Source organism: Ensifer sp. LC11, from assembly GCF_001695835.1.
Taxonomy (GTDB): domain Bacteria; phylum Pseudomonadota; class Alphaproteobacteria; order Rhizobiales; family Rhizobiaceae; genus Ensifer.
Genome location: NZ_MBSO01000012.1, coordinates 57,672 through 282,430 on the forward strand (window position 1 = coordinate 57,672; position 224,759 = coordinate 282,430).

Here is a 224,759-nt window from a genome sequence, read left to right on the forward strand (position 1 = left end):
GCCTCGTTCCAGCGCGGCATCAACCAGGCAATCCGCCGCACGTCAGTGGAGCTGGTCGACTCGCTCGGTCGTGTGCGCGGCACCTCCGGCATCAACAACAATCTGCAGAGCGCGCGCGGCAACATGCAGTTCGATGAGGAGACCTGGTATTTCGGCCTCAGCCCGTTCGGCCCGAAGACGCCGACACCGAGCTTCTACCGCGCCGCCATGAAGGATCTGCGCAGCTTCAACACCTCCCTCAGCAAGTGCGAAGCGATCTTCGACGGCCGCTCCGACAACCTCGTCGAGTTCCTCGACCGCGTTGCCAACGACCTCGGCAACACCTCGGCAATCCTGCGCGAGCGCTCCGAAAACCACAATGGCGGCTGGTTCGATACGCGCGCCGACGACCGTTTCTGGTTCGCCTATGGCCAGCTCTACGGCTATTACGGCATCCTGTCGGCTGCCGGTGCCGACTTTGACAACGTCGTTGCCCAGCGCGGCCTGTTGCCGATCTGGACGGAAACGATCAAGCAGCTGCGCGCCGCCCTGCGCATTCAGCCCTTCATCATCTCCAACGGCGAGGAGGCCGGCTGGGTCATGCCGACGCACCTGGCGACGATGGGCTTCTATACGCTGAGGGTGCGATCCAATATCGTCGAGATGCGCGACATCCTCGCCCGATAGGGCAAGATGACAAGGTGACGGCCGCATTCCAGGCGGCCGCTGCCGATTTGATTTGAGTTTGAGCGGAATGCGGGCGCAAGCCGCAGAGACGTTTCCTCATCCCGCTCCGGCATCGCAAACTGCGCCTTCGAAGGCGTGGTAAAAAAAGAAACCCTGGGGAGGGAACATGCCATGACGGAGGTTAAGTCCGATATCGAGATTGCACGCGCGGCGAGGAAAAAGCCGATCCTGGAGATTGGGGCAGCACTCGGCATTCCGCCTGAGGACCTTCTGCCCTATGGCCACGACAAGGCGAAGATCGGCGCCGATTTCATTGCCCGCCAGCGCGAGAAGAAAAACGGCCATCTGATCCTGGTGACGGCGATCAACCCGACACCGGCCGGCGAGGGCAAGACGACGACGACCGTCGGCCTTGGCGACGGGCTCAACCGCATCGGCAAGAAGGCGATTGTCTGCATCCGCGAGGCCTCGCTCGGCCCCTGCTTCGGCGTCAAGGGCGGTGCGGCCGGCGGCGGTTATGCGCAGGTCGTGCCGATGGAGGACATAAACCTCCACTTCACCGGCGACTTCCACGCGATCACCTCGGCGCACAACCTGCTGGCGGCGCTGCTCGACAACCACATCTATTGGAGCAACGAGCAGAATATCGACGTCCGCCGCATCGCCTGGCGGCGGGTGATGGACATGAACGACCGGGCGTTGCGCCATATTGTCGGCTCGCTCGGCGGGGTCGCCAACGGCTACCCGCGCGAGACCGGCTTCGACATCACCGTCGCTTCGGAGGTGATGGCGATCCTCTGCCTGTCGAGGGACCTCAAGGATCTGGAGCAACGGCTCGGCAGCATCATTGTCGGCTACCGCCGCGACAAGAGCCCGGTCTTTGCCCGCGACATCAAGGCCGATGGCGCGATGGCTGTGCTGCTCAAGGACGCGATGCAGCCGAATCTCGTCCAGACGCTTGAAAACAACCCCGCCTTCGTTCACGGCGGCCCCTTCGCCAACATCGCCCATGGCTGCAACTCGGTGATCGCGACGACGACGGCGCTGAAGCTTGCCGATTATGTGGTGACCGAAGCCGGTTTTGGCGCCGATCTCGGCGCGGAAAAATTCTTCGACATCAAGTGCCGCAAGGCCGGGCTGAAGCCCGATGCCGCGGTGCTTGTCGCCACCGTCCGGGCGATCAAGATGAATGGCGGGGTCAAGAAGGACGATCTGGGCCGCGAAAACCTGGAGGCGCTGCGCAAGGGCTGCGCCAACCTCGGCCGGCATGTGCAGAATGTGAAAAAGTTCGGTGTTCCCGTGATCGTCGCGATCAACCACTTTACCTCCGATACGGAGGCCGAGATCCAGGCGATCAAGGATTACGTGGCGACGCTTGGCGCCGAGGCAGTGCTTTGCCGACATTGGGCCGAGGGATCGGCGGGTATCGAGGAACTGGCGCGCAAGGTGGCGGCCCTTGCCGAGGGTGGGCACTCCCAGTTTTCGCCGCTCTATCCCGACGATATGTCGCTCTTCCACAAGATCGAGACGATCGCCAAGGACATCTATCACGCGAGCGAGGTGATTGCCGACAAGTCGGTGCGCGATCAGTTGCGCAGCTGGGAAGTTCAGGGCTACGGCCATCTGCCGATCTGCATGGCCAAGACGCAGTATTCCTTCTCGACCGACCCGAACCTGCGCGGCGCGCCGAGCGGTCACGCGGTACCGATCCGGGAAGTGCGGCTTGCGGCCGGGGCCGGCTTCATCGTGGTCATCACCGGCGAGATCATGACGATGCCGGGGCTGCCGAAGGTGCCTTCGTCGGAGAAGATCTTCCTGAACGACCAGGGCTACATCGAGGGGCTGTTCTAGCCTCTTGCGGCGTTCTCTCTCAAAGGCGCGCCGCTGACGGCGCGCCTAAGTTGTTGCCGGACTATGTGCCGTGCGGTCAGGCGAAGCTGAGGAAATCGGCCTTGCCGACCGGCGCGCCCTCGTGACGCAGGATGTCGTAGGCCGTCGTCAGGTGGAAGTAGAAGTTCGGCAGGACGAATTTCTGCAGATATTCCTCACCCGTCAGGGTCACCTTCAGCGTCGGGAAATTGAGCACGACTTCGCGACGGTCGCTGTCTTCGAGATCGGCCGGCTCGACCGTTTCGAGGAATGCGATAGTGTTGGCGATGCGCTGGCGCAGTTCGTCCAGGGTCTTTTCCTCGTCCGGAAAACGGGGCACCTCGAGCGACGTCAGGCGGCCGACCAGGCCCTTGCTCGTGTCGCTCACGCGCTGCACCTGACCGGCAAGCGTCAGCATATCGGGCGCGAGGCGGGCGTTGACGACATCATCGGCGGAGATGTCCTTTTCCCGGGCGAAAGCCTCTGCCTTGTCGAGCAGCTTGCTGAGAACGCCAAGGCCGCGAATGAAGGCGGGAATGGAGAGTTGGTACATCGTCAATGCCATGGCAATTTCCTCGGGTCTGGGCGCAAAACGGGTGGATTTTCCTCGCGCCTGTATTTGGGAGGCTGGGCGCGGTCCTGCAAGGCGGGCGAACCGGTATCTTTGCTTCCACGGAGGCGCCCGCCGGAAAAGCATGCGGCGGTTGTGGCCAGAGCAACCGGTCTCGTGCATTGATCGCTGCGCAATGAACGCATCAGGGATGCCGCGATGACACCAGAGCAACTTCAAACCTATCTTCACGCCCATATTCCTCTGTCGGCGGCGATGCAAGTGCATGTGGACGACGTGGTGGACGACCACATTTTGCTTTCGGCTCCCCTTGCGCCAAACATCAACCACCGCGAGACGGTGTTTGGCGGCAGCGCCTCGGCGCTTGCAATCCTGTCGGCCTGGTCACTCCTGCATGTGCGGTTGCGCAAAAGTGATGTGGCGGCACGCCTCGTGATCCAGAGCAACCGGATGGAGTATCTGAAGCCGGTCGCCGGCACCTTCGCGGCCCGTTCGTCGCTGGCGGATGCGGCGCAATGGCCGAGTTTTCTAAGGATGCTAGAGCGACGGGGCAGGGCGCGCGCCGTGGTCGCGGCCGACCTTCTTGACAGTGGCGAGATAGCCGGACGCTTCGAGGGTGAGTTCGTCGCCCTCGGCTATGGCAAGGACTGAGCTTCGCGCGTCGGGTCGCCAGGTCCTTTCCTATCGGCAGTAGCGATAGCCGTTGCGGCGGTCGACGACATCGAGGTGCAGGTGGGTTTCGTGCGCGGCATCGCTGCCGGGATCGAGCACGGTCTTGAAGTAGAGACAGGCCGACGCGGTGACGGCGCGCTGGAACGCGCCGTCCATCGTGCCGTCCTCGTCGCGAGGCTGGATGGAGATCGCCGTGCCGTCGCTCAAGGTGAATGAGGCGATGTCGACGGCGTTGCCGTGCGCATGCTCGGAAATCTTGCCCGTCGTCGCATTGTTGCGCAGGCGGCAGACATAAGCCGATGCCTGGTTCAGCGCCTCGATCCGGACGGTTTTGTCAAAGGCGACTTCGGCCGCCGGCTGGGCGGCTTCCTTTGTCCAACGCGCCAAGGCGAGCGCAGTTTCGCATCGCATCAGGCCCTTGGGCGCAAGCGTGACATCGGGCAGGATGCTCGAGACCTCGAGCGGCTTGTCGATGCCGCAGCCCTTGCCCTCGTCGATACGCTTGGCCTCGACAAATGTCGCGCCGAGTGCCTTCAGGTCGGCGACGCACTTCGCATACTCGGCGGCATTTTCCGCCTCGACCGGCGGATAGACGATCGGCGCCGGCTCCTTCTTCTCGTCGGCGCGCTCCTCCTTTTCGTCCACGGCCGGCTCCTTGTCCTTCGTCGACTGTTCTACTCCATTCGCGGGCTTCGGCTGCGGGACAGGCCGTTTGCCATCGCCAGCGGGGGCTTCTTGCGCCATGCCGTCCTTCGTATCCTCCGCCGGCGTCGGCGGCTTCTTATCAGGCGCGGGGACGGTCTCCTCGTCGCCGGCCGCAGTCGGCGGTTTCTTTATCGGGATCGGGCCGGACTTAGGCAGGCTGGCGCCCGTTAGAACCAGGAGTGACAGCAGGATCAGGGGAAAAGTGCGACGCATCCGGTTCCTTTCTCATTGCCCGCACGGCGGGCTTCGAGCGGAGGGAACGCGTGGAACCGGATCTGGTTTCATCGGATCACCGCGATTTGAGTCGGTTCGAGTGATCAAAAACGTCATAAGTTAGAGCGGGATGCGGGCGGAACACCGCGTCTCGTTTTCCTCCCTCAGGCCACATCTTCAGCAAAAGCGTTGCAGTTCGGCAACGCCTCGAATTGGCACGACCCCATAAATTGTGGGGAGGGTCTTTGTTAGTTGACAACTACACTCATGTTTTTTATGCGGCATAAAAGAGGCGGCGACATGTCGCAACACTCTCGAACACACGCCCAGCCAGCCCCTTGAGTTCGCCGCTCAACAGCAAGCCCGGCCCTCGAAACTCAAAGGATTGGTCCATGCTCACCCGGCATCGTCGCCTGGCTCTCTTGGCTTGCGCTACAGTCACGTTTACCTCCCCTCTTTCTCAGGCCTTCGCACAGAGCGCCCAGCCCGCGACGACTGCAGAGGCCGGCACGAACGCGACGGTGCTTCAAAAGATTGTGGCCAAGGGCAATCGCGTGACGACGGCGCCGAAGGGCAGCATCGCCGACACGCCGCTTGCCAGCGAGATCGATGAAAAGACGCTCGAAGAAAAGCAGGTCACCGACCTCGACGATCTCGGCCGTAGCGTGGATGCCGGCATCAACGCGTCGAAGGCGGATTCTGGCATCAATATTCGCGGTCTTTCCGGCCCGCGCATCGTGACGACGATCGATGGGGTTCCAATCCCGTTCCTGTCGAACAGCACGCGCGCCCAAAACGCGTTCCAGTCGACCAATGCGAATGGCGGCGGCGACACCTTCGACTTCAACTCGATTTCGACGATCGATGTCGTGCGAGGCGCGGATTCGAGCCGCGGCGGATCCGGCATGCTGGGCGGCGCCATCGTCCTGCGCACGCTCGAGCCGGAAGATCTGATCTCTGATGGCAAGGACTGGGGAGCCCTGTTCAAGACCATCTACGACAGCGAGGATGACAGCATTTCCGGCTCCGCCGCCGCTGCCAAGCGCTTCGGCGATACGTCGGTCCTGTTCCAGGGTAGCTACCGCAAGGGACATGAGCGGGAGAACGAAGGTACCGTTGGCGGCACTGGCGCTGCCCGCACCGAAGCCAATCCGCTCGACTTCGATCAAAGCAATCTCTTGTTCAAGCTGCGCCATGAGTTGGAAGGTGGACACAGGATCGGCTTCACCGCCGAGAGCTTCCGGCGCGACGGCGATATCGATCTGCTGACGGATCAGGGCCGCACTTACAAGATCGGCGACTACACAGGCTTCGAGGATCGTGCCCGCAAGCGCGTCTCGCTCGATTATGATTTCGAGGCGGTTTCCTCGGACGACCTCTTCAGCTTTGCACGCGCCACACTCTACTGGCAGGAACTGGAGCGCTCGTCCGGTTCGAACGGCCGCACGCTCGCCAACGTTCCCTACGGCCGCGACAACTCGATCAGCAACAAGAGCTTTGGCTTTAGCGGTAGCGCCGGCAAGGACTTCGAAGCGGGCGGGTTCGACCACTCCTTGCTGTTCACGCTCGATGTCGCGCGGTCGGACTGGAACCAATATACATGGGCTCTTTGCCCGACGCCGGCGACCTGCCCGTCGCTCAACAACCAGTCGGAAATTCCGACCGTCAAAAGCACCACGATCGGTGCGGTTCTGGAAGATCGCATCTCGGTGGGCGACAGTGCCTTTGCGCTAACGCCGGGCGTGCGCTTCGACTGGTTCGACTATCAGCCGGAAGCCAATGCCGGCTTCCAGGCCAATCCGGGGTTGCCGGCCTTCGGCGAACTCAGGGACAGGGACGGCGCCCGGTTGTCGCCGAAGCTGCTGGCGACGTACGATCTCAACCAGGACGTCCAGCTGTTTGCGCAGTGGTCGATGGCCTATCGCGCGCCGACCGTGGATGAACTCTACAGCCGCTTCTACAACCAACGCAGCGGCTACGCCCAGCTTGGCAATCCGGACCTGAAGCCGGAAACCGCCAACGGCTTCGAAGTCGGCGCCAATTTCGACACGGGTGACGTGACGGGTCGTTTCGCTGCGTTCCACAACGTCTACGACAACTTCATCGAGACGAAGACCACCATCAACCCGGTAACGGGGTTCATGGAGATCCGCTACAACAATGTCCAGAACGCGCGGATTTCCGGTGTGGAACTGAGTGCGTTGAAGACCTTCGACAACGGCTTCAACATTCACGGCTCGATCGCCTATGCCTATGGCAAGAACGAGGACACCGACAAACGCCTGCGTTCGGTTGCGCCGTTCAAGGCGATCCTTGGTGCAGGCTACAGCCAGGAAACATTCGGCGTCGATCTTTCGACCACGCTTTCGGCGGCCATGCCGAGCGACAACGCTCCGAACACATTCGATGCGCCAGGCTACGGCATCGTCGATCTGACGGGTTGGTGGACGCCTGAGGAGTTCAAGGGTCTGCGCGTACAGGCCGGCGTCTACAACATCTTCGACAAGAAGTATTTCAACGCACTCGCCGTGCGCGACATCAACCCGGGAACCGGAAGCGCTCAGCCGCGCGACTTCTACTCGGAACCCGGCCGAACCTTCAAGGTCTCGCTGACCCAGCGCTTCTAAAACTCGGCCTGGCACTTCCTGATGGAGCGGCTCTTCTGAGCCGCTCTTTTTTTGACGCAAGCGTGATGATCCGCGCCGCTTTCCCGCTTGCGCAAGGCTTCAACCCAAGCTAACACTTTCGCCCATGGAAAACGCACGCAACATTTCGATCTGGTGGTGGGCTCGCTGAAGCGGCCTTGACCAGTCATGCGTGATTGAGAGATGAAGCCGCCCGGAGATTGCGAGGCGGCTTTTTTTATTTTCAGGCCGCTCAAGAACCGGGCTTTTACGGAGCGAGGCGAATGGCAACGGTAATTCTCGAGGACGGCTCGGAGAGCTACACCACAAAAGGTGGCATCGTGGTGACGCGCAGGCGGCGCGAAGCCTCCTACCAGGACGCGATCGCGAGCTATGTGGATAGGCTCGACGAGCGCCGCGGCGCGGTGTTTTCCTCCAACTATGAGTATCCCGGCCGCTACACCCGTTGGGACACCGCCGTTGTCGATCCGCCGCTCGGGATCTCCTCCTTCGGCCGCTCGCTCTGGATCGAAGCCTATAATGGCCGCGGCGAGGTGCTGCTGTCGATCATTGCCGAACACCTGAAGACTGTCGCGGACATTACGCTCGGCGCGGCGACCAGCCGTCGCCTCGATCTGACGATCAATGCGCCCGACCGCGTTTTCACCGAGGAAGAGCGCTCGAAGATGCCGACGGTCTTCAGCGTGCTGCGCGCCGTTACCAATCTCTTCCATTCGGCCGAGGACGCAAGCCTCGGTCTTTACGGCGCTTTCGGCTACGATCTCGCCTTTCAGTTCGATGCGATCGACCTGAAGCTGAAGCGCCCGGACGACCAGCGCGACATGGTGCTGTTCCTGCCGGACGAAATCCTGGTCGTCGACCATTATGCCGCCAAGGCCTGGATCGATCGCTACGATTTCGCCAGGGACGGCAAGACGACCGAAGGCAAGGCGGAAGACATTGCGAGTGAACCCTTCCAGACCGTCGACAGCATTCCGCCGCATGGTGATCACCGCCCCGGCGAATATGCCGAGCTCGTCGTCAAGGCGAAGGACAGCTTCCGTCGCGGCGACCTCTTCGAAGTCGTGCCTGGCCAGAAGTTCTTTGAGCGCTGCGAGAGCAAGCCGTCGGAGATTTCCAACCGGCTGAAGGCGATCAATCCATCGCCCTATTCGTTCTTCATCAACCTCGGAAACCAGGAGTACCTCGTCGGTGCTTCGCCTGAAATGTTCGTGCGTGTCTCCGGTCGCCGCATCGAGACCTGCCCGATCTCGGGCACGATCAAGCGCGGTGATGATCCGATTGCCGATAGCGAGCAGATCCTGAAGCTCCTCAACTCCAAGAAGGACGAATCCGAGCTGACCATGTGCTCGGACGTCGACCGTAACGACAAGAGCCGCGTCTGCGTGCCGGGCTCGGTCAAGGTCATCGGCCGCCGCCAGATCGAGATGTATTCGCGCCTGATCCACACGGTCGACCACATCGAAGGACGTTTGCGCGACGACATGGACGCGTTTGACGGATTCCTTAGCCACGCCTGGGCAGTGACGGTTACCGGTGCCCCGAAGCTCTGGGCCATGCGCTTCATCGAAAGCCATGAGAAGAGCCCGCGCGCATGGTATGGTGGCGCCATCGGCATGGTCGGCTTCAACGGCGACATGAACACGGGCCTGACGCTGCGCACGATCCGCATCAAGGACGGGATTGCCGAGGTCAGGGCAGGGGCGACGCTGCTCTACGATTCAAACCCGGAAGAAGAAGAAGCCGAAACCGAACTGAAGGCCTCCGCCATGATCGCAGCCATTCGCGACGCGAAATCCGCCAACGCCGGCAAGGCCGGTCGCGACGTTGCGGCCGTCGGTGCCGGGGTCAACATCCTGCTCGTCGACCACGAGGACAGCTTCGTCCATACGCTCGCGAACTATTTCCGTCAGACCGGGGCAACGGTCACGACGGTGCGCACGCCGGTGGCGGAAGAGATCTTCGATCGGGTGAAGCCCGATCTCGTCGTGCTTTCGCCGGGACCAGGCAACCCCGGGGATTTCGACTGCAAGGCGACGATCAAGAAGGCGCGGGCGCGCGATCTGCCGATTTTCGGCGTGTGCCTCGGGCTTCAGGCACTGGCCGAAGCCTATGGCGGGGACCTGCGCCAGCTGGCGATCCCGATGCACGGCAAGCCGTCGCGCATCCGCGTGCTCGAGCCCGGCATCGTCTTCTCCGGCCTCGGCAAGGAAGTGACGGTCGGCCGCTACCACTCGATCTTCGCCGATCCGTCGAGCCTGCCGAATGAATTCATCATCACTGCCGAGAGCGAAGACGGCACGATCATGGGCATCGAGCACACGAAGGAGCCGGTGGCGGCCGTGCAATTCCACCCGGAATCGATCATGACACTCGGCGGCGACGCCGGCATGCGGATGATCGAAAACGTCGTGGCACATCTCGCCAAGCGCGCCAAAGTCAAGGCGGCCTGATCGCCTGACCATTTCCGTATTCCGGCGATGCCGGCGCGGGAAGATGTTGAAGAAATCAAGGTGCCGCTTCGCAATCGAGGCGGCACCTTTTTCGTCTCACCCTGCCGTTTGCGCCGCGGGAACGCTCTCGCAGCGGTCGGCGAAAAGCCGCTCGCTCAGGAAATCGACGAAGACGCGCACCTTCGGTGACAGATGCCGGTTCGATGGCCAGAGGAGGTGGAACTGGCCGGGCGCATCGAGATGGGCGTCAAGCACCGCGCGCAGTCTCCCGTCGCGAAGGTGATTGCGCGCCAGAAAATCCGGCAGGCAGCCGATGCCGAGACCGCTGAGCACGGCGCCGCTCAGCGCCTCCATGTTGTTGCAGTTGAGCACGGTCCTGAGCCGCGGCTCTTGTCGCAGGCGGCCCTTCAGCAAGCCTATGGTGACGCGTTCAGCACCTTGCTCCTGTTCTTGACCGGAATAACCGCGCTGACGGCGATCGTTGTCTTCCTGTTCGTTGGACGGGGCAGCGAGGCGGCCGAGGGCGTGGAAGGCGCAACCGAGCCGATGACTTTCGCCGCCGTTCCGCTCGGTGAAACCGGGGTGAGCCGAAGCAACCTTTGACAAGCGGCGTCTCTTGTCGCATATGCTTGCCTATCAACCGCCTGCGCGAACTTCGCGCGGGCGGTTTTGCGTTTGAATGGGCTTGCGTTTGCAACTCGTTTGCATCTGCATGGGGAATGATCAAAATGTCTGGATCCGAAAACAGAACCGTCCTGCGGCTTGCCTTTTGGGGCATTCCGCTGTCTCTGGCCGTGCTGGGGCTGAAGCTTCTCGCCTGGTGGGTCACCGGCTCGGTGGCCCTTCTGTCCGATGGTCTCGAATCCACGGTCAACGTGATTGCGGCCGTCATCGCCTATCTGATGATCGGCTATGCCTCCAAGCCTGCCGATGCCGGGCATCCCTTCGGCCACCACAAGGCGGAGTATTTTTCAGCGGTCATCGAGGGCGTGCTGATTGTCGTCGCCGCTCTGCTGATCGTCTGGGAAGCGGTGCCGGCGATGCTGGCGCCCGTGGTGATGGAAGCTCCGGCCCTGGGCCTGGCGATCAATTTCGCGGCCGGCGTCGTCAATGCCATCTGGGCCTATGTGCTGATCACAGCGGGCCGCAAGCACCGCTCGCCGGCGCTGAGTGCCGATGGCCACCATATCCTGTCGGATGTCGTCACCTCGATCGGCGTTCTCATCGGCCTCGTTCTTGCGATTGCCACCGGCTATGCGATCCTCGATCCCCTGCTTGCTGTCGTCGTTGCCTGCAACATCCTTTACCAGGGCTGGATGGTGATCTCGCGTTCGATCGACGGCTTGATGGACCGGGCGGTGCCGGCGGAAGAGGAGGAGGCGATCAAGGCTGCGATCGCCGCCAACGCCAATGGCTCGCTTGGCGTGCACGATCTGAAGACCCGCCAGGCCGGACCGGCGATCTTCGTCGATTTCCATATGGTCGTGCCGGAGATGATGCCGGTCGGCGAGGCGCATGATATCTGCGACCGGATCGAAGATGCGATCCGCGCCGTGCATCCCGGCGCAAAGATTGCGATCCATGTGGAGCCGGAAGGCGAGAAGGCGCACGGCGTACGCGTCAAGACGACGTCCGCGCGCCACTGAAAACCACAAATGGCCGATATCGCTTGAACCGCGAGAAGGTTTCCTTCTTAAGACGGTTCTGATTTAAGGGCGGCAAACGGAGCGGGTCGGCAAGGGCGCAGGCCCGCATCGACCGCGCCAACGCGCGGATGTTCTCAAGGAGCAACAGGCAAATGAGCAAGACTGACGTATCCGGCCTCTCGCAATTGGGCGCGAAGGTCGACCTGCCGCAAAGCCCGGAAGAGGCAGTACTGGAGCGGGTGCCGAGCGGCAACAAGGGCAAGGACTATCTGGTGCGCTTTACCGCGCCAGAGTTCACCTCGCTCTGCCCGATGACCGGCCAACCGGATTTCGCCCACATCGTCATCGACTATGTACCGGACGAGTGGCTGGTGGAATCGAAGTCGCTGAAGCTGTTCCTGCATTCCTTCCGCAACCACGGCGCGTTTCACGAGGACTGCACGATCGAGATCGCCGGCCGGCTGGTGTCGTTGCTGTCGCCGCGCTGGCTGCGGATCGGCGCCTACTGGTATCCGCGCGGCGGCATCCCGATCGACGTCTTCTGGCAGACCGGCAAGCCGCCGGAGGGCCTGTGGCTGCCCGACCAGGGCGTGCCGACGTACCGTGGTCGCGGCTAACGGTAGGGGAAAAGGCGAGGTCGCCGTTACAGCTTGAAGGCCTGGCGTTGGCGCCAGGCATCGGCGACGCGCGCGGCAACCTGATCGTAGGGCTCGACCGTGTTCACTTCGAGGTCGTAGGTGCAGTGGTCATGCGTTTTGAGGTGAAAGCGCGCTTCACCGGGCGTGCGATCGCCGCGCTCGCGCTCGCGACGCTCGAGGTCTTCGAGGGGCGCGTGCACCCCGACCCAGAAGATATCCAGATGCGCGGTTCGCGTCCTCAGATCCTCCGCCCAGCTCCGCTCCTCGATGATGTGCTCGACGATCAGGTCGTTTCCGGCCTCGGCGAAAACCGCGATCGAGCGGTGAAAGCCGTCGAAGAACCTGTTGCGCTCTCCGCGCATCCCATGGTGCATGCCGCGCTTGAGCACCCGAAAACCTGCGTCGGCAAGCTGATCTGAAGCGTAGTAACAGAAGGGCTCCGGGAGGATTTCCCGGAGCGCCTTTGCCAGCGTGGATTTTCCCGCACTCGACGTGCCGTTCAGAAAGATGATGCGTCCGTGCTGCACGCCTGTTGATCTCAGCCGAAGATCAGGGCCGCGCCGGCAAGCGCCGTCAGGCCGCCGAGGACGCGGGCAAGTACACCGCCGCCGGCGAGGCGCTGAAGGGCAATGCCGAGGCCGATACCGGCGACGTGAAGAGCCGCGGTGGCAGCCACGAAACCGACCGAGAAGGCAAGCGCACCGGCGCTACCGAGTTCGCCACCATGGGCGTGGCCGTGAAAGAGGGCGAAGATGCCGACGATTGCCGCGGATGCAGCGGTATCGAGACGCACGGCCATCGCAACGAGCAGGCCGAGCGCGACGACGGAAGCAAGGATCGCCGGCTCGACAAAGGGCAGACCGACGCCGGCGACCGCCAAGGCGAAACCCGCGGCCATCATCGAGACGAAGGCTGTGGGCACGATCCAAAGGGCGCGACCGCCGATCTGAGCCGCCCAGAGGCCGACCGCGACCATGACGAGGATATGATCAAGGCCGAAGAGCGGATGGGAGAAGCCGGCAGCAAACGAGCCGTGCTCGGCCGGGTTGAGATGGGCGAAGGCGGGTGCGGCGGAGGCCATCAGCGCCGCGGCGGCGATCAGGATGCGTCTGTTCATGCGTGTCCCCATGGATCGGCGGGACCTGGGAGGATGGCCCCGTTCTGAATGTTTGACGCGGTTGATCTTATTGGCCTTTGCCCCCCTGTCTATACGGCATTTGGCGGTAGCTGTTTTTACCATAAGCATAGTCGACCTTGCCGCTTTGTCGCCGCTTCGGTTTGTTGCATTGTCTTCGGGGTCGAGTCGCATTATCTGACTTTGATTGAAGACTTCATGAGACGCCGGAGAAAAACGGATGATGAACGACGACGAGGACGACAAGAAGACCGAATTGCCGCTCGGCAAGGAAACGGAGGCGAACCTTTTCAAGTCGCGTTCGATTTTCATCTACGGCACGATCACCCAGGAGCTGGCGCAGAAGGTCTGCTCGCAGCTCGTGGCGCTTGCGTCCGCCAGCGATGACGATATCCGCCTCTTCGTCAGCTCGCCCGGCGGCCACGTCGAATCCGGCGACAGCATCCACGACATGATCAAGTTCGTGAAGCCGAAGGTCTGGACGATCGGCACCGGCTGGGTCGCTTCCGCCGGCGCGCTGATCTATGTCGGCGTTCCCAAGGAGCGTCGCCTTTGCCTGCCGAACACCCGCTTCCTGCTTCACCAACCGTCTGGTGGCACCCGCGGCATGGCTTCGGACATCGAAATCCAGGCGCGCGAAATCATCAAGATGAACGAGCGCCTGAACAAGATCTTCTCGGACGCGACCGGCCAGCCGGTCGAGAAGATCGCCAAGGACACGGAGCGCGACTACTGGCTGTCGGCCGACGAAGCCAAGGCCTATGGCCTCGTTTCGCGCATCATCACCTCGGCTGCGGACATCTGAGTTCGCTTGCGCCGAATGGATATCAAGGGCACCGGCCTTGCGCCGGTGCCTTTTCTTTTGCGTCGAGCTTCGCGATCGCGCCGCTTGCTCCGGTCCGGCAAGCCGTGTATAGGCTTTGACCATGACCAAGGCTGACGCATATCGGATCGCCTCGATCCCCGCCGGACACGATGACAATCGTGCGCCGTCGCGCGCCTTCGCATCGCTTCTTCTTCTCGGCCTTACTCGCGGTTGCCGGGTTCGCTGAGGAGCGCCCGGCGGCCGAAAAGCCATGCCGGCGGATGCTCCTCGACCCCCACAAGAGTTTTAGGATAAAGGCGCGCCCGCCGCGGCATTTGCCATCGCAATCCGATCCCCGATCGGTTATGGCAAGGCGGCTAGGACGCTCAGTGATGAAGAGAAGCTGCAATGATCCAGAAATCGCACCCCGTTAAGATTGGCATGCCGGACGCGGCGGTGAAGTACCAGGCCTATCCGCAGATCGCGCTTGCCGATCGCACCTGGCCGTCGAAGACGATTACCAAGGCGCCGGTCTGGTGTTCGGTCGACCTGCGCGACGGCAACCAGTCGCTGATCGACCCGATGGGCCACGATCGCAAGGCCCGCATGTTCCAGCTGTTGCTCGACATGGGCTTCAAGGAAATCGAGATCGGCTTCCCCTCGGCCTCGCAGACCGACTTCGACTTTGCCCGCTGGTGCATCGAGGAAGGCAATGTCGCCAAGGACGTGTCTTTGCAGGTGCTGGTGCAGTGCCGGCCCGAGCTGATCACCCGCACATTCGAAGCATTGGAAGGCGCCCACCAGCCGATCGTGCATTTCTACAATTCCACGAGTGAGCTGCAGCGCCGCGTGGTGTTTGCCAAGGACGTTGCCGGCATCAAGCGGATCGCCACGGACGCGGCCAAGATGATCACCGACATGGCGGCCAAGGCCGGCGGCGGCTACCGCTTCGAGTATTCGCCCGAGAGCTTCACCGGCACCGAGCTCGAAGTGGCGCTGGAGATCTGCAACGCGGTCACCGAAATCGTCAAGCCGACGCCGGACAACAAGCTGATCCTGAACCTGCCGTCGACCGTCGAGATGGCGACACCGAACATCTATGCCGACCAGATCGAATGGATGTGCCGCAACCTCGACAATCGCGAGAACCTGATCATCTCGCTGCACCCGCACAACGACCGCGGCACCGGCATTGCCGCCACCGAGCTCGGCCTGATGGCCGGCGCCGATCGTGTCGAAGGCACCCTGTTCGGCAATGGCGAGCGCACCGGCAACGTCGATGTCGTCACCCTGGCGCTCAACATGTTCACGCAAGGCGTCGACCCGCAGCTCGACTGCTCCGACATCGAGCGGATCAAGGAAGTCTACGAATACTCCAACCAGATGGTCATTCCGGAGCGCCACCCCTATGTCGGCGAGCTGGTCTATACGGCATTCTCGGGGTCGCACCAGGACGCGATCAACAAGGGCATGAAGGCGATCAAGACCGCCAACAAGCCGCTCTGGGAAGTGCCTTACCTGCCGATCGATCCGCGCGACGTCGGCCGCTCCTACGAGGCGATCATCCGCATCAACTCGCAGTCGGGCAAGGGCGGCATCGCCTATATCCTGCAGGAAGACTATGGCATCAACCTGCCGCGCAACCTCCAGGTCGAGTTCCGCGAGGACATCCAGCGCATCACCGACGAGGAAGGCAAGGAGCTGCCCTCCAAGCGCATCCACGAGCGCTTCATCGAGCGCTATGTCGAGCAGCCGGGCGCACGCATCAAGTTCGTCGATCACCACACCTATCCGGTGGGCGAGCACAAGGGCGTGCGTGTGGTGGCCGCCGAGATCACCGACAATGGTGAAGTCAAGCGGATCGAAGGCAAGGGTACAGGTCCGATCGACGGGTTCATCAACGCCTTGTCGCTCTACCTCGGTGTCGATCTCTCGGTTGCCGACTATTCCGAGCACTCGCTGCAGCACGGCTCCAACGCGGCGGCCATCGCCTATGTCGAGATGGAGCATCCTGATGGCAAGCTGTTCGGCGCCGGTATCAACACCAACATCGTTGCCGCTTCGCTCGAAGCGATCGTCTCGGCTGCCAACCGCGTGCTTGAGATGAAGCGCGGCTGATAGCTGCAACGGCGAACAAGAAAGGCCGCACAGGGCAACCTGTGCGGCCTTTTTCATGGTGAATTCGATGTTGGGGTTAGATCGCCGCGGCGACGGTCTCGGCGATATCCTGCATCCCGACATGGGCGGACGGTCCGACGAGCACGAAGGATGCCCCGCCTCTCTGCCAGGAAACCATGCCGAGGTCGTCGCGGATGCTCTCGTCAAACTCGCCTGACTGCGGGCCGGTCGTATCCTTGAGGAAACAGATGGCGAAGATCTCACCCTCGGTGCTGCGGTAGACGAGCTGCGCCACGGGTTTGCCATTGGCCACCAGCAGGCGGGCGCCCTCGAAGGTCAGACCCTTGCCACCGAGCTGCGGGATCTTGAAGGGGACGCCGACGCTGGAGGCGAGCCAGGTCTCAATCTTCGGCCCTTCGGAGGCCGGGGCTTCGACCAGATGTTCCTTCTGTCGCGAATAGATGCGGTGATAGTCGGCGATCTCGTCGAGCCAGCCGCGCGCCGCGGCGATCTTGGTCGGCTCGGCCACATTGTTTGCGGTGCCGACGATGAAGCCGGCTGCGCCGCCGAGCAGCATCAGCGCCACCGATGCGGCAAGCACCCGCGGCCAGATCCGAACGTTTCTCACAGTGGCGGTCGTTGTCGTTACCCGTTCGGTCTTCGGATTGACCCCGGGTCCCTGCTTGATCTGGCGAACCAGAGCGAGCGGCACGGGGTCGTGCAGGAAATCCTCAAACGCCGTATCGCCGAAGCTGCTGCCGGCCTTCAGTCTTTCAAAAAGCGCCTTGGCGTCTTCGTCGCGACCGAGAAGCGCTTCGAGCTCGGTTCGTTCAGCTTCGCCGATCTCGCCATCGATATAAGCGGAAAGGCGAACTTCGAGTGCTTGACCTTTTGTCTGTTGCAACGGTCAGGCCCTCCTTTCGGTATTCTCGGAAATCATTGCCGCAAGCCTAAGGCGTGCGGTCGACAGCCTGCTCATCACAGTACCGATCGGGATGCCGAGAATGTCGGCCGTCTCGCGATAGCTGTGTCCCTCGACGTTGACCAGCAGGAACACGCTCGCCAGGCCCTCCGGCATCGACAGGATCATCTTCTGCAATTGGTTGGCGTAGACGGCCTTTTCAGCCGAAGGCTCGATGCTGAGTTCGTCCTGGACGAGCGCATCGACCGTGCCGCTGCCAGTGCGAACCTTGCGCTTGCGGATTTCGTCGACCCAGAGATTACGCGTCATGGCATAGACCCAGCTTTCCAGCCGGCCCTCGCCATTCCAGAGGTGGCTGCGCGTGATCGCGCGCTCGCAGGCTTCCTGGACGAGGTCGTCGGCATCATTGGCGTTGCGCGTCAGCGTCATCGCGAAACGACGCAATTTGGGCAGGAGACTGACCAAGTCGCGTCTGAAGTCCTTCGTTTCTGCCGCTGGACGCATTGCTCTTCCAAATGAAACGTGCGGGATCGTGCGTTTATTCGCCGTGCGGGGCACGAGCGGAATGATATGAAACATTTACTCCTTAGTCTGCAAGGGAAGTGCCGGAACGGAAAGCAAATTCTGCTGGTTCAGCGCGTCTTTTCCCAAAAAGCTTTTGCTTGGGCGCGCCCGTTAACCATCGGCCTTGTTACCGTAAACTGCGACGTCGTGCCGACATCGCGTCAAAGTTCGGCCTGAATCTCGCTGGACCTCATCGTACAACTTCAGGTCGATGTCGGGGACACGTCAATGAACAGACAATATCGGAATGGCAGAATGAGCATTTCCTGGTTTGGGCGTGGCCGTCGTGGCGGAAGCAGCGGCAGCAGCAGGGGAGGTGCCGCGGTCGTCCACATCGGTGCGCTGGTTCCCCTGCTTGCGGGGCTTGCGGCGTGCCAGAGCGCCCAGGTGATGGAAACTGGGTCGCTGTCGTCCTACAAGGATTTCGTCGCCAGCGACGGGATGGTCACCAAGACCAAGTACCGGGTGGATTCCGCTGCGACCAAGACCGTCAAGACGGTGCACGTGATCCCGACGACCTTTGCCGCCAACGCCGATCTCGACAAGCTCGGCGATCCGCAGAAGAAACTGGTGGCGACGGCGATCGACCGGTCGCTGTGCGAGGCATTGAGCGCGAATTTCGATGTCGTGCCGATATCGAAGCCGGCGGATATGGCGGTGCGCTCGGTCGTCAGCAAGGTGAAATCGACCAATGCCGTCGTCGCGGGCGTATCGACTGTCACCTCGGCGGTGGCTCCCGTTCCCGTTCCGCGCATTCCGATCGGTCTCGGCAGCCTCGCGGTCGAGGCGGAGGCCTTCGACCCGAGGGGCAAGCAGATCGCCGGGCTGACATGGGCGCGCGGTGCCAACATTCTCACCAACGGGTCGCGTGCATCGACGGCAGCCGATGCCTTCGAGTTGGCTGGAGATTTTTCGAGTGATTTCAGTGCGCTCTTGGAAAAGTCGGGCGACCCGATGAAGTCAGATTTCGAACTGCCTTCGATGAAGAACGTCTCGAACAGCGTCGCCTATGCAGTGACTGGCAAGCCGACCGATCCGGATTGCGCCGTTTTCGGAAAGGGATCCGGTCTCGGCGGCATCGCTGGCGGTGCGCTCGGCCTGCCACCGGAATGGTCGGAGAAGAAGAACGAGCGCGCCCCGCTTGCAAGCGGGACCGCTGGAGGCACCGGAAAGAAGATCGAGGAAAAGAAGATCTGACGTCTGAACGTACGGCGCCTCCGTCGTTCAAGACGTGAAATCAAGGCGGCGCCCGGCGCCGCCTATTCTGCACTCCCGAAGGTCAGTATTGGCGAATACCGCCGAGCGACTGCAGCAGGGCGCGATAGGCCCAGGTGTTTTCGCCACCGCGATCGCGGATCTCGACGAGCTGTACGCGGGCTTCTTCGACGCGTCCCTGCTCGATCAGCGCCTGGCCCATGTAGGAGCGGGCGAGAATGTAGTTCTCGTCGGCCTGGAGTGCGCGCTTGTAATACTGCATGCCGAGTTCCATGCGGCCGGCCTTGCGGTTGGCGTAGCCGAGATAGTTGAGCACGCGGGCGCTCTTCTGGTCCTTGACGACGCCGAGCACCTTGATCGCGTTTTCGTACTGGCCGGCATAGGCAAGTTCCCGGGCGGCCTCAAACAGGATGTCGTCGCCAAGGTCGCTCTTCTTGGCGTTGACGCAGGCGTTCTTCTTCGCGTCCCAGATTTTGCCATTCGTGCATTCGCTGGTCGTCTTTGTCTTCTTCGGCGGTTCGCTCGTGTCCTCGCCGGCTGCCATCACGGTCTGCGCCATGAAGGTGGTCGCGCCGGCAGCAAACAGGGCACAGAGAAAGATCTTGCGGTTCATCATGGCATCTCCCGTTCCTCGCACAGGTAACCTTGGAAGCCCGCGCGTCGTTTCAAATGGTAGCGGTTCCGCAATCAGAAGGGTCGCGCGATTTCCGCTTGGCCGGCATCATGGACGAAAACATGCCAGAAGACGGACCGCGCCGCCAGCAAGCGGATGCGAACCCGCATATGACGCACGAAAGCCGGGATTTATTCGCCGGTCGATGAATTTTCTGCAGAGGTGCCCGACCTGCTCACAAGCGCGTGGTTTCGACAAGCGACACGGTGGTCGCATCGTCGTTCAGAGCGTAGCGTTCGCGGATCAGGTGCCAGTTGCCAGGCTCGCCGGTTACGGTGAACAGGTTGTAGGCGGCCGGAGGTTTGTGGCCGCCCGGTCCCTGCGAGGCCGAGGCGATGCCGACCACTGGAACAGGCGTGTGCTGGCCCTTCAGCCAATAGACGGTATTGAGGTGCGTATGGCCGTGGATGACGAGGTCTGCGCCGCCCGACGAGATCGTAGCGGCAAAGCGACGGATACCGATCATGCGCTTGTGCATCGACGTCGCGCCGCGGATCGGCGGGTGATGGATCATGACGATGCGGAAGAGGCCGGCCTCGCCGGCCTGGCGCAGCAGATTGACGGTCGCACGCGCCTGCCTTTGCCCAAAGTAACCGCTCGCGGCAAAGGGTGGTGTCGCGACGGCGGTCGAGCAGCCGATCAAGGCGACCGGACCACGCACGCGCATATAGGGAAAGCAATGGTGCCGGTCGTGCCAGTGCGGAGGCGCTTTGTCGCCGCGCATATAGGGATACCAGGCGCGCGTCGTCTTCTCGTAGGCGCCCGGCACATAGGCGTCGTGGTTGCCCGGCACGATCGAGATGTTCTCCGGCTTGCCGGCATCCTGCAACCACTCGGTGACCGCCTTGATCTCCAGCGAAGAGGCGAGGTTGACGAGGTCGCCGGTGATCGCCAGATGGTCCGGGTCCTTCTTCTCGATATCGGCAAGTAGTGTGTCGAGCGTGCCGGTGAAGAGGTGCCGGCTGCGGTTGCGGTGCCAGTTGACGAAACCGGTGATGCGCTTCGACGCGAGCTCCCGCAGCGACAATTCGGGCAGGGGCCCGAGATGGACATCGGAGATATGGGCAAGTTTGAACATCGCCCCCGTCTAGCGCATATTCCGGCCGAGGGGAATCAGGCCAGCCAATGAATTGCGCCGCTGGAAACATGGGAAGGACGAGGCGACTGAGCGACGAACGGCCACCGGAGATGCGGCGCTGGTATTTCCGGCTCCTGATGCGGCTTGCGCACAGCTATTACGCGCTCTCGCGCGGCATGACGATGGGCGTGCGCGCTGCCTGTTTCGATGGCGCGGGCCGGGTCTTCCTCGTGCGCCATTCCTATCTGCCCGGCTGGCATCTGCCCGGCGGCGGGCTCGATCGTAACGAGGCGGCGCTTGACGGGTTGCTCAGGGAGCTGCGTGAGGAGGGGAACCTGGAGGTGACGGCGCCGCCGGTGCTCGTCCAAGTCTACTACAACAGGCGCACGAGCCGTCGCGACCATGTCGTCTTCTACCGCTGCGACGGTGTCAGGCAGACGGCGCTAAAAGCGCCCGATCTGGAGATTGCCGAAAGCGGTTTCTTTGCGCTCGACGCCTTGCCTGAGAGCACGACGCCAGCGACGCGCCGCCGGCTGGCAGAACTCGCCGGCGGCACTGATTACGATCGCTACTGGTAGGCGCGGCCGTGCCGCCCCTCACCGTGACGAGACGCCGGCCTGGAGTGCCTCGCGGCCGTGCGCGGCCGTCAGGTCGAGTACCGGGCCCACCGGCACGACGCCGGTCGGGTTGATGGTCGTGTGGCTGCGATAGTAATGCTCCTTGATGTGGCGCATGTCGACGGTCTCGGCCACGCCCGGCACCTGGTCGAGTTCCCGAAGATAACCCTGCAGGTTCGGATAGTCGGCGATCCGCCGGATGTTGCACTTGAAGTGGCCGACATAGACAGGGTCGAAGCGCACCAGCGTGGTGAACAGGCGCCAGTCGGCCTCGGTGAGGCGGCTTCCGGTCAGGTAGCGGTGCGACGCGAGGCGTTCTTCCAGCTTGTCGAGCTGGGCAAAAAGCGCAGTGACGCTTTCCTCATAGGCGCCTTGCGTGGTGGCAAAGCCGGCCTTGTAAACGCCGTTGTTGACGTCGTTGTAGACATCGGTGTTCATCGCGTCGATCTCGGCGCGCAGCTCTTCGGGGTAGAAGTCGAGCGTCGAGCCGGTGAGGCTATCGAAGGCCGAATTGAACATCCGGATGATTTCGGAGGATTCGTTCGAGACGATCGTGTTCTGTCGCTTGTCCCAGAGAACGGGAACCGTCACCCGCCCGGAATAATTGGCATCGGCGCGGGTATAGATCTGCCACAGCGCCTTCGATCCGAAGAGATGGTCGCCGGTGCCGATGCCGCCATCCTTGAACTCCCAGCCCTGGGCGAGCATCAGCGGATCGACGACCGAAACCGAAATGATGTCTTCGAGCTTCTTCAATTTGCGAAAGATCAGCGTGCGGTGCGCCCAGGGGCAGGCGAGCGAGACATAGAGATGGTAGCGGCCGGCTTCCGCCTTGAAGCCGGCGTCGCCACTCGGGCCCGCCGATCCGTCCGCTGTCACCCAGTTGCGGAACTGCGAGGCGCTGCGCTTGAAATGGCCGTTCGTTGCCACGGTATCGTACCAGACGTCCTGCCAGACGCCGTCCACCAACCTGCCCATCGGACGATCTCCTTCGTGTTCGTTGTTCTCATAGATAGCGTTTCCGGCAGCGTCCGATAGATGGCGAAATCGGAACAGTGCGTTTTAGGCTTTGACAGAGGGCAATTTTCTGCTATCGGCGATCTCACACCTTTTTTCGTGCTGGAAGAAACCACACTGATGATGTTTTCGGGAAACCTGCGACGACGCTGATGCTGCCAACGCCCTGTTCGGGCGAAGCCATCCCTATGTCTGTTCGCATGCCTGGTTTCCGATCCCATGAAAAAGCACGATCTCGTCTACCTGACCGAAGACGCGTCCCACGACGCAGCCATTGAAATCATCAATGAAGAAGCCTTTGGCCCCGGCCGGTTTGCCCGGGCGGCAGCGCGCATTCGCGAGCAGGGGCCGCACGACCGGTCGCTTTCCTTCATCTGCGCTGATTATGGCGAGACGATCGCTTCAGTCCGGATGACGCCGGTCTTTGCCGGTTCGGTTAAAGGCCATCTGCTCGGTCCGCTCGCGGTGCGGCCGTCGCACAAGAACCAGGGCATCGGCCGGGAACTGGTGCGCATCGCCGTCGAGGCGGCACGGCGGCAGGGCTCGGAAGCGGTGATCCTCGTCGGTGACCCGCCCTACTATCAGCCGCTCGGCTTCGAGAAGGTGCGTTACGGCGCGCTGGAGTTTCCAGGGCCGGTCGATCCGGCACGGGTGCTGGTCGTGCCGATGGTCGAGGGTGTGCATGCCGGCCTTGCCGGCGTCATCGGCTGGCGGAACGACGAAGCGATGCCGGCCGTAGTGTTCGATCTGCCGCTCGCCGTCTGAGGCCGGAAAGAGAGAAAGGTTGTGCGGCTTTCCGCCCCTATCCCTCCCGGACAATCGGCCGGCTGTTATCCGGCGGTCAACGACTTCCTGAGGAAGACGCGGGCGCGGCCGATGGGAAAATCGGGCAATTCGCCAAAGACCTGGTAGCCCTGGCGTTCATAGGCCCGCCGGGCCTGTGGGTTGAAGGTATCGATCCAGGCGCCGTGACAGCCGCGCTTTCGGGCTTCCTCTTCGGCAGCCTCAAGCAGGCGACCGGCGATGCCCTGGCCGCGCAGGTCTTCCGGCAGCCACAGCCATTGCACGAACAGCCAACCCCATGCGGTATAGCCGTTGAGGCCGCCGCGCTGGCCCTTCGCCTCCGGGCCGCCGATGAGCACGGCGAGTGACCGCCGCTCCGACGGCCCGATGTCGGCGGCGTTGAATGCGGTCAGGCCGTGGCCGATCGCTTCGAGCGCCTCGGGCGACGGGGTGTCGGTGACTTCGAACATCGGAGCCTCTATTTTCAGGTGCGGCGCATGCTGAAGACGTCAAGGCGATCTTCGCCGACGTCCATTTCATCCAGCCGCCAGCCGAGACGTTCATAAAAGGCGCGCTTGCTGCGAAGGGCGCAGAGATGCACGGCCTCGGCGCCGGTGTCGAGCGCCGCATGCGCCGCTCTCAGCACGATGTCGCTGCCGATGCCCGCCCCGCGGAACGGCGGATCGACCCAGACCGCAGCCACCCAGGGTGTGAGATCCGGCCGCTCTTCAAGGTCCGAGGCAATCACCGAGGCGGTGCCGACGAAGTGATCTCCGGCATGCGCGACCAAACAGAGTTGCTCCGCATCTTCGCCAAGGCTCGCCTGGAGCAGGCCAGTAATGTGATCCCGCGGGAAGCCGTGCGGCTCCCACCAGGCACGCCAGATGCGGTCGGCGACCGCATCGAAAAAATGCGGCGCGTCGCGAAGATCACTGACGATGATTGTCTGCTTGCTCATCGGCCTTCGCGATACCAGGTGGCGGAGATCAGGAAGAGCAGGGCTGCAAGCCCCAGGAGCCCGGTGAACAGCGGCACCGAGTTGACGCCTTTCAGCACGGTTTCGTCGGTCATGCGGATCGAGAGCCGCTGGTCGTCGGCCGAGCGGATCGAACCCCTGACCGGCAGCACCGTCGGCAGGTCGAGCGGGCCGTCGGCGCTTGCGAGACGGCGGACGAGACCCTTGGTCTTTTCGGCCCAGGGACGCAGCTTGTCCTCGGTCGAGATCGCCGCCTTGAATTCCGGCGCATTGGGGTCGCCGACATGCGCGAGCGCGGTCAACTCTCCGTTGGCCATCTCAAAAAGCCCGGTCTCCGTGGTGGCAAGCTCGGCCGAATAAAGGCCAGGCTGGCGCTCGGTCAGCTTCACATCCTGCTTCTGGCCGGAAGGAGAAACGAGCGTCACCGGACCCGGATCGCCATCGATCGTCTGGCGGGTGATTTCGAGCGTCCGGCCCCTCGCGCGCGCCGTCAGCGCCTCTTCCTCGAGCGAGGGTTCCTGCATCAGCCAGTGGGCGGTGCGGCGATAGAGCGAGACGTGCGGTCCGCCGCCTTCAAAGCCGCGCGCCCAAAGCCAGCCCTGGTCGGAAAGCAGCATGGCCACACGGCCTTTGCCGACGCGATTAAGCACGAGCAGGGGCTTGCCGTCGGCCGCTTGCATGACCGTGTGGCCCTGCGGCCGGTTGACATCGACGGTGCGGAACCAGCGGCCCCAGTGCGGTGGCTCGCTTTCGGAGCCTTCAAGGCCGCGGGTCACCGGATGTTTCTTTCCTTCCTCCGACAGGCGGGGGAAGAAGGCCTTTTCGTTCATGACGCCCGTTGGCGCCGCTGGAAGGACAGCGGAGAGTGGTGTGGCGGCGATGGAATCGTCACCCGCATGTTCCGGTCCGGCTGCGATCAGAAGCGCCCCGCCATTTTCCACATATTGCGCGATGTTGTCGTAGTAGAGGATCGGCAAAAGGCCGCGATGCTGGTAGCGATCGAGAATGATCAGGTCGAATTCGTTGATCTTGTCGACGAACAGCGAGCGCGTCGGGAAGGCGATCAGCGACAGTTCGTTGATCGGCGTGCCATCCTGCTTTTCCTGAGGCCGCAGAATCGTGAAATGCACCAGATCGACCGCGGCGTCGGATTTCAAAAGATTGCGCCAGGCGCGCTCGCCGGCATGCGGTTCGCCGGAGACCAGCAGGACGCGCAGGTTTTCGCGAATGCCGTCAAGCACATGGACGGCGCGGTTATTGGCCGTGGTCACTTCGCCCGGAACCGCGTCCACTGCGAACTCAAGCACGTTGTTGCCGCCGCGCGGAACTTTGAAGCTGAAGGGAACATCGGTTCCGGGTTCGGCCCGTTCCCGCGCAATTTCGTTGCCGTTGAGGCGGATCGTCACCTCCGCAGTTCCACCGGGGGCGGCGCCGTCGTCAATGACCCGGAACGAAAGCTTCTGTTCCTCGCCGACGATGCCGAAGCGCGGCGGGTTGATGAGTTCGACACGCCGGTCGAACTCGTCGGGCTTGCCGGTTATCAGCCCATGGACCGGGGCGTCGAAACCAAGTGCGCGGCTGACCTCCGGCACGTCGTGGATCTGGCCGTCGGTCACGAAGATGGCGCCACCGATACGTGCGGGCGGAACGTCTGAGAGCGCGGAGGCGAGTGCCGTGAAGAGATTGGTCGAAGGGGAGACGCTCGCCGGATCCGTCTTGGCTTCGATGATGCGGGGTTCGATAAGCGGTATGCCTGCCAGCCGCGCCTTCAGGCTCTCGACGGCACGGTTCGTCTGTTCGGTCCGCTCGCCGTTCTGCTGGCTCTGGCTGCGGTCGATGACGATAGCAACGATGGTCGAAAGCGGATCACGCAGTTCGACGAAAATGGAGGGATTGGCGATCGCCAGCCCGAGCGCGGCAAGCGCGAGCGCGCGCAGCCAGGCGCCGCGCACTTTCTGCCACAGGCCATAGGCGATGAACAGCGCCGCAATCGCCAGCAGCGGCACGAAGTAGATCCAGGGGAGCAGCGGAGCAAGGCCATAGGTCATCGATCGGCCCTCACTGTCCAAGCCTTTGCAGAAGGTCCGGCACGTGCACCTGGTCAGCCTTATAGTTGCCGGTCAGCATATACATCATGATGTTGACGCCGGCCCGGTAAGCGTATTCGCGCTGCATCTCGTCCGGCGGCACCGTCGGCAAGAGCGGCGCGCCGTTGACATCCACCGCCCAGGCGCCGGCAAAGTCGTTGCCGGTGATCATGATCGGCGTCACGCCGTCGCCGCCGCGCACCGGGCGGTTGCCCTGGTTTTCATCGCCGTTTGGGGCAGCCTCCACCCACAGCTGGCTTTCGACATAACGTCCCGGGAAGTTCGAAAGCAGGTAGAAGGCCTTGGTCAGGACGTGGTCGGAGGGCACCGGTTCGAGCGGCGGGATGTCGAGGCCGCTCAGCATCGCCTGCAAGCGTTGCACATTAGGGCTGTCGCCTGCCGCCGAAGGCGTGAGCGAGGAAAACTGGTCGCGCGTATCGAAGAGCACCGTTCCGCCATTGCGCATGTAGGCGTCGATCCGGCTCATGACCCGGCTGCTCGGCATCGCCGCGGTTGCAGAAACCGGCCAATAGATGATCGGGTAGAATGCCAGCTCGTCCTGTTCGAGGTCGATGCCGACGGGCGCACCCGGTTCCAGCGCCGTTCGATAGGTCAGATAGTTGCTGAGGCCAATCAGCCCCTGTTCGGAAAGGCGGTCGACCTCCTCCTCGCCGGTGATGACATAGGCGAGGTGGGTCGTATCCAGCCGTTGCAGCGTCTGATCGTCGCTCGGTTGGCTGTCCTGGGCGTGACCGATCGTCGGGGCCAGAGCAGCAAGACCAAGCGTTGCAAGGCCGAGGCTTGCAACCAGGGCTGCGGCAGCGGCGCTTCGGGTTCCGCGACGGCGCCATCCCGTCAGGCCGCCGGCCATGTAGAGCACGATCAGCGTATCGATGAGGAAGAGCATCAATGCGAGCGCAAAGAGATAGGGCCGGATCGACAATGGCCGGGCACCTTCCAGTCCTTCCGCGCGTTCACCGACGAGATTGCCGGCAATCGGAACGAGCCTGCCATCGTCGCGGAGAAGGTTGTTGGCGACGAAACCCTCTTCCGAGCCGTAGAGGCCGGGCGGTGTGTCCGCAGACACCTTCGGGGAAACCCCGGGTACAATTTCCAGCGGCCGGGCGCTGCCGGTTTCACCAGTCAGTTCGCCCCGGGCATTGACCAGCCGGTAGGGCGGCAGGGTCTGGGCCTTGCTGGCCTGGTCTCCGGCGATGCCGCCGGCGCGCGAAAGCTGGATCGACCGGCGCAGCATATCGACGAAGGAACCGGAGATCGGCAGGTTCGACCAGCTTGGATCGGCGCTCACATGGAAAAGCACGATACGCCCGCGCCCGCGTTCGGCCGTCGTCACCAGCGGTGTGCCGTCGGCAAGGTTGGCCCAGGTGCGTTCCACAAGATCGGGCGTCGGCTGTGCGAGCACCTGACGCTTCACGAGCACGTCGCGCGGACGCTCCAGGCCGGCAAAGGGGCTGGAGGAGGGATAGTCGGCAAGCGGCTGCGGTTCGGACCAGGAAAGCGCACCGTCAAGCGTGCGCTCGCCTTGCCTGAGGACGACAGGGACGAGGGGATCGTCGGCAGGTGCCCCGGCGAGCCTCGGGCCGGCGAAGCGGACGAGCATGCCGCCATTCTCCAGCCAGCGCGTGACCAGCGGATAGCTTTCATCCGGCAATCGACCGACATCGGCCATGACCAGGATGGATGGATTCTGCGCAAGGAGTTCGGCGATCGCCTTGCCGATCGCTTCCTCACGCGGCTCGATCAGATCCGCATGCGGTTCGAGCGCCCGTTTGATGTAGTAAAGCGGCGAGAGCAAAGGTTGCGCCTGATGCACCTCGCCGCTCAGCAGCGCCACGCGACGGCGGCGATTGCCGTCGTCGAGCAGATGGACGCCACCGGCCGTCGCCTGGCCTTCGATCGTCAGGCGCGCGAAGTCGTTGCGCAGCTCGAAAGGAGCCCTCAGCAGGGCATTCGCCGTGGTCGCACCCGCTGCAAAGCGCAGCTCGCCCTCGGCGATTGCCGTGCCGCGCGTGTCGCGGGCCAGCACATAATAGGCGCGCGGCTCGCTGAGCGGCAGCCGCGACGCATTGACCCGCATGCCTTCGCTTTCGTTGGTCGCGGAGGTCAGCGCTATCGCGCTCTCGGCGTTGCCTTCGATCCGGCGGATACTTGCTGCGCCGAGATCGGCGACCTGCTGCATCGTCTCGCCATCTTCCGCCTCGATCCCGTCGCTGAGGAAGACAAGCGTGCCGGGCGGCGAGCCCGCAAGCGCCGCTTTCATGGCGCCAAGCGCCGGCGCGCGCTCCGCCGGAAGCGGTTGCGGTTGCGCTGCCGCCAGCCGATCGCGCGCAGTGGCGGCGGAGGTCGGTGTCGCGTCGTGCTGTCGGTCGGTCGTAAATACGATCGAAACCGGCAGGTCCTTCGCCTCGGCATCGTCGATCAGGGCATTGGCGGTCTCGAGCCGCTTGTCCCAATCGGCAACTGTCGCCCAGCTATTGTCGATGACAAGCGCAAGGGGCCCCGTGGCCGAGAGTGTGTTCTGCCGCGGGTTCATGACCGGATCGGCGATCGCCAGGATCACCGCCGCTGCCATCACCATGCGCAAGAGCGTCAGCCACCAGGGGCTTTGTGCGGGTGTTTCCTCGCGCTTCATCACCGAGGCGAGGATGCGCAGCGGCGGGAACACCTCGGCCGCAGGCCTCGGCGGCGTCATGCGCAAGAGCCACCAGATCACCGGCAGCGCGATCAGGGCGGCGAGCATGGCCGGATTGCCGAAGAGGAAGGGCAGACCGCTCATAGCTGGCCCCCGTGGGTTGCCCGCCCCGGCATGCCGGAGAGATAGGTGTGGACGGCTACGAGCGCCTCGGAGGCGGGCCTGTCGGTCTTGTGCGGGGTGAAGGTCCAGCCGAGATGGCGAAGTGTGACGCCAAGGCTATCGCGCCGGCCGACATAGGCGCGCTGATAGTCCTCGCGCAGGACTTCGGCCCTGCCGGCGGTCAGCTTCTCGCCGGTCTCCGGATCGGTGAATTCGGTTCGGCCGGTGTAGGGGAACACCTCTTCGGCCGGGTCGGCAATCTCGACGACATGGCCGCGCAGACCCCGCCGCGCAAGCGGGCCGAGCCGCTCCATGATTTTTTCCGCCGGGTCGAGAAAATCGCCGATCAGCACGAGGTCGCTGGCGCTGCGGATCATCCCGGTCTGGGGAAGCCCCTCGGCAAGCGGGCTCAGCATGATCGCGGTCGCCAAGCGTTCGGCTGCGTTGCGGGCCGAGACCGGCTCCATGACGCCTGGGCAGCCGATGCGCTCGCCGGAGCGCGCAAGGATCTCGGCGAGCGCGAGCATCAGCACCAGTGCGCGGCTTTCCTTGGAAACGGATCCGAGCTTCGATTTGTACATCATCGACGGCGAGAGGTCCGCCCAAAGCCAGATGGTGTGGGCGGCTTCCCATTCGCGGTCACGCACATAGGTGTGGTCGTCGCGGGCCGAGCGGCGCCAGTCGATGCGCGACATGCTTTCGCCATCGCTATAGGGCCGGAACTGCCAGAAGTTCTCGCCGATGCCGCGCTTGCGCCGGCCATGCCAGCCGGAGATCACGGTGTTGGCGATCCGTCGCGCCTCGACCAGGCAATCGGGAACGAGCATGGCGCGCTGCTGCGCGCGTGAAAGCACTTCACCAGCGGGAGTACGCGAGACTATGTGCCCGACGGTGGCCATGCGTCAGCCTCTGGCCTGTTTCACCAGGTCGGCGACGACGTCGCGCACGGTCATGCCTTCGGCGCGGGCGGCGAAGGTCAGCGCCATGCGGTGCTGCAGCACCGGTTCGGCGAGCGCCAGAACGTCGTCCATCGATGGCGCCAGGCGGCCGTCATAGAGCGCGCGGGCACGGGCACAGAGCATCAGCGCCTGGCCGGCGCGGGGGCCTGGACCCCAGGCAACGTTCTTGTCGGTTGCGGCATTGCCGTTGCCCGGGCGGGCCGAGCGCACCAAGGACAGGATCGCATCGACCACCTTTTCGCCGACCGGCATCTGGCGGATGAGGCTCTGGATCTGCTGAAGTCGGGCGGCATCGATGACCGGGTGGGCGGTGGCTTCACCGATACCGGTGGTTTCGAGCAGGATCTGCCTTTCGGCCGTCAGGTCAGGATAGCCGACATCAACCTGCATCAGGAAGCGGTCGAGCTGTGCTTCGGGCAGGGGATAGGTGCCTTCCTGCTCCAGCGGGTTCTGGGTCGCAAGCACATGGAAGGGCTGCGGCAGATCCTTGCGCGCGCCAGCCACGGTGATGTGATATTCCTGCATCGCCTGCAAAAGCGCCGACTGCGTGCGCGGCGAGGCGCGGTTGATTTCATCGGCCATCAGCAATTGCGTGAAGATCGGGCCGGGGATGAAGCGAAACGAGCGGTGGCCGGCCTGATCCTGATCCATAACTTCAGAGCCGAGGATATCGGAGGGCATCAGGTCGGGCGTAAATTGCACGCGGCTGGAGTTGAGGCCAAGCACGGTGCCGAGCGTGGCCACGAGCTTCGTCTTGGCAAGGCCCGGGACGCCGACGAGCAGGGCGTGGCCGCCGGAGAGAACGGCCAGCAGCGTCTGCTCGACGACATTCTCCTGGCCGAAAATGACCTTGCCGACTTCGGCGCGAATCCGGGCGATTTCACCCAGTGCGCTTTCGGCCGCGGCGACAATCGCCTTCTCGTCGATCGCGTCTGCCGCGCCCTTCATCACACTCATGGTCATACTCCCCGGTCGCCCGTTGTTAAACCGAATCGCCCTTACAGCGCCGCGTCTTTATAGGACGCGGCAAGGTCGCTGTAACATTTTGAACTGCTGCATATTTGTCCTCAGATCGATTCCGATTTACGGAATTATGCAGGAGCCGGGATTTCCAGTCGCCAATTTCCAATTTAGACCCTGCCAGACGGCTGACAAGTCAGCGCCGACGCACTATCTCGTGAGATATCAAAGGTCTCGATCTGAAAATCGGGGCCAAACGGGACGGAACGATGGCAGAAGCCGAAATTCAACGAACCGGTGACGCGGCCGGACTGGCGGCACTGATCGCACGCGCGGCGGGTCAGACAGGTGAAAAGACGCGTGGCCTGCCCCCCGTCGAGCGTTGGAATCCGCCGTTCTGCGGCGATATCGACATGGAGATCCGTGCCGACGGCACCTGGTTCTATCTCGGCACCCCGATCGGTCGCCAGCCGCTGGTCCGGCTGTTTTCCACCGTTTTGCGCAAGGATGAGGACGGGCGCACCTATCTTGTCACACCTGTGGAAAAGGTCGGCATCCGCATCGTCGATGCGCCCTTCGTCGCCGTCGAGATGAGCATGACCGGAGGTGCGCATGGCCAGATCCTGACCTTCCGCACCAATGTCGGCGACGTGGTCGAAGCCGGGCCCGATCATCCGCTGCGCTTCGTCATCCATGGCGAGAACCGGGAGCTGAAGCCCTATCTGCATGTGCGCGGACGTTTGGAGGCACTGGTGTCGCGGCCTGTCATGTACGACATCGTCGAACGCGGTGAGACGCTTGACGTTGATGGTACTGAAATGTTCTGCGTGCGCTCTGCCGGCGCCGTCTTCCCGATCATGCCGGCGGCCGAGCTGGAAGCGCTTTCGCGATGAACGCGCATCCTTTTTCCGCTGATGAATTTCGCCGCCGGGCGCTGACCCAGATGGGCGGACCGATCGAGACCTCCTGGCGCGATCATGGCGACTTCCTGCTCAATCCGGGCATCGTGCCCTACCTCGAAACGCTGAAGCTCAAGGATGCCGCGGTTCTGGTCCCGGTCGTCGACGACGGCGACGATGCGACCGTCATCCTGACCCAGCGCACGGCCAGCCTGCGCAAGCATTCTGGCCAGGTTGCCTTTCCCGGTGGTGCCGTCGACCCCGAGGACCGATCGGTCGAGGTGGCGGCGCTGCGCGAGGCGCAGGAGGAGATCGGCCTCGATCCGCGTTTCGTCGAAACCATCGGCCGGCTGCCGCATTACATGGCCATGTCCGGTTTCCGCATTACCCCGGTGCTTGCGGTGGTCAAACCCGGTTTCGAGCTCATCCCCAATCCCGAAGAGGTCGAAAGCGTCTTTGAGGTGCCGCTGTCGTTTCTGATGAACCCCAGAAATCACGATCGCGGCAGCGGGCATTGGCAGGGCGAAGAGCGACATTTCTATCGGATGCCCTATGGCGATCGTAACATCTGGGGTATCACCGCCGGCATTCTGCGCATGCTCTACGAAAGGCTCTATGCATGACTTCGGTTGCCGGTGAAGGCTGGTTCTCTACGCCCTCGCTCCGTCGCGTCTTCGAGGTGCTGAATGTCGAAGGCGGCGAAGTCAGGGTTGTTGGCGGCGCGGTTCGCAACAGCCTGATGGGCCTGCCGGCTGGCGATGTCGACATGGCGACGACCTGGCGTCCCGACCAAGTCGCTGAACGGGCGAAGGCGGCTGGCATCAAGGTCGTGCCAACCGGCATCGACCACGGAACGGTGACGCTTGTCATCGACGGAACGCCCTATGAGGTGACGACGCTGCGGCGTGACGTTTCGACCGACGGTCGCCGCGCGGAAGTCGCGTTCGGCACGGACTGGAAGGCGGATGCCGAGCGGCGGGATTTCACCATCAACGCACTCTACGCGAACGACCGCGGCGAGGTCTTCGACGACGTCGGCGGATTGGCCGACATCAAGACGCGCACGCTGCGCTTTATCGGGGATGCCTCCGAGCGCGTCGCCGAGGACTATCTGCGCATCCTGCGCTTCTTCCGCTTCTTCGCGCACTACGGCAATGGCCGTCCGGATGCCGAGGGCTTGCGCGCCTGCGCCCGCGCCCGCTCCAAGCTCGCGACCCTTTCGGCAGAACGGGTCTGGGCCGAAACGAAGAAATTGCTTTCGGCGGATGATCCGGGACGTGCGCTGCTCTGGATGCGTCAGGCCGGCGTGCTGACCGAAATCCTGCCGGAGACGGAGAAATGGGGCATCGACGCGATCCCGGAGCTCGTGGCGGCGGAGCGTGCCTTCGGCTGGACGCCGGATCCGCTCCTGCGACTGGCGGCGATCGTGCCGCCCGATGAGGCGCGGTTGGAAGCGATGGCCGAGCGGCTGCGCCTTTCCAAGGCCGAAGCCGGTTTCTTCAGCCGCTGGGCGAAGGCGCCGACGATCGCTGTTACCACGGCCGATACCGCCTTCGACCGTCTGCTCTATCGTCACGGCGCCGAGGGCATTTGCGTAAGGCTGCGGCTGGCGCTGGCGACGGCGCGGCGGAAGTCCGAGGGCGACCCGGCGCTGCTTTCGGAAACGGCTGCACTGCGCCGTCTGACGGCGCGTGCCGAAGGGTGGCAACGGCCAAGCTTTCCGCTCACCGGTTCTGACGTGTTGAGGGCCGGCGTGCCGGCGGGGCCGAGGGTAGGGGAGATGCTCGGCGAACTCGAGACGCTCTGGGTCGAGCGCAACTTCAGTCTCGACCGGGCAAACCTTCTTGCCCGGCTCGAAGCCATGGTGCGGTCGGCCTGATCGGAGAATTCAGGCCGCCTTGGAAGCGTCGACGATCCGGGCCTTGATGTTGTCGATCATGTTTTCGCGAATGACCGTTTCGCCATGGGTCTCACGCATATGCTCGACGACACGGCGCACGATTTCGGCGTCGTTGTCTGCGCGGGTATGCCATTCGCAACCCGGGACGAGAGAACCGCATTCAAACAGGCGCATGGCTGCTTCCTTCCCTGTGTGAGTTTGATGCGAGAACGCGGCCGTCCATTCCTCCATGGCGGCCATATTCAGCCTAGCATCAACCCCCGGTGCGACCAAATTGTTCCTGGGCCGTTGCGAGAAGAAAGCACTATAGACAAGCCCGGCGACGGTGTTATGGGTTTGCGGTAACAAGAGACGCAAAGGCCTTTTGCCCATGACCTCCACGGTTCAATCGGAACTGATCGCCGCCATCCGGAACATTCCTGACTATCCGAAGCCGGGCGTGATGTTTCGCGATATCACCACGCTGCTCGGCAATCCGCGCGCCTTCCGCCGCGCGATCGACGAACTGGTCCATCCCTATGCCGGCACCAAGATCGACAAGATCGCCGGCATCGAGGCGCGTGGCTTCATCCTCGGCGGTGCGATCGCGCATCAGCTTTCCTCCGGCTTCGTGCCGATCCGCAAGAAGGGCAAGCTGCCGCACGACACCGTGCGCGTCGCCTACAGCCTGGAATATGGCGTCGACGAAATGGAGATGCACAAGGATGCGATCCGGCCGGGCGAGAAGGTTATCCTCGTCGACGATCTGATTGCGACCGGCGGAACTGCGGAAGCGGCCACGAAACTGCTGAAGCAGATGGGGGCAGAGATTGTCGCTGCCTGCTTCGTCATCGACCTGCCCGAACTCGGCGGGCGCAAAAAGCTCGAAGCGCTCGGCGTCAACGTCCGCACGCTGATCGAATTCGAAGGTCACTGACCGATCTCGACAAGCCTGTCCGGGGTGCGGGCGAAACTCGCACCCTTTCGCCTATTCCGTCTCTGCCGGTGCTAGAGACGGTTGATCGTCCGCAGCATCAGCTGGACCTCACGCCGCGTGGCCGGCGGCAAGGTTTCGACTTCCTTCTGCCAGAAGCTTTCGGCTTCCGGCGGCTCTTCTTCCCAGCTCCTGACGGATGTTTCGTTATCGTCAATGACGACGCGGCGGTGGCCGCCGAGACGCAAGTATGTGTCCGCCAATTCGCAGACATGGGTCTTTTCCATCATCAGCACTCCCGGTTTCCGCAACGCGGGTGTCTCGCAGCGGCGCAATGGACACTCCGCGCTCTGCCGGCGGATTTTACGCGCAAACCACGCGGAAATTAAGGATGTCACGACTTGGCTTGATTGGCGTGCCGGCCGTTTGCTGCCGGTGACCAGTTATACGAACTCGATTACCTTGCTCTCGAAGCGGATCACTGCCTCGCCATGCTGGTTCTCGCCCTCGCACAGGATCGTGTTGATCCGCCAGCCCGGCTTCGAGGTGAGCGTTCGGCTTTCAAGGAAGGTCACGGAATAGGTGACCGTGTCGCCGGCATAAACAGGTTTCAGCCACTTGAGGTCGCGAAAGCCGGGTGACGGCCCGAGGTTCGGCGCCCGCAGGCCTTCGGCCGCGAGGCGGCGCTGCTCGTTCTTCCAGAACCGCACGAAGCACTGCATCCACCCGGCGCAGGTGTGCCAGCCCGAGGCGCAGAGGCCGCCGAAAAGCGAATGCCGCGCGGCTTCCGCATCGAGATGGAAAGGCTGGGGATCGAACTCGCGGGCAAAACGGATGATGTCTTCTGCCGTGAAGACCAGGCTGCCAATGGTCGTCTTGAGCCTGGCCGCGTAAAATTCTTCCATCGTCATCATCAGGCTTTGCCCTTCTCGCGGCAGCGAAAGAGAACCGAGCATTCGGAAACCGCGACGGGTTCGCCGGCCTGATTGGTGACTTCGTTGCGGAACCGGACGATGCCGAGATCGGGCTTCGAATTCGACCGGCGCGCTTCAAGGACAAGGCTAAATCCGGTGAGGATATCGCCTGACATGACCGGCTTCCTCCAGTCCATGAAATCGATGCCTGGCGAGCCTTGCGACGTGGAATTGCCCATGAAGGCGTCGAGCATCATACGCATGCCGAGGGCGCTGGTGTGCCAGCCGGACGCTGCAAGGCCACCAAGGATGCTGCGTTTTCCCGCTTCCTCGTCAAGATGCATCGGTTGCTGATCGAACTCGCTGGCGAAGGCGATCATCTCCGTCGGCTTCATCTCGACCGGCTTGTAATCGAAACGCCGCCCTTCGGAAAAATCCTCGAAATACAGCATGCTGAATGGTCCCGTCTGATTTGCTGCCGCTTTACCTACTGCATAATTTCGCGAAGCGGAATCGATTTGAGCGCGACGCCGGCGACTTCAGGCGCCGGCCTTCACGTTTCCCGGTTGCACTTGCGGCATGTCCGTGTAACCACCTGTTTGGCTCTCTCCTATCCGCCAAATTTTGATTGAGGAATGCTCGTGACTGAACTGAACAGAGCGCTCGCAGGGGCGGCCGAAAAGGGGATCATCTCCGCCCATCAGGTGCGGGATCTCGAAGCCTATCTTGCCGATCGTGGGTTCAGCTTCGGCCCTGCCATATCGGATGCTGCCGAAGAGAGACAGGATGCTGCCCTGGAGGCGCGGGCGGCCGAAGACAGCGAGCAGCCGCGCTTCGTCCGGGGATTTCACGACATCCTGATCACCATCGGCGTCGTTGTCGTTCTGATCGGCCTTTGGGGCTTGGGTGGCCCGTTCGCGACGCTGCCGGTCATTCTCATCCTCGCCGAAATCCTGGTGCGGCGCCAGCGGCTGGCACTGCCGTCGGTGGCGCTGACGGTTGCTCTCGTGCATTGGGTCGGAACGACGTCAATGTGGTTCGTGAGCGAGCATGAGGACGCCTGGAAGCCGCTTGTCTTTGCACTCGCCTATCTCTCGGCGTTCCCGATTCCGCTGGGCCTGTTTTACTGGCGCTATCGCGTACCACTGGCGCTGGCCGGTCTGATGGTGTCGATCGCCCTCATCTGCGTGGTCGCGATCCTTCTTGCCTTCGAGAAGAGCTTGGGGATCGACCTCGCGAACGAAGATCATTTCAGGCTTCTCGCGCTCACCGTCCTTGCCGGAGCCTTGGGTCTTTTTGCGGCCGCCATGCGCTACGACGTTTCCGATCCTCAGCGTGTGACCGCGCGCTCGGATACGGCCTTCTGGCTGCATCTGGCCGCCGCGCCGGCATTGCTCTATGCACTGATGGGCCTGGTTTTCCTGTCAAACGGCGGCAACGCCTGGTGGGACGGTCAGGCAGGATTCGGTCAGGCGGTCGCCGCGATCCTGATCGTTGCCGCCTTCATGCTGGTCGGGCTCGTCATCGACCGCCGTGCTTTCGTCACCTCAGGGCTGCTGTCGCTCGGGGGCGCGGTGTGGACGATGCTGAGCAAGACCGGCGCTTCGCTCGACAGCTACGTCTTCATCGCCTTTGCGGTGGTCGGCGTGACCGTGCTGTTCATCGGCATCTTCTGGCAGAAGCTACGCCGCATCGTCATGGACCTTCTGCCGGAAACGATGACGGCGCGGTTGCATGCCGCGCCGTGATATCGGTCGTGATGCGCGCTGCGCTCCCGCAATGCGCCTTGGCTTCTGCTGATTCAGCACCTGTTCGTGCAGAACCGCCGCGCCCTTTCGGGCGCTGGCTTACGTGTTGAAGCGGAAGTGGATGACGTCGCCGTCCTGGACGACGTATTCCTTGCCTTCGTCGCGGGCCTTGCCGGCTTCCTTGGCGCCGGTTTCGCCGCCGAGCGCGATGTAATCCTCGTAAGCGATCGTGTTGGCGCGGATGAAGCCGCGCTCGAAGTCGGTGTGGATGACGCCGGCGGCCTGCGGTGCCTTGGTGCCGCGCTGGATCGTCCAGGCGCGGGTTTCCTTGGGGCCGACGGTGAAATAGGTGATGAGGTCGAGCAGCTTGTAGCCGGCGCGGATCAGGCGGTCGAGACCGGCCTCTTCGAGACCGAGTGCGCTCAGGAACTCCTTGGATTCATCTTCCGGCAACTGCGCCACTTCGGATTCGATCGCCGCCGAGATCACGACGCTCTCAGCACCTTGCATCTTTGCCATTTCGGCGACCGCGCGCGTGTGCTCATTGCCGTCGACCGCATCGCTTTCCGCGACGTTGCAGACGTAAAGCACCGGATGGGCGGTCAGGAGATTGAGGCCCTGAAGAATGCGCAGCTCTTCGGCGTCGAGGGTGGCAAGCAGCGTGCGCACCGGCTTGCCGTCCTGCAGCAGCTTCAGCGAGGCTTCCATGATCGGAAGCTGCGCCATGGAATCCTTGTCCTTGCCGACCGCGCGCTTGCGGGTCTGCTCGGTGCGGCGTTCGAGGCTGTCGAGATCGGCGAGCATCAGCTCGGTCTCGATCGTCTCGGCGTCGGCGACCGGGTGGATCCGTCCTTCGACGTGGGTGATGTCGTCATCTTCGAAGCAGCGCAGCACGTGAACGACCGCGTCGACTTCGCGGATGTTGGCGAGGAACTGGTTGCCGAGACCTTCGCCCTTCGACGCGCCACGCACCAGGCCGGCGATGTCGACGAAGGAGATGCGCGTCGGGATGATTTCCTTCGACTTGGCAATGTCGGCCAGTTTGCGCATGCGCGGGTCCGGCACGGCCACCTCGCCGGTGTTCGGCTCGATGGTGCAGAACGGGTAGTTGGCCGCCTGGGCGGCCGCCGTCTTGGTCAGCGCGTTGAAGAGGGTGGACTTGCCGACGTTCGGCAGTCCGACAATACCGCATTTGAAGCCCATGGGGTCTCGTCCGTATCCTTGAATTCCGTTGGCGTGGCTATGCGGGAAGGGCGCTTCCCGGTCAAGGGTGGACACCCCGTTCACGGTAAATAAGGGGCTTTGGCCGTTGAACGCGCGGCTACCGGGCCGCATATGCGGCTGCGAATGCTGCTTGCCTGGCGCGCGGCGTCAGTTCAAGGAGCCTCCCATTGATCGATCAGAAGTTCATGTTTGCGCGCATACCGGTGGCCGTCGTCGATATCGGCGACACGCTTGAAGCCCTGTTGATCCGGTCCATGCTGGAGAGCCTTGGTGCCGTCGTGACCCTGCATCTGCCGGGTACGCCTGAGGATTTTCTGACCCTGATCGGCGCCGGCGAGCTTGTGCACCAGCACCTGGTCATCTGCGGTCACGGCGACGACAACGGTTTCGTCTTCGGCGACTATATCGAGGAGATCGACACGTCGATGCTGATCGAGGGCAGTCTGCCGCCGTCAGTCGTCGCCGAACATGCAAGGCTTGCGGGCAAGATCGTGCTGAGTACCTGCTGCGAAACCGGTGGCGAGGCCTATGGCGACGCCTTTGTCGGCAAGGGAGGGGCGACCCTCTATGTTGCGCCCGATGGGTCGCCGGAGGGCGCGGATGCGCCGCTGTTCGTGCACTGCTTCTTTCATGCGCTGCTTGCACGCAAGCAGACGCCCGAGGCCGCGCTGGAGCGGGCCCGTTCCTATGATCAGGAGGCAGCAATGTTCATCGGCCATCGCGCGGCACCTGAGTGATTGCTTTTGCTTGATCGGCGTGGCTGCCCGTAGGATAGTGCGGCTCGCGGCGGTGCCGCCCATTCTGTCATCAACGGGGTGATTTCCGATGAGTGACAACGAGGTTGCCAAAAAACTCAAAGTAAAGGTCAAGCCGAAGCTCGAACGGCCGAAGCTTTACAAGGTCATGCTGCTCAACGACGACTACACGCCGCGCGAGTTCGTGGTCGGCGTGCTCAAGGCCGTGTTCCATATGAGCGAGGAGGTCGGTTACCGGGTGATGATGACGGCGCACAAGATGGGCATGTCGGTGGTCGTCGTCTGTGTGCGCGACATCGCGGAGACCAAGGCCATGGCAGCGACCGATCTCGCCAAGGAGGCGGGTTTTCCGCTGCTTTTCATCACCGAGCCTGAAGAGTAGGGGGTGTGGGGCGCGGTTGAGCGTTGCTGCTCTTGCCGCTGCGGACCCGAGGCGTCTTCGGCGCATTTCCTGGAATAGCTATCGCTTTGTGTGCAGGCGAAGGGGCTTGGTAGCCTCCCGCTCGATCGTGCCCTTGGCCTCGAGATCGAGTTGAACGGCCTTTAGCCACCAGCCAGCCTTGGCCCCGTCGGGGAAAAGGCTCTGCGGCAGCAGGGGCAGCAATTGCTCTTTCGCTTCGGCGACGGTCAGGCCCGGTGCCGCCAGCGGCAGTACCGCCAGCAGAGCTTCCCGCATCGCCTCGTACTTCACCCGGTCGACACGATAGGTGTGGCCCGGCGAGACGACGTTCTCGATTTCGATCTTGTCAGCTGACGCCATGGGCTTCGCCTTTCACATAGTCGATCTTCGGTGCGCGGAACCCCATGGCCGCCCAGGCCTTGAGCAGTCGCCACATGAACCGGCCCGAATGCGTCCTATAGCTCGGCAGCGCGTCATTGAACTCGACGCCGGGTCTGCGGTCTCTCGTCATCGTCCTCATTTCCAATGGCAGCTGATCATTGGGGGCGAAACGGTGATTGTAGACACTTAGCCAGTGGCCGCCCTTGAATTCCAGGAACATGGCGGCGTTGCAGCAACTGGCGACCACCCTGCGCGTCGTCGACTTCGGCGTCAATCGATGTGCACGCAGCAGCCCGTGGCCGCGTGTGCAGAGGATCCGGTCCTTGCGGTAGAGCGCAAAGCGCGTCGAGCCGTCCGTTTCCAGCACCGGTGGCGCTTCCGGCAAGGCTTCGATTTGTTCGCCAGCGCTGCGACAGCTGGTGCAATAGCAGGCGGCGCCAACGATCGGTTCGCCGACGGCTTCAAAAGCAACCTGCCCGCAGCGGCAGGCGGCAATTCGCGTTCGTCCTTGTGGTTTGGCCATGGCTCTCTCCCAATCTTGTCTCACTAACTAGACTGGACCGTCCAGTTTGATTTGTCAATGTGACTGGCCTATTCTGCGTGGCAGGTGATTTGGTGACGTGCGGCAGGGAAGGGGCGCAGGATTGAGCAATGGCGCAAAGACGCGCATGGAGCGCACCCGCAAAGTGATCGTGGCGGCGGCGAGCGAGCTCTTCCTGAAGCGCGGCTTTCTCGGCACGAATATGGATGAGATCGCGGCGAGCGCGGAAGTGTCGAAACAGACGGTCTATTCCCATTTCCAGAACAAGGAGGCGCTGTTTCTGGAAGTGGTGCGCAGCATGACGGGCGGGGCCGGCGACGAATTCCAGGAGCAGGTTGCCGACCCTGATGGCGGGGAGCCGATCGAAGAATTCCTGCTCGACTATGCCAGCCGGCTCCTGGAGATAGTCATGACACCGCGACTGATGCAGGTGCGGCGGCTGGTGATCGCGGAGGTCGAGCGCTTCCCGCAGCTGGGTCAGGCGCTGCATGAACGCGGGCCGATGCGCTCGATCAACAGGCTTGCGGTCGCCTTCACGCGCTATAGCGAGAAGGGTGATATCCGGGTGAAGGATGCGCATGTGGCCGGTGCGTTCTTCAACTGGCTGGTCATGGGCGGGCCGGTGAATGACGCCATGCTGCTCGGGGACGACGGCATCCCCTCCGCCGGAGCCCTGCGGACTCACGCAGAGGAGGCGGTGCGGATCTTCCTTGCCGCGCATCGCAGCTATAACGGTCGCTAGGCTCGATAGCCGGCAGGCTGGATCATTCTCAGGAAAACGGAGTCAGGGACGCCGGACCTGATATCCGGTCTTATCTTGCTTGAAGCCGCAGTTTTCATAGAAGCGAAGCGTCGCCGGATCTTTCGATCCCGTCAGCAGCATTACCTTGTAGCATCCACTGTCCCAGGCCTTGGCGATGGCGTGCCGGATCAGCGCCCCGGCAAAGCCTTTCCGCCGAAACGCGGCTGCGGTGACAACGTTTTCGACCAAGGCGTAGGGCGCAGCGCCTCGCGTCAGGTTCGGTACGATGACAAGCGAGACGGATGCGGCGGCGATACCGCCGGCAAATCCGATGAAGATCGTCATGCCCGGCTGGGCATCTATGGCCGCAAAGCGGTCGGCGGCCAGCGCCGCATCGAGCACCGGGTCATCCGGGTTGAGTTCACTGTAAAGAGCGAGAAGGCCGGGCAGGTCGCCTGCCGAGGCGGCGCGGATGGTCAGGGTGGAACGCGACATGCCTCACTCGTCCTTGGACCCAAACATCCTCTTCAACATGTCGGCCATGGGGCCGGTCGCCGGCAGCTTCTTCGGCTGGGCGGAATTGCGCGCCTGATGGATATGCGACTGGCCGCCCTGCTTCTTCGGGCCCTCGGGCTTTTCGGCTTCGGGCTTGCCGCCGGTCGCCAGCGCGATCTTGTTCAAGAGCTGGGAGTCCTCGCCGCGCACCAGCATGTCGGCATTGTCGGCGATCGCGTCGAGCAGCGGCACCAGCCAGACCTGGTCGGCCTTGGCGAAGTCGCCGAGCACATGGGCGTGCACGAGGTCCTTGACGCCGGGGTGGCCGATCCCGAGCCGCAGGCGGCGATAGTCCTTGCCGCAATGGGCATCGATCGACTTGATGCCGTTGTGGCCGCCATGGCCGCCACCGACCTTGATGCGCGCCTTGGCGGCCGGCAGGTCCAGTTCGTCATAGATGACAGTGATGTCCTTCGGCTGCAGCTTGTAAAAGCGCATGGCTTCGCCGACGGCCTCGCCGGAGAGGTTCATGAAGGTCTGCGGCTTCATCAGAAGAACACGTTCGCCGCCGATCTCACCCTCGGCGATCTCCGACTTGAACTTCTTCGACCAGGAGGCAAAGCCGTGGCGCCGGTGAATGACGTCAACCGCCATGAAGCCGATATTGTGCCGGTTGGCGGCGTATTTCGAGCCTGGATTGCCAAGCCCTGTGATGATCAACATGGTGCGACGCATTCATGATTTCGGGGTGATGCAATCCAAAAACACCGCGCCGTTGCGAAGTCAACGCCTATTTCTCAGCCTGAAGGCTGGCGTTGGGGGTGAGCCCATACTGCTTGAAGATCGCGTCCTGCGTGCCATTGCCGATCAAGCGGTCGAGTTCGTGCTGCATGGCTGCGACCGTGCTGCGCGGCATGTCACGATGGCAGGCGATGCCGTAAAGCTTGCCTTCGAGCACCAGTGCCGCCTCGACCGGCTTGCCTTCGGCGTGCATGCTTTCGAAGGTCTTTTCGGATGTCATCAGGAGATCGACCCGGCCGGCAATCAGCTTTTTCAGGCTGGAGTCGAGGCTGGCGGCATAGTCGATCTTCGGAAAACCGTGCTCGACGAGATAGGCCGCGGAAAAGTCCTCGCGCTGTGTGCCGACCGTGTATTTGCGGGCGGCCTCGAGCGATGCCGGTGCAATGTTCGAACCGGCATGCCGGACCATGACCATGTGGTCAATCAGGAGCGGCTCGATCCATTGGAATTTTCGGTTGCGCGCGGCGTCATGGCCGGTGGTGAAAACGCAAAAGGCGGGATCGGTCTCTGCCAGCATGAAAGCGCGCGCCCAGGGCAGAACGTCGATGGTATAGGGTAGCTTCAGCCGTTCCATGACCAGCTTGACCTGGTCGACTGCAGCACCGCTCGGGCCATTCTCGGTCGAAAAATTGTAAGGCGGATATTCCTCGGTGACGAACTTGATCGTCTGAGCCTCGGCCGTCGTGAAGAGCCCGAGGAAAAATACTGGGATCAGCGCCTTCACATCGTTCCTCCTCTTTGGTGCCTGCCTTGCGGCAAGCGATTTCCGCTGCGTGCGGCCTTGGTGTCCGCCTCTCGTGGGCACACCGCGCCCATCATGCCCGCATGGTCGATGCGGCGGTCGCCTTTGCCTCCGAGTCGCTTTCGAGCATCGTCAGCATCCGATCGACCGGCATCGGCCGACTGAAAAGGTAGCCCTGGCCGCAATTGACACCAAGCTTGCGCAGAAGCTGCCATTGATCCTTCGTCTCGATGCCTTCGGCGACGACCGTGCAGCCCATCTGGTGGGATATGGTGCGGATGCCCTTGATCAGCATGCGGCTCTTGCGCCTGATGTCGGCGGTGCCGGAGCTGAGCGAACGGGTGAAGGACTGGTCGACCTTGACGATATCGACGGGGAAACGGTTGAGGTAGCTCAGCGACGAATAGCCGGTGCCGAAATCGTCGAGCGCAATCCGGCAACCAAATTCGTTGAGCTGCTTCAGCACCGCATGGACTTCCGGATTGTCGAGCATGAGCACAGCCTCGGTGATCTCGACGACGATCCGGTTCGGTGAAATATGGTGCCTCAGCAACAGGGCAGCGAGCTTGTGCGGCAAGGTCAGCTCGAATTGCAACGGGGAGAAGTTGACGGCCAGGTAGGTGTCCTGCGTTCCGTCGAGCTCCGAGATTGCCGCGAGATGGTGGATCGCCTTTTCGAGGATGCGGTCGCCGATGCGCGCGATCGTGCCGGTTTCCTCGGCAATGCCGATGATCTTGCCGGGTGCCATCAGGCCCTTTTCCGGGTGGTTGAGGCGCATCAGTGCTTCAAAACCGACAATCTGACCGTCGGCAAGGCTGACGATCGGCTGCAGCCAGGCCTCGAAGTGATCGTCCTTCAGTCCGGCCTCGATGCACTGTTCGATCTCGTGGCGCTCGCGGGAGGCGTCGAGCATGCCTGCATCGAACACCTGCAGCCCGTTCTTGCCGTCGTGCTTGCGCGCGTACATTGCCATATCCGCCTTGAGCAGCAGATCGGAGGCGTTTTCGGCGTGGGTCGGATAGACGGCGATGCCGACGCTGGCGCTGACGAAAAGCTCGTTGCCGGCGATCGTCATCGGTTCGTGCAGGGCGGTCACGATGCGCTCGCCGATCTCGCTCGCAACCTCGGCTGCGCGCGCGTCGGAGAGCAGGATGGCGAATTCGTCGCCGCCGAGGCGGGCCATAATGTCGCCGGGAGGCAGGGCAGCCTGAATGAGTTCGACCGTGTGGCGCAGCACCTCGTCGCCGGCGGCGTGTCCGAAGTTGTCGTTGATCCATTTGAAACGGTCGAGGTCGATGAACAGGCAGCCGAGTTGCATGCCGCAGTCGTCGGCCTGTTTGATTGCCTCGTCGAGTGCGGCCTCGAAGCCCTGCCGGTTGAGGAGCCCGGTCAGGTGATCGGTGATCGCCTGGGTGTGGTTGCGGCTTTCTGCCTGCTTCAACGCGGTGACGTCGGTCATGACGGAGAGCGACAGGCTGCTTTCGCCGGTTGCCTTCGTTTCCTGGATCAGCACCGTCATTGCGTCGCCATCCGCTTTGCGGAAGGGAACGGTGACCTCGCGGATCGCATGGTCGCCGACGGCGATCGTCTTGGCATGGCTGCGATAGGTCTCGTGCCAGTACGGGTCGATGAAGTCGATGAAGTCACGACCGATGACATCGTCGCGGTCGTAGCCGGTTGCAAGCAGCCAGTAGTCGCTCACGGCAAGCAGGCGGCCGTCGACATCGATCGAAAACAGCATCGCGGGCGTGAGGTTGTAGATATCGGTGACGCGCTCATGCGCGTTCTTCAGCTCGGTCTCTTCACGCTCGAGGCGGTCCTGCATCTCGTTGAAGTTGGCAGCAAGCGCGCCCATTTCGTCGTCGGAGGTCCAGTCGACGCGGTGCCGCGATCCGAGCCGTCGGGTCGCCTCGATCGCCGCTGTCAGGCGCATCAGCGGGCGCATCACCGTGAAGCGATTGCCGACGAGCGCTGCGGCGAAAACGATAGCTACCGCGAAGAGCAGGATGGCCAGGATTGCCAGCTCATCCTTGCTGAATTGCGAAAGCAGGCCTGGCGTTGGAACTCTGACCTCGATGCGACCGACCGCCTTCAGGCCATCGACCGATTGATACGAGATGGGCAGGCTGAGGAGCCGGTCCTTGGTGCTCGCTATGGCGCCACCGAGTGGCATCTGCGCGAGGACCGAGCCGGTTTGATCGCGCACAGTGACGGAGAGAATGTCGGTGCCGTTGATCAACGAGCGGGCGATGTGCTTGATGCCGTCGCTGTCGAAGTCCCAGATCGGCTTGCCGAGTGCTTCGGCGCTGGCGGCCATCAAGAGTTCGATGTTGTGAAGGCGTTCGCGCGCGATGCGGTCGCTGGAAATGCTGAGGAAGAGCGCAAGCAACGGGGCGATGAAGACGAGCATCGCACCACAAACAATTGCAATAAACCGGTTCTCCACGGAGTGCATCATCGGATGCACGCCTTAGACGCTGCTGCCACGCATCTCATGTTCGGATTCTCTTTAAGACTTGCCCCAATTTCCCCGCAAGAAGAACATCATCAAAACCTTAAATGTTGCTGAAATCGCTTCATGATAAATCGTAGTGCAGGCCATCCGGAGGCCGCAGCGGATGCGCCGTGCTCCAAAAGCAAAAAGCCCGCCCCAAGCGTGTGGGACGGGCTTTCGATCAGGGTAGAACGACCAGCGTCTGGCGGGTCGTTCGAAGCGAATTAGGCTTCTGCTTCGCCTTCGGCCTCTTCCTTCACGCCACCGGCCGGAGCGACGATCGTCGCAACGGTGAAGTCGCGGTCGGTGATAACCGGGGTCGCGCCCTTCGGCAGCTTGATGTTGGAAATGTGGATGGCGTCGCCGACCTTGAGGCCGGAGAGATCGACGGACAGGAATTCCGGAATGTCGTCGGCCGAAACGTTGAGTTCGACTTCGTGGCGAACGATGTTGAGAACGCCACCAGCCTTGAGGCCCGGGGACTTCTCTTCGTTTTCGAAATGAACCGGAACTTCAACGGTAACCTGGCTGTCCTTGGAGACGCGCAGGAAGTCGACATGCATGGTGAAGTCGCGGACCGGATCCAGCTGGTAGTCCTTCGGCAGGACGCGGATCTTTTCGCCGTTGACGTCGATGGTTGCGACGGTGGTCATGAAACCGCCGGCGTGGATCTTCATCGTCACTTCCTTGGTGGAGAGTGCGATGGAAACGGGGGCCTGCTTGTCACCGTAGATGACCGCCGGGATAAGACCGTTGCGACGAAGTTCACGGGAGGACCCCTTACCAACCCGTTCGCGCGTCTCGGCCTTGAGCTCATAAGTTGCGTGGCTCATGGGTAGACCTTTCTGTGTCTAATTCTGGAGAGTTCAGCCGCCATGCGGAAGAACCGAAGCCGCAAGGACTTCATCCGCGTTGCCTCCAAGGGTGTCTACGCGGACGGGCGCTCCATAGACGAGATCACCCGCGAATGCAAGCTTTGCCGCAGATTCAGGCCCTTTTGCCTGTGAAGCGTGCTAACGCCAGCATCACCCCGCCGGCAATCAGACCCCAGAAGGCGCCCGAGACGCCGCCGAAGCTGACACCGGAGGCGGTGACCAGAAAGGTGATGGCAGCAGCCTCGCGGGTCTTGGCATCCGTGAAAGCGGCAACCGCCGAACTGGCAAAGGCGCCCACGAGGGCGAGACCCGCCACGGCCTCGATCAAGATGGAAGGCGCGAGGCTGACGAAGGTGGTGACGGCGCCGGCGAGCAGACCGAAGAGGATGTAGAAGGCGCCGGCGTTGATCGCCGACCAGTAACGTCTTTTGTGATCGGGATGGGAATCACTGCCGGCGCACATGGCGGCGGTGATCGCGGCAAGATTGACGGCGTGGCCGCCGAACGGTGCGCTCAGCATGGAAAAGAGACCGGTCGTGGCAAACAGCGGGCCGGGGGCGGGGTGATAATCGTTGACCTTCAGCACCGCGATGCCGGGAATGTTCTGTGACGCCATGGTGACGATGAAGAGTGGCAGGGCGATACTCACCATTGCCGCGACATTGAACTGGGGGAGTGCGAATTCGACCGTCGGCAGCAGCGCCGAAGAGAGCGCAGCGAAGGCGCCTTCAGGGATTTCGACGCCAATGGCGATGACGAGCACGAAGGCGAGGAGGGCGGCGGGAACCGCGTAGAGCTTGTTGACGCTGCCGACGACGGCCCAGGCGACCAGGATCGGCAAGCCGAAAAATGGATTGAAGGCGATCGCCTTGACCGGCGCGAAGCAGAGGCTGAGCAACACGCCGGCGAGCATCGCATTGGCAAGGGGTGCCGGAATGGAGGAGACCAGCCGGCCGAGCGGCTTCCAGAGACCGGCGACGACGACCAGCAGGCCGCAAACGAGGAAGGCGCCGACCGCGGCGTTGAAGCCGCCTTCAACGACGCCGGCACTGGCGAGCAATGCGGCACCCGGCGTCGACCAGGCGATGCTGATCGGTAGCCGTGTGACGGCGCTGAGGATGATCGCGCAGACGCCCATGGAGACTGAAAGCGCCATCAATCCGGAGGCCGCCTGCGTTTCGCTGGCGCCGACGCCGGCAAGGCCGTGCAGCACGACGGCGAAGGAACTGGCGAAGCCGACGAAGGCGATCAACAGACCCATGAAGAGGCTCTGGAGCGAGAAGTCACGAAACATGGTGGGCAACCGGCTATAGTGGGTTTGAGTCGCGGCAATAGTGCTCTTTGGCGTACCACATTCGGCCAAGCTGTCGATATCGGCCGCGTGATGCACCGATCAAACTCGCTGACGGGTGATCGCCCTCGAACCTTCGTCTGGCTGGACCTTCGCGCAAGACGGCGGCTATAGTGGCGCCGCTCGGATGTGGCCGCTTGGGAGATCGGCCGTATCGACTATCGCCGGACGACGCTTCAGGGAGGAAGCCGATGCCTGCCGTCAGGGACCATTCGGAACTCGTCTACAGGGTTGCGCATCAGCCGTCCGCCGCCGCGAGCTCGCCGGTTGCCGCCTCCTGGCGCCGCTGCATGACCCTGCATGGACTTGTCCCGGAGGAGGCGCGTACGCCGGTTCGGCTGTCCGAAAGTGAATTCCTCAACGCCCGCGAGCGTTCTGGCGAACTGGTGGCCGAGGCCGGGATCGAACTTGATCGATTGTTCGCGACCGTCGGCAAGGCCGGCTGTTGCCTGCTGTTGACGGATGCCAGTGGCGTGGCGCTTGAGCGGCGCGGAGCCGTCGGTGACGATGCCGATTTTCGGGGCGTCGGGCTATGGTCGGCAACGGTCTGGAGCGAGGCGAGCGTCGGCACCAACGGTATCGGCACGGCGATCGCCGACGAACGCGCCGTCGTCATCCAGCGCGACCAGCATTTCCTCAGCAGCAATATAGGCTTGAGTTGCGCCACTGCACCGATCCGCGATCATCGTGGCCGGCTGGCTGCCGCCATCGACATCTCCACCTGCCGCGACGATGCCTCCGAGATCACCATGTCGATCCTGTCGCAGGCGGTGCGCGATGCGGCGTCCCGCATCGAGGCTGGCCTCTTCCGCCGCGCCTTCGCCGGCGCGCGCATCGTGCTGGTGCCGGTCGACCGTGCCGGGCCGGCCCTGCTTGCCGTCGATCGGGATGATCTCGTGCTTGGCGCCACGCGGGCTGCGCGGCAATGGCTTGATCTCGATGACAAGCGGATTGCCGCGGGCGTTCCGGCCTCCGATCTTCTGAGGGAGGATCCGTCGGGCGCCGCCGGCGAGCTTCCCGATGCGGAACGCGCCGCACTTCGTCGCGTCCTTTCCCGCGCCAACGGCAACGTCTCGATGGCCGCCGAATTGCTCGGCATCAGCCGCGCCACGCTTTACCGCAAGATGAAGCGGCTTTCGGTCAACTGATCATCACCGCAGATGCCCCTCATCCCAACCTTCTCCCCGCAGGCGGGGAGAAGGGACGTGGTCTATAGCGGTCTTCGTGCTTGCGTTGGTCAAGGGTCTTGGGGGCTCGGAGCGTGCGGCTTGCCTCCTTCTCCCCGTGAGAACGGTGGATGGCGACCCAAGCTCTCCCACGGGCTCGCGCGCCCCAAGGTCTCTCGGTCTCCCATCCACCACCGCAACCGGCATTACATGGCCAACCGCGGACAAAGGAAAGTTACAAGGTCCCGGCAGGGGGATGAGGGGCGGACGCTGACACCTGCGCCCCTCGATTGTTGCGCCGCAGCACGATGACCGGCGCCAAGCTGTCTCAATATTGAAACAGATCACCTCATGGTCGAACGCGCCTCACTATCGAAGACGCAGGTTCAACCTCACTCTTCCTCCCACAGCCCCGTTGCTGGTTTTCAGGGAGGAATTGACCATGCTGCATCAGAAGATCGTCGAAAGCCCGTTCAAGCAGAAATACGGCAACTTCATCGGCGGCGAATGGCGCGAGCCAGTGGCCGGCCGCTATTTCGACAATACGACGCCGGTGACCGGCGGCGTGCTGTGCCAGGTGGCGCGCTCGGATGCCGCCGATATCGAGTTGGCGCTTGACGCCGCTCATGCCGCGCGTGAGAAATGGGGCCGGACATCGGCTGCCGAGCGCTCCAACATCCTGATGAAGATCGCCGGCCGCATGGAGGACAATCTCGAACTCTTGGCGCGGGCCGAAACCTTCGACAACGGCAAGCCGATCCGCGAAACGATGGCGGCCGACATTCCGCTCGCCATGGACCATTTCCGCTATTTCGCCGCCTGCATTCGCGCCCAGGAAGGCTCGATCGGCGAGATCGACCATGACACGGTCGCCTATCACTTCCACGAGCCGCTCGGCGTTGTCGGCCAGATCATCCCCTGGAACTTCCCGATCCTGATGGCCGCCTGGAAGCTGGCGCCCGCACTTGCCGCCGGCAATTGCGTCGTCTTGAAACCGGCCGAGCAGACGCCCGCCTCGATCCTCGTCTGGGCAGATGTCGTCGGCGACCTGCTGCCGGCGGGCGTGCTCAACATCGTCAACGGCTTTGGCCTTGAAGCCGGCAAGCCGCTCGCCACCAGCCCGCGCATCGCCAAGATCGCCTTTACCGGCGAAACGACGACCGGCCGGCTGATCATGCAATATGCCAGCCAGAACCTGATCCCGGTAACGCTGGAGCTCGGCGGCAAGTCGCCGAACATCTTCTTTGCCGACGTGCTCTCGGAGGACGACGACTACTTCGACAAGGCGCTCGAAGGCTTTGCCATGTTCGCGCTGAACCAGGGCGAGGTCTGCACCTGCCCGAGCCGCGCGCTGGTGCAGGAGAGCATCTGTGATCGCTTCATGGAGCGGGCGCTGAAGCGCGTCGAGGCGATCCGCCAGGGCAATCCGCTCGACAGCGCCACGATGATCGGGGCGCAGGCGTCCAGCGAACAGCTCGAAAAGATCCTCTCCTATATCGATATCGGCAGGCAGGAGGGTGCCGAAGTGCTGACCGGCGGCGGCCGCAACGTGCTCGAAGGCGAGTTGGCCGAGGGCTACTACGTCAAGCCGACGGTTTTCCGCGGGCACAACAAGATGCGCGTGTTCCAGGAGGAGATCTTCGGGCCGGTCGTTTCGGTTACCACCTTCAAGACGGAAGCCGAGGCGCTGGAGATTGCCAATGACACGCTCTACGGCCTCGGCGCCGGGGTCTGGAGCCGCGACGCCAACCGTTGCTACCGCTTCGGTCGTGAGATCCAGGCCGGGCGCGTGTGGACGAATTGCTACCACGCCTATCCGGCGCACGCAGCCTTCGGCGGCTACAAGCAGTCCGGCATCGGCCGCGAGACCCACAAGATGATGCTCGACCACTACCAGCAGACCAAGAACATGCTGGTGAGCTACAGCCCGAAGGCGCTTGGCTTCTTCTGACCGGGATTTGCTTTTCCCGGTCGCCGGGGAAGGGAGCGGGAGGAAAGGCATTCTCCGCCTTTCCGTCCGTTCGACTGCTGGCTGAGGCGTGCTCTCCATCCGCGCCTCAGCCAGCCAATGCCATTTACTGTTTACTGTGCGCACGAACGCAGAGGTTTGCGGATGTCTTCCGAACCGACAACAACGACCGGGACCAACGAACCACGCGTGCTGGCAACGGATGCGGCGCTGGATTTCATCGCCGAAATCCGCCGCGACCATCCGGATATCCTGTTTCACCAGTCCGGTGGCTGCTGCGACGGCTCGTCGCCGATGTGCTACCCGGCGGACGACTACATCGTCGGCGACAATGACGTGAAGCTCGGCGAGATCGGCGGCGTGCCGGTCTATATCAGCGCCAGCCAGTTCGCGGTGTGGAGGCACACCCAGCTGATCATCGATGTGGTGCCGGGCAGGGGCGGCATGTTCTCGCTCGACAATGGCCGCGAGAAACGGTTCCTGACGCGCTCGCGGCTCTTTGGCGGCGGCGAGGCGTGCGCCGTGGTCTTTCGCGGGCGCTGAGCCTAGTTCCGCTCGCGCCCGATCTTGGCCGCCAGATCGAGAAAGGCGCGCAATTTCGGCTGGGTCTGGGCTTTGGCCGGGAAGTAGAGAAAGAGCCCCGGTGACGCTGGCAGGAAGGCCTCGAGCACCCGTTCAAGGCGCCCGGCTGAGACCGCGTCGCGCACAGAGAGATCGGGCAGATAGGCGAGCCCGACACCGGCCTCCGCCATTTCCACGAGCATCTGGAAGTCGTTGACGGTAAGCCCACCCGGAACGTCGACTGAGAAATCGCGTCCGTCCCGCTCGAACTCCCAGCGGTAGATCGCGCCTGATGCCGGATAGCGATAGCGGATGGCCTCGTGGCGCGTGAGCTCCTCAGGCGTCGTCGGTCGTCCCCGTTTCACGAAGTAAGCGGGAGAACCGACCACGGTCCAGCTGATATCGGGCGTCAGCCGGACCGCGATCATGTCTTTCTCGACCGCTTCGCCGATGCGAATGCCGGCATCGAAACCGCGCTCGGTAATGTCGACGGCGGCATCGTCGATCGACACTTCCACGGAGACATCGGGATAGGCCTGATGGAAGCGCGGCAAGAGCGGCGTCAGCACGAGCGGGATCGCCATGCGCGGCACGGTCAGCCGCAGATTGCCCATCGGCCGATCGCGAAAATCACCGAGCAGCTCATAGGCCTCGGTGATCTCCGCCGCCGCAGGTCGTACGCGCTTCAGGAAGGCGCTGCCGGCCTCGGTCAGCGCGACGCGCCGGGTGGTGCGGACGAAGAGCTGGAGGCCGAGACGGGCTTCGAGCGTCTTGATCGTCTGACTGACGGCGTTCGGCGTGATGCCGAGCCCGGCTGCTGCGGCCGTGAAGCTGCTGCTCTCGGCAACCGCCAGGAATTCCCTCAGCCCGTCGAATGGATCGTGTGCCATCGGCCTATTATGAAGGTTCTCTTCGGAAGCTTTGAAGATAGCGGCTATTTTTCGTCATAATCAGCTTTGGCATGTTCGCCGCAAGACAATTCTGTCTCTGAGGAAGGAGAGCGACATGCAATACACGACGCTTGGAAGCACCGGTCTGGTGGTCTCGCGGCTTGCCTTCGGGGCGATGACATTTACCGCCGGCGACCGCAGCATCGGTGCCATCTACAAGACCGATGCCGAAGCAGCGGATGCCCTCGTAGGCCAGGCGCTCGATGCCGGCATCAATTTTTTCGATACGGCCGATGCCTATGCGTCCGGGCAATCGGAACGGATCCTCGGCGAGGCGCTCAAGGCTCGCCGCGACGATGTGGTGATCGCCACCAAGGTCGGCTTTCGCACCGGTGGGCCGCTGACACAGTCGGGCCTTTCGCGCCGCCATATCCTCTGGTCGGTCGACCAGAGCCTGAAGCGTCTCGGCACAGACTGGATCGATGCCTACATCGTTCACAAGGAGGACCCGCATACGCCGCTCGAGGAAACGCTTGTCGCGCTCGATGCGGTCGTGCGCGCCGGCAAGGTGCGCTACATCGGCTTTTCGAACTGGTCGGCCTGGAAGGTGGCGGCAGCCCTCGAAATCCAGAAGGCCAACGGGCTGGCATCCTTCAGCCATGGCCAGATGCACTATTCGCTGCTTGGCCGTGATGTCGAGCGTGACGTCATCCCAATGATGCAACGCTATGGGCTGGGGCTGACGGTCTGGAGCCCGCTGGCCTCCGGCTTTCTCTCGGGCAAGTACACCCGCGACAATCTCGGCGATCCGGCCAACCGCTATTCCGGTTTCGACATCCTGCCCTTCGACAAGGAACAGGGATTCAAGCTGGTGGAGCGCATGCGGGTGATCGCCGAAAACCATGGGGCGAGCGTGGCGCAGGTGGCGATCGCCTGGCTGCTTTCGAGACAAGCGGTGACGAGCGTATTGCTCGGCGCTTCCAAGCCGCACCAGTTGAAAGACAATCTCGGTGCGGCCGATCTTGTTCTGACGCAGGCTGAAATCGCGGCGCTCGATGCTGAAACGGTGCCGGTGCCTGTCTATCCCAACTGGTTCATCGACAATCTCGTCGATCAGCCGGTGGCGCAGGCGCTCGGAAAGTAGCGCCATTCCCGCAACGAAAAACGCCGACGCGTTGGCGCCGGCGTTTTTATGACTGTCGAATTGAAAACGAAATCAGTCGAAAAGGCTCGAGACCGACTCTTCCTGGCTGGTGCGGCTGATGGCTTCGCCGAGCAGGCCGGCGGTCGTGATCACCCGGATGTTGTGGGCCGACTGGACGGCCGTGGTCGGCTGGATCGAGTCGGTGATGACCAGTTCCTTCAGCATCGACGAGGTGACGCGGGCAACCGCGCCGCCGGAGAGAACGCCGTGGGTGATATAGGCGGTGACACTGGTCGCGCCGTTCTTCAGCAGGGCTTCGGCCGCGTTGCAGAGCGTGCCACCCGAATCGACGATGTCGTCGATCAACAGGCAGTCCTTGCCCTTGACATCACCGATGACGTTCATGACCTCGGATTCACCCGGACGGTCGCGGCGCTTGTCGACGATCGCCAGCAGACAGTCGAGGCGCTTGGCGAGCGCACGGGCGCGAACCACGCCGCCGACGTCGGGCGAAACGACCATGACGTTCTTCAGGTCATAGTTTTCCTTGACGTCGCGGGCGAGGATCGGGATCGCGTAGAGGTTATCGGTCGGGATGTCGAAGAAGCCCTGGATCTGCCCGGCGTGAAGATCGAGCGTCAGCACGCGGTCGGCGCCGGCTTCGGTGATCAGGTTGGCGACGAGCTTGGCGGAGATCGGCGTGCGCGGACCGGGTTTGCGGTCCTGGCGGGCATAGCCGAAATAGGGAAGCACGGCGGTGATGCGGCGGGCGGAGGAGCGGCGCACCGCGTCGATCATGATGAGCAGTTCCATCAGGTGATCGTTGGTGGGGAAGGAGGTCGACTGGATGATGAACACATCCTCGCCGCGCACGTTTTCGCCGATCTCGACGAAGATTTCCTGATCGGCGAAGCGGCGTACCGTCGCTTTGCCGAGAGGCAGATTGAGATAGTTGCAGATCGCTTCGGCCAGCAGCCGGTTCGAATTACCTGCGAAAACCTTCATTGACGGACCGCCTTGAGCTGGCGCGGTCACCGTCCGGTGCTTTTTCCGGGGCGGTGTGTTCCGCGCAGATTCCGAGAGCCATTCCAATCGCGGACATTCTTTGCGGATGGCCGCCGTTCAGAGCTGATCGGCCGCTTTTTAGCGAGACTGAACTTGAATGCAAGGGGAATGCTGCGCCGCGAAGGCCAATATCCTAAAAACTTTGTGTCAACCGGCCTGAGATTGCCGCCATTCGAGGTAGGCGTCGATGGTTTTCGTTGCGATTCCCTGCATGGTTGTTGCCGGCACCGCGCTCCACAAGTCGGCGCCGCCGCCGGGAACGGAGTCCTGCCCCTGGATGCGGTGCAGGCGGTTGCCGCCACCGTCGAGCACGTCCCAGACATAAACGACGGTCGTCTTGTCGCCGTCCTTCAGCGCTGAGAAATAGCCTTTGAGAATATGTTCGCTGCTGGCATCCGCCGAACCCTTGATCGTCAGGCCGCGGGCGCGCGCGTCGGCTCCGAGCTGCTTGGAGAGTGGCGTGACCGCCTGAACGGGTGCGCCGATAATCGGCAGGAAGCGAATCGTGCCACTGGCAACGGCACTTGCTTTCGGCAAGGCGGCGACGGTCGGCTGACTTTGGATCTCTTCGGCTGCGGCCGCCGTCTGCTGTACCGGCGTCGGGTGGCTCTCAATCGTGTTCTGGACCGGAGCCGCGCCGGCGGCAAGCCGACTTGCCTGCGCTTCGAACGAGCCGGCTGGATCGGTGTAGGTCGCGTCGCCGGTGGCGTAGGCCGTCGGTGTGTTCGAAGCGGCCGGCTGAGGAGAGTAGGCCGTCGCCTGGGTGACGGGCTCGCGCTGCACGGGGGCGACGTCCGTCTGGGCCGACATGGCGTCGAGATCGGCTTGCGTCACGGGCGGCGAGCGAAAGGTTCCCGCGCCGACGTCGACCTGTGGCGTCAGCATCTCGGTGCTGTTGCAGCCGGCCACGGCCACGAGGAGGCCGAGGCCAACGATAGGCATGGTGCGTTTTCGCATGTTCAAACCGTCCGTTTTCCTCGCGGCAGTTTTCCTGAAAAGTCTCCTGTCGTCTGCCAGTTCACGAGCAGTCTAGGCGGATTTCCCTAAGCGGAGATGAAGTCGAGGCCATAACGCGACAGCGCACGCGGCGTGTCTGATGTGGTGAGGTAGGTCTGGCCGAGGGTCATGGCGGCACCGCTGTCGGAATCCATGATGATCATGTGCACGAACAGCGACATGTTCGGCTCGATCTCCTGCGGATTGCCGAGGTGGAACATCTGATGCTCCATCCAGGAGGGCGAGAAGCGGGCGCCGAGCGAATAGCCGCAGGCGTTCAGCCGATGGCGGGCAAGGCCGCGCTCGTCCATGATCTTCGCATGCACGTCGAAGACGGTGCCGAAGGTATTGCCGGGACGCAGCACCATCTCGATTGCCTGGATTGTCTCGCGGCAGGCGCTGTAGAGCTCGCAGTGACGGTTGGTCGGCTCGCCGATGATGACGGTGCGCATCATCGCGGCGTGGTAGTGGGCGCTGACGCCGGCCCATTCGAGGGTCAGCTGGTCCTGGGCGTCGAGCACACGGCGCCCGGCCTTGTAGCGGCACAGCAGCGCATCGGCGCCGGAACCGATGATGAATTCGTTGGCCGGGTAGTCGCCGCCGCCCGAGAGGATCGCGCCCTGCATCGCCGCAAGGATTTCGGCCTCGTTGCCGCCGGGACGGATCAGCGGCAGCGCGGCATCGAGCGCGTCGTCGGCAAGGCCAGCCGCCTTCTCGACATAGGCGATTTCGGCTTCGCTCTTGATCAGGCGCAGGCGGCTCACCAGCAGCGAGGCGTCGATCAGTTCGCCGAACGTCTGAAGCTGGCGATCAAGCAGCCGCGCGTTGCGGCCGGTCAAGCCGTGCGTGTCGTATTCGACGCCGATGCGGCAGCCGAGCAGGTCCAGTTCGCTCAAGAGGTTCTTGAGGTCCATGGTCGGATCGGCATTGGCCCGATCCACCCAGACCTCGATGCGCTCGATGTTGGAGGTGTGGCGCGCCTGGCGCAGATCGGCCGAGCGCGTCAGAAGCACCATCGAGCCGTCTTTCTTCACGACCAAGGTCTGGAAGAAGCAATAGCCGAAGGTGTCATAACCCGTCAGCCAGTACATGCTCTCCTGAGCGAAGAGCAGCACCGCGTCCAGCTTCTCCTCGCGCATCTTCTCCGTCAGCCGCTCAAGGCGGCCTGCATATTCTTCCTGGGCGAAATGAAGTGCCATGTCAGGTTCCCCGTATGCAAATGGCGGAAATCTGTCTGCCGTAGTCCGGCTCCTGCCTGTGGGTCGTGCGGCGATAGGAGAAGAATCGTTCCTCGTCCGCATAGGTGCAGATGTCGAGGTTTTCGGCGGTAACGCCGGCCTCGGTCAACCGCCGGACCGTGAGGCCCGGCAGGTCGAACATCGCATGGCCGTCGCGTGTCGACGGGCTGAAATAGGATTGATAACTGTCGTTGGCCGCGACGAAACGCTCGACGAATTCGGCGCCGACCTCATAGTTGCTCCGGCCGATCGACGGGCCGAGGCAGGCGACGATGCGCTCGCGCCTGGCGCCAAGCGAGACCATCGCGTCGATCGTGCTTTCAAGCACGCCGCCGAGTGCGCCTTTCCAGCCGGCATGTGCTGCGCCGATGACCTTGGCTTCGGCGTCGGCAAAGAGGATGGGGCCGCAATCGGCCGAGAGCACACCGAGCACGATACCGGGTGTTGCCGTCACCAGCGCGTCGGCCTCAGGGCGGGCGCCGTCATAGGTTTCGTCAACCGCGATGGCGTCGGGGGAGTGGACCTGATGCACCGTCGCCAGTCGCTCCAGCGGTGCGCCGAACCAGCGGGCGACGCGGGCGCGATTCTCGTTGACGCGGGTGCGATCATCCTGGGAGCCAAGGCCGACGTTGAGGCCGCGATAGAGCCCTTCGGACACGCCGCCCTGCCGCGTGAAATAGCCATGAGCGATCGCCGGCCCGACCTTCTCGCTAAAGAGCGAGCTTTGCACGGGGGAAAGCGCGGCATCATGCTGCATTGGTATATTCGCCTTTTCTTTCTGAATAAAATCAATGGGTTTGAGGGCGCGTTCCGGCCCGGCGACTGGCGGTTGATTTGCCGGCGCGATGTTGACCCGCGATGGCGGGGCTGTCAATTCCCGAACGGCAGGGGTGCCGACGGCCTGCGATCTCGAAGGGTGGTCATCGCCGATAAGCATTGACGACAGCGCCTTCCTTCAGGGCCCGCATCCGCACGACGAACAGCGGAAAACAAGAGGTCGGTATGGCTCCTTATCTGCAATCTTTGCGTGGGGCGCCGTATGGGAGTATTGTCTAATATAATAGGAAATGCCTGTGCTTTCGGGAGGAGCAGATGAAGCGAAGAACCGAGATCGAAGGGAGGACATCGCGCCGCAAATTCCTGGGCGGTGCGGCAATGGCCGGGGTTGCAATGGTCGCTGCACCGAGCGTTGTCAAGGCGCAGGGGCCGATCAACATGCGCTGGCAAAGCACCTGGCCCTCCAAGGACATCTTTCACGAATTCGCGCTCGATTTCGCCAAGAAGGTCAATGATATGACCGGTGGCGATCTGAAGATAGAAGTGTTGCCTGCCGGCGCCGTCGTGCCGGCCTTTGGGCTGCTGGACGCCGTTTCGCAGGGAACGCTCGACGGCGGCCATGGTGTCCTCGTCTACCATTACGGCAAGCAGGCGGCGCTGGCATTGTGGGGCTCCGGGCCCGGGTTCGCCATGGATGCCAACATGCTGCTCGCCTGGCACAAATACGGTGGCGGCAAGGAGTTGCTCGCAAAACTCTATGAATCCATTGGCGCCAACGTGGTCTCGTTCCCCTATGGGCCGATGCCGACGCAGCCGCTCGGCTGGTTCAAGAAGCCGGTCGCAAAACCCGAGGACCTTGAGGGCTTGAAGTTTCGTACGGTGGGCATCTCGATCGATGTGTTCACCGGGCTCGGCGCGGCGGTCAATGCGCTGCCGGGCGGCGAAATCGTTGCGGCGCTCGATCGCGGCCTGCTCGATGCGGCTGAGTTCAACAACGCCTCGTCCGACCGGGTGCTCGGTTTCCCGGATGTATCCAAGATCTGCATGCTGCAGAGCTACCATCAGAATGGCGAGCAGTTCGAAGTGATGTTCAACAAACCGAAATACGACGGTCTGCCTGATCAGATGAAGGCGATCATCAGCAACGCCGTCGAGGCGGCATCTCAGGATATGGCCTGGAAGGCGATCGATCGCTATTCGACGGACTACCGGGAGATGCAAACCACCGACAAGGTCAAGTTCTACAAGACCCCGGAGACAATCCTCAAGAAGCAGCTGGAGGTCTACGACGAGGTGGTGAAGAAGAAGGCAGCGGAAAACCCGCTGTTCAAGGAGGTGCTTCAGTCCCAGCTCGCTTTTGCCGAGCGGGCCACGCGCTGGGAACAGGACACCGTCGTCAGTCGACGGCTGGTGTTCGACCACTACTTCGGACAGGAGGGCGTAGCGAAGGATCTCTGACGGTCACCTCGCGTCAATCAAATGCGATGCATGCAGACGATGGCCTCATCTCGTTTCACACATCGGAAGCAGGTGAAGGGTCACATTACTGAAAAATCAAAGCGTTACAGCGAAATCTGTGCGTATTTCAAAGCCAGGCTGCTGTAGCGCCCCTCTTGCAGCCGGGGGCACGCGTGAACGTCCAGCATATTCTGCTCAGGGTCGATGCGATCAGCGTGTGGATTGGCAAGGCCGCAGCCTGGCTGATCATCGGGCTGATGACGATGATCTGCGTTGAGGTCGTCAAACGCTATATCCTGAACATGCCGACGGCCTGGATATTCGACGCCAGCAACATGTTCTACGGCACACTGTTCATGCTCGCCGGCGCCTATGCCCTGGCGCAGAATGCCCATGTGCGCGGTGACTTCCTCTACAGTTCCATGCGACCACGCACGCAGGCCGCCCTCGATCTGGTCCTCTATGTTCTCTTCTTCCTGCCGGGCGTCACTGCGCTCGTTTACGCCGGCTACGATTATGCCGCGCTTTCCTGGCGGATCGGCGAACATTCGACCGTGACGGCCGAGGGGCCGCCCATCTACTATTTCAAGACGGTCATCCCGGTCGCAGGCGGTCTTGTCCTGCTTCAGGGGCTGGCCGAGATCACACGCTGCATCACTTGCCTGCGGACGGGCGAATGGCCAAGTCGACTGAAGGATGTGGAAGAGCTCGACGTCGTCGCCGAACAGCTCGAACACAGCGAGCATGTGGACACGGAAACACGCGAGGCGGCGATCGAGCGTGCGCAGGAGATCGACCGGGCGGCGCGGCAGCGGGGAATGGGGGGAGACGGCGAAACGTGAGCGATCCACTCCTCGGACTGATGATGCTGATGCTCATCGTGGTGGTCATCATGATGGGGTTTCCGACGGCGTTTACGCTGATGGGGCTCGGCATGCTTTTCGGGTTCTACGCCTTCTACAATCCGGCCGAGCACTGGATCGACAATCGCGTCTTCGACCTGATGGTACAACGTACCTATGGGGCGATGACCAATGACGTTCTGATCTCGATCCCGTTGTTCGTGCTCATGGGCTACGTGATGGAGCGAGGGGCGCTGGTCGACAAGATGTTCTATAGCATCCAGCTCGCTTTCAAGCGGGTGCCTGCGTCGCTTGCCGTGGCGACTCTCATCGTCTGCACCTTCTGGGGCATCGCCAGCGGCCTCGTCGGTGCGGTGGTCGTGCTGATGGGGGTGATTGCGTTCAATCCGATGTTGCGCGCCGGCTACGACGTGAAGCTTGCTGCCGGTGTGATCACGGCGGGCGGCACGCTCGGCATCCTGATCCCACCGTCGGTGATGATCATCGTCTATGCGGCAGTGGCGGGACAATCCGTGGTGAAACTCTATGCCGCCGCGATGTTCCCCGGGTTTTTCCTGGCACTTCTCTACCTCGCCTATATTCTCGGCTGGGCGCTCGTCAGTCCGAAGATCGCTCCCCCCTTGCCGGCGGAACAGACGAAGGTGCCCGTCAAGGCGTGGATGCGTGGCCTGCAAGCGTCCTACTCGCCCAATATGCTGGCCGGGCTTTCCCGCGCATTGGTCTCGCCGGCAAGGGCGCTGGCTCTTGAGACCGAGGAGGGGCCTCTCACCTATTGGGCGATCGTCAAGAACTTCTGCGCCGCCTTGGTTCCGCTCGCGCTGACGGCTTGCGCCATGGCGCTCGTATGGTGGTATGTCGTCATCCACCCGCAGGCATCGGCAGAAGCGGAGGCCCCGGAGGGGTTGGAACAGCTCGGCGCGCCGGCGGCGGATGCCGGACCGGCCGCGATCGACGGGCCGACGACAAGCTTTTACGTGTCATTCTGGCTGATTGCCGCAATCGCCGCGGTGGTCCTTGCCCGCTACTACCGCAACATGGGGGCGGAGCGGCTACAGGTGGTGAAGCTTCTCGTCTCCTCCGTCATGCCGCTCGGCATCCTCACCATCATCGTGCTCGGCGTTATCCTGTTCGGGATCACCACCGCGACCGAGTCGGCCGCTGTCGGCGCAGCCGGGGCTTTCCTGCTCGCGTTCCAGGCCCGCACGCTCAATTGGAAGCGTACAAAGGAAGCTGTGTTTCTGACGGCGAAGACCACGGCCATGGTGTGCTGGCTCTTCGTGGGCTCAGCCTTGTTTTCCGCCGTCTTCGCCATACTGGGCGGCCAGGCGCTGATCGAGCAATGGGTGCTCTCGCTCGATCTGACGCCCGTGCAGTTCATGATCCTGTCGCAGGCGATCATCTTCCTGCTCGGCTGGCCGCTGGAATGGACCGAGATCATCATCATCTTCGTGCCGATCTTTCTGCCGCTGCTAAAGCACTTCGACATCGATCCCATGCTCTGGGGCGTTCTCGTCTTCGTCAACCTGCAGGCGGCATTCCTGTCGCCGCCGGTCGCTATGTCCGCCTTCTACCTGAAGGGGGTTTCGCCGCCGCATGTGACGATCAACCAGATCTTCGCCGGCATGACGCCCTATATGCTGATCGTCGTGCTCTGCATGGTCATCATGTATATCTGGCCCGGGATAACCCTCTGGCTCCCGAACTATCTCTATGGCAACTGAAGAATGGCCCTGCAGCTGGGCTACAGCGCCGCGCGGTTTTATCAGACGCGCGAAGGCCGCCGTAGCGCTTTGAATCACTGCATGTTTTTGTCCTTAAATCGGGTGCGATTAAAGGAGACATGCAGTGTGCGATCAGGCCTTTGGCTTGCGGAAAGGGGAAAGCGTAACCGGAGGGCTGCTGACGGCCAGAACCTTGAACAGTTCCCCCATCTTTCCGGCGCCGGCGCCGGCGAGCCTTTCGACATCCTGGCGGATGCCTTCCTGCGTCAGCGCATCCTTGTCGCGGCCGAGGGCGGCAGCGCGTTCCAGAAGACCGAGGCCGACCAGGAAATCGCCCTGGTGAGCGAGGCCGTTGATCTGCACATCGTCGGTCTTGGCGCGGCGGGCGAGCTGTTCGAAGTCGACGTGGCTGGTCAGGTCGGCTCGGCCCGGATTGGCGAGCGGCGGATCATATTCGTGATCGCGCACAGCCTGCAGCGTGTCGCCGTAGCTGGTGGCGAGATGACCGTAATCGATGATGACGGCGGTGCCGCCGCTGACCTTCAGTCGCTCGCAAAGGGCCGACATGACCGCATCGCGGGCAGGGGCAATTTCGAAGATCGTGCCTTCGGCCACGCCCTGCGCCGGCGCCGGCAGGAGGTCCGGATCGATGCCGGCAACACCGGCGGCAAAGGTCAATTCGTCGTCGGCATCAAGACCGACCATGCGCTCGCGAAAACCTTGCGACGTGCGCACGAACTGGCGGATCGGGATGGCGTCGAACAGTTCGTTGGCGGCGAGCAGCAGGAAACCTTCCGGCAACGTCTCGAAGCTCGCGTGCCAGTCAACCTTGTTGCCGTGGGCGGCAAGCGTTTCGGACTGGATCTTGCGCAGGCGGTCGCTGGTTTCGACGAGGTGTATGCTTGCCGAGGCGTAGAGGTCGGGCGCGAGACGGCGCACGACGCGCAGCATGTCTGACATCATCGTGCCGCGACCGGGGCCGATTTCGGCGATCACGGCGCCTTCGGGCTTGCCATGCTGCTGCCAGGCGTGGACGAGGAAGACGCCGATCATCTCGCCGAAGAGCTGGCTGATTTCCGGCGCGGTCGTGAAATCGCCCTCTTTGCCAAAGGGCTCGTGAACCCGGTAGTAGCCGTACTCCGGGTCCGCGAGGCAGAGCGAAAAATAGTCAGTGACACTGATCGGGCCGTGAGCCTTGATCAGCGTCTTGATCTTGTCGGCAAGTGGTGTGGTCATGCGTTCGTCCAGTTAGCGGGACGCGACCGCAAGGCCGCGCCCGTTTGTCTCGCACATCAAGCGGCGGCTGTGCTGCGCGCCCTGGCAATCGCCCAGATGCCGGCGAGTGCCATCGGCAGCGAGAGCAACATGCCCATCGTCAGCCAACCACCGGCAAGATAGCCGATCTGCGCGTCCGGTTCGCGGAAGAATTCGACGAAAATGCGGCTCAGCGCATAGCCAAGCACGAAGATGCCGGTGACGAGTCCCGGATATTTCAGGGCCTGGCGGCGGTAGATGAACCAGGCAAGCACGCCAAGCAGCACGAGACCTTCGAGCGCGGCTTCGTAGAGCTGGCTCGGGTGGCGCGCAAAGGGTCCGCCGGTCGGAAAGACAATTGCCCAGGGCATCGACGACAGCCGTCCCCAGAGCTCACCGTTGATGAAGTTGGCGATGCGACCGAAAAACAGGCCGATCGGCACCACAGCGGCGACGATATCGAACAGGCTCCACAGCGCGATCTTGTTCTTGCGGGCAAACAGGATCATCGCAAGCGTGGTGCCGAGGAAGCCGCCGTGGAAGGACATGCCGCCGTTCCAGATTTCCAGCGCCCGGATCGGGTTGGCGATGACCGAGGCAAGGTCGTAGAAGAGGATGTAGCCGATGCGGCCGCCGAGCACGATGCCGCCGGCCGCCCAGAGCAGGAAGTCATCGAGCTGCTGGAGCGTGATCGCTGCTGCGTTGTCGCGCCAGAGCGCGGCGTTCATTGCGAGGCGGCGCGCGTAGAACCAGCCAATCAGGATGCCCGCGACATAGGCGAGCCCATACCAGTGAACGGCAAGCGGTCCGATCTGGAAGATGACAGGATCGATTTCGGGGAAGGGGAGGATGGCGAGGCGGGTCGCTAGAGTTTCCAATTTGATTTTTCTCGTGCCGGGCCGGTTGTTTCGGCGGAACATGGCGAGCGATTTCCGCCCGGTCAAGGGCAGCAGCACGCACTCCGGACACAGGGACGTGATGACGGGACGTGATTTCCCTTGCATCCGCCCGCCGCTGACCCTACCTGAAATCCATGACCGCATCGCAAGGCGAGGCGATGGCTGAAATGGAGATCGCGACGATGAGCACAGGCGCCAACCGCATTCTGGATGACTTTGCCAAGCTGATGACCGACGCCGCGGGCGCTGCCCAGGGCGTGCGCCGTGAGGTAGAAACCGCCTTCCGTGCGCAGGCCGAACGCACGCTGAATTCGCTCGACGTGGTCAAGCGCGAAGAGTTCGAAATGGTCAAGGAAATGGCCATCAAGGCGCGCGAGGAAAACGATGCGCTTCTCGCCCGTATCGAGGCCCTGGAAGCGCGCCTCGTTGATACTGGCAAGTAACGCGATTCCCTCGAAATAACGGCATTTCAGCGTTTTTGCTGCGCCCGCGGATCGATTTCGCGGGCGTTTTGCTGCCGCCTATCCGTTGCCGTTCGAGAGGGCGTTAAGGCAGGTTAATAAAACGTGAAAAGTTTTCCACCTGTGGACACTGCCAAAAAACCCTTATGGCAGAGTCAGTTAAGCTCAGCCGCTGCATTTGGATGACAACGTAGGCGCGATTGTTCACGGCTATTTTCGGGCCGAGGGGCTGGCAGCCTGACTCCGCCATTATACACTGATTTTAAATGATGATTCGAAACGAACCACGTAAGCTCCGGGCAGGGTAAGTCAGCCAGGATGGATGTGAGTTCAGCAATCATAGTGTGTTCGTAATCGGTGTTGGGTTTGCAGCGTTGCGTCGTGTGAGCGTGATGACGCATGCCTGCTCCACACCTATGCAGGGTGATGCATGAGCCTTTTGGAAATGGAAGTCGAGCGCCAATCCAACCCGGTCGATATGATCGAGTTCGTGGCTGCAAATAACGACTGGTCGTTCGAGCGATCCGGCGAAGACGAAATCGCCATGACGGTCGAAGGCAAGTGGGCGGACTACCACGTTTCCTTCTCCTGGATGGAGGAATTCGAGGCGCTGCACCTTGCCTGTGCCTTCGACATCAAGGTGCCGGAAAGCCGGGTAAACGAAGTCATCCGCCTGCTCTCCCATATCAATGGGCAGGTGCTGATGGGCCACTTCGACCTGTGGCGCCAGGAGGAGGTCGTGATCTTCCGCCAGTCGCTGCTGCTTGCCGGCGGCGCCGAGCCCACCAACCAGCAGGTCGAGGTGCTGCTTTCAAGCGCACTTGACGCTTGCGAATCCTATTATCAGGCGTTTCAATTCGTCGTCTGGTCCGGCATGGACGCGCAGCGCGCGGTCGATGCGGTCCTGTTCGAAACGGTTGGAGAGGCTTGATCATGGCAACTGCCGCTTCCGGTCCCATCGTCCTCGTCGGCGCCGGTAACATGGGCGGCGCCATGCTTTCCGGCTGGCTGAAAAGCGGCGTCAAGGGCGCCGACGTGCTCGTCGTCGATCCCGGTCCGCCGCCAGCCATGGCGCAGCTGATTTCAGACAGCGGTGTCACCCATGCGACGTCGGCGCCATCCGGCGTCCAGGCGGGCGTGATCTTCCTTGCGGTCAAGCCGCAGGTGATGGGCACGGTACTGCCGCCGCTGAAATCGCTCGTCGGTGCCAACACGGTCATCGTGTCGGTCGCCGCCGGCAAAACACTCGCTTTCATCGAAACGCATCTGGGTGCTGCCGCCACGGTTCGCGCCATGCCGAACACGCCGGCGATGATTGGCCGTGGTGTTACCGGTGCATTTGCCAATGCCCGCGTCAGCGCAGCGCAGCGCAGCCAGGTCCACGACCTGCTGAAGGTCAGCGGCCCGGTCGAATGGGTCAGGACCGAGGCCGAGATCGATGCCGTAACAGCCGTCTCGGGCAGTGGCCCGGCCTATGTCTTCTACCTCGTCGAGTGCATGGCGGAGGCGGGTCGCAAGGCTGGCCTCGAGGCGGACCTCGCCATGCGGCTTGCGCGGGAAACCGTCGCGGGGGCCGGCGAACTGTTGCACCAGTCCCCCGACGAGGCGGCGCGGCTGCGCCAGAACGTGACCTCGCCCGGCGGCACGACCGCCGCAGCACTCTCGGTGCTGATGGCTGACGACGGTATGCAGCCGCTTTTCGACAAGGCGATTGCCGCGGCGCGCAAGCGGGCGGAAGAGCTGGCCGGCTGAAACGCACGCGCCAGCCAAATGTACATTGCGGCCCCGCGGCATCGTCGTGGGGCCGATCCATTTCAGGGGTCGGGGATCACCGGGCGCTACGGGAGGGATTGCTCCCGAGGTGCGGGCCGAACCTTCCGGAATCTCGCCCGATGCTTTAAGCCATCGTCGGCGAAGAGCTTTTGATCAAGGGAATAATGATGGCTGAAACTATTGAATTTGCTGATTTCGAGCGCGTAGACATTCGCGTCGGCACGATCGTCGAGGCCGAGCCCTTTCCGGAAGCGCGCAAGCCGGCCTTCAAGTTGAAGATCGATTTCGGCCCGGAGATCGGCATAAAAAAGTCATCAGCCCAAATCACGGTTCACTATCGTCCGGAGGAACTCGTCGGGCGGCAGGTTCTGGGCGTGGTCAATTTCCCGCCGCGTCAGATCGGCCCTGTCCGCTCCGAGGTGCTGACGCTGGGCTTTGAAGACGAGGCCGGCGCGATCGTGCTGGCTGCCACCGAACGGCCGATCCCCAACGGCAAGAAATTGATGTGACCCCAATGAACATTGCTTTCGAAGTGATCCCCGAGCGCGTCAAGGTTTCCTGCCTTTGGCGCGCCGCCGATGCCGCGCGCGACTGGCGCGCAAGTCACGTGCTTTCGCTGCTCGACCCGGAGCTGCCGGATGCCAATGTCCCTGTTATCGCCGGTGCCGATCATCGGGTCGTGCGCATGCGCGACCAGGAAAACCTCAACGCCACCCGGCATTTCCCGGATCTGGTGCTCGAGGTGTTCGAGGCGATGCGCCCGGCGGCGGAGAATTCGTCGAGCCGCATCCTCGTACATTGCCACGCCGGCGTCAGCCGCTCCACGGCCTTTGCCTATGGACTGATCGCCCATCAGCTTGGCGCCGGTCGCGAGGAGGATGCCTTTCGGGCGCTGCTGACGATCACGCGCAAGCCCTGGCCGAACCGTCGGATCATCGAGATCCTCGACGCCGCCCTCGGCCGCGAGGGTCGGCTGCTCACGCCGCTCGACGTGATGCGCGCCCGCCACCCGCGCCGCATCGACGCCTGGCATCGCTTCAACGAACGGCGCGGCCTTACCTCGATCTATCAGCGTTAGTTTAGCGCTCACGCGTCGGGCAACAGGCTGTCGGCATAGCGTTTGAGCGAACGGTTGTAGCGGGGGAGGTGCCGCGACAGGCTGCCGAGCGCGAGACCGGCTGCCTCCCCGGCGCGACCGGCATCGACCAGGCACAGGGCAAGGAAGGCGCTGACCGCGTCGTCGAGCTCGTCCGACGGTTTGGCCCGCTCGGCCGTAAGCAGGGCAATGCCCTCGTCAACACGGCCAAGATTGCGCAGGGTGCTGGCGAGCTGGATGGTGGCGCGCCGCCGGCGAATGCCCGCAAGACCGCCCTCCAGAGCCTGCCGGTAAAGCTGCTCGGCCCCCGCCTCGTGGCCGGTCGAGTCCTGTGCCGACGCCCTTTCGAACAGGCCGATGGCGTGGCCTGCCGGAAGCTCGGCCGCAAGCGTATCGATGCGGACAATGAAGGTTTCGGGGTCGACCGTGTCGAAGACCGCCCAAAGTTCGGCAAGCCGCCGTTCCCAATCACTCCAGTCGAAAGCGCCTGACATCGCCCACTCCCTCGGTCCGTCTTCCGGGCGAGCAGTGCCCCGTCAGCAGGTGGACGTCAAGCCGGAACGCGAACCGTCGCTCTCAGCCCGCCGAGCGGGCTGTCGCCAAGGGTCACATTGCCGCCGTGGCTGCGGGCAATGTCGCGGGCGATGGCAAGGCCAAGACCGGTGCCCGAGCTGTCAAGGTTGCGCGCCTCATCGAGCCGGAAGAACGGCTTGAACACGTCTTCGCGGGATCGTTCGGGGATGCCCGGGCCGTCGTCGTCGATGGTGATGGTGATCCACTTGGCGCTGTGGCGGGCGTCGATGTTGACGGTGCTGGCGTAGCGATAAGCGTTCGAGGCGAGATTGGCGACCAGACGGGTAAAGGCGTTCGGCCGGACCCGAACCTCGTCCTCGCCCTCGACGGAGGTCGTCAGGGACTTGCCGAGAAGCTCGGCCTCCGCCGCCAGCCGAACCATCAGGTCGCTGAGCTTGAGGTGGCCGACATCTTCTTCCGCCTCGCCGCGGGCAAAGGCGATGTAGCCTTCGAGCATATTCTGCATATCCTCGACGTCCTGGTTGAGGCCTTCGAGATCCGGGTTGTTGCCGGCAAGTGCCAGCTGAAGCTTGAAGCGGGTAAGGATGGTCCTGAGATCATGGCTGACGCCGGTGAGCATCGCGGTACGTTGTTCGATCTGGCGTTCGATCCGCTCTCGCATCAGGATGAAGGCGAGACCGGCACGGCGGATCTCGTCGGCGCCGCGTGGCGCGAAGTCGTCGATCTTCTGGCCCTTGCCGAAGCTTTCGGCCGCCTTGGTCAACGCCAGGATCGGCCGGATCTGGCCGCGCAGGAACAGGATGGCGATCGTCAGCAGCACCAGCGACGCCGCAACCATCCAGACGAGGAAGATGTGGGTGTTCGACGCATAGGCCTGATTGCGCCGGGCGTAGACCCGAAGGATGCGTCCGTCGTCAAGCTTGATGCGGATTTCGACGAGCTTCGAATTGCCGACGGTATCGATCCAGAAGGGGCGGCGGACCTGATTGGAGATCTCTTCGCCAAGGATCTGGTCGAGAATTTCCAAGAAGGGGCTTGGGCGCGGCGGTGGCAGTTCGCCGGGCGGATCCACCGAAATGTTGAGATCGAGCTGATCACGGGCAATGCGAATGATCTCGGCGATGTCCCGGTCGGCGGGGAAGGTGTCGATCAGGTCGACGATCGCGGCGATGTCGCCCGTCACCGCCGCCGAAAGGCGCTGCGTCACCAATTGCCAGTGGCGCTCCATGAAGATGAAGGCGACCACCGACTGCAGGAGCACCATGGGAATGATGACGATGAGCAGCGAGCGGGCATAAAGGCCCATGGGCAGGCGGCGGCGCAGCCAGCGGGTGAAGCGCCTCCAGGCGTTTTCGCTCGAGCCGGTTGCCCCGCGCTCTGTGCCGTCAAAGCTTGCCATGGTTTGCCGCGCTCATCGAAGGGCCTGCCAATTCAATCCACACTCAGCCGGTAGCCGATACCGCGCACCGTTTGCAACCACACGGGGTTGGACGGATCATCCTCTATCTTGCGCCGGAGGCGGTTGATCTGCACGTCGATCGTGCGCTCACCCACCTCGGCGTCGTCGCCGATCAGCTCGTGGCGCGGGATGGTCTCGCCGGCGCGTTGCGAAAAGAGCGTCATGATCTCCTGCTCGCGGTCGGTGAGGCGAATGTGATCGGCGCCGCGCCGAAGCTCCTTGCGCACCACCGAGAAGGTGTAGGGACCGAAGATCACCTGGTCGACCTTGGGCGCCTGGGCCGGCTGGTTGCGGCGCAGGATATTGTTGATGCGCAGCACCAGTTCCCGCGGTTCGAAGGGCTTCGACAGGTAATCGTCGGCTCCGGCCTCCAGACCTTCGATGCGGGAGTTCGATTCCGCCAGTGCCGTCAGCATCAGGATCGGCACGGTCTTGATCTGACGCAGGCTATGGGTCAGCGAGATGCCGCTTTCGCCCGGCATCATCACGTCGACGATCAGGAGGTCGAAGTCGAGGCCGACGAGCTTGCGTCGCGCCTCGTCCGCGTCCGACGCGGTCGTCACGCGAAATCCCTGTTCGACCAGATAGCGGTTCAGGAGATCGCGAATGCGCCTGTCGTCGTCAACGACCAGGAGGTGAGCCGCATCGTCCGAGACAGTCGCTTTTGTCGTCATTCCATGCTTCCCCAGTGGCTGCGCTTTCCCGGTGGCCCGCCCGCGGCGGGTCTCGTGTCAGTCTTCGGCGTTGTTCTTCATGCCGGCCAGAAAGCGCTTGACGGTTTCCCGCGCGCCCGGACCGGTCCTTGCCAATGCATCGGCTATGCGGCGGGACTGTGGCTCGGCAAGCGCACGCGCCAGCGCCTGGCCTTCCTCCGTGGTATAGAGCATGCGCTGACGCCGGTCTTCCGGTCCGGTCTCCTGGCGGATATAGCCCGAGTCGATCAGTTGCTTGAGCACGCGCGCGAGGCTCTGCTTGGTGATCTTCAGCGTGTCCAGGAGGTCGGCGACGGTCATGCCCGGCTCCCGATCGACGAAGTGCACGACGCGGTGATGCGCCCGCCCGAAGCCGCTCTTTTCAAGGATCGCGTCAGGGTCGGAGGTGAAGTCGCGATAGGCGAAGAAGAGCAGCTCGATGATCTCGAAATCGATCGTGTCGTCATCGGCGGCGGCATCAGTGAGATACCGGGTGTTCTCTTTGGATTGGCCGGCCACGCGGTCATTTCCTTTCAGCCAGATTGCAACTTGCGAAACAATCGGAAAAATACGTCAGCTTTATTGACATATTTTTACCGCGTCGTTAGCGTCCATGCTCGGTAAGCGAGACATTTGGCGTTAGCAACACCTTCGAAAGGATATGCCGCGCCGTTCCGATCGCAAATCCAAAATCACGAAATTGAATTTTCCCTCAATCAGTTTGCCGATAGACTGAAAGCGGGACCATAATCAACAAGAATGGCGTAGATGCGCCGGAGGATAACACCATGGCAGCGGTTCCTTTTGATCAGTTGGACGGAGAAATCTGGTTCAACGGCGAATTCGTCGCGTGGAAGGACGCCAAGGTGCATGTGCTGACCCATGGTCTGCACTATGCGAGCGCCGTGTTCGAAGGCGAGCGCGCCTATGGCGGACGCATCTTCAAGCTGACGGAACATAACCAGCGCCTGCATCAGTCGGCTGATATCCTCGGCTTCAAGATTCCCTATTCGGTGGAAGAACTGGATGCCGCCAGCGTCGAGCTCCTGAAGCGCCAGGGCCTCTCGGAGGCTTATGTGCGGCCGATAGCCTGGCGCGGCAGCGAAAGCATGGGCGTTTCGGCACAGAACAATCGCATCAATGTTGCCATCGCCATCTGGCAATGGGGCAGCTATTTCAACCCGGCGGAGAAGCTGAAGGGCATCCGTCTCGATATTGCCGAGTATCGCCGCCCGGACCCGCAGACGGCGCCGTCGAAGTCCAAGGCAGCGGGCCTCTACATGATCTGCACCATCTCCAAACACGCTGCGGAAGCCAAGGGCTATGCGGACGCGATGATGCTCGACTATCGCGGCCGGGTGGCCGAGGCGACCGGTGCCAATATCTTCTTCGTCAAGGACGGCGTCATCCACACGCCGGTGCCGGATTGCTTCCTCGACGGCATCACCCGCCGCACGGTGATCGAGCTTGCCAAGCGCCGCGGTTATGAGGTGGTCGAGCGGACCATCATGCCGGAGGAGCTTTCCGGCTTTTCCGAATGCTTCCTCACCGGTTCGGCCGCCGAGGTGACGCCGGTCTCCGAGATCGGTCCCTATCGCTTCACGCCGGCGACGATCTGCGAGACGCTGATGAACGACTACATGAAGGAAGTCTACCCGGTCGCCGCGGCGGCCGCGTAACCCCCTCACTGCTATCTGATGCGGAAAAGGCGGCCATGGGCCGCCTTTTGTCTTGCTCGGATATGATCGCAGAGTTAGGCGGTCTTCCCCAAGAACTGCCCGACGATTCCGCTCAGCACGCCGCCGCCGACGAGGCCGCCGATGGCTTGCATGGCAAGGCCCGTTGCGGCTGCTTCGCCACCGAGCATCTGGATGAGGAAGCCTCCGCCCAGGCCGCCGATGGCGCCGACGATGGTCCGTGCGACGACACCGAAAGCCTGCTGCTTCAAGACTGCGCTGGCCGCGTTGCCGCCGGCCGCCCCCGCGATCAACTGGGTAATGATAGGCATTAATGCTTCCATTGATCCCTCCGTGTCGTGGCGCGTCGTGGACGGGCCACCAAAAGCCGATGATCCGGCTCAAACAGGGTGAGACCGATTTTGAACTCTGTCAATTTGACCGCGCGATGCCGGCGCCGACAGAACGTTTTGGTTGTTGAAATAGCCAGTTTTGGCAGCGCAAACGGCTCAAAAAGGGGAAGTGGGGCCGTCAGGACAACATCGGTTGCATCAATGACCGCAATTTCCGGGGGATTATCGTGAGTGATTCGCGCCCCGCTCGGTGCGGACGCATGAGCCTCCGGCGGCTCCTGGCCGCCGGAGCGTGGGGTCATCAACGATAGACGTAGACGATGCGTCGCGTTGCCGGTTCGACCAGCACCGGCTGGCCGTTGATGTTGACATAGTCGTAGTTGTAGTCCGGCACGCGATGGACGGCCACGGTTTCGGGAAGTTCTGCTCCGAGCACCACCTCGCCGTCGAGATAGACGGTCTCACCAGGATTTGTGGTGATATAGGTACGCACGTTGTCGGGCGGTGCGATCGGGTCGATCTGCTCGACCGGACCGATCAGTTCGTCGCCGCTGCTGACGATAACGGGGTCATTGGGCTGGGCCTCGTAGGTGACGGCCGGAATGGCCAGATCGGCGCGGCGCTCCTGGACAACGACGGCCGAGCCGCCAAGGTCCGTGGTCAGATATTGCGCGTAGACCCAACCGCGTACGCCATTGACATCGATGCGGCACCATTTGCTGCCTTCGATGCAGCCATCGATGACTGCGGTGCTGCCACGGGCCGCCAGGCCGACTGTTGGATATTGTGGCCCCGGACCCGTGCGGATGTTGAGATCCGTCACCGTCGTCGCGGTCATGGCTGCAAAGGCGGACGGCAGGCCGATCGCCAGCACCAAACCCGCGGCCGCAGTGGCGCGCAACAGGGGGCGGGTAAGTTTCACCATCATCTTTCTCCTCTTATTGGTGAGGGCGAAACGCTGCCTGCGCGTGGATGTTCCCCCGGGAACGTCACGAAATGTGACGCCGTGACATGGTGGCGCCGTTGCCGCACCCGGGGAGCCAGGCGAGCAGGCGGCAGGAGAGGGGACGAAAAATGCAGGGTAACCAACCAGATCAGAACGATGCGACCGCACGCGGCCTCAAGCCGGTTGTCCGGATCGTCGTTGCTGCCGAACTCGCCATTTCGGCGCTGCTGATGACGACCGTGCAATGGCCGGCGCCGCAGCCCCCCACCGCCCAAATCGCCGTTCTGCGCTGATTGGCGCTGTCACGGGCGTCAATTGCCGCTATAGGAAAGAGAGACTGCAGCGCCGCGTTTCCTAAAGGATGCGTGAAGGGTGCTGCAGAACTTCGAAGTCCTGCATGTTTTGTCCTTCAATCCAAAAGGAAACATGCAGTGGATCCTATTGAGGCGGACGCGCATGTTACAGGCGGGCATCATCCCGGTTACCCATTTCGAGCAGAATTGCACGGTGCTGTTCGACAGCGAAACCAAGGAAGGCGTGATCGTCGATCCCGGTGGCGATGTCGATATCATTCTGCAGGCGGTTCGCGAAAACGGCATCACGCTGAAGGCGATCTGGATTACCCATGGCCATATCGACCATGCCGGCGGCGCCAAGGAGCTGAAGGACGCGCTCGGGCTCGAGATCATCGGCCCGCACAAGGACGACCTGCCGCTGCTCGAAAGGCTCGAGAGCCAGGCGGAACGCTTCGGTCTCGCGATGAAGGTTCAGAACGTCATTCCCGATCGCTGGCTCGAAGAGGGCGACACCGTGTCCTTTGGCGAACACGTCTTCGAAGTTCTGCATTGCCCGGGCCATGCACCGGGGCATGTCGTCTACTTCAACCGGGCGCAGAACTTTGCCCATGTCGGCGACGTGCTCTTCCATGGCTCCATCGGTCGCACCGACCTGCCGGGCGGCAATCATCAGCAATTGCTCGATTCGATCCGCGACAAGATCCTGCCGCTTGGAGACAATGTCGGTTTCATCTGCGGTCACGGCCCGGGCGGCCAGATCGGCGAGGAGCGCCGCACCAATCCCTATCTGCGCGGTCTCACGCCGCCGGAACAGGTCGCATCGACGACCCGGAACAACAAAACGCAAGGCTCGTGAGAGCCTTGCGTTTTGTTGTCTCGACCTGTCCTGGCCTGATCAGCCGGCGGTGCAGAAGTAGCTGCGGCCGTTGTAGCCGCGGAAGGTGCCGTTGTCCGGGTTGAACGAGCGGTAGCGCTGCGAGCAGTAACGGTACCAGGACGGGGTCCAGGGCTCGAGCGAACGGTAACCGCCGCCATAGCTGTCGACGACAACAGGGCGCGCCTGGTAGACCGGGCGGGCACGATAGACCGGGCGCGGTTCGTAATAGTCGTATTCCGGTTCCGGATCGATGTAGACGCGCTCGTTGTAGCCGCCGTTATAGCGCGGCTGCGAGGCGATCGCGCCGCCGATCAACGCGCCGGCCACCAGACCCGCAGCACCGGCCGCCCATGCGTCGTCATGGTCGTGATACCGGCCGCCTGCCTGAGCGGCACCAAAGGTCGGGATGACCATGGCAGCTGCAGCGATCGAGAGAACGGCGGCTTTGATGAACTTGTTCATGGGCTTCAATCCTATCGCATGGACCGGATCAATCCGGACTTCATGATGGCGGAAGGTTAACGCCGCCAAACTGAACCGAGCCTGAACAAAAAAGCCGGCAGGTTTGCCGGGCTCACAACAAAAAAACCCGGCAAGAATGCCGGGCTTCAACTTAGAATCTATCAGCAGATGTCGGCGTTAGCCGGCGATCTGCAGGTTGACCGCCTTCGGGCCTTTGCCGCGGCGATCCGGTTCGGTGTCGAAGCTTACCTTCTGGTTTTCCGTCAGACCGGTCAGGCCGGAAGCCTGGACTGCGGAAATGTGTACGAAGATATCTGCACCACCGTTGTCAGGCTTGATGAAACCAAAGCCCTTGTCGGTGTTGAAGAATTTTACAGTGCCAGTTTCGGCCATGCGTCAGGTCCTTTTCTCTCCACCCGTTTGACGGACGGGCGGCATTGCAGTTTTGCCCGGATGGGCGTTGGCAGGCAGTTCTCGACGTTTGAGGAAAGGGTCCTGGTTACCGCAGCCAGCCATTGGAAGGGTCGCATTTCATGCTTCCCATCGGCCTGGCCGCCCGGAGTTTTTGCGTCTCCGGCCCGCTTTTATTTCAAGATCTTCCCGTGTTCGCAGATTGCCCGAACAGAGTAAGAGTGATGGGTTTATTTTGAATTGGCAAGCAAAACTTTTCGGTGGTGGTATTGCGTCTTGTCATTGCTCAAAAATCGGTCATTTGCGGCTTTGTTGGCATTTGCTCAAGATATATCGCAAGCTGTTGAAATCACAGCTTTTTGAATACAAATGCTGCAAAATTGAGTGGTTTTGGTCGATTTCTGGTGTAGCGCGCGCGAACCCGACCAAATGCCGGCAGCGCCCGCTATTGGCAACTCTCTGATATGTTTGAGGCTTCTCACGCAAAGGGTTTCTTACGTGGGATTCTTGCAGAAAATCTACAGGTCTTGAATTGGACTGCGCGATGCGCCCCGCGGTGGGGCATTGCCGTGAAGCAACGATCTCCCGGCTTGGAACAATAGCAAGTAAAGCACCAGTGCAGCGTTCAGGCTGGCCGTTGTTATAGTTCGCAATGCGACGTGGAAAACAGCCTGCGCTCGGTGTCAGGCTGGCACTTGCGCGCGCCGGCTCTTTGTCAGCTCGGGCACGATCTCGACCGCCAGCATGGCAGTGAAGATGATGGCGCAGCCGGCATAGCCGATCGGGGTGATGACCTCGCCGAGAAGGAGGACGCCGAAGAGGGCTGCAAACAGCGCTTCGCTTGACAGGAAGATCGCCGCCTGCGGCGCTGTCGTGTAGCGCTGGCCGACCACCTGCAGGATGAAGGCGAGGCCGCTCGAAAAGATGCCGGCGTAGAGGATCTCGAAGAGAGCGCCGTCGATGGCGGCAAGTGTCAGCGGTTCCGTTCTCACCGCGAACAGGAAGCCAAGCACGGCGCAAACGGCAAATTGTGTCATCGACAGCAACATCGGCCGGCCGCTGCTGGGGGCGAAGAGACCGATGAGCAGCATTTGCACCGCCCAGAACAGGGCACAGACGACCGTCAGATAATCACCGCCGGTCAACGCCGACAACGTTCCGCCGCTCAACAGGAAAATGCCGAACAGTGCCATCAGCGCGCCCGGCCAGATGACCCAGTGCGGCTTGCGGCGCAGAAAGATGACCGTCAGCACGGGCACGAAGACGACGTACAGCCCGGTCAGGAAGCCGGAATTGGTGACGCTGGTGTCGAGCAGGCCGAATTGCTGCGTCACGGCCCCGGCAAAGAGCGCCAGGCCGATGAAGATGAAATTGCGCACGGTCGTCAGCTTGAGCGGTTCGGTGGCGCGCTTCGTTTCGATCACGGCCAAAGGCAACGCGACGAGCGTGGCGATCGCAAAGCGCAGCGTGATGAACCAGAGCGGGCTGATCGCATCCATGGCCGTCGACTGCGCGACGAAGCCGGCGCCCCATATCGCGCCTGAAATCAACAGGAACAGATTGGCCTGAATGCGGGTCATAAGTGCTCTCCTCGGACAGGCGCCGTCTAGCAGTTGCGTTTTCGGTGGGCAAGGCTCATCGTTGCCGCCCGGCGCTTGGAGAGGATGATGGGTGACAGCGGGTATTCCGGCACGCCGCTTGCCCGCAAGCTTGGCTTGAAGGCGGGGCAGGCAGCCCTGCTGCTTGGTACTCCGCCCGACATGAGCGAGATCACCGGCTTTGCCGAATTCCTAAGGTGCGAAACCTCGATCGACCCGGCTGCCGGACGCAGCTACGACTATGTCCATGTGTTCGAGACGCAGAGGTCTGTCTTGGATGAATTGGCGCCGGAGGTTGCAGCCCGTCTGAAATCGGACGGGATTCTTTGGATCTCGTGGCCGAAGAAGGCTTCGAGGGTTCCGACCACACTGACGGAGGATGTGTTGCTCGAGATCTTCCTGCCGCTCGGCCTCGTCGATGTGAAGGTGTGCGCCGTTGACGCCGTCTGGTCCGGGCTGAAATTCATGTTCCGCAAGGAGCTTCGTGATCGGCTGTCGTGAGACGAATGTGGACGCCTGAGCTTATTTACTGCGTCGCACCCCTGGAGACGCGCAGCACCGCCCCGTCTTCCTCGTCGGTCACCATCAGCAAGGCCCCGTCAGGCGCGACGATGACATCGCGGATGCGGCCGAATTCACCGTCGAACAGGCGTTCCTCGGAACCGATGGCACCACTGTCGTCGCGTTCGAGCCGGGAGAGAAGCTGGTACTTCAGCGCCGCCACCAGCAGGTTGCCATCCCATTCGGGAAACATCTTGCCGCGATAGACGGCGAGCGCCCCGGGTGCGATCGACGGGTCCCAATAGAAGAGCGGCTGGTCGAGCCCCTCCTTTGCGGTGCCTTCACCAATCTCCGCCCCGGAATAGTCCTTGCCGTAGGTGATAACCGGCCAGCCGTAGTTGTGGCCGGCCTGCGGATTGTTGATCTCGTCGCCGCCCCGCGCACCGTGCTCGACCGTCAAAAGAGTGCCATCCTTCGGATCGAAGGCGATGCCTTGCGGATTGCGGTGGCCTTTCGACCAGATTTCCGCGAGGCCACCGGTGCCGCCGCGATAGGGGTTCGATCCGGGAACGGTGCCATCTGCATTGATATGCAGGATCGCGCCGGCGTGGTCGCGCGGGTCCTGCGCGCGATCCCCTTCACCCCGGTCACCGATGCCGAAGAACAGGCTGCCATCGGGCGCGATTGCGATGCGCGAGCCGAAATGCTGTCCCTTGCCGGTAAACCTGCTCATCCGGAAGAGTTCCTTGACCTCGCTGAGGCTACTTTCGTCCGGCGAGAGCTTTGCCCGCACGAGGACAGTGCCATAGCCACCGTCGCCCACGGCCGCGAGCGTCAGGTAGAGCGTCCTGTTTTCGGCAAAGCCGGGGTCGAGCGCGATGTCGAGCAGGCCACCCTGTCCGTACTCAGCGACCTTCGGGGTGCCGGCCAGTGGTTTTGAGACCTTGCCGTCGCGAACGATCCGGAGCCGCCCGGGACGTTCGCTGACAATCAGCCCGCCATCGGGGAGCGCTTCGACGGACCAGGGGTGTTCGAGGCCCGTTGCCAGGGTTTCAACACGCAAGGTGCCCTGCTGGCTCGGGAACTCGCGGGCTTCCTGTGCTTTTGCGCCAAAAGGGGAGGCCGCCGTTGCCAAGGTGACAAACAGCGCCAGGGCCGGGATGGGCCGCAATGTGCCTATCTGTTTCGACGCACTTGCATCCGCTCGCAGCATTCCGCTCCTCCACGCCGATTCGCTCAGATGGCAAGCTGGAACGGTCGACCGAACGGTTCAAGTCACATCCGATCAAAAGCGGTTTATTTCGAGATCGAGCCTGTGGTCAGCGGCCCGGAGCGCTGTTCACCGATAAGCTCGGCGCTGACGATGTAGCGCATCGGGCCTTGCTCGATTGCGTCGAAGGGCCAGCAGGTGGCGAGTGCCAGATGGTGGCCGCTGGCAGAGGCATTGATGCCGCTCTCGTCCCAACGGGCGACGCGGCCTTCGCCGGCACGGAACAGGAAGCGGCGACCATCCGTGCGTGTCAACACCAGGAGATCGCCGGGAGTGACGTCCTTCAGCCAGCGAAAATGCGTATCGCGGTGGGCGGCGATGACGGACGTGCCTTCTTCACCCGGCTGCGGCGTCGTCGTCAGCCAGGCGGGGCCGAAGGCAAGTGCTTCGCCGCTTGCACCTTCAAGCACGATCGCCGAGCGGTTCAATCTCGGGGCGGTGATTTCGGCGGCCGTCCGGAAGTCGGCCCAGGGCCAGGGCCTGCCATCAGGGTTGCCGTGCAATTGTGCTTCGAAGGTGCGCTTCAAGAGCACCTGCGAAACCTCGGCCTTGGCCTTCATATAGAAGCCCTTGCCGATCAGCATCAGACCGGCAAGAGCAATCAGCGCGATGATCGCAAGCACGATCGTCTCGACCGCCGAGAGGCGGGCGAGAAAGCCTGGGCGCGGCTCGGGCCTCTCGTTCTCAGCGGCCATGGCGGCGCACTCCGGCAAGCACGACAGCCGCAATCGGGCCACGCCAGAAGACGAAAGTCGTGCCGGCAAGGAGTGCTGCGGCCAGCAGCATCAGGCCAACCAGGATCTGCCTGTCCGCTTCCGTTGCTGTCTGCGGCAGGGTCACCTGGTTGTTGGCTTCGGCAATCATGCTGGCGGCGCGCGCCGTCGGTGCCGCCAGCATGCGGTCGGCCGTCACCATGGCGAGCCTGGTCTGGCTCTCGAGCGCGGCATCGCGTTCATCGACCTTGCCGGGGACATCTTCAGCGGGCGCTTCACCAAAGACCTTGCCGAAGTCCCAGCCGGCCGGGAGGTTGACGGGCAGCTTCGTTTCGGCCTGCGGCTCGCCGGCTGGGCGCGATGGTGTGGCATCGACGGCGACGAGGCTGGTGACTCGCGAGACGAGGTGATGGGCGAGCGCTACGGTCTCGATCCGCTTGTCGAGTGTGGCTGGATCGGCGATCGTCGAAGCACTCGCCTCCAGGTCGTCGATCTTGCGGCGCGCCCAGAGCGTGGCGATGCCTTGGCCGGTCGAAGCCTTGGCGATGTCCATTTCGACCCGCCAGGGTTGGTCGCCGGCCTTGCCGAGGATCTGCAGCTTGCCTTCGGGCGCTGTGCCATCGAGTTCGGCGGTCAGCACCACCGGCTCGCCGCGATAGAGATCGGGCATCGGGTTCGGCGTGATGTCGCTGACCGAAGCGCCCTCGAAGTTTGCAGAGATGTCGGTCATCGCGGGGGTTTCGAGCTTGGTGAAGAGCTCGCCCATGCGTGTCGCCACCTGGCTCTCCGAGCCGATCAGCGTGAAGGTGCCGCGACCGTATTCCGCCGCCTTGGTCATGAAGTGGCTGTTTGGGGCCGAGCCGATGCCGACGGTGAAGACGCGGGCGTCGCCGCGGTTCTTCTGGATTTCGTCGAAAAGCTGTGTCTCGTTGCCGATCGCGCCATCGGTCAGGAAGACGATCTGGCGAAGCGCACCCGGTTCTACCGTTCCCTGGGTGCGAAGGGCGGCTTCCAGCGCCGGCAGCATCTCCGTGCCGCCATCAGCCGTCAGGCCGCGCACATAGGCGATCGCATCCTCGCGCTTGTCCGGCGTTGCTTCCACGAGAGAGGGGAAGTGCACGCTCATGGTGTCATCGAAGCGGATGACGTTGAAGCGGTCCTCGGGTTTCAGCCTGGAGATCGCCAGCGCCAGGCTTTCCTTGGCCTGCTCCATCGAGGGGCCGGCCATGGAGCCGGAATTGTCGATGACGAAGACGACCTCGCGCTTGACCGACCTGGCGTCGGCTTCGGTTGCGGTGGCCGGCGGTGTCACGAAGGAGAGCAGATAGGTCTTGCCGTTGACGGTCTCGCGGAAGAGGCCGGCATAGGGGCTCTTGCCCTCGATCGCCTTCCAGGTGAGCTCGAAGTCGCGGTCGGCCGGAACGCTTTCAGCCTTGAGTGTGATGCGACGGGTAAGATCGTCGAGGTTGGCGACATCCACGTCGTGATAGGCGGATTTCACGTCGCCGAGTGGGAAGCCGGCCTTCAGGTTCACGGTGAGCGTGACCGGATTGACCTTGGCGTTTTCCTTCGGGTCGAGAACCGGCGCTTCGATCTTGTCGCGATCGGGAACCGGATCGCTGACGGCATAGCCGGTGCGGCTATCGAGATCGACGGTCTGAACGATCGGCTCCGGGTTGTAACCCGGCGCCACGACCATGGGGAAGCGCAGCGAATAGAGGCCGTTCGATTGGCGGACTGCGCTCTGGTATTCGATCTGTATGACGACCGTTTCGCCGGGGCCGATATTGGCCACCTGGTTGGTGAAGATGTTGGGGCGCTGCTGCTCGAGCAGAGCCGCCTTCTTGCCCTCGGCCTTTGCCTGCTCGTAGATCTCCTTGGCGGCCTGGCGCGGCTTGATCTGGCCTTCGATGAAGCGGTCGCCGATCTGCATCTTCAGCGTATCGACGGCCGAATCTTCGGGCAGGGGAAAGACATAGGTGCCTTCGACCCAACCCTTGCTCGGATTCTCGAAGCGCTGGGTCACGCGGGTGCGCATGATCGGGCCGTTGACGTCGATCTCGACGTCGGTCGCCAGGCGCGGTGCCTCGACGAAATAGCCGGGCTCCTTCGACGGGAAGAGCAGGGCGCCGGTGCCCACGTCGTTGGGGCGGACGTAGCCCGCCATCTGCTGCGGCCTGGCGCTCACCGTTTCGGCGGCGGCCTGGGTCATCAGACCGATGAACATAAGGATGCAGGCGGCAAGGGCCGCGAGCGCCAGATACATGCCCCAGCGCGCTTCGTTCTGCCGTGTCTTCAATGAGGCGATTTCGTCGTCGAGAAACATTGCATAACCCCCGTAATGCGAATGTGTTCGGATCATCGAAGAAAAGGCTCGGAAACCGGCTGTTGCAGGACGGAATTGCGGCGGACCGCGACAGTTGTCGTGGCCAAATTATGGCTTTTCGTAAATCACCGGATTCCGCTGATTTTTTTGAATAAATCGCGATCAAGAACCGTTTCGGACTGATACGGTCCGTGGCCGTTCGAAGCGCCAGGGCCGTTCCATTTTTGCGGCGCGCGATTGGCTGGCGAGCGTCGTTCGGACTGCGGCGAGCGATCGCCAAAGCTGATCGCACTCATGAAACTTTGTCATGGTGACGTTTTTTGCCCGCGTTTCCGGCGTTTTTGCCGTTCCGGCGCTTGCAAGGCCGGGCGTCTTTCGACATAGACCTAACCGCTATGGAGCCTGGCTTTTACGTTCCGTAGCGATCACCTCGTCTCGAAACGATCAGGACCTTCACCCATGGCCTTCCTTGCCGATGCTCTTTCCCGTGTAAAGCCTTCCGCCACCATCGCCGTTTCGCAGAAAGCCCGTGAGCTGAAAGCGAAAGGCCGCGATGTGATCGGCCTCGGTGCAGGAGAGCCGGACTTCGATACGCCCGACAATATCAAGAAGGCAGCAATCGACGCGATCAACCGCGGCGAGACGAAGTACACGCCGGTCTCCGGCATTCCGGAACTGCGCGAAGCGATCGCCAAGAAGTTCAAGCGCGAGAACAACCTCGAATACGCGGCTGCCCAGACGATCGTCGGCACCGGCGGAAAGCAGATTCTTTTCAACGCCTTCATGGCGACGCTGAACGCGGGCGATGAAGTCGTTATCCCGGCACCCTACTGGGTCTCCTATCCGGAGATGGTGGCGCTGTGCGGCGGTACCCCGGTCACCGTCTCGACCAAGCAGGAAAACAACTTCAAGCTCAAGCCCGAAGACCTGGACAAGGCGATCACGCCGAAGACCAAGTGGTTCATCTTCAACTCGCCGTCCAACCCGTCTGGCGCTGCCTACAGCCATGCCGAGCTCAAGGCGCTGACCGACGTCCTGATGAAGCATCCGCATGTCTGGGTTCTCACCGACGACATGTACGAGCACCTGACCTACGGCGACTTCAAGTTCGCGACCCCCGTTGAAGTCGAGCCCGGCCTTTACGACCGCACGCTGACGATGAACGGCGTCTCCAAGGCCTATGCCATGACCGGCTGGCGCATCGGCTACGCAGCCGGCCCCTTGCCGCTCATCAAGGCCATGGACATGATCCAGGGCCAGCAGACCTCGGGCGCCACCTCGATCGCGCAGTGGGCGGCCGTCGAGGCGCTGAACGGCACGCAGGACTTCATCCCCGAGAACAAGAAGATCTTCGAAGGTCGCCGCGATCTCGTCGTGTCGATGCTGAACCAGGCCAAGGGCATTTCGTGCCCGACGCCGGAGGGCGCCTTCTACGTCTACCCATCCTGCGCCGGCCTCATCGGCAAGACTGCGCCGTCGGGCAAGGTCATCGAGACGGACGAAGACTTCGTCTCCGAGCTCTTGGAAGCCGAAGGCGTTGCCGTCGTGCATGGTTCGGCCTTCGGTCTCGGCCCGAACTTCCGCATCTCCTATGCGACCTCGGAAGCGCAGCTCGAAGAAGCGTGCCGCCGCATCCAGCGCTTCTGTGCCGCCTGCAAGTAAGCTGCAAGCTTTGCATTCAATGAAAAAGCCCGCCGGCGACGGCGGGCTTTTTTGTTCGCAGATCGATTCAACGGGCGGCCAATTTGATTCAAGCGGATCGGCCAATGGGTTGAAATCCCGTTAGAATTTCACGCGCCCGGAACCTCGTCGTCGCCAACGACGCCACCCTCGCTTTCGAGGATGGAGAGGCGGCGGGCCTCGGAGCGGGTGAACTTCAGCCGCACGCCGATGCCGCGTTCGCCTTCGGGCAGAAACACCGCACCGGCATTTTCGAGCGCATGCTTCAGCGACAGGATGACGTCGTCGCCGGGGGTCTCCAGCTTGCGCTCGAACTTGAGGATCGTGTCTTCGTTGACGCCGGAAAAGCTTGACAGCATCTCGCGCGAGATTTCGATCAGCGCCCGGGCGGCGCGGCACTGCGGACCTGTAATCATCGTCACCTCCAGTTGCACGGGAGGATGCGTGAAGCCCGGCGAAGGGTCAACCGCAAGTGAGGTCCGTGACCGCATCGGCGCCGGCGGCGTGCGGAATTGCGAAGGGCCCTGCCGCCCTTGACCCTTCCCTCGAAGTTCGGTTTCGATGCGGGTATGGAGTCATGGACGGTCTTGTGAAAATTGGCCAAATACGGACCTATCATCCATGAACATGGACACCGGTGACCGCGATGCGCAATCTCAACGACTTCATCATCTTCGCCCATGTGGTCGATCACAAGGGGTTTGCGCCGGCGGCGCGTGTCCTCAACGTGCCGAAATCGACGCTCAGCAAACGCGTGGCCGAGCTTGAGAAGACGCTCGGGGTCCGGTTGATCAACCGGACCTCCCGGCGCTTCACGATGACCGAGATCGGCGAGGATTTCTATCGCCATGCGGCCGCGATGCTGATCGAGGCGGAAGCCGCCGAAGCCGTGGTCAAGGGCAGGCTCGCAGAACCGAGTGGCACGGTGCGGATCACCGCCTCGGTGCCGACGGCGCAGATGACGCTGGCGGGGCTGCTGCCGCAGCTGGCGCTCACCTATCCCAAGATGCGGGTGGTGCTGCATGCGACCGATCGCTTCGTCGATCTCATCCAGGAAGGCTTCGACATTGCCGTGCGCGACCATTTCGCGTCGCTGCCGGATTCCGGCCTCGTGCAGCGGCGCGTTGCCGCGGACGTCATCTGGCTGGTGGCGGCGCCCAGCTATCTGGCGCGAAAAGGCGTTCCATTCGGGCCTGATGATCTCGGGGGCCATGATGGCTTGCTGTCGTCGCTGGTGAGCGATGGCTGGACGCTGCGCCATCAGGACGGTGCCGCTGTTTCGGCAAGACCCAAGCCGCGCTTTGTTGCCGACGAGTCCCACGTGCTCCTTGAGGCGGCGCTTTCTGGGCTGGGCATTACCGCCCTGCCACATAAGCTTTGCCGTGCTGAAATCGAGAACGGCAGCCTCGTGCGAGTGCTGCCCGAGTGGCAGGCGGGACTGGTCACGACAACGCTTCTGATGCCGCATCGACGCGGCCAGCTCCCTTCCGTCCGGGCGGTCGTCGATTTCATAGCGGACCGACTGGCCGGAGGCTGACGGCGGCTACCGCCTCATCGCTGACCTGGCGGCCGCAAATGAAAGGGCCCGCGCGAGGCGGGCCGTTTCGTGAGATTGCTTTTTTGCGCTTAGCGCTCGGCGAGCGCCGGTTCGCCCTTCTTCTCGCGCACGAGGTTCATGAAGCGGCGGAAGAGGTAGTGGCTGTCCTGCGGGCCGGGCGAGGCTTCCGGGTGGTGCTGGACCGAGAAGACCGGCTTGCCGGCGACGCGCAGGCCGCAGTTGGTGCCGTCGAAGAGCGAAATGTGAGTCTCTTCAACGCCTTCCGGCAGCGACTTCGAATCGACCGCGAAGCCATGGTTCATCGAGACGATCTCGACCTTGCCTGTCGTGTGGTCCTTGACCGGGTGGTTTGCGCCGTGGTGACCCTGGTGCATCTTCTCGGTCTTGCCGCCGAGAGCGAGCGCCAGCATCTGGTGACCGAGGCAGATGCCGAAGACCGGGATGTCGGTCTTCAGGAGATCCTGGATGACGGGCACGGCGTATTCGCCGGTTGCCGCCGGGTCGCCCGGGCCGTTGGACAGGAAGATGCCATCCGGCTTCTGCGCCAGCACTTCATCGGCGCTGGTTGCGGCCGGCATGACGGTGACGCGGGCGTTGAGGCCGGCAAAGAGACGCAGGATGTTGCGCTTGACGCCATAGTCGAGCGCGACGACGTGGTAGGCGGCATCCTGATCGCCGAGCGTCGAATAGCCTTCGTCCCAGACCCAGGGTTTCTCGTCCCAGCGCGAGGACTGGCCCGAGGTTGCGACCTTGGCGAGATCGAGGCCTTCAAGCCCGCTCCAGGCCTTGGCTTCCTTCTTCAGCGTCTCGATGTCGAAGACGCCGGAGGGGTCATGGGCGATGACGGCGTTCGGCATGCCGTTCTCGCGGATCCAGGCCGTCAGCGCGCGGGTGTCGATGCCGCAGAGGCCAATGATGCCGCGCGCCTTCAGCCAAGCGTCGAGGTGCTTGGCGGCGCGGTAGTTCGACGGTTCGGTGATATCGGCCTTGAAGATGACGCCGACCGCGCCGTGGCGTGCTGCCGGCGTCAGGTCTTCGATGTCTTCGTCATTGGCGCCGATATTGCCGATATGCGGGAAGGTAAAGGTGACGATCTGGCCGAGATAGGAGGGGTCGGTCAGGATTTCCTGGTAGCCGGTCAGCGCCGTGTTGAAGCAGACTTCCGCCTGCACCTTGCCGGTCGCGCCGATGCCCTTGCCTTCGATCACGGTGCCGTCGGCCAGAACGAGCAGTGCTGTTGGTTTTTCAGTGGTCCATGCGGGTGTCGCGGTCATCGTTCCTATCCCGTTGCGGGCGCCAAGCGGGGCTTGAAAGCCCGGCAATCGATCGCCATTTCATGTGCTCAGGCATGGACGCGCGGAAACCCCGCGGAAAGTGCTCACATGCCGATGTCGTGCAGGTGCGGGAAAATAGCCAAAGCGCTCTTCCGGGTCAACCGGCCACTGTGAATTGTCTGGAAATAAAATTCCTTTTAATTCAATTGGTTGCGTATTCCGTTTGATTGCGCCTGTCACACTGGTTTAAGACGACGGTAACAATGATGGTTTCGAACCGGTTCCGGGCAGAGCACCGCGGGCCGGTTTCGACATGGAGTATAGACATGCGCGACCTGTTCGCTGACACACTGAAGGAAGCCCTGAAAGCCAAGGACGCACGGCGTACCTCGACCGTGCGGCTGATCCAGGCGGCGATCAAGGACCGGGATATCGCCAATCGCGGCCTCGGCAAGGACCCTGTTGGCAATGACGAAATCCTGCAGATCCTCGCCAAGATGATCAAGCAACGCGAAGAGTCTGCCCGCATCTATGATGAGGGTGGCCGACCGGAGCTTGCCGAGCAGGAGCGGCAGGAAATCGTGATCATCAACCAGTTTCTTCCGGCCCAGCTTCCGGAAGAAAAGGTGAGGGAACTCTGCGCCTCGATCATTCAGGAGACCGGCGCGCACGGCCTGCGCGACATGGGCAAGTGCATGAACGTGCTCAAGGAGCGCTATCCCGGCCAGATGGACTTTGCCAAGGCCTCCGGCCTGGTGAAAGAATTGCTCAAGTAAGTGCTGGCGCCCGTCCGCATGCGGCGGGCGCCGCTTCTTCCGTGTTCGGCTGAAACACATCGTCGAAGGCGCGATCGATCAGTGCAAATTTCTCTGCCTGATAATCCCAATACTCCCGGATGAAGCCCTTCGACAGCCAGACGTCACCGCGTCCCGGCGTTCGTTCCCATCCCATGCTGCCCAACCGTGCTGCCTTGTCGAAGATCCGCTTGAGATGGGTCTTCGAGATCATGAAGCGTTCGCTCAAATCGCTGGGTGAAACGGGGCCGATCCTCACATGCGCGGCGTGTGGATCGAAAGTGTCGATGCGGGAAAAAAGATCGTCCATCACGACGCCACCGGAATTCACCCAGGTGAAGAGGTCGAAGGTTGGACCAGGGCGACGGACCTGATCGTTGCCGACGAGTGCGTGGGCGACCGCCGTCTGCAAGCGCCCAAACCGTTCGCGATGCCCGTCGAGCCTCGTTGTCCGCGATTGGCCGTCGAAGGCATCGAGGATGGCCAAGTGCGCCTGCATCCATTTCCAGAGGTAGTCGAGCGCGGCGTCCGTGGGTTCGAGCGGTCGGCTGCGCTTGTCGGGTTGAACGGTTGCGTACCGGGCAAAGCGATAGGCGACCATTTCCTGTAGGAATGAGGCTGCGGTATTGCGGCTGGCGATATCGTTCTCGACGGCATAGTTGATGAAGCGGCCGCTATAGAGGCCGCTCGACGGATCATCGGGGGCGCGGTCGTGATAAAGAGCAAGCCCGGATTGCGCCATCAGCCAGCGCTGCTGGGACGAGAAGATCGATGCGAGCCGCGGGTTTTCTGCGTAGATCGCCACCATGCCGCGGGCATAATTCAGTACGGCCGAGAAGAACGCCGGGCTGGATGCGAGCACTTCGACGGAAATGGCCATGGCAAATGATCCAACTCGGGACGGCGAATTGATCCTTTTCGCCGACGCGGTGTCAAGCTCTACTTTTGGTCTTCAGAAAAACTTCACACACAATCTCTGATTGCTTGTAGCGGGTATGGTTCCCGTTTCGGTCCTGTGAATTGCGGGCATGCCCGATCACGGTTGTGGCGCCCAACGGCCTTGCCGCCTATATGGAGGATCGACCAGAGGTTTCCATGCGCTTTTCACAGTCCTTTCTTGACGAGATACGCGATCGCGTGCCGATTTCGGACGTGATTGCCAAGCGCGTCAGCTGGGATCGGCGCAAGACCAATGTCTCGCGCGGTGATTACTGGGCCTGCTGCCCCTTTCATGGCGAGAAGTCGCCGAGCTTTCACTGCGAGGACCGCAAGGGCCGCTATCATTGCTTCGGCTGCGGCGTTTCCGGCGATCATTTCCGCTTCCTCACCGATCTTGAAGGCCTGAGCTTCCCCGAGGCGGTGCAGCAGATTGCCGACATGGCCGGCGTTGCCATGCCCCAGCCCGACCCGCAGGCCGAGCGACGCGAGAAGGAGCGCACCAGCCTGCTCGACGTGATGGAGCTGGCGACACAATTCTTCGAGGATCAGCTGCAGACGGCCAATGGTGCCAAGGCGCGCGCCTATCTGCGCGAGCGCGGGCTGACGGGACGGACGATCGAGACCTTTCGCCTGGGCTACGCGCCCGACAGCCGCAATGCGCTGAAGGAGTTTTTGGCCGGCAAGGGCGTCGGCAAGGAGCAGATCGAGGCCTGCGGGCTCGTGGTGCATGGGCCGGACGTACCGGTTTCCTATGATCGGTTCCGCGACCGCATCATGTTCCCGATCCTGTCGTCGCGCGAAAAGGTCATCGCCTTTGGCGGCCGCGCCATGTCGCCGGACGCGCCAGCGAAATATCTGAACTCGAACGAGACCGAGCTCTTTCACAAGGGTAACGTGCTCTACAACTTTGCCCGTGCACGCAGAGCCTCGCAAGGGGCTGGGCGCCTTGCCGATGCCGGCCAGGACGATGCGGCGGGTACGATCATCGCCGTCGAAGGCTACATGGACGTTATCGCGCTGCACCAGGCGGGCGTCGAGAACGCAGTGGCGCCGCTCGGCACTGCGCTCACTGAAAACCAGCTCGACCTCCTCTGGAAGATGACGTCGCAGCCGGTGCTCTGCTTCGATGGCGACGGCGCCGGTATCCGTGCTGCCAACCGCGGTGTCGATCTGGCGCTTCCGCATCTGAAGCCCGGCCGCTCGGTGCGCTTCGCCATGCTGCCTGATGGCAAGGACCCGGACGATCTGGTGCGCCAGGAAGGCCGTGCGCCCTTCGACAAGGTGCTCGCCAATGCCCGCTCGCTGGCTGAGATGGTGTGGCAGCGCGAGATCCAGGGCGGGGCGTTCGACACGCCGGAAAAGCGCGCCGAGCTCGAAGCGCGGCTGAAGCAGGTGACGGCGGTCATCGCCGACGAGAGCGTGCGCCGCCACTATGGCCAGGACATGCGCGACCGGTTGAATGCCTTCCTGCAATCGTCCGGTTCCGGGCGGGGAGAGCGGCGTCCCTTTGAGCGTGGTGGCCGGCAAGGCGGCGGTCCGCGTGGCGCTGGCGGGCCACGCGGCCCGAATGCAGCCGGGCCGACGGCAATCTCCGACCGGCTGGCGCGATCCTCGCTCGTCAGCGGGCAGCAGGTGGTCCCGCTGTTGCGCGAGAGCGTGCTGGCGCTCACCATCGTCAACCACCCGCAACTGCTGTTTGACGAATATGACGAGATCTCGACGATCGAATTCGACCATCGCGAGCTGCAACGCTGCTGGGCGGCGGTGCTGAACGCAGCGGCCCATCACGGCCCCCGCCTGACGCGGGAGGGACTGGTCGAACAATTGCAGGCGGAAGACTTCGGCGCACTGATTGCGGCACTCGACCAGCAGGTCCGCTATGCGCGGCTCTGGACGGCAACCACGGCGGCCGCGCCTGAGGATGCACGTGAGGGCTACCTGCAGGCGCTGGCGCTGCACCAACGCTCAAAGGCCCTGCACTGGCAGCGGCGCGAGCTCGAGCGCGAACTGGCGCACGCGACGGAAGAAGGAGATCTCGAAGCGGTGCCGCAACTGCTGCGCACGCTTCAGGAAGTGCAACTCGAAGTGACCCGGCTTGAGAACCAGGAAGCGATCATCGAGGGCTTCGGCGTGCTTTCGGGCCGTGTGAAGGGACCGGCGGCACGCTAGTCGGGCATGGCTGCCCGATCCGGGCATTGATCGCGGTGAAATGGGCGTTTGCTCCCGCAGCGTATGGGCACATGTGTACCGGACCGCGAGCGGAAGCGACCTCATCCGTTGGATCGAACTCCAGTCTCTGTTGATGGCGCTGCGGGAGCAGGATCTCGCTTCACTTCGCCGCCGCCATGGTATTGGAGGCATTTGCCGCGGGAGATTTCTGCTCCTCCTGGAGGCAGACACCACGGCGCGCGCATTTGTGCCCGTTTGCTTGCGGATCTTCCGATCGGTCGGCGAGCGGCTCACTCCCCCTTATGTGCAGAATGCATAAAACATAAAATAATTTGTAGTTGCAAAACCGATTGCGTCACCCTCTAATGTTTGACCGACGTTCCGGTGTGGGGGGGGAGACGACGATGGCATTTACACTTTCTCGTGGTGGCAACAATGTCCCGGCTGAAGTCCAGCGCTGGCAGTATTTTTTGCTGCGACGCGGCATTTCGCAAGTTGGGCGCGTCGATGCGGATTTCGGATCGAAATCGGAAGAGGCGACGAGGATATTCCAACTCCAGCAGCAGCTTCCGACTAACGGTAAAGTTGACGCGGCAACTCTGAGCGCCGCTAGCCAATACGGCTATACGATCCTCGGCAGTGACTACTATGCCGCGCGCTCAGGGGCGAGCTGGCCCGCCCCGCCCAGCAACCTGTCGTCGCCGAGTTCCAGTTGGCGCAATACGAAATTTTCGTGCTTCCGTTTTGTGCAAAAGCAGAACGCCTATCGTGACCGACCGGAAAGGATCGTCATAAAGGGCAGCTGCGACGGCGCGAGCGCCGACTGGACGCAGGCCCACATCGTCGATCTGAACAGCAGCCTGTTTTCGCACGCGGACGGATTCCGCGGGTACTTCCGAGTGCATCGCGAGGCGCGGGAAGCCCTCGAGGAACTGCTGCACCAATGGCAGGCTGATGACCTGTTGCACCTGGTCATCAGCTTTGCGGGAGCCTTCGACCCCCGCTACATCTTCGGCCACAATCCCGGCAATGCGGCTCAGCCGGAAATCAAGAGCACGGATGCGGGCAAGCTTTCCAACCACGCTTTCGGCTCTGCCGTCGACATCAACGCCACATGGAACTGGATCGGCGAGGTTCCGGCTTTCTGCGGGCGCAAGGGTTCCGTGCGTGAGCTGGTGGCCTCTGCCAATGCTGCCGGTTTCTATTGGGGCGGCCACTTCGGTGGCGGACGCATCGATGGCATGCATTTCGAGCTTGCCCGTTGACGGACAACGCTCGGGCAGTTGTGGCAGTCCTGGTATGGGGAGGGACCTATGGCGAAGCAGACAGCGGGAAAGAGGCAGAAAACCACGGCAAGCCCGGCGGTTGTGCAGGGAATAGAGACCGATGAGGCTCAAAAAATCGTCGGTGACAGCCCGGTCGTCGGCGGGGACAGTTCTGAGCCCGCCGACACGTCCGTTGCCTTGATCGGACGTGATCGGGGAATACGGATAGGCAACAGAACGTTCAAGCTTGAGGAAGCCAAATTTGCCGGCCGCACCCTGAATGTTCTTCCCGACCTTCCGGACATTCGTGATCGCTACTACAACCCCAATCTTCGCGCCCTGCCGGGGAGTGTCTATCCATCGATCGCTTTCCCCGTTCGCGACCAGGGGGCGTCGTCTGCGTGCACCGGATTTGCGCTCGCACATGTCATCGACATTCTGACCCATAGGGAAGTGCTTGCGGCTCAACCCACACGCGTCAGCGCGGGAATGCTATACGAGATGGCCAAACGCAACGACGAGTGGGCGGGAACCGCCTATGAGGGGTCGAGCCCCAGAGGTGCTCTTAGCGGCTTCTACCGGAATGGCGTTTGCCGGCAGGCGGTTTCTCCTGACATTACCGCGGGTGAGTGGATCCTCACCTACGAGATCAACAAGGATGCGCGCGAGAACCGGCTGGGGGCCTATTATCGGCTGCACCCCGATTTGTCCGACTATCATGCGGCCCTGAACGAAGTCGGGGCAATTTATGCCTCGGCACAGATTCATGAAAACTGGAAGGAGCCGAAAGACGGTCAGATCGTGCCCGGTGGCGACCCAATCGGAGGGCATGCGTTTGCGATCGTCGGCTATGACGCTGAAGGCTTCTGGATTCTGAATTCCTGGGGCCGCGGATGGAGCAAGGACGGCGTCGCCCATTGGCGATATGAGGATTGGGCGGCTACTCTTATGGATGCCTGGGTGCTCCAACTTGGGGTGAGGGCGCCGACAGCATTCAGCGCCGTGCCGCGAGGAGCGCCCTCTTCGGCGACGGCGCCGCAAACACGCTCGGCACCCAACAGAAGCGATATCGTCGGCCATTTCATCAACATCGACGACGGGCGCTATGTCACGAATGGACGCTACGCGTCTCCCACGCAGACTGAAATGCAGGAGTCGGTCAAGCGCCTTACGAACTCGCAGGCGAACGATGGAGCGGGCTTCGGGCACCTGGTCATCTACGCGCATGGCGGGCTCAATTCTCTCGATGACGAGGCGAGCCGGATCGCAACCTGGAAGAGGAACGATATCTTCGGGCGAAACGGCATATACAATTTTCATCTCATGTGGGGATCCGGCCTGCTCGATGAAGCGTTCGGCCCGTTATCACAGAGCCAGGCGGGGCGCGCGACAGGCTGGATCGGCGACCTGCTATTCGAGACGGGGTTGGGAAAAGCGCTTGGGAGCCGGGCTTGGCGGAACATGAAACAGGACGCCAATGCCGCGTTCGACCGCCACGGACCATACAACGGCGGCACCTTTGGCCTGCGCCCACTCGTTGAAGGTCTGTCCAAAGCCAAGAAGCGGCCAAAGATCCATTTGGTTGGACACAGCGCCGGCTCCATCGTGCTCGGTGAACTGTTGGCGAATTTGGATCAATTCGGATCGCAAAATCTCGACATCGAGAGCATCCACCTGATGGCCCCGGCGTGTACGACCGCTTTCTTCAAAGCGCGCTACGAACCTTTTCTTTCAGGGGGAGGCACGTGGAAGCTGAACGGCAAAATCCACCTGTATCAGATGAGTGACGCACTCGAGCAGGCAGACAAGGTGGGCGTTGCCGGATTGCCGGGATATGGACGCTCCCTGCTTTACCTCGTTTCTCGCGCCTATGAGGACGCTGCAAACACGCCGCTGGCGGGAATGGAAATCTTCTCCGGGAATTTGTCACCGTCAGCCGCACTTGCGATCGATCGCTCGATAAGCAAGGCCACGGCGTCCACCACTCATGGCGGTTTTGACAATGATCCCGTGACGATGTCCACCATCATGGAGCGCATTCTGGGCCACAAGCCCCCGAAGCCGCCAACAGCCGAGGAAATGGTGGGATACTAGCGCCTCCCGCTTTCAAGCAATCACTTACTCGCGCCAATGCTCGGCCACCCATGGAGCAGGGCGGATATAGTGGCGCAGGTAGCGGATCGGGTTCTTTTCACGACGGTCGCCGGTGAACAGCCGGCGAATATGTCCAAGCGGCGTGTCCACGCGGCCGCGATAGCCATACTGCCCGTCGATCGCATGCTGTGGCAGCAGGCTGCGGGGGAAGAGAACGATGCGCGCATCGCCCGGCAGGTTCGGCGTCAGGAAATAGTTTAAGGGGAAGGTCCAATGACAATCCTGCCGGAAGTGCAGGACCCAGCGTCTCGGAAAAAGTTTCACCCTTCCCGGTACGTTGCGCGTTACGAAGCGCTGTTCGAAGCGGTACTCGTCCGCAATTGCCTGCGGGTTGGCTGCAAATTTTTGCTGCAGCGGTACAAGCTTGCCCACGGGGAAGCGAAAGACGGAGGTCTGGCCAAGGCGCTCGAACGGCGTCGTCTGGTTTCTGGCCAGGACCACGTCGTCGGGTTCTGCCACCTCGAAGAAGGAATCGAGCGATCCGACGATGACGATGTCGAGATCGAGAAACAGTACCGATCCCTTGAGATTGCCGAGTTTCGGTCCCCACAGGCGCGACTTCTGCCAGATCCCCGGCGTGTTCGTGGGCATGTGCGCGATATTGAGCGGCGGCAGGTCTTCGCAGAGAATCTCCGCACGCAAGCCCTCCCGATTGTCGGTAAAGCAGGTAAACGTGAAGGGCGGGGTAATGTTGCGCGCCACCATGGCATATAGCCGGTTGATGAACGGTGCGCCGTATTTCGTCCCCCAATTGATGCAAATGACCTGCTTGACGCCGCCGCTCGTCGCCAGAATGTTTGCCATGGTGACTTCCCGATCTTTGCTGTTCAGCTAAGGCACGAGGGACTATTCAAAGTCAGGCTATCACAGATATTGCTTATTAAAACTGTTGGTTATGCGCCGGAAGAAACCGTTCGTGTGGCTTCCGCCGTCTTGAGCTCTATGGCATTGCGGTCGTATCTGGCGATGATTGCGCGGTGTGATTCCCAAAGGAGATCCGATGGAGTTCGTCGAAAGGCCGAAGCCCTCAAGAAGCGCTGCCAGCCAACTCTTCGACGCCGCCGGCGCGCCGCCGCTTGATGTGCTGAAGCGCGTCTATGGCTATTCCGCCTTTCGCGGCAAGCAGCAGGCGGTGGTCGAGCACGTAGCGGCGGGTGGCGACGCGGTCGTGCTGTTTCCGACCGGCGCCGGCAAGTCGCTCTGTTTTCAGATTCCGGCGCTCTGCCGTCCCGGACTGGGTGTCGTCGTCTCGCCGCTGATCGCGCTGATGCGCGACCAGGTGGAGGCGCTGAAGCAGCTCGGCGTCAACGCCGCAGCGCTCAACTCGTCACTGACGCGGGAGGAAGCGATTGCAGTGCGCCGGGAGATTTACGACGGCACGCTCGATCTTCTCTATGTCACACCGGAGCGGATCGTCACCGACGGGTTCGCCGACCTCATCGGCAATGCGCGCATCGCACTCTTTGCCATCGACGAGGCCCATTGCGTTTCGCAATGGGGTCATGACTTCCGCCCGGAGTATCGCGCGCTCGGGCTGCTTGCGGAGCGCTACCCCGGCGTCCCGCGCATCGCGCTGACGGCAACGGCAGATCCGCACACCCGCGACGATATCGTCGAGCGGCTGGCGCTGACCAATGCCGAGGTGTTCACCACCAGCTTCGACCGGCCGAACATCGCTTACGAGATCGTCGAACGGGACCAGCCGCGCCAGCAATTGTTGCGTTTTCTCTCGCGGTTCAAGGGGGCCTCCGGCATCGTCTATTGCCTGTCGCGCGCCAAGGTCGAGGACACGGCCGAGTGGCTGAACGCGCAGGGAATCCGGGCGCTGCCCTATCACGCGGGCATGGATCGGGCGATCAGAGACAAACATCAGGACGTGTTCCTGAAAGAAGAGAGCCTTTGCCTCGTCGCCACCGTCGCCTTCGGCATGGGCATCGACAAGCCGGATGTGCGCTATGTCGCCCATCTCGATCTGCCGGGATCGGTGGAGGCCTATTATCAGGAGACCGGGCGCGCCGGGCGTGACGGCCAGCCTTCGGACGTGTGGATGGCCTATGGCATGGCCGACGTGCTGCAGCGGCGCCGGATGATCGACGAGGGTGGTGCGGCGGATGACATCAAGCGCATAGAGCGCGGCAAGCTCAATGCGCTCTTGGCGATCTGCGAGACGGCCGGCTGCCGCCGGCAGGCGATCCTTGCGCATTTCGGCGAGGCCCATCCGGGGCGCTGCGGCCATTGCGACACCTGCCTGAAGCCGGTCGATACCTGGGACGGCACGGAAGCGGCGATCAAGGCGCTCGCGGCTATCTACCGCACGGGCGAACGCTTCGGCACCGGCCATGTGGTCGACGTGCTGGTGGGGACCGTCAACGAAAAGACCGAGCGCTTCGGCCATGTGGGGATGCCCGTTTTCGGCGCCGGCAAGGATCTGCCGGCCCGCACCTGGCAATCGGTGTTCCGGCAGCTGCTGGCGGCGGGGCTGATCAGCGTCGACCACACCGCCTTCGGCGCGCTGAAGCTCGAACCGGATGCGCGCACCGTCTTCAAGCGCGAACGGCAGATACTCTTCCGCAAGGACAGACCGACCTCGGGCAAGGCCGCGCGCGGAGCGAAGTCGGGCGCGCAGCGCGAGCGCGCCGATCTCGCCGGCTCCGATCTCGAACTGTTCGAGCTGTTGCGCGCCGAGCGTTTCTCGATCGCCAAGGACCTGAACGTGCCGCCCTACGTCGTCTTCCCGGATGCGACCCTGATCGCGCTCGCCAAGGAGCGCCCGCGCGATTTTGACGAGCTGCTCGACATTCCCGGCATCGGCGAGAGCAAGCGCGAGCGCTACGGCGAGGCATTCCTGGCGGTCATCGACGGATATGTGGATGGGTGATGTCCACGCGCATTCACGACCTCCCGGCCGCGCTGGCTTCTCGCAAGGAGCTGAAGCGACACTTTGCTTCGTGTTTCAGCGCCGTCGAGCCGATGGTTTTAGTGGTCTCTCGCGCCGCTGACGCCGCGCTGCTGGATTCCTGTGACAAGCACAGGAATGAGGGAAGAGGGGGATCAGTGACAGCGCGCCATCGCTCGCTTGAGGGAGCCGCTATCTGCTCCGTCGAACGGGAGAAAACTCACAGGGCGTGCAGATAGTGCGAAATGTCCAGCCATTCCGGATTGGTCGCTTCGATCAGGCTCACTTTCCATTTGCGCGGCCACTTTTTCATTGTCTTCTCGCGCGTGATTGCCGTCGTCAGCAGATCGAATTCCTCAAACCAGACAAGGGTTTTACCCCGTACCTGGATGTGAACCCAGGTGTAAGTTCGTTTTGGTGCTCGTAAAGACGGCCGGGGAGGTCGCGGGTCACCCCAATATACAGCGTGCCGTTCCGCTTGGATGCCAGGATGTAAACATAGCCTTTCATTCCTTTAGGTTGCAGTAATTCTGGGCGACTTCAAGGAAGAATTGCAGACTGTGAAGGATGCCCACGACTCGACCCTCATTCCTGTGCTTGTCACAGGAATCCAGCAGCGCCGCGTCGGCGGCGCGAGAGGACTTATGAGTGACCAACACGGTCGAAACCGGATGGAAAATGTCCCTCAGCGCTTCCGGCGCGACACAATATATCTCTCATGCCACCTCGTCGTGAAATGCCCTGTCGTTTTTTCGCCCGGTCCCGGAGCGCGCGGGAATTTGCTGCAAGTCAAAAGCCGTCATGATACTCGTCATGCAAGCGATGTTTTCTTTGAGTGAGAGCGCCATGACTTCAGCCTTCCTGTCCCATCTTCGTTCCGAACTCGAGGGCCTGAAGACGGCCGGGCTCTACAAGTCCGAGCGCGTCATCACCTCGAAGCAGGCGGGCGAAATCGAGGTCGCCTCGGGCGACCGCGTGCTCAATTTCTGCGCCAACAACTATCTCGGCCTTGCCGACAACGAGGAGCTGGCGGAGGCCGGCAAAGCGGCGCTCGACCGCTACGGTTACGGCATGGCGTCGGTGCGCTTCATCTGCGGCACGCAGGAAGAGCACAAACAGCTCGAGGCGCGCATTTCCTCCTTCCTCGGGATGGAAGACACCATCCTCTATTCCTCCTGTTTCGACGCCAATGGCGGCCTGTTCGAAACGCTGCTCGGCGAGGAGGACGCGATCATCTCCGACGCGCTCAACCACGCTTCCATCATCGACGGCGTGCGCCTCTCCAAGGCCAAGCGCTTCCGCTATGCCAACAACGACATGGCGGCGCTGGAAGAAGAGCTGAAGAAGGCCGAAGGCAGCCGCTTCAAGCTGATCGCCACCGACGGCGTATTCTCGATGGACGGCATCATCGCCAATCTTGAAGGGGTCTGCGACCTCGCCGACAAGTATGGCGCCATGGTCATGGTCGACGACAGCCACGCGGTCGGCTTCGTCGGCAAGAACGGCCGCGGCTCGGCCGAACATTGCGGCGTCGAGGGCCGGATCGACATCATCACCGGCACGCTCGGCAAGGCGCTCGGTGGCGCCTCGGGCGGCTATACCTCGGCCAAGGCCGATGTGGTTGATTGGCTGCGCCAGCGCTCGCGCCCCTATCTCTTCTCCAACACGCTGGCGCCGGTGATTGCGGCAGCCTCGCTGAAGGTCTTCGACCTGATCGAGAACGGCGACGCGCTGCGCGACCGGCTCTATGCCAACGCTGCGCTCTTCCGCACCGAGATGTCGAAGCTCGGCTTCACGCTTGCAGGCGAGGGGCACCCGATCATCCCTGTCATGCTCGGCGATGCGGCGCTGGCCCAGGAGATGGCGGCGCGCATGCTGAACAAGGGCGTCTATGTCATCGGTTTCTCGTTCCCGGTCGTGCCGAAGGGTCAGGCGCGCATTCGCACGCAGATGTCGGCAGCGCATAGCGAGAACGACGTGCGCCGGACGATTGCCGCCTTCGAAGAGGTCGGCCGCGAGCTTGGCGTGATCTGAGGGAAGGCAAAGGTTTTACCCTCTCTTCGGCCTTGCCCCTCACCCTAGCCCTCTCCCCGCCAAGCGGGGAGAGGGGACGTGCCCGGCAGATGGCCGAGGTGAGTTTGGCCTGAGAGGGAGTGGGAAGGGTGCGGCATATCCCTTCTCCCCGCAGGCGGGGAGAAGGTGGCGGCAGCCGGATGAGGGGCAAGCCCTCACCGGGCGGATGAGGGGCAAGCCCTCACCGGGCGGATGAGGGGCAAGCCCTCACCGGGCGGATGAGGGGCAAGCCCTCACCGGGCGGATGAGGGGCGAGCCCAAGCGGGCAGACGATTTTGGAGGCAATCAAATGACGAACATGATGAAGGCGCTGGTCAAGTCGAAGGCCGAAGTCGGGCTCTGGATGGAGCGGGTGCCAGTGCCGGAGATCGGCCCGAACGACGTGCTGATCAAGGTGAAGAAATCGGCGATCTGCGGCACCGACGTGCATATCTGGAACTGGGACCAATGGGCGCAGAAGACCATCCCCGTGCCGATGGTCGTCGGCCATGAGTTCATGGGCGAGATCGCTGAAGTGGGGTCCGCCGTTACCAAGTACCATGTCGGCGAACGCGTGTCGGGCGAGGGCCATATCGTCTGCGGCAAGTGCCGCAACTGCCGCGCCGGTCGCGGCCATCTGTGCCGCAACACGCTCGGCGTCGGCGTCAATCGGCCGGGCTCCTTCGGCGAATTCGTCTGCCTGCCGGAATACAACGTCGTGCCGATCCCGGAAGACGTGCCCGACGAGGTCGCGGCGATCTTCGATCCGTTCGGCAATGCCGTGCACACGGCGCTCTCGTTCGATCTCGTCGGCGAGGACGTGCTGGTCACCGGCGCCGGGCCGATCGGCATCATGGGCGCGCTCGTCGCCAAGCGCTCGGGCGCCCGCAAGGTCGTCATCACCGACATCAATCCGACGCGACTGGCCCTCGCCAAGAGCGTCGGCATCGACCATGTCGTCGACGCCTCCAAAGAAAACCTCGCCGACGTGATGAAGGCGATCGGCATGACCGAGGGCTTCGACGTTGGGCTGGAAATGTCGGGCGCGGCACCCGCCTTCCGCGACATGATCGACAAGATGAACAATGGCGGCAAGATCGCCATCCTCGGCATTGCGCCTGCCGGATTCGAGATCGACTGGAACAAGGTGATCTTCAAGATGCTCAACCTCAAGGGCATCTATGGCCGTGAGATGTTCGAGACCTGGTACAAGATGATCGCCTTCGTGCAGGGCGGGCTCGATCTTTCCCCCGTCATCACCCACCGCATCAAGATCGACGAATTCCGCGACGGCTTCGAGGCGATGCGCTCTGGCAATTCCGGCAAGGTGGTGATGGACTGGTAAGGCCTTGAGGACCGCCGTGCACGGGTGATGCGCGGCGGGCTCAGTTGGCAAGGCCGAACTGGATCTCGATCTCGTGGTAGCGGGCGCCTTGGCCCGCCCAGCGATGATAGATCTCGCGGCTCTCGCCGGAGAAATTGTGCCTGCTCATCTCGATTGCGGTGACGAGTGGCGCGTAGCCCTGGGTGAAGAGGCTGCGCATCGGCCCCTGATGCCGTGCCGAGGCCACCATGATCGGCTCCAGATCGATCAGGTCGAGATCGCCGCGATAGTCGTCACCGCCCGTGACAGGCCGGCAGATGCGCCAGTCGAACAGCGTCTTGGCGTTTCTCGGCAGGCTCTGCGCGATGAAGATCCACGGGCCGGCAGGTGTCAGGCCCGTGCGCTCCATCTCTCCCTCGATCCTTAGCGCCAGCGCGGCGCTCTCGGCCCTGACCTCGGGAATGGTGAGCCGCCGCCCGATCGACAGCACGCGCATCGCGTCGGTTTCCTTGATAAGCATCGTGGCACCTCCCATCTGTGGCGCGAAGGTCATCCGCGATCCGTTTGGGCGCAAGCGAAAAACCGGAACAGTTTTGCGACTTGCCTGCTGAAATCGTGTTTGCGGGGAATTGTTTTGCGCGCCGCTTGTGAAGCTCGTGCCTGGTCTGAGACCGGTACTCTCCGTCGTCGCTGCGGAGATGGGAAGGCCCAGCGGGATCGGATCGGTCCGCCGTGGCGGTGCCGATCGTCAAAGACGGTAAGCGTTCGGTTTAAAGGCAAGCGCGCTGTAGTTCTGGTTGCGGGTGCGGGTATGACACAACGACGCCTTGCCGATTAAATTATCGGCGCCCTTGTCTTTCAGCGGGCAGCGCCTACATCTTCAGCGGAAGCTGATAAACCCCAAAAAAGCGATAGGAACGGTGATTTTTACCGAATCAGCCGGTTTTTCAGCGGAAATGCTTGACGGGATCGAAAATTCTGGGAATCACCATTTCCGAATAAGAAATGGCGAAATGACACGGCGGTTAGGGAATCATGCCAGAGGCGTTTCAGTGGCAGGACTGTCGGAGCTTGCCCGCTTTGCCACGATCGCTATCGTGGTTAAACAGGAATTAAACATCATCCCGTTACGTCAGGGGAAATGATTCGGTGGCGGGTGCGCGGCGCACCCGGACCTTCGAGCGGCATTGGCACCGGGCTCACGCCGGTTGCGACAAGGAAAGCGACGAACTAAATGGCAACCAAAGTCAAAGAAAACGAAGAAGCTGACGTAGAACGCGAAGGCGCTCCGGACGGCCCGCTTCTCGATCTTTCCGACGACGCTGTCAAGAAGATGATCAAGGCCGCCAAGAAGCGCGGCTACGTGACGATGGACGAGCTCAACTCCGTCCTTCCGTCCGAGGAAGTCACCTCCGAGCAGATCGAAGATACGATGGCGATGCTGTCCGACATGGGCATCAACGTGATCGAGGACGAGGAAGCCGAAGAAGCCGCCGCTGGCGGCGACGACGAGGCTAGCGACGACGACGGCGATAGCGAAGGCGGCGAACTGGCCCCTTCCAGCGGCACTTCGCTTGCGACCAGCAAGAAGAAGGAGCCGACCGACCGCACCGACGATCCGGTCCGCATGTATCTGCGCGAAATGGGCTCGGTCGAGCTTCTGTCGCGCGAAGGCGAAATCGCCATCGCCAAGCGCATCGAGGCTGGCCGCGAGACGATGATCGCCGGTCTCTGTGAGAGCCCGCTGACCTTCCAGGCGCTAATCATCTGGCGCGACGAACTCAACGAAGGCCAGACGCTCTTGCGCGAGATCATCGATCTCGAAACCACCTATTCCGGCCCGGAGGCCAAGGCTGCGCCGCAGTTCCAGAGCCCGGAGAAGATCGAGGCTGACCGCAAGGCTGCCGAGGAAAAGGAAAAGACCCGCAAGGTTCGCTCTCCTGCCAACGACGACGACATCACCAATGTCGGCGGCGATGTCATGCCGGCCGAAGAAGAAGAGGAAGACGACGACGAGTCGAACCTCTCGCTCGCCGCCATGGAAGCGGAACTGCGTCCGCAGGTCATGGAAACCCTCGACATCATCGCCGAGACCTACAAGAAGCTGCGCAAGCTGCAGGACCAGCAGGTCGAAGCCCGCCTCGCTGCCACCGGAACGCTGTCGCCGGCCCAGGAGCGCCGCTACAAGGAGCTCAAGGACGAGCTGATCAAGGCGGTCAAGTCGCTATCGCTCAACCAGAACCGCGTCGACAGCCTGGTCGAGCAACTCTACGACATCTCCAAGCGCCTGATGCAGAACGAAGGCCGCCTGCTGCGCCTTGCCGAGAGCTACGGCGTCAAGCGCGACTCGTTCCTGGAACAGTATTCGGGTGCCGAACTCGACCCGAACTGGATGAAGTCGATCAGCAATCTCGCCGGCAAGGGCTGGAAGGAATTCGCCAAGAGCGAAAACCAGACGATCCGCGACATCCGCCAGGAGATCCAGAATCTGGCCACCGAAACCGGCATCTCGATCGCCGAGTTCCGCCGCATCGTCTCCATGGTGCAGAAGGGCGAGCGCGAAGCGCGCATCGCCAAGAAGGAAATGGTCGAAGCGAACCTGCGCCTCGTCATCTCCATCGCCAAGAAGTACACCAACCGCGGCCTGCAGTTCCTCGATCTGATCCAGGAAGGCAACATCGGCCTGATGAAGGCGGTCGACAAGTTCGAATACCGCCGCGGTTACAAGTTCTCGACCTACGCCACCTGGTGGATCCGTCAGGCGATCACCCGCTCGATCGCCGACCAGGCCCGCACGATCCGCATCCCGGTGCACATGATCGAGACGATCAACAAGATCGTTCGCACCTCGCGCCAGATGCTGCACGAGATCGGCCGCGAGCCGACGCCGGAAGAACTGGCCGAAAAGCTCGCCATGCCGCTCGAAAAGGTGCGCAAGGTCCTGAAGATCGCCAAGGAGCCGATCTCGCTCGAAACGCCAGTCGGTGACGAAGAAGATTCGCACCTCGGCGACTTCATCGAGGACAAGAACGCGCTTCTGCCGATCGACGCTGCCATCCAGGCGAACCTGCGCGAGACGACGACCCGCGTTCTCGCCTCGCTGACGCCGCGCGAAGAGCGCGTGCTGCGCATGCGCTTCGGTATCGGCATGAACACCGACCACACGCTCGAAGAAGTCGGCCAGCAGTTCTCGGTTACCCGCGAACGTATCCGCCAGATCGAAGCGAAGGCACTCAGGAAGCTCAAGCACCCGAGCCGCTCCAGGAAGCTGAGAAGCTTCCTGGACAGCTAAGCAGGCCGCAAGCTGCGCGGCGTTCCTCGAACGCTAAAGTCGGGAATATTGCAAAATAGAAAAGCCGGGCAGATTGCCCGGCTTTTTCGTTTGTGGCTCACCCATGTGATTTATTGTGAGGCCTTGCGCCCAGGAGTATATTCGCGCTTTCGCAGCAATTGGGGGCACCCCGTCTAAGACGCGGGAGCAATCGCACCGCGGGCGTGATGCGTGCCCTTTTGGAGGTGTGAGATGACCACTTATGTCGTGCTCCTCAACTGGACAGAGCAGGGCGTGAAGAATGTGCGCGAGTCTCCGAAAAGGCTCGACGCGGCAAAGCAGGTGCTTTCCGACATGGGCGGCTCCTTCAAGCATTTCTTTTTGACGATGGGCGAATACGACATGGTGGCCATCTGCGAGGCGCCTGATGATGCGGTTGCTGCGCGTTTCGCCTTGACGCTCGGTATGGCCGGCAATGTGCGCACGAAAACGCTGAAGGCATTTCCGGAGGCGGCCTATCGCGAACTGATTGCGTCGCTCGGCTAGAGCGCCGTGCGTTCATATGAACGCGCCAAGGACGCTCTAGCACTTTGATTCTAGAGCATCTTTCCGCCTCACGTGAATCCACTTGAGAGCGGGATGCTCTAGAGCCACAAGACGATCGCAGCTACGCAGACGGGATATCACGGTGAATGACGGCCAGCTGCTACCTAAGGCGGCCCGTTTCCTGAGAGGATGCGAGCCGCGCCGCGCATGGCGTTGCGAAAGCCGTCGTCGAAGCTTACGCCACTTATCTGCCACTGATAAAGCTTGCCGTCCGCGTCCATGCGCCATTTGGCAATCCAGCCACGGGCGGCATCGGACCATGTGAGCGTGCCTGAAAGGGCGACATCGCCCTTGGTGTCCGCCGCCGGACCGACAAGGGTCTCCGGGGTCACCTGCGATAGAACGGCAAAGTCGAGCTTTTGAGCGGTCATGGTCGCTGCATCCGGTAAGACGACCGAAAGCGCCAGCGGGATGGCCGCCGCTTGAAGCGAGTCCGCCATATAGGGGCTTTCACTGCCGTCACGTGTGAGCACGAAGCGGCGCTTCTGATCCTTGACCGCGAGGAACACGGCGATCGCGGGGCGAGACTTGAGCCACGGCTTGCGGCCAAGCCGTGCGAGAAGCGGGTCCAGGGTCGCCGGTTCGTATCGACAGGTGAGGTCATGCGGCCGGTCGTGCGTGCCCTGTTCGTCGTGGATCGGAATACCTTCCAGCCGATCGCGATAGAAGAAGGTGGATACGAAGCTACCCGCTTGCGCCTCAAGTGCTGCGAAATCACTGTTATCGAGGATCGTCTGATCGCCCGAGAGTTTGACCAGCACTTCACGCAAGCATTCGCGAAAGCCGATCTGGCGGTTGATCTCGCCGGTGCCGGTGACGATCGCGTCGCTGCTGTAGAGTTGCGCTATGTCTGCCGCCTGCACCCATGCCGGCCCGCAAAGCAGCATGAGGGCGAACGCGTGCGTCTTTGCCGCCGGTGCAACGGTCCGGTTCAGTTTCCTGGCGGCAACGGGCAACTGAGGTCGCCTTCCTGGCAAGACAGATAGGTCTTGAAGTCCTTGATGCGGTTTTGGGTCACGCCGTCCTGGCATTGCGAGAGCACCATTGGATAGGCGGAGCCGCCATCCACGCCCGAGGCGGAGAACGTGCACTCCGCGTCGCGGAAGGCGATCCATGCCTTCTGCGCAGTGACGAGCAGTTTGGTCGCGTCCCGATTATCCTTCAGCCGCGCCTCGATCTGCTTGTATAGGGTGTTGAGTTCGGCATCGGATGCATCGAAGGACTTGTCCGCGCATTCGTTCATTGCCGCCTGGCTGGTGGCAGTGTCGCAATCGGCCGCCGATGCGGCCGGCGCCAGGCCGATAGACCCGACAAAGCTCACCAAGATCAAAACAGGAAATCGCATCACTCGCTCTCCTCGTGTGGCGCCGTCTCCGGGCAACGATGACCGCTGACCGGCACGCCTTCCGAAAGTTGCCGAAACGGCCCGATTGCTGAACGGCCCTTTGACAGTAAAGCCTATTTTTAACCTGGAGTAGAGTGAATTTTTTCCATGCACGCCGCGGCCGCTGTTCGTTGGCCTTTGATTCAAAAGGGATCCTTAACGTTTACGTTTTATCAATCTCTGGAGCGCCGCGGCTCCAACGGGCGGTGGCGGTGCTCAAGCATTCTTTCCCGAGGCATTCTCTTGCGCGCGCGAGCGGCATGCCCCGGGAAGCAAGAGGTTCTGCGATGCGTTGCGTATTTGTCGTCGTCCTCCTGTTTTTGGCCGGCTGCGGAACGGTGCCGAGAGACACCCGGAACGCCTGCGCGGTTTTCGAGCAGCGAGATGGCCTATTCAACAATTGGCGCCGGGAAGCCTATGGCGCCCAGCGTGAATACGGCGTGCCCGTACCGATCCTGATGGCGACGATCTATACCGAATCCGGCTTTCGCCATAACGCCCGGCCGCCGCGCACCAGGCTCTTCGGCTTCATTCCGTGGACGCGCGTCTCCACGGCCTACGGTTACTCGCAGGCGCTTGACGGTACCTGGGCGCGCTATCAGAGCGAAACCGGCCGCTGGGCGGCACGGCGTTCGGATTTCGGCGACGCGATCCGCTTCATCGCCTGGTATCACCGTGAGAGCGCTCAAAAGAACGGCATTGCGCTCAATGATGCCTACCGGCTTTACATCGCCTATTACCATGGCCACGCCGGCTATGCCCGCGGCAACTGGAGCCAAACGGCCAAGACCGGCGCCAAGCGGGCGGCCGGCATGGCTTCGGCCTATAGCCAGCAATTGCGCGGCTGCGGCAGCTAGGATGCCGCGCTAGCCGGCGGCGGCGCGGTCGAGTTCGGCGACATCGATCTTGATCATGCCCATCATCGCCTGCTGGGCGCGGCCGGCGCGGGCCGGATCGGGATCGCTCAGATGGCGCATCAACGCCTCCGGGATGATCTGCCAGGCAAGCCCGAACTTGTCCTTCAGCCAGCCGCAGTGCTGGGGTGTGCCGCCCTCAAGCAGTTTGTTCCAGTAGTAGTCGACCTCCGCCTGGTCGGCGCAGCGCACGAAAAACGACACCGCTTCGCTGAACTTGAAATGCGGGCCGCCGTTGAGACCCATGAAGTGTTGCCCTTCGAGCTCGAAGGAGGCGGTGAAGGCCTTGCCGTCGGGGCCCTTCTTGACGTCGCTGATGCGCGCGTTGCGGAAGATGGAGGTATAAAAGCCGATGGCATCCTCCAGTTGATCGTCGAACCAGAGAAAGGGCGTGATCTTCTGCATGTGCGTGTCTCCCGTGTTGGTTTGTACCGACCGAGGACGAACGGCGGTCATCTGTCCCGACAGGCGCATGCCGAAGCCTCAGATATTTTTTGGCCTGGTGTCGGAACCTTTCCATTCGAAGCGTCCTTTGCAGGTCGAAAGAACCGAGGAGGAATGTGTAATGACCTATGTCGATGGTTTTCTCGTTGCCGTGCCGAAGGCAAACATCGGGGCCTACAAGGCGATGGCCAAGGCGGCTGGCGATGTCTGGATGGAATATGGAGCGCTTTCCTACAATGAATGCCTGGGCGACGACGTGCCCTATGGCGAGGTGACGTCCTTTCCCCGGGCGGTGCAGGCGAAAGACGACGAGACCGTGGTCTTTTCCTGGATCGCCTATAAATCCCGCGCTGACCGCGATGCGATCGTCGCCAAGGTGATGGCCGACCCGCGGTTGCAGGGCGACGCCTGGAAGGACGTCTTTGACGGCAAACGCTTGATCTATGGCGGCTTTCAGACGTTCCTGGCGCTGTAGGCGCCGGGGCTCAAGGGATGCAGCGGCTTGGATCGGCAGCGATCAGGGGATAAAAGCGTTGAATAGGCAACACGTCGCATCCGAGGGCCGTATCGCCTCGGGTGCGACGGGCGCACCCGGAGATCGAGCCAATGCCGCAAACGACCATCACCATCGACACCCGCGGTCAGGGGCTCTACGAATTCACCGACGCGGCGTCTGTCTTCGTGCGCGCCAACGCGGACGGCGAGGGGCTGCTGACCGTTTTCGTGCGGCATACCTCCTGTTCGCTGCTCATTCAGGAAAACGCCGACCCGGATGTGAAGCGCGACCTCGACGGCTTTTTCCGCCGGCTCGTGCCGCCGTCCTCCGATCCGTCGATGCGCTGGATCGTTCACACGCAGGAAGGACCCGATGATATGCCGGCACACATCAAGGCGGCGCTGACGCCGGTCTCGCTCGGCATTCCTGTCAGCCGCGGCCGCCTGCTGCTTGGCACCTGGCAGGGGCTCTACCTCTTCGAACATCGCGACCGGCCGCATCGCCGCGACATCGTCCTGCATCTTGGCGCCTGATCCGGTGCGAATTGCGCCTGCGTGGTCCGATCGATGCGGAAAGGGCAATTGACCCTCACGATCCGCGTTCTAGATAAATGCCGAGACCAGGGGCTGAGCCCGCGCAGCAGTGCGGCTCGGCCGGTGCCGGTGCCGACTTGGCACCGGAGAGGAGGAGGGGGTATGACGGATGCACAGACCATTGCCAGTCGCTTCATCGAAGCGCTGAACCAGCGTGATTTCGAAGCCTTGGCGCGACTCGTCCACGAGGATGTCGAGCTTGATTCCCTGACCGGTCAGCGCACCGTCGGCACCGGCCCCTTGCGCGCCTGGCTGATGAACTATCTGCGCCGCTTCGATGAGCAGTTCGGCGATGTGGTGCTGATGCGCGACGCCTTCGGCCAGCGGGTGGCAGCCGACCTGACGGCGCGGGGAACCTATCGAGAGACGATGGAGGGATTCCCGGCCGCATCGGGCCAGAACTATTCCATTCCAAGCGTGCTCATTTTCGAGATCGAAGATGGCGCCATCACCCGGCTCAGCCACTACCGCAACATCCGCGTCTTCGAGCGCGCGCTTGCCGGTTGACCTTGGGCCGGGAGGCTGGCGGTCGGGGATGACAGCTGCGCGCGCCCCGCTTATTGTATGGCTCCGGTTGCAGACCGGGTTCTAGTTTCGCGTTGACCAGGAGATGACTGCATGAAAGCCATGCTTCGCAATTCGGTGCTGGCGGCTACGCTCGCCGTGACGAGTTTCGTGACCTTGCCGGCGGAGGCCGCGGGACCGATGCCCGCGCCGGAGACGATAGGCCGATCGGATGTCGATCTCGTGCGCCACCGGGGCTACTGTTCGCCGCGAGACGCGCTGCGCAGGGCCTGGCGCCTCGGCTTCCATCGCTCCCGTGTCGAGCGTGTTGCGCATAGCCGTATCGTCGTGGTCGGTTGGCGTCGCGGCTACATGAGCCGCGTCGTTTTCGCCAATGCCTATGGCTGCCCGCGAATCGGCTGATTTCGGGCTTGGGACCGGCAAATCCGTCGATGTTTTTTCGGGCGCGGCTGGTGACGGCCGCGCCCGATCTTTCTTAAACGAAAGGGCCGACAAAAACGATTGCTCGTGAGCGCGCAACGCTTTGTTGGTGGCTCTTAGAAATCTTATAAAACACTGCTAAATCAAATCGTTATGGCGCCATTGCCTTTCCTGCGCGAAACCTGCTGCAGCGGCGAATCTCGTAGAAGTGGTGTGCCGGCATCACGCTCCGGCAATCTGAACCTCCCATGAACATCGGGTTCCGCTGTCGTTCAGATTGGGGACCCTATTCTCTGATCAATCGCTTGGGACGGTGATTGCCCTTTGAACCCTTCAAGCCTTGGAGAGATGTCATGAAGAACCGCCTTTTTAACGCCGCTGCCGCCGCCGTCATCGCAATGACCGGCCTGCTTGGCGCGGCCTCCGCCGCGTCGGCCGAATCGATCCAATTCGGTTTCGGTTCGGGTGGTGGCATCGATGTTCAGTACCGCGACTATGATGGCGGCTACGGCGATGAACGCGACTGGGGTCGCGGCCGTGATCGCCACTGGGATCGTGACCGCCACTGGGATCGTGATCGCCGCGGCCGCTGCGCCCCGTGGATGGCCGTCGACAAGGCCCGCGACCGCGGTTTGCGCCGCGCCTATGTCGCCGACGTCTCGTCGCGCCGCGTCGTGGTCGAAGGTCGTCGACACGGCTACCGCCAGACGATCGTTTTTGCGAACGTCCGCGGCTGCCCGACGATCGGTCGCTGGTAAGCGTCAGCCAAGCAATCTTCCCGCCTCGTCTCCCCCGGCCGGCGGAAGAATGGCCCCTCATGCTCCGGCATGGGGGGCCTTTTGTTGTGCGGCATCGCGGCTGAAACGGCGCCGGCTTTCAAGCGCCAGCGAGCGAAGTGATCGTGGCCCAAGGCGCCAGTCGCGAAACCAGGCTTTCGAACGGTCCTTGCGTCAGGGCGTGCACCTCTCCTTGCTTCACACGCCTTTCATCCTAAACGTCCTTCTCCGTCATCCGCGGGTCAACCCGAGGACCCCTGCTTTGCGGCTGGATGCGCGCCTCAAGGGCGAGGAGAGTGGAGTGAGGATGATGCCGAGTGTTGGGAAAGGAAGGTGACGGGTATGGCCGAGGAGAGTGGAGCGTTGGGGGCGATGGTGGCGGAGAGTGCGGGACGCCCGCTCGCAAGCGGAAGCGTCTCAACGTTCGACCGGACTCAAGACCATGCATCGACTTGGGCGGACATGCGCCTGAACACATCGCAACCACCCGCAGAAACGAAAAGCCCCCGGCGCCGTCTCCGGAGCCAGGAGCGTTGATTGCCGAAAGCCCGCGCTTTGCCGCGGGCTTCCCGAAAGCCTTACTGCTTGATCTCGAACGTCACGTTGACGGTGACATTGTAGCTGTTTTCGCCGGTTGCGACCGGAACGGCGTCGGCTGCATATTCCTTGGCCATGCCGGCGCGCATCATCGGCACCGGCTCGGGGCGGAAGCCCTGCTCGGTGATGTTGACGATCTTGCCGATCGAGACGCCGGCAGCTTCGGCCAACACCTTCGCCTTGTCGACCGCATCGGCAACGGCGGCCTTGCGCGCTTCGGTGATGACGGCTTCCGGCTTGTCGTTGGTGAACTGCACGCCGCCGCCCTGGTTGACGCCCAATGTCACCGACTTGTCGATGACTTCGCCGAGCTTGGCGAGATCGCGCACGCGAACGCTGACGCCGTTCGTCACCTGGTAGCCGATCAGCTCCGGCGCACGGTTGCTGCCGTCGGTGTTGGTCGGATAGCTGTATTGCGGGTTCAGCATGAAGCCGCTCGTCTGCAGGTCGCGGTCGGCAATGCCGCCGTCTTTCAGCGCCTTCAGCACTTCGGCCATGGTCTTGTTGTTGGCGTCGAGCGCTTCGCGGGCGGTCTTGGCGTCCTTGACGACGCTCAGCTGCAGAACCGCCATGTCGGGCGCGACCGTCGCGCGGCCTTCGCCGGCAACGACGATGGTTGCCTTGTCCTTGTCCGTCTCCTGCGCCTGAGCGGCGGCAACGCCGGCAAAAGCGGCGGCGAAGGCGGCGATCGAAAGCGTGCGGGCAGTGCGTGTGGAAATCATGGTCAATGTCTCTCCGGTTGTTCCGTCCCTGCGTCTTCTTGGCGACCGATTGTGTGAGCATTGCGGCAATGGCTTGTCGGCAAAAAGGTTTTCGGCTAGAGCCAACACACGACGCGAACTACCATTGGTTCGCGCTGCTGGATCACTACGGTGCCACGCCTCGTTTCGAAGCGCAAAGGCCACTGTGGAACTTAAAGTTGCTGCCGTTTTCTATCCTTGGATCGTTACGATTTCAGGACATGAGGCAGATCCAGAGTGGGCCTGTAGCTCAATGGTTAGAGCCGGCGGCTCATAACCGCTTGGTTGGGGGTTCGAGTCCCTCCGGGCCCACCAATCCGTCCGCGGATCGTTGATTTCCTTAGATTTTTTAGCTGTTGTTGTCCCACTTTTTCCGCGTGGAATTTGGTCGACCTTTCTTACCCCAAGGGAAAGGGCTTGATATCCGCCTGTGCAGGTGGCCGAGGGGCTTTGACGTGTACGAAGACTGCTTCGCGCCGTTATCGGCGCAATCTCGCCAGCCCAGGCGGCAAGGGAGCGCCGATGGCGATACCGCCATCCTCCGAAACCGCAATGCCAACCCCGAAGCCGGAAATCATGCTTGACGAAATTCTGTTTGTTCCCACCACAACAGACGAGTTCTCAATTTGGATTGGTGGTAGCCGGTTGTCTGGTGAGGTCAAACTCTTACTCTGCGGCCAAAAAATATAGGAGATATGGCCGTCGTCGGCTAGGATCTTAAACCCTGAGCCGCTGGGTATGAACTTGATATTGGGCGCTGGTTTATCACCCAAGATCTCAAGCTCGGGTTTCGCTCCAGCTATGTTAATTACTGAGATTCTCCGCTTTCCATCTTCTAGGATCGCTCGCGTGCCCCAGAGAATTGGAATTTCAACGTCCGAGAACGTCACGCTGCCCAAGCTAAGGTTCACCCTCTATCTCCCATCATGTCTTGCAGAGCTTCGAGGCGGTCTTGGTAGTCATCTTGATCGCCGGCTCCAACTTCATAAACTCGGTCGAAGGCTGCGCCGTTCGCCAGTTGTCGCAGGTGCAGTTCAAAGATTCTTAGTGGATCACCAACATAGGTGATCTTCGCCTCGCACCGCAGTTCGTTGCCATCTCCTGAACTGAATGTCACCACCGCGGTTGCGCTCGTCAAGCCGTCGGCGCTTATCGAGAAGATCGGATCGCGGGCCATCAGCAACGTTGCCCCTTGCTGCATTGGCAATTCGGATGCGACGATGTCGGGCCATTTCGTCGATAGTAGGGACCGGATAATAACACTCGCGTCAGACTCTAGATCGAGCATCTCTAGCGCTCGATCAAAGTCCCCTGTTCTCCGCAATCCGTGGGCGTCTGCCTCGATGTCACCCCGATGATGAGTATGGACTTCGTCTCGGCTCAATAAGATGGCGCCGCCGTTCGCGGCCGCAACTCTAAGTGCTGCTTGCCAGATGACGAGGTCCCGCATTTCGTCCGCTTTGCCATCGGGCGGATGCGGTGGGGACTTTAGGCAAGCCTTGTTCAATGCGCCCTGGTAGTCTTCGATGGTTGCCGGACAAAGCGAGAACTCCAAATCCTGAATTCGGCCCAACAACTCAAGCAACGGGACTCGAGTGATTAATTCTGCGGCATCGAATTCTTGAACCTCAACGCCAACTTGACGAAGGATTTCAGCGGCCTTTTCGAGTTCGTTTGCGCGATTTGTATATGCCTTCTGCTGAGCAGCATCGAACTCGATCTGGGTTGTTTCTGGAACAATGATTTGGTGATGAGAGGCGGCGCATCGTCGCAGGAAAGCGACGACATGTTCCGGAAGCCCAGTCCTTCGCAATTCCTTGGAAAATATTACGTCAGAATTTATAACTACGTGCAAGGCTTCTACCTTGGGCTGCTTGTCCTGATGCGAATGTATTGAGCAACGCGGTAGTGTGCAACACTACCCGAACTGATTTATGTGGGACGGGACGCGTAAGGAACATAACGACTTCAAAGCCTGATTCTATGCCCTACGTTTCACAAGCCATTGACATTGCTGGCTTTTCAGAATTCCTCCAAGCCCACCATACTGTCTCAGGAGCCCATCGCCCTATCTACAGAGTTACGCGCCACCGGAGGTCCGAACCGAGCAAGCGCGTGAGAATCTCATCCGCATTTGGTCGTCGTTGACGGCGTTTCGCGAGCGTCGCCGCAACCACCCCAGTGGTTACTGACGCACGAGAACTGCATGGGCGCGGAACGCGATCCGGGATGATGATCGCCCTATGGGGTGCCTTAAACGTCTGGGTATCCAGTTTGTTCGCAAGACATTAAGTGGATCTTTGGGGGCCGTCGCCTGGTGCACTCGAACGACAGCTTCCCGCGCTTCGCCCTTGGGTTTTCATAAAATGAGGGAGAGGTGGGTGAACTCGAGGATTCGAACCTCTGTTGCGCCGGTTGGCGTAGCTTTCACTAGCAGATCACCCGCATTGCACGTTACGCGCTTCTAATCTCTATGTCACTATACTTTCCGTCGCGGCCGACCCAACGCCACACTACACGGTTTGCCGGAGTGCGCCGATCCCTATTCCATTTGGAGTCGATAGCCCGCCAACGTTCAGCGCGCTCCAACAGCCGCTGTTTCCTGATAGTTATGGTATCGTCATCTTTTCTCTCGCGACTCTTTACGTAAGTCTCGACTTTGTTTGCCAAGTCTAACAATCTCTCGTTCTCACCGCGCCTCGCATATATGGTCGCCAGAAGATCGATAAGTCGTGTTGACGGCCAATCATGGCTAAACGGCCTGCCTTCCACGATTTCGCGTGTAATTGCTGCATCGAGTATTTCCGTGGCTTTGTCTTTCGAGCCACCGCGTTTCAATCTCAACTCCGATATTGCCGCCTGCTCAAAGGCATATGCAGCATCGCGAGGCGCTATTAGGTTGACTATCTGCGTATAGGTGTTGCTCGTAGCAACGATATCAACCTTCTGCGACTGGTCGGTACGCCACCCAACTGTTCTAAGTTCTCTCGGCAGTATTGCTCTCGACGTTCGATCTACGTAGATCATCTGTACGCGAGATTTCCCTGTAGTATCTCTAATTGTTGATTCGTAGAAACCTTGCGTATAGGGACGTCCAAAAGGACTGAAGATTCTCGTCGCGGCGCTCTTTCGTGAAGCAGTGCGCGGCATTTTTAAGAATCTCAGCAGATTTTCCGATGTTGGAGTTTTCCATGTTGAAAAGCGGCTTTCGTCAATGTTCCAGCCAATTGCGCGACCAAGAGCAAATGTGGTTGCGCTCCAAACCGCAACAAAGCCACTCATAAGGATAAGATCACGGCGCGCTTCAGATGCTGGCTCGGCATTCTTCACGTGTATGGGAGGTGCCAGCCAGCGAATGCAACAAAGAATGGCAATTAGCAGGAGGCCAACCATCAACATGTTTACCGACCACCGAGTGAACAAATCCTCCACGCCAGTCAATTGGCCGACTAGGTAGGGCTCGTCGGTAAACATAAATCCGATGTAGACGACCCGGATCGCCACCACAAGGAAACCGGTGACGACGGCGAAGGATATTGCCAAGCTTTGCCGATACCCACTTTCGTCCCAGCCGAGCGCTTCCTTCAATTCATCCTTTATATCAGTTGCGCTTGACGGAATGGGCGCGAGCCAGAACGGCGCCTCCCCAGCCACGTCTGATAGCTGGCCCTTAAAGGACCCGTGCGTGCAAGGATCGGCTTTTTCGGATGGGAGGTACCGCCGGATGCTCTTATATAGCATCTTCGCTAGATCCTCTCTCCTCAAAACAATGTATCCAAGGAGCCAAACTAGTATTGACATCCAGAGAAGCACCACCAACTTCCGGGGAATGGAGAACACCGAACCGAAGGCGCCGAAATTAACGTTCTGTCTTAATGCCTTAATATCTTCTGTTGCTTTATCTTGGACAACGCTTTTTCGCTCATCATTCTTTTGAAATTCTTGGGCTCTAGTATCTGAGCTCTCACCGAACGCCGTGCCAGCTTCTGTACCATCACTTATTGAAGTTGACCCGCTCTTGGGCTGTAGGGGTATCGCACCCCTGTCAGTCAGTGCCTGTCGGAACTCGTCGACGCGGCCACCGACCGTTTCCTCGGCGGACTGAATCGCGTCAGCCAGCTCGCTGTGGCCGGGTTCTACGATAGACAGCCACGCAACAGCTAAGGAGAGTGAAAGAGACCAGATTAACGCATTGGCTTTTGAAGCTCGGGACCTGTAAAGGGCCAGATAATCCACCTGAGGAACAGGTCGATCGGGCTCATTGAGCGACATCCCCTTCCTCCCCGCCAGAGTCGCGTGTATTAGAAGTTTATTATACTACGGGCATATGTGACTTGCTGCAATCACTGAACGCAAGTTTTCTTGTCTCACTTTAGGCGAGCGCTGCCTTTCGACATCGGGCGTCCACCCCCTTACCCCGAAACCGGCACAACTTTCGGCTTCACCGCCGTCTTGCGCGCGCCTGCGTGCTCCAGCGCCGCCACTGCCACGGCGTCCCACTGGGAGAGGATGTGTTCCGCATCGTAGCGCCTGACGCTGGCTTCGGCGTTGGCGGCGAGGCGGGTGCGCAGGGCGCTGTCGCCCATCAGGTTGGACAAGGCGTCGGCCAGCGCGTCGATGTCGCCGTTTGGGACGAGGATGCCGTCCTCGCCGTGGTCGATCATGTCAGTCGGGCCCCATTCGCAGGCAAACGAGACGACGGGGACGCCTGATGCCATCGCCTCGAGCAGGGCGATGCCCCATCCCTCGTAGCGTGACGACAAGACGAAGGCATCGGCGGTCTCGACCCATATGCCCGGCCGCGCGGTGACGCCCGGCATCTCCACCCTGTCGTTCAGACCAAGAGTGTCACGCTGGGCTTCCAGTTCTTTCCTGGCCTCGCCTTCGCCCCAGATGACCAGCTTCCATTCGGGGTGTTCGGGAGCGACCTTGGCGAAGGCCTCCAACAGCAGATCGAAACCCTTTTGTGACGTCAGACGGCCAACGGCGGTCAGGACATTGTTGCCACGCCTCTTTTGCCAGACAGCGGGCAGATTGACGGCATTGGCAATCACTCGTCCGGAACGGCGGACCGCCGGTGGGAAATGGTCGAGCGCGCCCGTGGTCATGGTCACCAGCGCGAAGGCGCGTGGATACAGGCGAAGCTGAAGCCATTTCCAGAAGGGGCCGAACGGCTGCACTGCCGGGTTGTTGCGCTCGGACACGATGACCGGAATCGGGAGGCCCCTCGTTGCCAACAGCGTCAGCACGTTCGTGCGGGTGAGAAAGCTCAGGACAAAGTCGGGGCGGGTGCGCCTGATGACCGAACGCAGGCGATGGAGCCGCCTTGCCACCAGCAAGGCAGCGCGCAGCTTTGAGGCCTTCTGTGTCGGCAGGTCGAGGCGCTCTAGGGAAACGCGCGGATCGAGGTCGTAATAGGGCTGCGAGGTCGGCGCTTCGAGCGTGATCACCGTGACAATGCAGCCGAGACCTGCCCAGTGACTTGCGACCAGGCTCACGACGTGCTCGGTGCCACCGGCGCCGAGCGCTGAAACGACGATCGTTATGCGCGCGCCCGCAATTCCGGCTGTCCCTACGATGTCGGCACGTGTCTCCTCATCCAATCTGGATCGCCCCCTTACTCTCCCCGTATTATTGTTAGCGAATCCTTAAATTCGCTGCAACGACACTTTCGCAGATTGGTAAACAGGCGTTGGGCCTAGCTGCAGGTCGCACAGAACTCCTTCTGGCGGACGACGCTGCCATGATGCCGAGGAGATGGCTGCCACAGCATTCCGGTGAAATCGCATGAAGCGGAACATGCCGTCTGATGAAAGATCGTCCATCGCGCGTTCATATGAACGTGCGGGGCTCTGGGCTGGCCGTCCCATCTGAATTGCCGCCTATGGGAAGAGTCCTGACGCCTGCCGGTTGAACGTCGGACGCCGCGTCAGGGACCAGTCAGGCATTCGGGCGCTGGTTTCAATCGCGGTGTGTGGGCAGGGGCGGTGTCTTTGCTGGAAAGGCGGCCAGCCAACCCTTGCCCACTGGTCGAGCCAAGGAGCCCAAAAAAATGCCCGCAGGACGCGGGCAGTTTTGGAGTGGGCGCATACGCTCAAACATGTTGCGCCTTGCCCCAAGGTGGCTGGCAGAGGTCAACGATTTGTAAATGCGGTGTAGCCAGAAATGAGGGAGCGGCGCGCGCTTCTGCTCTCGCTCGCCGGCTTTGCGTCGAAATTTTGCGTTGCGGCCCATTTAGAGCTGTGATTCTCACGCCTGCGACCGCAGGACGTAACGAGTGTCCCTGCGTCGCGGATGATGATCGCCTGTGACGCAAGGTGCATTCTCAATAAATATTTGATTTTCCTAAGCGTTCTCCGCACTTCAGGCGGCTCGCTTTAGTTCTGGCTGGTGTGCTCTTCGGCACGTCTTCGACCCGCTTTTCTCCAGCCTGGAGCGATCGGTACAACCATGACGCAAGCCCTTAAGAAAGAAATTGTTAATTTAAGCAATGAATAATGAAAAAGGGGTTGAAGATTGTCGCCATTTCGCCCAAAGGAACCCCGGGCGGTCCGTGCCGCTATTCGAAAGGACGTTTATGCGAATCAAAGCCGCATGTGCCGGCGCAAGCCGCACCGCCGTTTCGGGTTTCATGTATCTCGTACCGACAACATCAGTTCTGAGCCTCCTGCTGCTTTCCGCCGGCTGTTCGTCGGCGGTTGTCGGCGAAAGTCCGCTGTTTGCGTCAAGCCGTTCGAGCGGCTATGCGAGCCCGTGGGTCAAGGTTCGCAAGAAAGAGAAGCAGTTGCAGGTCGCCGAGGCCGAAGAGGGCATCGTCGAACCGGCGCCGACGCGGCGTCGTACGACCGCCTATCTCGGTCGCGCTCCCTATATCTGCTCGCCCAGCGGTTTCGGTCGCACGTCGCACTGCTTCCTGAGGACGTCGTACTAACGGGCATCCGTTGTTTGAGCTTGCGCAATTCCGGCGGAGATCCGTCCGGCGTTGTTTCTTGGGGGATCGGGGCGGTCCCCGATCTCGGTCGGTGAACTTCTGACCGCCGCTGTCCCGGTTGGCGAGGATGTCACGCGGTTGGGCGGTGCCCGTCCGCGACCATGCCGACCTCCAGCGCGGAGCAAGCCCATGCTGGTTTTAATGCGGTGTCCTCAGACAGGCCGCTGGAGAATATCATTGTCCATTGCAGTCGTAAGATCAGCCCTTGCCGGGGGAACGCTGGTGCTCCTGTCGATCGCCGCAACGCCTGCGGCGCGCGCGCAGGATCCGGCCGATGGCGTCGACCGCTCGTTCACGACCGCTGCGATCGGCCCGGTCGCCAAGGGCCAGGCCGCGCGCGCCGTTGCCATCGGCGTCTATGATCCGCATGACGCCGTCGCCGACAATGATGGGCTCCAGCTCGAACATGTCTTCGTCTACTGGCAGAAGCCCGATCGGGCGCTGTTGAAGCGCAAGATCGCGATCGCGGCGAGACAAGGGCGGGCGCTGATGCTCTCGGTCGAGCCCTATACCCATGCGGCCAACTGGCGAGCCGGCGGCGAAAGGCTGTTTGCCGATATCGGCAAGGGGCGCTTCGATCGCGAAATCCGTGACGTCTGCACCCGCGCGGCCAGTTTCGACGGGCCGGTCTATGTGCGCTGGGGTCACGAGATGGAGCAGCCGAGCGAACGCTACCCCTGGGCGCGCCGCGACAGTGAAGGCTACAAGAAGGCGTTTCGCTACTTCGTCAGCAAGTGTCGGGAACTGGCGCCGGCTGCGCGCTATGTCTGGTCGCCGATCGGCAACCGCAATCTTCGCGCCTACTATCCGGGCGACGATGTCGTCGACGCGATTGGCATCCCCGTCTGGGGTCTGCAGAAAATGGACGTCGACTATTGGGGTCGCGAGCGCAGGTTCGGCGAGGCGCTGAAGGAAAAATACCAGCGCGTTTCCGGTTTCGGCAAACCGGTCCTCGTCGCCGAACTCGGGGTTTCGGGCTCAGCCGACTACAAGCGGGCCTGGTACCAGGAAATCCTCGATCCGCAGACCTACCGCCGGTCTTTCCCGCTTCTGACCACGGTCGTGTTCTTCAACGACAAGGAGCCCTACAAGTGGCCGCTTGGCTACGGCGCGCCGGACTGGCGGCTCGACAAGCAGGCGCTCAAGGCGCTGGCGGACCGGCAGACGAAAGAGGCGGCGGAACTCGCTGAGTGAGCATTGCAGGGCAACGCGCCGATCGTCCTTCGGCGCATCGCGTGGGGTTGATACCTCGTGGATTTCAAGAGCCGGCGATCAGGCCAGCAACAGGCCCGATTCACGGGCTGCGGCCACAAAGCAGCGGCTCGCCCGGTCCGCACTTGTCAATCCGTCGAGCGCGTCCAGGCAACGCCTGAGGGCCGCTCGATATTCCCGTCCGCGCCGGCCTGGCCACTGCCGCAGCAGTTCCACGGCCTCAAAGACCGTTCTGATCACGGTCTGCCGCCTTGCCGATAGCCGGAGGGGAATTGGGGTGGGGAAGCGTTTCTCGCTCATTGCATTCCTCGTTCAAAGTCTTTTCGAGCGAGAGGCCAACGCCGGAGCAGGTGTTTGGTTCCGCGAAGCCAACGACTATTTTGGCTCGGGAACGAAATAGTGTTTGGCGGCGGGGTCCTAAAGCTCCAGCGCCGCCTTAAGGTCGGTCGATTTGTGGACGCGCAGATCGAGATCGGCTTCGATGTGGTCGATATGGTGAACCATCAGCCTGGCGGCTGCGTCGATATCGCCACGTTCGAGCGCATTGACGATCTCGTCATGTTCACTGTGGCCGCAGCTCGATACGGTCGACTGGCCGTAAAGCGCAATGACGAGCGAGGAACGGGCGACGAGTTCGTCCATGAAGCGGCGCAGAATGCTGTTGCCCGAGAGGTCGGCGAGCGCCAGGTGGAAATCGCCTGAGGCCTTGATCTCGGCGCGGCGGGCCGATTGGCCGCGCTGTTCGGTCAGCTGCCGCTCGGCCGCCAGCATGCGCCTCAACTCGGCGACCTCGGCCTTGCCGATGTTTGCGGCCGCGGACCGCACGACGCCGGGCTCGATCAGCCGGCGGGTGGCAAAGATCTGCCGCGCCTCGTCGATGGAAGGATGGGCGACGAAAGCGCCGCGGTTCTTCTCGACGTTGACAAGCCCTTCATAGGAGAGCGCTTGCAGCGCGGCGCGCACCAACGTCCTGCTGACATTGAAAAGTTCGCCGACATCGCTTTCCGAAAGCTTGGTGCCGGGTGCCAGTCGCCGCTCGACGATCGCATCGCGCAGCGTGTCGCGGATATGTTGGCTGCCGGTGTCGGAGGCCGGGTCGGAGGCCAAGTCGGCCGATGGAGGCGTGGTGGTCAAGGACATGAATCGATCCGCGAAGCAATGCATCATCTTATCGTCGGGCGGGCGCAAGGGAAACGACAATCTGACGCGCAAGGGTTGCGCAGCGGCAACCGCGCGGCGAGGGCAGGGTTATTTGTCGAGTTCTGGATAGACCCGGTCGAGGAAGCCGGGTCTCAGTTTCTCGCCGATCAGGCAATCGGAGGCTGGCAGGGCATCGACCAGGCGGACGCGCGGCGGTGGCGGCAGGCCGCTCACCTCAAGCACCAGCTTCTGGCGGATCGCGACAGCAAAATCCTCGGGCTCGTGCACTGGCAGCACGAAGGAGCCGGGGCCGCCGATGACGCATTCGGCATAGTATTGGTCGAGCGGGCCGGTGGAGACGGAGGGGCGGATCAGGATGGCGAGGCCATTGATGGTGATGCCGCGTTCGATCGCGGTATCGCGGGCCGGAAGAACCGGCGGTCCGATATTGTTCGGGCCATCGCCTGAAATATCGATGACGCGACGGATGCCGGCAAAGGCGTTGGAATCGATCAGCGCCGTGCCATAGGTGATCGCGTTGGAGATCGACGTGCCGCGGCGTGTGCCGACTGGCCGCGCCTCGATCAGCTTGGCAAAGGCGTCGGCATCGGCGGCGGTATCGATCACCCGCCAGGCAACGACGGAGGATTCGTTGACCGTTCCGGCCCATTCGAAGTAGCCAATGGCAATTCGGCCAAGCTGGCCGCTTTCGACGGCATCAAGGAAGTCACGGTGCCTGAGCGCCTCGACATAACCGGCGCGCTGAACGCGCGCTTCGTCCAGATCCATCGAGCCGGACATGTCGACCGCCAGGATCAGTTCAACGTCGACATTCGTCGATACGGCGGTCGATGGGCTCGGGCCACCACTCAATGAGAGGATTAACGCCAACACGCTCAACATCGCTTCAACCAGTCATTGCGCGCGGTAGATTAGAAGACTGTAACACAGGATTGGATTTCGGCGACCATTTGGGCGTGGCCGGAGTTCAACAAAGAGTGATTTTACTATTGCCGCGACAACAGCATTGACGATGAAGGGTACAATCGGGAAGGCCAGGATGCTGGAGTTGACGGAAAATAAAGAGCTATTTCAAATTGATAGCTTGCAGAGGGCGGCCTTCACCTATTTTCTCGACTACGCGGATCCGGTCACCGGGCTGATTGCAGATACCTCGTTGCCGGACGCGCCTTCGAGCATCGCGGCAACGGGTTTTGGCCTTTCCTGCTATCCGGTTGGCGTCGAGCGCGGTTGGATCGCACGTGCCGAAGCGGCACGTCGGGTGTATCGCGTGCTGCGCATGCTTGCCGAAGGCCCGCAGTCGCGCGAGCAATGCGCGACCGGCTATCGCGGTTTCTACTATCATTTTCTCGACATGCGGAGCGGCGAGCGCACCTGGCGGAGCGAGGTCTCGACCGTTGACACCGCACTGCTGATGGCCGGAATTCTGACCGTCTCGGCGTATTTCTCCGGTAAGGATGCTGCCGAGTGCGAAATCCGCTCGCTTGCCGAAGCGCTTTATGCGCGGGTCGATTGGCGCTGGGCGCTCAACCGGAGCACCACGTTGACGATGGGCTGGCGTCCACCCGGACGGTTTCTGCCTCATCGCTGGCGGGGGTATAGCGAAGCGCTGCTGCTCTACGTGCTGGCACTCGGGGCGCCTGAGCACGCAATCGAACCGGAACACTATGCCGCCTTTACCGAGACCTACGACTGGATCATTGCTGGCGGAGCACCGCATCTGCACGCGGCGCCGCTTTTCATCCATCTCTTCCCGCAGGCCTGGCTTGATCTTCGCGGACTTGCCGATCAGCCGATGCGCGACAGGCAGACGGATTATTTCGACAACACCCGGCGCGCGATTTCTCTGCAGCGCGAGCATGCCTGCCAGAACCCGGGCGGCTTTGCCGGCTATGGGACGCATCTCTGGGGCCTGAGCGCCTGCCATGCGCCGCGCGGCCGGCTGCGCCTTTGGGACGGACGCTGGCAGCGGCTTTACGGTTATGTGAACCGGGGCGCTCCCTTTGGCATCGATGACGGCACGCTCGTGCCCTGGGCGGCGCTCGCCTGCCTGCCTTTCGATCCGGATGCCTCGCTGGCGGCGCTGGGGCATCTCGTTTCCGGCTACCCCAACCTGTTCAGCCAGCGACGCTTTCCCGGCGGCTTCAACCCCAGTCTTTCCGGGGAGGGACCGGAAGGCTGGGTCGATGACCGCGTCGTCGGTCTTGACCAGGGCCTCATCGTCATGATGATCGAGAACTGGCGTACCGGTTTGCCCTGGGAGTTGATGCGCAAGGTTCCGGCGATGCGTCGTGGCCTCGAGCGCGCGGGCTTCGAGGGCGGCTGGCTTGCAAGCCAGAGAGGAACGTCGGCGGTTGCCGTCTGCAGCGACGCTGAACGATGAGAATGGGCGATAAAGACGGCATGACCTTGAACGACCAGCAACCGACAGCGCAAACGGTGGAGGCCTATCCGCCGCAAGCGCTGGCGGTCGTAGAAACCTTGCGCGCGCAGTTCCCTGAGGCTGGCGTTTCGCTCGGGCCGGCAACGAGCGATTTCCGCGTGGCTGCCGCGTTCTGGGCAGAGGGCAGCCCGGATATGGAGGCTGGTCTTGCCTATCAGGACCGCTTCGCAACCGACATGACGGACCGGATAAGAGCGGCCCATCTGATCGCCTTCTACAGCAATCAGCTGAGCATGGTGCTGGGTGCGTTCTATCTTGGCGCCGGGCTCACTGCAGAGGTCGCCGGGCTTCGCTTCGAGGATTGGACCCGTACGTCCCGAGGGGTGGCTGTTGCCGGCAAGCGCTATCATTTCCGTTTCGATCGCCTCGTGCCGGGAGAAGACATCGCTGGCTTCGAACGCAAGTTCAGGGCGCATCTGAAACCAGTCATTGCCGTGTTGAAGCGGCGCACTGGCCTTTCTTCCGGGGCACAATGGCGACTTGCTGCGGACGCACTCGCCGGCGCGTTCCTGGAAATCGGTCGGGCGGTCGGCGATGAGGCGCGTGGCATGGCGGCGGCGCTGGCGATCGTCAAACGGCAGGGTTCGCCGCTCTATTCCGACGCGCTCTGTTACGAGGAAATCACCGCGCTCGATCCGGCGAGTGACGAGCGGCTGTCGCGTTACTATCGGATGCGCTGCGGCTGTTGCCTCTACTTCCGCACCGAGGGCGGCAGTTTCTGCGACACCTGCGTCCTCTTGGAACCCGGGGCGCGCCGCGCGCGGCTGGTGGCGCATCTCATGCAAAACGGCGGGGCCTGAACCCCGCCGTCTCTCTGTCTGTTCGCCGATGCGGCGGGATCAATGCGCCTTGGCGAAGCGGTCGTTGATGAAGCCGGAGACGACGCCGAGCACGATCCAGAAGGCAAGCGTGGTGGCGAGTGCGGCGACGGCAAACTCGGCACCGAGCACGGCCGGGACGTTGCTGGTAATATCGACCGGCTGCGGCGCGCCGTAGACCTGCGGTGCCGCGATCAGCACCAGCCCCACGACCTTGGAGACGATCTCCTCGCGCAGGACGATGAGATAGAGGCCGACAGCCGAAAGGGCGACGGTTGCCAACCACCAGGTCTGGCGGTCGCCGAGTTCGGCGGCCGGGAAGCCCGGCAGTTCCGGCGGCAGGCCGATTGCCGGCAGCATGTGCACCGCAAGCCAGCCGCAGGCGCCCCAGAGTGCGCCGTTCCGGAGCGTGATCGGATAGCCGATCACCAGGCTGACGCCGGCGAGCAGCAGGCCGAAACCGGAGCCTGTGACGAGATTGGCGATCAGCGTGCCGGAGAACCGGCTCATGCCGAACATGATGCCGCCTTCCTCGTGTTCGCCCTCATGCGCATAGGCCGGCGTGATCGGCGACAGCGCGTCGAGCATGGCGGAAAGCGGGGAGACCGCCTTCAGCGACGAATGCTGGTCGTGCCCCTCGGCGGCGGGTTGTGTTGTTCCAGGCTGTGCAGCCGGCTGTTCGCTCGCGGCCGGAGCCTGGCCCTCGAATTCTTCCGCATGCAGGATCAGCGGCGTTACCCTGAGTTCCTGGGCGCCGGTCATGAAGACACCGGCAATCAATCCAGCCACGATCGCGGCCAGAAGCGTTCTGACAATCATCTTGAAGTCCCTCGATAACGGCAAAAGCCACGCACTGCGGCGTGGTTTGCTAGCCTTCCCATTCGCTGTGTGATGCGAACCACGCCGGTGTGCCGGCCGAGATGGTGGCGTGCACGAGCACAGACATCCGGCACAGGCCGGATGCGTTCAGGTCCGCTTTGTCGATGCGGAACGTTGGTAACGTTCCGAGACATCGGTCAGTGGCAGGGGAAGCCGTAGGAGTGGCGGGTGTCGTGCGCGGTGTCGTGCAGCACCGCCGAATTGGCAAGGCCGGCGCCGAAGACGAGGAAGCCGCCGATGAGAAGGGCGATGATGCCAGCGGTCAGACGATCGCTGAGGGAGAGCGGGGTGCTCGAAATGGTAGACGTAGCCATGACAACCTCCGTGATGGCGTCGGGAAAATCCCGGATGGGCCCTATGCCCGCATCGAGTGGCAGGTTTCCTGGCTCACGGCGCTGGGCTCAATGCCCGGGATCTGCCTCGCCTTCCCAGATCGGCCGCCCTCTCGCGGTCTTTTCCAGTGGCTTCTTCCGGATCGCTCCGGAATGGTAGATCGACGTCGTTCTACAGTCGCGGGGTCGGCCGTGATGTGAATGCCCAGCATGGGTCCATCCGTCACGTTCCCGTTTACTCCCGAAACACGTTCGCATTCCGGGAACCAATCGATCCCAGATGATTAGGATCGCACCCCGGAGATGTCAATTAGGCCTGCGCCGCCGCCCGGTCCATCCGCGACAAAATCCCTGATGATCATGCGTTTATAGGCCTCGACAATCTGGTCGCCCTCTGGCCGATCGACCGAGACCGCAAGCCGCATGGTGCAATCGCCAAGGTGCATGATGAGGAAGGCGGCACTGTCGATCTCCTCGCGTGGCGTATCGGGCACGAGCCGGGCCCAGACATCGGCAAGCAGTTTTCCGCCGGCGCGGCTTTGCTGGAGGTCGATCTCGCGCAGCGCCTTGTCGGCCTGCATTGCCGACCAGATGTCGCGCATCACGGGCTCGGCGAGGAACATGTCGTAATAGATGTCGAACAGCACACAGAAGGCGTCGCGCAGTTCCGCGAGCGATGTGACCTTGGCAAGTTCGGCCGCGATGCACTCGTTGCACACGGCATTGTAGCGCTCGGCCAGGGTTTGCACGATCGCCGCCTTGTCGGGGAAGTACTGGTAGAGGGATCCGATCGAAATCCCAGCCTTTTCAGCGACTTCGCTCATGCGCATCGCGTCGCTGCCCTTCTCCTGGATGAGTGCTGTCGCGCAGGCAAGGATGTGCTCGACGCGCTCGCGGCTGCGTTTCTGGCTGGGTGTTCGGCGCAGCGCGGTCTCGTCTTCGGTGGGTACCGCGGCTGGGCTGATGTCTGGAATCATGAGTAATGCTCACATTTTGACTTGACTCCTAAAATACGAGGATTTATCACATTTGCAAATGTGAGAGATGCTCATGTTTGTTGGTGGTCAACCCAGGAGGAAACGATGTCTCAGAAAATCACACTGGTTTTGGGTGGTACGGGCAAGACGGGGCGGCGGGTGGCCGAGCGCCTTCAAGAGCGTGGCGTTGCGGTACGCATCGGTGCGCGTTCGGCGTCGCCGTCCTTCGACTGGGAGGACGAGGCGACCTGGGCGCCCGTGCTCGACAATGTCGATCGCATCTATGTCAGCTATCAGCCGGATCTCGCCGTGCCGGGTGCTGTCGAGACGATCCGCCGGTTTTCCGCCCTTGCGGTTCGCTCCGGCATCAAACGCCTGGTGCTGCTTTCCGGGCGTGGCGAGGACGAGGCGCAGGCGGCCGAACGGGAACTGCAGGCATCCGGGGCGGAATGGACGATCGTTCGCGGCAGCTGGTTCTTCGAAAACTTCAACGAGGGCTTCCTGGCCGAGGGCGTCGTGAGCGGCATGGTCTATCTGCCTCCGGACACGGTCACCGAACCTTTCGTCAGCACCGACGATATCGCCGACGTCGCGGTTGCAGCGCTTCTGAACGACGAGCATGTCGGCAAGGTCTATGATCTGACCGGGCCGCGGCTGATGACCTTTGCGCAGGCCGTGGCCGAGATTGCCGCCGCTTCTGGCCGTCCGATCGGATACCAGTCGGTGCCGGTCGCCGACTTTACCGCACAGCTGCAGGCCGACGGTTTGCCGGGTGACTATGTCGAGCTCATCCGCTATCTCTTCACCTCGGTGCTCGACGGGCGCAATTCCAGTGTGACGTCCGATGTCGAGCGCGTGCTTGGGCGCCGGCCGCGCGACTTTGCCGATTATGCCCGGGAGACCGCAGCAACTGGTGTCTGGAGTATTGCCGCATGATCCCGCTGATCCCCACTCTGGCGTTTGCCGCCGCAATCGGTTCCGGCCTGATGGCCGGACTGTTCTTCATCTTTTCAGTCTGCATCATGCAGGCCCTGTCGCGGCTGCCGCCGGAGCAGGGGATCGCCGCGATGAACGCCATCAATGTCGTCATCCAGAACCCGATCTTTCTCAGCGCCTTCATGGGCACGGCGCTGGTCGCGCTGGCGCTCGTTGTCGTTGCCTTCCTCTCGGGCGGCGATGGGCGGTGGCTGCTGGCAGCGGGCGGCATCGTCTATGTCGTCGGCGTGCTGCTGGTGACCATCGTCTTCAACGTGCCGATGAACGATGCCTTGGGTCAGGCCTCCGGCCAGGCAGCGACCGACCTGTGGCAGCAGCGCTATCTCACCGATTGGGTCTGGTGGAACCACGTGCGCACTTTCGCGTCGATCGGTTCGCTCGCACTCTTCATTCTCGGTTTCGCCCGAGCCTGAGGAGCACTGCCGGCAGGCGTTTTCGGCTTGCCGCGCTACAACGTCGCACTGCTGATATCAATCGACCAGCGAGCCGCAAGTCAGATTGGCGATCGCGCCGGTCATGGCACCGGCGCGGTCGGAGGCGACGAAGGCGGCGTAGTCCGCCACCTCGTCAAGCCTCGGGAAACGACCGAGCAGCGTGCCGGTCGTGGCACGTGCCTCCAGCATCGCCTCGACGGTCGTATCGAAACGCCGCGCAAAGCCTTCAAAAACCTCACGCGCGTGAGAGATCGGCAAGGCTTCGGGAATGGCATCGGGGCGCAGGCAGACGACACGGATGCCCTGGCCACCGAGCTCTCCAGCAAGGATGCGCGAGAAGGTCTCGATGGCACCGCAGGTGGTGCCATAGCCGAGAAAGCCAGACCCGGCCATGCGGGAGCCGGGCGTCGAGAGCGTCAGGATGACGCCCTTGCGTCTCCTTGCCATGTGCGGGGCCACAGCCTTGGCGGTGATGAAGTTGGCTCGGCTGTAGGTCATGATCGGTCGCTCGAAGTCTTCGAGCGATAGGTCGGAAAACGGCGGTCCTTGCACATGGGCGAAACCGACTGCCGTCAGCGCGATATCGATGGCGCTGGCTCTGTCGACAACGGTGCGGGCGTGGCGCTCCACCGCCGGCTGGTCCAGAACGTCGAGCAGATCGAAATCCGCACGGCCGCCGGCATCGCTAATCTCACTCACCGTGCGTTGAAGCCTCTCGGCAGTGCGGCCGACGAGAAAAACCCGCGCACCTTCGCGGGCAAATGCGCGGGCGGCAGCGCCACCGATCGCGCCGCTGCCGCCATAGACGACGGCCGTCTTGCCTTCGAGCAACATCGAAATCGTCCTCCTCGCAAGTTTGGTTCACGGGTTCGGGATGCGCGCTTCGTATTCCTGTTCGAGCTTCGTGAATTTGCTCCAGAAGGCCGACGGTTGCTCGCCTTCCAAAAGGTCGCGCAACAGGTCGAGATGCACGTGCCAGCCGGCGGAAAAGCTGGTCATGATCCCGCGGTTGGCGATGCGGGTATGTGTGACGATGAGCAGCACCTTGTCGCCGCGGGGACTGAGCTCGAAGCGCACCTCGGACGGCGTATCGGTTCCTTCTTCCCAGCTATAGGCAAGCAGGCGCGGCGGGTCCCAGGCGAGCACATGGCCGTGCTTGCGCACTTCTCCGGCGTGATCGACGTATTTCTGCGGCGGTTGATCATCGTCCGTCGTCAGTTCCGAATGGCGGAAGACGTGTTCGACCGTGGCGCCCTCGGAAGAGCCGATCGTTCCCGATGCCATCCAGAGCCGGCGCTTGTTTTCCTCGGTCAGATAGGACCAGACCCGCTCGATCGGGCCGGGCAAGAGGCGCTCGATACGCACCGCGTCGGGGGCGATGACGCGGCCGTAGTCGGTGCTGGCAAAGGCTGTGGAATGCGAAGTCATGGTTTTTCCTCCGGATCGTTTTGAACAGTTGCGTCGTCGGCCAGAAGCAGCGCCTCGAGTGCGTCGATGCGCGTCCGCCAGAAGGCTTCATAGTGGCGCATCCACTCCATGCCCGCATGCATCGGCGCTGCATCGAGCCGGCACACATGCGTGCGACCTTTCACTTCGCGGCGCACCAGACCAGCTCCTTCCAGCACCTTGATATGCTTCGATGCCGCGGCCAGCGAGATCGAGAAGGGCGCCGCAAGCTCGCCCACCAATCTCTCGCCCTGCGAAAGGTTCTGGAGCATGGCGCGGCGCGTCGGATCCGAAAGCGCGTGGAACACGGCATCGAGATGTTCGTTCTGATATTCAACCATGTTGTTGAATATCTCTTCGATCGAGGTGATTGTCAACCGGTTGGTTGAATTTAGTAGTAGCGCGAGAAGGAGTGGTCACGCGGCCCGTCGTCGTGGATGTGCCTTCCCTTCCAGGCGGCGAGCGTATCGGAGAGGTCGTCCGTCGGTACCATCTGGGCGAACTGTTCGCTTTCGACGAGCAGCCCCTCCGCTATCGACATGTTGAGGCCGCGGGTGACCGCGGTGATGATCGAGCGGACGGCGAGCGGCGAATAGCCCATGATGCGTGTGGCGAGGGCGCGGGCGGCGGGCATCAGTTCCTCATGGGCGACGACGTGGTTGACGAGGCCCATCTCCCGCGCGCGATCCGGCGAGAAATCCTCTCCCGTCAACAGCAGTTCGAGCGCGCGCTTGCGGCCGGCGAGGCGCGGCAGGCGCTGGGTGCCGCCGAAGGTCGGCGGCATGCAGAGCTTGATCTCCGGCTTGGCGAAGCATGCCCGCTCACTGGCGATCGCCAGGTGCACCGCTTCGGTGATCTCGCAGCCGCCGCCGTAGGCAATCCCGTTGACGGCGGCGATGAGCGGCTTCGGGAAGGCTTCGAGCCGCGCCGTCAGCCCTTGGCCGCGGCGGACGAAATCGCGCACCGCCGGGTTTACGCCCTTCGCCACGCTTTCCGAGAATTCGTGGATGTCGCCGCCGGCGGAAAAGGCGCGCTCGCCCGCGCCGGTGATGATCACGGCGCCGACCTTGTCGTTCACCTCGATCGCATCGAGAAGGGCGAGAAGCCGATCGATCAGCTCGTAGTTGAGTGCATTGAGCTTCTCTGGGCGGTTGAGGGTGAGGAGGGCGATGCCCTCGGAAATCTGCATCAGCACGGTGTTGGACATGGTTGCTCTCCGGCTTGGGTTGACAGGAAGAAGCTAGGTGAGGGAAGATGCGAAGTATATTCACTAGTCGGTATACTTGAGCGATGGCGAAACCTGAGAAATCGACCCGCGACACGATCGTCGGCGCTGCGGCAAAACTCTTCTATGCCGAGGGCATACGTGCCGTCAGCGTCGACGCGGTGGCCGAGGAAGCGGGCGTGACGAAGCGCACGCTCTACTATCATTTCGACAGCAAGGACGAACTGATTGCCGCCTATCTCGAAGGCCGCGACCAGCCGAACCTCGAGCTCTTCCGGAATTGGTTCGACATGGCGGAGGGCGATCTGGCGGCCAAGGTCGAGGCGATCTTCGCCAACCTGGCGCGGGCGGCACGCCACCCGAAGTGGAAGGGCTGCGGTTTCCTGCGCACCGCGGCGGAGCTTGCCAACATGCCCGGCCACCCGGCGATCCGCATTGGTGCTGCGCACAAGAAGAAGTTCGAGGCCTGGATGGCTGAGACCTTTGCTGAAGCCGGCACCGGCGAGCCGTCTGTGCTGGCGAAGCAGATCCTGCTGCTGCTCGATGGCAGCTTTGCCGTGGTGCTGCTGCATCGGGATGCAAGCTACATGGAAACGGCGGGCATGGCGGCGGCGACGCTTGTGCGCGTGGCGCTTGCCAGTGCGAACCCGAAGGCGTCAGCGGAGCGCGGCGGCCACGTCCTGACGTGAGATGTGGTTTCCGCTTCAATCGGACGCGAATGGCGGGCAGTATAGGCTGCATCGCTATAAGCCGAACACCTGTGAGGGCCGGATGCGGCCGCGTTGCGGCTCGCCGGAGCTGGAGGAATCTATGACCGTCAAACGTATTGTCTCCAACCTCTACGCCCCGGACCCGGAGATGGCGCGCGCCTTCTACGGCGACCTGCTGGAGCTGGAAGTGGTCATGGATCACGGCTGGATCCTGACATTCGCCGAGAAGGGGGCCTCCGCGATGCCGCAACTGAGCGTCGCCAGCGAGGGCGGCAACAATACGCCCGTGCCGGTGCTCTCCATCGAAGTGGACGACGTCGATCGGACCTATGGGCGGGCCAAGGCCGCGGGTGTCGAGATTGTCTACGACATCACCAACGAGCCCTGGGGCGTGCGCCGCTTCTTCATGCGCGACCCCTTCGGCAACGTCGTCAACATTCTCTCGCATTAACGGGCAGCCGTCGGCCGGACCGGCGGCTGTCGTGTCTGGTTGCAATCAGGACAGCGTCAGCGCGTTGGCAAGGTCCGCCACCAGATCTTCGGGATGCTCGATGCCGATCGACAGGCGGATGGTCGAATCGAGCACGCCGATGCGGCGGCGCACCTCGACCGGCACGCCGGAGTGGGTCATCGCCGCGGGGTGGCTGGCAAGCGATTCCGTGCCGCCGAGGCTGACGGCGAGCTTGAAGATCTGCAGCGCATTGAGGAAGCGGAAGGCCGCTTCCTGGCCGCCCGCGATATCGAAGGAGAAGGTCGAGCCAGCGCCGGTGCACTGTGCCTTGAAGGTACGGCCGACGGGCGAAGCCTCGTCATGGAAGGGCAGGTAGTGGATGCGCTCGACCTTCGGGTGATCGCGCAGGAACTCGGCGACGATGCGGGCATTGTCGTCGGCCTTCTGCATGCGCACTGACAGTGTTTCGAGCGAGCGGCCGAGCATCCAGCAGGAATGCGGATCAAGCTGCGTGCCGATCGCGCCGCGCAAGGCCTTGACCTGCTTCATGACAGCCTTCGAGCCGAGGGCGGCGCCTGCGATCAGGTCGGAATGGCCGCCGACATATTTGGTCAGCGAATAAAGCGAGATGTCGGCGCCGTGTTCGATCGGCCGCTGGAAGACGGGCCCGAGCAGCGTGTTGTCGCAAGCGATAACGGGTGTGTGGCCCTGTTTCCGGCCGATCTGATCGGCGACGCGGCGGATCATGGCGACGTCGACGAGGCTGTTGGTCGGGTTCGCCGGCGTTTCGATGAGGATCACCGAGATCCGGCCCTTGGCCATTGCCTCTTCGGCAGCGGCGCTGACCGCTTCGTCACTCACGCCATCGGCAAAGCCGACGGCCGCAACGCCGAGATTGAGGAAGGTTCGGGCAAGCAGCGTCTCGGTGCCGCCATAGAGCGGCTGGCTGTGCAGCACGGCATCGCCCGGTTTCACAAAGGCGAGCAGCGTGGTGGCGATCGCCGACATGCCGGAGGAAAACAGCGCGCAGCTCTCGGTGCGCTCGTAGACGGCGAGGCGGTCCTCGACGATCTCGCTGTTTGGATGGTTGAAGCGCGAATAGACGAGGCCGGCGCCCACGCCCGCCGGCGGCTCGCGGCGGCCGGAGACGAAGTCGAAGAAGTCGCGGCCCTCTTCGGCGGAGCGGAAGACGAAGGTCGAGGTCAGGAACACCGGTGGCTTGACTGCGCCCTCCGACAGTTCCGGATCGTAGCCATAATTCAGCATCAGGGTTTCGGGATGCAGCTTGTGGTTTCCGATATGGGTCTTGGAGGGATGCGGTGCGGTCATGACTTGTCTCCTGAAGGGAAGCGGACTCGACTGACTGGCAAATTATATCAGATGCCTGGGCCGATCCTTGCTATTTCCGGCCGGATCGCCTTGAGTTGCGCAAAGATTTGGCTGAATGGAAAAGATATGGCGCAGAAAATTGCCGACGAGACGGATCGCAGAATTTTGAAGGAACTCGTTGCCGATGCCCGCCTCACCAATAACGAGCTCGCCGAGCGGGTCGGGCTTTCGGCCTCGCCCTGCCTGCGCCGGCTGAGGCGGCTCGAAGAAACCGGCGTCATTCGCGGTTATACGGCGCTGATCGATCCCGCCGTCGACGGCTGGACGATGACGGCGATCGCGACCGTCCGGCTCAGCCGCCAGCACGAGGACGAGATCGTGATGTTCGAGGAGGCGGTGCGCGGCTGGGACGAAGTGCTCGAATGCCATCTGGTGACCGGCTCGCGCGACTACGTGCTGAAGGTCATGAGTTCCGGGCTTGAACACTACGAGCGCTTCATCAAGGAAAAGATCGCCAGGCTTAAATGCGTCGCCTCGATCGAAACGAGCTTCGTCATGAACACGATCAAGGAGCGCCGGATCTAGGCTCACTCCGGATGCCGGTACAACGGTCGTAACTCTTTGAAGACGTTTGATATCCTCCGGCCGATGGCATGATCGAGACACACAGGCTCCGGCCGACGGCTTTGAAAGTGCCGGGGGTGCCCTAGATTCAAAGAATTAGGGCGTCCCAAACGCTCGGCCGGACGCCTGGTTCTCTCGGAGAGAGACGATGGATTTCGCAGAAGCGTTCTACCCCGTCGCTTCCTGGTTGCGGGCGGTCCTACTGAATGAGTGGACGTATTATCAACTCGCCCTCATCGTCGCCGGCTACCTGACCTGCGGCGCGCTTGCCAGGCGGATAGAGCCGTTGGTCGAGGCCCGCGCCCGCACGATCAAGGGCAATCCGGATTTGCTGCGCGTGATCATCGCCTTCATGCGGCGGCTGCGGTGGCTCTTTCTGATCGTTTGGCTCTGGATCGCCGACGGAATGATATTGCGCTTCGGGTGGCCGTCCTATCGATGGCTGGTGGCGACCGCGCTGACGCTGACGGCGGCGTGGTTTGTCATCTCGGTGCTCACGCGCATCATCCGCAACCAGATGCTGGCACGCGTGACTGCCGTCGTGGGCTGGATCTACTTTGCGCTTTATGCAATCGGGCTTGATCGCGTGATCCTGACGACACTCGATGGTGTCGCCGTCAATCTCGGTGCGGTTCGTCTGTCGCTGTTGCTCGTGCTGAAAGCCGTCGTGCTTTCTTCCGCGCTGATCTGGCTTGCCGTGCTGATGGGCAATGTCTCGTCGCACTGGATACAGAGGTCTGCGGATCTCACGCCCTCCTTCAAGGTGCTGATCAGCAAGCTGGTCAAGATCGTCCTGATCGGCTTTGCCGGCGCCATCGCGCTCTCGGCGACCGGCATCGACTTGACGGCGCTGACTGTCTTTTCCGGGGCGGTCGGCGTCGGTATCGGTTTCGGCCTGCAGAAGGTGGTTTCCAACTTCATCTCCGGCATCATCATCCTGCTCGACAAATCCATCAAACCGGGGGACACGATCACGCTTGGCGATACCTTCGGCTCCGTGCGCGACCTGCGCTCCCGTTTCGTCTCGGTCATCACCAGAGACGGCAAGGAGTATCTCATTCCGAACGAGGATTTCATTTCGCAGCAGGTGGTGAACTGGTCGTTTTCCAGCGACTTCGTCCGCATCGAGGTCAGTTTCGGCACCTCCTATGACAGCGATCCGCACGAGGTGGCACGCATTGCCATTGAGACCGTCACATCGCTTCCGCGGGTTGCAAGCAGTTACGCGCAGCCTGTCTGCTGGATGACGGGCTTCGGCGCGTCGTCGCTCGATTTCAAGCTGAGGTTCTGGATTTCCGATCCGGGCAACGGGCTGACGAACATTCGCGGCCAAGTGCTCATGGCGCTCTGGGATGCGTTCAAGGCGGCCGGAATTTCGATCCCGTTCCCGCACCGTGAAATCATCATGAAGACACCGGTCGCGGTAACCCGCGTGTGAAGGCCGCGGTGCCGAAGAAAAGCCAACGCCCGCACGCCTTCCGGTTGCGGCGATTGACTGGACACGAGGGGGAGGCGACATTGCCGCCGGCGCCTCGGTTGCCCCCGGATGGCCGTAGGTTGTTCGGTGACCATCTCCGCATAAGTGGGACCCAGCATGGAACATCTTCAAGAGACGCGCCTGTCGCGGTTGCCGGTGCCGCGTTTTGTCGCGACGCTTCTGGCATCGTTTTCGACCACCGGCCTGATCGTCGGCGTCTTCTTCTTTGCGATGTCGCTGACGCCGAGCCTGATCCCGCGCCCCTATGTGGTGCAGGCGGTGATCTCGGGCCTGTCGCTTGGTGCCGGCTATGCGATCGGCGTGCTCCTGCGCTTTATCTGGTCGTTGCTCGACCTGCCGGAGATCCGCGGGCGTATCGGGGTGATCGTGAAGGCTCTTGCGGCGCTCGGCTGCACTGCCGTCGCGCTCGCCTTCCTCTGGCGCACTGCCTACTGGCAGAACACGGTGCGCGAGATCATGGGGCTGGATCCGGTCGAAAGCGCCGAGCCGTTCAAGCTCGGGCTGATCGCAGCGCTCGTCTTCGTCGCCGTCGTGCTCTTGGCACGCCTGTTCCGGCTGACCTTCCGGTTTCTCACCCGGCGTTTCGAATACGTGCTGACGCGGCCGCTCGCCAAGGTCGCCGGCGTGGTTGCGGCGCTGGCGCTGTTCTGGTCGGCGGCCGATGGCGTCATCTTCCGCTTTGCGCTGCATGCGGCCGACAGCTCGTTCCAGCGGCTCGACGCGCTGATCGACCCCGACATCGCGCCGCCGACAGACGCGATGAAAACCGGAAGCAGCGCATCACTGATGACCTGGGACGAGCTTGGCCGGCAGGGGCGCCAGTTCATCGCCTCCGGCCCGGCTGCCAGAGACATCGGCGCCTTCTTCGGGGCTGAAGCCAAGGAACCCTTGCGCGTCTATGCCGGCCTCAACTCGGCCGAGACGGCGAAGGAGCGGGCGAAGCTGGCGCTGGAGGAGCTGAAGCGTGTCGGCGGCTTCGAGCGGTCGAACCTTTTGATCGTGGTGCCGACCGGCACCGGCTGGATCGACCCGCCCGGCCTCGACTCGCTCGAATATCTGCTGAAGGGCGACGTCGCGAGCGTCGCCGTGCAATATTCCTACCTCACGAGCTGGCTGTCGCTGCTGGTCGAGCCTGAGTACGGCGCCGAGACGGCTGATGCGCTCTTCGATGCCGTCTATGGCTACTGGACGACCTTGCCCAAGGACAAACGGCCGAAGCTCTATCTCTATGGCCTCAGCCTCGGCTCGATGAACTCGCAGGGCTCGGTCGATCCCTTCGACATCATCAGTGATCCCTTCCAGGGGGCGCTTTGGGTGGGCTCGCCGTTTCCGACGAAGACCTGGCTGCAGATCACCGGCAACCGCAATCCGGGTTCGCCCGAATGGCGGCCGCTGTATCGCGACGGCTCGGTGATCCGCTTCACCAACCAGGAGAACGCGCTGAATCTCCCGGGCGCAACGTGGGGCAATGTCCGCATCGTCTACCTGCAATATGCCAGCGACCCGATCACCTTCTTCGATCCCTATTCCTTCTACCGCGAGCCGGACTGGATGAAGGCACCCCGTGGGGCGGACGTTTCACCGGCGCTCCGGTGGTTCCCGGTCGTCACCATGTTCCAGCTGCTCGCCGACATGGCGCTCGCCACAACGTCACCGATCGGCTACGGCCACGTCTATGCGCCGGGACACTATATCGACGCCTGGATGCAGGTGGTGGCACCGCCAGGTGTGACCGAGGCGGATGCCGAGCGGCTGAAGGGGCTGCTCAAGGGCCGCTATTGACAGCCTGCTTGTCGCCGGATCGTTCGCCGCGCAGGTGCGCGGCGATCTGGTTGGCGAAGGCCTGGATCAGCGGCTCTTCGGCCTTCTCCGTCGGGCAGAGCAGATAGTAACCGGCCGACGCCGGTATCGCGGTCGGGAAAGGCTGGATCAACCGGCCTTCGTGTAGATAGGAGCGGGTCAGCACGTCGGAGACAAGCGCGATGCCCTGGCCCTGCAGCGCTGAGGCGACGGCGATCGCGACCGAAGGCACCCGGACGCTGCGGCTGCCTTCGAGCGAGATGCGCGAGGCGGCCGACCAGCGCGTCCATTCCCGGCCATCATCCTCATGCAGCAGGGTGACGTCGCGCAGCTTCTTCTCGCGAAGCGGCCCTTCCAGACGCGGAAACAGCAGCGGCGAACAGACGGTCCTGAGCTTGACGTCGCTGACCGCCTGCCACCACAGGCCGTCGAAGGGCGGATTGTCGTAGACGACGGCAAGATCGAGGTCGTCCCAAACGACGTCGCTGGCGCGGATGCAATTGCGCATCGAAAGATCGGTCACGCCGCGCGTGCCGGCGAACTGCACGAGGAGACCCGCCATCCAGGCGATGGCGAGCGCCGGGGGCAGGGCGACGGTCAGCTTGCTCTTATGGCTTTCAAGCCGGCGGTCGGTTCCGTCCTCGACCGCGGCGGCGAGGTTGCCGATCGCGTGGGATACCGTCTGTGCGAAGTCGCGGCCGGCTGCGGTGAGCTTGATGTTGCGCCCGGACTTTTCGAGAAGCGTCAGCCCGGTCGTCTCTGAAAGCCGGCGCAGCTGCAGCGACACGGCGCCGGGGCTGAGACCCAGTTCGTCCGCCGCCTGGCGCACGGATCCGATCCGCGCCACCGCTTCGAACGCCCGAATATAGGGGAGGAAATGCAGTGCCTTCACTTGGATCGTTCCCGTCGTCAAGCCCGCCAACCGTTTAGCCAGACTACACAATATCAAGCATAAAAAATCGCTATTCCCAATCGATTTTTGCTCCTATGAATCGGGTCGGAGAGAGGGAGGAACACCATGATTGCGGCACAACCATTTGATTTTCCTTATGATGGAAAGCTGGTCCCGTCACAGACGGCGCTGATGGTGATCGATCTGCAAATCGACTTCTGCTCGCCCAACGGTTACTTCGCCTCGATGGGCTATGATCCGGCCCCGCTTGCGGCGATCGTGCCGGCGGTCAACCGGGTGATTGCCGCCGCCCGTAAGGCCGGCTGCCTGATCATCCATACACGCCAGGGCTACCGTGCGGATCTCGCCGACATGACCCCTTACGAGAAATGGCGGCGCAAGCAGTCGGGGCTTGAGAATACGCAAGTGCTCTTGCGCTCGAGCCCCGGCTTCCAGCTTTTGCCGGAACTCGATGTCGCTGACACGGACGTCATCGTCGACAAGACCTGCAACAGTTCCTTCACCTATACGGATCTCGAACATGTGCTTCGGGCGCAGGGCGTCACCCATATGCTCTTTACCGGCTGCACCACGGATGTCTGCGTGCACACGACGCTGCGCGAAGCCTGCGACCGCAATTTCCAGTGCCTGACCATTTCGGATTGCTGCGCCAGCGGCGAGCAATGGGCGCACGAGGCGGCGATCAACATGATCTCGATCGAGAACGGCGTCTTCGGCACGGTCTCGACCAGCGACGCCGTCATTGCGGGCCTTGCGAGAGCCAGCCGCTAAACGCGGCGCCAACTTCACATCGTCAAAACGTTTTTGCCAACCGTTTCAACGGAACGATGCCCCATGCAAAGATATATCTCGCTGATGCGACTGACCGCCAAGGGACTGGCCGAGCTCTCCGACAGCGGCGCCCGGCGCAAGGTGAGCGAGGACCGCGTCGCCGCGCTCGGCGGCCGCTCGGTCGCCTTCTACGCCACGCTCGGGACCTACGATTTCGTCCAGGTTTTCGAGATGCCGGACAATGCGTCGATGATGCAATACGTGCTGACGGCGCGGCGCGACGGCTTCGTGGATCCGCTCATCCTTCCTGCCTTCGACAGCCAGACCTATGGCGACATCGTCGGCCGCGTTTCACCAGCGCATTGAGGGGAATGAAGATGATCAGACTGGCATCCTGCGCAACCCTTCTTGCAACCACGCTGCTTTCGGCCGGTGTCGCGCAAGCGGAACCGCCTGCCTTTGCCGCCGACGGCGAGCTCGGCGTCTGCACCACGGCCGCCTTCCCGCCGCTGTCGTTCAAGGAACACCCGGCCGATACGGCCCCGACCGGCATCGACATCGAGATCGCCGAGGCGCTGGCCGGCCTCTGGAACGCCAAGGTGAGCTACACCGTCACCGAATTCGCTGGCCTCTTGCCGACGCTCGGGGCAGGGCGCTGCGACGTCATCGTCAGCGGCATCTACATCAACGCCAAGCGGCGCGAGACCTATGATGGCGTGCCCTACATGAAATCGGCGACCGCGATGGTGACCAAGGCGGGCAGCGACACGATCAAGGTGCCGGAGGACCTGAGCGGCAAGGTGATCGCGCTCGAAGCCGGCGCCTACTACAAGGAGGAGCGGATCGGGCCGCTGAACGAGGCGCTTGCCGCCAAGGGCCTGCCGCCGGTCGAGGTGCAGGAATACCCGACCCAGCAGGCGGCCTATCAGCAGGTGCTTGTCGGCCGCGTCGATGCGACGGTGACGGAAGAGGCCGAGGGCGCCTATCGCGCCTCCCGCTCCGAAGGCGCGCTTAAGCTTCCCTACATCTGGACCTCGGATTTCAAGTACGGCATCTACAGCCGGCGCGACGGCGCCGATGCGGTGGCCGTCAAGGCGGGGCTCAAGACGCTGAAAGAAAAGGGCTTCTTCGGCGAGCTCGCCAAAAAGTACGGCCTCGATCCGTCGCTCTTCGACGTCGACTACGACTCCTAAACCGCCGAGATAGGGGCAGGGCATGAATTTCGACACGACACTGTTTCTGGATGCCCTGACCATGCCCGTCATGCTGCAGGGGGCGGGCATCGCCATCCTGCTCTCGGTCCTGGTGCAGGCGGCATCGTTCCTGCTCTGCCTGCCGCTCGCCGTGGCGCTCAATTCGATGGCGAAGGTGCGGCGCACTGCGGCACAGCTCTATGTCTGGCTGTTCCGCTCGTCGCCCTTGATCCTCGTGCTTCTGATCGTCTGGAACGGCGCGCCGCAGCTCTTTCCGGGGCTGACGCGGGCGCCCTGGTACACGCCCTTCGTCGCCGCCTTCATCGCCTTCACGCTGGTGACGGCCGCCTATATGGCCGAAGCGATGCGCGGGGCGCTTTCCGCGATCGGTCAGGGGCAGACGGATGCCGCCCGCGCGCTCGGGCTCAACCGCTGGCAGACCTTCTTTCTGGTGGTCCTGCCGCAGGCGCTGCGGATCGTCATGCCGGTGCTCGTCAACGAGTTCATCAACCTGATCAAGCTGACCTCGCTTGCCTATGTGATCTCGATGCGCGAGATCATGGCGGTCGTCAACGACGCGATCGCGTCGAGCTTCCGTTTCGTCGAGTGGTATTCGGCTGCACTGATCTATTATCTCGCGATCGTCTCCATCCTGATGGTCCTGCAGCGGCTGATCCAGCGCCGCAGGCCTAAGTGATTTCCGTTCCTGGGACCGGCAGGGTCGATAGCAGCGCGCCCATGGCGCCGATGATCTTGCGGTGCTGGTGGGCGTGGCGGGTGCGAAGGCTGGTCGCGGCATAGACGGTCTGCGGGATCACCGGCGCATCCTGAACGCGAAACGCAAATCCATCAGCAGAAAGCCACTCGGCCGTTGCCGCCGTCACATAGGCCGCGCCACCAAGCGCTGCGAGCAGCCGGGTGATCGCCATGTTCTGCCCGGCCGAAAGCAGCGCCGCGGAGAGATGCGGCAAGGCCAGCCGGTGGGCGCGGTCGAAGGTCGGCGAGTAGCTTGACCGGATATAGCTTTCGGAGCGGACTTCGGCCAGTTCACGCGCTTGCGTACTGACCAGCACGTAATGCAGATCGCCGATCCGTTCATAGTAGAGGTCGGGCAGGTAGTGGGGCGTATAAAGGATCGCCAGGTCGAGGTCGCCGGCGCCGAGGTCGCGGTTCATCTGGTTGGAATAATCGGCCTCCATATAGACCTCGGTTGCGGGCAGGTCCTGCCTGATGGCGGCCATCCATTCACCGGCAAAAGCTTCGGCCAGATCATGCTGGATGCCAAGCCGCATGGAGCGTTCCAGTGCACCGGCACTGGTGACCGCGCGGGTCGCCTCATGCCATTGATTCTGCAAGGCTTTTGCGTAATCGAGGAAGCGCAGGCCAGCGGCCGTCGGCACCGTGCCGCCCTTGTTGCGGGTGAAGAGCTTGCGGTTGAACTGGGCTTCCAGCGCCTTTACCCGGTGCGACACGGTCGATTGGGTGATGTTCAGCCGCTCGGCGGTGCGGTTGAAGGAACGGCTCTCCATCAGGTCGAGGAAGGTTTCGATCAGCTCAACCTGCATGCCATAAGCTCCTGTTGCGGTCGCTCCAATCTAATCGAATTCATCGATCAATAAAGCCTGTTTCCTTCGCTTGATGGCGCCTCGCTTCACCGGCAAGAATTCCGCCAAACGAGGGAACAGTTGATGTCGAAATTGCCGTCTCACGCACGGGTCGTGATCATCGGTGGGGGAGCGATCGGCGCCTCCTCGCTCTACCATCTCGCCAGGGCCGGCTGGACCGATTGCGTGCTTCTGGAAAAGAACGAGCTGACGGCGGGCTCGACCTGGCATGCGGCCGGCAATGTGCCGACATTTTCGTCTTCCTGGTCGATCATGAACATGCAGCGCTATTCGGCGTCGCTCTACCGCGACCTCGGCGCGCTGGTCGACTACCCGATGAACTATCACGTCACCGGCTCGATCCGGCTCGGCCATTCCAAGGAAAGGCTGCAGGAGTTCAAGCGCGTCGTCGGCATGGGGCGCTATCAGGGCATGGACCTTGATATCCTCTCGCCCGACGAGATGCGCGCCCGCTACCCCTTCCTCGAAACCCACGAGCTGACCGGCGCGCTCTACGACCCCTATGACGGCGACATCGACCCGGCGCAGCTGACGCAGGCGCTTGCCAAGGGCGCGCGCGACATGGGTGCCAAGATCATCCGCTTCTGTCCGGTCACGGCGGCCCGCCGTGAAAACGACGAATGGGTGATCTCGACGCCGCAGGGCGAGATCCGCTGCGAATATGTCGTCAACGCTGCCGGCTACTATGCCCGCGAGGTCGGCAAGATGTTCGGCCGCGACGTGCCGATGATGGTGATGAGCCATCAGTACATCCTGTTCGACGAGATCCCGGAGCTTGCCGCCTGGTCGAAGGAGGCCGGCCACAAGCTGCCGCTGCTTCGCGACGTCGACAGTTCCTACTATCTCCGCCAGGAGAAGAACGGCATGAACCTTGGCCCCTACGAGCGTAACTGCAGGGCCCATTGGGTCACGTCTGACGATCCGATGCCGGAGGACTTCTCCTTCCAGCTCTTCCCCGACGATCTCGACCGGCTGGAATGGTATCTGAACGATGCCGTCGAGCGCGTGCCGATCCTCGGAACCGCCGGGCTGTCGCGGATCATCAACGGCCCGATCCCCTATGCGCCCGACGGCAACCCGCTGATCGGCCCGATGCCGGGCGTGCCCAACGCGTTTGAGGCCTGCGTCTTCACCTTCGGCATCTGCCAGGCCGGCGGCGCCGGCAAGGTGCTGGCCGAATGGATCACCGAGGGCCAGACCGAATGGGACATGTGGTCCTGCGACCCGCGCCGCTACACCGATTATACCGACCAGGACTATTGCATCGCCAAGGGCATGGAGATCTACGGCCACGAATATGCGATGCATTTTCCCAAGCATTACTGGCCGGCAGGGCGGGACAAGAAGCTGTCGCCGATCCATGACCGCATCGCCGCCCTCGGCGCGCAGTTCAAGCCCTATAACGGCTGGGAGCGGGCGATGTGGTACGCCAAGCCGGGCGACGATACATCCGAGGAGGCAACGCAGACCTGGGGCCGCGAGGGGCCGTGGGCGAAGCGTATCGAGGAGGAGTGCCTGGCCGTGCGCGATGCCGCCGGCATCCTCGACCTGCCGGGCTTCTCACGCTTCCGGGTGAAGGGCGAGGGGGCAACCGCGTGGCTCTCCGGCCTGATCACAGGCCGCGTGCCGAAGCCGGGCCGCATCGGCCTTGCCTATTTCGCCGACGACAAGGGCCGCATCGTCACCGAAATGTCGGTCATGATGCTCGACGAGGACTTTTTCTTCCTGATCACAGCGGCAACGGCGCAGTGGCACGATTTCGAATGGCTGACGAAGCACCGTCCCGCCAATGCGGCGTTCACCATCGACGACGTGACGAAATCCTTCTCCTGCCAGATCCTCACCGGGCCGAAGTCGCGCGCCATCCTCGCCGAGGTCAGCGACGCCGATCTCACCAAGGGTTGGCTCACGCATCAGACGGCTGAGATCGCCGGACGCTATTGCCAGCTCGTGCGCGTCTCCTTCGCCGGCGAACTCGGCTGGGAGGTCCACACCAAGGTTGAGGACACGGCTGCCATCTTCGACGCCGTCTGGGCGGCCGGTCAGAAGCACGGCCTCAAACCCTTCGGTATGGAAGCGCTCGACAGCCTGCGGATCGAGAAGGGCTATCGCGCCTGGAAGGGCGATCTTTCGACCGACTACACCATCCTGCAGGGCGGGCTCGAACGCTTCGTCGACTGGGGCAAGCCCGGCTTCAAGGGCAAGGCGGCGCTGGAGCGCGAAAAGCAGCAGGGCGTTTCCAAGCGCTTCGTGACGCTGACGGTCGCCGCCGACGGCTGCGACGCGCCCTATATGTCGACGCTCTGGTCGGGCGGGCAGGTGGTTGGTGAAACGACCTCGGGCAACTGGGGCCACCGCGTCGGCAAGTCGATTGCGCTCGGCATGCTCAGGGCCGACCTTGCCGTGCCCGGCAAGGAGATCGAGGTCGAGATCTTCGGCGACCGCGTCAAGGCGACGGTCGAGGCGGACCAGCCGCTCTGGGATCCCTCCAATGAAAGACTGCGCGCATGACGAAGCCCATTCCCTCGAAAGCCCGTGCGGTCATCATCGGCGGCGGCGTGTCCGGCTGCTCGGTCGCCTATCATCTCGCCAAGCTCGGCTGGACCGATGTGGTGCTGCTCGAGCGCAAGCAGCTGACCTCGGGTACCACCTGGAATGCGGCCGGGCTCATCGGCCAGTTGCGCGCTTCGCAGAACATGACGCGGCTCGCGAAATACTCCGCCGACCTCTACGTCAAGCTCGAAGCCGAGACCGGCATTTCCACCGGCATGCGCCAGAACGGCTCGATCACGGTCGCGCTGACGGAGGAGCGCAAGGAGGAAATCTATCGCCAGGCGTCGCTGGCGCGTGCCTTCAATGTCGACGTGCGCGAGATCACGCCTGATGAAGTGAAGGCGATGTATCCGCACCTCAACACTTCTGATGTGAAGGCGGCGGTGCATCTGCCGCTCGACGGCCAGTGCGACCCGGCCAACATCGCCATGGCGCTTGCCAAGGGCGCGCGCCAGAACGGCGCCACGATCATCGAGGGCGTCAAGGTGACGTCGGTTCTGAAGAAGGACGGCCGGGTGACGGGCGTCACCTGCGAGCAGAACGGCGAGACCCATACGATCGAGACCGACCATGTCGTCAACTGCGCCGGCATGTGGGGCAGGGAGTTCGCGCGGCAATCGGGCGTCACCGTACCGCTGCATGCCTGCGAGCATTTCTACATCGTCACCGAGGCGATCCCGGAGCTCAAGCGCCTGCCGGTGCTGCGCGTGCCGGATGAATGCACCTATTACAAGGAGGATGCCGGCAAGATGCTGATCGGCGCCTTCGAATTGAAGGCCAAACCCTGGGGCATGGACGGCATCCGCGAGGATTTCTGCTTCGACCAGCTGCCCGACGATTTCGATCATTTCGCGCCGATCCTGGAGATGGCGGTCAACCGCATGCCGATGCTGGAGACCGCCGGCATCCACACCTTCTTCAACGGCCCGGAAAGCTTCACGCCCGACGACCGCTACTATCTCGGTGAAGCGCCCGAGGTGAAGGGCTACTGGGTCGCGGCCGGTTACAACTCGATCGGCATCGTTTCCTCCGGCGGCGCCGGCATGGCGCTGGCTCAGTGGATGAACGACGGCGAGCCGCCCTTCGATCTCTGGGAAGTGGATATCCGCCGGGCGCAACCGTTCCAGAAGAACCGCGCCTACCTTAAGGATCGTGTCTCGGAAACACTCGGCCTGCTCTATGCCGACCACTTTCCCTATCGCCAGATGGCGACGGCGCGCGGCGTGCGCCGTTCGCCGCTGCACGAGCACCTGAAGGCCCGCGGCGCCGTCTTCGGCGAGGTCGCCGGCTGGGAACGAGCCAACTGGTTTGCGAGGGACGGCCAGGAGCGCGAGTACCGCTATTCCTGGAAACGGCAGAACTGGTTCGAGAACCAGAGGGACGAGCACCTGGCGGTCAGGAATGGCGTCGGCCTGTTCGACATGACCTCCTTCGGTAAGATCCGGGTGGAGGGGCGCGATGCGCTTTCCTTCCTGCAAAGGCTCTGCGCCAACGACATGAACGTCGAGCCCGGTCGCATCGTCTATACCCAGATGCTGAACGCCCGCGGCGGCATAGAGAGCGACCTGACGGTGACGCGGCTTTCGGAGACCGCGTTTCTGCTGGTCGTGCCCGGCGCTACCTTGCAACGCGACCTTGCCTGGTTGCGCAAGCATCTCGCCGACGAATTCGTCGTCATCACCGATGTCGGTGCCGGCGAAAGCGTGCTCTGCGTCATGGGACCGAAGGCACGGGACCTCATGCAGAAGGTCAGCCCCAACGATTTCTCGAATACCGCCCATCCCTTCGGCACGGCGCGCGAGATCGAGGTCGGCATGGGCCTCGCCCGTGCCCACCGGGTCACCTATGTCGGCGAGCTCGGCTGGGAGCTCTATGTCCCGACCGATCAGGCGGCACATGTCTTCGAGGCGCTGGAAGAGGCGGGCGAGGGGCTAGGCTTGAAGCTCTGCGGCATCCATACGCTCGACAGCTGCCGCATCGAAAAGGCGTTCCGCCATTTCGGCCACGACATCACCGACGAGGATCACGTGCTGGAAGCCGGGCTCGGCTTTGCGGTAAAGCCCGACAAGGGCGATTTCATCGGCCGCGAGGCGGTGCTCGCCAAGCACAATCGCGGGCTCTCGCGCCGGCTGGTGCAGTTCCGGCTCTCAGATCCCGAGCCGCTGCTTTTTCACAACGAGGCGATCGTCCGCGACGGCAAGATCGTCGGCACGATCACATCGGGCAATTACGGCCACCACCTCGGCGGCGCCATCGGCCTCGGCTACGTGCCGTCGGAAGGCGAGAGCGACAAGGACGTGCTTGGCTCGCGCTTCGAGATCGAGATCGCCGGAACGCGGGTGAGAGCCGAGGCTTCCTTGAAGCCGATGTACGATCCGCGAGCCGAGCGGGTGCGGATGTAGGTGTTCGGCAGCGTCGGGCATCGGGTTCGGTGTTCGAGTTGTGAACTGCCCCTCATCCGCCTGCCGGCACCTTCTCCCCGCAGGCGGGGAGAAGGGACACGCGGCGCCGGGCTCGTTCCCCCATTTGCTGGCGGGCAGAGAGGCCGGGTGAATGGCAGGCGACAGACGATGCGGCGCCGGAAGACCGATACCTCTCTCTGATGAACGGTGGAGAGAGGAACGAGCGGAAGCAGCAAGTCCCTTCTCCCCGTCAAAACGGGGAGAAGGTGCCGGCAGGCGGATGAGGGGCATCGCCCCCACCGCACGGATGAGGGGCACCTGCCCCATTGGGAGATGATGATGGCTGACGATTGCGCAGTTGCGGCTTCGAGACGGTCCGGGGGACGGGCAGCGCGGGTGGCGCTGCGCGCTGCACCGCTTGCCGAAAATATCCGGCCGGTCCGTCCCGGTCTTTCCGGCGGGCAATACAAGCCGCTGACGGACGCTGGCGTGAGGCGCATCCATGAGGCGGCGCTCGATGCGCTGGAACAAATCGGCCTTGCCAATGCACCGAAGTCCGGCGTCGAGATCTTGACCGGGGCCGGCGCCATTCTCGGCGATGACGGACGCATTCGTTTTCCCCGCGCGCTGGTCGAGGACATGCTTTCGATCGCCGCGCGCGACATCACGCTCTACGCCCGCGACCCGAAGCAGGATCTCGAACTCAGCGGCACGCGCGTCTATTACGGCACGGCGGGTGCTGCGGTGCATATCGTCGATGTCGAGAAGCGCGAGTACCGCGAATCCACCGCCAAGGATCTCTTGAACGCCGCCCAGCTCGTCCACCATCTCGACAACGTGCACTTCTTCCAGCGCGCCATGGTCTGCCGCGATGTCGCCGACAACTTCCTGATGGACGTCAACACGCTCTACGCCTGCTGCGCCGGCACGACGAAACATGTCGGCACCAGCTTTTCCGATCCATCCCATGTCGACGGCTGCTTCGATCTCATCCACATGATCGCCGGCGGTGAGGACAAGTGGCGGGCGCGACCTTTCGTTTCCAACTCGAACTGCTTCGTCGTGCCGCCGATGAAGTTTGCCGAGGAAAGCTGCATCACCATGGAGAAGTGCATCCGCGCCGGTATGCCGATCTTGCTTCTGTCGGCGGGGCAGGCTGGTGCAACGGCTCCTGCGCCGCTCGCAACCGCGATCGTGCAGGCGGTCGCCGAGTGCCTGGCGGGCGTCGTCTATGTCAATGCCATGTCGCCCGGGCACCCGGCGGTCTTCGGCACCTGGCCCTTCGTGTCGGATCTCAGAACCGGGGCAATGTCCGGCGGCTCCGGCGAACAGGCGCTGCTGACGGCCGGTTGCGCGCAGATGCATCAGTTCTACCGGCTTCCGGGTGGCGCTGCCGCCGGCATCGCCGACGCCAAGCTGCCGGATATGCAGGCCGGCTGGGAGCAGGCGATCTCCAACGTCATGGCAGGGCTTTCGGGCCTCAACATGGTCTATGAAGCCGTCGGCATGCATGCCTCGCTGCTTGGCTTCTGCCTGGAGTCGCTGGTGCTCGGCGACGATCTTTTAGGCCAAGTGCAGCGCTGCATCCGCGGCATCGACGTGACGGAGGATTCGGTTTCGCTCGAGACCATGCGTTCGGTTTGCCTCGACGGTCCGGGCCACTATCTCGGCCATCCGCAGACGCTGGGGCTGATGCAGACGGAATACATCTATCCGGCCGTCGCCGACCGCACGAGCCCGAAGGAGTGGGTGGAAATCGGTAGACCGGACCTGGTCGCAAAGGCGATCGAAAGGAAGAACCGCATTCTCGCCGAAGCGGCCCCGTCGGTGATCGCGCCTGAGATCGACCGAATGATCCGGGAGAAATTCCAGATCTTTTGCTGAGTTTCGCGCTCCGTCCCGGTTGCGGGGCGGGGCAACGGGTGGCCGGATCCGGCTCGCTCGTCTTTCCAGATTTGAGCCGTTCAGGCGTCGGCATTGTCGGCGGGTGACGGCGCTTGTCCGGACGGCGTTAGGGAGCGCCCCTCATCCCCCGGTGAAGGAAGCCCCCTCATCCCCCGGTGAGGGAAGCCCCTCATCCCCCGGTGAGGGAAGCCCCTCATCCCCCGGTGATCCGGCCTGCCGGCCACCTTCTCCCCGTTTTGACGGGGAGAAGGAAACCCGCGGTGACCGCCGTGCCTCAAAGACGAGGCAGGGAGAAGGGGCGGTGCGGCGAAACTGGTGCCGTTCGCTGGGGGCAGCTGTCCAGGCACAACGGCACCTTTTCCCTCTCCCCGCCTGCGGGGAGAGGGTCAGGGTGAGGGGCGGTTCTCGCTCCAACGACAGATTTGAGAGCCATCTGGCGCCCAATGAAAATTGAGTACGCGCACGCCGGAACGCGGTCCTTCCGGTCTTGTTATTGGAATTGGAGTTCAGGCCCATGCTCGTTTCGGAGCTCAAGAATACGACTGTGACGGGCGACCGCATCGATCAGCTGGTCGCCGCCCATCGGCCCGGCCATGGGCTCGCGCGCGCCTTCTATCTCGACCCGGGGATCTATGAACGCGATCTGGAGCGGGTGTTTCGCCGTCACTGGCACTGCGTCGCCCATGAGAGCGCGATCCCGAACGCCAACGACTTCGAGGTCTTTCGCATGGCCTCCGAGCAGGTGATCGTCACGCGTACGGCAAGTGGCGAGATCCATGCGATGCTCAATGTCTGCCGTCATCGCGGCGCCGAGGTCTGCACCAAGGACAAGGGCAACGCCCGGGCCTTCGTCTGCCCCTATCATGCCTGGACCTACGGCAATGACGGGGCGCTGAAGGCGGCGCGGCTGATGCCCAAGGATTTCAGGCGTGAGGACCACGGGCTGAAGAAGCTGCATGTGCGCGTCGCCGAAGGGCTGATCTTCATCTCGTTTGCCGACGAGCCGCTCGATTTCTCCGAAGTCGAGCACCTGTTGCATGCGACCTGTGGCCAATATGGCTGGGGATCGGCAAAGATCGCCCATCGGCAGACGTATCCGGTTGACGCCAACTGGAAGCTGGCCGTCGAGAACTATGTCGAGTGCTATCATTGCGGCCCGGCGCATCCGGAGTATTCTGAGACGCACGCGCTGGAACAGCCGCTGCACATGATCGAGGAACTGAACGCGCGGATGGAGGCGCGCACCTGCGAACTCGGCATCGAGGTCGGCTCCGGCAACCATTGGCAGACATCCGTTGGCGGCAAGGAGGCGGTGCATGCTTTCCGTTACCCGCTCTATGACGGCGCCAAGACCGGCAGCAAGGACGGGCAGGCACTGAGCACGCTGATGGGCCGCTTCAGCGATTTCGACGGTGGTGTGACCTCCATCCACTTGGGCGGCACCACCTTTCTCGTCTGCTATCCCGATCACGGCATGATCTACCGCTTCATTCCGAAGACCGCAGAAACATCGGAGATGGAGCTGATCTGGCTGGTGGACGGCAGCGCCGAAGAGGGCCGGGATTACGATCTCGACCGGCTGACCTGGCTGTGGAAAGTGACGACCGAGGAGGACAAGGCGATCATCGAGCACACGTCGCGCGGCGTGCGCTCGCACTATTTCGTGCCGGGGCCGATCGCGCCGATGGAGCACAACGAGTTGCGCTACATCAACTGGTATCTCGACGAGATCAGCCGGCCTGTCTGAGGAACGTCCTCGTGTGGGCGATGCGGCCGGAAAGTCGCGCCGCTCGCTTAATCCTAATCCCGCCTGTCGAAATGGGTGCGGAGCGCCACATGCGTCTGCACCGTGGCGACGCCGGGGATGATCGAAATCTGGCGGCGGATGGTGTCGAGATCGCCGTTGGAGGCACATTCGACCAGCACCATCAGGTCGGTGGAACCGGCGAGCGACCAACAGGTAACGATCGGCGGCATGGCGGAGAGATGCGGCACGATGTGGTCGCAGTTCTTGCCGGGCTGGAAGCTGATGGCGATCAGCGATTTGACCGTCGGGCTCTGGTCCTCGACGCCAAGGCGGATGGTGTAGCCGGCAATCACGCCTTTTGCTTCCAGCCGCCGCAGGCGGTCATGCGCCGCACTGCGTGAAAGCCCGCTGTGGCGGGCGAGCGCCACCAGGCTCTGGCGCGAATCCTGCCGGAGTGCCGCCAGCAGCAGGCGATCCTTTTCATCGATTTCCGTCAAAATGCGTCCTCCATCACGCCGTTTCCGGACGTTCGTCCGGCTTGGCGCCATCTTGTCCAGTGAAACCGGACGATAGGGCAGATAGCGTCCTCCTGCAACGAAGGAGCCTTGCCATGACAACACCTGCCATACCCGCCAACGCCGTGCTGCTGCCGATCGACATGCAGCGGGCCTTCGACAGCGCGCCGTGGCCGCGGCGCTGGAACGACGCTGTCGACCGGAACGGCCTTGCCCTCATTGCCGCCTGGCGCGCCAGTGGCCGGCCGATCATCCATGTGCGCCACGACAGCGTGACCGATGGCTCGACGCTTGCGCTTGGGTCGCCCGGCAATGCGTTCCGGCCGGGCTTCGGGCCTGAGGGCGGCGAGCCGCTCGTCACCAAGGGCGTCCACGCCGCCTTCATCGGCACAGATCTCGATCTGCGGCTCCGGCGTCTCGGCATCGACACGGTCGTTGCCTTTGGCATCTCGACGGACATGTGCGTTTCGACCTCGGTCAGGGTCGGGGCCAATCTCGGCTACCGAATGATCCTGGTCGAAGACGCCTGCGACTGCTTCGACCAGCCGGACGGAGAGGGCGGGGTGATCGCAGCGCGTGAGATCCACCGCGCCCATGTGGCGACGCTGCGTGCCGAATTCGCAGAGGTGACGACGACGGCAGGGATCGTCGAGGCGCTGCGGCGTCCGGCTGCAGCTTGATGTCTGGCGCGGATGCGGGCAGCCGCTCAGCTCTTCCCGTTTCCGCGCCGCCTGCTACCGGTTGCCGCCACGGACCTCCAGCACTTCGGTTGTCCATTTGGGGGCGGTCAGGGCTTCGCCCTCGCGGTTCGGGAAGGTGAGGAAGGTCTCGAAGGCGCGGTTCTGGCCGGCCGGCACGCGGGCAAGGATCAGCGCCGTGTCGTCGCCGATCTTTTCACAGGCCCCTGCGGGGCAGTTTTCCAGCGTTACGGAAAGACGGAAATACTCAAGCAGGGTCTGGCCCTTGTTCGTGACCGTGCCCCGCAGGCGGAAGCTTCGTTCGGGCTGGCTCTGTTCGAACGTCAGGCCCTCAAGCGCGATGTCTGCGGCCGTGAGGCCAGTTGGCTGCGACGTTTGCACCGGTTCTGGGGCTGCGGGCGTGCTGCCGTCGCGATCGCTGAACCAGATGATGAAGGCGACGAGCAGGCCGAGTGCCACGGCGACGGAGAGGATCGGTTCCGCCCATTGGCGAAAACGGCTGAAGCGTGCCGCCAGGTACACGACCACAAGGCCCAACGGTAACGCAATCAACCACAGCATCCAGATCCTCCTCACCCGCATCATTCCTTGAATCGGAATCGACGCAAGGGGGAAATCATGCAGCCGATCAAAGCGTTACCGCGCCGTTGATCTCGCGGGAACGGCGCGCTGCACCGCCTCGACTTTTATATAGGGTGGGCGGCGACTGGCAACATGTCGGGGGACCGCCCTGACGAATTGCTGAGCGCGCGTGAGGATCGAGCGCCGCACACAATGTGGGCGCTGGCATGCCGGGCGCTCGTATGGAGGCATGGCCAGCGTTTCCAGCTGAAGCGGCGCGCGCTATTTGGCAGGTTTCAGGTCCACCCAATAGGTGCCCTCGAACGGTACCGCGGCGAAGCGTGCGTTGATTTCGGCAAGGCTCTTTTTCGGGTCGAGATCGGAAAAGAGGTCCGGCCGGATCCAGGTGGCGAAGGTCTCGGCGGCGACGATGTTGAGGGGGACGGCGTTGAAGAAGTTCCAAAGCCCGTGGACGCGCTTTTCTTCGACTGCGCGGAGGCTGGCAAGAGCCGGAGCCTTGACGGTTTCAGCGAGCGTTTGCCGAGCCCGCTCCTCATCGACGCCGGGACCGATCGAGAGGGTGCCGTATTTGCCGCCGGGTGAAGACGTGGCGATATAGACGTCGGGATTGGCGGCCATCACGGCCTCGGCATTGACCTTGCCGCCGAGCGGCGGCAGCCCGCCCTCGGCCATGTTGCGGGCGCCGGCGACGGTCAGGAATTCGCCGAGACCGGATACGCCATAGGCCCAGCAGCACCGGTCTGCCTGGGGGAAGGCATCCATCAGCACCAGCGGCCGCGGGTCCGGTCTGGCGGCAATGCGCGCGCGGATCAGCTTGAGTTTGTCCTCGTAGAAACGGGCGAAGGCTTCCGCCTGTTCGTCCCGGTCGAGGATCTTGCCGAGGAGGCGCATCATGCGCGGCGTGTTCACCAGCGCGTCGTTGTTGAAGTCGACGACGACGACTGGCACGCCAATGCCGGTCAGGTACTCGATGGCGCGCTTGCCCTGTTCCGTATCCGCCTGCCAGTTGGCAAGGATCGCAAGGTCGGCGTTGAGCGACAGCAGCGCCTCAAACGAGAGACCCGCGCCGGTACCGTCATCGATCAGTGGTACGTCGGCGAGTGCGGGGAATTTGCGCTCGAAGCTCTCGTAGAGCTCCGGGTTGTCGCCCTTCATGTCGCCGGACCAGCCGGCAAGCAGGCTGACCGGGTCGGGATGGATCAGCGACAGGGCGACGAGGTTGAAACCGCTGCCAAGCAGGATCGCCTTGGGCTTTGCCGGTATCGTCACCTCACGGCCAACCGCATCGCTAACCGCCATCGGCCACGTGCCTTCGGCCCGGGCAGCAGTGCCGAACATGAAGGCGAGAGCAAAAACAAGAACGAGCCGCAGGGCGGCCGGGAAGATGCAGCGATGAAACAAACCTGTTGGTTCCTTTGGCCTATTGGTTCCGTTGGCTTGGAAGGGCGCAGAGGCTGCCGCAGCTCGGAACCCCGGGCAGCAGATAGCGCAGGCAGCAGATCTTGCGGCGGCAGACGCGGGCGCCATCTTCCTCCTCGTGCCGCAGGCAATCGAAGAAGGGATTGGGAGATCCGTCCGGCATCGCCTTGCTACCGATCAGCGCGTCGGCCTGGGCATTCAGAGGTTCGATGCCGGAGGCGCGCAGCGCGTAGTCGATATAAACCAGCGCATTGTTCCAGGCGAGCTTCGGCGCGATGCCGCCGACCGATTTCAAGTGGCCGACGACTTCGCGCAGATGTCCGCCCATCAGTGGCGCCAGTGTCGCGAAGACATCGGCGTCGTCGACGTCCTTCCAGGCGCCAGCATTGGCAACACCGAAGGTCCGGGGCAGGCCGTCTTCGGCGAGCGCCACCGTCATCTCCTCGAAGCCGATCGGCAGCACCTGATGGTCGAGCACGCGGGCAACGAGATAGGGGATGGTGAGGCTCGAGAAATAATAGAGCGACCACATGGAGGCAACGGCGCGCCGGTCGCTGGCACCGGATTTTTCCGTGTAGAAGTCGAGCGCCCGGTCGAAGGCGCCGGAGGCAAAGAAATCCGGCAGCGGCATGCCGTCAGAAAGGCTGTCGGAGAGAACCATCTTTTCGTTGCACCAGGCATGGGTACCGGCGAAGGCGGCTGACAGCGCCTTGGGGCCGCCGGTCTCGATGACGGCTTCGGAAACGGCAGCCGTCATCGCGTCACCCGCACGGCAGCGCGCCCGATCGGAAAAACAGCCGTGAAAGAACGCCGTCCTGCAAGCATGCGATACACCTTCTGAGCAACTCAGAAATTCATAAGGTGATCGTGTTACTCAAGATTTTTGCGCGCGCAAGAGATTTATGAGTTTTGCGGTCATGATTTGATGCGCGAACGACCGAGGACGAAAGCCGCAGGCGGGGCCTGCGGCTCTCTCCGCGCTGAAACCTGCTGCGTGCTTCTTAAATCCAATCTGATTTGAGGACAAAACATGCAGCCGTTCAAGGTGGTGCAGCGACCTTTGCGCGTCTGATCAGTCGCGCGGCGCTGCAGGCATAGCGCCGCTTATTGCATCAAGCCGAGCTGCTTGTAGAAGCCGAGCGCGTCGTAATAATCGTTCTGAGCCGCGATCTTGCCGTCCTTGAGCGTAAAGACCGAGGCCCCGGTGAACTTGAAGCTTTTGTTGGTCGCCGCCGTGCCATCGGCCCAGGCACCCGAATTGGTGCCGGAGAATTCCCATTCGAACGAGACCTTGTCGCCGGCGGCGATCGGGTCGCCCTTCATGGTCCAGACCGCATCGGGAACCGCATTCAGGAAGTTGTCGATGACGCCGGTCTTGGCAGCATCCTTGCCGGTCACCGGCGTGCCGACGGACGCGTCGTAATAGGTCACGTCATCGGCGAAGTAGGATGCCGCCTTGGCCGAGTCATGGGCATTCCAGGCCGCGACATAGGCCGCGACCACGTCAGGTGCCGCGTCGGCGGCAAAGGCCGCCGGCGTCAGCACGAGGGCGCTGAGGCCCAAGGCGCCTGCAGCAACAAGCAGTTGACGACGGTACATGACAAACTCCTCCCTTTTGTTTTTGTTGTCCGGGCGAGATGCGCGTTCGGCGCAACCTCAGCCGTGGTTGATCATGATGTGGCGGACGGCGGTGTAATCCTCGAGCGCATAGACCGACATGTCCTTGCCGTAGCCTGACTGCTTGACGCCGCCATGCGGCATCTCGTTGGTCAGCATGAAGTGGGTGTTGATCCAGGTGCAGCCATATTGCAGGCGCGAAGCCGCCTTCATCGCCCTGGAGATATCCTTGGTCCAGACCGAGGAGGCGAGGCCGTAGTCACTGTCGTTGGCCCAGGCGATGGCATCGTCCTTGCCGGTGAAGCGGGTGACGGAGACCACCGGCCCAAAGACCTCGCGGCGGACGATCTCGTCTTCCTGGGTGGCGCCCGCGACCACGGTCGGCTGGAAGAAGAAGCCGTCCGAGCTGCCGGCGCTGCCGCCGGTGGTGATCTCGATGTGCTTCTGGTCGGCGGCGCGCTCGACGAAGCTTGCGACGCGGTCGCGCTGGCGGCGGGAGATCAGCGGGCCGATCTCGTTTTCGGTGTCGTCGGCGAGATTATAGCGGATCGTCGAGACGGCGGAGGTCAGGTCGGCGACCAGCTTCTCGTAGATGCCGGCCTCGGCGTAGATGCGGCAGGCGGCGGTGCAGTCCTGGCCGGCATTGTAATAGCCGAAGGTGCGGATGCCATTGACCACCGCTTCGAGGTCGGCGTCGTCATAAACGATGACCGGGGCCTTGCCGCCAAGTTCCAGATGGGTGCGCTTCACGGTCTTGGCCGCCGCCGCCAGCACCTTCTTGCCGGTGGCGATGTCGCCGGTGATCGAGACCATCGAGATCTTCGGGTGGTTGATCAGCGCATTGCCGACGGTTTCGCCGCGGCCGGAAATGACGTTGACGACGCCTTCCGGCAGGATGTCGGCGAGCACGCGGGCAAGCTTCAGCGCCGTCAGCGGCGTCTGCTCGGAGGGCTTGAAGACGACGGTGTTGCCGCCGGCAAGCGCCGGGGCCAGCTTCCAGGCCATCATCATCAGCGGGTAGTTCCAGGGCGCGATCGAGCCGACGATACCGATCGGATCGCGGCGGATCATCGAGGTATGGCCGGGCAGATATTCGCCCGCAGTCGGGGCATGCAGGTTGCGCACGGCGCCGGCAAAGAAGCGCCAGCAGTCGATAATTGCCGGCAGTTCGTCATTCTTCACCGCGTTGATCGGCTTGCCGCAGTTGAGCGCTTCGAGGGCGGCGAAACCATCGGCTTCCTTCTCGATCGCGTCGGCGATCTTCAGCAGATAGTTCGAGCGCTCGGCCGGCGTCGTCTGCGACCAGGTGGTGAAGGCGTGGCCGGCGGCGTCGACGGCCGCCTCGACCTGGGTATGCGAGGCTTCCGGCAGGTCGACGATCTTGCCGCCCGTCCGCGGGTTCAGGATGTGTTCGTCAGCCTCGGTGCCGGCCTCGAAGCGCGATCCGATCAGCAGTTGGGTGTCCATGTCTGTTCTCCCTTGAAAGTCGAGTTACTTGCCGGCGCCGGCGATCTGGTCGCCGTCGCGGGTGAGGTAGTAGGCGCCGAGGATCGGCAGGAAGGTGACGAGCACCACGACCATGGCGACGACATTGGTCACCGGCCGCTGGCGCGGGCGGATCAGCTCTTCAAGCATCCAGATCGGCAGCGTCGACTGCTGGCCGGCGGTAAAGGTGGTGACGATCACCTCGTCGAAGGACAGCGCGAAGGCGAGCATGCCGCCGGCCAAGAGTGCAGTGCCGATGTTCGGCAGGATGATGTAGCGGAAGGTCTGGAAACCGTCGGCGCCGAGGTCCATCGAGGCCTCGATCAGCGAGCCGGAAACCCGCCGGAAGCGGGCGACCGCATTGTTATAGACGACGACGATGCAGAAGGTCGCGTGGCCGAGCACGATGGTCCAGAAGGAGAAGGGGATATCGGCCATCGAGAAGGCGGAGCGCAGCGCAATGCCGGTGATGATGCCGGGCAGCGCAATCGGCAGGATGACGAGCAGCGAGATCGTCTCGCGGCCGAAAAAGCGCGTCTGGCTGACGGCAGCTGCACAGAGCGTTCCGAGCACCAGCGCCACGGTCGTGGCGATCGAGGCCACCTTGACCGACAGCGTCAGCGCCGCCCAGACGTCGGGCCGGTTCCAGGCAACGGCGAACCATTGCGTCGTCAGCCCCGGCGGAGGGAACTGGTAGCTCTTTTCCTCCGTCGTAAAGGCGTAGAGGAAGATCAGCAGGATCGGCAGGTGCAGGAAGGCGAGGCCGGCGGCGGCCGCGATCTTCAAGCCCATCGGGGAGCGGTTGAGGCGATCAGAGCGCATCGAAGGCCCCCATGCGTTTGGCCATGAACAGATAGGCGCCCATGATGACGATCGGCACGACGGTGAAGGCGGCGGCAAGCGGGATGTTGCCGGCCGTGCCCTGCTGGGCATAGACCGCCTGGCCGATGAAGAGGCGCGACGAGCCGACGATCTGCGGGATGATGTAGTCGCCGAGCGTCAGCGAAAAGGTGAAGATCGAGCCGGCAACGATACCGGGCAGCGCCAGGGGAAAGAGCACGTGGCGGAAGGTCTGGGCCGGCGTGCCGCCGAGATCGGAGGAAGCCTCGATCAGGTTGCCGGGCACGCGCTCAAGGGCCGCCTGGATCGGCAGGATCATGAAGGGCAGCCAGACGTAGACGAAGACGATGAAGGTGCCGGTGTAGCTGACCGAGAGCGAGTTGCCGCCGACGACGGGCAGCGCCAGCCAGGCGTCGAGCAGCCACAGCAGGTGCAGCTTTTCGAAGATCCAGGTGAGAATGCCTTCCTTGGCGAGGATCAGCTTCCAGGCGTAGATCTTGACCAGATAGCTCGACCAGAGCGGCAGCATGACGCCGAGATAGAAGAGCACCTTCCACTTCCCTTGCGCATAACGCGCCGCGTAATAGGCGATCGGGAAAGCGATGACGGCGGAGGCGACGGTCACGGTCGCGGCCATCAGCACGGTGCGCAGGATGATGTCGAGGTTGGCTTCGCTGAGCAGCTGGCGGTAGGTCGCCAGCGTGAACTCGTAATTGATCAGGCCTGAGAAATCGTCGATCGAGAAGAAGCTCTGGAGCAGGAGCGCAAAGAGCGCGCCGAGATAGACGACGCCGAGCCAGAGGAGTGGCGGCGCCAGCAGCACCGTCAGGAGCAGGTGCGGGTGCTTCCAGAAGAAGTCCGACAGGCGGCCGGCGGGTCCGCGGCGCTCAGGCAACACGAGGGGTTCGGCAAAGGCGGTCATGCGTCCTCCATCGGGTGCAGCTCGTCGGCGGCGAAGCTGATGGTGACGGGGCTGCCGAGTGCCGGCACGGTAAGGGCTGCAGGGCTTGCGACCGCGACGCGGGCGCCGTCGACATCGACGACGACGCGGTTGACGGCGCCGAGGAAACTATGGGCCGAGACCGTGCCCGAGAGGCTGAGCGCGCCGTCCCACGGCGTGGAGATGGAGATCGCCTCCGGCCGCAGGCTGGCGGACGGCGACTTCAGCCCGAGCCGCTGGCAGAGCTTTTGCGGCAGCACGTTCGACGAGCCGACGAAATCGGCAACGAACCGTGTCTTCGGCTGCTTGTAGACGTCTTCCGGGCGGCCGAGCTGCTGGATGCGGCCATCGTTGAACACGGCGATGCGATCTGCCATCGACAGGGCTTCACCCTGATCGTGGGTGACGAAGACGAAGGTGATGCCGAGCGACTTCTGCAGGCTCTTCAGTTCCTCCTGCATCTGCTCGCGCAGCTTCAGGTCAAGCGCGCCGAGCGGCTCGTCGAGCAGCAGCACCTTGGGCTTGTTGACGAGCGCACGGGCCAGCGCCACGCGCTGGCGCTGGCCGCCGGAGAGCTGGCCGGGGCGGCGGGTGCCGTAACCCGGCAGCTTGACCATGGCGAGCGCGTCCTCGGCGGCTTTCCGGCGTTCCTCGCGGCCGACGCCCTTGACCATCAGGCCATAGGCGACATTGTCGAGGATCGAGAGATGCGGGAAGAGAGCATAGTCCTGAAAGACCGTGTTGACGCTGCGCCGATAGGGCGGAACGCCCTCGGCGGTTTCGCCGAAGATCTCGATATGGCCGCCGGTCGGCTGCTCGAATCCTGCCATCAGGCGCAGGCAGGTGGTCTTGCCGGAGCCCGAAGGGCCGAGCATGGCGAAGAATTCGCCCTCGGCAATTTCGAGGTTCACGCCATCGACGGCGCGCACGGCGCCGAAGTGGCGGGAAACATTGTCGAAGAGAACGGCGGTGGTCATTGAAATGCTCCGGAAAGTTTGGCCCCTCATCCCCGCGGTGAGGGGCAGCGCCCCTCATCCGCCCTGCCGGGCACCTTCTCCCCGCAGGCGGGGCGAAGGAGACGTGCGGCGGGCGTTTTGCCTCAACTTTACGACCGGCGGATTTGCCGAGGTCGTTCCCTCTCCCCGCGTGCGGGGAGAGGGCCCAAGGTGAGGGGCAAATGCTTGCGTTAGTTCGCGACGGCTCAGCGGCCGCCGATCACGCCGATATAGTCGGAGACCCAGCGGTGATAGGGCACGCATTCGCCCTGGCTTTCGCACTTCGTCACTGGCGTCTTCCAGAACTTGACCTTGTCGAAGTCCTCGTAGCCGTTGGTCTTGCAGCCGGCGTCGGTCAGAAGTTCGTTGCCCTTGCAGGCGGCACCGACCGATGGGTTGGCGCCGAACCAGGCGGAAACGTCACCCTGCACCTTCGGCGACAGCGAATGCTCCATCCACATATAGGCGCAGTTCGGATGCGCGCTTTCGGCATGCAGCATGGTGGTATCCGCCCACCCGGTCACGCCTTCTTCCGGAATGGTCGAGGCGATCGGCAGCTTTTCGGCTTCCATCAGGTTGACCTGGAAGGGCCAGGAGCCGGAGGCGACGACACCTTCGTTCTTGAAGTCGTCGATCTGGATCATCGCGTCGTGCCAGTAGCGGCCGACCAGCTTGCGCTGGCCGCGAAGCAGTTCGAGGGCCGCCTTGTACTGGTCCTCGTTGAGCTCGTAGGGATTCTTGATGCCGAGCTCGGGCTTGTGGGCCATCAGATAGTTGGCGGCGTCGGCGACATGGATCGGACCGTCATAGGCCTGAACGCGGCCCTTGTTGGACTTGCCGTCGGGCAGGTTCATTTCCTCGAAGACGACGTTCCAGCTCTTCGGCGCTTCGTCCTTGAAGGCGTCCTTGTTGTACATCAGCACGTTCGGGCCCCAGACGTAAGGGACGCCGTAGTGGACGCCGTTGACCGTGTGCCAGGGCGCGTTCTGCATGCGCTCGTCGATCGTCTTCCAGCTCGGGATGAGGTCGGTGTTAACAGGCTGGACGCGCTTGCCGGCGACAAGGCGCAGCGAGGCGTCGCCCGAGGCGGTGACGAGGTCGAAGCCGCCTTCGTTCATCAGCGCCACCATTTCATCCGAGGTGGCGGCCGTCTTGACCGAGACCTTGCAGCCGGTCTGCTTTTCGAAATCGGTGACCCAGTCATAGGCCTTGTCGGTCTCGCCGCGCTCGATGTAGCCGGCCCAGGCGACGATGGAGAGTTCGCCTTCGCCCTTGCCGACTTCCTTCAGCGGCTCCTGCGCGAATGCCGGGGCGACAAGGCCGAGCGACAGGGTCAATGCCGTGCAGGATTTGAGCATCTGCTTCATCTGAATTCTCCCAGTTTTGAGCCGCGTTTTGCGGCTTCGTTCCCAGGATGAAGCGTGCCTTCATTTCACCGTATTCGCAAATTCATTAAACAGAATGTCGCTTTCGGTTTTTCCGATATCGGTACGCCGAAGCCCAATTAAAGCAAGCAAATACAGTGTGTTAACGCGGTCTGGCGCTACGGAGCGCCTCGGCGATGCCGACGAAATCGCGCGCCGATTGCGGCAGGCCGGAGCCCTTGCGCCAGACCATGCCGACCTGCACGACGGGAAGCGCGCCGGAGACGTCGCGGCTTTCGATGCGGTCGCCTTCAAGCGACCAGGGGCGGTAGACGAGGTCGGGCAAAAGTGCGATGCCGGCGCCGGTTGCAACCAGGCTGCGCACCGCCTCGACCGAGCGGGTGCGGAAGGCCACATGCGGGCGGGCGCCGAGTGCGGTCAAAAGCTTGCCGGTGTTCTCCTCGATTTCGTCGACCGTCAGCATGATCAGCGGCTCCTTGGCGATATCGCTGACGGAGATGATGTCGGCGCTGACGAGCGGATGGCCGATCGGCAGCCACAGGCGATAGGGCGAGGTCTCCAGGATTTCCGCCTGCAGCGCCATGCGGTCGCGCAGGTTGGAGATAACCATGACGGCGACGTCGAGTTCGCCGCCGATCAGCAGATGTTCGAGATAGGAGCCGTTGTCCTCAATCGCGCTGACCTCGACGCCGGGGCAGGCGCGGCGATAGCGGGCAAGCAGATCGGAAAGCACGTAACCTGCGACCAGCGAGGTAACGCCGAGATTGAGCTTGCCGCCGGTCTCCTCGCGGCTGTCGGAAAAGCTTCGTCTGGCGTCCGAGACATTGGACAGGATCTTGGTGGCGTGGCGCAGGAACTGGTGGCCGTTATGGGTGATCGACAGGCCGCGCGGATGCCGGTCGAAGAGCTCGACGCCGAGATCGCCTTCGAGTTCCTTGATCGCCTCGGTGATCGAGGATTGCGAGATCGAGAGGTTCTGCGCCGCGCGGGTGATCGAACCCTGTTCGGCGACGGCGACGAAATACTGCAACTGTCGAAATGTGAAGGCCATGGCGCGAGTTAATAGGTGCGGGGCGTGGCTGGCAAGCGGGCTGAGACCGGGCAGGATCGGCTGTCGATATTTTCTACCGATGTCGGTTTTCGAACAGGGCACGGCAACGCCGATGATAAGCTGGCACCAAAGCGGGATGAGAGGGAGGACGACGTGGATCAGGCAACGAAGCGGCCGATGCCGACGGAGGAGGGGATCCTCGCCTTTCATCGCCGCTGCGAGGAGTTCTATCCGGCCGACGCGGTCGATGCGTCGATCGATGAGCAACGCAAGTGGTATGACGCGCTCTGCGCCGAGTTCGATGCGCCGAGCCCGGTAGGCCTTACCCGCGAGGACGCTTTGGTCGGTGGCCACATCCCGATCCGGCACTGCCGGCCTCAGACGGTTTCGACCAGGACGCGCATCTATTACATCCATGGCGGCGGCTTCGTCGTCGGCTCGCTGAACAGCCATGATGCGATCTGCGCCGAGCTTGCGGACTTTGCTCAAGCCGAACTGGTTTCGGTCGATTATCGTTTGGCGCCGGAGCATGTCTGGCCGGCGGCTTTCGACGATTGTTATGCGGTGCTTCAGGCATTGCTGTCCGACGGTCGTCCGGTCGTCGTTGCCGGCGACAGCGGCGGGGGCAACCTTACGGCAGGCATTATCTTGAAAGCCCGGGCGGAAGGCCTTGCGGGAATCGTCGGCCAGGTGCTGATCTATCCGGGTCTCGGCGGCAATCTCGTCTCCGGCTCCTATGTCGACATGGCCGAGGCGCCGGGACTGACGACGGCCGACGTGAGCTACTATCGCGATATCCTGAAGGCGCCGGCCGAGAATCCATTCGCCGCACCCTTGGCGGAAACGGATCTTTCGGGCCTGCCGCCGAGCTATATCACCGGTGCCTTCTTCGATCCCTTGCGCGATGACGCCCGCATCTATGCGGCGCGGCTTGCAGCCGCTGGCGTCAACGTCACCTTCCGCGAGGAGCCGCAGATGATCCATGCCTGGCTCAGGGCGCGGCACATGAGCGAGGGCGCGCGGGAAGGATTTCGGCGCCTGGCCGAGGCGGTCGCGGTTCTCGTCGGAACCCGCTGACGTCCGGGTTTGGACGACGCAAATCCGCGCGGAAAACCGCTGCGAACGAATTGTCTAGAGCGCCGTGCGTTCAATTGAACGCACAAGGGACGCTCTAGCACTTTGATTCTAGAGCATCTTTCCGCCCTCCAAGTGATTCCACTTGAAAGCGGGATGCTCTAGCTCTTCGCCTTGAACACCAGCACCGGATTTGCCCGGAAGGCCTGCGGGAAAAGTGCACGCAGGTTCTCGATCTTCGGCAGGTCGTTATAGACGATATAGGGATGGGTCGGGTTCCGCGTCAGGAAATCCTGATGGTAGTCCTCGGCGGCGTAGAAGCCCTCGAATGGCGAGACCTGCGTGACGATCGTGGCTGGGTAGGCGCCTGATTTGCCGAGTTCGGCGATATAGGCGTCGGCGATGTGCTTCTGCTCATCCGTGACGGCAAAGATCGCCGAGCGGTACTGGGTGCCATGGTCCGGCCCCTGATAGTTGAGCTGTGTCGGGTTGTGGGCGACGGAGAAGAACACCTGCAGCAATTGCCCGTAGGTGACCTCGCGCGGATCGTAGGTCACTTCCACCGATTCCGCGTGGCCGGTCTTGCCGCCGCTCACCGTTTCGTAATCGGCGGTTGCCGCAGTGCCGCCGGAATAGCCGGAAACGGCCTTTCTGACGCCTTTGACATGCTGGAAGACGCCCTGCACGCCCCAGAAGCAGCCGCCGGCAAAGACGGCGATCTCCGTGGTGCCCGCTACTTTTTCATCGAGCGAAGGCGGTGGGATGACCACGGCGGATTCCTGGGCGGCGGCAAGTGGCGCCGTTGCCAGCATGGCGGCGATGGCTGCAGCCAGGATGAGCGGGGACCTGCTCAAGGGATATGCCTGCTTGCTGCTGCACGCCATGATTTCCTCCTGCCACCGGCTTCCCAGCTGTTCGATGACCTCATGTTTTCACGGGAAAGACAATGGTCAAATCGCGATCGCGTGCTTCACGCCAACGTGACGATCCGCTACCACTTGAGCCGAACAGGCGTGCAAAGAGGGAAGAGGTCATGGCCGGAGAAACGGATCTCGCAAAACTGCTGGCGACGATGAGCGCGGTGCTGTTTCCGCAGACCTATGTCTATTGCACCGTCGCTCACCGGGATGCGGCGCGTTACCAACAGCTGGAGCCGCTTGCCACCTATCGCGAGGATGAGGGGTTGACGCTTGTTCTTTCCCGCAGCGCCGCTGACGAAGCGGGGCTCGACTATGGCCCTCTGCTTCGGCGGATCACCCTCAACGTGCATTCGGCGCTTGAGGCCGTCGGGCTGACAGCGGCCGTTTCGGCGGCGCTGACGCGCGAGGGCATCAGCGCCAATGTGATCGCTGCCTATTACCACGACCATATTTTCGTGCCGGAAGCGGATGCCGAGCGGGCGCTGGCAGCACTACGGGCGCTGACGATCGCCTGACTATCCTGGGCCTGCGGGGCCACTACATGAAGCGCGTGTCTTCAGGCGGGTTGAAATGGTCGTCGGCGCGGCCGTTCTCGTAGATGATAGGCGCTTCGGCGAGTTCCGCGTCGCTGACGCCGTCGAGGCAGGCGACGTTGACGGCGTAGAAATGGCCGAGGAAATCCTTGTGGTAACCGCGCGAGAACGGGCGGACGCCGCAGCGGCTGCAGAAATAGTGATCGACGTCGCCCACGATCCAGCTCGAGTTGTCGGCGCGGTAGCTGGTGAGCCTGTCCTTGCCTGATGTGATCTCGAATTCTTCCCGAAGCGCGAAAGACTTCTGCATGCGCGTCTTGGCGCAGAAGGAACAGTTGCAGCGGCGGATGCCCTCGGCCAGATCGAGCTGGCATTCGAAGGTGACGGCACCGCAATGGCAGCTGCCGCGATAGAGCTTCTTCATCGGTTTCCTCCCTGGGGACTGGGCGCATGCCGTCGCTCGCCGACCGGATGGCCGGCGCCGCATGTGGCGCTGTTTGCGTTGTCTTGCCGCGGCGGCTCGCGCCGCGGGTCCTATCCGACGTTTGCCGAATGTACCGGTTCGTTCGCAATCGTCTTGCCGTCACCGTCATCGCTCGCCTTGCGCAAGAGCAGGAAGGCAATGAGGGCCGTCAGCAGTGAAAGCAGGACGCAGATCGAGGCGGTGAAGGTGAAGGACTGGGTGAAGACGTCGCGCGCCGCGGTCAGCAGCCGTTCAGCCTCCGCCGGGGGCAGGTCGGCGGCGATCGCAACCGCACCGCCGAGCGTCTGGCGTGCTGCCGCAACCGTTTCCTCCGGCAGGCCGGTGACCACCAGCTGGTCCATGCGGCCGCGATAGGCTGCCGTCAGCAGGCTGCCAAGCACGGCGATGCCGAGCGCGCCGCCGAACTCGAAGCTCGTTTCGGAGATTGCCGAGGCTGCGCCGGCGCGTTCCGGCGGGGCCGAGCCGACGATCATGTCGGTTGTCAGCGTGCCGACCGGAGCAAAACCCAGGCAAAGCACGACGAGGCCGGTGGTGACAAGCAGCGGACTGCTCGACGTGCCGACCTGCGTGCAGATCGCAAAGCCGATCGCCGTCAGCACGAAGCCGGCGGCAATCAGGTTGGAGGCGGCAAAACGCGTGGCCAGCATCGGCACCGTCATCGAGGCTGCGACCATCGCGACACCCGTCGGCACCGACCAGAGCCCGGCGACGAAGGGCGAGAGGCCGAGAACCAGCTGCAGATATTGCGCCACGAACAGGAAGGCGCCGAAGCCGACGAACAGGCCGAGAATATTGACGCCGAGTGCGGCGCTGAAGGCCGGCGTCTTGAACAGCGAAAGGTCGATCAGCGGATCGGCGAGACGGAGCTGACGTCTGGCAAAGAGGATGGCGACGATGATGCCGAAGAGGACGAAGGATATCGCAGTCGCGTCCAGCCCATCCTCGGCGATCCGCTTCATGCCGTAAATCACCGAAAGTACTGATATCAGCGACTGGGCGGCGCTGATCAGGTCCAGCCGGCCGGCATTGGGATCGCGGAACTCGGGCAGCAGGATTGGTCCGAGGACGAGGATCAGCACCATGACCGGTACCGCAAGCAGGAAGACCGAACCCCACCAGAACTGCGACAGCATCAGCCCGCCGACAACCGGACCGATGGCGCCGCCGGCCGAAAAGCTCGCGATCCAGACGCCGATCGCAAAGGTGCGCTGCCTGTCGTCGAGGAACATGTTGCGGATGAGCGAGAGCGTGGAAGGCGCAAGCGTTGCCGCGGCCACGCCAAGTACGGCGCGTGCGATGATCAGGGTTTCGGCGTTCCAGGCAAAGGCCGCGAAGATCGAGGCGAGGCCGAAGGCGATCGAGCCGATCATCAAGAGGCGCCGGCGGCCGATGCGGTCTCCGAGCGTGCCCATGGTAATCAGGGAGCCTGCGACCATGAAGCCGTAGACGTCGATGATCCAGAGAAGCTGGGAAGCGGACGGTTTCAATTCCTCGGCGAGCTGCGGAACCGCAAGGTTCAGCACCGTCAGGTCCATGGAATAGAGCATGCAGGGCAGCGCGAGCACGGCAAGCCCGATCCATTCGCGCCGGGTCGCCTTCGGGCCTGGCGCACTCGCATTTTCAACGTTCGAAATCTCAGACATGGTCGACATAATCCCTGAGCCGGTCGAGGCACTCGCCCCAGCCTTCCTGGTGCGAGTCGCGCTCTTCGACGGTCTCGAATGGTGTCTGATGGAAGGTCAGCCGTGTCCTGCCGCCGATATCGGCAAAGGAAACGGTGATCAGCGTATCGGGACCGGGTTCGCCCTCTTCGTCCCAGGCGAAGGTGAAGACGAGCTTTTCGGGCTCCTTCACCTCGCGATAGACGCCACCCATCCAATAGTCGCGCCCTTCGGGCGAGCGGATGCAGGCGCGCCAGGCGCCGCCGGACCGGAAGTCCATGCTCAGCGAATGGGGCGTGAAATCACGCGGCCCCCACCAGCGCAGCGCATGCTCCGGCGTCGACCAGACCTTGAAGACAAGGCTCACGGGCGCGTCGAAGTCGCGGACGATTTCCAGGCTGATATCCTTGCGCGTTACGTTTGCGGTCGCCGCTATCATCAATGCCTCCTCCTCCGGGCGCCCCAATGCGCCCAGTCTTTAACCTCAGAGTTATTTAACTTGTCGGTTAATATCCGGCCGCAAGGGAAATTGTCAAGGCGCGCCTGGGCGGCAACCTGATTTTTGTCAGTTTCGGAGGGAGAGGAGGGGCCGCTGCCTGCCTATTGGGCTGAAGCCATCAGGCTGCGCGCCTGGAGGCGGGAAAGCACTCGGCCGAAGGCGCCGGGATCGTCGAGGCTGCGGGCGAGGATCAGCGCGCCCTGAATGCCGCCGACGATTTCCTCGGCAAGGGCGCTGCATTCCGCCTCTGGCGTGCCGGCGCGTTCAAGCGTTGCGGCGAGATCGGCGCGCCAGTCGGAGAAATAGCCGTTGAGTTCGCGGGCGAAACGGTCATGGGCGCCACTTGCGGCGATCACCCCCATCAGGCAGAGCCTGCGGCCCTGGCGGAAATAGGTGTCGACGCCGGTAAACATGGCCTCCAGCGCTTCCGCCGGGTCTTCGGCGTTGCGCAACGCGTCAAAAATATGGGTTCGAAACCAGGCAGCGATGTCTCCGAGCACCGCCTCGGCCATCTCCTCCTTCCCGCCGGGGAAAAAGTGATAGAGGCTGCCTTTGCCAAGCCCGGTCTTTTCGGTGATCAGGCTGAGGCTCGTGCCGTCATAGCCGTGTTCGCGGAAGGTCTCTGCAAGCGTGGCAATGACGTCTTGGCGTTCGGCAACGACGCGGCTCATGCGGGCTTCCTCACCAGCGGATACTCCACCTTGGCGAAGCGGTGGAAGAGGGCGCCGACGGCAACGAGGATCAGCGAGCCGGTCAGGACCGGGAAGAGCAGGAATTCGAAGCCGGGATCGGCCGCAAACACGACGAGCGGATTGGCGCCGGCCGGCGGGTGGGTGATGCGCAGTGCTGCCATCAGCGCGATCGCCGCACCGACGGCGATCGCCACGGCCCACCATTCGTTGGGAAAGACCGTCCGGAGGATCAGGCCGACGAGGGTGGCGATGACATGGCCGCCGACGACATTGGCCGGCTGCGACAGCGGGCTTGATGCGACCGAGAAGATCAGCACGCAGCTTGCCCCGAAGGGCGCCATCAACATGGGATGGCCGACGAGGTTGGTGAGCGCGCCGACGGCGGCAATGGCGACAAGGCCACCGATACCGGCGATGAGGCCGCGGTTGATGTGGACAGGAGGCTGGTGGCGTGAGAAGAAATGGCGCATTTGTGTACCAATCGGTCAAGTGTTTACCGATTGGTACAATGACATGCGGATGAAGTCAAGAGAGTTGCGTTTGGCCGGGAAGGGCAGCGGTCAGCTGCCCGCCCGTTCCCCGCGCATGGCCTACATGAAGTCGCGCGGGACGCGTTTCCTGAAGTGCTTCTCGAAGATCAGCGCCTCGCCCTCATAGGCGGCGACCTCGGCTTCGGTGATCCATTCGTTTTCGGTGCAATGCAGCGTCGCGGTCGAGACCGTGCGCACCGACCAGCCTTCGCGCCTGGCGATGCAGGTCCAGGTCGAGGTGCCGATCATCGACAGCGGATCATCGGGCGCGATCGACCAGGTCTCGTCGCGGATGTCCTGGGTCGCAAGTCCGGTCTGCGGATGTTCAGAGAGCCCGGTATCCTCGTAGATCCGGTAGTGCGTCATGCCGTGCGTCATGTCGCGCTCGACCGTGCGGCTGGTGCTGCCGCGTGTCAGTTCGCGGTATTTCGGCAGCGGATCGGGGTTCTGAGGCTCGGGCACGACGATCTCCCGGTGGGCGCCGAGCAGCGGAAGCGCCAGCGCCAGGCTTGATGTGTCGATCGTCACGCCCGGATCGGTCGGCGAGGGCAGGATCAATGGCCAGTAGGAGGTCGACAGCGACACGCGGATGCGGTTGCCGGCGCGGAAACGGTAGCCGCAGGCGTCAAGCACAAGCGTGATGCGCGTCTTGCGGCCGCGCTCCATGGCCTTCGGGCTGGCGTTGCCGTCGCGATGCGCCAGATTGAGCACGCCGAAGGCGACGCGGGTGGCGGTGCCATCGGGATGCACGTCGACGAGGCGGACGGCGAGGTTGGCGGTTGGCGCATGACAGGTGACGTCGACCGTCAGTGTCGGCTGGCCGAGATAGTCGGCGGCGGCCAGCAGCGGCGCGGTCTCGAAGACGAGCGAGCCGGCGTCGTCGATCCGCTGGTCGCCCGCCATTTCGGCATCGGGCTTCAGCGTGAAATATTCGCCCGCCGCCGTGCCGGTATCGAGCGGCGACTTCAGGTAGACCTCGCCGATGCCGGTGCCGCCGGCCGAAGGCGTCAGCCGGCCGTCATGGGAAACGCCGAAAAGCTGCATTTCCGGCGATGTCCAGGCGTCCTTTGCCACCCAGCGGCCGGGATCGCTGTCGCGCCTGAGTGACGGGCGCGGGCCGTCGAGAATGTAGGCGCGCACCTGCGGACCGTTTTCGGCGCCGTTTTCCTCGTCGCGCAGCCAGCGGTTCCACCAGCGGATCGCCTCGCCATGAAAATCGGCGCGCGGCTTCGGGAAGGCGAAATGCGGATATTTGTGCACCCAGGGGCCGATCAGTGCCTTTGCCTTGTCGCCAAGCCCCTCGACCGCTTTCAAGGGTGTGTTGCGGTAACCGTCCGCCCAACCGGCAATGACCAGCGCCGGCACGTCGAAGCCCGCGAAATCTTCCGCGATCGATCCGTGCTGCCAGAATTCGTCGCGACGCTGGTGCTCCAGCCATTCCTCCATGAAGAAGGGCTCGTTCTCCAGCCGCTCCATCCACATCGCCTTCCAGCGGTCACCGACGATATCCGGGTCCGGCGAGCGCGACTGGTAGGCAAGCATCGTCGCCGCCCAGGAAAGCTGGGCGGAGAGATGGCAGCCATTCTTGTAATGGATGTCGTCGTTGTAGCGGTCGACCGTCGAGGCGATGGAGATGACGGCTTTGAGCGCCGGCGGCTTCAAGGCCGCGACCTGAAGGCAGTTGAAGCCGCCCCAGGAGATCCCCATCATCCCGACCTTGCCGTTCGACCAGGGCTGGGCCGCAATCCACTCGATGATCTCGCATCCATCAGAGAGTTCGCGCGGCGTATATTCGCCGTCGATGACACCGTCGCTCTCGCCTGAGCCTCTGATGTCTACGCGCACGCCGGCGATGCCGGCGGCCGCAAACACCGGATAGGTGGATTCGTCACGCAGGCTGGTGCCGCCCTGCTTGCGGTAGGGCAGGTATTCGAGCACGGCGGGAACCGGATCGGCCTCCGCCCCCGCGGGCATCCAGATGCGGGCGGCAAGGCGGGTGCCGTCCTTCAGCCGGATCCATTCGTTTTCGACTACAGTGAAGTCACGTTCGGACATATCGTTCCAACTATTTCGTTGTTCTTGTTGGCAGTTCGGGACGCGAAATCGCGTTGCACTGGAATTGCTTAGCTGTCGAACCAGACGCGGCTTCCGACATAGCCATTGGAAAGGTCGTTGCCGATGTCGTCAACGAAGCCCTTGAGCGAGGCCGAGGCCGCGTTCACATAGTCGTTGAAAACAGGCAGGATCAGGCCGCCTTCGTCGCGCACCGTCATCGCCATGGTGTGGTACATCTCCTTGCGCTTGGTCTCGTCGAGTTCGGAGCGGGCCTGAAGCAGAAGCTTGTCGAAATCCTCGCGCTTGAAGCGCGTGTCGTTCCATTCGGCGGTCGAGAGATAGGAGGTCGAGTAGCGCGAATCCTGGGTCGGTCGCCCGCCCCAATAGGAGGCGCAGAAGGGCTGCACGTTCCAGACATTGGTCCAGTAGCCATCCTCCGGCTCGCGCCGCACTTCAAGCTCGATGCCGGCCTTCCTGGCGCTTTCCTGGAAGAGCACGGCCGCGTCGGCTGCACCCGGGAAGGCGGCGTCGGAGGTGCGCAACAGGATCGGCCGGTCGTGGCCGGACTTCTTGAAGTGGAAGGCGGCCTTGTCAGGGTCATAGGCCCGCTGCTCGATGCCTTCGGGCGCCAGCGCATAGTTGCCGTTGACCGGAAAATCGTTGCCGAGCGTGCCGTAGCCGCCGAGCACCCGGTCGAGGATCGCCTGGCGGTCGATGGCGTATTTCAGTGCCAGCCTCAGATCATTGTTGTCGAAGGGCGCGGTGTCGCAATGCATCAGGAAGCTGTAAAAGCCCTTGCCGGCGGTCCTCAGGATCTCGACGCGCGGCGCTCGCTTCAAAAGTGGCACGGTCTTCGGGTCGATGTTGTTGATGAAGTGGACCTGGCCGGAGGAAAGCGCTGCGATGCGCGCCGTCGTGTCGTTCATCACGATGATCTCGACCGATTCGACGAAGCCGCGGTCGGACCGCCAGTCCTCGGCGTTCTTCTCGAAGGTGGCGCGCAGGCCCGCCTCGTAGCTTGACAGCTTGTAGGGGCCGGTGCCGATCGGGGAGGCCGGATTGTCGACGCCGCCCTTCGGCTGGATGATCAGGTGATAGTCGGTCAGAAGCAACGGCAGGTCGGCATTGCCCTCGGTCAAGGTCAGCACCAGCGCGCCGGCCTTTTCCTCGATCGTCTTGATCGAGCGCATCAGCCCTAGCGCACCGGACTTCGAGCCTTCGTCGGCATGGCGCTTCAGCGTGGCAACCACGTCGGCGGCCGTCAGCTTGCTGCCATCATGGAAGCTGACGTCGCTGCGGATATTGAAGGTCCACTGTGACGCATCCGCCGAAGGCTCCCAGGATTCGGCAAGCGCCGGCAGCGGCGCGCCGGTCTTCGGGTCGGATTCGACCAGCGTGTCGCCCCAGAGATGGCCGATGACGAAGGAGACGGAGCCGCTATAGGCGGCGGGATCGAGCGAATCGGTGGTGGCGCCGCCTTTCAGACCGAGCTTCAGATGGCCGCCGCGCTTCGGCTCCTGAGCGCGAGCGTCGCCTGCTGTGAGCGTCGCGCCGAGGCCAGCCGCGAGACCGAGCGCTGCGCTACCCGCCAGAAAGCCGCGCCGGCTGATGCCGGTCGAAGCCATGCTCGCGGGGACGAGAAGGCCGTCGGGTCGCTTCGTGAATTCGGTCATGTCAGGGTTCCCTTTGGTGTGATGCTTGTAGGGGAAAACCTAGCGGTTGGCAGACGACACACAATTTCGCGACTTGACGCTTCTTTACGCGCTTTTACGCTACCTTGGTTTATAATCGGATCGCGCGCAGAGCTACGCGGTCGCGGCTTGGGGAGCGCCATGCAGGACATCGAAATCTTCGCAGCCAATCTCAGGTTTGCCTGTGCGACCCGGCGCTCAATCTCGCAGATCTGTCGCGAGATCGGCATCAACCGGCAGCAGTTCAACCGCTATATCGGCGGCGAGGCGCGACCGTCGCCGCATAACGTGGCACGCATTGCCCGCTTCTTCGGGCTGGCGGCCGAGGATTTTGGGCTGCCGGCCAAACAATTTGAGGCACGCATGACGCGGCCCGACCGCGACCGCTCCGACGCGAGCCTGCTGCTCGAAGGCTTTCCGGGCGACATCGCGGGCCTGAGGCGTCACATCGGCTACTACCAGACCTATCACGTGTCGCTCTCCTGGCCGGGGCTTGTCGTCTGCTCCTGCGCAAGGATTTACGAGGAGGCAGGCTCGATCCGGGTGAAATCGATCGAGCGCATCCGTGATCCCGCAAACGAGATCCAGCAGTTCTCGAAGTATGTCGGCCTCGTCACCTTCTGGCGAAACCGCATCTTCATCGCCGAGCGCAGCATCGGGCGGGAGCCGATGCTGGCGCAGACGATCCTCCTGCCTTTCGAAGTGCACCAGCGCGTCTACCTGCGCGGTACGACCATGGGGGTTTCCTGGCGCAAGGAGAACCTGCCCTATGCGTCGCGGATGATCTGGCGATCGCTTGGGGTCCAGCCGGATCTGCGCCAGATGCTCTCGCGCTGTGGCGTGCTTGCCTTCGGCGCGCGACAGTTGCCGCAGACTGTGCGCAGCTTTCTCGAAACGCCCGGTGCAGAACCCTTGACGCTGCCGACCGAATATTGAGCGGAGAGGGCCGTGTGATAGCATCGGCCGGAACACGCGGAGGAGGGGATCATGAAATCTGCAGTGGCTGCCATCGCCAGCCTTTGGCTCGCTTTGCCGATGTTTCCGGCCATGGCCGAGGAGGCGCCGGCGCCGATCCCGTCCTGCGCGCTTTCGGGCGCCTCCAGCGTGATGATCGGCGGACAGCCGGCGCTTAGGCTGTCCGACGTCGCCAATTGCCCGCCGGAGCTTTACGAGGTGGTGCCGAGCATCATGATCGAAGGACAGCCGGTGGTGCATTTCCGCGCCGGCAGCGGCGCCAAGGGCGATTGCGCGGCCAAGGGCGAGGCGACGGTGAGCTTCGAAGGGCAAGCCGCGCAGCGGGTGGGCGACGTCGATTGCCGGCAGAACTAAGCCAGGGCGGTCAGTCGAGCATCGCCAGCCGCGCACCTTGCCGGACGACCTCAAGGGCGGAGGGATTGGAGATAGGGTAGCCGGCAATGAAGCCCTCGACCGTGAACGACGGGAACTCGGTTTTAAGCCGCGACGCGACCTCTGCCGCCTCTTTCGTCTCGCCAAGGCATGCATGCGCCATCGCCTGGAACATCAGCGTATTCGGCGATTCCTGTGAGCTCCTCTCGAGCGCCGACAGGCATTCGCGATAGCGCCCGACGACGAAGAGGACGCGCGCAAGCATGCCGTAATACCACGGCGGCCCGAGCGGGTTCAGGGAGAGGGCGCGTTCGATGAGGGGGATCCCGTCGGCGGGGTCGCCAACGATCAGCGCCTTGGCGCCTGCGAGCAGCGCGAGGGTGTCGGCATTGTTCTTGCCGAATTCGAAGGCGCGGGCATGCGCCTCGGCAGCACCCGCGAGGTCGCCGAGGCAAGCCCGGAGATCGCCGAGGCAGGTCTGGCCGGCAGGATCGGTAGGATCCAGCCGTAAGGCTTCGTCAACCGCACGCCGCCAGTTGCGGAAGGCCTCGTTCAAATCGTCGCCGAAGCCATTGGCTGCCTGGATGGAATAGACATAGGCAAGTTCCGTCCAGGCGCGTGCCCGACCCGGATCGAGTTCGAGCGAGCGCGTGAGCAATTGTTTGGCGGCGGCGTTGCCGTCGGGGCTGAAGCGGTTGTGCTGTTCGACGCCAAGCAGGAAGCAGTCATAGGCCTGCAGGCTGCCGGGCGGCTTCAGCCGGCTCGCCTTGCGGCCGATGGCGGCAAGCGTGCCGAAGCAGCCGGCAAGCACGTTGATGACACTTTCGGTGAGACTGTCCTGCAGCGTCAGCACATCTTCCATCTCGCGTTCATACCGTTCGCTCCAGAGCGTCATGCCGGTACGCGTGTCGGAGAGCTGGATCGTCAGGCGAACCCGCCGGTCGTCGGCCCGCAACTGGCCGGTGACGGCATAGGTGGCGCCAACCGCCTGGACGTGGTCGCTGAAGCTTTCGGGGCGGTTGCCGAGCAGCTTCATCGTATGGAAAGCGATGACGGGAAGATCGGCAAAGCGTGCAAGGTCGACGCAGATGTCGGATGACAGACCGTCGGCGAAACGGTGCCAGCGCTCCTCGGGATTGAGGCATTCGATCGGGAAAACGGCAAGCGCCGGGGAGGCCGGCTCGTTCACGCGCGATGGCGCGGCCGTCTCCGGGGCGATCCGGCCGGCCGCGGTTTGCGCGACCCAGGAGGCAAGCTCGATCTTGTTGCGGACGCCGAGCTTGCCGTAGATCGTGGCGAGATGGGTTCGCACGGTCGAGGGCGCAATGAAGAGCGCCTCGCCGATTTCGCGATAGGTAAGACCGGCGGCAAAGCGCTCCGCGACCGCGCGCTCGCGATCTGACAAGGCCTCGGTAAGGGGTGGCGTCTGGATGCGGTTCATGGCTGCTTCCTGCCATCTGACCGGGCCGTTTTCAATGGTGACATACGGCAAGGTGCCACAGCGCCCTTTGCGCGTCTAACGGGACGTGCGGTGCTCCCGGCAAAATACTACAAATGCAGGAGAGGAAACACAGCAGCTGCGCGATGTGGGGCGCGTGTGACGCGCCTAGAGTTCCACCAGTGTTTCAACGCCCGAAGGGCCAGCGACGGTGGGAACGACGATGAGCAGCCTGCTTTCCGGCATGTCCGAATTCTATCACTCCATCCGGCTGGATCTGCGCCAGCCGGCCAAACATCTCGCCGACAGCCTCAGCCGTCACGATCCTTTCCGGCTGTTTGTCATCTGGGACGACCGCGTTCGCGTCCGCGAGCAACTTCAGCGGATGGCCGATCACCATCCGGAGCTGTTGAAGGATATCGGGCTAAGCAGGACACAGGTGCGCGCGGAAACAGAGAAGGCCTTCTGGCAGCGCTGATCTTGCCGAGGGAAGACGAGACGGCGGCGCGCACTCGTGCCGCCGTCTCGCATTTCAGTTGCCCGCACTTTCCATGCGCCGTGTTTTCAGCACGCGTTCCAGCCAGCCGATCTCCATTTCCGGAACCGACTTCAGGAGCAGGTCGGTATAGTCGTCGAAGGGCGGTGAGAGCACCTTCGATTTCGGCCCGAAGCGCACGAGGCGGCCGCGGTGCATGACCGCGACGCTGTCGGCGATCGCGCGCACGATGGCGATGTCGTGGGTGATAAAGACATAGGAAACAGCGGTTTCCTCCTGAAGCTTCAAAAGCAGATTCAGGATGCCTTCGGCCACCAGCGGGTCGAGTGCGGAGGTCGGTTCGTCGCAGAGGATCAGCTCCGGCTTGGCCGCCAAGGCGCGTGCGATCGCCACGCGCTGCTTCTGCCCGCCGGAAAGCTCGGCCGGATAGCGATCGAGGAAGCGGGTGCCCATCTCGATCTGGTCGAGCAGTTCCTTGACCCGCTCCGTCTTCTTCTGGCCGTGCATGCCGAAGTAGAAGGAGAGCGGCCGGCCGATGATGTCGCGCACCGTCTGGCGCGGGTTCATCGCTGTATCGGCCATCTGATAGATCATCTGGATGCGCCGCAGCTCGTCATTGCTGCGGCCTTTCAGCGCCCGCGGCAGTTCCTTGCCCTCGAAGGTGATGCGGCCCTCGGTCGGCGGCAAGAGCCCGGTGATGACGCGGGCAAGGGTGGACTTGCCCGAGCCGCTCTCGCCGACGATCGCCAGCGTCTGGCCCTTCGGCAGGTGCATCGAGACATCGTGCAGCACCTTGAAGCCATTGGCATAGCCGGCGCTGATGTTCTCGATCTTCAGCTGCGCGCCGGTCTGGTCGGCCGCCTCGTCGCGTTTGGTCTGGCGGACGCTGACGAGCGCCCGGGTGTAATCCTCCCGTGGCGCTTCGATGATCTGCTTGGTGCTGCCGTATTCCACGGTCTTGCCGTGACGCAGCACCATGATGTCGTCGGAGATCTGGGCGACGACGGCGAGATCGTGGGTGATGTAGAGCGCGGCCGTATGCGTCTCCTCGATCGCGTGCTTGATGGCGGCAAGCACGTCGATCTGGGTCGTCACATCGAGTGCTGTCGTCGGCTCGTCAAAGACGATCAGCTCCGGATTGGGGCAGAGCGCCATGGCGGTCATGGCACGCTGGAGCTGGCCGCCGGAGACCTGATGCGGATAGCGGTCGCCGAAGGTTTCCGGATTGGGCAGCCCCAACACCCGGAAAAGATAGAGCGCCCGCTTCTTCGCGTCTTCACGGCTCATGATGCCGTGGCGCAGCGACGCCTCGATCACCTGGTCGCCGAGCCGGTGCGCCGGATTGAAGGCGGCAGCCGCCGACTGCGCGACGTAGCAGACGCGGGCACCGCGGATCGAGCGGATGCCGTTCCTGTCGAGGGTCAGGATGTCCTTGCCGTCGAGCAGGACCTCGCCGCCGGTGATGCGCACACCGCCGCGGCCATAGGCGAGCGCCGAAAGGCCGATGGTCGACTTGCCGGCGCCGGACTCGCCGATGAGGCCGAGCACCTTGCCCTTCTCGACGATGAAGGAGACGCCTTCGACGAGGGTGACGACCTTCGGCGGTTCGCCTGGCGGGTAGCTGGTCGCTTCGATCTTGAGGTTCTTGACGGAAAGCATATCAGGCATCGCCGCGTCCTCCCTTGAGGCTGGAGGTTCGTTTCATCAGCCAGTCGACCACGAGGTTGACGCAGATCGCCAGGGTGGCGATCGCCGCCCCCGGGATCAGCGCTGCCGAAATGCCGAAGATGATGCCGTCCTTGTTGTCCTTGACCATGCCGCCCCAGTCGGCAGCCGGCGGCTGGATGCCGAGGCCGAGGAAGGAGAGGGTCGAAAGGAACAGGATCGAGAACGCGAAGCGCAGGCCGCATTCGGCCAGGAGCGGCGACAGCGTGTTCGGCAGGATCTCGCGAAAGATGATCCAGAGCGAACCTTCGCCGCGCAGCCTTGCGGCTTCTACGAATTCCATCACTGCGACATCGAGCGCCACGGCACGGCCGATGCGGAACACGCGCGTCGAGTCGAGCACCGCCATCACGAGGATCAGGATCCACAGATGCTGCGGCAGCACCGCAAGCACGACGAGGGCGAAGATCAGCGTCGGGATCGCCATCATCAGGTCGTTGAAGCGGGAGAAGAGCTGGTCGGTGAAGCCGCCGACGACGGCGGCCGTGAAGCTCAGGAGCATGCCCAGCGAGAAGGAGAGTACGGTTGCCGCCAGCGCCACCATGATGGTGGTGCGGGCGCCGTAGATCAGACGCGAGAGCAGGTCGCGGCCGAGATTGTCGGTGCCGAGCAGGAAGTCGCCGCCGGCCGGAAGCCAGATGTCGCCGACGACGTCGCGTTCGCCGAAGGGGGCGATAACAGGCGCGAACACGGCGCAGAAGATCGCAATCGCAATGCCGGCGATGCCGATCCAGGCGCTGAAGGGGATGGATCTCAGGTTCATCGCGGGTGCCTCAGTCTCGGGTTGGCGATGATCGCCAGAATGTCGGCCGCCATGTTGAGGAAGATATAGAAGGCGGCAAAGATCAGGCCGCAGGCCTGAACGACCGGCATGTCGCGCACGGTCACCGCATCCACCATGTATTGCCCCATGCCGGGATAGACGAAGACCACTTCGACGACGACGACGCCGACGACGAGATAGGCGAGGTTCAGCGCGATGACGTTGATAACAGGCGCCACGGCGTTGGGAGCCGCATGGCGCGCGATGATGCGGAACATACTGAGACCCTTAAGCTCCGCCGTCTCGACATAGGCTGACGACATGACGTTGAGGATCGCGGCGCGGGTCATGCGCATCATATGGGCAAGAACGACCAACACGAGGGTTGCGACGGGAAGAGCGATCGCCGAGAGACGCTCGGTGACGCTCATGCTGTCATAGACGGTCGCCGGGAAGGTCGCGATGCCGTATTGGACGGCGAAGAACATGATCAGGAGATAACCGACGAAGAACTCCGGCAGCGATATGGCCGCGAGCGAGACGACGTTGATGATCTTGTCGGGCAGCCGATTGCGGAACTGAACCGCCAGCATGCCGAGACCGACGGCGAGCGGGACGGAAACGAGGGCTGCGAAGAAGGCGAGGAACAGCGAGTTGCCGAGGCGCCTGCTGATCTGTTCGCCAACCGAATTCTTGCTGGCCCAGGAGGTGCCGAAATCGCCTTGAACGGCGCCGCCGAGCCAGGAGAGGTAGCGTTCGGTCCAGGGCTTGTCGAGGCCGAGATCCTTGCGGATGTTTTCGACCGCCTGCGGCGTTGCCGACTGGCCGAGATAGGTGGTGGCAAAATCACCCGGAAGCGCTTCGATGCCGCCGAAGATCATCAGCGACACGGCAAAGAGAAGTCCGACGCTTAAGCCGAGGCGCTGCAGGATCAGCGCCGCGAGAGGACGGCGGAAGGTGAAGCGCCGCCAGAGGGTGCCGCCGATTTCGCTGTTTGCGGGGTTGGCGGCAGGGTTGGGTTTTGCTGGTACTCCGGAAAGTTCGGCAGACCGCGGATGCGTTGCATCCGCGGTCCCATCCGTCGGAACCGGACCAGTGAGCGGTCCGCTTTCCATCATCATGCGTCCAGCCAGACCCGGGTTGCGACATAGCCGTTCGACATGTCGTTGCCGATGTCGTGCACGTAGCCCTTCACCTGCTTGGTGGAGGCGTTCACGAAATCGTTGAACATCGGCAGGATCAGGCCGCCTTCGTCACGCACCATCATCGCCATGGTGCGGTACATGTCCTTGCGCTTGGCCTCGTCGAGTTCCGAGCGGGCCTCGAGCAGGATCTTGTCGAAGTCGGCACGCTGGAAGCGGGTGTCGTTCCAGTCGGCGCCGGAGTGGTAGGCCGTCGAGTACATCTGGTCCTGGGTCGGGCGGCCGCCCCAGTAGGAGGTGGAGAAGGGCTGCACGTTCCAGACGTTGGTCCAGTAGCCGTCACCCGGTTCGCGCTTGACCTCGATCTCGATGCCCGCCTTCTTGGCGCTTTCCTGGTAGAGCACAGCCGCGTCGACAGCACCCGGGAAGGCGACGTCGGAGGTGCGCAGGAGCACCGGACCGCTGTGGCCGGACTTCTTGTAGTGGAAGGCCGCCTTGTCCGGATCATAGGCGCGCTGCTCGATGCCTTCGGGGAAGAGGGCATAGGTGTCGTTGATCGGGAAGTCGTTGCCGACCTTGCCGTAGCCGCCGAGGATGCGCTCAACCATGGTCTCGCGGTCCATCGAATATTTCAACGCCATGCGCAGGTCGTTGTTGTCGAAGGGCGCGGTGTTGCAATGCATGATGAACACGTAGTGGCCGCGGCCCGATGTGTTCAGGATTTCGACTGTCGGTGCCCGCTTCAAAAGGTTCACCGTCTTCGGGTCGACGCGGTTGATGAAGTGCACCTGGCCGGAGGAGAGCGCCGCGATGCGGGCCGTCGCATCGTTCATGGCGATGAGTTCCACCGAATCCACATAGCCGCGGTCCGTCCGCCAATCGTCGGTGTTACGTTCGAAGGTGGCGCGAACGCCGGGCTCGAAACTCGTCACCTTGAAGGGGCCGGTGCCGATCATCGCGTCGGGTGCGTCGATGCCGCCGTTCGGCTGGATGATCAGGTGGTAGTCGGAGAGAAGCAGCGGCAGGTCGGCGTTGCCTTCCGTAAGCGTGAGCACCAGCTTGCCGCCGTCAGCCTTGATTTCCTTGATCGACTTCATCACGCCGAGTGCGCCGGATTCTGACTTGTCATCGGTGTGGCGCTGGAGCGTCTTGATGACGTCGTCGAGCGTCAGTTCCTTGCCGTCGTGGAATTTCACGCCCTTGCGGATGGCAAAGGTCCAGGTCGAGGCATCGGCCGACGGCTCCCAGGATTCGGCAAGGGCCGGTACCGGCGCGCCTGTGGTTGGATGGCTTTCGACCAGCATGTCGCCCCAGTTGCGGCCAACGACGAACATGAACTGCGACAGAGCCTTGGCCGGGTCCTTCGAGTCGGTTGCGGCCGCACCTTCGAGCCCGAGTTTCAGGTGTCCGCCGCGCTTCGGCTCCTGCGCCTGAGCGCTGCTGGCAAACAGCGTGCCTGCGGTCGAGGCAAGAATGCCGGCTGCAGCCGCCCGCCCGAGAAACTCGCGGCGGTTCATCTTGCCGAGCATGACCTGTCGTGTGAGGTAATCCTTGTAATCGCTCATTCCCCTGTTCCCTTCTGTCGGCATTCGCCGTTCGTTGTGGTTGGTAGAGATTGCTGCGTACAGCCATTGTATCGATGGCTTTTCGGATGGCCCGGACGGCCGCTTGTTGCTGGTTCGGGTGCCTCTTCTCCTTCCTTCGACCGGGGCGCGTCTCGTTCAGATCGATAAGCGTAATCGCTGGAACTCTTCTTGTAACGCCCTAAATTACAATTTATTTCCATAAGCTTGGCTTATGGATACGCCATTCAATGGCGCGCGATTTTGCCCGCGCGTCTCGTCACGTCCCGATGCCGGTCGTCCGGCTCTGTTGCCTCAGCCGCCAAGGGTTGGCGGGATCTATTGAGAGCGGGATGCCGGCGGAATTCCGCGCGCACTTTTCACGCTCTAGCGACCCTTCCACACCGGGTCGCGCTTTTCCGCGAAGGCACGTGCGCCCTCCAGCTGGTCTTCGCTCGAATAGAGAATGTCGACGGTCTTGAACTGCCGTTGGGTGATCTTGTTCATGGTCGTCTGGAAGGCCTCGCCCTCGGCGGCGCGCACCACTTCCTTGATCGCGGCATAGACCAGCGGCGGTCCGCTTTCGAGCAGGCGGGCGAGCTCCCAGGCCCGGTCCATCAGCTTGCTCGCCGGCAGGACCTCGTTGACGAAGCCCCAGCGATGGGCCTCCGCCACGTCGAGCCAGCGGCCGGTCAACAGCATGTCCATGGCGATGTGATAGGGGATGCGCTTCGGCAGCTTGATCGAGGCGGCATCGGCGACGGTGCCAGAGCGGATCTCCGGCAGCGCGAAGGTCGCGTGTTCGGCCGCCAGGATCAGGTCAGTCGAAAGCGCGATTTCGAGGCCGCCGCCGCAGCAGATGCCATTGACCGCCGCAATGATTGGCTTGTTGAGGTCGCGCAGCTCCTGCATGCCGCCGAAGCCGCCGACGCCATAGTCGCCATCGACCGCGTCGCCATCGGCGGCCGCCTTCAGGTCCCATCCCGGACAGAAGAATTTTTCACCGGCACCGGTGATGATCGCGACCCGCAGCGTGTCGTCGTCGCGAAAGTCGCGGAAGATCTCGCCCATGACCCGGCTGGTTTTCAGGTCGATGGCGTTGGCCTTCGGCCGGTCGATCGTGACTTCGAGAATGCCGCCTTCGCGGCGCGTGAGGATCGGTCCGGTCATCAGGGTCAATTCCTCCGGCGAATGAGGGCGTCAGCGGCAACGGCTCCCTGGCCATCGGGCAACACCATCAAAGGATTGATATCGAGTTCTTCGAGTTTCGAAGCGTTTGCAACGACATAGGATGCCGCTGCCGCGACAGCCTCGATCAATGCTGCGTCATCGGCGGCAGGCGCGCCGCGATAGCCGTCGAGCAGCTTGCGGATCTTCAAGCCGCCGATGGTCTCGCGGATCGCGTCCGGCGTCGTCGGCAGCGTCAGGATAGCGGAATCATCGAGCAGTTCCACCAGGATGCCGCCGGCACCGATCGTCAGCACCGGACCGGCCACGGGGTCGCGCATGGCGCCGATGATCAGCTCGGCGACGGGTTTTGCCACCATCTTCTCGACCAGAAAACCCGAGGCGACCGCGGTCATGGCCTTCGCTGCGGCAAAGACCTCCTGGGTATTTGCGAGGTTGAGCTTCACCGCGCCCGCTTCAGTCTTGTGGGCAACGCCAAGACCCTTGAGCACGACCGGGAACCCGAGTGCCTCGGCGGCGGCTGCGGCCTCCTCGGCGGTCGCAGCGGTCCTGCCTTCAGGCACGTTGAGGCCGGCGGCGGCAAGCTCCATCTTCGCCTCGTGTTCGCTGAGCGTGATGGCTTCGCCGGTACCGGCGCCAAGGCCATCGAGCAGGCGGGGCGGGGCGGGCTTGGCCCAGGCAGCACCAATGCCGGCGGCCGTCTCGATCGCCGCCAATGCCTCTTCTATGCCGAAGAAGGGCACGACGCCGGCCTTCATCAGGAAGAGCGCGGTTGCCTCCGGCATGTTCTCGCCGAGGCTGGCAACGATGCCGGCGCGGGCGCCGGTCGCCCTCGCGGCGTCGATCACCGCGTGGCAGGTGGTTTCCCAGTCGGTGGCGTCGCAGCGGTCGAGCCGCGGGAAATCGAGCACGAGCAGATTGATCGCATAGCCGCCCTTCATCATGGCGGTAAAGGCGGTGGTCTGCTTCTCGCGGTTGCCCCAGACAAAGGTGTGGTAGTCGAGCGGGTTGGCGATCGTCACCATCTCGCCGAGCGCGTCCTTGAGCGGCTTCTTCTGTTCGTCGCGCAGCGCCCGGTAGTTCACCCGGTAACGTTCGCCGGCGTCAGCCATCAGCGAAGCTTCGCCGCCGGAGCAGCTCATCGACGAGATCTCGTTGCTGTCAAGCGGGCCTGCGACATGCAGGAGCTTCAGCGTTTCCAAGAGCGCCGGCAGCGTGTCGACGCGGCCGATGCCGAGGCGGGCAAGAAGGGCGGAGGAGACGCGGTCGTTGCCGGCAAGCGAGGCGGTGTGCGAAACGGTCGCAAGCTGCGCGGCTTCGGATTTTCCGACCTTGAGCGTCACGACAGGCTTGCCGAGTTCGCGGGCGCGGGTTGCCAGCCGCTCGAGCGCGGCAATGCTGTCGAAGCCTTCGATATGCAGGCCGACGGCGGTGACGCGTGGATCTTCGAGCACGGCGCAGGCGATGTCGGAAAGCCCCGTCTGCGCCTGGTTGCCGGCGGTCATGACATAGGCGAGCGGCAGGCCGCGCGTCTGCATCGAGATGTTGCAGGCGATGTTGGAGGATTGTGTCAGGACGGCGACGCCCTTTTCGACGCGTTGCATGCCGTGCTGGTCTGGCCAGAGCAGGGCACCGTCGAGCATATTGATGAAGCCGTAGCAGTTGGGCCCGACGATCGGCATGTCGCCGGCGGCCGCAACCAGTGCCTCCTGCATGTCGTTGCCGTCGTCAAGCTCGCTTGCCGCCTCGCGGAAGCCCGAGGCATAGCAGACGGCGCCGCCGGCACCGCGGCTCGCGAGATCGCGGATGATGTCGATGGTCAGCTGTCGGTTGACGCCGACGAAGGAGGCATCCGGCGCCGCGGGCAGTTCCGCCACCGAGCGGTAACATTTGCGGCCAAGAATCTCGGCCTCGCGCGGGTGCACCGGCCAGATCTCGCCGGAAAACCCCATCTTGTCGCATTGTTCGATGACACGCCGGGCTTCCTTGCCGCCGAAGACGGCGATGGTGCGCGGGCGGATCAGGCGGTCGAGGGAGCGGGTCATGCGGCGCCTCCCGCGACGGCGCGCGTCGAGGCTACGGGGGATACCCCCCTCTGCCCTGCCGGGCATCTCCCCCACAAGGGGGGAGATTGGATGGGGCGCAGTGGTCGCCAAGCATCGGCCGTCGAATGACGTTGGGCCATCTGCGAGCGGAAGCGGCGCGTCGCGACAAGCCGATCTATGGGCCGATCAATGGAAAGCTGAATGGTCGGGAGGGGCAGGGCGGGTAATCCTGGCCGATCTCCCCCCTTGTGGGGGAGATGCCCGGCAGGGCAGAGGGGGGTAAGCACCGGAACTTCGACCTTCATCCCGTCACGCTCCCAGCGGCCTGAGCAGGTCGCGGCTGATGATGTGGCGCTGGATTTCCGACGTGCCGTCCCAGATGCGTTCGACGCGGGCGTCGCGCCAGAAGCGGGCGAGCGGCAGGTCGTCCATCAGGCCCATGCCGCCGAAGATCTGGATTGCCTCGTCGGTGACGCGGGCGAGCATTTCGGTGGCAAAGACCTTGGCCGAGGCGATTTCGCGGTTTGACGGCAGGCCGTTGTCGAGCCGCCAAGCGGCTGACAGCGTCAGGAGGTCGGCGGCGTCGATCTCGGTGATCATGTCGGCGAGCTTGAAGGAAACGCCCTGGTTGGCGCCGATCGGCTTGCCGAACTGTTTGCGGTCGGCCGCATAGTTCAGCGCGTAGTCGAAGGCGCGGCGGGCCCGGCCGACGGAGGTGGCGGCCACAGTCAGCCTTGTGGCGAACAGCCAGTCATTGGCGACATCAAAACCCTTGTGCACTTCGCCGAGGATTTGGGACGAAGGCAGGCGGCAGTCGTCGAAGGTCAGGATGCAGTTGTTGTAGCCGCGGTGCGAAACGGAGTTGTAGCCCTTGCGGATCTCGAAGCCGGGCGTGCCGCGGTCGACGAGGAAACAGGTGATCTTCTTCTTCGGCCCGCGCGGCGTGTCCTCTTCACCGGTTGCGATGAAGACGATGACGAAATCGGCGATGTCGGCATGGCTGATGAAATGCTTGGTGCCGTTGACGATCCAGTCGTCGCCGTCCTTGCGGGCAAAACACTTCATGCCGCGCACGTCGGAGCCGGCGTCCGGCTCGGTCATGGCGAGGGCGTCGAACTTGTCGCCCTTGACCGCGGGCAGCAGGTACTTCTCGCGCTGCTCGGCATTGCAGGCCATCAGGATGCCCGAGGGGCGGCCGAAGAAGACCGTCAGGCCCATCGAGCCGCGGCCAAGCTCGCGCTCGACCAGCGTGAACGAGGTGTGGTCGAGGCCGGCGCCGCCGACTTCTTCCGGAAAATTGCAGCCGAAGAAACCGATCTCCTTGCACTTGCGGGCGATTTCCTGGCCAAGCTCGCGCGGCACCACGCCGGTGCGCTCGACCTCGTCCTCATGCGGATAGATTTCCGTTTCGACGAAGCTCCTGACCGTATCGACGATCATCTGCTGTTCTTCGGTCAGTGCGAAATTCATTGTGTTGTTCCCCTCGTTTTCGCGCCGCTGACGTCGGTTCCGCAAACGAAGGCCGCCTCCTCAAGCGTCCCTCGGCTGCGGTTTGCAGCTTCGCCGGTGGGCGAAGCTGCCTATCGATGGCCTGCCGCTTTGCGGTCAGGCGCGCTTCTGGCCGACGAAGCGTCCGACGCCTTCCGGCGTCGGCAGCTGCGCATGCGCTTCGGCAATGGCGGCAAGCTTACTCAGCACGTGTGCCGGGGCGGCGACGGCCTTGCCGGCCTTGCTGTCCACGTGCAGTGCCATCTGTTCGGCGGTCGCCACCGCCTCGTTGGTCGCGGCGTTGTAGATCGTCGAGAAGATGTGCAGGCGCTTCTCGTCGGAGGAGAGCACCTGGCAGGTCGAATAGAGCGCGTCGCCGAGCTTGGCCTCGCCGAGGTTCCGGATGTGGGTCTCGACGGTATAGTAGCTGTGGCCGTCGCGCACATAATCGAGATCGACGCCGATCAGGCGAAGCAAGCCGTCGGTGGTGTCGCCGAAGACCTGGAGATAGCGGTGCTCGGTCATGTGGCCGTTGTAGTCGACCCAGGCAGCACTCACCTTGGTGTCGACAATGCGCAGCGGCTTTACGTCGCCGAGGTCGGCCTCCGGCTTCTTGGCGTTGGCCCAGAGCTTGGCTTCGAAATCGGCTAGCAGCTTGCCGGCACCCCAGCCTTCGCCGCCATTGCCTGATTTCAGCGCATGCATGATGCCGACGAGGTTTTCGTCGCGGATGCGTTCGAGTTCGCGGATCGAGCGGCCGGCGGCCTGGGCGTCCGACTGGGCGCCGATCTTTTCGACGAGCGCATCGTCGAGATCAACGACATCGGTGAACTTCGTCCAGGGCCATTTGAGGCAGGGGCCGAACTGGGCGAGGAAGTGGCGCATGCCGGCTTCACCGCCGGCGATGCGATAGGTCTCGAACAGGCCCATCTGCGCCCAGCGCATGCCGAAGGAATAGCGCATGACATTGTCGAGTGTCTCGGTATCGCAGATGTCGTCCTGGATCAGCCAGAGCGCCTCGCGCCACAGCGCTTCGAGCAGGCGGTCGCCGACGAAAGCCTCGATCTCCTTGGCGATGACGACGCCCTTCATGCCGATCTGCTCGACGCCCAACATGGCGCGCTCGATCGTCGCCTTCGTCGTCTTCTTGCCGCCGACCAGTTCGACGAGCGGCAGCAGGTAGACGGGGTTGTAAGGATGCGCCACGAACATGCGCTCGGGGTGGTGCATTTCGGACTGCAGATCGGAGGGCAGCAGGCCCGAAGTGGACGAGCCGATCAGCGCATCCGGCCGCGAAGCCGCATCGATCTTGGTGATGACGCCGCGCTTCAGCTCCAGCCGCTCCGGCACGCTTTCCTGAATCCAATCAGCGTCTTTGACCGCTTCCTCGATGCTCTTGCAGAAGGTGAGTTTTCCCTTCGGCGGCAGCGGCGCCATCGTCAGCATCGCATAGGCGCGCTCGGCATTGGCCATGACCTCGCCGATGATGCGCTCGGCTTCCGGATGCGGGTCGAAGATCTTTACGTCGATGCCGGCGAGCGCGAAGCGCGCCACCCAGGCGCCGCCAATGACGCCGCCGCCGACACAGGCTGCTTTGGTGATAAAGCTCATGGTGTCCTGTCCTTGATCAGCGTTTCGTCAGCTTCAGTTTCTCGCGGACCTCTTTCGGCCCGATGATCTTGGCGCCCATGCCCTCGATGACACCGACAGCCTTTTCGACGAGCTGGCCGTTGGTGGCGAGCTGGCCCTTGCCGATGTAGAGGTTGTCTTCGAGGCCGACGCGGACGTTGCCGCCGGCAAGGATCGCCGCTGCCGGATAGGCAAGCGCGTTGCGGCCGATGGAGAAGGCCGAGAAGGTCCAGTTGGCGGGAACGTTGTTGACCATCGCCATGAAGGTGTTGAGGTCGTCGGGCGCGCCCCATGGGATTCCCATGCAGAGCTGGATCAGTACCGGATCCTCGATCAGGCCTTCCTCGACCAGTTGCTTGGCAAACCAGAGGTGGCCGGTATCGAAGGCTTCGATCTCGGGGCGCACGCCGAGTGCTGTCATCTGGCGGGCCATCTCGCGCAGCATCGACGGCGTGTTGGTCATGACATAGTCGCCGAGCGAGAAGTTCATGGTGCCGCAGTCGAGCGTGCAGATCTCCGGCAGGCACTCGGCCACATGCGCGACGCGCTCGGTGGCGCCGGCCATGTCGGTGCCTTTCTCGCTGAGCGGGAGCGGACTTTCGACATTGCCGAAGATAAGGTCGCCGCCCATGCCGGCGGTCAGGTTCAGCACCATGTCGACATCGGCGGAGCGAATGCGGTCCGTGACTTCCCGGTAAAGATCGAGCCTGCGCGAAGGTGCGCCGGTCTCCGGATCGCGGACGTGGCAGTGGACCACAGCGGCACCAGCCTTGGCCGCCTCGACCGCCGCTGCGGCGATCTGTTTCGGGGTGATCGGAACATGGCTGGACTTCGAAACGGTGTCTCCCGAGCCGGTGACGGCACAGGTGATGAATACCTCGCGGTTCATGCTGAGCGGCATTGCTGTCTCCCTTTTATTGACCTCATTACGAGCCAAGAAAGACCGCGCTGCTTTTCATTATCGGCTTCATCCTATACATTATCGGCAACACGGCGGGGAAGTTTGGGCATGGATCAGAACGTTTCGCAGGTGCAGCACGTCGATATCCTGGTGCTGCCGGAGACCAATCTGATCCTCGTTGCCTCCGTCATCGAGCCGATGCGTGCGGCCAACCGCATCGCCGGGCGGCCGCTCTACGACTGGACGATCTACAGCCCTGACGGCGCGCCGATCGAAACGAAGAGCGGCATACCGATCCCGGTTTCAGGCGCCTTCCGGCCGCAGCGCGAGACATCGCCGCTCTTCATCCTCTCAAGCTACAACTGGCAGCGCAGCGCCACCTCGCAGCTGAAGATGTTCCTGTCGCAGACGGCGAGGCATCGTGAACTGATGGCGGGCATCGAATCCGGCTCCTGGCTGCTTGCCGAGACCAGCCTGCTCGACAACTTCAGCGCCACCACCCACTGGGAGGATTTCGAGGATTTCACCACCAGCTATCCGCAGGTGACGATGGTGCGCGAGCGCTTCGTCATCGACGGCAAACGCATCACGACAGGCGGCTCGCTGCCGACGCTCGACCTGATGCTGGAGCTGATCCGCCGCGCGCATGGCTATTCGCTGGCGCTCGAAGTGTCGCGCCTCTTCATCTACGAGCAGGAGCGCACCCGCGGCGATCTCCTGCAGATGCCGGCGATCGGCAACATGCGCATCCTCGATCCGCGCGTCGGCGCCGCGGTCAAGCTTATGGAGGAAACGGTGGAAGCGCCCCTGACGCTCGTCCGGCTCGCCCGCCGCATCGGCGTCAGCACGCGGCATCTGCAGGACCTCTTTCGCGACACGATGGGGGTCGCGCCGCACGAGCATTACCTGGCGCTGCGCCTCAATGCGGCGCGGCGCAAGGTGATCGAGACGCGCCTCGAGTTTGCCGACATTGCCGCGATCTCCGGCTTCAATTCGTCGTCCTCGTTTTCGCGCAGCTACCGGGCGCATTATCGCGAAAGCCCGAGCGAGACGAGGAGGCGGCTGAAGCTGAAGAGCTGAGCGCGCACTTCATGTTTTGATTCAAGCGAGAATTTTCAGAGTCGTTTCAGGCGTTTGGCGGCGGATGATCACGAACTGATTCTGCGGCCGTACACGGCGGAAAGGTTCCGAGCTGGCACGTCATGTACGGAGCCTGCTTTAGTTCACGATGGCTTCTTCTCCCTCATTCCTGTGCTTGTCACAGGAATCCAGCCAGCCCAAGTCCTTGGGCTGAAAAGAGTCTTTCCGACACGCCGACGCGCGTCGACTGGATTCCTGTGACAAGCACAGGAATGAGGGCAAGAGGTGCAGCCGAATACAAAGTCTTGGCGTCGCGTAACGCATGACACGGCAAAGCGTCAGACCGGCGCGCTCCTCTTCATCATCGAAATCATCAGCTCGCCGATCTCGCCGGCGAAAGCGCCACGCGGCCAGACGAGCGTGAGGGATTGCCGGTAGGCGGGGCCAAGCCGGATCATCGCCGGGGGCCGATGCATCCTTGCGAGCGAGGATTCCGGTAGTACCGAGAGATAGCCGTGCTCGGCGACGAGGTTGATGATTACAGGAATGGAATCGACTTCGACGAGGGCGACGCGCCGCCGCTCTGCCTCATCCAGCGTGTCATCGAGGAAGCGGGCGGTCTCGCGGCGCAATCCGCTCCTGACGCTTGGTACCGCGATCGGGCAGGCGGCGAGCAGCCTTGGCAGATCACCTGCGAAAGCGGAAAGGGCGGACGCGGGGCCTGCCAGCGCCAGCGGCATCTGCGACACCAGCCGGCCGTCGCAATCCAAGGGGATCTCGGCGACATCGAGCAGGGCGGCGTCGAACCGCCGGCTTCTAAGGCCCGCCAAAAGTTCATCCGCCGTGGTGCTGGATGTGTAGAGCGGCTGCCGCGGGCGGGTGCGTTGCCAGTTCGCCGTCAGCGCCGCCAGCATGCGGGCGATCTCGCTTTCGGGTCCAAGCGGCATGACGGCGCCGAGCCGCCAGGTGGCGGCGTCGCGGCGGAAGCGATCGGCCGAGGCGTGTGTCAGCCGCGCCCAGATATCGAGCAGGGCCTCGACCAACGGAATGATCCGCTCAGCGGTTGCCGTGGTGAGAACGCCGCCATGAGAGCGCTCGAACAGGCGGCTGCCGAGATGGCGTTCCAGGTCGGCCATTTGCCGTGTCAGCTGCGGCTGGCCGAGACCGAGCGCTTTTGCCGTGGCGCGAATGCTGCCGGAGCGGGCGATGCGCACGAAGCGATCGAGCGCGACGAGACCGATGGGCGGAGCGGGATCGGTCGCCTCCCTGCCCACAGCTGTGAGGATGGCGGTGATCGTTGCCGTTGCCTCTCGAACGTCGGTCGCACGCGCGCGGGCTTCGAGTGTCAGCACCAGCATGGTCTCTTCCCGTCGGAAGAGTGACATGGAAATCGCCTGTTCGAAGCGTTTGACAGCGGCGCTGACGCTCGAAGGCGCGCGCCCGCAAAGGGCTGCGGCGCGGCGAATGCCGCCTTCGCCAAGCACTGCGTCCACGAGCACGATCGTCGCCAAATCCATTCCATGATCCCCGAAGGCCGTACACGCATTTTCTGCGTTCTGAATTCGGCATCACCCGTTCCAGATTTGGGATATAGCATGGATGTGCGATAAGCGCATAGCATGCATCCAGCACTGCAGCGTTTTCGAGCGGCGGTTGCGAGACATCAGAGCATCCGCGCACCGCCTCGAAACCGAAGCGAGCCCGGCGCGGAAAGGTATCTATCGGCATGTTGCATCAGGTCAAAACCATCGTTCTCTGCGGGAAACCTCTGGACTTCGCGACACTCGAGGATATCGGGGCGGGAAGGGCACGGCCGGTGGCCGATGATGGCGGCATGGAGCGGGTGGCCGCCGCCCACAAGGTGGTTGCCGAGCGTGTGGCGATGGGGTTGCCCGTCTATGGCTCCAACACCGGCGTCGGCTCGATGAAGGATCGGCTCTGGACGGCCGACGACCTTGCCGAATTCAACAACGCTTTGGTCAGGGCTCATCACTTCGGTACCGGCGAGTTCTTCGCGCCGGCGATCGTGCGCATGGCGATCGCCATCCGTGTCAACACCGCCATGCGCGGCCATACCGGCTGCAGCCCGGATCTGATCCGGGCGTTTTTGTCCCTGCTTGCGGCCGACATCATTCCGGCGGTGCGCCGGCACGGTTCGATGGGCTGTGCCGATATCGGCCTGATGGGGCAGATCGCCTCGGTGCTGACCGGCGTCGGCGAGGCCTATTATCAGGGGCGTCTCGTTTCGGCGGAAACGGCGCTCAGCGAGGCCGGCCTGAAACCCTTCGTCATGCAGCCGCGCGACGCGCTGGCGGCCCTCAGCGTCAACGCTATCGCTTTCGCCGCAGCCGCCAATGTTCTGCGTGAGGCGGCATCCGCGATCCGCGTGCTGCTCGTCACCGGCGTCATGTCTTCCCTGGCGCTTGGCGCTTCGGCCGATCCGTGGCGGGTGGCGGCAACGCTCTCGACGCGCGGCGAGGCGCTGGTCGGTTCCTGGCTCTATGGCCAGTCCGGCGTCGCCGACTGGCCGGTGCCGACGGCAATCCATGATCCCTTGAGCCTGCGCATGACCGCCCAGGTCTTCGGCGCCGTCGTCGACACACTGATGGTCGCTGCCGGGCGGCTGGTAGAGGCGACCTATCTTTCCGATGACAATCCGGTCGTGATCGGCGGACAGGTGCATTCCTCCGGTGCATCGCTGCCGCTGACCACGACGCTCTATATCGAGGCGGCGCAGATCGCCTTTTCCCATGCGGCGCGCAATGTGCTGAACCGCTGCATCCTCCTGTCGAACGGAGGGCGCCGCAATCTCTCGGTCAATCTCGTGGCGCCGGGGGAAGTGGCGACCGGGCTCGGCCCGCTGATGAAACTCGCGGTCGAGCTCTACATGCGCGTTCAGTCGCTCGCTGTGCCACTCTCGGCCCAGTCGATCGTGGTCGCCGGTGGCCTCGAAGAGGAAGCGACCTTCCTGCCGCTGATCGTCGAGCGCATGGAAACGCAGGTGCGGGATCTGCGCCAGCTTGCCGCGATCGAGGCGATGCTGTCGTCGCAGGCGATCGATCTCGTCGGCGACCAGCCGCAGGGCATCGTCAGGCGCGCCTACGACCAGACCCGCTCGGTCAGCCCTGTTTATCTCAAGGACCGGCCGCTCTCGAAGGAGATCGAGGCGCTGCAGGATGCCTTCACTTGCCACGACCTGTTGCGATCCTTCGTCGCGACGGCGCCGATGCCGGAGTTCGACGACTTCTTTGCACTCGGCAAGTGACACAACGAGGAGAGCAGCATGTCCGATTTCGATCTCGTTCTGAAAGGCACCGTTGTTCTCCCGCACCGGATCGTCGAGGGCGGCCATGTGGCGGTTCGCGACGGCAAGGTGGTGCATGTCGGGCAGGGCGCTGCACCGGCTGCGCGTGAACGGCATGATCTCGGCAATGCGCTGATCCTGCCCGGCGCTGTCGATGCGCAGGTGCATTCGCTGTCGCAGAAAAACCAGGAGGATTTCATCTGGTCGACGCGCTCGGCGGCCGCCGGCGGCGTCACCACCATCGTCGACATGCCCTATGACGAGGGCAATCTCGTCTGCTCGGCCGAGGCGCTGCGCCGCAAGATCGACCATGCGGGGCCGCAGGCGCGCGTCGATTTCGCGCTCTACGGCACCGTCGATCCCGAGGAGGGGCCGGCGCGCATCGGCGAGATGGTCGAGGCCGGTGTCGCCGCCTTCAAGTTCTCCACCTTCGGCACCGATCCGAAGCGCTTTCCCCGCATTCCGGCGGCCCTTCTCGAAGACTGTTTCCGCGCGATCGCACTGAGCGGGCTTACAGCCGGCGTCCACAATGAGGACGATGAGGCGGTGCGCGCCGCGATCGACAAGGTGAAGGCCGCAGGGATCACCGACTACCGCGCCCACGGGCTGTCGCGCCCGCCGCTGACGGAGCTGCTGGCCACCAACCAGATCTACGAGACGGGCGCTGCCACAGGCTGCCCGGCACATGTGGTGCACTGCTCGCTCGGGCGCGGTTACGAGATTGCTGCCGCCTACCGCGCCCAAGGGCACGCCGCGACCATCGAGTGCTGCATCCACTATCTGACGCTCGACGAGGAAAACGACGTCCGCCGGCTCGGCGGCAAGGCGAAGATCAACCCGCCGATCCGGCCGCGCGCCGAGGTGGAAAAGCTCTGGCGCCATGTGGCCGACGGCACGGTAACGATGGTTTCGACCGATCATGTGAGCTGGTCGGAGGACCGCAAGACCAATCCTGATATGCTGGCCAATGCCTCGGGCGTGCCGGGGCTCGAAGTCATGGTGCCGCTCTTCGTCAAGGGCGCGCTGGAGCGCGGCATCCCATTGACGCGAGCTGCCGAACTGATGACGCTGAACCCGGCCCGGCATTTCCGCCTCGACCACCAGAAGGGCGCGCTGGAAGTCGGCAAGGATGCCGACATCATCGTCATGACGCCGGAGCCCTATGTTTATGATGCGGCCGCCAGCGGTCACAACGTTGTCGGCTGGTCGCCCTATAACGGTATCAGGCTGCCCTGGCGGGTGTCCGCTACCTATTTGCGTGGCAGGCTTGCCTTTGATGGTCGCACGGTGCTGGCTGAACCGGGTGTCGGCCAGTTCGTCCGACCGCTTCCGACCCTGGCGCTGCGGGAGGCGTGATGAGCAAGACCGCACACAAGGTTCCGGCCAATCTGCCCGTGAACGCCAGCCGCATCGCCGGCATCGTCAACGGTTTGGGGGGCATTACCGAGCCCGACCGGCCTTACACGCGGCGCGCTTTCACGCCGCTCTTCCTCGAAGGGCGCGCCTTTCTCGACCGGCGCTTTCGTGCCGCAGGGCTTGAGACCCGGATCGACGCCGCCGGCAATCTGATCGGCCGTCGTAAGGGACGGAAATCGGCGCTCGGCACGATCATGCTCGGTTCCCACTCCGACACGGTGCCCGATGGCGGCCGTTTCGATGGTATCGCCGGCGTAGCGGCGGCGCTCGAAGTGGCGCGGGCGCTTTCCGACAACGGCATCGAGCTCGACCATGATCTGGAAATCGTCGATTTCCTCGCCGAGGAAGTGTCGATCTTCGGCGTTTCCTGCGTCGGCAGCCGTGGCATGGCGGGCGTGCTGCCGGATGGCTGGCTGAACCGCACGCAGGGCGAGCTGAGTTTGCGGCAGGGCATCGTCGAAGTGGGCGGTGACCCCTCGCGGCTTTCGGGGTCGAAGCGCTCCGACATCAAGGCCTTCCTGGAACTGCACATCGAGCAGGGGCCGGTGCTGGAGACGGGGCGGCTCGACGTCGGCGTCGTCACCGCCATCGCCGGCATCACCCGCATCGAGATCATCGTCGAGGGACAGGCCGATCACGCCGGTACGACGCCGATGGGGCATCGGCGTGATGCTCTGGTCGCAGCCTCCCGGCTGGTGTTGGAAATTGAGCGGCTGGCAACGGAATTTTCACGCGGCGACGGGCACTTCACTGCGACCGTCGGCGAGTTCTCGATCGAGCCGAACGCGGCCAATGTGGTGCCATCGCGCGTGCGGCTGCTGATTGACGCGCGCGCCGAACTGCGGCCGCAGATGGAGCGGTTTCTCGCGACGCTCGCGTCGCTTTGTCAGGGCCTCGCCGAGGCATCTGGCGTGACGATTGCGCCCGCCAATGTGCTCTCGGACAACCACCCGACGCCGGGAGATACGCTGCTGCTTTCGACGCTGGAAGAAAGCTGCGACGCTATCGGCGCCAAGCACCGGCGCATGGCGTCCGGCGCCGGCCACGACACCGCCTGGATGGGGCGCATCACCCGCTCGGCGATGGTCTTCATTCCCTGCCTCGGCGGGCGTTCGCATGCGCCCGAGGAATGGGCCGACAACGACGATATCGCGCTCGGCGCTGCCGTTCTCTTCGATGCGGTGAAGCGGCTCGACAAAAAATTGCAGGAGAAAGTGTGAGATGGGCCGGATACTGAAGGAAAAGGACGTCGAGGCGGCGGTCAAGGGCGGTTCCGTCTATGCCGCCGGCGGTGGCGGCTGGGCCGATCATGGCCGCATGCTCGGCTATGCCGCGGTCTCGATCGGCAAGCCCGAGCTGGTCTCGATCGACGAGCTCGACGCCAATGACTGGGTGGCAACTGCAGCCGCCATCGGCGCGCCGGCCTCGACCACGCCCTGGGAGATGCGCGGCGTCGACTACGTCAAGGCCGTGCAACTGTTGCAGGAGGCGCTCGGCGAGAAGCTTTCGGGGCTGATCATTGGCCAGAACGGCAAGTCCTCGACGCTGAATGGCTGGCTGCCCTCGGCGATCCTCGGCACCAAGGTGGTGGATGCGGTCGGCGACATCCGCGCGCATCCGACCGGCGACATGGGTTCGATCGGCCTTGCCGGCTCGCCCGAGCCGATGATCCAGACGGCCGTCGGGGGCAATCGCGAGGAAAACCGCTACATCGAGCTGGTGGTGCGCGGCGCCACCGCCAAGGTCTCGCCGGTGCTGCGCACCGCGTCGGACATGTCCGGCGGCTTCATTGCCTCCTGCCGCAATCCGGTGCGCGCATCTTACGTCAAAGCCAATGCGGCGCTTGGCGGCATCTCGCTGGCCTTGGCGCTCGGCGAGGCGATCATCGCGGCCGAAGCCAGGGGCGGCAGCGCCATCATCGACGCGATCGTCAAGACGACCAATGGCGCGATCCTTGCGGAAGGCACGATCACCGACAAATCGGTCACCTACACCAAGGAAGCCTTCGATATCGGCACGGTGACGCTGGGGAAGGGCGCTGACTCAACGGTATTGCATGTGATGAACGAGTACATGGCGGTTGACTCTGCGGAAGGCAGAAGGCTTGCGACTTTCCCCGACGTCATCACCACGTTGTCGCCGGAGGGCGAGCCCCTGAGCGTCGGGCAGTTGCAGGTGGGCATGCGGATCTTCGTGCTGCACGTGCCGAAGACGGTGATCCCGCTGTCGTCCAGCGTGCTCGACCCGACTGTCTATCCATCCGTTGAAAAGGCGATGGGCATCGAGCTTGCCCGCTACGCGCTTTCGGGGCGGCAATGACGGGAGCAGGACCATGGCACGCGATGCAGGTCTGGAAGAGCTGATCCGGGAAGAACTCGGCGACCGGGCCGGTCTTTCGGAAAAGGCAATGTTCGGCGGCTGGGCCTATCTGCTTCACGGCAACCTGCTCCTTGGCGCGCGCGAGGGCTCGCTGCTGGTCAGGCTCGGCAAGGGCAATGACGGCTGGGCGCTTGCGCTGTCCGATATCGAGCTGATGGTGATGAACGGGCGGGCAATGCATGGCTGGGTTCGCGCCGGAGCGGATGCCTATGGCGACGACGTTTTGCGCCGGCGGCTGCTCGATGGGGCGATCGCCTTTGTCGAGACGTTGCCGCCGAAGTGAGTGAGGCTGGTGGTTTGCGCCGCCGGCGCGAGTTGGTCGGCTGCCCCGCCAGTCAGTGTCGCAGTTGCCCCTCACCCTAACCCTCTCCCCGCAGGCGGGGAGAGGGGACGTGGCCGCTAGCGTCGGCGGAGCGTGTGGCGAGTGGCGCGGTCCACGCGTGCATCGTGGGCGGAAGCGTTGCGATTGGAATGCGGCCGATGCGGCAGGCACAACGCCATCCCCTCTCTCCGCCTGCGGGGAGAGGGCTAGGGTGAGGGGCTGTTCCTCCACCATATTGAATGAGGGAGGGGACCGTTACCTCCCCGCCGAGGTGAATGGAAGAGGAAGAGCGGCTTCGCACCTCCCGCGGACACAACAACAAGGAATGAGACGATGCCCAAGGCCAATCCCCGTCACCCGAACTTTCCGATCCCCGGCGGGCCGGAGTTGCGCGCCAAGGGCTGGCGGCAGGAAGCGCTGCTGCGGCTGCTCGAAAACGTGCTCTCGGTCGGCGAGGATCCGGACAACCTCGTCGTCTATGCCGCCCTCGGCAAGGCGGCGCGCAACTGGCCGGCGCATCGCGCCATCGTCAAGGCGCTCATCGGGATGGACGAGGACCAGACGCTGATCATCCAGTCCGGCAAGCCTGTGGGTTTGCTCAAGACCCATGCCAAGGCGCCGCTGGTGATCATGGCCAATTGCAACATCGTCGGCCAATGGGCCAAGGCCGAGGTGTTTTATGAGTTGCAGCGCAAGGGGCTGATCTGCTGGGGCGGGCTGACGGCCGGGGCCTGGCAATATATCGGCAGCCAGGGCGTGATCCAGGGCACCTACGAGATCTTCATGCGAATCGCCGAGCGCCGGTTCGGCGGCGATCTCTCCGGCCGCTTCGTGCTGACGGCGGGGCTTGGCGGCATGGGCGGTGCGCAGCCGCTGGCCGGCCGTATGGCGGGCGCGGCGATCCTCTGCGTCGATATCGATGCGGAACGGGCGAAGAAACGCCGCGAGATCGGCTATCTGCAGGAGATCGCGCCCGACCTTGACGCGGCGCTGGCGATGATCGACGCGGCGGTGAAGGAAAAGCGCGCGCTTTCGGTCGGCCTCGTCGGCAATGCAGCGGAGATCTATCCGGAGATCGCACGGCGCGGCATCGTGCCCGACGTTGTGACCGACCAGAGCTCGGCGCATGATCTGGTCTATGGCTACGTGCCGAAGGGCATGAGCCTTGACCAGGTGAAGGCTCTGCGGGACGAGGGCCAGGGGCAACTGATGGCGGCAAGCCGCGCCTCGATCGTCGAGCACGTCAAGGCGATGCTCGACTTCCAGGAAAAGGGCGCGGAAGTCTTCGACAACGGCAACCTCATCCGCACCCAGGCACGCGAGGGCGGTGTCGCCAATGCCTTCGACATTCCGATCTTTACCGAAGCCTATCTGCGCCCGCTCTTTGCCCGCGCGATCGGCCCCTTCCGCTGGATGGCCCTTTCGGGCGAGGAGAGCGACATCGCCCGGATCGACGATCTGCTCTTGGATATGTTTCCGGACAACAGGATCGTCACCAACTGGATCAGGCTCGCGCGTGAGCATATCCCCTTTGAGGGCCTGCCGGCCCGCATCGCCTGGCTCGGCCATGGCGAGCGCACGGCGCTGGCGCGGCGCGTCAATGAGCTCGTGGCCTCCGGTGAACTCAAGGGACCGATCGCGTTTTCGCGCGACCATCTCGATGCCGGTGCGATGGCGCATCCGAACATCATGACCGAGCGGATGAAGGACGGATCGGACGCGATCGCCGATTGGCCGCTGCTCGACGCCATGCTGCTCTGCTCGTCGATGGCCGACCTCGTCGTCGTCCATTCCGGCGGCGGCGGTTACGCCGGTTACATGACAAGCTGCGGCGTGACGGTCGTTGCCGATGGCACGGTTGAGGCCGACGAACGGCTCGACCATGCGCTCACCAACGACACGTCTCTCGGCGTCATCCGTTATGCCGATGCCGGCTATGAGGAGAGCTTCGAGGAGATCGCCGCCAAGGGCATCGGGCACGTGACGGTGTGAGGGGCCCGGCGGCTTTGTCTCTACTCTCATCTCTGTGCTTGTCACAGAGATCCAGCCACGGCGCGTCCGCGCCGTGAATAGCGCTGGAAAGTAGCAAGTGAGTCTCTGGCGCTGCGGACGCAGCGCCGCTGGATTTCTGTGACAAGCACAGAAATGAGGGAGAGGAGGAACGCTCCGAGTCCGCCCGACATGCAAGCGCCTTGGTGCAGGACACGGCAAGCGCTAATATGCCGCCTTTACTGCTTGGAGGCGATCATGACGTCGAGCTTCAATGTGCAGAGTGCGACCGGTTACGAGCAACTGATGGGCCGGTGGAGCCGGCAGCTTGCGCCGCTGTTCATCGATTTTGTTGGCGTTGCCGACGGCGAACGGGTGCTGGACGTCGGCTGCGGCACCGGAAGCCTGACCTTTGCGCTGCCGCATGCGGCAAATCTCAGCGAGATCGCCGCGATCGACTTTTCACCCGTTTTCGTCGAAGCGGCGATCCGGGCAAACAGCGATCCGAGGATCAGGATCCAGCAGGCCGATGCCTGTGCGCTACCCTTTGACGATGGTTCGTTCGACCGGGCGCTGGCGCTGCTGGTGCTGCATTTCGTACCGGAATCCGGCAAGGCCGTCGCTGAAATGCGCCGGGTCACGCGACCGGGCGGGGTCGTTGCCGCCGTCGTCTGGGATCACTTTGGCGGTATGCCGGGGATGCGTATGGTGCTCGATGTGGCGGCCATGCTCGACGAAAACGCGGTGCAGGTGCGCAGCCGCTATTGTTTCCAGCCGATGATGCGGCCGGGCGAGATGATGCAGAGTTTCGCGGCGAATGGCCTCGTGGATATCGAGCACACGTCGCTGATGATCCGGATGGACTACCAGTCGTTCGAGGATTTCTGGCAGCCGATCGCGGCGGGCGAGGGACCCTTGGGCAAATATGTCGCGGCGTTGGATCCCGGGCTGCGGGCGAAGGTCGATGCGGGGGTGCGCGCGGCCTATGAGGCTGGCCAGCCTGATGGTCCTCGCTCCTTTGCGGCGGTGGCATGGGCCTGCCGGGGCGTGGTTCCCGCCGCCTGATGCGCTTCCACGCGAGCCCTCATCTCTGTGCTTGTCACAGAGATCCGGCAGCGCCGCGTCGGCGGCGCGAGAGGCTTTTTCCTTCCAGAGTCTGGCAGAAGTCATTCACCGCGCGGACGCGCCGTGGCTGGATTTCTGTGACAGGCACAGAAATGAGGGAGGGAAGGAAACGCTTCAAGTCCTTGTCCAGTGTAGGCACATGGGGCTGTCGGGGTACTGAGCGTCAGCCGATCACACCACCGTCTCGCCGCCATCGACCACCAGGATCTGGCCGGTCATATAGGAGGAGCGATCGGAGACGAGGAACAGGATCGACTCGGCAATCTCCTCGACGCTTGCCCAGCGGCCGAGTGGCACCTTTTCGCGGATATAGGATTCAATCGCGCCGCGGCCGCCCATTTGCGCGATGAAGGGGTCGTTGAAGGGGGTGTCGACCCAGCCGGGGCAGAGCGCGTTGACGCGGATGCCATGGCGCGCGTAGTCGCCGGCCATCTGCTTGGTCATGGCGATGACGGCGTGTTTGGTCGTCGTATAGGCGATCATCTCGCGGTCGTAGAGCACGCCCGACGAGGAGGAGGTGTTGACGATGACGCCGCGGCCGGCGGCGCGCATCGATGGCATGACAAGGCGTGCGGCCATGAAATGGGCGCGGACATTGAGGTTCCAGGAGCGGTCGAAGCCTGAAATCTCGACCTCTTCCAGATCACCCGCCACCTGAGCGCCGGCATGGTTGTGCAGGATATCGATACGCCCATGACGATAGAGGATATTGGCGATGCCGTCGGAAAGGGCTGCGTCGTCGGTGACGTCGATCGCCAGCGCCTCGGCGCGGCCACCCTTGGCAGCGATCGCCTCGACGGCGGCGCTGGCTGCCGCAAGGCTGCGGTCGACGACGACGACATGAGCGCCCTCGCGCGCCATGATGGCCGCCCCCGCCTGACCGATCCCGGAGCCCGCTCCGGTCACGATCGCGACCCGGTCTTTCAGGATCATGGTTTCACTCCCCGGATTTTGTTTTCTTTTCCCGCATCAGGATGCGGGCGGTCAGGATCAGAAGCAGCGAAGCGACGAGTACCAGCGTCGCGATCGCGTTGATCTCGGGCGTCACGCCGCGGCGGATCGAGGCAAAGACGTAGATCGGCAGCGTCGTCTTCGAGCCCGCGACGAAGAAGGCGATGATGAAATCGTCGAAGGAGAAGGTGAAGGCGAGGAGAAAGCCGGCGAGGATCGAGGGCAGGATCTGCGGCAGCACGATCAGCCGGAAGGTGGTGAGCGGCGTCGCGTAAAGGTCACTCGACGCCTCGACGATGTCGCGACCGAGGCTGGCAATGCGCGCCTTCACGATCATCGTCACCAGCGCCATCGAGAACAGGCCGTGGGCGGCGATGATCGAGCCATAGCCGAGACCGAGTTGCGGCGGCTGCTCGCCCGGCCAGATGGAGGCCAGCGCCGGATTGACGAAGGAGAAGACGGCGACGAGCGCCACAAGGGTCGCGATGCCGATGACGACGCCGGGAACGACGATGGCGGCGGCAAAGAGCGCGTCGAAGATCGCCCGGTTGCGTGGCGCCAGCCGCTCCATGCCGAGTGCTGCCATGGTGCCGAAGATCGCGGCGAGCGTGGCGCTGGTAAAGGCGATCATCAGGCTGTTCTGGAGGGCAGAGACCAGGAAGGTGTTTCCCAGCGCCTTGCCGTACCAGGCGGTCGAAAAGCCGGTGAACTCGCTCGCATTGCGCCCCGCATTGAAGGAGAACAGCACGACGAGCGCGATCGGCGCGTAGAGGAAGAGATAGACGGAAGAAATGAAGGCGCGCATCAGACGAGATCCACCTGTCTTGTGCCGGCAACGCGGAAGGCAATGCGCATCGCCACCATCAGGATCACCACGACGACGGCCACCAGTGTGACGGCGATCGCCGAGCCGAAGGGCCAGTTGCGCGATTGCAGGAAGAGATCGACCAGCGCGTTGCCGATGAAGAACACCTTGCCGCCGCCAAGCAACTGCGGGATCAGATATTCGCCGAGCAGCAGGATCGTCACCAGCGCGACGCCGGTCATCACGCCCGGCAGCGACAAGGGCAGGGTGACACCGAAGAAGGTGGAGACCGGTTTGGCGCCGAGATCGGCTGAGGCTTCAAGCAGGCGGCGATCGAGTTTTTCGAGGCTCACATAGATCGGCATGATCATCAGCGGCAGGTAGCCATAGACGATGCCGAGCAGGACGGCGCCCGGCGTGTTCAGCATCCTGACGTCCTCGATGCCGATCATCGACAAAAGGTTGGGGATGCCGCGCGAGCCGAGAATGTACATCCAGGCATAGGTGCGCACGAGCAGGCTGGTCCAGAAGGGCACGACGACGAGCGACACCAGGATCAGCCGGTAGCGCGGGTTCGCCTTGACCGCGAGATAATAGGCGACCGGATAGGCGATCAGCAGGCAGGCAAGGGCGCCGACCGGCGCGAGAACGAGCGTGTTCCAGAAGGCCGCCGCCCGCGTCGGCAGGTTGGCGAATTGCGCAAAGGTGAAGGCCGCCTGGTAGCCGCCTTCCGGTGCGCGTTCGCCGAAGGCGAAGACCAGCATGGCGATGAAGGGCAGCACGAGGAAGATCATCAGCCATGCCGCCGCCGGCGCCACCAGCGCTGCCGTCACCAGGTTTCTCTTCGTGTTCGTTGCCGCGGTCATAAAATGGATCCGTTGAGTTTCAGTAGCATTCGGCCCGCATTGGCCGGGTGGGGGATTGCCCCCTCATCCGGCCTGCCGGCCACCTTCTCCCCGCAGGCGGGGCGAAGGGGACTCGTGGCGCCCGCTCGTTCCCACACATGCGAGGGTCGGAGCGGGAGGTTGCCGCTTGTCCCTTCTCCCCGTCAGAACGGGGAGAAGGTGCCGGCAGGCGGATGAGGGGCAATCCCTCACCGCGCGGATGAGGGGCATTTTCCTCTCAGAGCTTCGCTCAAGCCGACTTGAAGCGCGCCATCAGCTCGGCGCGGCCGGGGTCGGTCAGCGTCACGGCGGCGCCGAATTCGAGCGGCGTCAGCGATGCCTCGTCCGGATAGACGATCTTGTTGCCGGTGACGTCGGCCGGCAGCAGCTTCATGACGCGGCTGTCGGTCGTCGGTGCGCCGTTGGCGATGTGCTCCTTCATGGCGTTTTCCGGCGCCATCAGATAGTTGAGCAGCGCATAGCCGGCAGCCTTGTTGGCGGCACTCTTCGGGATCGCGTAGAAATCCGACCAGATCTCGCCGCCGTCCTTGCCGAGCACGAACTGGATCTCCGGCATGTCGCGGTTGAGCTGGGCGCCGTCATTGGTCCAGCACATGGTCATCCAGGCATCGGTCGCGCGCATCGACGGCTGGTAGTCGCTGTTGATGGCGTAGAGATGCGGCTTCACCTTGATTAGGAGTTCCTCGGCCTTGGCGAGTTCGTCCGGCTTGATCGAGTTGAAGGAGTAGCCGAGCGAGACCAGCGCGTTGCCGATGGTGGTGAGCTGATAGTCGTGGACCATGGCGCGGCCGTCGGCTTCGGTCATGGCGATCTCGAAGAAGTCCTTCCAGCTCGTCACCGGCGTCTTGATCTTCCCCGAGTTGAGCGCGATGCCGGTCGTGCCCCAGTTCTTCGGCACGGCATAGGTCTTGCCGTCGACGACGCCTTCGTTGGTGAAACGCGCGGTTTCGGTGGAGGCGTCGTAGTTCGGAAGCTTCGAAAGATCGAGCTCGTCGATCAGGCCGAGCTTCACATAGGTCGAGATCGTGTAGTTGGTGGGAACGAAGAGGTCCCAGCCGGTGCCGCCGGCCTGGAGCTTGGCGAGCATCTCCTCGTTCGAACCGAAGACATTGACCTCGACGGCGACGCCGGTTGCCGCCTGGAAGGCCTCGAAGGTCGCCGGGTCATGGTAGTTCGGCCAGGTGGCGATCGACATCTGCGTGCCGAGATCGCCGGCAAAGGCGGTGGAATTGAAGAGGCCCGGCTGGCGCGCGAGCACGGCGGTCGCAAGTCCGAGGCCGGTAACGCCGAGGAAGTGGCGGCGGGTGACCGAGCCGCGCTTCAGGCGCATCAGTTCGTCGCCAAGCTGATCGGCAGTGATAGGGGCATTTTCTCTGTACCATTTGCTCATGACGCTGTTCCCTTTATCGTTTGACGTACATGCGTAGGCGGCAGAACCGGCCCGGTGAGGCCGGGAGAATTCAGGCCGGAAAGACGTGCAGCGCGTTCGGATCGAAGGCGAGGCCGACCTTTTCGCCGGGCTCCACCAGTTCGCTGTCGCCGAGCGTGCGGCGGTCGGCCGTGACCAGGAAGTCGCCGAGGCCATCGACTGCAACCGAGTATTCGACGGCTGACCCTAGGAAGATCCGGTGGGTGACGGTGCCGGCAAGCGCGTCCGCACTCGCAGCGCCGTTGCGCGTCAATCGGATCGCCTCGGGCCGGAGTGCCACCGTTGCCGCACCTTTTGCGCCGTTGATTGCGGGGGCGGCGAAGCGCGCGCCATTGGCAAGGACGAGCGACGAGGCGCCGTCGACGGTGGCATTGATGCGGTTGGTCTTGCCGACGAAATCGGCGACGAAGAGGCTCGCCGGCCGGTCGTAGATTTCCTCGGGCGGGCCGACCTGGACGATGCGGCCGGCGTTCATGACGCAGACGAAATCGCTCATCGACAGCGCTTCTTCCTGATCGTGGGTGACGAGCACGAATGTGATGCCGAGCTCGCGTTGCAGCGTCTGCAGCTCGATCTGCATGGCGGTGCGCAGCTTCTTGTCGAGGGCGGCGAGCGGCTCGTCGAGCAGAAGCACCTTCGGCTTGTTGACGATGGCGCGGGCAAGCGCCACGCGCTGCTGCTGGCCGCCGGACATTTCGTGGATGCGGCGTTTGCCGAAGCCGCCGAGCCGCACCATTTCCAGCGCCTCCTGGGCGCGGCGGGAAATCTCGGCGCCGGCGATGCGCGGCCGCATCTGCCTCAAGCCGTAGGAGACGTTGGCTTCGACGTCGAGATGGGGAAACAGCGCGTAGTGCTGGAACACCATGTTGACCGGGCGGCGATAGGCCGCCACGCCGTTCATCGGCTCGCCGCTGATGAACACCGTGCCCTCGCATGGCTGCTCGAAGCCGCCGATCATGCGCAGACACGTGGTCTTGCCACAGCCGGAAGGCCCCAGCAGCGCCATGAAGGCGCCGCGCGGCACCTCAAGATTGATGTCCGATACAGCCGTCACGGCGCCATAGCGTTTGGCGACCGAACGGAATTCGATGTCGTTCGTCGAAGCGGATGTCACGTCTGTTCCCTGCGGTTGTTTTCGGATGTCGCCATGATCTCCCATCCTGGCACTCCACCGTCATTGACACGCAGCCTAGTCACCGCGCGCCCTGCCGGTATATACCCCGAGAGAGGTATTTCAACGTGGATCAGCTTGTGTGAGGAGTATATCCCGGAGCTGCAGGCATCGGCCGGGAGGGCGGTTTGAGCGTCGATCTCGAGGGACTATTTCAGGTCATCGCGCCACTCGTTACAGGGGCCGCGCTGGAGGACGAGGCGGTCGGCACCGCCTATCGGCAGCTGATGTCGAGGCTGATGACCTTCGACTACGTGGTCGTCTTTGCCTATCGCGGCAAGGAACGGCCGATCGATCTCTACAGCACCTTCAACGCCAGGGATCATGTGCTCTTCGTCAGCCTCTACCAGGCGGGGCCTTACTTGCTCGACCCGTTCTACCATGCGGCGTCACAGGGCAAGCCAGGCGTGTGGCGGATGCGGGAGCTTGCGCCCGACCGGTTCTTTTCCTCGGAATATTACCGTACCTACTATGTGCAGACCGGGCTTGCCGAGGAGGTCGGCTTCTTCGTGCCGGTCGACGAGCAGATCACCGTCGTGCTGTCCTTGATGCGGCGCGAGGCGACGGGGACGTTCAGCACCGCGGAATTCGCGCTGCTGAAGAAGGTCGAGCCGCTGGTCTCGGCGCTGGTGCGCCACCATTGGGCAGGCCTCGGTCGCCGCTTCGATGCCGCGCTGGCGAAAACCGGGCGGAGCAAGCGCAAGGCGACGCATCCGCCGGCCGACGGCGTCTGGCAGCATCTCAATCTGACCGACCGGGAAGCCTCGATCGTCGAGCTGGTGCTGCAGGGGCACTCGTCGGAATCGATCGGCCTGAGACTCGGTATCTCCACCGGCACCGTCAAGGTTCATCGCCGCAACGTCTATCGCAAGCTCGGCATCTCCTCGCAGACGCAATTGCTGTCGCTTTATCTGAGAAACCTCGGACAATAAGCCGCTTCTGAGCGTGTCCCCGTGCTGGCGAATCGTCGCCGGCACATTCGCGCATTCGCGTCGCGGCAGCTCTCTCACTCCGTATGTCTCTCCGCACCAGTGCCCCGAAAGCGCGCCGCGCTGGCCTGCGTCGGCTCTCCAAACGGTATTCCTCCACAAACGTGATCGATCGCGCGGCTGATCGCTATTGACATTTTTTTCACGTCATGAAATTTCTTTCATTAATGGATAAAAATATCACGCGCTGCAAAATTTATCATGCAGCGCAACAAGAGCCGGGTGGAGACAATGACGATTGGCGGGACGGGTATTCGTGACGACGAGACCAGCATGGCGACGCGGGCGGCCTGGCTGCATTATGCCGGCGGCCTGACCCAGGCCGAGGTCGCCAAGCGTCTGGGCCTCACCTCGCTCAAGGCCCACCGACTGATCATGAAGGCCAACCAGGAAGGGCTGGTGAAGGTCTATATCGACGGCGAAGTCTCTGAATGTGTGGAGCTTGAGCAGGCGCTTTCAGCCCGCTATGGCCTCGACTACTGCGAAGTTGTGCCGGACTTCGATTCCGATGATCTGCCGCTGAAAGCGCTCGGCATTTCCGGCGCACAGTTCTTGAAGCGCGAGATCGAGCGCGGCGAAACCGCGCTGGTCGGCGTCGGCCATGGCCGCACGCTTGCGGCTTGCGTCGAGTATCTGCCGCGGATCGCCAGCGGCAACACCCGCTTCGTGTCGCTGCTCGGCGGGCTTACCCGCAAGTTTTCGGCCAATCCGCATGACGTAATCCATAGGCTTGCCGAGCGCACCGGTGCCGAGGCCTATGTCATGCCGGTGCCGTTCTTCGCCAACACGGTCGAAGACCGCGACGTGCTCTTCAGCCAGCGCGGCGTGCGCGAGGTCTTTGATCTCGCCAAGACTGCCGATCTGCTGATGGTCGGCATCGGTACCGCCGTGCGCGAGGCCTCGCTGGTTTCGACCGGCATGATCGAGACCAGCGAGATCGAGGACATCCAGAAGGGCGGGGCGATGGGAGAACTGCTCGGCCACTTCTTCGACAGGGATGGCCGGCCGATCGAGACGACGCTGTCGGACCGCACCTTCACGCTCAGCCGCGAAGACCTGAAGAACCGCCGCACCGTCGCGGTTGCCGGCGGCAAGATCAAGGTGCCGGCCATCCGCGCCGTGCTCGCCAGCGGGCATTTGAGCGGGCTGATCACCGATGAGCGGACCGCACGGGCACTTGCTGCCGACGGCGCATGAGGCGCCGGGACATTCTGGCCATGGGGGCAGGGAGGATCTGTCCACGGTCTTAAAGGGAGGAATACCGGTGGGGTAGCCGGCAGTCGCAATCATACCCGCAACGGAGGAGAAGACGGATGTACGAGAAGGAGAAGGACCTCATCAGCGCATTCCTGCGTGGGGAGGTGGACCGCCGCGGCATGCTCAAGGGATTGGGCGCTGCAGGCTTGACCGTCGGCACGGCCGGCACGTTGTTCAACATGATGTCGACGCAGGCGCTCGCCGCCGACTTCGACTGGAAGGCGCATTCCGGCAAGAAGCTGAAGCTGCTTTTGAACAAGCATCCTTATGCCGATGCGATGATCGCCAACCTGCAGACCTTCAAGGATCTGACCGGCATCGACGTCACCTATGACGTGTTCCCGGAAGACGTCTATTTCGACAAGGTGACGGCGGCGCTGTCGTCGGGCTCGACCGAATACGACGCCTTCATGACCGGCGCCTACATGACCTGGACCTATGGCCCGGCCGGCTGGATCACCGACCTCAAGGAGTGGATCAACGATCCGGCCAAGACCAATCCGCAATATGCCTGGGACGACTTCCTGCCGGGCGTGAAAAACTCCTGCGCCTGGAACGGCCAGCCGGGCGGGGCGCTCGGCTCCGACGACGCCAAGCAATGGTGCATTCCGTGGGGCTATGAGCAGAATAACCTGTCGTTCAACCAGGCCATGTTCGACAAGGCCGGCGTTAGCGTGCCGAAGAACCTCGACGAACTGTCGGTCGCAGCCGCCAAGCTCACCAAGGATGTCGGTGGCGGTGTCTACGGTATCGGCGTGCGTGGCTCGCGCTCCTGGGCGACGATCCATCCGGGCTTCCTCTCGGGCTACGCCAATTTCGGCCAGAAGGACCTGAACGTCGGGGCCGACGGCAAGCTCTCGGCGGCGATGAACACCGCCGATTCCAAGGCCTTCCACGCCAAGTGGGTGTCGATGATCCAGGAAAGCGGCCCGAAGGACTGGTCGACCTATACCTGGTACCAGGTCGGCACCGATCTCGGCGCCGGCGCCTCCGCCATGATCTACGACGCCGACATCCTCGGCTACTTCATGAACGGCGGCGACAACAAGATGGCTGGCAAGCTCGCCTACGCGCCGTTTGCCGCCAATCCGGCAGCCTCGGCCCCGACGCCGAACATCTGGATCTGGTCGCTCGCCATGTCCAACTTCTCCAGGGATAAGGACGCGACCTGGTATTTCCTGCAATGGGCGACCGGTCTCGAACACGCGATCTTCGGCGCGACGAAGATGGACTTCGTCAACCCGGTCCGCGCTTCGGTGTGGAAGGACGAGATCTTCCGCGAGCGGCTGAACAAGAGCTATCCGGGTTACGTGGAGATGCACGACGTTTCGGCGCCGGGCGCGAAGATCCACTTCACCGCACAGCCTTTGTTCTTCGATGTGACGACCGAATGGGCAGCGACGCTGCAGAAGATGGTCGCCAAGCAAGTGCCGGTTGATGAAGGTCTCGACCAGCTCGCAGAAAGCATCAACCGCCAGCTCCAGGAGGCGGGTCTCGGCTGATAGGCCTCCCAAGCGATGCCCGGCGCCAGAATCAAAATACTAGAGCGTCCTTCGTGCGTTCGTATGAACGCACGGCGCTCTAGTGGCGCCGGGCATCCCGAGATGCCGGCAGTGGTCGGCCTGTTGCGACCCATTTGAGGTCGCACCGAAATCAACCTGAGATGCCGAGGAACTGGCGCGGCGCCTGAAGGCCCCGCGTGCCGCGTGCTCTTTTAAGACTTCAGGAACGGAGCTCGACATGGCTTCAACAGAAACCCTCCGCAGACCGGCCTCCGGTTTCAGGATCAGCAGGAAGATGCTTCCCTACGTGCTGAGCCTGCCGGCGCTGCTCGTCTGCATCGGCATCCTCATCCCGTTCTTCACGGCGGTCATCTATTCCTTCCAGCGCTACCGGCTGAGCCAGCCCTGGGCGCGCCAGTTCAACTGGGGCGAAAACTACCTCAACTTCATCACCGATCCGGCCTTCTGGAACACGCTGAAGGTGTCGCTGCTTTATGCCGGCCTCACCGTGACGCTGGAACTGCTGCTCGGCCTCGGCATTGCGCTCCTCTTGCAGCGGCGCTCGACGGTCAACAACTTCATCTCGATCATGCTGCTTCTGCCGCTGATGATCGCGCCGGCGCTGGCCGCGCTGATGTGGAAGCTGATGACCAATCCGAGCTTCGGCATCTTGAGCTACCTCGCCAGCCTCATCGGGCTGCATGACTTCCGCTGGGCGTCTTCGCCGGATACGGCGCTTCTGACCGTCGTGCTCGTCGATATCTGGGTCTACACGCCCTTCATCATGATCCTGCTTCTGGCGGGTCTGCGCTCGCTGCCGACGCAGCCTTTCGAGGCCGCGGCTCTCGACGGCGTGCCGCGCAGCTTCGTCTTCTTCCGCATCACCCTGCCGATGCTGACGCCCTATATCCTGACGGCGACGCTCTTCCGGCTGCTCGACAGCATCCAGCAGTTCGACATCATCTACGCGATGACCCAAGGCGGGCCTGGCAACACGCTCACCGTCTTCCAGGTCGAGGCCTATCTCAACTTCTTCCAGTCGACCAATGTCGGCCGTTCGGCAGCGCTTCTGATTATCCTCTGGGCGATCACCTACACGCTGTCCAACGTCTTCATCAAGAACTGGCTGCGGCTGCGCGAACGCGCGCGCGGCGAAGCTTAAAGGAGGGACCAATGGATACCATGTCTCCGCTCGAACGGACCTTGCGCGGTCTCGCCCTCACGCTCGTCGTCGTCTTCTTCATGTTCCCGATCTTCTGGATCTTCCTGATGTCGTTCCAGACGAACGAGACGATCCTCGCGATCCCGCCGTCGATCGTGTTCTCGCCGACCTTGTCGAACTATGCGGCGCTGATCACTGGCAAGCTGCAGACGGCGGCCGGGACGCTCGACATCGCCTTCATGAGCAATCTCGGCAACTCGATCTTCCTGTCGGTGGCCTCTGTCGCGGTGTCCTTGGTGCTCGGCGTGCCCGCGGCCTATGCCTTTGCCCGCCACAAGTTCCGGGGTTCGGAAGACATTGCGTTTACGCTGCTCTCCTTCCGCTTCGCGCCGCCGCTGCTGGTCCTCCTGCCGCTGACGCAGTATTTCCAGTGGCTCGGCCTTTCCAACACCTATCTCGGGCTGATCTGGGTCTACCAGCTGATCTGCCTGCCGCTCATCCTCTGGATCGTGCGCGGCTATTTCGAGGATATCTCGGCTGACGTCGAATATGCCTATCGCATCGCCGGTCATTCCTGGTTTGCGACCTTCCGCAAGATCGCGCTCCCGCTTGCCGGCCCCGGTATCGCTGCCGCCGGCCTGCTTGCCTTTATCTTCGCCTGGAACAACTTCGTCTTCGCGCTGGTGCTGGCATCCGCCGACAAGCAGCCGGTGACGGTCGGTGCGCTCGCCTTCGTCACCTCCTCGGGCATCCAATACGGGCAGATCGCCGCCGCCATCGTGCTTTCGGTCACGCCGACGCTCGCACTTGCACTCTACGCCCAGCGCTACCTCGTCGAAGGCCTGTCGCTCGGCGCGGTGAAGGGATAAACCATGACCACGCTGCAACTGAAGAACATCGTCAAACGCTACAAGAGCCAGACGGTTCTCGACGACCTCTCGCTCGACGTCGCCGATGGCGAGCGGCTGGTGCTCTTCGGCCCGTCCGGCGCCGGCAAGACCGTGCTTCTACGGCTGGTCGCCGGTGTCATCGAGCCGGATGAGGGGCGAGTGCTGATCGGCGGTGAGGACATGAGCGATGTCGATGCCGAACATCGCGGTGTCGGCATGGCCTTCCAGAACTTCGCGCTCTTCCCGCACATGAGCGCCTTCGACAATATCGCCAGCCCCCTGACGGCGACGCGCTCGTCGAAGGAGAAGATCACGGCCGGCGTGCAGAAGGTCGCGAAGCTGCTCAAGATCGACCATGTCCTGACGCATCACCCGAAGGCGCTTTCGAACGGCCAGAAGCAGAGAACGGCGCTTGCCCGTGCGCTGGTCGGCTCGCCGCCGCTCTTGCTGCTCGACGATCCCTTGCGCAACGTCGATGCGAAGCTGCGCTTCGAGATGCGGCTGGAACTGCCGCGGCTTTTGGCGGCGCAAGGCGCGACCGTCGTCTACGTTACCCAGGACTACAAGGAAGCGATGGCGCTCGGTGACCGGATTGCGGTGATGGCGGCCGGCCGCATCCACCAGATCGGCACGCCGCAGGAGATCTATACGGCGCCCGCCGATATCGAGATCGCGCGGCTCTTTGGCGATCCCACCATCAACCTGCTCGATGTCGCGCCGCAGCGAAGCGGCGAGGGGGTGTTTGTCGAGCTTTCCAACATCCGAGTGCGGCTTGCGGACTATGGTTCCGATGTCGTCGGCCGGCAGTGTGTCCTTGGTCTCCGGCCGGAGGCGATCAGCTTCGTCGACGCTTCTGCACCTGGCGCGATCCCCGTAGCGGTCGAAGCGGAAACGCCGCTCAACGAGAAGACCGTGACGCTCACGCTCACCGCCCGCGGCCGCGAAATCCTGGTGTCGCGACCGGCCGGAACGCCTGGTCCGACTGTCGGTTCGGCCCATATTTCCGTCAATGGCATGCAGGCATTGCTTTTCGACAGGGCGAGCGGCGCGCTGCTGCCGCGCGCCGACATCGCAGCCAAGCGCAATGGAGAAGCGGCATGACCGACACCGCGCTTTTGATCAAGGACGTCGACAAGTTCTACGGCCCCGTCGACTACGGCGTGCATGCCGTGAAGAAGCTGAACATGGATGTGCGAAAGGGCGAGATCATCGCGCTGCTCGGCTCGTCCGGCTGCGGCAAGACCTCGACGCTGCGCATGATCGCCGGCTTCGAGGCGGTGTCGCGCGGCACGATTTCGCTTGCCGGCCGTCCGGTGCAGACCCTGCCGCCGGTGCGCCGCAACGTCGCCATGGCGTTTGAGGGCTATTCGCTCTATCCGCCTTTGACGGTGCGGGAGAATATCGCCTTTGCGCTGAAGGCCTCGAAGCTTTCGCAGGCTGTTGTCGACGAGAAGGTGGCCGGTATCGCCAAGCTTCTCGAGATCGAGGACGTTCTCGGGCGCTATCCGAGCTCGATCTCCGGCGGCCAGCAGCAGCGGGCCTCGCTCGGGCGGGCGCTGATCCGTGATGCCAACCTGCATCTGCTCGACGAGCCGATGGGGCAGCTGGAGCCGCAGCTGCGCGCGCTCTTACGCGGCCGCATCAAGCACTTCATCAAGGAGCGCGGCCTGACCGCGATCCTCGTCACCCACGACCAGACGGAGGCGAATGCGCTTGCCGACCGCATTGCCGTCATGGAAGGCGGCGTGCTGCAGCAGTTCGACACGCCGCAGAAGATCAAGGAGCGGCCGGCCAACCTCTTCACCGGCACCTTCGTCGGCGAGCCGCCGATGAACGTCTTTGAAGCCAGCGTCACCGGCTCCGAAAGCAAAATGGCTTTTGGGCTGAAGGACGGGGTACGGCTCGAATATGCGGCTTCCGATTTTTCGCATGCGGTGCGTGACGAACTCATCAAGCGGCAGAAGGTGGTGCTCGGCATCCGGCCCTATTCGGTGCGCCGCAGCGCCGATGGCGTCACCGGTCGCGTTGCCGTCAACCAGTGGCTTGGCGACCAGACCCATATCGCCGCCGATTTTGCCGGCGGTACCCTGGTGCTGGTCGAGCACGACCGTACGGAACTGGATGACGGCCAGCCGATCGGCATCCATCTCGACCCGTCGAGCCTGCACGTCTTCGATGGCGACAGCGGGCGGGCGATCAGCCATGGACAGGAGCTCGCCTGATGCGGGACATCCTCATCGGCATCGATGCGGGCACGTCGGTCATCAAGTCGGTGGCCTTCGATCTCCGCGGCCGGCAGATCGCCATGGCCGCCCTGCCGAACGCCTATGAGGCCGTCGGCCGCGCCGGCAGCGTGCAGGATCTCGACCGCACCTGGGCCGACGCGGCAACGACGCTGAAGCAGCTCTCCGAGAAGATCGAGAACCTTGCCCACCGGGTCGTTGCGATCGCGGTGACCGGCCAGGGTGACGGCACCTGGATGATCGACAGGGACGGCGCGCCGGTCGGCAAGGGTTGGCTCTGGCTCGATGCGCGCGCCGGCGAGACGGTCGAGCGGCTGCGCGGCGACAGCGGCGACGTTGCCCGGTTCGAAAGCACCGGCTCAGGCCTTGCCGCCTGCCAGCAGGGGCCGCAGCTTCGCTGGATGTGCGACCATGCGCCTGAAATGCTCAATGGTGTCGCCACCACCTTCCATTGCAAGGACTGGCTCTATTACAAGCTGACCGGCAAACGGGCGACCGATCCGTCCGAGGCGAATTTTAGCTTCGGCAATTTCCGTACCCGCAGCTATAGCGACGACGTCATCGCCTTCCTCGGCCTTAACAAGCTGAAACATGTGCTGCCCGAGATCGTCGATGGTGCCTCGACCCATCACCAACTCTCAAGCGAAGCCGCGAAGGCAACCGGACTCACCGAGGGTACGCCCATCGTGCTCGGTTACGTCGATGTCGTCTGCACTGCACTTGGCGCAGGGCTCTATGATCCGGGCACCGATACCGGCTGCTCGATCATCGGCTCGACCGGCATGCACATGCGCCTTGCCAACGGCGCCGACGATGTGCGGCTCAACCGCGATCTCACCGGCTACACCATGTGCATGCCGATCCCGGGCGCCTACGCGCAGATGCAGTCGAACATGGCGGCGACGCTCAACATCGACTGGATCCTGTCGCTTGCCTCAGGGCTGCTGAAGAGCATGGGCGTGGAGAAGTCGAAGAGCGAGCTGCTCGTCCATGTCGACGGCTGGCTGGCGGATGCCAAGGACACGCCGCTGATCTTCCAGCCCTATATCTCGGAGGCCGGCGAACGCGGACCATTTGTCGATGCGTCGGCGCGCGCGTCCTTCGTCGGGCTCTCGGTCAACCATAGCTTCGGCGACATGGTGAAGGCGGTCTTCGACGGGCTCGCCATGGCGGCGCGCGATTGCTACGCCGAGATGGGGCCGCTGCCGGCTCGCATCCGGCTGACCGGTGGTGCTGCCCGCAGCGCCTCGCTTCGCCGCATCCTCGGTGCAGCCCTTGGTGCCAGCGTCCAGACGAGCGAGCGGGAAGAGGCGGGGGCGGCCGGTGCCGCCATGATCGCCGCCGTCTCGCTCGGCATCTATCCCTCGATGGCCGATTGCCTCGGCGATTGGGTCACATCTTACCAGCGGCCCGCCGAGGCTCCCGACCCGGCGCTTGCCCGCCGGTTTGACGAACTCTTTCCCACCTATCAGCAGTCGCGAACCGCGCTCAGACCCGTCTGGCATGCACTCTCCCAAGGCGCGGCCGCGGAAGACCAACAGGAAACATCGAAATGAAGAAGATAGCCATTATCGGCGACCGGTTCATGCTGCCGGACGTGTTTCGCGACAAGATCGTCGAGGCGACCGGCAACGGCCATGATATCCGCACGCTCGAACTGCCCTGGCCCGATGTGCCGATGGAGCACGGTTATGCGGTCGAGGGCATGGACGGGCTGAAGGAGTATCTCGGCAAGCCCGAGGACATCATCGCGTTCATCGGTGACGCGGAAATCCTGGTGACGCAGCTGGCGCCGCTGTCTCGTGCGATGCTGAAGGCGCTTCCCGGCCTGAAGCTCGTCGCGGTCTCCCGTGGAGGCCCGGTCAATATCGACATGGGTGCAGCAAGAGATGCCGGCGTTCGCGTTGTCAACACCCCCGGCCGCAATGCGAATGCCGTCGCCGAGTTCACGCTCGGGGCGATTCTCGCGGAAACGCGGCTGATCCGTACCGGCCATGAGGCGCTACGCAAGGGCGAATGGCGTGGCGATCTCTACCGGGCCGACCGCACCGGCCGCGAGCTTTGCGAAATGACCGTCGGCGTCATCGGCTACGGCAATATCGGCACCAAGGTGGTGCGCCTCTTGCGCGCCTTCGGCAGCAAGGTGCTGGTGCATGATCCCTATGTGCAGTTGTCCGCCGACGATCTCAACGCCGGCGTCGAGCAGGTTTCGCTCGATGCGCTGCTTTCCCGTTCCGACGTCGTGACGCTTCATCCGCGCGTGACCGAGGAAACGCGAAACATGATGAACGCCGAGACCTTTGCCAGGATGAAGCCGGGCGCGATCTTCGTGAACACGGCGCGTGGGCCCCTCTGCGACTACGATGCACTCTACGAAAACCTGGTGGGCGGTCACCTCTCGGCGGCGATGCTCGAGACCTTTGCCGTCGAGCCGGTGCCGGAGGACTGGCCGCTGCTGAAACTTCAAAACGTGACGCTGACGCCGCATATCGCCGGCGCCTCGGTGCGCACCGTCACCTACGCCGCCGAAATGGCCGCCGAGGAAGTGCGCCGCTACATCGCCGGTCTGCCGCCGGTCAATCCGTGCTGATGACAGGAGCAACGACGGTGAGTTCCGAGACCGGAATATACGATCTGTTCGTCGTCGGCGGCGGCGTCAACGGCGCGGGCATTGCGCGCGATGCCGCCGGGCGGGGGCTCTCGGTGCTCTTGTGCGAGAAGGACGATCTGGCGCAAGGGACGAGCTCGCGCTCGGGCAAGCTTGTCCATGGCGGCCTGCGCTATCTCGAATATTACGAGTTCCGGCTGGTGCGCGAGGCGCTGATCGAACGCGAAGTGCTGCTTTCCTCCGCACCGCACATCATCTGGCCGATGCGTTTCGTGCTGCCGCACAATCCTGCGGACCGGCCGGCCTGGCTCGTGCGGCTCGGCCTTTTCCTCTACGACCATCTCGGCGGGCGTAAGCGCTTGCCGGGCACCCGCAGCCTCGACCTTTCGACCGCGCCCGAGGGTGCGCCGATCAAGAATGAATACCGCAAGGCCTTCGAATATTCCGACTGTTGGGTGGATGACGCGCGCCTCGTGGTTCTGAACGCGCTCGACGCCCGCGCCCGTGGCGCGCGGATTTTGACGCGCACCGCCTGCAGCGCGATCCGCCGGCGCGACGGGCTCTGGGTGATCGAGATGACCGATACCCGCACCGGCGTGAAGACCGAGGTGAAGGCGCGCTGCGTCGTCAACACCGCCGGCCCCTGGGTCAACGATGTCATCGGCCGGATCGGTGGGCTGAATTCCAGCCGCAGCGTGCGGCTGGTCAAGGGCAGCCATATCGTCGTGCCGAAATTCTGGGAAGGGCGGCAGGCCTATCTCGTCCAGAACCCGGACAAGCGGGTGATCTTCATCAACCCCTACCAGAACGACCTGGCGCTGATCGGCACGACGGATATTCCCTATGAGGGCCGGCCGGAGGATGTGGCGGCCGACGGCAACGAGATCAGCTATCTCCTGAAATCGGTGAACCGCTACTTCAAGCAGCAGCTCACATCCGACGATATCGTCTACAGCTTCTCCGGCGTACGCCCGCTCTACGACGACAATGCCGAAAACCCGTCAGCCGTTACCCGCGACTATATCTTCGAAGTCGACGCGAGCGATGGCCAGGCACCATTGCTTTCGGTTTTCGGCGGCAAGATCACCACTTTCCGCAAGCTTTCCGAACATGCGCTGGAGCGGCTGAAGCCCTTCTTTCCCAAGATGGGGCCGGCCTGGACGGCGCGGGCGCATTTGCCTGGCGGCGACATGGCGGATGCCGACTTCGAGCAGTTCCTGGGCGATCTGAAGGCGCGCTACCGCTTTCTGCCGGCGGATCTCGCCAAGCACTATGCGCGGCTTTACGGCACGCGGACGCATGCGTTGCTCGCCGGTGCCGACGCGGTCGAGGATCTCGGCCCGGCCTTCGGTCCGCACTTTCGCGAGCGCGAGGCGCGCTTCCTCATCGACAACGAATGGGCGCAGACGGCCGACGACATTCTCGACCGGCGGACCAAGCACGGCCTGCACATGACACCAGCCGAACGGCAGGCCTTCACCCATTGGCTGGAACGCCAGCAGCAAGCGGCCTGAAGGAGATCGGATGCGAAGTCTGGAATTCGAAGCGCTTCTCGACCTTTCGGCCCGCGTCGGGGCAGACCCGCTGCTGGTACAGGGGGCGGGCGGCAACATCTCGATCAAGGAGGGCGGCACGCTCTGGATCAAGGCATCGGGTCTTTGGCTTGCGCATGCGCGCCAGCGCGACGTGATGGTGCCGGTGGCGCTCGATCCGTTGCTGGAGGCGCTGGAACGCGACGACCCGACGGCGGAGAAAGCGCAGGATTTCGTGATTGCCGCGCAGAACGCCTCGGGCCTGCGCCCATCGATCGAAACGACGGTGCATGCGCTGATGCCGCAGAAGGTGGTGGTGCACGTGCACTGCGTCGAGACGATCGCGACGGCGGTGCAGACCAATGGCGCGGCGATTGCCGCCGAGCGGCTTGCCGGTTACGGCCATGTCTTCGTGCCCTATGCCCGCCCGGGGCTGCCGCTGGCCAAGGCGATTGCCGAACGGATGCAGGACAACACCTCTGTGCTGGTCCTCGGCAATCATGGCCTGGTCGTCGCGGCCGAAAGCGTCATCGATGCGGCGATCCTGTTGACGGATGTTACGCGCCGCCTGACCGGCACGCGGCGGCATGCGCCGACCGCCGATCTCGTATCGCTCGGTCGCCTTGCCGTTGATAGTGATTATCGCCTGCCGGAGGATATCAGGCTGCATTCCATTGCTGCCGATCTGGACAGTTGCCGGATCGCGGCCGGTGGCAGCCTCTATCCCGATCATGTGATCTTTCTCGGCAAGGGCGCTGTCGTTGCCGCACCCGGCGAGACGGCGCTCTCGATCGAGGCGAAGCGGCGCGCGAGTGGCGAGAGCCTGCCGCCGCTCCTGCTTTTCCCCGGCAAGGGTGTTCTGGTGCAGAAGGAGATTTCCGCCGGCGCCTTCGCGATGGCCCGCTGCCTTGCCGACGTGACGGCCCGCATTCCGGCTGACACGCGCCTGCGCTACCTGACGGAAGCGGAAAACGCCGAGCTTCTCGGCTGGGACGCGGAAAAGTACCGCCAGCAGCTCAACCGTGCGGGACAGGTGCTGCAATGAGCGGCGATGATCGCAAGCTGGTTGTCGGCATCGATCTCGGTACCTCAGGTGCGCGTGCGGTGGCCATGGCACCGGATGGTGTCGTCGTTGCATCCGGTGCAGCGAAGCTCTCATCCTTCTCCGAGGATCATCGTGATCCGGCCGGCTGGTGGAAGGCGGTGCGGGCGGCGCTCAATGAGACGCTCGGCGGCATCGACAGGCGCAGCGTTTGTGCGCTCGCGATCGACGGCACGTCCGGCACGACGCTGCCGGTCGACAAGGCGGGCGCGCCGTTGGCCGCGCCGATGATGTACAATGATCCGGTTCTCGACCGCGCGCTTCTCGATGCGATCGCTGCCGATGCGCCGCGCGAAAGTGCTGCCCATGGCGCCACATCCGGTCTCGCCAAGCTTCTCGCCTTTCAGTCGCTGCCAGGTGTCTTCCGGGTGATCCATCAGGCCGATTGGCTCGCCGGGCACTTTACCGGGCTCTACGACGTCTCTGACGAGAACAATGCGTTGAAGACCGGCTATGATCCGGTGTCGCGGTCGTGGCCGGACTGGATCGCAATGACGGGTGCGCGCGTCGAGCTTTTGCCCCATGTACTGCCCGCCGGCGCGCCGGTCGCTTCCATCAGCCCGGCGGCGGCCGAGGCCTTCGGTCTTTCGTCTGATACAGTGATCGTTGCCGGCACCACGGACGGATGCGCCTCGTTTCTCGCAACCGGTGCCGACCAGCCGGGCGATGGCGTCAGCGCGCTCGGTACGACCTTGACGGTGAAGATGCTCTCGGATCGTCCGCTGTTTGCCCCGGAATACGGGCTCTACAGCCATCGCATCGGTGACATGTGGCTGGCGGGCGGCGCGTCCAATTCGGGCGGCGTTGTGCTCGCCGAACATTTCTCGTCGGAGCGGATCGCCGTGCTTTCGGCGGAGATCGATCCGGCCGTCCATACCGGGCTCGACTACTATCCGCTGGTCAAGCCCGGCGAGCGGTTTCCCATCGCCGACCCGGATTTCCCGCCGCGCATGAGCCCGCGGCCGGCCGACGAAGCGACCTTCCTGAAGGCGATCTTCGAAGGTATCGCCGGGGTCGAGAGCCTTGCTTATCAGCGGCTGACCGCGCTTGGCGGGCCAACGCTTCGTTCGCTGCGCAGCGTCGGCGGTGGGGCGAAGAACGCGACCTGGACCGCGATCCGTTCGCGCAGGCTCGGCGTGCCCTTCCTGCCCGTGCTTTCCGAGGAGGCGGCGGCCGGTACGGCAAGGCTTGCTCTTTCCGGCGCCAGAAAGGCAGGTGTGCTGTGATCTCTGTCAAGACCATCGCCGGACTTGCCGAAATAGCCGACCGCTACGACGCCTTCCTGATCGACCAGTTCGGCGTGCTGCGCGACGGGCGCGGGCCCTATCCGGGCGCGGCTGAAACGCTCGTCCGGCTCAAGCAGGCCGGCAAACGCGTCATCATTCTCTCCAACTCGGGCAAACGCTCGGCCGAAAACGACCGCCGCCTTGCCGATCTCGGCTTCGTCGCCGGCAGCTGGGATTGGTTTTTGACCTCGGGCGAGGTCGCCTGGCAGATCCTCAAGCGGGAGGGCGACGGTACGAACGGCAGTTCGCGCAAATGCCTGCTGATCAGCCGAGACGGCGATCTCTCGCCGATCAAAGGGCTCGATCTCGAGCGCACCGAAGATGGGGCGGACGCCGATATCGTGCTGCTTTCGGCGAGCGAGGGCGATGTCCATCCGCTTTCTTACTATGAGGCGCTGCTGGCGCCGGCGGCCAGACGCGGCGCTCCCTGCCTCTGCACCAATCCGGACAAGGTGATGCTGACGAAAGCGGGAACGGCGTTTGGCGCCGGTCGTATCGCCGAGCTTTACGAGGAACTCGGCGGAAGCGTGCGCTGGATCGGCAAGCCGTTTGCCGACATCTACGCCTTCGCGCTCGATTTCCTCGGAAATCCCGATCCCACAAGGGTCTGCGCCATCGGCGACAGCGTCGAACACGACATTGCAGGTGCCGCAAATGCGGGGCTTCGCTCCGTGTTGGTGACGACCGGGATCCTGGAGCATGCCTCGGACGAGGAGCGCCGCAAGCTCTTTGCCGAATACGGCGCCGCGCCCGATTTCATCCTTCCGAAATTTCTCTGGTAACGGGGAGTAAGGTCGTGGCCTTCACGCTGTCGCTCAACACCAATCCGCTGGTCAACCGCTTCGCCGAGCCCGACGACCTGATCGACACGATCGCCGAGAAGATCCGCATCGGCTACGTGCAGCTGACCCACGAATTCGCCAATCCCGGCTGGCCGGCGGCAACGATCGCCAAGACCGTTCGGCAGTTTCGCAAGGCGCTTGATCGCACCGGCGTGAAGATCACCTCGGGCATGACCGGCCCCTATGGCCGGCTCAACCATTTCGGCCATCCGGACCCGGATGTCAGGCGCTACTATGTCGACTGGTTCAAGACCTTTGCCGATATTTCCGCCGAACTCGGCGCGTCCGGTATGGGCACGCAATTCGCAATCTTCACGCTGAAGGACTACGACGACCCGGCGCGGCGCGAGGAGATGATGCGGATCGCCATCGACTGCTGGCGCGAGGTTGCCGAACACGGCAAGGCGGCGGGGCTTTCCTATGTGTTCTGGGAGCCGATGTCGGTCGGCCGCGAGTTCGGCCATACTATTGCCGAATGCCGGGCGCTCGACCGGCGGCTGGCCGAGGCCGATCTGCCGATCCCGATGAAGATGATGGTCGATATCGACCACGGCGACGTCACCTCCGACAACCCCGATGACATCGACCCCTATGCCTGGGCCGGCGCTTTCCCCGAGCGCTCGCCGATCATCCACATCAAGCAGTCGTCGATGAACAAGGGTGGCCATTGGCCGTTTACCGCCGCCTACAACCGGGACGGCCGCATCACGCCGGAAAAGCTGATCGGCGCGGTTCAGGCCGGTGGCGGCACCGACAACGAGATCTGCCTGGAGCTTTCCTTCCGCGAGCGCGAGCCGACCGATCACAACGTCGTCGAGATGATCCGGGAGTCGGTCGAGTTCTGGGAGCCCTACATCGACACGGGCTTCAATCGTGCACAGAAATCACATTGAAACATCACAAAATCACACAACGGAAATTGAAATATCACAAATAGGTGTTATCTTCTCACTGTGAGCGCGGCCACGGCTGCGCGTAGTCGGGGCCGAGACGATGAAGCCGGAAGACAGGCGACAAGCGATCATGGATGTGCTGATGGAGGCCGGAACGGCGTCCGTCGAGGACCTGTCCTTACGCTTCGGCGTCAGTAAAATGACGGTGCATCGCGATCTCGACGATCTCGAGCAGGCGGGGCTCCTGCGCAAGGTGCACGGCGGCGCCTCGATTCAATCAAGCCCACAATTTGAAAGCGACTTCCGCTACCGTGAGAAGATCGCCACGGCCGAGAAGCGCCGGATCGCCGAACATGCGGCCGGGCTGATCGAGCCGGGCCAAAGCATTCTGATCGACGACAGCTCAACGACGGGCGCGATCGCCGACTGCATCCGCGACATCCGCCCGCTAACCGTCATCACCAACAATCTCGGCGTGATCACCAGCCTTTCGGGTGCTGCCGGCATCAACGTCATCGCGCTCGGCGGCCAGTACAGCAAGAAGTTCAACGGCTTCTTCGGCATCGTCACCGACGAAGCGCTGCGTTCGCTGCGCGTCGACATCGCCTTCCTCTCAAGCTCGGCGATCGAGGGGACCGCGGCCTTCCACCAGGACCAGGAGGTGGTGCAGGCCAAGCGCCTGATGGTGAAGGCGGCCAAGCGCAAATACCTCTTGGTAGACCACGACAAATTCGGGCGCTCGGCGCTCCATTTCCTGACCGGGCTCGATGCTTTCGATGCGGTGCTGACCGGCGCCGAAGTTTCGGCCGAGCACGCAGCACCGCTCGAAGAGGCAGGCATCCGGCTGGTCAGGGTCGACAATCGCAAGGAGAAGGCATGAGCAAGTCCGGACTCTGGGTCGGCACCAGCTGGAAGATGAACAAGACGCTGGCCGAGGCGATGGCCTTTGCCGACGGTCTCGCCGCTGCCGACACGTCGCGCGACGAACGCATCCAGCGTTTCGTCATTCCGCCGTTCACGGCGGTGCGCGAGGTCAAGGCGCGGCTTGCAGAGACCAGTGTCAAGGTCGGCGCGCAGAACATGCATTGGGACGATGCCGGCGCCTGGACTGGCGAGGTCTCGCCGCTGATGCTGAGAGACTGCAACCTCGACGTGGTCGAGCTCGGCCACAGCGAGCGGCGTGAGCATTTCGGCGAAACCGACCGCACCGTCGGCCTGAAGACGGCAGCGGCCATACGCCATGGCCTGGTGCCGCTGATCTGCATCGGCGAGACGCTGGCCGAGCGCGAGGCGGGCGAGGCGGACGCGGTGCTGAAGCGCCAGGTCGAAGGCGCGCTGGCGCTTCTCGACGGCGAGGCGAAAATGGCGACGATCCTCTTTGCCTACGAGCCGGTCTGGGCGATCGGCGTCAATGGCATTCCGGCGACGTCAGACTATGCCGACGAGCGCCACAAGCGCATCGCCGAGGCGGCCGAGGCGGCGCTCGGCAGACGCGTGCCGGTGCTCTATGGCGGCAGCGTCAATCCCGGCAATTGCGAAGAACTGATCACGGAGGCGCATATTGACGGCCTCTTCATCGGCCGCTCCGCCTGGGACGTCACCGGCTATCTCGACATTCTGCAGCGTGTCGCAAGGGCGATCTGAGCCTTCCGCAGTTGCAGTTCCTGAAGAATGGAAAGGAACAATCATGAAGATTGCAATCGGGGCGGACAGCGCCGGCAAGCCCCTGCTGGACGTCATCGCCGCCCATCTCGGCGGCCGGAGCGACGTGGAGGTCGTGGACCTCAGCCAGTCCGGCTACTATGCGGACCTCGCGCAGAAGCTGGCGCAAGAGGTCGTCGAGGGCAAGCACGAGCGCGGCATCCTCTTCTGTGGCACCGGCATCGGCGTCTGCATCTCTGCCAACAAGGTGCCGGGCATCCGCGCGGCGCTGACGCACGACACCTATTCGGCCGAGCGGGCCGCGAAGTCGAACAACGCCCAGATTATCACCATGGGCGCCCGCGTCATCGGTTCTGAACTGGCGAAGGCGATCGTCGATACCTGGCTCGCCTCCGAATTCGACCCGGAAGGCCCTTCGGCCGGCAACGTCCAGGCAATCGATCGCCTCGATGCCGCTAGAGCGGGATGAGGAAAGGCGCGTGCGGTTTTCCGCCCGTATTCCGCTCTCACTAAGGAATCGATCACGATGACTTGGGTCGTCCCGACGCAAATCATCGTGATCTGAGGCTTGAACCTGAATCGCGACGCCCGTTGATCCTCCCTCAGGCGTCGTGACGAAACGCCCGGCAGCGATGCCGGGCGTTTTTACGTTGAGCGCGCGCCATGCCTTGACGACGCTTTCGCAAATATTTGAATATGCTTGGAGATCGTCAGTAAGAGGCGTCCCTTCATGAGCGAAAATACCTCGACCGAACCGCATCCGAGCGCTCACCACCACGTGGCGCGCATGAGCGGCCGCGATACGCACGAGCGCCACAGGGCCGCAACCACGCTCGAACTGCTCTTCGATCTCACCTTCGTCATCGCTTTCAGTCTTGCCGCCTCGCAGCTCGCGCATCTCTTCGCCGAGGGGCACTTCGCCGCCGGCCTGATCGGTTTCGGTTTTGCCACCTTCGCCATCTGCTGGGCCTGGATCAACTTCAGCTGGTTCGCGTCCGCCTACGACACCGACGACTGGATTTTCCGCAGCGTCACCATGGTGCAGATGGTCGGCGTGCTGATCCTGGCGATCGGCCTGCCGCCGATGTTCGAGTCGATCGACAAGGGCGAACATCTCAACAATGGCGTCATGGTGCTTGGCTATGTCGTCATGCGCGTGGCGATGGTGTTCCAGTGGCTGCGCGCCAGTCGACAGGACCCGGCGCGGCGAGGCGCCTGCATGGCCTATGTGAAGGCGATCGGCGTCGCCCAGCTTGGCTGGATCGTGCTGATCTTCTTCGACTTCTCGCTTGCCGTGACCTTTTCCATGGTCGTCGTTCTGACGGCGGTCGAGATGCTCGGCCCCTACATCGCCGAGATGCGCCATGGCGGCACGCCCTGGCATGCGCATCACATCGCCGAGCGCTACGGCCTGCTTGCGATCATCGCGCTTGGGGAAGGGGTGGTCGGCACCGTCGCCTCGATCACCGCCGTCGTCGAAGGGCAGGGCTGGAACCTCGATGTCGCGCTCGTCTGCCTGGCTGGCACCGGGCTTACCTTCGGCATGTGGTGGATCTATTTCCTGCTGCCGAGCGCCGAGGTGCTGCATCATCACCGCCTCAAGCGGTCGTTTGTCTGGGGCTATGGCCACATACCGATCTTTGCCGCGATCGTGGCAACCGGCGCCGGGCTGCATGTGGCGGCCTACTACATCGAGCACAAGGCGCATATCGGTTCGGTCGCGACCGTGCTGACGGTTGCCGTGCCCGTCGCGTGCTACATCGGCCTCGTCTATGCGATGTATACCTATCTGCTGCGGCAGACGGACCGGCTGCATCTCTGGCTGCTCTTCGGCACGGCGCTGGTGCTGGCCGCGTCCGTCGTCGCGGCGATGGCCGGGCTCGATATGGCGATGTGCCTGATCATCCTGATGTTCGCGCCCGTCGTCACCATCGTCGGCTACGAGGCCGGCGGCCACCGTCACCGCATGGCGGCGCTGGAGCGCAGCCTGCGCAAGGGCGAAGCGGCGCAGTAGGCCGGATTTTGCGAGTCGAAACAGGTGGTTGCCGGCTGAGGCTGCCGGATCGATTCAGGCAGTTCAGAGGTTGATTCAGGCGCGGCCGGCGATCGAGCAGTTCTGCACATGGAGAGCGGCGGGTGCGGCTTGCCCCTCTCCGCGGGTTTAACCCGAGGACTTGCCCTCTCCCCGCAGGCGGGGAGAGGGAACGGTCGAGCCCAGCAGGCGCCAAAGAGGTGTTGCTGACGAAGGCCGTCACCTGTGGGGCGTTGAGGTGCGGACGCGAAGTGTGCAACGCGTGTCCTTCTCCCCGCATGCGGGGAGAAGGTGGCCGGCAGGCCGGATGAGGGGCAGCCGCCCCTAACGTCATCGAATGGCGCTGCCAGGCAAACGGCAGATCAGGCGTTGACCAGCGCCAGCTTGGCGCGGGCGTCCAAAATCTGGGCGCAGGCGTTGGCGGCTTCCGTGCCCTTGGTGACGAAGTGCTCGCGGAAGAAGGCGATCAGCGGTTCGCTTTCCTGGAAATTGTGCGGGGTCAGCACGGCCGAAAGCACCGGCACGTTGGTGTCGAGCTGGACGCGCATCATACCGTCGAGCACGGTGCCGGCAACGAAGTCGTGGCGGTAGATGCCGCCGTCGACGACGAAGGCGGTGCCCAGGATCGCGGCATAGCGGCCGGTCTTTGCCAGCGTCTGCGCATGCAGCGGGATTTCGAGCGCACCCGGCACGTCGAAGATCTCGACATCGGCGGCCGAACCGCCGAGCTTCGTCCATTGCGCGACAAAGGCATCGACGCAGCGGTCGACGATATCGGCGTGCCAGCGGGCACGAACGATCGCGATCTTGGCGGCGGGGTGGGAAAGAATGGTCATGGTCTCAAGCCTTTCAGGGTTTGGCGTTTCCAATGATCCCGTCGGGCGAACATGCATGCGCGCGAGGTCCCGGCGTGGGACCCACGTTGCTGCTTGCTCTCTTCCATCCGGACTGTGACCGTCGGCTCCGGAATTCGACCGGATCTGCTGACCCCTGAAGCGTGAGCTTCAAGGCGCTCGCGGGCTTCGAGGTTTCCCTCGCTACCGCCGGTGGGGAATTTCACCCCGCCCTGAGAACAACGCGACTATATAGGCCGTCCGAGCGGGGTCAAACGCACGGCGCGACGAAAAGAGAGGAAATCACGACAGATTTTTTTATCAGGCGCGGGCCCGGAACAAATCCATTCCCGCCTTCACCGGTTGCTTGTACTCGCGAGCCGTGCGCGGCTACTCGTCTTGCGCCGCCAGCGCGCGTTCGGCCCAGTGGACGAGCGCATCCCGGTCGTCGAGGCAATCGGGCGGCGCTTCGTAAAAGCGGTGCACGGTGACGGTCTTGCCGCCCTTGTCATAGGTGAAAGGCTGGCAGCCGGCGGCGGCCAGCGCCTCTCGCAGCGGCTGGTCGACCCGGAAGTAGAGCCGGTCCTTGATGCTGACGGCAAAGCGCCTGTCCGCGACCAGATAAGCCCAGCCGCCAAAGAAGCGCTCGATCTGAACGAACCCGATGTCAGCGAGCTCGTCGCGGAGGTGCAGGACGAAGGCGCTTGGCGCGGCCTTAGCCATGACGGCGAGCCCTCGCGACGTTCCTATGCCGATCGCCCATGCCATCCTCCTCCGCTTGGTTCTGCAGCCACTGCCGGAGCAGATGCGCCAGCCGCTGCCGACCGCGAGCCCGGCACTACTCGCGAATGACCAGCAGGTCCTTGGCGGCGAAGCGCAGTGTGACGTTGTCGCCGGAAACCGGCGGGGTGACGCCCGGATTGTTGAACATG

General features: G+C 63.1%; 217 protein-coding genes, 1 tRNA gene, 2 pseudogenes and 2 riboswitches (2 of these 222 cut by a window edge). Of the genes and pseudogenes, 107 read left to right on the forward strand and 113 right to left on the reverse strand.

Features of this window, described 5'->3' with window-relative positions:
- Positions 1-666 carry the 3' portion of a DUF2333 family protein gene (locus tag BBX50_RS08965; protein WP_065774973.1) on the forward strand. 561 nt of this gene lie to the left of the window's left edge, so only the last 666 of its 1,227 coding nucleotides appear in the window; its start codon lies off the left edge, out of view; its stop codon occupies positions 664-666.
- A gap of 171 nt (positions 667-837) precedes the next feature.
- Positions 838-2,517, forward strand: coding sequence for a formate--tetrahydrofolate ligase (locus tag BBX50_RS08970; RefSeq protein WP_065774974.1), 1,680 nt, complete (start codon positions 838-840; stop codon positions 2,515-2,517).
- A 76-nt stretch (positions 2,518-2,593) separates the two neighbouring features.
- On the opposite strand, the gene BBX50_RS08975 is transcribed toward BBX50_RS08970, so the two are convergent.
- Entirely contained in the window at positions 2,594-3,100 is a 507-nt protein-coding gene (locus tag BBX50_RS08975) for a DUF1993 domain-containing protein (RefSeq protein ID WP_065774975.1), read from the reverse strand.
- 204 nt (positions 3,101-3,304) lie between these two features.
- Between BBX50_RS08975 and BBX50_RS08980 the strand changes: the two genes are divergently transcribed.
- Complete coding sequence (locus BBX50_RS08980) at positions 3,305-3,757, forward strand: YiiD C-terminal domain-containing protein (protein WP_065774976.1); 453 nt, start codon at positions 3,305-3,307, stop codon at positions 3,755-3,757.
- A 30-nt stretch (positions 3,758-3,787) separates the two neighbouring features.
- Here BBX50_RS08980 and BBX50_RS08985 read toward each other — a convergent pair whose 3' ends face one another.
- A complete protein-coding gene (locus BBX50_RS08985) occupies positions 3,788-4,696 on the reverse strand; it encodes an extensin family protein (protein ID WP_065774977.1) in 909 nt (302 codons plus the stop codon).
- A gap of 392 nt (positions 4,697-5,088) precedes the next feature.
- Between BBX50_RS08985 and BBX50_RS08990 the strand changes: the two genes are divergently transcribed.
- The 3 genes from BBX50_RS08990 to BBX50_RS08995 all read left to right on the forward strand — a co-directional run bounded on the left by BBX50_RS08990 (position 5,089) and on the right by BBX50_RS08995 (position 9,794).
- Positions 5,089-7,323 (forward strand): TonB-dependent hemoglobin/transferrin/lactoferrin family receptor, encoded by a 2,235-nt coding sequence (locus BBX50_RS08990; protein ID WP_065774978.1) that lies wholly within the window; start codon positions 5,089-5,091, stop codon positions 7,321-7,323.
- Between the two features lie 124 nt (positions 7,324-7,447).
- Positions 7,448-7,492, forward strand: a complete 45-nt coding sequence (gene trpLE, locus BBX50_RS30435; RefSeq protein ID WP_178385070.1) for a trpE operon leader peptide TrpLE — start codon at positions 7,448-7,450, stop codon at positions 7,490-7,492.
- Between the two features lie 112 nt (positions 7,493-7,604).
- A complete protein-coding gene (locus BBX50_RS08995) occupies positions 7,605-9,794 on the forward strand; it encodes an anthranilate synthase (protein WP_065774979.1) in 2,190 nt (729 codons plus the stop codon).
- 96 nt (positions 9,795-9,890) lie between these two features.
- On the opposite strand, the pseudogene BBX50_RS29230 reads toward BBX50_RS08995, so the two are convergent.
- Positions 9,891-10,184 (reverse strand): annotated as a pseudogene (locus tag BBX50_RS29230) (LysR substrate-binding domain-containing protein); the annotation flags it as partial.
- A 338-nt stretch (positions 10,185-10,522) separates the two neighbouring features.
- On the opposite strand from BBX50_RS29230, the gene BBX50_RS09005 reads away from it, so the two are divergent.
- The gene (locus tag BBX50_RS09005) at positions 10,523-11,440 is read left to right on the forward strand and encodes a cation diffusion facilitator family transporter (RefSeq protein WP_065774981.1); all 918 of its coding nucleotides are present in this window, start codon (positions 10,523-10,525) and stop codon (positions 11,438-11,440) included.
- 152 nt (positions 11,441-11,592) lie between these two features.
- Complete coding sequence (gene queF / locus BBX50_RS09010) at positions 11,593-12,057, forward strand: preQ(1) synthase (protein WP_065774982.1); 465 nt, start codon at positions 11,593-11,595, stop codon at positions 12,055-12,057.
- A 26-nt stretch (positions 12,058-12,083) separates the two neighbouring features.
- Here the strand turns inward: queF and BBX50_RS09015 are convergent, their stop codons facing one another.
- A complete protein-coding gene (locus BBX50_RS09015; RefSeq protein ID WP_065774983.1) occupies positions 12,084-12,605 on the reverse strand; it encodes a hypothetical protein in 522 nt (173 codons plus the stop codon).
- 11 nt (positions 12,606-12,616) lie between these two features.
- The gene (locus BBX50_RS09020; RefSeq protein ID WP_065774984.1) at positions 12,617-13,195 is read right to left on the reverse strand and encodes a HupE/UreJ family protein; all 579 of its coding nucleotides are present in this window, start codon (positions 13,193-13,195) and stop codon (positions 12,617-12,619) included.
- 238 nt (positions 13,196-13,433) lie between these two features.
- On the opposite strand from BBX50_RS09020, the gene BBX50_RS09025 reads away from it, so the two are divergent.
- Both BBX50_RS09025 and leuA read left to right on the forward strand, forming a co-directional pair.
- On the forward strand, positions 13,434-14,018 hold the full coding sequence (locus BBX50_RS09025; RefSeq protein WP_065774985.1) for an ATP-dependent Clp protease proteolytic subunit: 585 nt from the start codon (positions 13,434-13,436) through the stop codon (positions 14,016-14,018).
- Between the two features lie 408 nt (positions 14,019-14,426).
- Positions 14,427-16,136, forward strand: coding sequence for a 2-isopropylmalate synthase (leuA, locus tag BBX50_RS09030; RefSeq protein ID WP_065774986.1), 1,710 nt, complete (start codon positions 14,427-14,429; stop codon positions 16,134-16,136).
- Positions 16,137-16,212: 76 nt separating this feature from the next.
- Here leuA and BBX50_RS09035 read toward each other — a convergent pair whose 3' ends face one another.
- Both BBX50_RS09035 and BBX50_RS09040 read right to left on the reverse strand, forming a co-directional pair.
- The gene (locus BBX50_RS09035) at positions 16,213-17,040 is read right to left on the reverse strand and encodes an anti-sigma factor (RefSeq protein ID WP_065774987.1); all 828 of its coding nucleotides are present in this window, start codon (positions 17,038-17,040) and stop codon (positions 16,213-16,215) included.
- A 3-nt stretch (positions 17,041-17,043) separates the two neighbouring features.
- A complete protein-coding gene (locus BBX50_RS09040; RefSeq protein ID WP_065774988.1) occupies positions 17,044-17,562 on the reverse strand; it encodes an RNA polymerase sigma factor in 519 nt (172 codons plus the stop codon).
- 315 nt (positions 17,563-17,877) lie between these two features.
- Between BBX50_RS09040 and BBX50_RS09045 the strand changes: the two genes are divergently transcribed.
- A complete protein-coding gene (locus BBX50_RS09045) occupies positions 17,878-18,819 on the forward strand; it encodes a DUF3313 domain-containing protein (RefSeq protein ID WP_161490861.1) in 942 nt (313 codons plus the stop codon).
- Between the two features lie 82 nt (positions 18,820-18,901).
- Here the strand turns inward: BBX50_RS09045 and BBX50_RS09050 are convergent, their stop codons facing one another.
- Positions 18,902-19,396, reverse strand: coding sequence for a tetratricopeptide repeat protein (locus BBX50_RS09050; RefSeq protein WP_244513137.1), 495 nt, complete (start codon positions 19,394-19,396; stop codon positions 18,902-18,904).
- Positions 19,397-19,685: 289 nt separating this feature from the next.
- Positions 19,686-20,588, reverse strand: coding sequence for a metallophosphoesterase (locus tag BBX50_RS09055; protein ID WP_065774990.1), 903 nt, complete (start codon positions 20,586-20,588; stop codon positions 19,686-19,688).
- A gap of 110 nt (positions 20,589-20,698) precedes the next feature.
- Here BBX50_RS09055 and BBX50_RS09060 point away from each other — a divergent pair, with 110 nt between their 5' ends.
- Positions 20,699-21,166 (forward strand): NUDIX domain-containing protein, encoded by a 468-nt coding sequence (locus BBX50_RS09060; RefSeq protein WP_139108238.1) that lies wholly within the window; start codon positions 20,699-20,701, stop codon positions 21,164-21,166.
- 18 nt (positions 21,167-21,184) lie between these two features.
- On the opposite strand, the gene BBX50_RS09065 is transcribed toward BBX50_RS09060, so the two are convergent.
- Entirely contained in the window at positions 21,185-22,183 is a 999-nt protein-coding gene (locus BBX50_RS09065; RefSeq protein WP_065774991.1) for a glutathione S-transferase family protein, read from the reverse strand.
- Positions 22,184-22,441: 258 nt separating this feature from the next.
- Here BBX50_RS09065 and BBX50_RS09070 point away from each other — a divergent pair, with 258 nt between their 5' ends.
- Positions 22,442-22,987 (forward strand): N-acetyltransferase, encoded by a 546-nt coding sequence (locus BBX50_RS09070; protein ID WP_065774992.1) that lies wholly within the window; start codon positions 22,442-22,444, stop codon positions 22,985-22,987.
- 65 nt (positions 22,988-23,052) lie between these two features.
- On the opposite strand, the gene BBX50_RS09075 is transcribed toward BBX50_RS09070, so the two are convergent.
- Genes BBX50_RS09075 through BBX50_RS09100 form a run of 6 tightly spaced genes read right to left on the reverse strand, consistent with a single transcriptional unit; the run spans position 23,053 to position 30,799 of the window.
- Positions 23,053-23,475: a GNAT family N-acetyltransferase gene (locus tag BBX50_RS09075; protein WP_065774993.1), complete on the reverse strand. Its 423-nt coding sequence runs from the start codon at positions 23,473-23,475 to the stop codon at positions 23,053-23,055.
- Between the two features lie 14 nt (positions 23,476-23,489).
- Positions 23,490-23,963, reverse strand: coding sequence for a GNAT family N-acetyltransferase (locus BBX50_RS09080; RefSeq protein ID WP_065774994.1), 474 nt, complete (start codon positions 23,961-23,963; stop codon positions 23,490-23,492).
- Complete coding sequence (locus BBX50_RS09085) at positions 23,960-26,029, reverse strand: hypothetical protein (protein ID WP_065774995.1); 2,070 nt, start codon at positions 26,027-26,029, stop codon at positions 23,960-23,962. The genes BBX50_RS09080 and BBX50_RS09085 overlap by 4 nt, the downstream gene beginning before the upstream one ends.
- A 10-nt stretch (positions 26,030-26,039) precedes the next feature.
- Positions 26,040-28,865 carry a DUF4159 domain-containing protein gene (locus tag BBX50_RS09090; protein WP_065774996.1) on the reverse strand — a complete coding sequence of 942 codons (2,826 nt, stop codon included), beginning with the start codon at positions 28,863-28,865 and terminating at the stop codon, positions 26,040-26,042.
- Entirely contained in the window at positions 28,862-29,782 is a 921-nt protein-coding gene (locus BBX50_RS09095) for a DUF58 domain-containing protein (protein ID WP_065774997.1), read from the reverse strand. The genes BBX50_RS09090 and BBX50_RS09095 overlap by 4 nt, the downstream gene beginning before the upstream one ends.
- Positions 29,783-29,785: 3 nt before the next feature.
- Positions 29,786-30,799 carry a MoxR family ATPase gene (locus BBX50_RS09100; RefSeq protein ID WP_065774998.1) on the reverse strand — a complete coding sequence of 338 codons (1,014 nt, stop codon included), beginning with the start codon at positions 30,797-30,799 and terminating at the stop codon, positions 29,786-29,788.
- A gap of 272 nt (positions 30,800-31,071) precedes the next feature.
- Here BBX50_RS09100 and BBX50_RS09105 point away from each other — a divergent pair, with 272 nt between their 5' ends.
- Genes BBX50_RS09105 through BBX50_RS09115 form a run of 3 tightly spaced genes read left to right on the forward strand, consistent with a single transcriptional unit; the run spans position 31,072 to position 33,580 of the window.
- A complete protein-coding gene (locus BBX50_RS09105; RefSeq protein ID WP_065774999.1) occupies positions 31,072-31,695 on the forward strand; it encodes a DUF1285 domain-containing protein in 624 nt (207 codons plus the stop codon).
- Positions 31,692-32,324 carry a CoA pyrophosphatase gene (locus BBX50_RS09110; RefSeq protein WP_065775000.1) on the forward strand — a complete coding sequence of 211 codons (633 nt, stop codon included), beginning with the start codon at positions 31,692-31,694 and terminating at the stop codon, positions 32,322-32,324. The genes BBX50_RS09105 and BBX50_RS09110 overlap by 4 nt, the downstream gene beginning before the upstream one ends.
- On the forward strand, positions 32,321-33,580 hold the full coding sequence (locus tag BBX50_RS09115; RefSeq protein ID WP_065775001.1) for a CCA tRNA nucleotidyltransferase: 1,260 nt from the start codon (positions 32,321-32,323) through the stop codon (positions 33,578-33,580). Before BBX50_RS09110 ends, BBX50_RS09115 begins: the two co-directional genes overlap by 4 nt.
- Before the next feature lie 9 nt (positions 33,581-33,589).
- Here BBX50_RS09115 and BBX50_RS09120 read toward each other — a convergent pair whose 3' ends face one another.
- Positions 33,590-33,775: a DUF1059 domain-containing protein gene (locus BBX50_RS09120; RefSeq protein WP_065775002.1), complete on the reverse strand. Its 186-nt coding sequence runs from the start codon at positions 33,773-33,775 to the stop codon at positions 33,590-33,592.
- Positions 33,776-33,971: 196 nt separating this feature from the next.
- Here BBX50_RS09120 and BBX50_RS09125 point away from each other — a divergent pair, with 196 nt between their 5' ends.
- On the forward strand, positions 33,972-34,517 hold the full coding sequence (locus tag BBX50_RS09125; protein ID WP_065775003.1) for an adenine phosphoribosyltransferase: 546 nt from the start codon (positions 33,972-33,974) through the stop codon (positions 34,515-34,517).
- A 71-nt stretch (positions 34,518-34,588) separates the two neighbouring features.
- Here BBX50_RS09125 and BBX50_RS09130 read toward each other — a convergent pair whose 3' ends face one another.
- The 3 genes from BBX50_RS09130 to BBX50_RS09140 all read right to left on the reverse strand — a co-directional run bounded on the left by BBX50_RS09130 (position 34,589) and on the right by BBX50_RS09140 (position 35,880).
- Positions 34,589-34,801 carry a hypothetical protein gene (locus BBX50_RS09130; protein ID WP_065775416.1) on the reverse strand — a complete coding sequence of 71 codons (213 nt, stop codon included), beginning with the start codon at positions 34,799-34,801 and terminating at the stop codon, positions 34,589-34,591.
- 156 nt (positions 34,802-34,957) lie between these two features.
- The gene (locus tag BBX50_RS09135; protein WP_083213608.1) at positions 34,958-35,428 is read right to left on the reverse strand and encodes a MaoC family dehydratase; all 471 of its coding nucleotides are present in this window, start codon (positions 35,426-35,428) and stop codon (positions 34,958-34,960) included.
- Positions 35,428-35,880: a MaoC family dehydratase gene (locus BBX50_RS09140; protein WP_065775004.1), complete on the reverse strand. Its 453-nt coding sequence runs from the start codon at positions 35,878-35,880 to the stop codon at positions 35,428-35,430. Before BBX50_RS09140 ends, BBX50_RS09135 begins: the two co-directional genes overlap by 1 nt.
- Before the next feature lie 189 nt (positions 35,881-36,069).
- Here BBX50_RS09140 and BBX50_RS09145 point away from each other — a divergent pair, with 189 nt between their 5' ends.
- On the forward strand, positions 36,070-37,176 hold the full coding sequence (locus BBX50_RS09145) for a hypothetical protein (RefSeq protein ID WP_065775418.1): 1,107 nt from the start codon (positions 36,070-36,072) through the stop codon (positions 37,174-37,176).
- Positions 37,177-37,275: 99 nt separating this feature from the next.
- On the opposite strand, the gene ychF is transcribed toward BBX50_RS09145, so the two are convergent.
- Complete coding sequence (ychF, locus tag BBX50_RS09150; protein WP_065775005.1) at positions 37,276-38,379, reverse strand: redox-regulated ATPase YchF; 1,104 nt, start codon at positions 38,377-38,379, stop codon at positions 37,276-37,278.
- A 188-nt stretch (positions 38,380-38,567) separates the two neighbouring features.
- On the opposite strand from ychF, the gene BBX50_RS09155 reads away from it, so the two are divergent.
- A complete protein-coding gene (locus BBX50_RS09155; protein WP_065775006.1) occupies positions 38,568-39,137 on the forward strand; it encodes a hypothetical protein in 570 nt (189 codons plus the stop codon).
- An 88-nt stretch (positions 39,138-39,225) separates the two neighbouring features.
- Positions 39,226-39,537: an ATP-dependent Clp protease adapter ClpS gene (gene clpS, locus BBX50_RS09160; RefSeq protein ID WP_065775007.1), complete on the forward strand. Its 312-nt coding sequence runs from the start codon at positions 39,226-39,228 to the stop codon at positions 39,535-39,537.
- 78 nt (positions 39,538-39,615) lie between these two features.
- Here clpS and BBX50_RS09165 read toward each other — a convergent pair whose 3' ends face one another.
- Together BBX50_RS09165 and BBX50_RS09170 are read right to left on the reverse strand one after the other, a co-directional pair.
- Positions 39,616-39,915 (reverse strand): hypothetical protein, encoded by a 300-nt coding sequence (locus BBX50_RS09165; protein ID WP_065775008.1) that lies wholly within the window; start codon positions 39,913-39,915, stop codon positions 39,616-39,618.
- On the reverse strand, positions 39,902-40,459 hold the full coding sequence (locus BBX50_RS09170) for a hypothetical protein (RefSeq protein WP_065775009.1): 558 nt from the start codon (positions 40,457-40,459) through the stop codon (positions 39,902-39,904). The genes BBX50_RS09165 and BBX50_RS09170 overlap by 14 nt, the downstream gene beginning before the upstream one ends.
- Before the next feature lie 121 nt (positions 40,460-40,580).
- On the opposite strand from BBX50_RS09170, the gene BBX50_RS09175 reads away from it, so the two are divergent.
- On the forward strand, positions 40,581-41,219 hold the full coding sequence (locus tag BBX50_RS09175) for a TetR/AcrR family transcriptional regulator (RefSeq protein ID WP_244513123.1): 639 nt from the start codon (positions 40,581-40,583) through the stop codon (positions 41,217-41,219).
- Positions 41,220-41,261: 42 nt separating this feature from the next.
- On the opposite strand, the gene BBX50_RS09180 is transcribed toward BBX50_RS09175, so the two are convergent.
- From BBX50_RS09180 to BBX50_RS09205, 6 genes are all read right to left on the reverse strand, one after another.
- Complete coding sequence (locus BBX50_RS09180) at positions 41,262-41,714, reverse strand: GNAT family N-acetyltransferase (RefSeq protein WP_065775010.1); 453 nt, start codon at positions 41,712-41,714, stop codon at positions 41,262-41,264.
- Between the two features lie 3 nt (positions 41,715-41,717).
- Positions 41,718-42,437 carry an aminoacyl-tRNA hydrolase gene (pth, locus tag BBX50_RS09185; RefSeq protein WP_065775011.1) on the reverse strand — a complete coding sequence of 240 codons (720 nt, stop codon included), beginning with the start codon at positions 42,435-42,437 and terminating at the stop codon, positions 41,718-41,720.
- 67 nt (positions 42,438-42,504) lie between these two features.
- Positions 42,505-43,239 (reverse strand): transporter substrate-binding domain-containing protein, encoded by a 735-nt coding sequence (locus tag BBX50_RS09190; protein WP_065775012.1) that lies wholly within the window; start codon positions 43,237-43,239, stop codon positions 42,505-42,507.
- Between the two features lie 91 nt (positions 43,240-43,330).
- Entirely contained in the window at positions 43,331-45,715 is a 2,385-nt protein-coding gene (locus BBX50_RS09195; protein ID WP_065775013.1) for an EAL domain-containing protein, read from the reverse strand.
- A gap of 260 nt (positions 45,716-45,975) precedes the next feature.
- Positions 45,976-46,584 (reverse strand): 50S ribosomal protein L25/general stress protein Ctc, encoded by a 609-nt coding sequence (locus BBX50_RS09200; RefSeq protein ID WP_065775014.1) that lies wholly within the window; start codon positions 46,582-46,584, stop codon positions 45,976-45,978.
- A gap of 154 nt (positions 46,585-46,738) precedes the next feature.
- Complete coding sequence (locus BBX50_RS09205; protein ID WP_065775015.1) at positions 46,739-47,920, reverse strand: benzoate/H(+) symporter BenE family transporter; 1,182 nt, start codon at positions 47,918-47,920, stop codon at positions 46,739-46,741.
- A gap of 248 nt (positions 47,921-48,168) precedes the next feature.
- Between BBX50_RS09205 and BBX50_RS09210 the strand changes: the two genes are divergently transcribed.
- The 3 genes from BBX50_RS09210 (at position 48,169) to BBX50_RS09220 (ending at position 51,655) form a co-directional block, all read left to right on the forward strand.
- Complete coding sequence (locus tag BBX50_RS09210; protein WP_065775016.1) at positions 48,169-49,125, forward strand: helix-turn-helix domain-containing protein; 957 nt, start codon at positions 48,169-48,171, stop codon at positions 49,123-49,125.
- Positions 49,126-49,585: 460 nt separating this feature from the next.
- Positions 49,586-51,094: an aldehyde dehydrogenase gene (adh, locus tag BBX50_RS09215; RefSeq protein WP_065775017.1), complete on the forward strand. Its 1,509-nt coding sequence runs from the start codon at positions 49,586-49,588 to the stop codon at positions 51,092-51,094.
- Positions 51,095-51,256: 162 nt separating this feature from the next.
- Positions 51,257-51,655 (forward strand): DUF779 domain-containing protein, encoded by a 399-nt coding sequence (locus tag BBX50_RS09220; protein WP_065775018.1) that lies wholly within the window; start codon positions 51,257-51,259, stop codon positions 51,653-51,655.
- 2 nt (positions 51,656-51,657) lie between these two features.
- Here BBX50_RS09220 and BBX50_RS09225 read toward each other — a convergent pair whose 3' ends face one another.
- Positions 51,658-52,563 (reverse strand): LysR family transcriptional regulator, encoded by a 906-nt coding sequence (locus BBX50_RS09225; protein ID WP_065775019.1) that lies wholly within the window; start codon positions 52,561-52,563, stop codon positions 51,658-51,660.
- 115 nt (positions 52,564-52,678) lie between these two features.
- Between BBX50_RS09225 and BBX50_RS09230 the strand changes: the two genes are divergently transcribed.
- Positions 52,679-53,707, forward strand: coding sequence for an aldo/keto reductase (locus tag BBX50_RS09230; protein WP_065775020.1), 1,029 nt, complete (start codon positions 52,679-52,681; stop codon positions 53,705-53,707).
- A 72-nt stretch (positions 53,708-53,779) separates the two neighbouring features.
- Here BBX50_RS09230 and BBX50_RS09235 read toward each other — a convergent pair whose 3' ends face one another.
- From BBX50_RS09235 to pgeF, 4 genes are all read right to left on the reverse strand, one after another.
- Positions 53,780-54,712, reverse strand: coding sequence for a ribose-phosphate pyrophosphokinase (locus tag BBX50_RS09235; RefSeq protein WP_065775021.1), 933 nt, complete (start codon positions 54,710-54,712; stop codon positions 53,780-53,782).
- A gap of 207 nt (positions 54,713-54,919) precedes the next feature.
- Positions 54,920-55,729 (reverse strand): hypothetical protein, encoded by an 810-nt coding sequence (locus BBX50_RS09240; protein ID WP_065775022.1) that lies wholly within the window; start codon positions 55,727-55,729, stop codon positions 54,920-54,922.
- Between the two features lie 86 nt (positions 55,730-55,815).
- Positions 55,816-56,967 (reverse strand): Xaa-Pro peptidase family protein, encoded by a 1,152-nt coding sequence (locus BBX50_RS09245; RefSeq protein WP_065775023.1) that lies wholly within the window; start codon positions 56,965-56,967, stop codon positions 55,816-55,818.
- 1 nt (position 56,968) lies between these two features.
- Positions 56,969-57,763, reverse strand: coding sequence for a peptidoglycan editing factor PgeF (gene pgeF, locus BBX50_RS09250; protein WP_065775420.1), 795 nt, complete (start codon positions 57,761-57,763; stop codon positions 56,969-56,971).
- Positions 57,764-58,098: 335 nt separating this feature from the next.
- On the opposite strand from pgeF, the gene BBX50_RS09255 reads away from it, so the two are divergent.
- From BBX50_RS09255 to BBX50_RS09265, 3 genes are all read left to right on the forward strand, one after another.
- Positions 58,099-59,241, forward strand: a complete 1,143-nt coding sequence (locus BBX50_RS09255) for a TRAP transporter substrate-binding protein (protein WP_065775024.1) — start codon at positions 58,099-58,101, stop codon at positions 59,239-59,241.
- A gap of 173 nt (positions 59,242-59,414) precedes the next feature.
- Positions 59,415-60,083, forward strand: a complete 669-nt coding sequence (locus BBX50_RS09260) for a TRAP transporter small permease subunit (protein ID WP_065775025.1) — start codon at positions 59,415-59,417, stop codon at positions 60,081-60,083.
- Positions 60,080-61,825, forward strand: coding sequence for a TRAP transporter large permease subunit (locus BBX50_RS09265; RefSeq protein ID WP_065775026.1), 1,746 nt, complete (start codon positions 60,080-60,082; stop codon positions 61,823-61,825). Before BBX50_RS09260 ends, BBX50_RS09265 begins: the two co-directional genes overlap by 4 nt.
- A gap of 132 nt (positions 61,826-61,957) precedes the next feature.
- Here the strand turns inward: BBX50_RS09265 and BBX50_RS09270 are convergent, their stop codons facing one another.
- Both BBX50_RS09270 and lgt read right to left on the reverse strand, forming a co-directional pair.
- The gene (locus tag BBX50_RS09270; protein WP_065775027.1) at positions 61,958-63,061 is read right to left on the reverse strand and encodes a class I SAM-dependent methyltransferase; all 1,104 of its coding nucleotides are present in this window, start codon (positions 63,059-63,061) and stop codon (positions 61,958-61,960) included.
- 56 nt (positions 63,062-63,117) lie between these two features.
- The gene (gene lgt, locus BBX50_RS09275; protein ID WP_065775421.1) at positions 63,118-63,957 is read right to left on the reverse strand and encodes a prolipoprotein diacylglyceryl transferase; all 840 of its coding nucleotides are present in this window, start codon (positions 63,955-63,957) and stop codon (positions 63,118-63,120) included.
- Between the two features lie 203 nt (positions 63,958-64,160).
- Here lgt and BBX50_RS09280 point away from each other — a divergent pair, with 203 nt between their 5' ends.
- The 5 genes from BBX50_RS09280 to BBX50_RS09300 all read left to right on the forward strand — a co-directional run bounded on the left by BBX50_RS09280 (position 64,161) and on the right by BBX50_RS09300 (position 67,290).
- Entirely contained in the window at positions 64,161-64,421 is a 261-nt protein-coding gene (locus BBX50_RS09280) for an accessory factor UbiK family protein (RefSeq protein WP_065775422.1), read from the forward strand.
- Positions 64,422-64,869: 448 nt separating this feature from the next.
- Positions 64,870-65,370, forward strand: coding sequence for a YbjN domain-containing protein (locus tag BBX50_RS09285; RefSeq protein ID WP_043618087.1), 501 nt, complete (start codon positions 64,870-64,872; stop codon positions 65,368-65,370).
- 2 nt (positions 65,371-65,372) lie between these two features.
- The gene (gene proC, locus BBX50_RS09290) at positions 65,373-66,191 is read left to right on the forward strand and encodes a pyrroline-5-carboxylate reductase (protein ID WP_065775028.1); all 819 of its coding nucleotides are present in this window, start codon (positions 65,373-65,375) and stop codon (positions 66,189-66,191) included.
- Positions 66,192-66,379: 188 nt separating this feature from the next.
- On the forward strand, positions 66,380-66,721 hold the full coding sequence (locus BBX50_RS09295) for a tRNA-binding protein (protein WP_065775029.1): 342 nt from the start codon (positions 66,380-66,382) through the stop codon (positions 66,719-66,721).
- A 5-nt stretch (positions 66,722-66,726) separates the two neighbouring features.
- Positions 66,727-67,290 (forward strand): protein-tyrosine phosphatase family protein, encoded by a 564-nt coding sequence (locus BBX50_RS09300; RefSeq protein ID WP_065775030.1) that lies wholly within the window; start codon positions 66,727-66,729, stop codon positions 67,288-67,290.
- Between the two features lie 8 nt (positions 67,291-67,298).
- Here BBX50_RS09300 and BBX50_RS09305 read toward each other — a convergent pair whose 3' ends face one another.
- From BBX50_RS09305 to BBX50_RS09320, 4 genes are read right to left on the reverse strand one after another with little or no spacing between them, the layout of a single operon-like run.
- On the reverse strand, positions 67,299-67,802 hold the full coding sequence (locus BBX50_RS09305; RefSeq protein ID WP_065775031.1) for a tetratricopeptide repeat protein: 504 nt from the start codon (positions 67,800-67,802) through the stop codon (positions 67,299-67,301).
- A gap of 56 nt (positions 67,803-67,858) precedes the next feature.
- Positions 67,859-69,241 carry an ATP-binding protein gene (locus BBX50_RS09310; protein WP_065775032.1) on the reverse strand — a complete coding sequence of 461 codons (1,383 nt, stop codon included), beginning with the start codon at positions 69,239-69,241 and terminating at the stop codon, positions 67,859-67,861.
- 32 nt (positions 69,242-69,273) lie between these two features.
- Positions 69,274-69,975, reverse strand: coding sequence for a response regulator transcription factor (locus BBX50_RS09315; RefSeq protein WP_065775033.1), 702 nt, complete (start codon positions 69,973-69,975; stop codon positions 69,274-69,276).
- A 57-nt stretch (positions 69,976-70,032) separates the two neighbouring features.
- Positions 70,033-70,512: a MarR family transcriptional regulator gene (locus tag BBX50_RS09320; RefSeq protein WP_065775034.1), complete on the reverse strand. Its 480-nt coding sequence runs from the start codon at positions 70,510-70,512 to the stop codon at positions 70,033-70,035.
- A 269-nt stretch (positions 70,513-70,781) separates the two neighbouring features.
- Here BBX50_RS09320 and BBX50_RS09325 point away from each other — a divergent pair, with 269 nt between their 5' ends.
- Positions 70,782-71,672 carry a branched-chain amino acid aminotransferase gene (locus BBX50_RS09325; protein WP_065775035.1) on the forward strand — a complete coding sequence of 297 codons (891 nt, stop codon included), beginning with the start codon at positions 70,782-70,784 and terminating at the stop codon, positions 71,670-71,672.
- Positions 71,673-71,746: 74 nt separating this feature from the next.
- Here the strand turns inward: BBX50_RS09325 and BBX50_RS09330 are convergent, their stop codons facing one another.
- Both BBX50_RS09330 and BBX50_RS09335 read right to left on the reverse strand, forming a co-directional pair.
- Complete coding sequence (locus BBX50_RS09330; protein ID WP_034788698.1) at positions 71,747-72,013, reverse strand: hypothetical protein; 267 nt, start codon at positions 72,011-72,013, stop codon at positions 71,747-71,749.
- 310 nt (positions 72,014-72,323) lie between these two features.
- Positions 72,324-72,947, reverse strand: a complete 624-nt coding sequence (locus BBX50_RS09335) for a DUF1236 domain-containing protein (RefSeq protein WP_065775036.1) — start codon at positions 72,945-72,947, stop codon at positions 72,324-72,326.
- A 149-nt stretch (positions 72,948-73,096) separates the two neighbouring features.
- Here BBX50_RS09335 and BBX50_RS30440 point away from each other — a divergent pair, with 149 nt between their 5' ends.
- The gene (locus tag BBX50_RS30440; RefSeq protein ID WP_201723461.1) at positions 73,097-73,261 is read left to right on the forward strand and encodes a hypothetical protein; all 165 of its coding nucleotides are present in this window, start codon (positions 73,097-73,099) and stop codon (positions 73,259-73,261) included.
- Positions 73,262-73,424: 163 nt separating this feature from the next.
- Positions 73,425-74,120: an MBL fold metallo-hydrolase gene (locus tag BBX50_RS09340; protein WP_065775037.1), complete on the forward strand. Its 696-nt coding sequence runs from the start codon at positions 73,425-73,427 to the stop codon at positions 74,118-74,120.
- Between the two features lie 39 nt (positions 74,121-74,159).
- Here BBX50_RS09340 and BBX50_RS09345 read toward each other — a convergent pair whose 3' ends face one another.
- The 3 genes from BBX50_RS09345 to BBX50_RS09355 all read right to left on the reverse strand — a co-directional run bounded on the left by BBX50_RS09345 (position 74,160) and on the right by BBX50_RS09355 (position 76,594).
- Positions 74,160-74,603 (reverse strand): BA14K family protein, encoded by a 444-nt coding sequence (locus BBX50_RS09345; RefSeq protein ID WP_065775038.1) that lies wholly within the window; start codon positions 74,601-74,603, stop codon positions 74,160-74,162.
- A gap of 177 nt (positions 74,604-74,780) precedes the next feature.
- Entirely contained in the window at positions 74,781-74,996 is a 216-nt protein-coding gene (locus BBX50_RS09350; protein ID WP_034788690.1) for a cold-shock protein, read from the reverse strand.
- Between the two features lie 701 nt (positions 74,997-75,697).
- A complete protein-coding gene (locus BBX50_RS09355) occupies positions 75,698-76,594 on the reverse strand; it encodes a DMT family transporter (RefSeq protein ID WP_065775039.1) in 897 nt (298 codons plus the stop codon).
- An 87-nt stretch (positions 76,595-76,681) separates the two neighbouring features.
- Between BBX50_RS09355 and BBX50_RS09360 the strand changes: the two genes are divergently transcribed.
- Entirely contained in the window at positions 76,682-77,113 is a 432-nt protein-coding gene (locus BBX50_RS09360) for a hypothetical protein (protein WP_065775040.1), read from the forward strand.
- A gap of 25 nt (positions 77,114-77,138) precedes the next feature.
- Here BBX50_RS09360 and BBX50_RS09365 read toward each other — a convergent pair whose 3' ends face one another.
- From BBX50_RS09365 to BBX50_RS30250, 4 genes are all read right to left on the reverse strand, one after another.
- A complete protein-coding gene (locus tag BBX50_RS09365; RefSeq protein ID WP_065775041.1) occupies positions 77,139-78,326 on the reverse strand; it encodes a PQQ-dependent sugar dehydrogenase in 1,188 nt (395 codons plus the stop codon).
- Positions 78,327-78,409: 83 nt separating this feature from the next.
- On the reverse strand, positions 78,410-79,078 hold the full coding sequence (locus BBX50_RS09370) for a class GN sortase (RefSeq protein WP_065775042.1): 669 nt from the start codon (positions 79,076-79,078) through the stop codon (positions 78,410-78,412).
- Positions 79,068-81,362: a marine proteobacterial sortase target protein gene (locus BBX50_RS09375; protein WP_244513138.1), complete on the reverse strand. Its 2,295-nt coding sequence runs from the start codon at positions 81,360-81,362 to the stop codon at positions 79,068-79,070. The genes BBX50_RS09370 and BBX50_RS09375 overlap by 11 nt, the downstream gene beginning before the upstream one ends.
- Before the next feature lie 185 nt (positions 81,363-81,547).
- Entirely contained in the window at positions 81,548-81,718 is a 171-nt protein-coding gene (locus BBX50_RS30250; RefSeq protein ID WP_161490862.1) for a hypothetical protein, read from the reverse strand.
- Between the two features lie 163 nt (positions 81,719-81,881).
- Here BBX50_RS30250 and BBX50_RS09380 point away from each other — a divergent pair, with 163 nt between their 5' ends.
- The gene (locus tag BBX50_RS09380; protein ID WP_065775044.1) at positions 81,882-83,084 is read left to right on the forward strand and encodes a pyridoxal phosphate-dependent aminotransferase; all 1,203 of its coding nucleotides are present in this window, start codon (positions 81,882-81,884) and stop codon (positions 83,082-83,084) included.
- A gap of 128 nt (positions 83,085-83,212) precedes the next feature.
- On the opposite strand, the gene BBX50_RS09385 is transcribed toward BBX50_RS09380, so the two are convergent.
- Positions 83,213-83,518, reverse strand: coding sequence for a hypothetical protein (locus BBX50_RS09385; protein ID WP_065775045.1), 306 nt, complete (start codon positions 83,516-83,518; stop codon positions 83,213-83,215).
- Positions 83,519-83,748: 230 nt separating this feature from the next.
- On the opposite strand from BBX50_RS09385, the gene BBX50_RS09390 reads away from it, so the two are divergent.
- Complete coding sequence (locus BBX50_RS09390; protein WP_065775046.1) at positions 83,749-84,639, forward strand: LysR substrate-binding domain-containing protein; 891 nt, start codon at positions 83,749-83,751, stop codon at positions 84,637-84,639.
- Between the two features lie 89 nt (positions 84,640-84,728).
- Here the strand turns inward: BBX50_RS09390 and carA are convergent, their stop codons facing one another.
- Positions 84,729-85,934: a glutamine-hydrolyzing carbamoyl-phosphate synthase small subunit gene (carA, locus tag BBX50_RS09395; RefSeq protein ID WP_065775047.1), complete on the reverse strand. Its 1,206-nt coding sequence runs from the start codon at positions 85,932-85,934 to the stop codon at positions 84,729-84,731.
- A 326-nt stretch (positions 85,935-86,260) separates the two neighbouring features.
- Between carA and BBX50_RS09400 the strand changes: the two genes are divergently transcribed.
- The gene (locus tag BBX50_RS09400) at positions 86,261-86,710 is read left to right on the forward strand and encodes a GatB/YqeY domain-containing protein (protein ID WP_065775048.1); all 450 of its coding nucleotides are present in this window, start codon (positions 86,261-86,263) and stop codon (positions 86,708-86,710) included.
- Here BBX50_RS09400 and BBX50_RS09405 read toward each other — a convergent pair.
- Positions 86,703-87,608 (reverse strand): hypothetical protein, encoded by a 906-nt coding sequence (locus tag BBX50_RS09405; RefSeq protein WP_065775049.1) that lies wholly within the window; start codon positions 87,606-87,608, stop codon positions 86,703-86,705. The genes BBX50_RS09400 and BBX50_RS09405 overlap by 8 nt on opposite strands.
- A gap of 215 nt (positions 87,609-87,823) precedes the next feature.
- Here BBX50_RS09405 and dnaG point away from each other — a divergent pair, with 215 nt between their 5' ends.
- The 3 genes from dnaG (at position 87,824) to BBX50_RS09425 (ending at position 93,195) form a co-directional block, all read left to right on the forward strand.
- Positions 87,824-89,836 (forward strand): DNA primase, encoded by a 2,013-nt coding sequence (gene dnaG / locus BBX50_RS09410; RefSeq protein WP_065775050.1) that lies wholly within the window; start codon positions 87,824-87,826, stop codon positions 89,834-89,836.
- Between the two features lie 404 nt (positions 89,837-90,240).
- Positions 90,241-91,101, forward strand: a complete 861-nt coding sequence (locus BBX50_RS09420; RefSeq protein ID WP_065775052.1) for a M15 family metallopeptidase — start codon at positions 90,241-90,243, stop codon at positions 91,099-91,101.
- Positions 91,102-91,149: 48 nt separating this feature from the next.
- Entirely contained in the window at positions 91,150-93,195 is a 2,046-nt protein-coding gene (locus BBX50_RS09425; RefSeq protein WP_139108233.1) for a C1 family peptidase, read from the forward strand.
- A gap of 24 nt (positions 93,196-93,219) precedes the next feature.
- Here the strand turns inward: BBX50_RS09425 and BBX50_RS09430 are convergent, their stop codons facing one another.
- Complete coding sequence (locus BBX50_RS09430) at positions 93,220-94,059, reverse strand: glycosyl transferase (protein ID WP_065775053.1); 840 nt, start codon at positions 94,057-94,059, stop codon at positions 93,220-93,222.
- Positions 94,060-94,255: 196 nt separating this feature from the next.
- On the opposite strand from BBX50_RS09430, the gene recQ reads away from it, so the two are divergent.
- Positions 94,256-96,133: a DNA helicase RecQ gene (recQ, locus tag BBX50_RS09435; RefSeq protein ID WP_065775054.1), complete on the forward strand. Its 1,878-nt coding sequence runs from the start codon at positions 94,256-94,258 to the stop codon at positions 96,131-96,133.
- Between the two features lie 238 nt (positions 96,134-96,371).
- Here recQ and BBX50_RS09440 read toward each other — a convergent pair.
- Positions 96,372-96,661: pseudogene (locus tag BBX50_RS09440) on the reverse strand (GIY-YIG nuclease family protein).
- A gap of 336 nt (positions 96,662-96,997) precedes the next feature.
- Here BBX50_RS09440 and BBX50_RS09445 point away from each other — a divergent pair.
- Both BBX50_RS09445 and tdh read left to right on the forward strand, forming a co-directional pair.
- A complete protein-coding gene (locus BBX50_RS09445; RefSeq protein ID WP_065775055.1) occupies positions 96,998-98,185 on the forward strand; it encodes a glycine C-acetyltransferase in 1,188 nt (395 codons plus the stop codon).
- Between the two features lie 328 nt (positions 98,186-98,513).
- Positions 98,514-99,548, forward strand: coding sequence for an L-threonine 3-dehydrogenase (gene tdh / locus BBX50_RS09450; protein WP_065775056.1), 1,035 nt, complete (start codon positions 98,514-98,516; stop codon positions 99,546-99,548).
- A gap of 40 nt (positions 99,549-99,588) precedes the next feature.
- Here the strand turns inward: tdh and BBX50_RS09455 are convergent, their stop codons facing one another.
- Complete coding sequence (locus BBX50_RS09455) at positions 99,589-100,047, reverse strand: hypothetical protein (RefSeq protein ID WP_065775424.1); 459 nt, start codon at positions 100,045-100,047, stop codon at positions 99,589-99,591.
- A 400-nt stretch (positions 100,048-100,447) separates the two neighbouring features.
- Here BBX50_RS09455 and BBX50_RS29765 point away from each other — a divergent pair, with 400 nt between their 5' ends.
- The 3 genes from BBX50_RS29765 (at position 100,448) to BBX50_RS09465 (ending at position 103,344) form a co-directional block, all read left to right on the forward strand.
- A complete protein-coding gene (locus BBX50_RS29765) occupies positions 100,448-100,672 on the forward strand; it encodes a hypothetical protein (protein ID WP_139108231.1) in 225 nt (74 codons plus the stop codon).
- Positions 100,673-100,761: 89 nt separating this feature from the next.
- Positions 100,762-102,819, forward strand: coding sequence for an RNA polymerase sigma factor RpoD (rpoD, locus tag BBX50_RS09460; RefSeq protein WP_065775057.1), 2,058 nt, complete (start codon positions 100,762-100,764; stop codon positions 102,817-102,819).
- Between the two features lie 231 nt (positions 102,820-103,050).
- The gene (locus BBX50_RS09465; RefSeq protein ID WP_065775058.1) at positions 103,051-103,344 is read left to right on the forward strand and encodes a GYD domain-containing protein; all 294 of its coding nucleotides are present in this window, start codon (positions 103,051-103,053) and stop codon (positions 103,342-103,344) included.
- A gap of 164 nt (positions 103,345-103,508) precedes the next feature.
- Here BBX50_RS09465 and BBX50_RS09470 read toward each other — a convergent pair whose 3' ends face one another.
- Complete coding sequence (locus BBX50_RS09470) at positions 103,509-104,360, reverse strand: DUF2066 domain-containing protein (RefSeq protein ID WP_161490863.1); 852 nt, start codon at positions 104,358-104,360, stop codon at positions 103,509-103,511.
- Entirely contained in the window at positions 104,336-104,749 is a 414-nt protein-coding gene (locus tag BBX50_RS09475) for a lysozyme inhibitor LprI family protein (protein ID WP_065775059.1), read from the reverse strand. Before BBX50_RS09475 ends, BBX50_RS09470 begins: the two co-directional genes overlap by 25 nt.
- Positions 104,750-105,075: 326 nt before the next feature.
- On the opposite strand from BBX50_RS09475, the gene BBX50_RS09480 reads away from it, so the two are divergent.
- A complete protein-coding gene (locus BBX50_RS09480) occupies positions 105,076-105,645 on the forward strand; it encodes a hypothetical protein (protein WP_065775060.1) in 570 nt (189 codons plus the stop codon).
- Between the two features lie 9 nt (positions 105,646-105,654).
- Here BBX50_RS09480 and BBX50_RS09485 read toward each other — a convergent pair whose 3' ends face one another.
- The gene (locus tag BBX50_RS09485; protein ID WP_065775061.1) at positions 105,655-106,107 is read right to left on the reverse strand and encodes a VOC family protein; all 453 of its coding nucleotides are present in this window, start codon (positions 106,105-106,107) and stop codon (positions 105,655-105,657) included.
- Positions 106,108-106,267: 160 nt separating this feature from the next.
- Between BBX50_RS09485 and BBX50_RS09490 the strand changes: the two genes are divergently transcribed.
- From BBX50_RS09490 to BBX50_RS09510, 5 genes are all read left to right on the forward strand, one after another.
- On the forward strand, positions 106,268-106,621 hold the full coding sequence (locus BBX50_RS09490; protein WP_065775062.1) for a DUF1428 family protein: 354 nt from the start codon (positions 106,268-106,270) through the stop codon (positions 106,619-106,621).
- A gap of 131 nt (positions 106,622-106,752) precedes the next feature.
- Positions 106,753-107,175, forward strand: a complete 423-nt coding sequence (locus BBX50_RS09495; protein WP_065775063.1) for a secondary thiamine-phosphate synthase enzyme YjbQ — start codon at positions 106,753-106,755, stop codon at positions 107,173-107,175.
- Positions 107,176-107,337: 162 nt separating this feature from the next.
- Complete coding sequence (locus BBX50_RS09500; protein ID WP_065775064.1) at positions 107,338-107,742, forward strand: ketosteroid isomerase-related protein; 405 nt, start codon at positions 107,338-107,340, stop codon at positions 107,740-107,742.
- A gap of 111 nt (positions 107,743-107,853) precedes the next feature.
- Entirely contained in the window at positions 107,854-108,162 is a 309-nt protein-coding gene (locus BBX50_RS09505; protein WP_065775065.1) for a hypothetical protein, read from the forward strand.
- Positions 108,163-108,533: 371 nt separating this feature from the next.
- Positions 108,534-108,938: a hypothetical protein gene (locus BBX50_RS09510; RefSeq protein ID WP_065775066.1), complete on the forward strand. Its 405-nt coding sequence runs from the start codon at positions 108,534-108,536 to the stop codon at positions 108,936-108,938.
- A gap of 596 nt (positions 108,939-109,534) precedes the next feature.
- Here BBX50_RS09510 and BBX50_RS09515 read toward each other — a convergent pair.
- Complete coding sequence (locus BBX50_RS09515; protein ID WP_065775067.1) at positions 109,535-110,275, reverse strand: SIMPL domain-containing protein; 741 nt, start codon at positions 110,273-110,275, stop codon at positions 109,535-109,537.
- Positions 110,276-110,532: 257 nt separating this feature from the next.
- Here BBX50_RS09515 and BBX50_RS09520 point away from each other — a divergent pair.
- Positions 110,533-110,608, forward strand: a tRNA-Ile gene (locus BBX50_RS09520).
- Between the two features lie 592 nt (positions 110,609-111,200).
- On the opposite strand, the gene BBX50_RS09530 is transcribed toward BBX50_RS09520, so the two are convergent.
- The 3 genes from BBX50_RS09530 to BBX50_RS09545 form a co-directional block, all read right to left on the reverse strand.
- A complete protein-coding gene (locus tag BBX50_RS09530; RefSeq protein WP_139108230.1) occupies positions 111,201-112,148 on the reverse strand; it encodes a hypothetical protein in 948 nt (315 codons plus the stop codon).
- A gap of 599 nt (positions 112,149-112,747) precedes the next feature.
- Entirely contained in the window at positions 112,748-114,565 is a 1,818-nt protein-coding gene (locus BBX50_RS09540) for a hypothetical protein (RefSeq protein ID WP_065775071.1), read from the reverse strand.
- A gap of 140 nt (positions 114,566-114,705) precedes the next feature.
- Positions 114,706-115,896, reverse strand: a complete 1,191-nt coding sequence (locus BBX50_RS09545; protein ID WP_065775072.1) for a glycosyltransferase family 4 protein — start codon at positions 115,894-115,896, stop codon at positions 114,706-114,708.
- 974 nt (positions 115,897-116,870) lie between these two features.
- On the opposite strand from BBX50_RS09545, the gene BBX50_RS09550 reads away from it, so the two are divergent.
- Together BBX50_RS09550 and BBX50_RS09555 are read left to right on the forward strand one after the other, a co-directional pair.
- Positions 116,871-117,224, forward strand: coding sequence for a hypothetical protein (locus BBX50_RS09550; protein WP_244513124.1), 354 nt, complete (start codon positions 116,871-116,873; stop codon positions 117,222-117,224).
- A 237-nt stretch (positions 117,225-117,461) separates the two neighbouring features.
- Entirely contained in the window at positions 117,462-118,478 is a 1,017-nt protein-coding gene (locus BBX50_RS09555) for a glycosyl hydrolase (RefSeq protein ID WP_161490864.1), read from the forward strand.
- Positions 118,479-118,556: 78 nt separating this feature from the next.
- Here BBX50_RS09555 and BBX50_RS09560 read toward each other — a convergent pair whose 3' ends face one another.
- The 3 genes from BBX50_RS09560 to BBX50_RS09570 form a co-directional block, all read right to left on the reverse strand.
- Positions 118,557-118,796, reverse strand: coding sequence for a DUF982 domain-containing protein (locus tag BBX50_RS09560; RefSeq protein WP_065775074.1), 240 nt, complete (start codon positions 118,794-118,796; stop codon positions 118,557-118,559).
- A gap of 117 nt (positions 118,797-118,913) precedes the next feature.
- Entirely contained in the window at positions 118,914-119,636 is a 723-nt protein-coding gene (locus BBX50_RS09565; protein WP_065775075.1) for a GntR family transcriptional regulator, read from the reverse strand.
- A 108-nt stretch (positions 119,637-119,744) separates the two neighbouring features.
- Positions 119,745-120,539, reverse strand: a complete 795-nt coding sequence (locus tag BBX50_RS09570; RefSeq protein ID WP_065775076.1) for a DUF1194 domain-containing protein — start codon at positions 120,537-120,539, stop codon at positions 119,745-119,747.
- A 157-nt stretch (positions 120,540-120,696) separates the two neighbouring features.
- Between BBX50_RS09570 and BBX50_RS09575 the strand changes: the two genes are divergently transcribed.
- Together BBX50_RS09575 and BBX50_RS09580 are read left to right on the forward strand one after the other, a co-directional pair.
- Positions 120,697-122,040 (forward strand): glucoamylase family protein, encoded by a 1,344-nt coding sequence (locus tag BBX50_RS09575; RefSeq protein WP_065775077.1) that lies wholly within the window; start codon positions 120,697-120,699, stop codon positions 122,038-122,040.
- 2 nt (positions 122,041-122,042) lie between these two features.
- Positions 122,043-122,900 carry a (2Fe-2S)-binding protein gene (locus BBX50_RS09580; protein WP_244513125.1) on the forward strand — a complete coding sequence of 286 codons (858 nt, stop codon included), beginning with the start codon at positions 122,043-122,045 and terminating at the stop codon, positions 122,898-122,900.
- Between the two features lie 39 nt (positions 122,901-122,939).
- Here BBX50_RS09580 and BBX50_RS09585 read toward each other — a convergent pair whose 3' ends face one another.
- The 3 genes from BBX50_RS09585 to BBX50_RS09595 form a co-directional block, all read right to left on the reverse strand.
- Positions 122,940-123,737 carry a CbtA family protein gene (locus tag BBX50_RS09585; RefSeq protein ID WP_065775078.1) on the reverse strand — a complete coding sequence of 266 codons (798 nt, stop codon included), beginning with the start codon at positions 123,735-123,737 and terminating at the stop codon, positions 122,940-122,942.
- A gap of 197 nt (positions 123,738-123,934) precedes the next feature.
- Entirely contained in the window at positions 123,935-124,111 is a 177-nt protein-coding gene (locus tag BBX50_RS09590; protein ID WP_065775079.1) for a CbtB-domain containing protein, read from the reverse strand.
- Positions 124,112-124,151: 40 nt separating this feature from the next.
- A riboswitch (cobalamin riboswitch) is annotated at positions 124,152-124,415 on the reverse strand.
- Complete coding sequence (locus BBX50_RS09595; RefSeq protein ID WP_065775080.1) at positions 124,414-125,106, reverse strand: TetR family transcriptional regulator; 693 nt, start codon at positions 125,104-125,106, stop codon at positions 124,414-124,416. Its footprint overlaps the riboswitch before it by 2 nt.
- A 105-nt stretch (positions 125,107-125,211) precedes the next feature.
- Between BBX50_RS09595 and BBX50_RS09600 the strand changes: the two genes are divergently transcribed.
- The gene (locus BBX50_RS09600) at positions 125,212-126,042 is read left to right on the forward strand and encodes an NAD(P)H-binding protein (protein WP_065775081.1); all 831 of its coding nucleotides are present in this window, start codon (positions 125,212-125,214) and stop codon (positions 126,040-126,042) included.
- Positions 126,039-126,515: an anthrone oxygenase family protein gene (locus BBX50_RS09605; protein WP_065775082.1), complete on the forward strand. Its 477-nt coding sequence runs from the start codon at positions 126,039-126,041 to the stop codon at positions 126,513-126,515. Before BBX50_RS09600 ends, BBX50_RS09605 begins: the two co-directional genes overlap by 4 nt.
- A 57-nt stretch (positions 126,516-126,572) precedes the next feature.
- Here the strand turns inward: BBX50_RS09605 and BBX50_RS09610 are convergent, their stop codons facing one another.
- From BBX50_RS09610 to BBX50_RS09625, 4 genes are read right to left on the reverse strand one after another with little or no spacing between them, the layout of a single operon-like run.
- Positions 126,573-127,370 carry an SDR family oxidoreductase gene (locus BBX50_RS09610; protein WP_065775083.1) on the reverse strand — a complete coding sequence of 266 codons (798 nt, stop codon included), beginning with the start codon at positions 127,368-127,370 and terminating at the stop codon, positions 126,573-126,575.
- Positions 127,371-127,397: 27 nt separating this feature from the next.
- Positions 127,398-127,964 carry an SRPBCC family protein gene (locus BBX50_RS09615; RefSeq protein WP_065775084.1) on the reverse strand — a complete coding sequence of 189 codons (567 nt, stop codon included), beginning with the start codon at positions 127,962-127,964 and terminating at the stop codon, positions 127,398-127,400.
- Complete coding sequence (locus BBX50_RS09620) at positions 127,961-128,323, reverse strand: metalloregulator ArsR/SmtB family transcription factor (protein ID WP_065775428.1); 363 nt, start codon at positions 128,321-128,323, stop codon at positions 127,961-127,963. Before BBX50_RS09620 ends, BBX50_RS09615 begins: the two co-directional genes overlap by 4 nt.
- A 50-nt stretch (positions 128,324-128,373) precedes the next feature.
- On the reverse strand, positions 128,374-129,189 hold the full coding sequence (locus BBX50_RS09625) for a crotonase/enoyl-CoA hydratase family protein (RefSeq protein WP_065775085.1): 816 nt from the start codon (positions 129,187-129,189) through the stop codon (positions 128,374-128,376).
- Between the two features lie 83 nt (positions 129,190-129,272).
- Between BBX50_RS09625 and BBX50_RS09630 the strand changes: the two genes are divergently transcribed.
- Together BBX50_RS09630 and BBX50_RS09635 are read left to right on the forward strand one after the other, a co-directional pair.
- Entirely contained in the window at positions 129,273-129,896 is a 624-nt protein-coding gene (locus tag BBX50_RS09630) for a TetR/AcrR family transcriptional regulator (RefSeq protein ID WP_065775086.1), read from the forward strand.
- A 121-nt stretch (positions 129,897-130,017) separates the two neighbouring features.
- Positions 130,018-130,368, forward strand: coding sequence for a VOC family protein (locus BBX50_RS09635; protein ID WP_065775429.1), 351 nt, complete (start codon positions 130,018-130,020; stop codon positions 130,366-130,368).
- Between the two features lie 45 nt (positions 130,369-130,413).
- Here BBX50_RS09635 and BBX50_RS09640 read toward each other — a convergent pair whose 3' ends face one another.
- A complete protein-coding gene (locus BBX50_RS09640) occupies positions 130,414-131,697 on the reverse strand; it encodes a cystathionine gamma-synthase family protein (protein ID WP_065775087.1) in 1,284 nt (427 codons plus the stop codon).
- A 126-nt stretch (positions 131,698-131,823) separates the two neighbouring features.
- Here BBX50_RS09640 and BBX50_RS09645 point away from each other — a divergent pair, with 126 nt between their 5' ends.
- The 3 genes from BBX50_RS09645 to BBX50_RS09655 all read left to right on the forward strand — a co-directional run bounded on the left by BBX50_RS09645 (position 131,824) and on the right by BBX50_RS09655 (position 135,601).
- The gene (locus tag BBX50_RS09645; RefSeq protein WP_065775088.1) at positions 131,824-132,282 is read left to right on the forward strand and encodes an Lrp/AsnC family transcriptional regulator; all 459 of its coding nucleotides are present in this window, start codon (positions 131,824-131,826) and stop codon (positions 132,280-132,282) included.
- A 187-nt stretch (positions 132,283-132,469) separates the two neighbouring features.
- Positions 132,470-133,759, forward strand: a complete 1,290-nt coding sequence (locus tag BBX50_RS09650; protein ID WP_065775089.1) for a mechanosensitive ion channel domain-containing protein — start codon at positions 132,470-132,472, stop codon at positions 133,757-133,759.
- A 156-nt stretch (positions 133,760-133,915) separates the two neighbouring features.
- The gene (locus BBX50_RS09655; RefSeq protein WP_065775090.1) at positions 133,916-135,601 is read left to right on the forward strand and encodes an alpha/beta-hydrolase family protein; all 1,686 of its coding nucleotides are present in this window, start codon (positions 133,916-133,918) and stop codon (positions 135,599-135,601) included.
- Here BBX50_RS09655 and BBX50_RS09660 read toward each other — a convergent pair.
- Complete coding sequence (locus BBX50_RS09660) at positions 135,585-136,511, reverse strand: LysR substrate-binding domain-containing protein (protein WP_065775091.1); 927 nt, start codon at positions 136,509-136,511, stop codon at positions 135,585-135,587. The two genes, BBX50_RS09655 and BBX50_RS09660, sit on opposite strands and share 17 nt — an antisense overlap.
- A 126-nt stretch (positions 136,512-136,637) precedes the next feature.
- Between BBX50_RS09660 and BBX50_RS09665 the strand changes: the two genes are divergently transcribed.
- From BBX50_RS09665 to BBX50_RS09680, 4 genes are all read left to right on the forward strand, one after another.
- Positions 136,638-137,303: an isochorismatase family cysteine hydrolase gene (locus tag BBX50_RS09665; protein ID WP_065775092.1), complete on the forward strand. Its 666-nt coding sequence runs from the start codon at positions 136,638-136,640 to the stop codon at positions 137,301-137,303.
- Positions 137,304-137,366: 63 nt separating this feature from the next.
- Positions 137,367-137,669, forward strand: a complete 303-nt coding sequence (locus BBX50_RS09670) for a GYD domain-containing protein (protein WP_065775093.1) — start codon at positions 137,367-137,369, stop codon at positions 137,667-137,669.
- A gap of 11 nt (positions 137,670-137,680) precedes the next feature.
- Positions 137,681-138,496 (forward strand): transporter substrate-binding domain-containing protein, encoded by an 816-nt coding sequence (locus BBX50_RS09675; protein WP_161490865.1) that lies wholly within the window; start codon positions 137,681-137,683, stop codon positions 138,494-138,496.
- A gap of 22 nt (positions 138,497-138,518) precedes the next feature.
- Positions 138,519-139,193 (forward strand): amino acid ABC transporter permease, encoded by a 675-nt coding sequence (locus BBX50_RS09680; protein WP_065775095.1) that lies wholly within the window; start codon positions 138,519-138,521, stop codon positions 139,191-139,193.
- Here the strand turns inward: BBX50_RS09680 and BBX50_RS09685 are convergent.
- Positions 139,186-140,061, reverse strand: a complete 876-nt coding sequence (locus tag BBX50_RS09685; RefSeq protein ID WP_065775096.1) for a LysR family transcriptional regulator — start codon at positions 140,059-140,061, stop codon at positions 139,186-139,188. The genes BBX50_RS09680 and BBX50_RS09685 overlap by 8 nt on opposite strands.
- 123 nt (positions 140,062-140,184) lie before the next feature.
- Here BBX50_RS09685 and BBX50_RS09690 point away from each other — a divergent pair, with 123 nt between their 5' ends.
- The 4 genes from BBX50_RS09690 (at position 140,185) to BBX50_RS09705 (ending at position 148,728) form a co-directional block, all read left to right on the forward strand.
- Positions 140,185-142,632, forward strand: coding sequence for an FAD-dependent oxidoreductase (locus BBX50_RS09690; protein ID WP_065775097.1), 2,448 nt, complete (start codon positions 140,185-140,187; stop codon positions 142,630-142,632).
- A complete protein-coding gene (locus BBX50_RS09695; RefSeq protein WP_065775098.1) occupies positions 142,629-145,076 on the forward strand; it encodes an FAD-dependent oxidoreductase in 2,448 nt (815 codons plus the stop codon). Before BBX50_RS09690 ends, BBX50_RS09695 begins: the two co-directional genes overlap by 4 nt.
- Before the next feature lie 339 nt (positions 145,077-145,415).
- Complete coding sequence (locus BBX50_RS09700) at positions 145,416-146,960, forward strand: trimethylamine methyltransferase family protein (protein WP_065775430.1); 1,545 nt, start codon at positions 145,416-145,418, stop codon at positions 146,958-146,960.
- A 535-nt stretch (positions 146,961-147,495) separates the two neighbouring features.
- Complete coding sequence (locus BBX50_RS09705) at positions 147,496-148,728, forward strand: aromatic ring-hydroxylating dioxygenase subunit alpha (protein ID WP_065775099.1); 1,233 nt, start codon at positions 147,496-147,498, stop codon at positions 148,726-148,728.
- A 53-nt stretch (positions 148,729-148,781) separates the two neighbouring features.
- Here BBX50_RS09705 and BBX50_RS09710 read toward each other — a convergent pair whose 3' ends face one another.
- Positions 148,782-149,225, reverse strand: a complete 444-nt coding sequence (locus BBX50_RS09710; RefSeq protein WP_244513126.1) for an Lrp/AsnC family transcriptional regulator — start codon at positions 149,223-149,225, stop codon at positions 148,782-148,784.
- A 113-nt stretch (positions 149,226-149,338) separates the two neighbouring features.
- On the opposite strand from BBX50_RS09710, the gene BBX50_RS09715 reads away from it, so the two are divergent.
- On the forward strand, positions 149,339-149,923 hold the full coding sequence (locus BBX50_RS09715; protein ID WP_083213611.1) for a cysteine hydrolase family protein: 585 nt from the start codon (positions 149,339-149,341) through the stop codon (positions 149,921-149,923).
- 54 nt (positions 149,924-149,977) lie between these two features.
- Here the strand turns inward: BBX50_RS09715 and BBX50_RS09720 are convergent, their stop codons facing one another.
- The 10 genes from BBX50_RS09720 to BBX50_RS09765 form a co-directional block, all read right to left on the reverse strand.
- Entirely contained in the window at positions 149,978-150,502 is a 525-nt protein-coding gene (locus BBX50_RS09720; RefSeq protein ID WP_065775101.1) for a hypothetical protein, read from the reverse strand.
- A gap of 282 nt (positions 150,503-150,784) precedes the next feature.
- Entirely contained in the window at positions 150,785-151,894 is a 1,110-nt protein-coding gene (locus tag BBX50_RS09725; protein WP_274534001.1) for an ABC transporter substrate-binding protein, read from the reverse strand.
- Between the two features lie 49 nt (positions 151,895-151,943).
- Positions 151,944-152,699, reverse strand: a complete 756-nt coding sequence (gene fhuF, locus BBX50_RS09730; protein WP_065775102.1) for a siderophore-iron reductase FhuF — start codon at positions 152,697-152,699, stop codon at positions 151,944-151,946.
- Between the two features lie 347 nt (positions 152,700-153,046).
- Positions 153,047-153,541, reverse strand: coding sequence for a nuclear transport factor 2 family protein (locus BBX50_RS09735; RefSeq protein WP_065775103.1), 495 nt, complete (start codon positions 153,539-153,541; stop codon positions 153,047-153,049).
- A gap of 57 nt (positions 153,542-153,598) precedes the next feature.
- Positions 153,599-155,026, reverse strand: a complete 1,428-nt coding sequence (locus BBX50_RS09740; RefSeq protein ID WP_065775104.1) for a gamma-aminobutyraldehyde dehydrogenase — start codon at positions 155,024-155,026, stop codon at positions 153,599-153,601.
- A gap of 24 nt (positions 155,027-155,050) precedes the next feature.
- Positions 155,051-155,866: an ABC transporter permease gene (locus BBX50_RS09745; protein WP_065775105.1), complete on the reverse strand. Its 816-nt coding sequence runs from the start codon at positions 155,864-155,866 to the stop codon at positions 155,051-155,053.
- Positions 155,856-156,806: an ABC transporter permease gene (locus tag BBX50_RS09750; RefSeq protein WP_065775106.1), complete on the reverse strand. Its 951-nt coding sequence runs from the start codon at positions 156,804-156,806 to the stop codon at positions 155,856-155,858. Before BBX50_RS09750 ends, BBX50_RS09745 begins: the two co-directional genes overlap by 11 nt.
- Positions 156,803-157,801 carry an ABC transporter ATP-binding protein gene (locus BBX50_RS09755; protein WP_065775107.1) on the reverse strand — a complete coding sequence of 333 codons (999 nt, stop codon included), beginning with the start codon at positions 157,799-157,801 and terminating at the stop codon, positions 156,803-156,805. Before BBX50_RS09755 ends, BBX50_RS09750 begins: the two co-directional genes overlap by 4 nt.
- 224 nt (positions 157,802-158,025) lie before the next feature.
- Entirely contained in the window at positions 158,026-159,186 is a 1,161-nt protein-coding gene (locus tag BBX50_RS09760) for an ABC transporter substrate-binding protein (RefSeq protein ID WP_065775108.1), read from the reverse strand.
- Positions 159,187-159,346: 160 nt separating this feature from the next.
- The gene (locus BBX50_RS09765) at positions 159,347-160,255 is read right to left on the reverse strand and encodes a LysR family transcriptional regulator (protein WP_043624663.1); all 909 of its coding nucleotides are present in this window, start codon (positions 160,253-160,255) and stop codon (positions 159,347-159,349) included.
- Positions 160,256-160,408: 153 nt separating this feature from the next.
- Here BBX50_RS09765 and BBX50_RS09770 point away from each other — a divergent pair, with 153 nt between their 5' ends.
- Positions 160,409-161,332: an alpha/beta hydrolase gene (locus BBX50_RS09770; protein ID WP_201723462.1), complete on the forward strand. Its 924-nt coding sequence runs from the start codon at positions 160,409-160,411 to the stop codon at positions 161,330-161,332.
- A 158-nt stretch (positions 161,333-161,490) separates the two neighbouring features.
- On the opposite strand, the gene msrA is transcribed toward BBX50_RS09770, so the two are convergent.
- Positions 161,491-162,213, reverse strand: coding sequence for a peptide-methionine (S)-S-oxide reductase MsrA (gene msrA / locus BBX50_RS09775; protein ID WP_065775109.1), 723 nt, complete (start codon positions 162,211-162,213; stop codon positions 161,491-161,493).
- A 149-nt stretch (positions 162,214-162,362) separates the two neighbouring features.
- On the opposite strand from msrA, the gene BBX50_RS09780 reads away from it, so the two are divergent.
- Positions 162,363-162,764 (forward strand): ACT domain-containing protein, encoded by a 402-nt coding sequence (locus tag BBX50_RS09780; protein ID WP_065775110.1) that lies wholly within the window; start codon positions 162,363-162,365, stop codon positions 162,762-162,764.
- Positions 162,765-162,786: 22 nt separating this feature from the next.
- On the opposite strand, the gene BBX50_RS09785 is transcribed toward BBX50_RS09780, so the two are convergent.
- The 7 genes from BBX50_RS09785 to BBX50_RS09815 all read right to left on the reverse strand — a co-directional run bounded on the left by BBX50_RS09785 (position 162,787) and on the right by BBX50_RS09815 (position 170,328).
- A complete protein-coding gene (locus tag BBX50_RS09785; protein WP_065775111.1) occupies positions 162,787-163,206 on the reverse strand; it encodes a GFA family protein in 420 nt (139 codons plus the stop codon).
- A 110-nt stretch (positions 163,207-163,316) separates the two neighbouring features.
- Positions 163,317-164,909: an MFS transporter gene (locus BBX50_RS09790; protein ID WP_065775434.1), complete on the reverse strand. Its 1,593-nt coding sequence runs from the start codon at positions 164,907-164,909 to the stop codon at positions 163,317-163,319.
- A complete protein-coding gene (locus BBX50_RS09795) occupies positions 164,902-165,366 on the reverse strand; it encodes an SRPBCC domain-containing protein (RefSeq protein ID WP_065775112.1) in 465 nt (154 codons plus the stop codon). The genes BBX50_RS09790 and BBX50_RS09795 overlap by 8 nt, the downstream gene beginning before the upstream one ends.
- 161 nt (positions 165,367-165,527) lie before the next feature.
- Positions 165,528-166,097 carry a TetR/AcrR family transcriptional regulator gene (locus BBX50_RS09800; RefSeq protein ID WP_065775113.1) on the reverse strand — a complete coding sequence of 190 codons (570 nt, stop codon included), beginning with the start codon at positions 166,095-166,097 and terminating at the stop codon, positions 165,528-165,530.
- A complete protein-coding gene (locus BBX50_RS09805; RefSeq protein WP_065775114.1) occupies positions 166,094-166,588 on the reverse strand; it encodes an HPP family protein in 495 nt (164 codons plus the stop codon). The genes BBX50_RS09800 and BBX50_RS09805 overlap by 4 nt, the downstream gene beginning before the upstream one ends.
- Positions 166,589-166,708: 120 nt before the next feature.
- The gene (locus BBX50_RS09810) at positions 166,709-168,703 is read right to left on the reverse strand and encodes a CocE/NonD family hydrolase (RefSeq protein ID WP_065775115.1); all 1,995 of its coding nucleotides are present in this window, start codon (positions 168,701-168,703) and stop codon (positions 166,709-166,711) included.
- A gap of 68 nt (positions 168,704-168,771) precedes the next feature.
- The gene (locus tag BBX50_RS09815) at positions 168,772-170,328 is read right to left on the reverse strand and encodes an ABC transporter substrate-binding protein (protein WP_065775435.1); all 1,557 of its coding nucleotides are present in this window, start codon (positions 170,326-170,328) and stop codon (positions 168,772-168,774) included.
- A gap of 207 nt (positions 170,329-170,535) precedes the next feature.
- On the opposite strand from BBX50_RS09815, the gene BBX50_RS09820 reads away from it, so the two are divergent.
- Together BBX50_RS09820 and BBX50_RS09825 are read left to right on the forward strand one after the other, a co-directional pair.
- The gene (locus BBX50_RS09820; RefSeq protein ID WP_065775116.1) at positions 170,536-171,330 is read left to right on the forward strand and encodes a helix-turn-helix transcriptional regulator; all 795 of its coding nucleotides are present in this window, start codon (positions 170,536-170,538) and stop codon (positions 171,328-171,330) included.
- A gap of 51 nt (positions 171,331-171,381) precedes the next feature.
- Positions 171,382-171,723, forward strand: coding sequence for a PAAR domain-containing protein (locus BBX50_RS09825; protein ID WP_065775117.1), 342 nt, complete (start codon positions 171,382-171,384; stop codon positions 171,721-171,723).
- 10 nt (positions 171,724-171,733) lie between these two features.
- Here BBX50_RS09825 and BBX50_RS09830 read toward each other — a convergent pair whose 3' ends face one another.
- Complete coding sequence (locus BBX50_RS09830; RefSeq protein ID WP_065775118.1) at positions 171,734-173,182, reverse strand: LuxR C-terminal-related transcriptional regulator; 1,449 nt, start codon at positions 173,180-173,182, stop codon at positions 171,734-171,736.
- Between the two features lie 220 nt (positions 173,183-173,402).
- Here BBX50_RS09830 and BBX50_RS09835 point away from each other — a divergent pair, with 220 nt between their 5' ends.
- Positions 173,403-173,657 carry a DUF1127 domain-containing protein gene (locus tag BBX50_RS09835; protein ID WP_065775119.1) on the forward strand — a complete coding sequence of 85 codons (255 nt, stop codon included), beginning with the start codon at positions 173,403-173,405 and terminating at the stop codon, positions 173,655-173,657.
- Positions 173,658-173,711: 54 nt separating this feature from the next.
- Here BBX50_RS09835 and BBX50_RS09840 read toward each other — a convergent pair whose 3' ends face one another.
- The 9 genes from BBX50_RS09840 to BBX50_RS09880 form a co-directional block, all read right to left on the reverse strand.
- Complete coding sequence (locus BBX50_RS09840) at positions 173,712-175,343, reverse strand: ABC transporter ATP-binding protein (protein ID WP_065775120.1); 1,632 nt, start codon at positions 175,341-175,343, stop codon at positions 173,712-173,714.
- The gene (locus BBX50_RS09845; RefSeq protein WP_065775121.1) at positions 175,336-176,163 is read right to left on the reverse strand and encodes an ABC transporter permease; all 828 of its coding nucleotides are present in this window, start codon (positions 176,161-176,163) and stop codon (positions 175,336-175,338) included. Before BBX50_RS09845 ends, BBX50_RS09840 begins: the two co-directional genes overlap by 8 nt.
- The gene (locus BBX50_RS09850; RefSeq protein ID WP_065775122.1) at positions 176,160-177,281 is read right to left on the reverse strand and encodes an ABC transporter permease; all 1,122 of its coding nucleotides are present in this window, start codon (positions 177,279-177,281) and stop codon (positions 176,160-176,162) included. The genes BBX50_RS09845 and BBX50_RS09850 overlap by 4 nt, the downstream gene beginning before the upstream one ends.
- Complete coding sequence (locus BBX50_RS09855) at positions 177,281-178,870, reverse strand: ABC transporter substrate-binding protein (RefSeq protein ID WP_065775123.1); 1,590 nt, start codon at positions 178,868-178,870, stop codon at positions 177,281-177,283. The genes BBX50_RS09850 and BBX50_RS09855 overlap by 1 nt, the downstream gene beginning before the upstream one ends.
- Before the next feature lie 384 nt (positions 178,871-179,254).
- A complete protein-coding gene (locus tag BBX50_RS09860; protein WP_065775124.1) occupies positions 179,255-180,037 on the reverse strand; it encodes a carnitinyl-CoA dehydratase in 783 nt (260 codons plus the stop codon).
- Between the two features lie 5 nt (positions 180,038-180,042).
- On the reverse strand, positions 180,043-182,100 hold the full coding sequence (locus BBX50_RS09865; RefSeq protein WP_065775125.1) for an acetate--CoA ligase family protein: 2,058 nt from the start codon (positions 182,098-182,100) through the stop codon (positions 180,043-180,045).
- Positions 182,101-182,409: 309 nt separating this feature from the next.
- The gene (locus BBX50_RS09870) at positions 182,410-183,570 is read right to left on the reverse strand and encodes an acyl-CoA dehydrogenase family protein (RefSeq protein WP_065775126.1); all 1,161 of its coding nucleotides are present in this window, start codon (positions 183,568-183,570) and stop codon (positions 182,410-182,412) included.
- Positions 183,571-183,705: 135 nt separating this feature from the next.
- Positions 183,706-185,199 carry a carnitine 3-dehydrogenase gene (locus tag BBX50_RS09875; protein WP_065775127.1) on the reverse strand — a complete coding sequence of 498 codons (1,494 nt, stop codon included), beginning with the start codon at positions 185,197-185,199 and terminating at the stop codon, positions 183,706-183,708.
- A 16-nt stretch (positions 185,200-185,215) separates the two neighbouring features.
- On the reverse strand, positions 185,216-186,118 hold the full coding sequence (locus BBX50_RS09880) for a 3-keto-5-aminohexanoate cleavage protein (RefSeq protein ID WP_065775128.1): 903 nt from the start codon (positions 186,116-186,118) through the stop codon (positions 185,216-185,218).
- A gap of 108 nt (positions 186,119-186,226) precedes the next feature.
- On the opposite strand from BBX50_RS09880, the gene BBX50_RS09885 reads away from it, so the two are divergent.
- Positions 186,227-187,198, forward strand: coding sequence for a GlxA family transcriptional regulator (locus BBX50_RS09885; RefSeq protein WP_065775129.1), 972 nt, complete (start codon positions 186,227-186,229; stop codon positions 187,196-187,198).
- Between the two features lie 338 nt (positions 187,199-187,536).
- Here the strand turns inward: BBX50_RS09885 and BBX50_RS09890 are convergent, their stop codons facing one another.
- Positions 187,537-188,715: a LysR family transcriptional regulator gene (locus tag BBX50_RS09890; RefSeq protein WP_065775130.1), complete on the reverse strand. Its 1,179-nt coding sequence runs from the start codon at positions 188,713-188,715 to the stop codon at positions 187,537-187,539.
- Between the two features lie 209 nt (positions 188,716-188,924).
- On the opposite strand from BBX50_RS09890, the gene BBX50_RS09895 reads away from it, so the two are divergent.
- From BBX50_RS09895 to BBX50_RS09925, 7 genes are all read left to right on the forward strand, one after another.
- Positions 188,925-190,463 carry an aromatic amino acid lyase gene (locus BBX50_RS09895; RefSeq protein ID WP_065775131.1) on the forward strand — a complete coding sequence of 513 codons (1,539 nt, stop codon included), beginning with the start codon at positions 188,925-188,927 and terminating at the stop codon, positions 190,461-190,463.
- 18 nt (positions 190,464-190,481) lie between these two features.
- A complete protein-coding gene (locus tag BBX50_RS09900; RefSeq protein ID WP_065775132.1) occupies positions 190,482-191,858 on the forward strand; it encodes an amidohydrolase family protein in 1,377 nt (458 codons plus the stop codon).
- Positions 191,858-193,138, forward strand: a complete 1,281-nt coding sequence (locus BBX50_RS09905; protein WP_065775133.1) for a Zn-dependent hydrolase — start codon at positions 191,858-191,860, stop codon at positions 193,136-193,138. The genes BBX50_RS09900 and BBX50_RS09905 overlap by 1 nt, the downstream gene beginning before the upstream one ends.
- Position 193,139: 1 nt before the next feature.
- Positions 193,140-194,237, forward strand: a complete 1,098-nt coding sequence (locus tag BBX50_RS09910; protein ID WP_065775134.1) for a DUF917 domain-containing protein — start codon at positions 193,140-193,142, stop codon at positions 194,235-194,237.
- A 13-nt stretch (positions 194,238-194,250) separates the two neighbouring features.
- Positions 194,251-194,580: a cold-shock protein gene (locus BBX50_RS09915; RefSeq protein WP_065775135.1), complete on the forward strand. Its 330-nt coding sequence runs from the start codon at positions 194,251-194,253 to the stop codon at positions 194,578-194,580.
- A 372-nt stretch (positions 194,581-194,952) separates the two neighbouring features.
- Entirely contained in the window at positions 194,953-196,611 is a 1,659-nt protein-coding gene (locus tag BBX50_RS09920) for a urocanate hydratase (RefSeq protein ID WP_065775136.1), read from the forward strand.
- Positions 196,612-196,866: 255 nt separating this feature from the next.
- Positions 196,867-197,673, forward strand: a complete 807-nt coding sequence (locus BBX50_RS09925) for a class I SAM-dependent methyltransferase (RefSeq protein WP_065775137.1) — start codon at positions 196,867-196,869, stop codon at positions 197,671-197,673.
- A gap of 231 nt (positions 197,674-197,904) precedes the next feature.
- On the opposite strand, the gene BBX50_RS09930 is transcribed toward BBX50_RS09925, so the two are convergent.
- The 5 genes from BBX50_RS09930 to BBX50_RS09950 all read right to left on the reverse strand — a co-directional run bounded on the left by BBX50_RS09930 (position 197,905) and on the right by BBX50_RS09950 (position 202,937).
- Entirely contained in the window at positions 197,905-198,666 is a 762-nt protein-coding gene (locus tag BBX50_RS09930) for an SDR family oxidoreductase (RefSeq protein WP_065775138.1), read from the reverse strand.
- A gap of 4 nt (positions 198,667-198,670) precedes the next feature.
- The gene (locus tag BBX50_RS09935) at positions 198,671-199,489 is read right to left on the reverse strand and encodes an ABC transporter permease (RefSeq protein WP_065775139.1); all 819 of its coding nucleotides are present in this window, start codon (positions 199,487-199,489) and stop codon (positions 198,671-198,673) included.
- Positions 199,489-200,355 (reverse strand): ABC transporter permease, encoded by an 867-nt coding sequence (locus BBX50_RS09940; RefSeq protein WP_065775140.1) that lies wholly within the window; start codon positions 200,353-200,355, stop codon positions 199,489-199,491. The genes BBX50_RS09935 and BBX50_RS09940 overlap by 1 nt, the downstream gene beginning before the upstream one ends.
- Before the next feature lie 268 nt (positions 200,356-200,623).
- The gene (locus BBX50_RS09945) at positions 200,624-201,784 is read right to left on the reverse strand and encodes a spermidine/putrescine ABC transporter substrate-binding protein (RefSeq protein WP_065775141.1); all 1,161 of its coding nucleotides are present in this window, start codon (positions 201,782-201,784) and stop codon (positions 200,624-200,626) included.
- 70 nt (positions 201,785-201,854) lie between these two features.
- The gene (locus tag BBX50_RS09950) at positions 201,855-202,937 is read right to left on the reverse strand and encodes an ABC transporter ATP-binding protein (RefSeq protein WP_065775436.1); all 1,083 of its coding nucleotides are present in this window, start codon (positions 202,935-202,937) and stop codon (positions 201,855-201,857) included.
- Positions 202,938-203,122: 185 nt separating this feature from the next.
- On the opposite strand from BBX50_RS09950, the gene BBX50_RS09955 reads away from it, so the two are divergent.
- The 18 genes from BBX50_RS09955 to BBX50_RS10040 all read left to right on the forward strand — a co-directional run bounded on the left by BBX50_RS09955 (position 203,123) and on the right by BBX50_RS10040 (position 222,976).
- Positions 203,123-203,926 carry a LuxR C-terminal-related transcriptional regulator gene (locus BBX50_RS09955; RefSeq protein ID WP_065775142.1) on the forward strand — a complete coding sequence of 268 codons (804 nt, stop codon included), beginning with the start codon at positions 203,123-203,125 and terminating at the stop codon, positions 203,924-203,926.
- A gap of 288 nt (positions 203,927-204,214) precedes the next feature.
- Positions 204,215-205,180 (forward strand): sugar-binding transcriptional regulator, encoded by a 966-nt coding sequence (locus BBX50_RS09960; protein WP_065775437.1) that lies wholly within the window; start codon positions 204,215-204,217, stop codon positions 205,178-205,180.
- Between the two features lie 116 nt (positions 205,181-205,296).
- Complete coding sequence (locus tag BBX50_RS09965) at positions 205,297-206,742, forward strand: ABC transporter substrate-binding protein (RefSeq protein WP_065775143.1); 1,446 nt, start codon at positions 205,297-205,299, stop codon at positions 206,740-206,742.
- A gap of 238 nt (positions 206,743-206,980) precedes the next feature.
- Positions 206,981-207,904: a sugar ABC transporter permease gene (locus BBX50_RS09970; protein WP_065775144.1), complete on the forward strand. Its 924-nt coding sequence runs from the start codon at positions 206,981-206,983 to the stop codon at positions 207,902-207,904.
- An 11-nt stretch (positions 207,905-207,915) separates the two neighbouring features.
- Entirely contained in the window at positions 207,916-208,773 is an 858-nt protein-coding gene (locus BBX50_RS09975; RefSeq protein WP_065775145.1) for a carbohydrate ABC transporter permease, read from the forward strand.
- A gap of 3 nt (positions 208,774-208,776) precedes the next feature.
- Complete coding sequence (locus BBX50_RS09980; RefSeq protein ID WP_065775146.1) at positions 208,777-209,895, forward strand: ABC transporter ATP-binding protein; 1,119 nt, start codon at positions 208,777-208,779, stop codon at positions 209,893-209,895.
- The gene (locus BBX50_RS09985; RefSeq protein WP_065775147.1) at positions 209,892-211,016 is read left to right on the forward strand and encodes an ABC transporter ATP-binding protein; all 1,125 of its coding nucleotides are present in this window, start codon (positions 209,892-209,894) and stop codon (positions 211,014-211,016) included. Before BBX50_RS09980 ends, BBX50_RS09985 begins: the two co-directional genes overlap by 4 nt.
- Complete coding sequence (locus tag BBX50_RS09990) at positions 211,016-212,593, forward strand: FGGY-family carbohydrate kinase (RefSeq protein WP_065775148.1); 1,578 nt, start codon at positions 211,016-211,018, stop codon at positions 212,591-212,593. The genes BBX50_RS09985 and BBX50_RS09990 overlap by 1 nt, the downstream gene beginning before the upstream one ends.
- Positions 212,590-213,627, forward strand: coding sequence for a 2-hydroxyacid dehydrogenase (locus BBX50_RS09995; protein WP_065775149.1), 1,038 nt, complete (start codon positions 212,590-212,592; stop codon positions 213,625-213,627). The genes BBX50_RS09990 and BBX50_RS09995 overlap by 4 nt, the downstream gene beginning before the upstream one ends.
- Positions 213,627-215,159: a glycerol-3-phosphate dehydrogenase gene (locus tag BBX50_RS10000; protein WP_139108266.1), complete on the forward strand. Its 1,533-nt coding sequence runs from the start codon at positions 213,627-213,629 to the stop codon at positions 215,157-215,159. The genes BBX50_RS09995 and BBX50_RS10000 overlap by 1 nt, the downstream gene beginning before the upstream one ends.
- A 10-nt stretch (positions 215,160-215,169) precedes the next feature.
- A complete protein-coding gene (locus tag BBX50_RS10005) occupies positions 215,170-216,222 on the forward strand; it encodes a class II aldolase/adducin family protein (protein WP_065775151.1) in 1,053 nt (350 codons plus the stop codon).
- Positions 216,219-217,505 carry an FGGY-family carbohydrate kinase gene (locus BBX50_RS10010; RefSeq protein ID WP_065775152.1) on the forward strand — a complete coding sequence of 429 codons (1,287 nt, stop codon included), beginning with the start codon at positions 216,219-216,221 and terminating at the stop codon, positions 217,503-217,505. The genes BBX50_RS10005 and BBX50_RS10010 overlap by 4 nt, the downstream gene beginning before the upstream one ends.
- Positions 217,502-218,347: a TIGR01459 family HAD-type hydrolase gene (locus BBX50_RS10015; RefSeq protein ID WP_065775153.1), complete on the forward strand. Its 846-nt coding sequence runs from the start codon at positions 217,502-217,504 to the stop codon at positions 218,345-218,347. The genes BBX50_RS10010 and BBX50_RS10015 overlap by 4 nt, the downstream gene beginning before the upstream one ends.
- A 14-nt stretch (positions 218,348-218,361) precedes the next feature.
- Entirely contained in the window at positions 218,362-219,300 is a 939-nt protein-coding gene (locus tag BBX50_RS10020) for a TIM barrel protein (RefSeq protein WP_065775154.1), read from the forward strand.
- Positions 219,301-219,400: 100 nt separating this feature from the next.
- Positions 219,401-220,180, forward strand: a complete 780-nt coding sequence (locus BBX50_RS10025) for a DeoR/GlpR family DNA-binding transcription regulator (protein WP_065775155.1) — start codon at positions 219,401-219,403, stop codon at positions 220,178-220,180.
- A complete protein-coding gene (locus BBX50_RS10030; RefSeq protein ID WP_065775156.1) occupies positions 220,177-220,944 on the forward strand; it encodes a triose-phosphate isomerase in 768 nt (255 codons plus the stop codon). The genes BBX50_RS10025 and BBX50_RS10030 overlap by 4 nt, the downstream gene beginning before the upstream one ends.
- A gap of 43 nt (positions 220,945-220,987) precedes the next feature.
- Positions 220,988-221,431 (forward strand): RpiB/LacA/LacB family sugar-phosphate isomerase, encoded by a 444-nt coding sequence (locus BBX50_RS10035; protein WP_065775157.1) that lies wholly within the window; start codon positions 220,988-220,990, stop codon positions 221,429-221,431.
- A gap of 261 nt (positions 221,432-221,692) precedes the next feature.
- On the forward strand, positions 221,693-222,976 hold the full coding sequence (locus BBX50_RS10040) for a low temperature requirement protein A (RefSeq protein WP_201723464.1): 1,284 nt from the start codon (positions 221,693-221,695) through the stop codon (positions 222,974-222,976).
- Positions 222,977-223,356: 380 nt separating this feature from the next.
- Here BBX50_RS10040 and BBX50_RS10045 read toward each other — a convergent pair whose 3' ends face one another.
- From BBX50_RS10045 to BBX50_RS10055, 3 genes are all read right to left on the reverse strand, one after another.
- On the reverse strand, positions 223,357-223,830 hold the full coding sequence (locus BBX50_RS10045) for a 6,7-dimethyl-8-ribityllumazine synthase (protein WP_065775158.1): 474 nt from the start codon (positions 223,828-223,830) through the stop codon (positions 223,357-223,359).
- A gap of 91 nt (positions 223,831-223,921) precedes the next feature.
- A riboswitch (FMN riboswitch) is annotated at positions 223,922-224,072 on the reverse strand.
- Positions 224,073-224,217: 145 nt separating this feature from the next.
- Complete coding sequence (locus BBX50_RS30255) at positions 224,218-224,550, reverse strand: TfoX/Sxy family protein (protein ID WP_065775159.1); 333 nt, start codon at positions 224,548-224,550, stop codon at positions 224,218-224,220.
- Between the two features lie 115 nt (positions 224,551-224,665).
- Positions 224,666-224,759, reverse strand: the 3' end of a protein-coding gene (locus tag BBX50_RS10055) for an ABC transporter ATP-binding protein (RefSeq protein WP_065775160.1). 968 nt of this gene lie beyond the right edge of the window; 94 of the gene's 1,062 nt are visible here — the last part of the coding sequence; the start codon falls outside the window, past its right edge; the stop codon is at positions 224,666-224,668.

Bases quoted from the DNA above. Each gene is read 5' to 3' on its own strand.
- BBX50_RS08970 (WP_065774974.1), top strand. From the start codon at position 838: ATGACGGAGGTTAAGTCCGATATCGAGATTGCACGCGCGGCGAGGAAA.
- BBX50_RS08975 (WP_065774975.1), bottom strand. From the start codon at position 3,100: ATGGCATTGACGATGTACCAACTCTCCATTCCCGCCTTCATTCGCGGC.
- BBX50_RS08980 (WP_065774976.1), top strand. From the start codon at position 3,305: ATGACACCAGAGCAACTTCAAACCTATCTTCACGCCCATATTCCTCTG.
- BBX50_RS08985 (WP_065774977.1), bottom strand. From the start codon at position 4,696: ATGCGTCGCACTTTTCCCCTGATCCTGCTGTCACTCCTGGTTCTAACG.
- BBX50_RS08990 (WP_065774978.1), top strand. From the start codon at position 5,089: ATGCTCACCCGGCATCGTCGCCTGGCTCTCTTGGCTTGCGCTACAGTC.
- BBX50_RS08995 (WP_065774979.1), top strand. From the start codon at position 7,605: ATGGCAACGGTAATTCTCGAGGACGGCTCGGAGAGCTACACCACAAAA.
- BBX50_RS09005 (WP_065774981.1), top strand. From the start codon at position 10,523: ATGTCTGGATCCGAAAACAGAACCGTCCTGCGGCTTGCCTTTTGGGGC.
- queF (WP_065774982.1), top strand. From the start codon at position 11,593: ATGAGCAAGACTGACGTATCCGGCCTCTCGCAATTGGGCGCGAAGGTC.
- BBX50_RS09020 (WP_065774984.1), bottom strand. From the start codon at position 13,195: ATGAACAGACGCATCCTGATCGCCGCCGCGGCGCTGATGGCCTCCGCC.
- BBX50_RS09025 (WP_065774985.1), top strand. From the start codon at position 13,434: ATGATGAACGACGACGAGGACGACAAGAAGACCGAATTGCCGCTCGGC.
- leuA (WP_065774986.1), top strand. From the start codon at position 14,427: ATGATCCAGAAATCGCACCCCGTTAAGATTGGCATGCCGGACGCGGCG.
- BBX50_RS09040 (WP_065774988.1), bottom strand. From the start codon at position 17,562: ATGCGTCCAGCGGCAGAAACGAAGGACTTCAGACGCGACTTGGTCAGT.
- BBX50_RS09045 (WP_161490861.1), top strand. From the start codon at position 17,878: ATGAGCATTTCCTGGTTTGGGCGTGGCCGTCGTGGCGGAAGCAGCGGC.
- BBX50_RS09050 (WP_244513137.1), bottom strand. From the start codon at position 19,396: ATGGCGCAGACCGTGATGGCAGCCGGCGAGGACACGAGCGAACCGCCG.
- BBX50_RS09055 (WP_065774990.1), bottom strand. From the start codon at position 20,588: ATGTTCAAACTTGCCCATATCTCCGATGTCCATCTCGGGCCCCTGCCC.
- BBX50_RS09060 (WP_139108238.1), top strand. From the start codon at position 20,699: ATGCGGCGCTGGTATTTCCGGCTCCTGATGCGGCTTGCGCACAGCTAT.
- BBX50_RS09065 (WP_065774991.1), bottom strand. From the start codon at position 22,183: ATGGGCAGGTTGGTGGACGGCGTCTGGCAGGACGTCTGGTACGATACC.
- BBX50_RS09070 (WP_065774992.1), top strand. From the start codon at position 22,442: ATGAAAAAGCACGATCTCGTCTACCTGACCGAAGACGCGTCCCACGAC.
- BBX50_RS09075 (WP_065774993.1), bottom strand. From the start codon at position 23,475: ATGTTCGAAGTCACCGACACCCCGTCGCCCGAGGCGCTCGAAGCGATC.
- BBX50_RS09080 (WP_065774994.1), bottom strand. From the start codon at position 23,963: ATGAGCAAGCAGACAATCATCGTCAGTGATCTTCGCGACGCGCCGCAT.
- BBX50_RS09085 (WP_065774995.1), bottom strand. From the start codon at position 26,029: ATGACCTATGGCCTTGCTCCGCTGCTCCCCTGGATCTACTTCGTGCCG.
- BBX50_RS09090 (WP_065774996.1), bottom strand. From the start codon at position 28,865: ATGAGCGGTCTGCCCTTCCTCTTCGGCAATCCGGCCATGCTCGCCGCC.
- BBX50_RS09095 (WP_065774997.1), bottom strand. From the start codon at position 29,782: ATGGCCACCGTCGGGCACATAGTCTCGCGTACTCCCGCTGGTGAAGTG.
- BBX50_RS09100 (WP_065774998.1), bottom strand. From the start codon at position 30,799: ATGAGTGTGATGAAGGGCGCGGCAGACGCGATCGACGAGAAGGCGATT.
- BBX50_RS09105 (WP_065774999.1), top strand. From the start codon at position 31,072: ATGGCAGAAGCCGAAATTCAACGAACCGGTGACGCGGCCGGACTGGCG.
- BBX50_RS09110 (WP_065775000.1), top strand. From the start codon at position 31,692: ATGAACGCGCATCCTTTTTCCGCTGATGAATTTCGCCGCCGGGCGCTG.
- BBX50_RS09115 (WP_065775001.1), top strand. From the start codon at position 32,321: ATGACTTCGGTTGCCGGTGAAGGCTGGTTCTCTACGCCCTCGCTCCGT.
- BBX50_RS09120 (WP_065775002.1), bottom strand. From the start codon at position 33,775: ATGCGCCTGTTTGAATGCGGTTCTCTCGTCCCGGGTTGCGAATGGCAT.
- BBX50_RS09125 (WP_065775003.1), top strand. From the start codon at position 33,972: ATGACCTCCACGGTTCAATCGGAACTGATCGCCGCCATCCGGAACATT.
- BBX50_RS09130 (WP_065775416.1), bottom strand. From the start codon at position 34,801: ATGGAAAAGACCCATGTCTGCGAATTGGCGGACACATACTTGCGTCTC.
- BBX50_RS09135 (WP_083213608.1), bottom strand. From the start codon at position 35,428: ATGATGACGATGGAAGAATTTTACGCGGCCAGGCTCAAGACGACCATT.
- BBX50_RS09140 (WP_065775004.1), bottom strand. From the start codon at position 35,880: ATGCTGTATTTCGAGGATTTTTCCGAAGGGCGGCGTTTCGATTACAAG.
- ychF (WP_065775005.1), bottom strand. From the start codon at position 38,379: ATGGGCTTCAAATGCGGTATTGTCGGACTGCCGAACGTCGGCAAGTCC.
- clpS (WP_065775007.1), top strand. From the start codon at position 39,226: ATGAGTGACAACGAGGTTGCCAAAAAACTCAAAGTAAAGGTCAAGCCG.
- BBX50_RS09165 (WP_065775008.1), bottom strand. From the start codon at position 39,915: ATGGCGTCAGCTGACAAGATCGAAATCGAGAACGTCGTCTCGCCGGGC.
- BBX50_RS09170 (WP_065775009.1), bottom strand. From the start codon at position 40,459: ATGGCCAAACCACAAGGACGAACGCGAATTGCCGCCTGCCGCTGCGGG.
- BBX50_RS09180 (WP_065775010.1), bottom strand. From the start codon at position 41,714: ATGTCGCGTTCCACCCTGACCATCCGCGCCGCCTCGGCAGGCGACCTG.
- pth (WP_065775011.1), bottom strand. From the start codon at position 42,437: ATGTTGATCATCACAGGGCTTGGCAATCCAGGCTCGAAATACGCCGCC.
- BBX50_RS09195 (WP_065775013.1), bottom strand. From the start codon at position 45,715: ATGATGCACTCCGTGGAGAACCGGTTTATTGCAATTGTTTGTGGTGCG.
- BBX50_RS09200 (WP_065775014.1), bottom strand. From the start codon at position 46,584: ATGAGCCACGCAACTTATGAGCTCAAGGCCGAGACGCGCGAACGGGTT.
- BBX50_RS09205 (WP_065775015.1), bottom strand. From the start codon at position 47,920: ATGTTTCGTGACTTCTCGCTCCAGAGCCTCTTCATGGGTCTGTTGATC.
- BBX50_RS09210 (WP_065775016.1), top strand. From the start codon at position 48,169: ATGCCTGCCGTCAGGGACCATTCGGAACTCGTCTACAGGGTTGCGCAT.
- adh (WP_065775017.1), top strand. From the start codon at position 49,586: ATGCTGCATCAGAAGATCGTCGAAAGCCCGTTCAAGCAGAAATACGGC.
- BBX50_RS09220 (WP_065775018.1), top strand. From the start codon at position 51,257: ATGTCTTCCGAACCGACAACAACGACCGGGACCAACGAACCACGCGTG.
- BBX50_RS09225 (WP_065775019.1), bottom strand. From the start codon at position 52,563: ATGGCACACGATCCATTCGACGGGCTGAGGGAATTCCTGGCGGTTGCC.
- BBX50_RS09230 (WP_065775020.1), top strand. From the start codon at position 52,679: ATGCAATACACGACGCTTGGAAGCACCGGTCTGGTGGTCTCGCGGCTT.
- BBX50_RS09235 (WP_065775021.1), bottom strand. From the start codon at position 54,712: ATGAAGGTTTTCGCAGGTAATTCGAACCGGCTGCTGGCCGAAGCGATC.
- BBX50_RS09240 (WP_065775022.1), bottom strand. From the start codon at position 55,729: ATGCGAAAACGCACCATGCCTATCGTTGGCCTCGGCCTCCTCGTGGCC.
- BBX50_RS09245 (WP_065775023.1), bottom strand. From the start codon at position 56,967: ATGGCACTTCATTTCGCCCAGGAAGAATATGCAGGCCGCCTTGAGCGG.
- pgeF (WP_065775420.1), bottom strand. From the start codon at position 57,763: ATGCAGCATGATGCCGCGCTTTCCCCCGTGCAAAGCTCGCTCTTTAGC.
- BBX50_RS09255 (WP_065775024.1), top strand. From the start codon at position 58,099: ATGAAGCGAAGAACCGAGATCGAAGGGAGGACATCGCGCCGCAAATTC.
- BBX50_RS09270 (WP_065775027.1), bottom strand. From the start codon at position 63,061: ATGACCACACCACTTGCCGACAAGATCAAGACGCTGATCAAGGCTCAC.
- BBX50_RS09280 (WP_065775422.1), top strand. From the start codon at position 64,161: ATGAGCACAGGCGCCAACCGCATTCTGGATGACTTTGCCAAGCTGATG.
- BBX50_RS09285 (WP_043618087.1), top strand. From the start codon at position 64,870: ATGAGCCTTTTGGAAATGGAAGTCGAGCGCCAATCCAACCCGGTCGAT.
- proC (WP_065775028.1), top strand. From the start codon at position 65,373: ATGGCAACTGCCGCTTCCGGTCCCATCGTCCTCGTCGGCGCCGGTAAC.
- BBX50_RS09295 (WP_065775029.1), top strand. From the start codon at position 66,380: ATGGCTGAAACTATTGAATTTGCTGATTTCGAGCGCGTAGACATTCGC.
- BBX50_RS09300 (WP_065775030.1), top strand. From the start codon at position 66,727: ATGAACATTGCTTTCGAAGTGATCCCCGAGCGCGTCAAGGTTTCCTGC.
- BBX50_RS09305 (WP_065775031.1), bottom strand. From the start codon at position 67,802: ATGTCAGGCGCTTTCGACTGGAGTGATTGGGAACGGCGGCTTGCCGAA.
- BBX50_RS09310 (WP_065775032.1), bottom strand. From the start codon at position 69,241: ATGGCAAGCTTTGACGGCACAGAGCGCGGGGCAACCGGCTCGAGCGAA.
- BBX50_RS09315 (WP_065775033.1), bottom strand. From the start codon at position 69,975: ATGACGACAAAAGCGACTGTCTCGGACGATGCGGCTCACCTCCTGGTC.
- BBX50_RS09325 (WP_065775035.1), top strand. From the start codon at position 70,782: ATGGCAGCGGTTCCTTTTGATCAGTTGGACGGAGAAATCTGGTTCAAC.
- BBX50_RS09330 (WP_034788698.1), bottom strand. From the start codon at position 72,013: ATGGAAGCATTAATGCCTATCATTACCCAGTTGATCGCGGGGGCGGCC.
- BBX50_RS09335 (WP_065775036.1), bottom strand. From the start codon at position 72,947: ATGGTGAAACTTACCCGCCCCCTGTTGCGCGCCACTGCGGCCGCGGGT.
- BBX50_RS30440 (WP_201723461.1), top strand. From the start codon at position 73,097: ATGCAGGGTAACCAACCAGATCAGAACGATGCGACCGCACGCGGCCTC.
- BBX50_RS09340 (WP_065775037.1), top strand. From the start codon at position 73,425: ATGTTACAGGCGGGCATCATCCCGGTTACCCATTTCGAGCAGAATTGC.
- BBX50_RS09345 (WP_065775038.1), bottom strand. From the start codon at position 74,603: ATGAACAAGTTCATCAAAGCCGCCGTTCTCTCGATCGCTGCAGCTGCC.
- BBX50_RS09350 (WP_034788690.1), bottom strand. From the start codon at position 74,996: ATGGCCGAAACTGGCACTGTAAAATTCTTCAACACCGACAAGGGCTTT.
- BBX50_RS09355 (WP_065775039.1), bottom strand. From the start codon at position 76,594: ATGACCCGCATTCAGGCCAATCTGTTCCTGTTGATTTCAGGCGCGATA.
- BBX50_RS09360 (WP_065775040.1), top strand. From the start codon at position 76,682: ATGGGTGACAGCGGGTATTCCGGCACGCCGCTTGCCCGCAAGCTTGGC.
- BBX50_RS09365 (WP_065775041.1), bottom strand. From the start codon at position 78,326: ATGCTGCGAGCGGATGCAAGTGCGTCGAAACAGATAGGCACATTGCGG.
- BBX50_RS09370 (WP_065775042.1), bottom strand. From the start codon at position 79,078: ATGGCCGCTGAGAACGAGAGGCCCGAGCCGCGCCCAGGCTTTCTCGCC.
- BBX50_RS09375 (WP_244513138.1), bottom strand. From the start codon at position 81,362: ATGTATCTGGCGCTCGCGGCCCTTGCCGCCTGCATCCTTATGTTCATC.
- BBX50_RS30250 (WP_161490862.1), bottom strand. From the start codon at position 81,718: ATGAGTGCGATCAGCTTTGGCGATCGCTCGCCGCAGTCCGAACGACGC.
- BBX50_RS09380 (WP_065775044.1), top strand. From the start codon at position 81,882: ATGGCCTTCCTTGCCGATGCTCTTTCCCGTGTAAAGCCTTCCGCCACC.
- BBX50_RS09385 (WP_065775045.1), bottom strand. From the start codon at position 83,518: ATGATTACAGGTCCGCAGTGCCGCGCCGCCCGGGCGCTGATCGAAATC.
- BBX50_RS09390 (WP_065775046.1), top strand. From the start codon at position 83,749: ATGCGCAATCTCAACGACTTCATCATCTTCGCCCATGTGGTCGATCAC.
- carA (WP_065775047.1), bottom strand. From the start codon at position 85,934: ATGACCGCGACACCCGCATGGACCACTGAAAAACCAACAGCACTGCTC.
- BBX50_RS09400 (WP_065775048.1), top strand. From the start codon at position 86,261: ATGCGCGACCTGTTCGCTGACACACTGAAGGAAGCCCTGAAAGCCAAG.
- BBX50_RS09405 (WP_065775049.1), bottom strand. From the start codon at position 87,608: ATGGCCATTTCCGTCGAAGTGCTCGCATCCAGCCCGGCGTTCTTCTCG.
- dnaG (WP_065775050.1), top strand. From the start codon at position 87,824: ATGCGCTTTTCACAGTCCTTTCTTGACGAGATACGCGATCGCGTGCCG.
- BBX50_RS09420 (WP_065775052.1), top strand. From the start codon at position 90,241: ATGGCATTTACACTTTCTCGTGGTGGCAACAATGTCCCGGCTGAAGTC.
- BBX50_RS09425 (WP_139108233.1), top strand. From the start codon at position 91,150: ATGGCGAAGCAGACAGCGGGAAAGAGGCAGAAAACCACGGCAAGCCCG.
- BBX50_RS09430 (WP_065775053.1), bottom strand. From the start codon at position 94,059: ATGGCAAACATTCTGGCGACGAGCGGCGGCGTCAAGCAGGTCATTTGC.
- recQ (WP_065775054.1), top strand. From the start codon at position 94,256: ATGGAGTTCGTCGAAAGGCCGAAGCCCTCAAGAAGCGCTGCCAGCCAA.
- BBX50_RS09445 (WP_065775055.1), top strand. From the start codon at position 96,998: ATGACTTCAGCCTTCCTGTCCCATCTTCGTTCCGAACTCGAGGGCCTG.
- tdh (WP_065775056.1), top strand. From the start codon at position 98,514: ATGACGAACATGATGAAGGCGCTGGTCAAGTCGAAGGCCGAAGTCGGG.
- BBX50_RS09455 (WP_065775424.1), bottom strand. From the start codon at position 100,047: ATGCTTATCAAGGAAACCGACGCGATGCGCGTGCTGTCGATCGGGCGG.
- rpoD (WP_065775057.1), top strand. From the start codon at position 100,762: ATGGCAACCAAAGTCAAAGAAAACGAAGAAGCTGACGTAGAACGCGAA.
- BBX50_RS09465 (WP_065775058.1), top strand. From the start codon at position 103,051: ATGACCACTTATGTCGTGCTCCTCAACTGGACAGAGCAGGGCGTGAAG.
- BBX50_RS09475 (WP_065775059.1), bottom strand. From the start codon at position 104,749: ATGCGATTTCCTGTTTTGATCTTGGTGAGCTTTGTCGGGTCTATCGGC.
- BBX50_RS09480 (WP_065775060.1), top strand. From the start codon at position 105,076: ATGCGTTGCGTATTTGTCGTCGTCCTCCTGTTTTTGGCCGGCTGCGGA.
- BBX50_RS09485 (WP_065775061.1), bottom strand. From the start codon at position 106,107: ATGCAGAAGATCACGCCCTTTCTCTGGTTCGACGATCAACTGGAGGAT.
- BBX50_RS09490 (WP_065775062.1), top strand. From the start codon at position 106,268: ATGACCTATGTCGATGGTTTTCTCGTTGCCGTGCCGAAGGCAAACATC.
- BBX50_RS09495 (WP_065775063.1), top strand. From the start codon at position 106,753: ATGCCGCAAACGACCATCACCATCGACACCCGCGGTCAGGGGCTCTAC.
- BBX50_RS09500 (WP_065775064.1), top strand. From the start codon at position 107,338: ATGACGGATGCACAGACCATTGCCAGTCGCTTCATCGAAGCGCTGAAC.
- BBX50_RS09505 (WP_065775065.1), top strand. From the start codon at position 107,854: ATGAAAGCCATGCTTCGCAATTCGGTGCTGGCGGCTACGCTCGCCGTG.
- BBX50_RS09510 (WP_065775066.1), top strand. From the start codon at position 108,534: ATGAAGAACCGCCTTTTTAACGCCGCTGCCGCCGCCGTCATCGCAATG.
- BBX50_RS09515 (WP_065775067.1), bottom strand. From the start codon at position 110,275: ATGATTTCCACACGCACTGCCCGCACGCTTTCGATCGCCGCCTTCGCC.
- BBX50_RS09540 (WP_065775071.1), bottom strand. From the start codon at position 114,565: ATGTCGCTCAATGAGCCCGATCGACCTGTTCCTCAGGTGGATTATCTG.
- BBX50_RS09550 (WP_244513124.1), top strand. From the start codon at position 116,871: ATGCGAATCAAAGCCGCATGTGCCGGCGCAAGCCGCACCGCCGTTTCG.
- BBX50_RS09560 (WP_065775074.1), bottom strand. From the start codon at position 118,796: ATGAGCGAGAAACGCTTCCCCACCCCAATTCCCCTCCGGCTATCGGCA.
- BBX50_RS09565 (WP_065775075.1), bottom strand. From the start codon at position 119,636: ATGTCCTTGACCACCACGCCTCCATCGGCCGACTTGGCCTCCGACCCG.
- BBX50_RS09570 (WP_065775076.1), bottom strand. From the start codon at position 120,539: ATGTTGAGCGTGTTGGCGTTAATCCTCTCATTGAGTGGTGGCCCGAGC.
- BBX50_RS09575 (WP_065775077.1), top strand. From the start codon at position 120,697: ATGCTGGAGTTGACGGAAAATAAAGAGCTATTTCAAATTGATAGCTTG.
- BBX50_RS09580 (WP_244513125.1), top strand. From the start codon at position 122,043: ATGGGCGATAAAGACGGCATGACCTTGAACGACCAGCAACCGACAGCG.
- BBX50_RS09585 (WP_065775078.1), bottom strand. From the start codon at position 123,737: ATGATTGTCAGAACGCTTCTGGCCGCGATCGTGGCTGGATTGATTGCC.
- BBX50_RS09590 (WP_065775079.1), bottom strand. From the start codon at position 124,111: ATGGCTACGTCTACCATTTCGAGCACCCCGCTCTCCCTCAGCGATCGT.
- BBX50_RS09595 (WP_065775080.1), bottom strand. From the start codon at position 125,106: ATGATTCCAGACATCAGCCCAGCCGCGGTACCCACCGAAGACGAGACC.
- BBX50_RS09600 (WP_065775081.1), top strand. From the start codon at position 125,212: ATGTCTCAGAAAATCACACTGGTTTTGGGTGGTACGGGCAAGACGGGG.
- BBX50_RS09605 (WP_065775082.1), top strand. From the start codon at position 126,039: ATGATCCCGCTGATCCCCACTCTGGCGTTTGCCGCCGCAATCGGTTCC.
- BBX50_RS09610 (WP_065775083.1), bottom strand. From the start codon at position 127,370: ATGTTGCTCGAAGGCAAGACGGCCGTCGTCTATGGCGGCAGCGGCGCG.
- BBX50_RS09615 (WP_065775084.1), bottom strand. From the start codon at position 127,964: ATGACTTCGCATTCCACAGCCTTTGCCAGCACCGACTACGGCCGCGTC.
- BBX50_RS09620 (WP_065775428.1), bottom strand. From the start codon at position 128,323: ATGGTTGAATATCAGAACGAACATCTCGATGCCGTGTTCCACGCGCTT.
- BBX50_RS09625 (WP_065775085.1), bottom strand. From the start codon at position 129,189: ATGTCCAACACCGTGCTGATGCAGATTTCCGAGGGCATCGCCCTCCTC.
- BBX50_RS09630 (WP_065775086.1), top strand. From the start codon at position 129,273: ATGGCGAAACCTGAGAAATCGACCCGCGACACGATCGTCGGCGCTGCG.
- BBX50_RS09635 (WP_065775429.1), top strand. From the start codon at position 130,018: ATGACCGTCAAACGTATTGTCTCCAACCTCTACGCCCCGGACCCGGAG.
- BBX50_RS09640 (WP_065775087.1), bottom strand. From the start codon at position 131,697: ATGACCGCACCGCATCCCTCCAAGACCCATATCGGAAACCACAAGCTG.
- BBX50_RS09645 (WP_065775088.1), top strand. From the start codon at position 131,824: ATGGCGCAGAAAATTGCCGACGAGACGGATCGCAGAATTTTGAAGGAA.
- BBX50_RS09650 (WP_065775089.1), top strand. From the start codon at position 132,470: ATGGATTTCGCAGAAGCGTTCTACCCCGTCGCTTCCTGGTTGCGGGCG.
- BBX50_RS09655 (WP_065775090.1), top strand. From the start codon at position 133,916: ATGGAACATCTTCAAGAGACGCGCCTGTCGCGGTTGCCGGTGCCGCGT.
- BBX50_RS09665 (WP_065775092.1), top strand. From the start codon at position 136,638: ATGATTGCGGCACAACCATTTGATTTTCCTTATGATGGAAAGCTGGTC.
- BBX50_RS09670 (WP_065775093.1), top strand. From the start codon at position 137,367: ATGCAAAGATATATCTCGCTGATGCGACTGACCGCCAAGGGACTGGCC.
- BBX50_RS09675 (WP_161490865.1), top strand. From the start codon at position 137,681: ATGATCAGACTGGCATCCTGCGCAACCCTTCTTGCAACCACGCTGCTT.
- BBX50_RS09680 (WP_065775095.1), top strand. From the start codon at position 138,519: ATGAATTTCGACACGACACTGTTTCTGGATGCCCTGACCATGCCCGTC.
- BBX50_RS09685 (WP_065775096.1), bottom strand. From the start codon at position 140,061: ATGCAGGTTGAGCTGATCGAAACCTTCCTCGACCTGATGGAGAGCCGT.
- BBX50_RS09690 (WP_065775097.1), top strand. From the start codon at position 140,185: ATGTCGAAATTGCCGTCTCACGCACGGGTCGTGATCATCGGTGGGGGA.
- BBX50_RS09695 (WP_065775098.1), top strand. From the start codon at position 142,629: ATGACGAAGCCCATTCCCTCGAAAGCCCGTGCGGTCATCATCGGCGGC.
- BBX50_RS09700 (WP_065775430.1), top strand. From the start codon at position 145,416: ATGGCTGACGATTGCGCAGTTGCGGCTTCGAGACGGTCCGGGGGACGG.
- BBX50_RS09705 (WP_065775099.1), top strand. From the start codon at position 147,496: ATGCTCGTTTCGGAGCTCAAGAATACGACTGTGACGGGCGACCGCATC.
- BBX50_RS09715 (WP_083213611.1), top strand. From the start codon at position 149,339: ATGACAACACCTGCCATACCCGCCAACGCCGTGCTGCTGCCGATCGAC.
- BBX50_RS09720 (WP_065775101.1), bottom strand. From the start codon at position 150,502: ATGCTGTGGTTGATTGCGTTACCGTTGGGCCTTGTGGTCGTGTACCTG.
- fhuF (WP_065775102.1), bottom strand. From the start codon at position 152,699: ATGACGGCTGCCGTTTCCGAAGCCGTCATCGAGACCGGCGGCCCCAAG.
- BBX50_RS09735 (WP_065775103.1), bottom strand. From the start codon at position 153,541: ATGTACCGTCGTCAACTGCTTGTTGCTGCAGGCGCCTTGGGCCTCAGC.
- BBX50_RS09740 (WP_065775104.1), bottom strand. From the start codon at position 155,026: ATGGACACCCAACTGCTGATCGGATCGCGCTTCGAGGCCGGCACCGAG.
- BBX50_RS09745 (WP_065775105.1), bottom strand. From the start codon at position 155,866: ATGCGCTCTGATCGCCTCAACCGCTCCCCGATGGGCTTGAAGATCGCG.
- BBX50_RS09750 (WP_065775106.1), bottom strand. From the start codon at position 156,806: ATGACCGCCTTTGCCGAACCCCTCGTGTTGCCTGAGCGCCGCGGACCC.
- BBX50_RS09755 (WP_065775107.1), bottom strand. From the start codon at position 157,801: ATGACCACCGCCGTTCTCTTCGACAATGTTTCCCGCCACTTCGGCGCC.
- BBX50_RS09760 (WP_065775108.1), bottom strand. From the start codon at position 159,186: ATGAAGCAGATGCTCAAATCCTGCACGGCATTGACCCTGTCGCTCGGC.
- BBX50_RS09765 (WP_043624663.1), bottom strand. From the start codon at position 160,255: ATGGCCTTCACATTTCGACAGTTGCAGTATTTCGTCGCCGTCGCCGAA.
- msrA (WP_065775109.1), bottom strand. From the start codon at position 162,213: ATGGCGTGCAGCAGCAAGCAGGCATATCCCTTGAGCAGGTCCCCGCTC.
- BBX50_RS09780 (WP_065775110.1), top strand. From the start codon at position 162,363: ATGGCCGGAGAAACGGATCTCGCAAAACTGCTGGCGACGATGAGCGCG.
- BBX50_RS09785 (WP_065775111.1), bottom strand. From the start codon at position 163,206: ATGAAGAAGCTCTATCGCGGCAGCTGCCATTGCGGTGCCGTCACCTTC.
- BBX50_RS09790 (WP_065775434.1), bottom strand. From the start codon at position 164,909: ATGTCTGAGATTTCGAACGTTGAAAATGCGAGTGCGCCAGGCCCGAAG.
- BBX50_RS09795 (WP_065775112.1), bottom strand. From the start codon at position 165,366: ATGATAGCGGCGACCGCAAACGTAACGCGCAAGGATATCAGCCTGGAA.
- BBX50_RS09800 (WP_065775113.1), bottom strand. From the start codon at position 166,097: ATGAGCCGCGTCGTTGCCGAACGCCAAGACGTCATTGCCACGCTTGCA.
- BBX50_RS09805 (WP_065775114.1), bottom strand. From the start codon at position 166,588: ATGCGCCATTTCTTCTCACGCCACCAGCCTCCTGTCCACATCAACCGC.
- BBX50_RS09810 (WP_065775115.1), bottom strand. From the start codon at position 168,703: ATGTCCGAACGTGACTTCACTGTAGTCGAAAACGAATGGATCCGGCTG.
- BBX50_RS09815 (WP_065775435.1), bottom strand. From the start codon at position 170,328: ATGGCTTCGACCGGCATCAGCCGGCGCGGCTTTCTGGCGGGTAGCGCA.
- BBX50_RS09820 (WP_065775116.1), top strand. From the start codon at position 170,536: ATGCAGGACATCGAAATCTTCGCAGCCAATCTCAGGTTTGCCTGTGCG.
- BBX50_RS09825 (WP_065775117.1), top strand. From the start codon at position 171,382: ATGAAATCTGCAGTGGCTGCCATCGCCAGCCTTTGGCTCGCTTTGCCG.
- BBX50_RS09830 (WP_065775118.1), bottom strand. From the start codon at position 173,182: ATGAACCGCATCCAGACGCCACCCCTTACCGAGGCCTTGTCAGATCGC.
- BBX50_RS09835 (WP_065775119.1), top strand. From the start codon at position 173,403: ATGAGCAGCCTGCTTTCCGGCATGTCCGAATTCTATCACTCCATCCGG.
- BBX50_RS09840 (WP_065775120.1), bottom strand. From the start codon at position 175,343: ATGCCTGATATGCTTTCCGTCAAGAACCTCAAGATCGAAGCGACCAGC.
- BBX50_RS09845 (WP_065775121.1), bottom strand. From the start codon at position 176,163: ATGAACCTGAGATCCATCCCCTTCAGCGCCTGGATCGGCATCGCCGGC.
- BBX50_RS09850 (WP_065775122.1), bottom strand. From the start codon at position 177,281: ATGATGGAAAGCGGACCGCTCACTGGTCCGGTTCCGACGGATGGGACC.
- BBX50_RS09855 (WP_065775123.1), bottom strand. From the start codon at position 178,870: ATGAGCGATTACAAGGATTACCTCACACGACAGGTCATGCTCGGCAAG.
- BBX50_RS09860 (WP_065775124.1), bottom strand. From the start codon at position 180,037: ATGACCGGACCGATCCTCACGCGCCGCGAAGGCGGCATTCTCGAAGTC.
- BBX50_RS09865 (WP_065775125.1), bottom strand. From the start codon at position 182,100: ATGACCCGCTCCCTCGACCGCCTGATCCGCCCGCGCACCATCGCCGTC.
- BBX50_RS09870 (WP_065775126.1), bottom strand. From the start codon at position 183,570: ATGAATTTCGCACTGACCGAAGAACAGCAGATGATCGTCGATACGGTC.
- BBX50_RS09875 (WP_065775127.1), bottom strand. From the start codon at position 185,199: ATGAGCTTTATCACCAAAGCAGCCTGTGTCGGCGGCGGCGTCATTGGC.
- BBX50_RS09880 (WP_065775128.1), bottom strand. From the start codon at position 186,118: ATGCCGCTCAGCATGAACCGCGAGGTATTCATCACCTGTGCCGTCACC.
- BBX50_RS09885 (WP_065775129.1), top strand. From the start codon at position 186,227: ATGGATCAGAACGTTTCGCAGGTGCAGCACGTCGATATCCTGGTGCTG.
- BBX50_RS09890 (WP_065775130.1), bottom strand. From the start codon at position 188,715: ATGGATTTGGCGACGATCGTGCTCGTGGACGCAGTGCTTGGCGAAGGC.
- BBX50_RS09895 (WP_065775131.1), top strand. From the start codon at position 188,925: ATGTTGCATCAGGTCAAAACCATCGTTCTCTGCGGGAAACCTCTGGAC.
- BBX50_RS09900 (WP_065775132.1), top strand. From the start codon at position 190,482: ATGTCCGATTTCGATCTCGTTCTGAAAGGCACCGTTGTTCTCCCGCAC.
- BBX50_RS09905 (WP_065775133.1), top strand. From the start codon at position 191,858: ATGAGCAAGACCGCACACAAGGTTCCGGCCAATCTGCCCGTGAACGCC.
- BBX50_RS09910 (WP_065775134.1), top strand. From the start codon at position 193,140: ATGGGCCGGATACTGAAGGAAAAGGACGTCGAGGCGGCGGTCAAGGGC.
- BBX50_RS09915 (WP_065775135.1), top strand. From the start codon at position 194,251: ATGGCACGCGATGCAGGTCTGGAAGAGCTGATCCGGGAAGAACTCGGC.
- BBX50_RS09920 (WP_065775136.1), top strand. From the start codon at position 194,953: ATGCCCAAGGCCAATCCCCGTCACCCGAACTTTCCGATCCCCGGCGGG.
- BBX50_RS09925 (WP_065775137.1), top strand. From the start codon at position 196,867: ATGACGTCGAGCTTCAATGTGCAGAGTGCGACCGGTTACGAGCAACTG.
- BBX50_RS09930 (WP_065775138.1), bottom strand. From the start codon at position 198,666: ATGATCCTGAAAGACCGGGTCGCGATCGTGACCGGAGCGGGCTCCGGG.
- BBX50_RS09935 (WP_065775139.1), bottom strand. From the start codon at position 199,489: ATGCGCGCCTTCATTTCTTCCGTCTATCTCTTCCTCTACGCGCCGATC.
- BBX50_RS09940 (WP_065775140.1), bottom strand. From the start codon at position 200,355: ATGACCGCGGCAACGAACACGAAGAGAAACCTGGTGACGGCAGCGCTG.
- BBX50_RS09945 (WP_065775141.1), bottom strand. From the start codon at position 201,784: ATGAGCAAATGGTACAGAGAAAATGCCCCTATCACTGCCGATCAGCTT.
- BBX50_RS09960 (WP_065775437.1), top strand. From the start codon at position 204,215: ATGACGATTGGCGGGACGGGTATTCGTGACGACGAGACCAGCATGGCG.
- BBX50_RS09965 (WP_065775143.1), top strand. From the start codon at position 205,297: ATGTACGAGAAGGAGAAGGACCTCATCAGCGCATTCCTGCGTGGGGAG.
- BBX50_RS09970 (WP_065775144.1), top strand. From the start codon at position 206,981: ATGGCTTCAACAGAAACCCTCCGCAGACCGGCCTCCGGTTTCAGGATC.
- BBX50_RS09975 (WP_065775145.1), top strand. From the start codon at position 207,916: ATGGATACCATGTCTCCGCTCGAACGGACCTTGCGCGGTCTCGCCCTC.
- BBX50_RS09980 (WP_065775146.1), top strand. From the start codon at position 208,777: ATGACCACGCTGCAACTGAAGAACATCGTCAAACGCTACAAGAGCCAG.
- BBX50_RS09985 (WP_065775147.1), top strand. From the start codon at position 209,892: ATGACCGACACCGCGCTTTTGATCAAGGACGTCGACAAGTTCTACGGC.
- BBX50_RS09990 (WP_065775148.1), top strand. From the start codon at position 211,016: ATGCGGGACATCCTCATCGGCATCGATGCGGGCACGTCGGTCATCAAG.
- BBX50_RS09995 (WP_065775149.1), top strand. From the start codon at position 212,590: ATGAAGAAGATAGCCATTATCGGCGACCGGTTCATGCTGCCGGACGTG.
- BBX50_RS10000 (WP_139108266.1), top strand. From the start codon at position 213,627: ATGACAGGAGCAACGACGGTGAGTTCCGAGACCGGAATATACGATCTG.
- BBX50_RS10005 (WP_065775151.1), top strand. From the start codon at position 215,170: ATGCGAAGTCTGGAATTCGAAGCGCTTCTCGACCTTTCGGCCCGCGTC.
- BBX50_RS10010 (WP_065775152.1), top strand. From the start codon at position 216,219: ATGAGCGGCGATGATCGCAAGCTGGTTGTCGGCATCGATCTCGGTACC.
- BBX50_RS10025 (WP_065775155.1), top strand. From the start codon at position 219,401: ATGAAGCCGGAAGACAGGCGACAAGCGATCATGGATGTGCTGATGGAG.
- BBX50_RS10030 (WP_065775156.1), top strand. From the start codon at position 220,177: ATGAGCAAGTCCGGACTCTGGGTCGGCACCAGCTGGAAGATGAACAAG.
- BBX50_RS10035 (WP_065775157.1), top strand. From the start codon at position 220,988: ATGAAGATTGCAATCGGGGCGGACAGCGCCGGCAAGCCCCTGCTGGAC.
- BBX50_RS10040 (WP_201723464.1), top strand. From the start codon at position 221,693: ATGAGCGAAAATACCTCGACCGAACCGCATCCGAGCGCTCACCACCAC.
- BBX50_RS10045 (WP_065775158.1), bottom strand. From the start codon at position 223,830: ATGACCATTCTTTCCCACCCCGCCGCCAAGATCGCGATCGTTCGTGCC.
- BBX50_RS30255 (WP_065775159.1), bottom strand. From the start codon at position 224,550: ATGGCTAAGGCCGCGCCAAGCGCCTTCGTCCTGCACCTCCGCGACGAG.